Annotated in this window: 191 protein-coding genes, 2 pseudogenes and 1 riboswitch (2 of these 194 cut by a window edge); of the genes and pseudogenes, 26 read left to right on the top strand and 167 right to left on the bottom strand. The window is 56.3% G+C overall.

Features of this window, described 5'->3' with window-relative positions; translation table 11 throughout:
- The 5 genes from ACFSKT_RS06545 to ACFSKT_RS06565 form a co-directional block, all read left to right on the top strand.
- Nucleotides 1-1,299 carry the 3' portion of a sensor histidine kinase gene (locus ACFSKT_RS06545; protein ID WP_377716722.1) on the top strand. The gene continues 468 nt to the left of window position 1, outside the view, so 1,299 of the gene's 1,767 nt are visible here — the last part of the coding sequence; the start codon falls outside the window, past its left edge; its stop codon occupies nt 1,297-1,299.
- 102 nt (nt 1,300-1,401) lie between these two features.
- Nucleotides 1,402-3,105 (top strand): ABC transporter substrate-binding protein, encoded by a 1,704-nt coding sequence (locus ACFSKT_RS06550; protein WP_377716723.1) that lies wholly within the window; start codon nt 1,402-1,404, stop codon nt 3,103-3,105.
- A gap of 111 nt (nt 3,106-3,216) precedes the next feature.
- The gene (locus ACFSKT_RS06555; protein ID WP_377716725.1) at nt 3,217-4,176 is read left to right on the top strand and encodes an ABC transporter permease; all 960 of its coding nucleotides are present in this window, start codon (nt 3,217-3,219) and stop codon (nt 4,174-4,176) included.
- Nucleotides 4,177-4,194: 18 nt separating this feature from the next.
- The gene (locus ACFSKT_RS06560) at nt 4,195-5,103 is read left to right on the top strand and encodes a carbohydrate ABC transporter permease (protein ID WP_377716727.1); all 909 of its coding nucleotides are present in this window, start codon (nt 4,195-4,197) and stop codon (nt 5,101-5,103) included.
- A 47-nt stretch (nt 5,104-5,150) separates the two neighbouring features.
- Complete coding sequence (locus tag ACFSKT_RS06565; RefSeq protein ID WP_377716729.1) at nt 5,151-6,566, top strand: family 43 glycosylhydrolase; 1,416 nt, start codon at nt 5,151-5,153, stop codon at nt 6,564-6,566.
- A gap of 162 nt (nt 6,567-6,728) precedes the next feature.
- Here the strand turns inward: ACFSKT_RS06565 and ACFSKT_RS06570 are convergent, their stop codons facing one another.
- The 6 genes from ACFSKT_RS06570 to ACFSKT_RS06595 form a co-directional block, all read right to left on the bottom strand.
- Entirely contained in the window at nt 6,729-9,026 is a 2,298-nt protein-coding gene (locus ACFSKT_RS06570) for a glycoside hydrolase family 95 protein (RefSeq protein ID WP_377716731.1), read from the bottom strand.
- A gap of 29 nt (nt 9,027-9,055) precedes the next feature.
- Nucleotides 9,056-11,080, bottom strand: a complete 2,025-nt coding sequence (locus ACFSKT_RS06575; protein ID WP_377716732.1) for a YjhG/YagF family D-xylonate dehydratase — start codon at nt 11,078-11,080, stop codon at nt 9,056-9,058.
- A gap of 19 nt (nt 11,081-11,099) precedes the next feature.
- Complete coding sequence (gucD, locus tag ACFSKT_RS06580) at nt 11,100-12,575, bottom strand: alpha-ketoglutaric semialdehyde dehydrogenase GucD (protein WP_377716734.1); 1,476 nt, start codon at nt 12,573-12,575, stop codon at nt 11,100-11,102.
- 26 nt (nt 12,576-12,601) lie between these two features.
- A complete protein-coding gene (locus ACFSKT_RS06585) occupies nt 12,602-13,501 on the bottom strand; it encodes a fumarylacetoacetate hydrolase family protein (RefSeq protein ID WP_377716735.1) in 900 nt (299 codons plus the stop codon).
- Between the two features lie 97 nt (nt 13,502-13,598).
- Nucleotides 13,599-14,354 (bottom strand): IclR family transcriptional regulator, encoded by a 756-nt coding sequence (locus tag ACFSKT_RS06590; RefSeq protein WP_377716737.1) that lies wholly within the window; start codon nt 14,352-14,354, stop codon nt 13,599-13,601.
- Nucleotides 14,355-14,597: 243 nt separating this feature from the next.
- Nucleotides 14,598-15,569: an NAD(P)-dependent oxidoreductase gene (locus ACFSKT_RS06595; RefSeq protein ID WP_377716739.1), complete on the bottom strand. Its 972-nt coding sequence runs from the start codon at nt 15,567-15,569 to the stop codon at nt 14,598-14,600.
- 73 nt (nt 15,570-15,642) lie between these two features.
- Between ACFSKT_RS06595 and ACFSKT_RS06600 the strand changes: the two genes are divergently transcribed.
- Nucleotides 15,643-15,801, top strand: a complete 159-nt coding sequence (locus tag ACFSKT_RS06600) for a hypothetical protein (RefSeq protein ID WP_377716741.1) — start codon at nt 15,643-15,645, stop codon at nt 15,799-15,801.
- Here the strand turns inward: ACFSKT_RS06600 and ACFSKT_RS06605 are convergent.
- The 14 genes from ACFSKT_RS06605 to ACFSKT_RS06670 all read right to left on the bottom strand — a co-directional run bounded on the left by ACFSKT_RS06605 (nt 15,790) and on the right by ACFSKT_RS06670 (nt 38,361).
- A complete protein-coding gene (locus ACFSKT_RS06605) occupies nt 15,790-16,548 on the bottom strand; it encodes an SDR family oxidoreductase (protein WP_377716743.1) in 759 nt (252 codons plus the stop codon). The genes ACFSKT_RS06600 and ACFSKT_RS06605 overlap by 12 nt on opposite strands.
- 231 nt (nt 16,549-16,779) lie before the next feature.
- Nucleotides 16,780-17,790 carry an endo-1,4-beta-xylanase gene (locus ACFSKT_RS06610; RefSeq protein ID WP_377716745.1) on the bottom strand — a complete coding sequence of 337 codons (1,011 nt, stop codon included), beginning with the start codon at nt 17,788-17,790 and terminating at the stop codon, nt 16,780-16,782.
- Between the two features lie 53 nt (nt 17,791-17,843).
- Nucleotides 17,844-20,525, bottom strand: coding sequence for an endo-1,4-beta-xylanase (locus tag ACFSKT_RS06615; RefSeq protein ID WP_377716747.1), 2,682 nt, complete (start codon nt 20,523-20,525; stop codon nt 17,844-17,846).
- 175 nt (nt 20,526-20,700) lie between these two features.
- Nucleotides 20,701-21,582 (bottom strand): ABC transporter ATP-binding protein, encoded by an 882-nt coding sequence (locus ACFSKT_RS06620; RefSeq protein WP_377716749.1) that lies wholly within the window; start codon nt 21,580-21,582, stop codon nt 20,701-20,703.
- A 3-nt stretch (nt 21,583-21,585) separates the two neighbouring features.
- On the bottom strand, nt 21,586-24,453 hold the full coding sequence (locus ACFSKT_RS06625) for an ABC transporter permease (protein WP_377716751.1): 2,868 nt from the start codon (nt 24,451-24,453) through the stop codon (nt 21,586-21,588).
- Nucleotides 24,454-24,521: 68 nt separating this feature from the next.
- A complete protein-coding gene (locus ACFSKT_RS06630) occupies nt 24,522-25,577 on the bottom strand; it encodes an efflux RND transporter periplasmic adaptor subunit (RefSeq protein WP_377716753.1) in 1,056 nt (351 codons plus the stop codon).
- A complete protein-coding gene (locus ACFSKT_RS06635) occupies nt 25,540-26,274 on the bottom strand; it encodes an ABC transporter ATP-binding protein (protein ID WP_377716789.1) in 735 nt (244 codons plus the stop codon). Before ACFSKT_RS06635 ends, ACFSKT_RS06630 begins: the two co-directional genes overlap by 38 nt.
- A gap of 404 nt (nt 26,275-26,678) precedes the next feature.
- Entirely contained in the window at nt 26,679-28,211 is a 1,533-nt protein-coding gene (locus tag ACFSKT_RS06640) for a glycoside hydrolase family 43 protein (RefSeq protein WP_377716755.1), read from the bottom strand.
- Nucleotides 28,212-28,236: 25 nt separating this feature from the next.
- The gene (locus tag ACFSKT_RS06645; RefSeq protein ID WP_377716757.1) at nt 28,237-29,682 is read right to left on the bottom strand and encodes a glycoside hydrolase family 43 protein; all 1,446 of its coding nucleotides are present in this window, start codon (nt 29,680-29,682) and stop codon (nt 28,237-28,239) included.
- Between the two features lie 147 nt (nt 29,683-29,829).
- Complete coding sequence (locus ACFSKT_RS06650) at nt 29,830-31,461, bottom strand: response regulator transcription factor (protein ID WP_377716759.1); 1,632 nt, start codon at nt 31,459-31,461, stop codon at nt 29,830-29,832.
- Nucleotides 31,454-33,202: a sensor histidine kinase gene (locus ACFSKT_RS06655; RefSeq protein ID WP_377716761.1), complete on the bottom strand. Its 1,749-nt coding sequence runs from the start codon at nt 33,200-33,202 to the stop codon at nt 31,454-31,456. The genes ACFSKT_RS06650 and ACFSKT_RS06655 overlap by 8 nt, the downstream gene beginning before the upstream one ends.
- Before the next feature lie 46 nt (nt 33,203-33,248).
- A complete protein-coding gene (locus ACFSKT_RS06660; protein ID WP_377716791.1) occupies nt 33,249-34,871 on the bottom strand; it encodes an extracellular solute-binding protein in 1,623 nt (540 codons plus the stop codon).
- Between the two features lie 566 nt (nt 34,872-35,437).
- Nucleotides 35,438-36,436, bottom strand: a complete 999-nt coding sequence (locus tag ACFSKT_RS06665; RefSeq protein ID WP_377716793.1) for a glycoside hydrolase family 43 protein — start codon at nt 36,434-36,436, stop codon at nt 35,438-35,440.
- Between the two features lie 227 nt (nt 36,437-36,663).
- Complete coding sequence (locus ACFSKT_RS06670; RefSeq protein WP_377716795.1) at nt 36,664-38,361, bottom strand: RICIN domain-containing protein; 1,698 nt, start codon at nt 38,359-38,361, stop codon at nt 36,664-36,666.
- 304 nt (nt 38,362-38,665) lie between these two features.
- Here ACFSKT_RS06670 and ACFSKT_RS06675 point away from each other — a divergent pair, with 304 nt between their 5' ends.
- From ACFSKT_RS06675 to ACFSKT_RS06685, 3 genes are all read left to right on the top strand, one after another.
- A complete protein-coding gene (locus ACFSKT_RS06675; RefSeq protein ID WP_377716763.1) occupies nt 38,666-39,679 on the top strand; it encodes a LacI family DNA-binding transcriptional regulator in 1,014 nt (337 codons plus the stop codon).
- 178 nt (nt 39,680-39,857) lie between these two features.
- Nucleotides 39,858-41,015 (top strand): alpha/beta hydrolase-fold protein, encoded by a 1,158-nt coding sequence (locus ACFSKT_RS06680; RefSeq protein WP_377716765.1) that lies wholly within the window; start codon nt 39,858-39,860, stop codon nt 41,013-41,015.
- Nucleotides 41,016-41,030: 15 nt separating this feature from the next.
- The gene (locus ACFSKT_RS06685) at nt 41,031-41,945 is read left to right on the top strand and encodes an alpha/beta hydrolase (protein ID WP_377716767.1); all 915 of its coding nucleotides are present in this window, start codon (nt 41,031-41,033) and stop codon (nt 41,943-41,945) included.
- 39 nt (nt 41,946-41,984) lie between these two features.
- On the opposite strand, the gene ACFSKT_RS06690 is transcribed toward ACFSKT_RS06685, so the two are convergent.
- From ACFSKT_RS06690 to ACFSKT_RS06700, 3 genes are all read right to left on the bottom strand, one after another.
- Entirely contained in the window at nt 41,985-42,413 is a 429-nt protein-coding gene (locus ACFSKT_RS06690) for a hypothetical protein (protein ID WP_377716769.1), read from the bottom strand.
- Between the two features lie 204 nt (nt 42,414-42,617).
- Nucleotides 42,618-43,163 (bottom strand): VanZ family protein, encoded by a 546-nt coding sequence (locus ACFSKT_RS06695; protein ID WP_377716771.1) that lies wholly within the window; start codon nt 43,161-43,163, stop codon nt 42,618-42,620.
- Between the two features lie 368 nt (nt 43,164-43,531).
- Entirely contained in the window at nt 43,532-47,086 is a 3,555-nt protein-coding gene (locus ACFSKT_RS06700) for an S-layer homology domain-containing protein (protein ID WP_377716773.1), read from the bottom strand.
- A gap of 318 nt (nt 47,087-47,404) precedes the next feature.
- Here ACFSKT_RS06700 and ACFSKT_RS06705 point away from each other — a divergent pair, with 318 nt between their 5' ends.
- On the top strand, nt 47,405-50,494 hold the full coding sequence (locus tag ACFSKT_RS06705) for a X2-like carbohydrate binding domain-containing protein (RefSeq protein ID WP_377776310.1): 3,090 nt from the start codon (nt 47,405-47,407) through the stop codon (nt 50,492-50,494).
- A gap of 277 nt (nt 50,495-50,771) precedes the next feature.
- On the opposite strand, the gene ACFSKT_RS06710 is transcribed toward ACFSKT_RS06705, so the two are convergent.
- The 5 genes from ACFSKT_RS06710 to ACFSKT_RS06730 all read right to left on the bottom strand — a co-directional run bounded on the left by ACFSKT_RS06710 (nt 50,772) and on the right by ACFSKT_RS06730 (nt 55,887).
- Nucleotides 50,772-51,950, bottom strand: coding sequence for a trans-sulfuration enzyme family protein (locus ACFSKT_RS06710; protein ID WP_377721999.1), 1,179 nt, complete (start codon nt 51,948-51,950; stop codon nt 50,772-50,774).
- A 57-nt stretch (nt 51,951-52,007) separates the two neighbouring features.
- Nucleotides 52,008-52,835, bottom strand: a complete 828-nt coding sequence (locus ACFSKT_RS06715) for a carbohydrate ABC transporter permease (protein WP_377722000.1) — start codon at nt 52,833-52,835, stop codon at nt 52,008-52,010.
- Nucleotides 52,836-53,717 (bottom strand): carbohydrate ABC transporter permease, encoded by an 882-nt coding sequence (locus ACFSKT_RS06720; RefSeq protein ID WP_377722001.1) that lies wholly within the window; start codon nt 53,715-53,717, stop codon nt 52,836-52,838. It abuts the gene before it with no gap.
- 67 nt (nt 53,718-53,784) lie between these two features.
- Nucleotides 53,785-55,110: an ABC transporter substrate-binding protein gene (locus ACFSKT_RS06725; protein ID WP_377722002.1), complete on the bottom strand. Its 1,326-nt coding sequence runs from the start codon at nt 55,108-55,110 to the stop codon at nt 53,785-53,787.
- A 96-nt stretch (nt 55,111-55,206) separates the two neighbouring features.
- Nucleotides 55,207-55,887: a FadR/GntR family transcriptional regulator gene (locus ACFSKT_RS06730; RefSeq protein ID WP_377722003.1), complete on the bottom strand. Its 681-nt coding sequence runs from the start codon at nt 55,885-55,887 to the stop codon at nt 55,207-55,209.
- Between the two features lie 207 nt (nt 55,888-56,094).
- Here ACFSKT_RS06730 and ACFSKT_RS06735 point away from each other — a divergent pair, with 207 nt between their 5' ends.
- Nucleotides 56,095-58,989, top strand: a complete 2,895-nt coding sequence (locus ACFSKT_RS06735; RefSeq protein ID WP_377722004.1) for a family 78 glycoside hydrolase catalytic domain — start codon at nt 56,095-56,097, stop codon at nt 58,987-58,989.
- Between the two features lie 52 nt (nt 58,990-59,041).
- On the opposite strand, the gene ACFSKT_RS06740 is transcribed toward ACFSKT_RS06735, so the two are convergent.
- The 19 genes from ACFSKT_RS06740 to ACFSKT_RS06830 all read right to left on the bottom strand — a co-directional run bounded on the left by ACFSKT_RS06740 (nt 59,042) and on the right by ACFSKT_RS06830 (nt 85,959).
- The gene (locus ACFSKT_RS06740; protein WP_377776311.1) at nt 59,042-60,652 is read right to left on the bottom strand and encodes a hypothetical protein; all 1,611 of its coding nucleotides are present in this window, start codon (nt 60,650-60,652) and stop codon (nt 59,042-59,044) included.
- Nucleotides 60,636-61,343 carry an ABC transporter ATP-binding protein gene (locus ACFSKT_RS06745; protein WP_377722850.1) on the bottom strand — a complete coding sequence of 236 codons (708 nt, stop codon included), beginning with the start codon at nt 61,341-61,343 and terminating at the stop codon, nt 60,636-60,638. The genes ACFSKT_RS06740 and ACFSKT_RS06745 overlap by 17 nt, the downstream gene beginning before the upstream one ends.
- Nucleotides 61,344-61,477: 134 nt before the next feature.
- A complete protein-coding gene (locus ACFSKT_RS06750) occupies nt 61,478-62,341 on the bottom strand; it encodes an MBL fold metallo-hydrolase (protein ID WP_377722006.1) in 864 nt (287 codons plus the stop codon).
- Nucleotides 62,342-62,550: 209 nt separating this feature from the next.
- Nucleotides 62,551-63,063, bottom strand: a complete 513-nt coding sequence (locus tag ACFSKT_RS06755; RefSeq protein WP_377722007.1) for a GNAT family N-acetyltransferase — start codon at nt 63,061-63,063, stop codon at nt 62,551-62,553.
- A 16-nt stretch (nt 63,064-63,079) separates the two neighbouring features.
- Complete coding sequence (locus ACFSKT_RS06760; protein WP_377722008.1) at nt 63,080-63,613, bottom strand: DUF1572 family protein; 534 nt, start codon at nt 63,611-63,613, stop codon at nt 63,080-63,082.
- 160 nt (nt 63,614-63,773) lie between these two features.
- The gene (locus ACFSKT_RS06765) at nt 63,774-66,602 is read right to left on the bottom strand and encodes a polysaccharide lyase family 8 super-sandwich domain-containing protein (protein ID WP_377722009.1); all 2,829 of its coding nucleotides are present in this window, start codon (nt 66,600-66,602) and stop codon (nt 63,774-63,776) included.
- Nucleotides 66,603-66,769: 167 nt separating this feature from the next.
- On the bottom strand, nt 66,770-70,054 hold the full coding sequence (locus tag ACFSKT_RS06770; RefSeq protein ID WP_377722010.1) for a glycoside hydrolase family 9 protein: 3,285 nt from the start codon (nt 70,052-70,054) through the stop codon (nt 66,770-66,772).
- Nucleotides 70,055-70,165: 111 nt separating this feature from the next.
- Nucleotides 70,166-71,326, bottom strand: coding sequence for a glycoside hydrolase family 88 protein (locus tag ACFSKT_RS06775; RefSeq protein ID WP_377722011.1), 1,161 nt, complete (start codon nt 71,324-71,326; stop codon nt 70,166-70,168).
- A complete protein-coding gene (locus ACFSKT_RS06780; RefSeq protein ID WP_377722012.1) occupies nt 71,323-72,681 on the bottom strand; it encodes a polysaccharide deacetylase family protein in 1,359 nt (452 codons plus the stop codon). Before ACFSKT_RS06780 ends, ACFSKT_RS06775 begins: the two co-directional genes overlap by 4 nt.
- A 15-nt stretch (nt 72,682-72,696) precedes the next feature.
- On the bottom strand, nt 72,697-73,578 hold the full coding sequence (locus ACFSKT_RS06785) for a carbohydrate ABC transporter permease (RefSeq protein WP_377722013.1): 882 nt from the start codon (nt 73,576-73,578) through the stop codon (nt 72,697-72,699).
- Nucleotides 73,579-73,588: 10 nt separating this feature from the next.
- Complete coding sequence (locus ACFSKT_RS06790) at nt 73,589-74,518, bottom strand: ABC transporter permease (protein ID WP_377722014.1); 930 nt, start codon at nt 74,516-74,518, stop codon at nt 73,589-73,591.
- Nucleotides 74,519-74,593: 75 nt separating this feature from the next.
- A complete protein-coding gene (locus ACFSKT_RS06795) occupies nt 74,594-76,213 on the bottom strand; it encodes an extracellular solute-binding protein (protein ID WP_377722015.1) in 1,620 nt (539 codons plus the stop codon).
- Between the two features lie 161 nt (nt 76,214-76,374).
- A complete protein-coding gene (locus ACFSKT_RS06800; RefSeq protein ID WP_377722016.1) occupies nt 76,375-78,735 on the bottom strand; it encodes an AraC family transcriptional regulator in 2,361 nt (786 codons plus the stop codon).
- 127 nt (nt 78,736-78,862) lie between these two features.
- Nucleotides 78,863-80,206: an FAD-dependent oxidoreductase gene (locus tag ACFSKT_RS06805; RefSeq protein ID WP_377722017.1), complete on the bottom strand. Its 1,344-nt coding sequence runs from the start codon at nt 80,204-80,206 to the stop codon at nt 78,863-78,865.
- 23 nt (nt 80,207-80,229) lie between these two features.
- Nucleotides 80,230-81,063 carry a carbohydrate ABC transporter permease gene (locus tag ACFSKT_RS06810; RefSeq protein WP_377722018.1) on the bottom strand — a complete coding sequence of 278 codons (834 nt, stop codon included), beginning with the start codon at nt 81,061-81,063 and terminating at the stop codon, nt 80,230-80,232.
- Nucleotides 81,053-82,000, bottom strand: coding sequence for a carbohydrate ABC transporter permease (locus tag ACFSKT_RS06815; protein ID WP_377722019.1), 948 nt, complete (start codon nt 81,998-82,000; stop codon nt 81,053-81,055). Before ACFSKT_RS06815 ends, ACFSKT_RS06810 begins: the two co-directional genes overlap by 11 nt.
- Nucleotides 82,001-82,081: 81 nt before the next feature.
- Complete coding sequence (locus tag ACFSKT_RS06820) at nt 82,082-83,380, bottom strand: ABC transporter substrate-binding protein (RefSeq protein WP_377722020.1); 1,299 nt, start codon at nt 83,378-83,380, stop codon at nt 82,082-82,084.
- A 93-nt stretch (nt 83,381-83,473) separates the two neighbouring features.
- Nucleotides 83,474-84,214, bottom strand: coding sequence for a response regulator transcription factor (locus ACFSKT_RS06825; RefSeq protein ID WP_377722021.1), 741 nt, complete (start codon nt 84,212-84,214; stop codon nt 83,474-83,476).
- On the bottom strand, nt 84,211-85,959 hold the full coding sequence (locus ACFSKT_RS06830; protein ID WP_377722022.1) for a cache domain-containing sensor histidine kinase: 1,749 nt from the start codon (nt 85,957-85,959) through the stop codon (nt 84,211-84,213). Before ACFSKT_RS06830 ends, ACFSKT_RS06825 begins: the two co-directional genes overlap by 4 nt.
- Nucleotides 85,960-86,658: 699 nt before the next feature.
- Between ACFSKT_RS06830 and ACFSKT_RS06835 the strand changes: the two genes are divergently transcribed.
- Complete coding sequence (locus ACFSKT_RS06835; RefSeq protein WP_377722024.1) at nt 86,659-86,955, top strand: YolD-like family protein; 297 nt, start codon at nt 86,659-86,661, stop codon at nt 86,953-86,955.
- 84 nt (nt 86,956-87,039) lie between these two features.
- Here ACFSKT_RS06835 and ACFSKT_RS06840 read toward each other — a convergent pair whose 3' ends face one another.
- On the bottom strand, nt 87,040-87,516 hold the full coding sequence (locus ACFSKT_RS06840) for a YhjD family protein (protein ID WP_377722025.1): 477 nt from the start codon (nt 87,514-87,516) through the stop codon (nt 87,040-87,042).
- Nucleotides 87,513-88,769 (bottom strand): DNA polymerase IV, encoded by a 1,257-nt coding sequence (locus tag ACFSKT_RS06845; RefSeq protein WP_377722026.1) that lies wholly within the window; start codon nt 88,767-88,769, stop codon nt 87,513-87,515. Before ACFSKT_RS06845 ends, ACFSKT_RS06840 begins: the two co-directional genes overlap by 4 nt.
- Nucleotides 88,770-89,079: 310 nt before the next feature.
- Between ACFSKT_RS06845 and ACFSKT_RS06850 the strand changes: the two genes are divergently transcribed.
- Both ACFSKT_RS06850 and ACFSKT_RS06855 read left to right on the top strand, forming a co-directional pair.
- Entirely contained in the window at nt 89,080-89,529 is a 450-nt protein-coding gene (locus ACFSKT_RS06850; protein WP_377722027.1) for a MarR family winged helix-turn-helix transcriptional regulator, read from the top strand.
- An 87-nt stretch (nt 89,530-89,616) separates the two neighbouring features.
- On the top strand, nt 89,617-91,029 hold the full coding sequence (locus ACFSKT_RS06855) for an NAD(P)-binding domain-containing protein (protein ID WP_377722028.1): 1,413 nt from the start codon (nt 89,617-89,619) through the stop codon (nt 91,027-91,029).
- 98 nt (nt 91,030-91,127) lie between these two features.
- On the opposite strand, the gene ACFSKT_RS06860 is transcribed toward ACFSKT_RS06855, so the two are convergent.
- The 6 genes from ACFSKT_RS06860 to ACFSKT_RS06885 all read right to left on the bottom strand — a co-directional run bounded on the left by ACFSKT_RS06860 (nt 91,128) and on the right by ACFSKT_RS06885 (nt 96,768).
- A complete protein-coding gene (locus ACFSKT_RS06860; RefSeq protein WP_377722029.1) occupies nt 91,128-91,562 on the bottom strand; it encodes a protein-tyrosine phosphatase family protein in 435 nt (144 codons plus the stop codon).
- A gap of 50 nt (nt 91,563-91,612) precedes the next feature.
- A complete protein-coding gene (gene arsC / locus ACFSKT_RS06865) occupies nt 91,613-92,038 on the bottom strand; it encodes an arsenate reductase (thioredoxin) (protein ID WP_377722030.1) in 426 nt (141 codons plus the stop codon).
- Between the two features lie 29 nt (nt 92,039-92,067).
- Nucleotides 92,068-93,477, bottom strand: coding sequence for an arsenic transporter (locus ACFSKT_RS06870; protein ID WP_377722031.1), 1,410 nt, complete (start codon nt 93,475-93,477; stop codon nt 92,068-92,070).
- Nucleotides 93,478-93,490: 13 nt separating this feature from the next.
- Nucleotides 93,491-93,805 carry an ArsR/SmtB family transcription factor gene (locus tag ACFSKT_RS06875; RefSeq protein WP_377722032.1) on the bottom strand — a complete coding sequence of 105 codons (315 nt, stop codon included), beginning with the start codon at nt 93,803-93,805 and terminating at the stop codon, nt 93,491-93,493.
- 176 nt (nt 93,806-93,981) lie between these two features.
- Nucleotides 93,982-96,411: a heavy metal translocating P-type ATPase gene (locus ACFSKT_RS06880; protein WP_377722033.1), complete on the bottom strand. Its 2,430-nt coding sequence runs from the start codon at nt 96,409-96,411 to the stop codon at nt 93,982-93,984.
- An 18-nt stretch (nt 96,412-96,429) separates the two neighbouring features.
- Complete coding sequence (locus ACFSKT_RS06885; protein WP_377722034.1) at nt 96,430-96,768, bottom strand: ArsR/SmtB family transcription factor; 339 nt, start codon at nt 96,766-96,768, stop codon at nt 96,430-96,432.
- A 296-nt stretch (nt 96,769-97,064) separates the two neighbouring features.
- On the opposite strand from ACFSKT_RS06885, the gene ACFSKT_RS06890 reads away from it, so the two are divergent.
- Complete coding sequence (locus ACFSKT_RS06890; protein ID WP_377722035.1) at nt 97,065-98,723, top strand: sensor domain-containing diguanylate cyclase; 1,659 nt, start codon at nt 97,065-97,067, stop codon at nt 98,721-98,723.
- 226 nt (nt 98,724-98,949) lie between these two features.
- A complete protein-coding gene (locus ACFSKT_RS06895) occupies nt 98,950-99,327 on the top strand; it encodes a hypothetical protein (RefSeq protein ID WP_377722036.1) in 378 nt (125 codons plus the stop codon).
- Nucleotides 99,328-99,391: 64 nt separating this feature from the next.
- On the opposite strand, the gene ACFSKT_RS06900 is transcribed toward ACFSKT_RS06895, so the two are convergent.
- Both ACFSKT_RS06900 and ACFSKT_RS06905 read right to left on the bottom strand, forming a co-directional pair.
- A complete protein-coding gene (locus ACFSKT_RS06900; protein ID WP_377722037.1) occupies nt 99,392-100,165 on the bottom strand; it encodes an IclR family transcriptional regulator in 774 nt (257 codons plus the stop codon).
- A 419-nt stretch (nt 100,166-100,584) separates the two neighbouring features.
- Nucleotides 100,585-100,959 carry a hypothetical protein gene (locus tag ACFSKT_RS06905; protein ID WP_377722038.1) on the bottom strand — a complete coding sequence of 125 codons (375 nt, stop codon included), beginning with the start codon at nt 100,957-100,959 and terminating at the stop codon, nt 100,585-100,587.
- A gap of 287 nt (nt 100,960-101,246) precedes the next feature.
- On the opposite strand from ACFSKT_RS06905, the gene ACFSKT_RS06910 reads away from it, so the two are divergent.
- Both ACFSKT_RS06910 and ACFSKT_RS06915 read left to right on the top strand, forming a co-directional pair.
- A complete protein-coding gene (locus tag ACFSKT_RS06910; RefSeq protein ID WP_377722039.1) occupies nt 101,247-102,380 on the top strand; it encodes a MerR family transcriptional regulator in 1,134 nt (377 codons plus the stop codon).
- A gap of 111 nt (nt 102,381-102,491) precedes the next feature.
- Entirely contained in the window at nt 102,492-103,190 is a 699-nt protein-coding gene (locus tag ACFSKT_RS06915) for a class I SAM-dependent methyltransferase (RefSeq protein WP_377722040.1), read from the top strand.
- A gap of 96 nt (nt 103,191-103,286) precedes the next feature.
- Here the strand turns inward: ACFSKT_RS06915 and ACFSKT_RS06920 are convergent, their stop codons facing one another.
- Entirely contained in the window at nt 103,287-104,024 is a 738-nt protein-coding gene (locus ACFSKT_RS06920) for a GTP cyclohydrolase II (RefSeq protein ID WP_377722041.1), read from the bottom strand.
- A 552-nt stretch (nt 104,025-104,576) separates the two neighbouring features.
- Between ACFSKT_RS06920 and ACFSKT_RS06925 the strand changes: the two genes are divergently transcribed.
- Nucleotides 104,577-104,909, top strand: a complete 333-nt coding sequence (locus tag ACFSKT_RS06925; RefSeq protein WP_377722042.1) for a winged helix-turn-helix transcriptional regulator — start codon at nt 104,577-104,579, stop codon at nt 104,907-104,909.
- A gap of 207 nt (nt 104,910-105,116) precedes the next feature.
- On the opposite strand, the gene ACFSKT_RS06930 is transcribed toward ACFSKT_RS06925, so the two are convergent.
- The 4 genes from ACFSKT_RS06930 to ACFSKT_RS06945 all read right to left on the bottom strand — a co-directional run bounded on the left by ACFSKT_RS06930 (nt 105,117) and on the right by ACFSKT_RS06945 (nt 110,004).
- Complete coding sequence (locus tag ACFSKT_RS06930) at nt 105,117-105,782, bottom strand: HAD family hydrolase (protein ID WP_377722043.1); 666 nt, start codon at nt 105,780-105,782, stop codon at nt 105,117-105,119.
- Nucleotides 105,779-106,294: a GNAT family N-acetyltransferase gene (locus ACFSKT_RS06935; protein ID WP_377722044.1), complete on the bottom strand. Its 516-nt coding sequence runs from the start codon at nt 106,292-106,294 to the stop codon at nt 105,779-105,781. The genes ACFSKT_RS06930 and ACFSKT_RS06935 overlap by 4 nt, the downstream gene beginning before the upstream one ends.
- A 104-nt stretch (nt 106,295-106,398) precedes the next feature.
- A complete protein-coding gene (gene helD, locus ACFSKT_RS06940; RefSeq protein WP_377722045.1) occupies nt 106,399-108,783 on the bottom strand; it encodes an RNA polymerase recycling motor HelD in 2,385 nt (794 codons plus the stop codon).
- 486 nt (nt 108,784-109,269) lie between these two features.
- On the bottom strand, nt 109,270-110,004 hold the full coding sequence (locus ACFSKT_RS06945) for an SDR family NAD(P)-dependent oxidoreductase (protein WP_377722046.1): 735 nt from the start codon (nt 110,002-110,004) through the stop codon (nt 109,270-109,272).
- Nucleotides 110,005-110,179: 175 nt separating this feature from the next.
- Between ACFSKT_RS06945 and ACFSKT_RS06950 the strand changes: the two genes are divergently transcribed.
- A complete protein-coding gene (locus ACFSKT_RS06950; RefSeq protein ID WP_377722047.1) occupies nt 110,180-111,220 on the top strand; it encodes a hypothetical protein in 1,041 nt (346 codons plus the stop codon).
- 204 nt (nt 111,221-111,424) lie between these two features.
- Nucleotides 111,425-112,486 (top strand): LLM class flavin-dependent oxidoreductase, encoded by a 1,062-nt coding sequence (locus tag ACFSKT_RS06955; RefSeq protein ID WP_377722048.1) that lies wholly within the window; start codon nt 111,425-111,427, stop codon nt 112,484-112,486.
- 104 nt (nt 112,487-112,590) lie between these two features.
- Here the strand turns inward: ACFSKT_RS06955 and ACFSKT_RS06960 are convergent, their stop codons facing one another.
- Entirely contained in the window at nt 112,591-113,130 is a 540-nt protein-coding gene (locus tag ACFSKT_RS06960; RefSeq protein WP_377722049.1) for a hypothetical protein, read from the bottom strand.
- Between the two features lie 204 nt (nt 113,131-113,334).
- Here ACFSKT_RS06960 and ACFSKT_RS06965 point away from each other — a divergent pair, with 204 nt between their 5' ends.
- The gene (locus tag ACFSKT_RS06965; RefSeq protein ID WP_377722050.1) at nt 113,335-114,558 is read left to right on the top strand and encodes a low temperature requirement protein A; all 1,224 of its coding nucleotides are present in this window, start codon (nt 113,335-113,337) and stop codon (nt 114,556-114,558) included.
- Nucleotides 114,559-115,005: 447 nt separating this feature from the next.
- Here the strand turns inward: ACFSKT_RS06965 and ACFSKT_RS06970 are convergent, their stop codons facing one another.
- The 8 genes and pseudogenes from ACFSKT_RS06970 to ACFSKT_RS07005 all read right to left on the bottom strand — a co-directional run bounded on the left by ACFSKT_RS06970 (nt 115,006) and on the right by ACFSKT_RS07005 (nt 121,293).
- Nucleotides 115,006-116,022: an SDR family oxidoreductase gene (locus tag ACFSKT_RS06970; protein ID WP_377722051.1), complete on the bottom strand. Its 1,017-nt coding sequence runs from the start codon at nt 116,020-116,022 to the stop codon at nt 115,006-115,008.
- A 99-nt stretch (nt 116,023-116,121) separates the two neighbouring features.
- Complete coding sequence (locus ACFSKT_RS06975; RefSeq protein WP_377722052.1) at nt 116,122-116,532, bottom strand: VOC family protein; 411 nt, start codon at nt 116,530-116,532, stop codon at nt 116,122-116,124.
- A 65-nt stretch (nt 116,533-116,597) separates the two neighbouring features.
- A pseudogene (locus ACFSKT_RS06980) lies at nt 116,598-117,435 on the bottom strand (alpha/beta fold hydrolase).
- Between the two features lie 66 nt (nt 117,436-117,501).
- Entirely contained in the window at nt 117,502-118,428 is a 927-nt protein-coding gene (locus ACFSKT_RS06985) for an alpha/beta hydrolase (RefSeq protein ID WP_377722053.1), read from the bottom strand.
- A gap of 183 nt (nt 118,429-118,611) precedes the next feature.
- Nucleotides 118,612-118,971, bottom strand: coding sequence for a Lin0512 family protein (locus ACFSKT_RS06990; protein ID WP_377722054.1), 360 nt, complete (start codon nt 118,969-118,971; stop codon nt 118,612-118,614).
- A 26-nt stretch (nt 118,972-118,997) separates the two neighbouring features.
- Entirely contained in the window at nt 118,998-119,450 is a 453-nt protein-coding gene (locus ACFSKT_RS06995) for a GNAT family N-acetyltransferase (protein ID WP_377722851.1), read from the bottom strand.
- Nucleotides 119,451-119,733: 283 nt separating this feature from the next.
- Complete coding sequence (locus ACFSKT_RS07000; protein ID WP_377722055.1) at nt 119,734-120,873, bottom strand: zinc-dependent alcohol dehydrogenase; 1,140 nt, start codon at nt 120,871-120,873, stop codon at nt 119,734-119,736.
- 129 nt (nt 120,874-121,002) lie between these two features.
- Nucleotides 121,003-121,293, bottom strand: a complete 291-nt coding sequence (locus ACFSKT_RS07005) for a hypothetical protein (protein ID WP_377722056.1) — start codon at nt 121,291-121,293, stop codon at nt 121,003-121,005.
- A gap of 193 nt (nt 121,294-121,486) precedes the next feature.
- Between ACFSKT_RS07005 and ACFSKT_RS07010 the strand changes: the two genes are divergently transcribed.
- On the top strand, nt 121,487-123,001 hold the full coding sequence (locus tag ACFSKT_RS07010) for a phytoene desaturase family protein (protein ID WP_377722057.1): 1,515 nt from the start codon (nt 121,487-121,489) through the stop codon (nt 122,999-123,001).
- A gap of 72 nt (nt 123,002-123,073) precedes the next feature.
- Here ACFSKT_RS07010 and ACFSKT_RS07015 read toward each other — a convergent pair whose 3' ends face one another.
- From ACFSKT_RS07015 to hrpB, 4 genes are all read right to left on the bottom strand, one after another.
- The gene (locus ACFSKT_RS07015) at nt 123,074-123,919 is read right to left on the bottom strand and encodes an EcsC family protein (RefSeq protein ID WP_377722852.1); all 846 of its coding nucleotides are present in this window, start codon (nt 123,917-123,919) and stop codon (nt 123,074-123,076) included.
- A gap of 569 nt (nt 123,920-124,488) precedes the next feature.
- Nucleotides 124,489-126,564, bottom strand: a complete 2,076-nt coding sequence (locus tag ACFSKT_RS07020) for a HelD family protein (RefSeq protein WP_377722058.1) — start codon at nt 126,562-126,564, stop codon at nt 124,489-124,491.
- 196 nt (nt 126,565-126,760) lie between these two features.
- Nucleotides 126,761-127,036, bottom strand: a complete 276-nt coding sequence (locus tag ACFSKT_RS07025; protein WP_377722059.1) for a DUF1294 domain-containing protein — start codon at nt 127,034-127,036, stop codon at nt 126,761-126,763.
- A gap of 46 nt (nt 127,037-127,082) precedes the next feature.
- Nucleotides 127,083-129,563, bottom strand: coding sequence for an ATP-dependent helicase HrpB (hrpB, locus tag ACFSKT_RS07030; protein WP_377722060.1), 2,481 nt, complete (start codon nt 129,561-129,563; stop codon nt 127,083-127,085).
- A 262-nt stretch (nt 129,564-129,825) separates the two neighbouring features.
- On the opposite strand from hrpB, the gene gluQRS reads away from it, so the two are divergent.
- Complete coding sequence (gluQRS, locus tag ACFSKT_RS07035; RefSeq protein WP_377722061.1) at nt 129,826-130,800, top strand: tRNA glutamyl-Q(34) synthetase GluQRS; 975 nt, start codon at nt 129,826-129,828, stop codon at nt 130,798-130,800.
- Between the two features lie 25 nt (nt 130,801-130,825).
- Nucleotides 130,826-131,245, top strand: coding sequence for a GNAT family N-acetyltransferase (locus ACFSKT_RS07040; protein ID WP_377722853.1), 420 nt, complete (start codon nt 130,826-130,828; stop codon nt 131,243-131,245).
- A gap of 93 nt (nt 131,246-131,338) precedes the next feature.
- Here ACFSKT_RS07040 and ACFSKT_RS07045 read toward each other — a convergent pair whose 3' ends face one another.
- The 16 genes from ACFSKT_RS07045 to ACFSKT_RS07120 all read right to left on the bottom strand — a co-directional run bounded on the left by ACFSKT_RS07045 (nt 131,339) and on the right by ACFSKT_RS07120 (nt 147,702).
- A complete protein-coding gene (locus ACFSKT_RS07045; protein ID WP_377722062.1) occupies nt 131,339-132,055 on the bottom strand; it encodes an adenosylcobinamide amidohydrolase in 717 nt (238 codons plus the stop codon).
- Entirely contained in the window at nt 132,052-133,728 is a 1,677-nt protein-coding gene (locus tag ACFSKT_RS07050; RefSeq protein WP_377722063.1) for a cobyric acid synthase, read from the bottom strand. Before ACFSKT_RS07050 ends, ACFSKT_RS07045 begins: the two co-directional genes overlap by 4 nt.
- Nucleotides 133,725-134,864, bottom strand: coding sequence for a threonine-phosphate decarboxylase CobD (cobD, locus tag ACFSKT_RS07055; protein ID WP_377722064.1), 1,140 nt, complete (start codon nt 134,862-134,864; stop codon nt 133,725-133,727). Before cobD ends, ACFSKT_RS07050 begins: the two co-directional genes overlap by 4 nt.
- Before the next feature lie 26 nt (nt 134,865-134,890).
- A complete protein-coding gene (gene cobS, locus ACFSKT_RS07060; protein ID WP_377722065.1) occupies nt 134,891-135,697 on the bottom strand; it encodes an adenosylcobinamide-GDP ribazoletransferase in 807 nt (268 codons plus the stop codon).
- Nucleotides 135,676-136,665 (bottom strand): adenosylcobinamide-phosphate synthase CbiB, encoded by a 990-nt coding sequence (gene cbiB / locus ACFSKT_RS07065; protein ID WP_377722066.1) that lies wholly within the window; start codon nt 136,663-136,665, stop codon nt 135,676-135,678. The genes cobS and cbiB overlap by 22 nt, the downstream gene beginning before the upstream one ends.
- On the bottom strand, nt 136,662-137,330 hold the full coding sequence (gene cobU / locus ACFSKT_RS07070; RefSeq protein WP_377722067.1) for a bifunctional adenosylcobinamide kinase/adenosylcobinamide-phosphate guanylyltransferase: 669 nt from the start codon (nt 137,328-137,330) through the stop codon (nt 136,662-136,664). The genes cbiB and cobU overlap by 4 nt, the downstream gene beginning before the upstream one ends.
- Before the next feature lie 23 nt (nt 137,331-137,353).
- Entirely contained in the window at nt 137,354-138,415 is a 1,062-nt protein-coding gene (gene cobT, locus ACFSKT_RS07075; RefSeq protein WP_377722068.1) for a nicotinate-nucleotide--dimethylbenzimidazole phosphoribosyltransferase, read from the bottom strand.
- A gap of 33 nt (nt 138,416-138,448) precedes the next feature.
- The gene (locus tag ACFSKT_RS07080; protein ID WP_377722069.1) at nt 138,449-139,231 is read right to left on the bottom strand and encodes a heme ABC transporter ATP-binding protein; all 783 of its coding nucleotides are present in this window, start codon (nt 139,229-139,231) and stop codon (nt 138,449-138,451) included.
- Nucleotides 139,228-140,262 (bottom strand): FecCD family ABC transporter permease, encoded by a 1,035-nt coding sequence (locus ACFSKT_RS07085; RefSeq protein ID WP_377722070.1) that lies wholly within the window; start codon nt 140,260-140,262, stop codon nt 139,228-139,230. The genes ACFSKT_RS07080 and ACFSKT_RS07085 overlap by 4 nt, the downstream gene beginning before the upstream one ends.
- The gene (locus ACFSKT_RS07090; RefSeq protein ID WP_377722071.1) at nt 140,262-141,266 is read right to left on the bottom strand and encodes an ABC transporter substrate-binding protein; all 1,005 of its coding nucleotides are present in this window, start codon (nt 141,264-141,266) and stop codon (nt 140,262-140,264) included. Before ACFSKT_RS07090 ends, ACFSKT_RS07085 begins: the two co-directional genes overlap by 1 nt.
- A 185-nt stretch (nt 141,267-141,451) precedes the next feature.
- A riboswitch (cobalamin riboswitch) is annotated at nt 141,452-141,699 on the bottom strand.
- Between the two features lie 132 nt (nt 141,700-141,831).
- Complete coding sequence (locus tag ACFSKT_RS07095) at nt 141,832-143,373, bottom strand: PAS domain S-box protein (RefSeq protein ID WP_377722072.1); 1,542 nt, start codon at nt 143,371-143,373, stop codon at nt 141,832-141,834.
- 181 nt (nt 143,374-143,554) lie between these two features.
- Nucleotides 143,555-145,750: a heavy metal translocating P-type ATPase gene (locus ACFSKT_RS07100; protein ID WP_377722073.1), complete on the bottom strand. Its 2,196-nt coding sequence runs from the start codon at nt 145,748-145,750 to the stop codon at nt 143,555-143,557.
- Between the two features lie 237 nt (nt 145,751-145,987).
- A complete protein-coding gene (locus ACFSKT_RS07105) occupies nt 145,988-146,299 on the bottom strand; it encodes a rhodanese-like domain-containing protein (protein WP_377722074.1) in 312 nt (103 codons plus the stop codon).
- On the bottom strand, nt 146,296-146,682 hold the full coding sequence (locus tag ACFSKT_RS07110) for a DnaJ family domain-containing protein (protein WP_377722075.1): 387 nt from the start codon (nt 146,680-146,682) through the stop codon (nt 146,296-146,298). The genes ACFSKT_RS07105 and ACFSKT_RS07110 overlap by 4 nt, the downstream gene beginning before the upstream one ends.
- Nucleotides 146,683-146,972: 290 nt before the next feature.
- Entirely contained in the window at nt 146,973-147,284 is a 312-nt protein-coding gene (locus ACFSKT_RS07115) for a YbjQ family protein (protein WP_148928073.1), read from the bottom strand.
- A 25-nt stretch (nt 147,285-147,309) separates the two neighbouring features.
- Nucleotides 147,310-147,702 (bottom strand): DUF3889 domain-containing protein, encoded by a 393-nt coding sequence (locus ACFSKT_RS07120; protein ID WP_377722076.1) that lies wholly within the window; start codon nt 147,700-147,702, stop codon nt 147,310-147,312.
- Nucleotides 147,703-147,862: 160 nt separating this feature from the next.
- On the opposite strand from ACFSKT_RS07120, the gene ACFSKT_RS07125 reads away from it, so the two are divergent.
- The gene (locus tag ACFSKT_RS07125) at nt 147,863-149,089 is read left to right on the top strand and encodes an MFS transporter (protein ID WP_377722077.1); all 1,227 of its coding nucleotides are present in this window, start codon (nt 147,863-147,865) and stop codon (nt 149,087-149,089) included.
- A 424-nt stretch (nt 149,090-149,513) separates the two neighbouring features.
- Here the strand turns inward: ACFSKT_RS07125 and ACFSKT_RS07130 are convergent, their stop codons facing one another.
- From ACFSKT_RS07130 to fliM, 76 genes and pseudogenes are all read right to left on the bottom strand, one after another.
- A complete protein-coding gene (locus ACFSKT_RS07130; protein WP_377722078.1) occupies nt 149,514-150,014 on the bottom strand; it encodes a YlbF/YmcA family competence regulator in 501 nt (166 codons plus the stop codon).
- Between the two features lie 18 nt (nt 150,015-150,032).
- The gene (gene miaB, locus ACFSKT_RS07135) at nt 150,033-151,628 is read right to left on the bottom strand and encodes a tRNA (N6-isopentenyl adenosine(37)-C2)-methylthiotransferase MiaB (protein ID WP_377722079.1); all 1,596 of its coding nucleotides are present in this window, start codon (nt 151,626-151,628) and stop codon (nt 150,033-150,035) included.
- Nucleotides 151,629-151,926: 298 nt separating this feature from the next.
- Nucleotides 151,927-152,496: a phosphate propanoyltransferase gene (gene pduL / locus ACFSKT_RS07140; protein WP_377722080.1), complete on the bottom strand. Its 570-nt coding sequence runs from the start codon at nt 152,494-152,496 to the stop codon at nt 151,927-151,929.
- Between the two features lie 102 nt (nt 152,497-152,598).
- The gene (locus tag ACFSKT_RS07145) at nt 152,599-153,465 is read right to left on the bottom strand and encodes a 2-oxoacid:ferredoxin oxidoreductase subunit beta (protein WP_377722081.1); all 867 of its coding nucleotides are present in this window, start codon (nt 153,463-153,465) and stop codon (nt 152,599-152,601) included.
- Nucleotides 153,466-155,205, bottom strand: coding sequence for a 2-oxoacid:acceptor oxidoreductase subunit alpha (locus ACFSKT_RS07150; protein ID WP_377722082.1), 1,740 nt, complete (start codon nt 155,203-155,205; stop codon nt 153,466-153,468). It abuts the gene before it with no gap.
- Between the two features lie 184 nt (nt 155,206-155,389).
- Nucleotides 155,390-156,343, bottom strand: a complete 954-nt coding sequence (locus ACFSKT_RS07155; protein WP_377722083.1) for a dipeptidase — start codon at nt 156,341-156,343, stop codon at nt 155,390-155,392.
- A gap of 226 nt (nt 156,344-156,569) precedes the next feature.
- A complete protein-coding gene (locus ACFSKT_RS07160) occupies nt 156,570-156,830 on the bottom strand; it encodes a stage V sporulation protein S (RefSeq protein WP_006286829.1) in 261 nt (86 codons plus the stop codon).
- 156 nt (nt 156,831-156,986) lie between these two features.
- Nucleotides 156,987-157,781, bottom strand: coding sequence for a TIGR00282 family metallophosphoesterase (locus ACFSKT_RS07165; RefSeq protein ID WP_377722084.1), 795 nt, complete (start codon nt 157,779-157,781; stop codon nt 156,987-156,989).
- Between the two features lie 96 nt (nt 157,782-157,877).
- Complete coding sequence (rny, locus tag ACFSKT_RS07170) at nt 157,878-159,419, bottom strand: ribonuclease Y (RefSeq protein ID WP_377722085.1); 1,542 nt, start codon at nt 159,417-159,419, stop codon at nt 157,878-157,880.
- A 303-nt stretch (nt 159,420-159,722) separates the two neighbouring features.
- Nucleotides 159,723-160,424 (bottom strand): RecX family transcriptional regulator, encoded by a 702-nt coding sequence (locus ACFSKT_RS07175; protein ID WP_377722086.1) that lies wholly within the window; start codon nt 160,422-160,424, stop codon nt 159,723-159,725.
- Nucleotides 160,425-160,525: 101 nt separating this feature from the next.
- Entirely contained in the window at nt 160,526-161,584 is a 1,059-nt protein-coding gene (recA, locus tag ACFSKT_RS07180) for a recombinase RecA (protein WP_377722087.1), read from the bottom strand.
- Between the two features lie 242 nt (nt 161,585-161,826).
- Nucleotides 161,827-163,080 carry a competence/damage-inducible protein A gene (locus tag ACFSKT_RS07185; RefSeq protein WP_377722088.1) on the bottom strand — a complete coding sequence of 418 codons (1,254 nt, stop codon included), beginning with the start codon at nt 163,078-163,080 and terminating at the stop codon, nt 161,827-161,829.
- 76 nt (nt 163,081-163,156) lie between these two features.
- Nucleotides 163,157-163,735, bottom strand: coding sequence for a CDP-diacylglycerol--glycerol-3-phosphate 3-phosphatidyltransferase (gene pgsA, locus ACFSKT_RS07190; protein ID WP_377722089.1), 579 nt, complete (start codon nt 163,733-163,735; stop codon nt 163,157-163,159).
- Nucleotides 163,732-165,060 carry a 30S ribosomal protein S12 methylthiotransferase RimO gene (rimO, locus tag ACFSKT_RS07195; protein WP_377722090.1) on the bottom strand — a complete coding sequence of 443 codons (1,329 nt, stop codon included), beginning with the start codon at nt 165,058-165,060 and terminating at the stop codon, nt 163,732-163,734. Before rimO ends, pgsA begins: the two co-directional genes overlap by 4 nt.
- Before the next feature lie 139 nt (nt 165,061-165,199).
- Nucleotides 165,200-165,691, bottom strand: a complete 492-nt coding sequence (locus ACFSKT_RS07200; RefSeq protein WP_377722091.1) for a YajQ family cyclic di-GMP-binding protein — start codon at nt 165,689-165,691, stop codon at nt 165,200-165,202.
- Nucleotides 165,692-165,801: 110 nt separating this feature from the next.
- Entirely contained in the window at nt 165,802-166,776 is a 975-nt protein-coding gene (locus ACFSKT_RS07205) for a RodZ domain-containing protein (protein ID WP_377722092.1), read from the bottom strand.
- 18 nt (nt 166,777-166,794) lie between these two features.
- Nucleotides 166,795-167,559, bottom strand: coding sequence for a DUF3388 domain-containing protein (locus ACFSKT_RS07210; RefSeq protein ID WP_148928090.1), 765 nt, complete (start codon nt 167,557-167,559; stop codon nt 166,795-166,797).
- 158 nt (nt 167,560-167,717) lie between these two features.
- Entirely contained in the window at nt 167,718-167,963 is a 246-nt protein-coding gene (locus ACFSKT_RS07215) for a DUF3243 domain-containing protein (protein ID WP_377722093.1), read from the bottom strand.
- Between the two features lie 136 nt (nt 167,964-168,099).
- Nucleotides 168,100-168,831: an elongation factor P 5-aminopentanone reductase gene (gene ymfI, locus ACFSKT_RS07220; protein ID WP_377722854.1), complete on the bottom strand. Its 732-nt coding sequence runs from the start codon at nt 168,829-168,831 to the stop codon at nt 168,100-168,102.
- A 14-nt stretch (nt 168,832-168,845) separates the two neighbouring features.
- Nucleotides 168,846-170,132 (bottom strand): EF-P 5-aminopentanol modification-associated protein YfmH, encoded by a 1,287-nt coding sequence (gene yfmH, locus ACFSKT_RS07225; RefSeq protein WP_377722094.1) that lies wholly within the window; start codon nt 170,130-170,132, stop codon nt 168,846-168,848.
- Nucleotides 170,133-170,134: 2 nt separating this feature from the next.
- Complete coding sequence (yfmF, locus tag ACFSKT_RS07230; RefSeq protein WP_377722095.1) at nt 170,135-171,415, bottom strand: EF-P 5-aminopentanol modification-associated protein YfmF; 1,281 nt, start codon at nt 171,413-171,415, stop codon at nt 170,135-170,137.
- Nucleotides 171,416-171,554: 139 nt separating this feature from the next.
- On the bottom strand, nt 171,555-172,370 hold the full coding sequence (gene sleB / locus ACFSKT_RS07235) for a spore cortex-lytic enzyme (protein WP_377722096.1): 816 nt from the start codon (nt 172,368-172,370) through the stop codon (nt 171,555-171,557).
- Between the two features lie 99 nt (nt 172,371-172,469).
- Nucleotides 172,470-175,157, bottom strand: coding sequence for an FtsK/SpoIIIE family DNA translocase (locus tag ACFSKT_RS07240; RefSeq protein ID WP_377722097.1), 2,688 nt, complete (start codon nt 175,155-175,157; stop codon nt 172,470-172,472).
- Nucleotides 175,158-175,224: 67 nt separating this feature from the next.
- Nucleotides 175,225-175,449 (bottom strand): YlzJ-like family protein, encoded by a 225-nt coding sequence (locus tag ACFSKT_RS07245; protein ID WP_377722098.1) that lies wholly within the window; start codon nt 175,447-175,449, stop codon nt 175,225-175,227.
- The gene (locus tag ACFSKT_RS07250) at nt 175,446-176,198 is read right to left on the bottom strand and encodes a ClpP family protease (protein ID WP_377722099.1); all 753 of its coding nucleotides are present in this window, start codon (nt 176,196-176,198) and stop codon (nt 175,446-175,448) included. Before ACFSKT_RS07250 ends, ACFSKT_RS07245 begins: the two co-directional genes overlap by 4 nt.
- A 128-nt stretch (nt 176,199-176,326) precedes the next feature.
- Nucleotides 176,327-178,006: a ribonuclease J gene (locus ACFSKT_RS07255; protein ID WP_377722100.1), complete on the bottom strand. Its 1,680-nt coding sequence runs from the start codon at nt 178,004-178,006 to the stop codon at nt 176,327-176,329.
- Nucleotides 178,007-178,495: 489 nt separating this feature from the next.
- Entirely contained in the window at nt 178,496-179,359 is an 864-nt protein-coding gene (gene dapA, locus ACFSKT_RS07260; protein ID WP_377722101.1) for a 4-hydroxy-tetrahydrodipicolinate synthase, read from the bottom strand.
- Between the two features lie 103 nt (nt 179,360-179,462).
- On the bottom strand, nt 179,463-180,677 hold the full coding sequence (gene dapG / locus ACFSKT_RS07265; protein WP_377722102.1) for an aspartate kinase: 1,215 nt from the start codon (nt 180,675-180,677) through the stop codon (nt 179,463-179,465).
- A gap of 495 nt (nt 180,678-181,172) precedes the next feature.
- Nucleotides 181,173-181,766: a dipicolinate synthase subunit B gene (locus ACFSKT_RS07270; protein WP_377722103.1), complete on the bottom strand. Its 594-nt coding sequence runs from the start codon at nt 181,764-181,766 to the stop codon at nt 181,173-181,175.
- A complete protein-coding gene (gene dpsA, locus ACFSKT_RS07275; RefSeq protein WP_377722104.1) occupies nt 181,763-182,662 on the bottom strand; it encodes a dipicolinate synthase subunit DpsA in 900 nt (299 codons plus the stop codon). The genes ACFSKT_RS07270 and dpsA overlap by 4 nt, the downstream gene beginning before the upstream one ends.
- A 218-nt stretch (nt 182,663-182,880) precedes the next feature.
- Entirely contained in the window at nt 182,881-183,324 is a 444-nt protein-coding gene (gene dut, locus ACFSKT_RS07280; RefSeq protein WP_377722105.1) for a dUTP diphosphatase, read from the bottom strand.
- Complete coding sequence (locus ACFSKT_RS07285) at nt 183,317-184,570, bottom strand: M16 family metallopeptidase (RefSeq protein ID WP_377722106.1); 1,254 nt, start codon at nt 184,568-184,570, stop codon at nt 183,317-183,319. The genes dut and ACFSKT_RS07285 overlap by 8 nt, the downstream gene beginning before the upstream one ends.
- A 91-nt stretch (nt 184,571-184,661) precedes the next feature.
- Nucleotides 184,662-185,657, bottom strand: a complete 996-nt coding sequence (locus ACFSKT_RS07290; RefSeq protein ID WP_377722107.1) for a polysaccharide deacetylase family protein — start codon at nt 185,655-185,657, stop codon at nt 184,662-184,664.
- A 146-nt stretch (nt 185,658-185,803) separates the two neighbouring features.
- Nucleotides 185,804-187,912 carry a polyribonucleotide nucleotidyltransferase gene (gene pnp, locus ACFSKT_RS07295; protein WP_377722108.1) on the bottom strand — a complete coding sequence of 703 codons (2,109 nt, stop codon included), beginning with the start codon at nt 187,910-187,912 and terminating at the stop codon, nt 185,804-185,806.
- Between the two features lie 289 nt (nt 187,913-188,201).
- Nucleotides 188,202-188,471: a 30S ribosomal protein S15 gene (gene rpsO, locus ACFSKT_RS07300; RefSeq protein WP_090574209.1), complete on the bottom strand. Its 270-nt coding sequence runs from the start codon at nt 188,469-188,471 to the stop codon at nt 188,202-188,204.
- 168 nt (nt 188,472-188,639) lie between these two features.
- A complete protein-coding gene (locus ACFSKT_RS07305; protein WP_377722109.1) occupies nt 188,640-189,593 on the bottom strand; it encodes a bifunctional riboflavin kinase/FAD synthetase in 954 nt (317 codons plus the stop codon).
- Nucleotides 189,594-189,669: 76 nt separating this feature from the next.
- The gene (gene truB, locus ACFSKT_RS07310) at nt 189,670-190,590 is read right to left on the bottom strand and encodes a tRNA pseudouridine(55) synthase TruB (protein ID WP_377722110.1); all 921 of its coding nucleotides are present in this window, start codon (nt 190,588-190,590) and stop codon (nt 189,670-189,672) included.
- A complete protein-coding gene (locus tag ACFSKT_RS07315; RefSeq protein ID WP_377722111.1) occupies nt 190,587-191,591 on the bottom strand; it encodes a DHH family phosphoesterase in 1,005 nt (334 codons plus the stop codon). Before ACFSKT_RS07315 ends, truB begins: the two co-directional genes overlap by 4 nt.
- Complete coding sequence (gene rbfA / locus ACFSKT_RS07320) at nt 191,588-191,944, bottom strand: 30S ribosome-binding factor RbfA (RefSeq protein WP_148928110.1); 357 nt, start codon at nt 191,942-191,944, stop codon at nt 191,588-191,590. The genes ACFSKT_RS07315 and rbfA overlap by 4 nt, the downstream gene beginning before the upstream one ends.
- Before the next feature lie 7 nt (nt 191,945-191,951).
- Entirely contained in the window at nt 191,952-194,903 is a 2,952-nt protein-coding gene (infB, locus tag ACFSKT_RS07325; RefSeq protein WP_377722112.1) for a translation initiation factor IF-2, read from the bottom strand.
- Nucleotides 194,896-195,219, bottom strand: coding sequence for a L7Ae/L30e/S12e/Gadd45 family ribosomal protein (locus tag ACFSKT_RS07330; protein ID WP_377722113.1), 324 nt, complete (start codon nt 195,217-195,219; stop codon nt 194,896-194,898). Before ACFSKT_RS07330 ends, infB begins: the two co-directional genes overlap by 8 nt.
- Nucleotides 195,212-195,523 carry an RNase P modulator RnpM gene (gene rnpM, locus ACFSKT_RS07335; protein ID WP_377722114.1) on the bottom strand — a complete coding sequence of 104 codons (312 nt, stop codon included), beginning with the start codon at nt 195,521-195,523 and terminating at the stop codon, nt 195,212-195,214. Before rnpM ends, ACFSKT_RS07330 begins: the two co-directional genes overlap by 8 nt.
- Nucleotides 195,524-195,569: 46 nt before the next feature.
- Nucleotides 195,570-196,667: a transcription termination factor NusA gene (nusA, locus tag ACFSKT_RS07340; RefSeq protein ID WP_377722115.1), complete on the bottom strand. Its 1,098-nt coding sequence runs from the start codon at nt 196,665-196,667 to the stop codon at nt 195,570-195,572.
- A 51-nt stretch (nt 196,668-196,718) separates the two neighbouring features.
- Nucleotides 196,719-197,180 carry a ribosome maturation factor RimP gene (gene rimP / locus ACFSKT_RS07345; RefSeq protein WP_377722116.1) on the bottom strand — a complete coding sequence of 154 codons (462 nt, stop codon included), beginning with the start codon at nt 197,178-197,180 and terminating at the stop codon, nt 196,719-196,721.
- Nucleotides 197,181-197,540: 360 nt separating this feature from the next.
- The gene (locus tag ACFSKT_RS07350; protein WP_377722117.1) at nt 197,541-201,872 is read right to left on the bottom strand and encodes a PolC-type DNA polymerase III; all 4,332 of its coding nucleotides are present in this window, start codon (nt 201,870-201,872) and stop codon (nt 197,541-197,543) included.
- A 113-nt stretch (nt 201,873-201,985) separates the two neighbouring features.
- Nucleotides 201,986-203,434 (bottom strand): proline--tRNA ligase, encoded by a 1,449-nt coding sequence (gene proS / locus ACFSKT_RS07355; protein ID WP_377722118.1) that lies wholly within the window; start codon nt 203,432-203,434, stop codon nt 201,986-201,988.
- Nucleotides 203,435-203,441: 7 nt separating this feature from the next.
- On the bottom strand, nt 203,442-204,728 hold the full coding sequence (gene rseP, locus ACFSKT_RS07360; RefSeq protein WP_377722119.1) for an RIP metalloprotease RseP: 1,287 nt from the start codon (nt 204,726-204,728) through the stop codon (nt 203,442-203,444).
- A 78-nt stretch (nt 204,729-204,806) separates the two neighbouring features.
- The gene (locus ACFSKT_RS07365; protein WP_377722120.1) at nt 204,807-205,946 is read right to left on the bottom strand and encodes a 1-deoxy-D-xylulose-5-phosphate reductoisomerase; all 1,140 of its coding nucleotides are present in this window, start codon (nt 205,944-205,946) and stop codon (nt 204,807-204,809) included.
- A 21-nt stretch (nt 205,947-205,967) separates the two neighbouring features.
- Entirely contained in the window at nt 205,968-206,762 is a 795-nt protein-coding gene (locus ACFSKT_RS07370; RefSeq protein ID WP_377722121.1) for a phosphatidate cytidylyltransferase, read from the bottom strand.
- 32 nt (nt 206,763-206,794) lie between these two features.
- Nucleotides 206,795-207,562, bottom strand: a complete 768-nt coding sequence (locus tag ACFSKT_RS07375) for an isoprenyl transferase (RefSeq protein WP_377722122.1) — start codon at nt 207,560-207,562, stop codon at nt 206,795-206,797.
- A gap of 77 nt (nt 207,563-207,639) precedes the next feature.
- Entirely contained in the window at nt 207,640-208,194 is a 555-nt protein-coding gene (gene frr, locus ACFSKT_RS07380) for a ribosome recycling factor (RefSeq protein ID WP_377722123.1), read from the bottom strand.
- 3 nt (nt 208,195-208,197) lie between these two features.
- Entirely contained in the window at nt 208,198-208,923 is a 726-nt protein-coding gene (gene pyrH, locus ACFSKT_RS07385; protein WP_377722124.1) for a UMP kinase, read from the bottom strand.
- A gap of 101 nt (nt 208,924-209,024) precedes the next feature.
- Nucleotides 209,025-209,675 (bottom strand): translation elongation factor Ts, encoded by a 651-nt coding sequence (gene tsf / locus ACFSKT_RS07390; RefSeq protein WP_377500242.1) that lies wholly within the window; start codon nt 209,673-209,675, stop codon nt 209,025-209,027.
- Nucleotides 209,676-209,781: 106 nt separating this feature from the next.
- Nucleotides 209,782-210,480, bottom strand: a complete 699-nt coding sequence (gene rpsB / locus ACFSKT_RS07395; RefSeq protein WP_148928125.1) for a 30S ribosomal protein S2 — start codon at nt 210,478-210,480, stop codon at nt 209,782-209,784.
- Between the two features lie 181 nt (nt 210,481-210,661).
- Entirely contained in the window at nt 210,662-211,315 is a 654-nt protein-coding gene (locus tag ACFSKT_RS07400) for a hypothetical protein (protein ID WP_377722125.1), read from the bottom strand.
- Entirely contained in the window at nt 211,312-211,890 is a 579-nt protein-coding gene (locus ACFSKT_RS07405) for a hypothetical protein (protein ID WP_377722126.1), read from the bottom strand. The genes ACFSKT_RS07400 and ACFSKT_RS07405 overlap by 4 nt, the downstream gene beginning before the upstream one ends.
- A 30-nt stretch (nt 211,891-211,920) precedes the next feature.
- Nucleotides 211,921-212,259, bottom strand: a complete 339-nt coding sequence (locus ACFSKT_RS07410) for a hypothetical protein (RefSeq protein ID WP_377722127.1) — start codon at nt 212,257-212,259, stop codon at nt 211,921-211,923.
- A gap of 48 nt (nt 212,260-212,307) precedes the next feature.
- The gene (locus tag ACFSKT_RS07415; protein ID WP_377722128.1) at nt 212,308-213,711 is read right to left on the bottom strand and encodes a DUF342 domain-containing protein; all 1,404 of its coding nucleotides are present in this window, start codon (nt 213,709-213,711) and stop codon (nt 212,308-212,310) included.
- A gap of 21 nt (nt 213,712-213,732) precedes the next feature.
- Nucleotides 213,733-214,518 (bottom strand): FliA/WhiG family RNA polymerase sigma factor, encoded by a 786-nt coding sequence (locus ACFSKT_RS07420; protein ID WP_148928130.1) that lies wholly within the window; start codon nt 214,516-214,518, stop codon nt 213,733-213,735.
- Between the two features lie 4 nt (nt 214,519-214,522).
- A complete protein-coding gene (locus ACFSKT_RS07425; RefSeq protein WP_377722129.1) occupies nt 214,523-214,960 on the bottom strand; it encodes a hypothetical protein in 438 nt (145 codons plus the stop codon).
- Nucleotides 214,961-214,963: 3 nt separating this feature from the next.
- Entirely contained in the window at nt 214,964-215,458 is a 495-nt protein-coding gene (locus ACFSKT_RS07430) for a chemotaxis protein CheD (protein WP_377722130.1), read from the bottom strand.
- On the bottom strand, nt 215,455-216,078 hold the full coding sequence (locus ACFSKT_RS07435) for a chemotaxis protein CheC (RefSeq protein WP_377722131.1): 624 nt from the start codon (nt 216,076-216,078) through the stop codon (nt 215,455-215,457). The genes ACFSKT_RS07430 and ACFSKT_RS07435 overlap by 4 nt, the downstream gene beginning before the upstream one ends.
- A gap of 3 nt (nt 216,079-216,081) precedes the next feature.
- A pseudogene (locus ACFSKT_RS07440) lies at nt 216,082-216,511 on the bottom strand (chemotaxis protein CheW).
- A gap of 14 nt (nt 216,512-216,525) precedes the next feature.
- Nucleotides 216,526-218,619 (bottom strand): chemotaxis protein CheW, encoded by a 2,094-nt coding sequence (locus tag ACFSKT_RS07445; protein WP_377722132.1) that lies wholly within the window; start codon nt 218,617-218,619, stop codon nt 216,526-216,528.
- A gap of 45 nt (nt 218,620-218,664) precedes the next feature.
- A complete protein-coding gene (locus ACFSKT_RS07450) occupies nt 218,665-220,347 on the bottom strand; it encodes a chemotaxis protein CheB (protein WP_377722133.1) in 1,683 nt (560 codons plus the stop codon).
- A 21-nt stretch (nt 220,348-220,368) separates the two neighbouring features.
- Nucleotides 220,369-221,244, bottom strand: coding sequence for a MinD/ParA family protein (locus tag ACFSKT_RS07455; protein WP_377722134.1), 876 nt, complete (start codon nt 221,242-221,244; stop codon nt 220,369-220,371).
- On the bottom strand, nt 221,241-222,587 hold the full coding sequence (flhF, locus tag ACFSKT_RS07460) for a flagellar biosynthesis protein FlhF (protein WP_377722135.1): 1,347 nt from the start codon (nt 222,585-222,587) through the stop codon (nt 221,241-221,243). The genes ACFSKT_RS07455 and flhF overlap by 4 nt, the downstream gene beginning before the upstream one ends.
- Nucleotides 222,584-224,617, bottom strand: coding sequence for a flagellar biosynthesis protein FlhA (gene flhA, locus ACFSKT_RS07465; RefSeq protein WP_377722136.1), 2,034 nt, complete (start codon nt 224,615-224,617; stop codon nt 222,584-222,586). Before flhA ends, flhF begins: the two co-directional genes overlap by 4 nt.
- A gap of 32 nt (nt 224,618-224,649) precedes the next feature.
- The gene (gene flhB / locus ACFSKT_RS07470; RefSeq protein ID WP_377722137.1) at nt 224,650-225,741 is read right to left on the bottom strand and encodes a flagellar biosynthesis protein FlhB; all 1,092 of its coding nucleotides are present in this window, start codon (nt 225,739-225,741) and stop codon (nt 224,650-224,652) included.
- A 13-nt stretch (nt 225,742-225,754) separates the two neighbouring features.
- The gene (fliR, locus tag ACFSKT_RS07475) at nt 225,755-226,546 is read right to left on the bottom strand and encodes a flagellar biosynthetic protein FliR (protein ID WP_377722138.1); all 792 of its coding nucleotides are present in this window, start codon (nt 226,544-226,546) and stop codon (nt 225,755-225,757) included.
- 15 nt (nt 226,547-226,561) lie between these two features.
- On the bottom strand, nt 226,562-226,831 hold the full coding sequence (fliQ, locus tag ACFSKT_RS07480) for a flagellar biosynthesis protein FliQ (protein ID WP_377722139.1): 270 nt from the start codon (nt 226,829-226,831) through the stop codon (nt 226,562-226,564).
- Between the two features lie 26 nt (nt 226,832-226,857).
- The gene (fliP, locus tag ACFSKT_RS07485) at nt 226,858-227,613 is read right to left on the bottom strand and encodes a flagellar type III secretion system pore protein FliP (protein WP_377722855.1); all 756 of its coding nucleotides are present in this window, start codon (nt 227,611-227,613) and stop codon (nt 226,858-226,860) included.
- Complete coding sequence (locus tag ACFSKT_RS07490) at nt 227,610-228,164, bottom strand: flagellar biosynthetic protein FliO (protein ID WP_377722140.1); 555 nt, start codon at nt 228,162-228,164, stop codon at nt 227,610-227,612. Before ACFSKT_RS07490 ends, fliP begins: the two co-directional genes overlap by 4 nt.
- 92 nt (nt 228,165-228,256) lie before the next feature.
- Complete coding sequence (locus ACFSKT_RS07495) at nt 228,257-228,619, bottom strand: response regulator (RefSeq protein ID WP_148928144.1); 363 nt, start codon at nt 228,617-228,619, stop codon at nt 228,257-228,259.
- A gap of 29 nt (nt 228,620-228,648) precedes the next feature.
- Nucleotides 228,649-230,001, bottom strand: coding sequence for a flagellar motor switch phosphatase FliY (gene fliY, locus ACFSKT_RS07500; protein WP_377722141.1), 1,353 nt, complete (start codon nt 229,999-230,001; stop codon nt 228,649-228,651).
- Nucleotides 229,991-230,686: the 3' portion of a flagellar motor switch protein FliM gene (gene fliM / locus ACFSKT_RS07505; protein WP_377722142.1), read on the bottom strand. Its footprint extends 312 nt past the window's final position; only the last 696 of its 1,008 coding nucleotides appear in the window; its start codon lies beyond the right edge, outside the window — the gene reads right to left on this strand; the stop codon is at nt 229,991-229,993. Before fliM ends, fliY begins: the two co-directional genes overlap by 11 nt.

Below are 230,686 nucleotides of genomic sequence, written 5' to 3' on the forward strand. Positions count from 1 at the left end.
TATCCGCATCTGTATGTCACGCATGACAGCATCAGCGTCATTCAGAAGCTGTCGGACCGCCGATACAAAGCCTATGAAAATGTGGTCAAAATCGATTTGAATCCAAATTACGTCCAGCAAATTTTCGATCTATCGGGATTTGAAGGCGATATTTACTTGCTGGATCCTTCTCATGAGGCGCGTTACGGTCGTCTGGCAAGCGGTCAGCCGAGCGAGCTGATCACCGCGGATCGGCAGCTCCAGCTAGGCGACATACCAGAGCCGAATAAGGCTATCGTCATCAGCAAGTCCTACCAGTCTAGTCGTTATCTGAAGGGCTGGAAGATATACGGCGTCCTCGACGAAGCGAACATCCTATATGAGGTCAGGCAATCCGGCCGGTTTATTCTCTGGTTTGCAGGCATTAATTTCTTCGTGCCTACGATCGTCATCTTGATTTTCTCCCGCTCGATCCATACGCGCATCCAAGCGATTCTAAGACACATGAAATCCGTACGCGGCAATAACTTTGAACGCGTCCCCTACTATCAGGAACGTGATGAGGTCGGCCAACTCGCGGTGGAATTCAATCGGATGAGCGCGCGGATCGAGAACTTGATCAATGACGTGTATGTGTCCGAGATCCAGAAGAAGGAACTGGCACTGCGGCAGCGGCAAGCTCAATTACACGCGCTCCATAGTCAGATCAACCCTCATTTTTTGTTTAATGCGCTGGAGACCATCCGAATGCGAAGTCTCATGAACGGCGAATCGCAGACGGCCAAGACGATTCAGAACATGGCGACCATCTTTCGAAAATCGATTATATGGAAGCGCAGCTTCGTCACCATTCGCGAGGAACTGGAGTTGATCGAGTGCTTCCTGGAGATTCAAAAATATCGTTTCGACAGCAAGCTGGAGTATCATATCGAGGTGGATCAATCCGTGATGGACATTGAAATTCCGAAGATGGCGTTTTTGCCGTTCGTCGAAAATGCCAGCATTCACGGGATCGAGAACATACCCGGCATCGGCTATATTACGATACAGATCGCGCAAGAGCAGGAACAGATCATGTTCCTCCTCTCGGACAATGGCGGCGGCATCGCGCAGGAGAAAATCGACGAGCTTCACCGTTACATACACGAAGATGACACGATGGGCGATTCCATCGGCATGAAAAACGTCATGATGCGTCTAAAAATCTACTACGGCGAAGCGTTCAACTTCACCATTGCCAGCGCGCCGAATACAGGAACGCGCATCACGCTGCGTCTGCCTATTACGCGCAAAGAACAAGATCCTCCAATAAGTTCTTAACTATTCAAAGACCAACCTAAGGTTTGCTCTATAACAATGGATTTCTTTATCTTCTACAATGAAAGTGCTTACACAACTCAAGAAAAAGAAAGGGGATTTGAAGTGCGCACAAAAAAGTGGCTACCTGCCAGCCTGGCCGTGCTTACGACGGTATCGCTTCTCCTTGCCGGATGCACGTCGAATAATGGCGAGGGACCAAAGACGAACAACACGAACAACAGCTCCGCGACGGACGAGAAAGCCGGAGAGGTCAGTACAGATCCGGTCACCTTCAGTTATTTCGCATTCGGAACGAATAAAGACGTGCTTGCCAGCGAAACCACGATCGGCAAAATCCTTCAGGAGCAAACCGGCGTCGATTGGAAAATGGAGTTCGTTGCGGGCGACCCGACCACGAAGGCAGGCGTCATGATTGCCGGCGGCGCGTATCCGGATGTGATCTCGCCGGTAGGCGAACTGGCGATGCTCTTGGATGCCGAAGCCTTGATCCCGCTCAATGATTTGATCGAGAAGCACGGTCCGAACATCAAGCGCGTCTATGGCCCTTATATGGACAAGATCACGCATGAAGACGGCAACATCTACATCCTCCCTTTCACGGCCAACATCGGCGGTTATTTGACGGACCCGGATGCGGGCAGCAGCATCTGGATTCAACGCCGCGTGCTGAAGGAATTCGGTTATCCGAAAGTCAAAACGCTGGACCAATATTTTGACTTGATCGCGAAATATCAGGCGAAGTATCCGACCGTAGACGGCAAAGATACGATTGGCTACGCGACATTCGCCGGCGAACCGGGTCAATTCTATACGGTAACCAATGCCCCTATGCATCTAGCCGGTTATCCGAACGACGGCAATGTCATGGTCGATATGAAGACGCATGAAGCCAAGCTGTATCAGGGAACCGATTACGAGAAGCGATGGCTGCAGTCGTTGAACGAGCTGAATTTAAAAGGCCTGCTGGATCCGGAAAGCTTCACCGCGAACGGGGACCAATTCAAGGCCAAGCTGACTTCCGGCCGCGTACTCGGATTCAGCGGCTACACCTGGCAGATCGGTGATGCCATCAACAACCTCAAGTCAGCCGGCAATGACGATCTGCGTTATGTATCCCTGCCTATCGTATTTGACGAGAGCATTACGGATGCCTACATGGACCCGCCTTCCTTCGTCAACAACCGCGGTCTCGGCATTAGCGTCAGCGCCAAGGATCCGGTTCGCATCATTAAGTATTGGGATAACCTGCTGACGGACGAGAACCAGAAGCTTGTCCAATGGGGCGAAGAAGGCGTCACCTACTCCGTGAACGAAAAAGGTCGTTTCGTCATGAACGATGAGCAATTGGCGAATCGCAACGATAACGAATACAAACGGAAGTACGGCTGGGCTTACTTCGATTATGAATGGCCGCGTTACGGCGACAACTCCGTGTACGAGGACGGCAATGCGCATCGCCCTTTCTCCCAGCCTGAAGTAGCGAACATCAATTATACGGATGGCGACCGGGCGCTGCTTGATGCATACGGGATCAAGACCTTCTCCGACTTCTTCGCGAAACCGGTGGAAAGACCCTGGTATCCGGCTTGGAGTATCGAGAAGGAGCAAAATTCGCCCGAAGATATCTTCAATCAGAAAGCCTCGGATCTGCAGCAGAAGTATTATCCGAAGCTGGCGCTTGCCCCCGAAGGGCAGTTCGAATCCGTCTGGAATGACTATCTCAAGCAATTCGGCAAACTGGATGCAGCCGGCTTCGAGGCCTTCATGACCGCCAAGGTGAAGGATCGGGTCGCAGGAAAGTGGTAAGCGGCAGCTGCTGAATGTGAATAGTCAACCGGGAAAAGCGATGCCATTCGCTTTTCCCTTCTACATTATGCTAGTGGCAGAGAAGATTTTGCCGGAAGGGAGACGGATCGAGTGGAGAAACAACCCGCGCAGCTGACAGGATCGACTTCTGACGATTCGCGCCTTATCGCCTTTTTCAAAGCGTTGTCCAAGCAGAAAATGTTAATGCTGATGTCGCTGCCTTTTCTTGCTTGGGTCATCGTATTCAAATATGTTCCGCTCTGGGGCTGGACGATTGCGTTCCAAAAATACCGATTGGGTCGAGATATTTTCGACCAGGCCTGGGTGGGATGGGATAACTTTACCGCTTTGTTTCAGGAGCAGCAGTTTTACCTGGTGCTGCGCAATACGCTCGTGATGAGCTCGATTAATCTTGTCCTGGGATTCGTAACGGCTATTGGATTAGCGCTTCTCCTCAATGAGCTCCGCAGAATCGCCTTCAAGCGGACGGTGCAGACGATCAGTTATTTGCCGCACTTCATTTCGTGGGTCGTGGCCGCGAATATCGTCCAAACGGCGCTTGCGCCGGAGGGGATTATCAATGTCCTGCTCCTCCAGCTTAATATGATCGATAAGCCCGTATTGTGGCTCGGCGTCGGCGAATATTTCTGGGGCATTCTCGGCGTGACGGAAGTATGGAAGAATGTCGGTTTTAATACGATTATCTACTTGGCTGCCATTACGACCATTGATCCGACGCAGTACGAAGCCGCCCGGATCGACGGCGCGTCGCGGTTGCAGCAAATGTGGCATATTACGCTTCCGGGCATGAAGCCCGTCATTGTCATCCTGCTCATCATGAACCTTGGCCATATCCTGGAGTCCGGCTTCGAGCCGCAGTACTTGCTTGGCAATGGCATGAATGTCGAATATTCGGAAAATCTTGACATATTCGTGTTGAAGTACGGAATCCAAATGAACAATTACGGATTGGCGACGGCCGCCGGCATGTTCAAAACGGTAGTCAGCTTCATCTTCCTGATCGTGGCCAACAACCTCGCGAAACGGCTTGGCGAGAGCAGATTGTACTAGAGGAAAGGCGGTGAAACGATGTTAAAAGCGAATTCGGCTCGATCCGCTTCGATTGGCGACCGCCTATTCGACGCGTGCAATTATATCTTCATGCTCCTATTGGTCTTCGTCACCTTGTATCCTTTCATCAATATGTTCGCCTTGTCGTTCAACGACGCCAACGATTCCATTCGCGGCGACATCTATTTTTGGCCGCGTGAATGGACGCTCCGCAACTATGCGTTTGTGTTCAGCGAATCTAACGTGTTCTACGCGACCTTCATCTCCGCGGCACGGACGATCGTCGGGACGGCCGTTTCCGTATTTTGCACGGCGATGCTGGCCTATGCGATCAGCCGTCCCGAATATAAATTGAGGAAATTCATTGCCATTACCTTCATCTTTACGATGTATTTCAGCGGCGGCTTGATCCCGAATTATCTCCTCATTAAAGAGCTCGGCATGCTGAACAGCTTCTGGGTCTACATTATTCCGGGCATCATCGGCGTGTTCAATATGATCGTCATTCGATCGTTCATCGAAGGCTTGCCGGAAGGGATTATGGAATCGGCCAAAATGGACGGCGCCGGCGATCTCACCACCTTTTTGCGTATCGTGCTTCCGCTGACCCTGCCTGCTCTGGCGACCGTATCGCTGTTCGTGGCCGTCTATCAATGGAACTCCTGGTTTGACGTATTCCTGTATAATTCCTCCAGGCATGATCTGAGTACGCTGCAATACGAGCTTGTGAAAATCTTGTCCACGTCCGACACGGGCTCTTCGGCTGCCGATCAATATGCCGATGCGCAAGGAAGCGCGGAAATCGTAACGCCGACATCGGTTCGCGCGACGATGACGATCGTGGCAAGCTTGCCGATTATTATGGTCTATCCGTTTCTGCAGAAGTATTTTGTCAAAGGCATGATCGTCGGCGGCGTGAAGGGATAACCGAACCGAGCATGCAGATTCATATCGGAGGAGCGAAAATTGATCTTATGAAGAAACAAGGCGTAAATCCTTACCTGCCGTCGTGGGAGTATGTCCCCGACGGCGAGCCCCACGTGTTCCAGGACAGAGTCTACGTATACGGCTCGCATGACCGATATAACGGGCACGTCTTCTGTCTGAACGATTACGTCTGTTGGTCGGCGCCCGCGAACGATCTGGCCGACTGGCGTTATGAAGGCGTGATCTACGAGAAGACGGATGATCCGCTCAACCCCGACGGACGCATGTGTCTGTATGCCCCCGATGTCACCCAAGGCCCGGACGGACGATATTATCTGTTCTATGTCCTGGATAAGGTACCCGTCGTCTCCGTCGCCGTCTGCGATACGCCTGCGGGCAAATATGAATTCTACGGATACGTGCAGTACGCCGACGGGACCCGCCTGGGCGAACGGGCGGGCGACCAGCCGCAATTCGATCCGGGCGTCTTGACGGAGGGCGACCTCACCTACCTGTACACCGGGTTCTGCGCGATCGGGGACAAATCGCGCAAGGGCGCGATGGCCACCGTCATCGGGCCGGATATGCGGACGATCGTCGAAGAACCGGTGTTCATCGCGCCCAGCGAGCCGTACAGCCAAGGGTCCGGCTACGAGGGGCATGCATTCTTCGAAGCGCCATCTATCCGCAAGCGCGGCGATACGTATTATTTCGTCTATTCTTCCGTCGTGATGCACGAGCTGTGCTACGCGACCAGCAAGCATCCGACGAAGGGCTTCGAATACCGAGGCGTCATCGTCAGCAACAACGACATGCATATCGATTCGTACAAGCCGGCGAGCAAGCCGATGTACTATGGCGGCAACAATCACGGCGGCTTGGTGGAAGCAGACGGTCAATGGTACATCTTCTATCACCGTCATACGAACGGTACGAGCTTCAGCCGCCAAGGCTGCATCGAACCGGTCACGATCCTGGAGGACGGTACCATTCCGCAAGTGGAGATTACGACAAGCGGTCCGAACGGCGGCCCGCTCGTCGGCCGCGGCCAATACCCGGCCTATCTCGCCTGCCACCTGTTCACGGAGACGGAGGAGCGCTACACGGGCACGCACGGCGCATGGATGGACGGCCGATTCCCGAAGATCACCCAAGACGGCAAAGACGGGGATGAAGAGGTTGGTTATATCGCGAATATGCGGGATTCCGCAACGGCGGGGTTTAAATACTTCCAATGCGAGGGCGTGGAGCGCGTGAAGATTCAGGTTCGCGGATACGCCCAAGGCTACTTCGAAGTCAAGACGTCCTGGGACGGCCCTGCGCTCGGATCGATCCCGGTCGACTTCACGAACGTATGGACGACGTATGAAGCCGATATCGCGGTTCCGGACGGCGTTCAAGCGTTATACTTCACGTACAAAGGGAACGGCAACGCAAGTCTGGCGTCGTTCACGCTGGAATAATCGATTGGCCGAATACTAGAAGCGTTGAATGCAATGAAACGAATGGCAGCCTGACCTCGCGTCAGGCTGCCATTTTCACATCCATGATTATACCCACTTGAACAACGTCTCCAGAAAAGGCGAAAAAGGCGGATGAGCAACCATTCGCCTATTTCACTTCTATTAGGAAACTAACGGCATAACGACATAGACTGTTCCGACGGATGCTTCGAAAGTAATCGTATCCCCGTCCGCCACGGTCGCGACGGCCGCTCCGGCATCCGTCGCGATCGACAACCGCAGCCCTTCCGACCGTACCCGGCACGCCCCCTCTGCATTCGCGCGAATGATCCCGCTGACCAATGCACCGTCCGCCCATTCGATGTCGACCTCGTAGCCGCCACGCGCGCGCAGACCCGTAACGGAGCCGCTCGGCCATGCCGTGGGGAGCGCGGGCAGCAAATCAATGACGCCTTCATGGCTCTGTAGAAGCATCTCGACCATCCCGGCCGTGCCACCGAAGTTGCCGTCGATCTGGAAAGGCGGATGATTGTCGAACAGGTTCGGCAGCGTCGAATCGCGGAGCAGCGCCGCGAAATTACCGTACGCCTCCTCGCCGTCGCGCAGCCGCGCCCACATGTTGATCATCCAAGCCCGGCTCCAGCCGGTGTGCCCGCCGCCGTGCGCGAGCCGGCGCGTCAGCGTTGTCCGGGCGGCCTCCGCAAGCGCAGGCGTCTGCCGAGGCGTAATGCGCGATCCGGGATGGAGCGCGAACAAGTGCGAGATGTGCCGATGACCCGGCTCCGTCTCTTCGTAATCCTCCATCCATTCCTGCAGCTGCCCGTGTCGGCCGATCTTCGGCTGAGGCAGCCGCGAGCGCGCTTCGCCCAGCGATGCCCGGAACGAATCATCGGCGCCGAGCAGTTCGGCCGCCTCGATGCAAGCGCCGAACAGTTCGTCGAGAATTTGGCTGTCCATCGACGGACCGATGCACAGCGCGCCTTCCTCTCCGTTCCGCAGCCGGTACGTGTTCTCCGGCGAGACGGACGGGGTCGTGACGAGCTTCCCGTCCGCCGTCTCCGTCAGGTAATCCAGGAAGAAGACCGCGGCCTCTTTCATCGTCTCGTACGCCTTCCCGAGGAACGAGCGATCGAGCGTGTACCGGTAATGCTCCCATAAGTGAAGGCACAGCCAAGCCGCGCCCATCGGCCAGATCGTGGCGGGTATATAGATGTCCTGCGGCGCCGTGTCGCCCCACAAGTCCGTATTATGATGGGCGACGAACCCGCCGCAGCCGTACATCCGCCGTGCCGTCTCCCGGCCGTTCGGACGCATTCGCTCGATCAGATCGAACAGCGGCTCGTGGCATTCGGCCAAATTGCAGGCCTCGGCCGGCCAATAGTTCATCTGCGCGTTAATGTTGATCGTATACTTCGAATCCCATGGCGGCGTGAAATGCTCGTTCCAGATGCCTTGCAGATTGGCGGGCAATGAACCGGGACGGCTGCACGCGATGAGTAGATAGCGGCCATACTGGAAGTACAGCTCCGACAAGCCTCGGTCCTCGCCGCCTGCCTGCAGCGCGGCGAGCCGTTCGTCCGTCGGCCGCGCATCGGCAGTCGCGCCGCCCAGCGTCAACGTGACGCGGCCGAACAGGCGGCTATAATCCTCGATATGTCTCTCCCGCAGCTTGCCATAGCCGAGACTGCGAGCGGCCATGATCGTCTCGCGTGCGTATGCCTCCGGATCCGCGTGCCGGAATGTCGTGCCTGCCGAGACGAGAATGACGGCCTCGTCTGCTTGGTCGACGACCAGAAACTCTCCGTAATTCTCGACCTTCCCGCCAACGGCTTGTACGCTGACCACCGAACAGACGCCGATACCGTCCGCGCCGCCAATGCCGACCTTCATGACGAGCTGGCCGCCCGACTCGGTCCGCAGGCTGTCGAGGAACCGCTGCCTTCCGCGCGTGAACCGCAGCCGGAACGATACGGACCCGCTTGCGCTCGCGGCGATCCGAACGGCGATGACGCCGCACGGATAGCTCGCCAGGTGCTCCCGCTCGAACCGGACGCCGCGCCATTGATAGGTGACGGAAGCCGTCGCCTGCGTCAGGTCGAGTGTCCGGCAATATTCCGATACCTCCGCCTCATCGTGACCGAATTCGATCATCAGATCGCCAAGCGGTTCGTAATGGCGCTGACTCTCCGGCGTGCCGGACAAGGCCATGGCTGCCAACCTCTGCCCTTCGGCCAAGCGCCCCTCCACAAGCAGCCGCCGAACCTCGGGCAGATGCCTCAACGCGTCCGGGTTGTTGCGGTCCATCGGGCCGCCGGACCACACGGAGTCTTCGTTCAGCTGGATCCGCTCTTCGCTCGTTCGGCCGAATATCATGGCGCCCAACCGGCCGCTCCCGATAGGCAGCGCTTCGTTCCAGGTCCCCGCCGGACGGGTATACCATAGCTTCATGGCTTCATCCATTGCTGCTTACCTGCTTTCCACAAGAATATTCACGCCTCAAGTCCCTTTGTTTCAACCGGTATGGCCGCCGCTTTGTTGGCTTCTGCCGCAAGTGCGCGCATGCCGGCTTCGAGCGTCTGGATAATGCGGTTCGTATCGTAGACGCAGCCCTTCCACGTGCCGCCGCTGACGGCCTGAAGCATAGCCCACAGACGCGTATCGTCCGGCAGATCGGGGTCTTCCGCCAATCCGGGATGCGGCGTTCGCGCAGCTAGAATGGCCGAGCCGGCATCCGGCGTCTCCGGCGATTCCCCGCAGCCGACCATGTGAATGCTTCCCGCAAGCTTCCGGGTATCGATCCGAATGTCGACCCAATCGCCGTCGCGCAGAAGGCCGACAGGCCCCCCGGCGAGCGCTTCCGGTCCGATATGACCGATGCAGGCGCCGGTCGACACGCCGGAGAACCGCGCATCGGTCAGGAGCGACACTTGCTTGCCGTACGACAAATGCTTCAGCGCCGACGTCAGCTGGTACGTCTCCTCCATGCCCGTGCCCGAAGGCCCGCGGCCGATCAGCGCCAGGATGTCGCCGGCCGCGACGCCGCCGGTCTTGATCGCGTGGATCGCGGCGCGCTCGGCCGTGAACACCTTTACCCGGCCGACATGCCGGAAGACGCCGGCTTCGTCAAGCACCGACGGGTCGATCGCGGTCGACTTGATGACGGCCCCCTCCGGAGCGATATTGCCGGTCGGGAACGTAACGGTCGGCGCAAGACCGGCTGCCTTCGCCCGTTCAGGGCTGTAAATGACCGTATCCGGATCGATGCCTTCCCTATCTGCGAGATAAGCGCGCATGCGCTGGCGCCGCTCCGACGTCTCCCACCAGTCCAGCGTCTCGCCCAGCGTGACGCCGGATGCCGTCAAGACAGCTTCATCCAGAACGCCGAGCTTGCGGAGGTGCAGCATGACCTCCGGCACCCCTCCGGCGAGGAACACGCGCACGGTCGGATGCGGGATCGGGCCGTTCGGCAGCACGCTGACCAGTCGCGGCACGGCGCGGTTAACCGCCGCCCAATCGGCGACGTCCGGCACGGCGAGACCGGCCGCGGCCGCGATCGCGGGAATATGCAGCAGCAGGTTCGTGGAGCCGCCGAAGGCCGCATGCACGGCCATCGCGTTGCGAATGGAAGCATCGGTCAGCAGCTCGTTCATCGTCATGCCGCTCGCCGCGAGCGCCATCGCCGCGCGCGCGGACTGGCGCGCCATCTCGGTCCAGACCGGCTGTCCCGACGGCGCGAGCGCCGCATGCGGCACGGTCAGCCCCAATGCCTCGGCGACGACCTGCGCGGTCCCGGCCGTGCCGAGGAACTGGCAGCCGCCGCCTGGCGTCGCGCACGCTCTGCAGCCGAGGTCGGCCGCCTCTTCCAGCGACAGCTCGCCATTGGCATAGCGCGCGCCGATCGTCTGGATCTTGCCCGCATCTTCGCCTTGGGTCGGCGGCAGCGTCACGCCTCCCGGCACGATGACGCCGGGGAGGCGCTTCATGCCGGCCAGCGCCAGCATCATCGCCGGCAGTCCCTTATCGCAAGTCGCCACGCCGACGACCGCCGCGCGCGTCGGCAGCGAGCGGATCAGCCGCCGCATGACGATGGCCGCGTCGTTGCGGTAGGGGAGCGAATCGAACATCCCGGACGTTCCCTGCGAGCGGCCGTCGCACGGATCGCTGACGTAGCCCGCGAAGGGGATATGGCCCGCTTTCGTAATCTCCTCGGCCGCCGCCTTCATCAGCAGACCGATCTCCCAATGGCCGGTATGATAGCCTAATGCCGCCGGCGTGCCATCCTCATTACGTATGCCGCCTTGCGTGCCGAGGAGGAGCACTTCGCGACCCTTCAGTCGTTCCGGCCGCCATCCCATCCCGACGTTCTGGCTCCACCCGAACAGATCCCCGCTCGGCGCGTGAAGGAGCATCTCCGGCGTCAGCGGCAGCGAGCCGGTTGGCCCCGGCGCATGCGTCGCCACCTCGAAGTACGCTTCGTCGTCCTTCCCCATTACGTTCCTGATCCGATCATGCATCCCGCGTTTCTCCTCCCGGTTACGGCTTCATGAACACGGTCTTCACCGATGTATAGAATTCAATCGCGGCCTGTCCCTGCTCGCGCGAATGGGAGCTGGAGCCCTTCATGCCGCCGAACGGCGCCTGCAGCTCTACGCCGGCGGTCTCCGCATTGACGCGCACGAGTCCGGCGTCCGTCTCTTGAATGAAGGATAGCGCGCTGCCCAGGTCGCGCGTGTAGAGCGATGCGCTAAGCCCGTATTCCGTGTCGTTCGCCAGCGCGATCGCCTCCGCCATGTCGCGGGCCTCGATCAAGGCCAGTACCGGACCGAAGATCTCCTCGCGCGCGATCGTCATCGCAGGCGTCACCTTATCGAACACGGCAGGCGTGACGTAGTAACCTTCCGACAGCGCCGGCTCTTCCGGCTGCCGGCCGCCGGTCAGCAGTTCGGCGCCTTCTTCGATTCCCTTGTTTATGTACCGCATGACGGTCTCGTACTGCTTCGCGCTGGCGCAGGGCCCGAGCCATGTCTCCGCGTCCAGGCCGTCGCCGACCCGCAGCGCCTTCACCTTCGCGAGCAGCTTCTCTCGGAACGACGCATAGACGTCGCTGAGCACGATGACGCGGCTCGTCGCCGTGCATTTCTGTCCGGTCGAGCGCAGCCCGCCGCTGATGGTCGCATCGACCGCGAGATCGAGATCCGCATCCGATGCGACGATGATCGGATTTTTGCCGCCCATCTCCAGCTGATACTTCGCGCCGCGCGCCAGCGCGGCCTGCCCGACTTGCTTGCCTACGCGGTTCGAGCCCGTGAACGTGACGGCGTGAATGCCCGGATGCGCGGCAATGCCCTGACCGATCACGGCGCCGTCGCCCAGCACCATGTTCACGACGCCTGCCGGGAATCCGGCATCATGGAAGCACCGCATGATCAAGGCCGCGGTCGCCGCGGTCTCGACCGCCGGCTTCCATACGACCGTATTGCCGTAGACAAGCGCCGGCGCCATCTTCCAGACCGGAATGGCCACCGGGAAGTTCCACGGCGAGATGACCCCGACGACGCCGAGCGGCGCGCGCGTCGTGAACATCAGCGCCTCCGCGTCGGTCGACGGGATGACGTCGCCGATCGGCCGCATGCCTTCGCCTGCGTAATAGCGCAGGATCGCCGCGCCGCGGGCGGTCTCGCCCTTCGCTTCGCCGATCGTCTTGCCCATCTCGCGGGTCATCGTCTTTCCCACCGTCTCCATACGGCTCTCCAGCAGGTCCGCCGCTTTGAACAGCAATGCGCCGCGCTGCGCGCCGGTCAGCTTGCGCCAAGCTAAGCGCGCTGCATCGGCTGCCTGAACCGCTTCATCCAGATCGGTCAGATCCGATGCCGCGGCCATCCCGACGACCTCTCCCCGCTTCGCCGGATTCAGGCTTGGGATTCGTTCGCCCGCCGCCGGTGCCCGCCAATCGCCGCGGATATAGTTATCGATAATTGCGGTATCGTGGTTCTCATGGACTGCTGTCATTCCATTCGCCTCCTTAAGTTCGCGTCTCACGCCGGCTCCAGCTCCAGCTCATGCGCATAAACGGCCGTGTTCACCAACGTGCCGATGCCCGCTATCTCGATCTCGATCCGGTCGCCGGACGCAAGCGTAAAATGGTTGGGCGGCACCAGACAAGTCCCGGTCAGCAGCACCGTACCGTCATAGAGCGCATTGTCGCGCTTCAAGTACTCGACGAGCTCCTCCAGCCGGCGCTTCAATTGCCCCGTATTCGCTGATTCGTCCACCACCTTGACGCCATCCCGGTACACGCGGCACGCTATCGCGAGATTGTACGGATCCGTTACCGTCCCCGTCAGCCTGACGAAGGGGCCGATCGCGCAGGAATTCCGATAAATTTTGGCCTGCGGCAGATAGAGCGGATTCTCGCCCTCGATATCGCGGCAGCTCATATCGTTGCCTGTCGTGTACCCGATAATGGCGCCGGTACGATCCAGCACAAGGCCGAGCTCCGCCTCGGGCACCTGCCACGACGAGTCGCTCCGCAAGCAGACCCGCTCGCCTGGTCCGACCGTACGGGCCGCCGTCGATTTCATGAACAATTCCGGCCGATCGGCGTCATACACTTTGTCATAGAACGTGCTCGCGTCGAGCTTGCCTGCCGTCGCCTCGTAGTTGCGCGCCTCTCGGCTGCGCTGATAGGTCACGCCGGCCGCCCATACCTCGGGCGCATCCAGCGGCGTCAGCAGAGGCAACGATTCTGCCGCTTCCTGGATCGGGGGGAGGTCCAGCACGAGCGACTGTACGTAAGCCTCGGTCGTGGCCCCGGCCTTGCGCGCCTCGCTCACCAGCGTCATCAGATCCGGCGCGTTCAGCCGGTAAGCCGCTCCGTCTTCCATCAAGACGCCCAGTATGATACGTGAATCCTCTCGATAACGAAAAATACGCATAATCCATTCCCTCCCGCATTTTGTTTTACATTATAAAACTAAGTTTTGATAATTACTTATAAGAAGAAGCGGCTATAGCCGCCTCGTTCTCGCGCGATCAGGAGCGATAACCGATTCCCTGCGAAATTCGCGATGCCGTCTCGCGTAGACGCGCCGCTAACGCTTCGAGCGCTTCGTCATCAACCGTGGCCGCCATCGTCGAGATACTGATCGCCGCCGCGACGCGTCCCCCGTGGTCGAACACCGGCGCTGCCGCGCAGCGCACGCCCGGCTCGTTCTCTTCCCGGTCGTATGCGATGCCGGCGCTTCGAACAGTCCGCAGCTCCTCTCGAAAGTCCGCTTCGCTCGCGATCGTTCGCGGCGTATGCGTCGTATACGCATAACCCTGCAACAGACGGTCGAGCTCCAGCGCCGGCATGAACGCCGCGAGCACCTTGCCGACGGCGCTGCTGTGCAGCGGAACCCGACGCCCGATCCGGGAGTAACGAATCGCCGCCTTACTGCCTTCGACCTTGTCGATGTAGACGCCTTCCGCGCCGTCCCGAATAACGAGATGGACGGTCTGCCCCGTCTCGCCGGACAGCTCCTGAAGCGGCCGGTTCGCGATCTCCCGGATATCGAAGCTTGCGAGCAGCAATTGTCCCTTCTCCAAGAATCGCATGCCGAGCCGATACAGCCCATGCTGGTCCTGTTCGATATATCCGTGCATCTGCAGCGTCTTCAAGAGCGAATGGACGGTACTCTTATGCAGATCAACCCGCGCGCTAATCTCGGTGATCTTCAGCTCCCGGGTCTGTTCATCGAATAAGTCGATGATGCGGAGCGCTCTGTCGAGGGATTGAATGATCGGCATGGGGTAATGGACACCTACTTGAGTTTGATAATATAGAACAACGTTCTACTATTATTATTGTAGCACGATTGCCTGCTGATTGAACAGACAGAGGATATGTCTGGATACAACTGAACGCCCACGCCAAAGTTATCCTCTATCACATTCACGTCACAAAAAAGCCGTTAGAAACACATACCAGAGGAATGTCACCTGTTCCCAACGGCTAATTCAAACCGAAATTTTATTACGACGCCAACCGCGCTACACTCTCTCCACCTTGCTGGCGTCCGCCGGCTCGCCGCCATGCGCCCGGTGATTCGTCATGGCTTCGATGACCCGATCGAACCCATCATTTCCGTAGCCCATGGCCACCATGTGATCGGCAACGGCTTGGATTGGAAGCAGCCAATCGGCCGGCACGCCCAACTCCTGACTACTCTTGACGATGTTGTCCAGCCCGAGCTTGTTGACCGTCATATTGGATATGTCCGTGGCGTAATCGCCTTCATCAAGTTTGCGGGCCGCATCCTTACTGGTCAGCATAGGAACGATCAGCTGCTGCAGCCAATTGCTTGAATACGGCAAGAACACCTCCGCAGAAATATGGGCCGTTCGCAGCAGCGCATGGGCATGAAAATAGCTGTACCAGGCACCGTACATCATCGTAAGCATCGCCAGATCATGCAGCAGCGCCACGCCGGGGTCTTCGCTCAGATAGGTCGTATTTCCGCCCAACAGCCGCAGCACGGGCTGATACGCCTCGAAAAGCTCCTTACGGCCGCCATAGAGAAGAAGCGCTTCCGGACTGCCGATCATCGGGGGGATTGCCATAATCGCCCCATCCAAATAATCGATTCCCGCCTCTTCGGCCCATGCGCTCATGCGCCGCGCGTCATCCGGCGTACCGGTGGTCAAATTGACGATGACGCGGCCAACGAGGGTTGTTTTCAAAGGCATAAGCGTGCTCCATGCAACCTCATAAGTCGACAAGCAGACCACGATAATACGGCTTGCCGCGACGGCCTCGGCTGCCGTCTCAGCGCGGACCGCCCCGTTGCCGACGAGCCTCTTATCTTTACCCGCCGAACGATTCCAGACTGTCACAGGATGGCCGGCCGATAAAAAGGTCGCCGCCAGCGCTTGCCCCATATTCCCAAGCCCAATGACGGATACGGGAATCAGCCCTTCCCTATATTTATTAGCCGAAGCTTTTGCAAATGAGTTTCCGTTCATTTGTTTCCTCTCCCTTACGAAATGCAGATGAGATTCAAATTAACTAACGGCGGATGACATACGGAGCCTGTTCATGTGCGAAGTCGCATCGCCGGATGAATACGAATATTGCGAAGAAATGCTGGAAATCTACGAAGGAAAGCTTCGCAAGGTAAACCGCCAGATCGAATCCATGCTGCAGTTAAAGAAGCTGTTGGAGCGGCAAGTTGCGCTGACGGTATTATTCCACTGAAAGGCCTTGGCCCAGGCCCCCGTCTACCGATAGTTTGGCACCCGTCGTGAAGGTGGCCTCAAAGGCAAGGAACAGCACCGCCTTCGCCACCTCCTCCGGCGAGCCATGACGTTTCATCGGCGTGATCCGGTCGCCAAGCTCCTCGAAGGCGGCCCGTTCGGTTTCGGTGAAACCCGCCACGCCCATCGTCGGCGTTTGGATAAATCCAGGACTAACCACATTAACGCGAACGTCTCGCGGTAACAGCTCAGCGGCGAAACCTGACGCAAGCGAGCGCAAAGCCGCTTTTGAAGCGCCGTACACGCTCATTCCCGGGTTACCGCCCTCATCCGCCACGGATGAGGTGAATACGATCGATCCGCCTTTTCGAATCAAGGGAGACAGACGCTGTACCGTGAAGAAAGCCCCTTTCGTATTAATCGCGAACGTCTTGTCATACGAGTTTTCGGTCACAACTTCGAATGGTTCCAGCTTCGCGATTCCCGCATTGATGTGGAGGAAGTCAATCGTCCCGAATCGTTCCGTAACGTAATCGCCTAATGCTTGAATATCCTCCATACGCGATACATCGGACTGAATGACATGCGCCCGTTCGCCTAACTCCCGTCTGGCTTCTTCAACGTTCTTCGGGCTGCGTCCCGTCAATATGACTTGGGCTCCTCCCTCTAGCAAAGCTTTGGCCACTGCCATCCCCATGCCATGGGTACCACCCGTTATTACGGCTTTCTTGCCTTCATACTCCCTCATTCTATCTCTCCTCTTGGCTCCATATTTTGGAATGTATTGCCTTCCTGGAATCAGTATAGAGGTTCACGCTAGCGTGAAGGTCAACAGGTGATTTTCCATCTCTTCTTAGCAGCCGATACGAAGAAACACCTAAGGGCGGAACGCAAAAAAACAGCCCCCGGGATTTCCCGATCACTGGGGGCTGTTCTGGACTTATGGATATGGATTAGAGAGGAACCATGCGTATCCCGATTACAGTCTTACAACTTCCCGATAAGCGCCTTTCGGCTGCTGGTTCGTATCGAACAACAACGGCCAATTTTTACGACCTCGCACCGGAAAATAATCCAGCCACGTATAATCGTCCGCCGCGCCCCAGAAGGTCACGCCCGTCAGCACGTCCTTGTAGTCGCGGAACAGCCGGAAGAACTGCCCGTAGCGCTGCTCCTGCAGGCGGAGCATCTCGTCCGTCGGCGCGCTCAGATCAGTGCGGCGATCGTCGAAGGCAAACATCGACACGTCCATCTCCGTAATTTGCAGCTTCACGCCGAGGGAAGCATACCGTTCGATAGCCGCCCGGATCTCATCGAGCTCGGGATCGAACAAGTTCCAATGCGCTTGCAAGCCGATGCCGTGGATTGGCGCGCCCTGCTCCTGCAGCGACTTGACGAGCCGATAGATTTTCTCCCGCTTGCCGGGATTGCACTCGTTGTAATCGTTGTAGAACAGCTGCGCGTCGGGGTCGGCCTCATGGGCGAAGCGGAACGCTTGCGCGATGAAGTCCTCGCCGATGGTATCCAGCCATTTCGACGGCCGAAGCCATTCTTCCCCGCTATCGGTGACCGCTTCGTTGACGACGTCCCAGCAGTAGATCGTCCCCTTGTAACGGCCCACAACCGTGTCGATGTGCGCCTTCATCCGGGCAAGCACGGTCTCCCTGTCCGCCATTGCTCCATGGCTGTCTTCGAATACCCAATCCGGCGTCTGATTGTGCCACACCAGCGTATGGCCGCGCAGCTTCTTCCCGTTCTCCCGGGCAAAAGCCGCTATCTCGTCGGCAGCTTCGAAGGTATAGGTTCCCTCTGCCGGATGAAGACGCTCGAACTTCATTTCGTTCTCGGCCGTCAAGCTGTTGTAGTGTCGAAGCAGCAGATCGCGCTGGCTGACGATCGTGCGGCTGTTCACCGCCGCGCCGATCAGAAAATCATCCTTGAATGCTTCCGCTAGCGATTCGTTCACCCTTGCGTTAACCGTTTCTCCCATTGGGCTGCCACCTCTCCAAGATGAAGTACCTATTGATTTCGTGACCGATAAGATTAATCCTTCAGTTCCAGCACGCCGAAGCCAAACGTATTCTGATAGGAAAGCCCCGTCCGGTCATTCCAGATCGCGATGCTGTCGCGGTCCCCGTCGCCGTCCTCATCGTTGTTCACCTGGACGTCGAAGCCGATCATCGCGCCCTTCTGCGGCGGCGTTCCGTTCCATGCGATCGAAGCCTCCACGACGTACCCCGTCGTCGTCCGCTTCACGGCCGATTGCAAATTCCCGGCAAGCGCGGACGGGTTCACGCTCTGCTCGTTGTCGAAATTAATTCGGTATTGCCCGTCATCCGCTTGATAGGAGGCGCTCGCCGCATTATTCTGGTCTACGAAAATTTCGACCGAATCTTGCTCCCATACGTTCGCGCTCGCTTTCGACAGCAGCGCATCGGTGACTTCGGCCAGCACATAGAGCCGTCCTGCGTCCCACAACGTCCTTACCGTCGCCGTCGATCCGCTGCTGCCGCTCACCCAGCGATCCGTTTTGATTGCCTTGGCTTGCGTCCACGCGGCATCGATCGTGCCATCGACGATCGGCGTCCCTTTCGTCGCTTCCGTCCGCTGCGGTCCTTCAATCAGCTTCGCGACGCCGAACTTGGACGTATCCGTATCCTGCGAACCGGTCCGATCGTTCCAGGATGTCGTCGCGACATCGCGTCCCGTCCGGTCGGCAATCCGTACGTCAATGCCGAGCTCCTTCTCGATGGAGAGTCCCTCGACCGGGATGGCCGCTTCGATCCGGTAACCGCCGTCGATTTCGACCGCTTTGTAGACAGTCGTCTTGCCCGGGTTCGCCCCGCTGCGCCGGAACGTATATTTTTTGTCGTCCGCTTCATAGGCAGTCGTTTTGCCGTTATTGCCGTCGATGAATACCTCGACCGCGTCATGGCCGTTGTTCGTTGCGTCCGATACCTCGACCGTCACGTATAGCTTCTTTTGGTCCCAGAGGAGCTTGAAACGACCCTTGGCTTCCGCTTCCTGCTGGATGTTCAGAAGCGGCGTCCGATTCCAGATGGCCTCCAATTGGCCGTCGACCGCAATAGTCGCGCCGATTGCCGTCGCGCGCTGGGTTTCGACCGGCAGCTTGCTCGGATCGACGATCGCCCAGTACGCGTACTTGGCCTGCAGCCGTTCATCGAACAAGAGCGGCCAGTTGTTGCGCGTCACCGGGAATGTTCTCAGCCAGGTGTTCAGGTCATCCTTGCCCCAGAAGATAACGGCTGTTAGCTGATCCGCGTGTTTCTTGAACACCTCGAAGATTTCCTTGTAGCGTTTCGCCTGCTTCAGCTGAAGCTCTAGCGGGAACGTCTCATAGGCGTCCGAGTCGTTCGTATACACGCTCATGTCCAGCTCCGTCACCTGCTGCTCGATGCCCAGATCGCGGAAGGCTTGGAACTGATCGTCGATCTCCTGCACCGTCGGATACTCGATGCCGATGTGCGTCTGGTGTCCGACGCCGTCGACCGGTATGCCTTTCGCTTTTAGCCGTTTAATCAAGTCGTACAGATTTTGCCGTTTCTCCGGCATATTCGTGTTGTAATCGTTAATGAACAGCTTCGCATTCGGGTCCGCTTCATGCGCATAGAGGAACGCCTTCTCGATGAATTCCTCCCCGGCAATCTGATACCACAGGCTGTTGCGAAGTCCGCCGGGCTGCTTATCGCCAGGCTCGAGCACTTCGTTGACGACGTCCCAGGCGTAGATTTTGCCTTTGTACCGGCCGACCACGGTATCGATATGCTTCTTCATCCGCGCGAACAAGAGCTCCTTGCTGGCCAGCTTGCCCTCCGCGTCATAGAACACCCAGTTCGGGGTCTGACTGTGCCAGATCAGCGTATGACCGCGAGACGCCATACCGTTGGCCGAAGCAAAATCGACAATCTTGTCCGCGCGCGTGAAGTCGAATTGCCCTTCCTGCGGCTCCGTCGCGTCCCACTTGAGCTCGTTGCCGGCGGTCAAGGAGTTGAAATGCTTTTGAAGCAGCTGCGCGTCCGGCCCGTTCGAATCCTGAATTTCGTTCACGAGCAGCGCCGAGCCGAGCAGGAAATCATCGGCGAATACATCCTTCAGACTTGGAATGTCCTTCTCGATCTCGATCGGCACCGGATCCGGCGCCCGCTCGATTACCACGTCATCCACATAGAATGCTAGCGTCGGATTGCCGAACGATTCGATATAGACGGCCAACTGCTCGGCCGGATGCTGCAGCGTATATTCGCCGGATATCTTCACCCAAGCGCCGTCTGTTACGGTCTTCGCGGCCACGGATTCGTAGAAAGCGCTCCCGTCCGTCTGCCGCTGCATGAGCATCGAGACATCCGAAGCCGTCTGTCCCGCCGGCAAGCGCACCCAAGCGGATAAGGCGTACGTCGCCCCTACCTGCATCAGCGTCTGAAGGTCCAGCGTAGGACCGTGCCAGCCCTGCGTTCGCCCGGTGACCGAGAGCCCGTATGCTCCCGAATGAGCAGCCGCCGCTTCTGCGGTTAATACCTCCGATCCGCCTCGACCGCGCCAGCCCTGTACGGTGCCGTCTTCGAAGTCGGTTGCGATCCGCTCGTCCGGCGTCGCTTCGACGGCCTCCGCTTTCTGCTGCTTCGCCAAGATGCCTACCGATACGCTCGTCAGCATGAGAGCGGTTGCAAGCATAAGCGAAAGGCCTCGCTTCCATCCTTTCTTCATCACGAACTACACCTCGCCTTTCAACCTGTATTCCATAGACACGCCCTTGCAAGGGCGTTATCTATGACCGGTGCGGACAGGCAGCCTGCCTGCACCTTTCTAAAGTTTATCGCGTACAAAAATCGGCCACTACCCGCCGATCGGCGTGAATATACCCCATAAACCATAGATCTGCTTACCCCTCGGGCGGCAGCAGCACGATACGGCCATTCTCCATCTCCACGCGGACCTTGTTCGCATGCTTGAAGCCCTCCGCGTCGAGGTAGCCTGCCGGTATTTGCAGCCGTCCCGCTTGGTCGAGAACGGCGTACTCGACATGACTCTCCTGCCCTTCTGCGACATATTCGGCGTCCAGCTCCGCCAACTCGTCGGCATACGAGATCTTGCGCACCATCTCGGCCGACGTCTTGCCATCGCGTATTTGAACGACCCGGTCCACCTTGCGGGCCAGCTGCGGATCATGGGTGACGATTACGACCGTAATGCCGGTCGTCTGGTTCAGCGTCCGGAACAGATCGAGCACCTGGCCCGACGTCCGGGTATCCAGCGAGCCGGTCGGCTCATCGGCCAGCAGCAGCTTCGGTTCGTTCGCCAGCGCGATCGCGATCGCCACCCGCTGCTGCTCCCCTCCGGACAGCTCGCTGAGCCGATTCTTGAGCCGATGGCCAAGGCCGACGGCTTCCAGCAGCTCGATGGCCCGCGCACGGCGGCGTTTGCCCCGCAGCAGGATGGGCAGCTCCACGTTCTCCAGCGTGGTCAAATACGGAATCAGGTTGCGCGCATTGTTCTGCCAGACGAAGCCGACCGTCTCGCGCTTGTATTTCACCAGCTCCCGTTCGCTCATGCTCACGAGGTCTTTGCCGTCTACGAACAGCTTGCCGGCCGATGGTTTATCCAAGCCGCCCAGCATATTGAGCAGCGTTGACTTCCCGCTGCCGGAGTTGCCGATGATCGCCATCAGCTCGCCGTCCTCGACCTGCAGATCGAGCCCCTGCAGGGCGACCACCTCCAAATCGGCCGTCTTGTAAATCTTCACTAACCCTTCGCTTCGTATCATCGGCTACTCCTCTCCTAGCTTCAGTGCTTGGGCAATCCGCGTCCGCGACAGCCGATACCCGAGTATGAGCAGGCCGACCGTCAGCGTAAGTCCGACGATGGCGTACAGCTGCACGTAATCGCGAAGCCGATAGACGACGGCGAACGGGGGCACCTGCTCCGTCGTCGCGAACGACATCTCGAACAGCGGCACGAACAGCTCGCTGGTCGCATTGCCGATGAGCACGCCGATCAAGACAGCCGCCCCGGACGTGAGCAGCTGCTCGCTAATGAGCATGCCGATCATTTGCGGGAAGGGAATCCCCATCGCGCGAAGCACCCCGTATTGCAGCGTTCTGCCCGATAGGTTCAGCAGCCAGAACAGCAGGAATCCGAAGAAGCTGATCAGCATGGAGATGACGAAGCCTAGGGTCATGACGCCGTTGATCGCCAAGCGAAACGGGTCGTTCTTGGAGGTAACCAGCTCTGCTCGGGCATCGCGGAGACTGGTAACGCTCAGCTTGTTCGCCGCTAACTGGTCGTAGATCTGCTGGCTGGAACCGTCTTCCCGGAGCTTGAGCCATACCTCGTAAGGCTCGACGGCCAGACGATTCTGAATCGCGTTCAGATGACCGACAACCAAGTGGGGTTTCGCGGCGTTGTCCCCTTCGCCCTCGCCTACGGCAGGGAGCGGATTCCAGCTCGGCCAGTAATCGATAATGCCATATACCGTAAATTGCGCCTGATCCAGACCGTCCCAGGTGAGGCTGATCGGATCGCCTGGCGCCACCTTCGCATCCTCGGCAAGCGAGCGGGAGATCAGCACGGCCCTCGGGTTCGGCGCGATTACATTCAAATAGCTGTTGATCGGGTAATCCAACAGTCCGTTCTTCATCCAAGCCGTTCGGCCGAATTCCATCGTATCGATACCGAACAGCGTTACCGCACCGCTGCTCTTCTCGCTTCCAGCCGTGAAACGAGCTTCCTTCTTAAATACACGTGCGGCGGCTTCCACGCCCTTCAGCTCCTGATACGGCTGGAACGGCGGCTCCGTATACTGCGTCCTTCTCGTCTCCGTTATCCCGAGATCGGTCTGCGCTTGCTGCGCGCCTCCCGCATAGACCGGGGCAGGCGCATCGCTCTCCCAACGCGTCGTCAGCGCCATATCGGCGCCGACGTTGTATCGAATTTTGCTCTCCATGTTGTCATTGATCGTCCGGGCGGCATTGGCGCTGAAGAGACCCGTGGAGACGGTCATAATAAGAAAGACTTTGATGGTCAAATATTGCCCCGATGATCGGCTGATCTGGATCAGCGTACTATATAGCGCGGGCGGCCACATGCTGCGCCCCGCCCAGAACAGCAGCCGGATCAACCACGGATAAACCCGCAGGACGAGCATCCCGCCTCCCAGCGCGAACAGCGCCGGCATGAGAAACAGGAGCGGATCCACCTGAAGCGCATCCTGATCGAGCGCGAGCCGCTTCAAGTCCTCCTGTCTGTTATTAAAGTTGTACAGCAGATAGACCGCGATGCCGACAAGCACGACGTCAAGGCCCGTCTTGTGCCAGAACGACAGTTTCGTTAACCGCGCCATCTGCTGTTTATGCCCGACGATCGTGACGCGCGTCGCCATGAAGGCCGGGATGAGGATGAGCAGTATCGCTCCGGCTACCGCCAGCGACGCGACCTTATAGGCGGTGCTGGTCAGCGTCACTTCCAGGGCCGATCGCTGCACGAAGGTCAGGAAGCCGTTCGAGGCGCCGAGCAGCTGCGTGAACGTTACGCCAAGGAAAGGCCCAACCGCCAGCGCGCTGCCCCCTAGAAGCAGGCTTTCCACGGTGAACGAGGCCATGATCTGCAGCCGGCTCGCTCCGCGGCTGCGGAGCACGGAAATCTCGTTCTTCTGCCTGTCGATGACCAGATTCGCCGCCATATACAGATAAAAAGCCAACATCAGCATGACCGGGGAGTAGAGCGACAGCATCATGACGTCCAGCTTATCCTGCTTGCCGGCATAGGAGGCCACCGTCTCGCTGGCCGGTATATTGATCTCGTCCACGCCGAGGCGCCCGCGGAAATAGCGTTTGATTTCTTTGCTCGTCTGCATGAACGCTTCGACGTTATCCACCGTCAGCTGATTGTAGTTGAGCGCCAAGCGCCACTCCAGATCGGATACCCGCGCCTTGCCTTCAGTCGTAAATTCCTGCTCGAACTGCGCGAACGGAATCAGGAAGCCATCCTGAACCTCCGTCGTCAAGAACGGCAGGTAAGGATCGGCAGCCGGATCCGTCTCCATAATGCCGACGGGGATGACGCGGAACCGTTCGCCTTCAGGCGTCTCGGCGATCAGCTCTTCCGTCAGCTTCCGCTTGGCGGAGATCAGGAACTTCTGCGTGACCAGCGCTTCGAAAATGCCGTCCTCTCGGACTTCGGGCATTCGACCGTCAATCAGGCGGACTCGCTTCTCCGCGTCGGATAACGCCTTGAAGCCGCCGGCCGTCTTCTGCGACTGCTTCTCCTGCTCGGTCGCATCCGCGCCGTACACCTTCATTCGCTGCGTGAACCGCTGCCGATAGACCGACAGCGCCTCGAGCCCCATGCGCTGGGGAATCCGCTGCACGTACTGATCGGCCCGGGCGATCGCCGCTCTCGTCTTCTCATCCATCTTCGACGAAGATACGGACGTGCTGATCCTGACGAAGCCCGGATACGCGCCGCTTTGAAGCTGGATGCGTTCCAACTCCTTGATCAGCGTTCGCTGCAGAATAGCCTCCGAGTAGAGGGGCATGGAGCTGAACAAGGCTACGCATACGGTAAGACCGAACCATAAGTTCAGCTGCAGCCATTTATTCTTCGCCATCTTGCGGAGGATCATCGTCCATAAAGCCATGCGCACACCTCATTCTGGCACCCGGTCGAACGCCGGGCATCTGTATCGCTTGATTCGTGCTTGATGCGTTACTGATTCACGATCACTTTGTCGCCTTCTTGTAGTCCTTTGACGATCTCCACCTCGGTCGGCGTCGTCAGGCCGACTTCGACATCCACCTCTTTGCGAAGCTCGCCTTCCGAGACCTGCACATAGAAGCGGCCCATGTAGGATCGAAGCGCCGAACGCGGCAGCACGATGGCATTCTCCCGCTTCTGAAGCTCAATGGTCATCTCGGCGCTATGTCCAATCTGAATCCCGGCCGGCGGATGGTCCATCCCGATGATAATCGTCACCGCGTTCTTCTCGGCCTTGGACGGGTCGGCCCCTGCCGGGACGTCCGTAGGCGATTGCAGCACTTTACCGGTGTAATCCTTGCCCTTGTACTTCAGGCTGACCGGCATGCCCGCTTCTACCGGAAGCACATCCTTCGCATTGGCCGCCGTATAGGTAAGCCGCATACTGTTCGAATCCGCGACGGTGATGATCGGCTGATAGGCATTCACGCGCTCGCCCGTCTTCACCTGCTCGATGAAGATGACGGTCCCGGTAATCGGCGCATGAAGCCGTGCCTTCTCCAGCCGGCTTTCCATCGCGTCAAGCGACATTCGTTCCCGCTCCAGATCGATTTCCCTCAGCCGAATTTCCGTTGCGCTCGCGTCGCTGGTCCTTGCTTGGCCGTAGAGCAGCTGCGTTCGTTCCACATTTAGCTGCTGCAGCCCCAATTGCAAATCCAAGTCCCCCGTCTCCAGCTCGCCGAGCAGCTCGCCGGCCTTCACCTCTTGGCCAAGCGTGACGTTGATCGACTTCAGCTGTCCGCCGTCCTTGAACGAGAGCGCCTTCACATTCGACGATTCGAAGGTGGCATTGCCCTTCAAGAACGTCTGGATGCTGCCCCGTCCGACCTCTACAAGGTCCAATTCCTCCCGGGCCGGCTCCACGAGCGGCGGCTGAAGCACGACATCCTCGCGGGGGAGCAGCGAACACCCGGAGAGGGCGAGCATGGCAAGCAGCAGCATCGAAGCAGGCTTTAAGCGGGCCATCCGGTTATAGAAGCGGTGCGATATTCGTCGTCTGCGATACAATTTTCCCATCCTCCAATGCAATCACGTGATCGACAAGCTCCATCATGCCGGGGTCATGCGTCGTCATAATAATCGTCATCCCAGCCTGATTCACCAAGTCCCGAAAGACGCGCATCACCTGCAGCCCCATCTTGCTGTCCAGCTCCGCGGTCGGCTCATCCGCAATTAACAAACCCGGTTCGTGCGCGATCGCGCGGGCAATCGCCACGCGCTGCTGCTCGCCGCCGGACAGCTCCATCGGCCGATGCTTCATCCGCTCCTTCATGCCGACCCGCGCGAGCGCCCGCTCGGCCGCTTCGCGGTTGCCGCTCTTCGGCGCGCCCGCGATGCGCAGGCCGAATTCGACGTTCTCATAGGCGGACATGAGCGGAATGAGCCCGAACGACTGGAACACCAGGCCGATCTGCTGGCGGCGCAGGGCGCTCCGCTCGGCACTGGACAGCCCCGTAATGTCCCTTCCCCGGAGCAAAACCTGCCCCTCCGTCGGCTCGTCAAGCGCGCATAAAATATTAAGCAGCGTCGTCTTGCCGGAACCGGACCTTCCCTTCAGGGCGACCATCGCCCCGGCCGGAACCGTCAAATGAACGTCCGCGAGCGCCGTGACGGCGGCATTTCCTTTGCCGAACACCCGCTTGACGCCAATTGCCTGAAGAAGCGGTTCGCTTGCGGTTTCTCTTGTTTCCTCTGCTAATGCGATCACGGACATCCCCCCTTATTCATCGTTCTAGCTTTTGGTTGCGCTTTCATTATAAGAAAGCCTTTCGGCGCGCAACAACGTTCAATTCTTTACTTTGTAACCCGGCGATGACCTGTGGATCTAGATTATATAAGTTGAACTTGAGATCTGAACAAAGTATGGGCTCCGCAAGAGTGATGGCCTTACGATCGCTGTTGTTCACGGATATCTTTAACTGGAATATGACAAGGTGGATATCCGTGAACAAAGGCGAGCGCTACCGCTTCTTCAGGCTCATCTCTCTTGCTCCGCACTTTTGTTCATTTCCCGTGTTCAACTTATATAACTGTTTTTTATAAGACAAAAAGAGAAGCCTCTTTGCATCGGCTTCTCTATGTCTTGCTTGTCGCTAAATACGAATACGGCTATCCTTCTCTGCCATAACGGAAGTAATCGAAATCTGCATATCCTCCGCTATGGACCGACGCATAGTTAAACAGGCCGATCCGGTAGCCCATAAAGTGATCGAGCGTGTATTTCATCTCCAGCGGATCTCCGATCTGAATCCATGCCGCGCCATCCATGGAATAGTAGAATAGGGCAATGTCGGTGCTATGTCGGAAATTAAAGTCGATCTTCAAATAAATCCGCTTCCCCGCAAAGCGAACCTGCTCCGTCGTTTCCTCGCCGCCGTCGCCACGGTTGACGCACATCTCCACATAAGGGTCGCCGTTTGCCGCGATCCGGATCCCGACCGTACCGAACCGATTCTGCATCGCAACCAACCCGGCGTAGTCGCCTGGCTTCATTCGGGAGAAATCCATCAGCGTACACCCGCTGCATGCCGGTCCTTCCGTGCGCTGGGTTAACGTATTGCGGGCGAAGAGCACGCTGCTCGCTTGGCTCCCGGTCATCAGGCGCAGCCACCCCGGTCTTGCCGTCACGGACCAGAGCCGATTGTCGGGATTGTGATTCCACTGCCAATTCAACGCCAATTTGTTGTCGTCATACTCGAATTCATCGCTAATGACGATCGGCTTGGCGCCAGCGCTTGGCAGTGCCGCTTCGAACGCCTCCGGCACCGCGCCGTCCCGTCCGAAGACCGGCCAATCCTCGATCCACGACACGGGGACGACGCATGGAATTCGCCCGACCGCGCCATGATCCTGAAACAGCACCGCATACCAACTATCGTCCGGCCCATCCACGATTCCGCCTTGCGCGACGCCATTGTTGAAATAGCCCAGATCATCATCGAGCACCACTTTGCGTTCATAAGGACCCAGAAGCGCCCTGGAACGATAACAGATCTGTCTGCGCCGGCCATTCCCGGTCCTGGGCCACTCAATAAAGAATAGATAATAGTAGCCGTTCCGCTTATAAGCATGGCAGCCCTCGCAGCGAAGACCGATGCCGTCCCGTTCCGTCTCCAGCAGCTGCTGGTTAATGCCATCTTTCTTCAACTCGGTGGCGTCCGCCGTTAGCTCCACAATGCGGATATTGCCATTGCCATGGAACACGAACACACGGCCCTCATCGAATAACAGGCTCGGATCATGGTGGATACCGAAAATGACGGAGCGCTCCCATTGTCCATGCTCGATATCGGTTGTCCGGTATACATAGAACCGGTTCATATCGAGACTGGAGAAACACACATAGAACACACCCTCATGTTCGCGCAGACTCGCGGCCCACGCGCCTTTGCCATAGACGTATTGGCCATTGCGCAGGTTATAGGCATCGTTGTCCTCAAGCGTCTCGTAGACGTAATTGACAATCTCCCAGTCCATGAGGTTCTCCGACTTCATGATCGGGCAGCCGGGCATCGAATGCATGCTCGTGCTTACCATATAATAGGCTGTTCCTACCCGGATGACGCTGGGGTCCGGAACATCCGCCCATAAGACCGGATTCCGGATGACGGTTCTGCTAGCTTCGTTCGCCGTATTGTTCATCGTTCGTTCACTCCTTGACATCGCCTTACTCGCCAAACTGCCAATAGCCCAGCTTGAACAGCTTCGCGCCCGGCTCCCCTTTGAACACCAGGTACAAGTCTCGTACGCCTTGCGCGCCTGCCACTTGCGTCTTCGCTTCCGTCCACGCCGCTTCGCTCGCGGACGGTACGCGCAGCGTGCCGATCAGCTCGCCATCCGCTTGATCCAGACGAAGCTCGATCGCGCCACCCGCTTCGGCTAGGTAGGAAGCTTGGAACGAGGAGGCGCCCGCCTCGCCGAAATTCACGCGCGATAACGCGATCCAGTCGCCGTGGTCAATATCGGTCAAGGCCACCACGGAACCCGACGGGTCTTCGTTGCTCACAAGCGTTGCTGCCGTTACGCCGGCGCTCCAGGCCATCGTCGCCGCCGCTGTGCGGACGTACGGATCGAAATCCTTCACCTGCCCGACGCCGTCATAATCCGCTCGAATCTCCAGAATCGCGCCGTCTCGAAATACAACTTGGTTCAGGTGCGTCGAACGATAGCCGTTCGATACGCCGAGCGCCTTCGATAACGTCTGGGCATGATAGGCGATATACCAAGCATCGCGGAACGCGAAAATGGCATGGTGATTGTTGCCGCCGACGCCGAAGAAGTGCTCCGGATTCTTGAGGATCGAGCCGTGGTACGTCCAAGGACCCATCGGATTATCGCTCGTCATGTACGCGATTTCGCCAGCGGGCGGACTGCCTGCCGTACGCTCTCCTGTGAAGAAATTCGAGCAGTACGTGTAGTAGTAAGTCCCTCCGACTTTATTGATTCCCGCATCCTCGAACATATAAGGAGCCGGAATCGGAACGGCCTCGCCGACCACGCTAATCATATCGTCGCCCAGCCGCATGACGCGCGCCGTATCGGGCCACTCGTCCTTGCCTTTGGGCACCCCGCCACCGAAGTAGATATAGGCGCTGCCATCGTCATCCACCAGAACGGCAGGATCAAACAGCCACGTCACCTCTTCGACGCCCGGCGTTGATCTTAAGATTAACGCTTCGCCGAGCGGGTCGACCCATGGGCCGGTTGGGCTGTCGCTCGTCAGCACGCCGATGCCGCTCGCATTGTTGGCGAAGTACAGGAAGAAGCGGTCCTTGCCGTCGATCACCTTGTGGGCCGCCGCCGGCGCCCACGATTGCGTCGCCCATTGCGCCGCCCCTTCCGGTCCGGCTGCGACGATGTTGCCGTGATCCGTCCAGTTCATCAAGTCGTCGGAGGAAATAACGCCGATTTTGTTGATATTGCCGTAGGTATTGTCCTTCACGTTGCCGTCGGCATCATATTCCAGCACATCGTTCGTCATATACAGATAGACGCGTCCGTCGAAGACCAAAGCATAGGGGTCTGCACCGAATTTGTGGGCAACCAGCGGGTTGCCGGCGGGCGGGATTTTGCCCACCGCCGTCGTGAATGGGGTCGGATTGGCTTGAGTCATGGATAAACTCCTCCTTATAGATGCGCCATGTTCCCATCGTCTGAAAAGGAATCGCATCTAATTGTATGTATTAAAATACGAAAACTTGGTTTTATGTACAGGAAGCTGGGCTTCCTCGTGCTCGTTCATCAAAATAATCTGTGGAATCTAGACCGTCTGGTAGGAATCCCGATATTCCTGCGGTGTCATCCCGGTCGCCTTCTTGAAGAATCGCGTGAAGGAATGCGCGGCTTCATAGCCGACGAAGGCGGACACTTCGCGCACCTTCAGCTCGCTTGCCTTGAGCAGCTCCTTCGCTTGGCGAAGCCGGCATTGATCGATATACTCCGATAAGTTGACGCCCTTCTCCTGTTTAAAGAACCGGGATAGGTAGGACGGGTTGAAGTAATTGATTTCGGCCAGCCGAACCAGGGATAGATCCTCGCTCAAATGCGCTTCGATATATTGGCAGATCCGGTCGATCACCGAGGACGCTTTTTCGGCTTCGTCTTGATGCTTGAAGTCGAACAGGCGATCCGCGATGTGATGCAAATATTGAATGCCTTCCTTCAAGGACGGATGCTCATCCAGACGCATCAGCTTCCCGTAATCCCCGAATTGCTCTTGCAGCCCGGAGCGGTTGATCGCGGAGAGCAGCACGAGCGCAATCGAATAATAGGCTTCTACCGTTCGCTGTACATTCGAGCAGGGATGGAGCATGCAGCCTGTCATATCCGCCAGACTTTCGTAGAATCGCTCTCGCTTGCCGGCTTCCAGATGCGCCGCCAGCACCTCCGCCTTCTGGGCAATCCGGCCGGTTTCCTTCTGTTCGGAAGGTACCTCTTGTTCGATCCGATCGGTCGTAATGAGCGGCAGTCCGTCGGCCAGCTTCATCTGCTGCAGTTGGCGAAGGCGTTCGGCCTGCTTGGTGATCCCCTCCCATTCGCAGGCAGCGCTGCCGATGATGAAGGTAATCGTCAAATTCAGCGATTCTAAGCACGTCTCGGAGATCAGCTCGAGCGTTCCTTGCAAATAACGGATCAGGTGGCCGTAGAACTTCTCTTCCGCTTCCTCGGAAGGCTGCAGCAGCCACAATAACTCCCCGTGCTTATCGACGATTCCGATATGTCGGGTCTGCCCCGTAATATACGAATTCCAGGTCATTCTCGCCTGGTTGACCAGCTCGCTGCGCTCGGTATAGGTCGTCCCTTCCGGATAGGCCAGCTGTGCGCTGACCAGCACGACCGGAATGGCCGGATCCAAGGGCATATTCAGCTTGCGAAAATCGCTTACGAGCACATCGCGGTCTCGGCAAAGCACAGGGCTCTCCTGAAGCAGATGGCGGATATAGTCGCCTTGCGCCGCGAATTCAAGCGCGTACCGCTGCTCCAACGACTGCTCGACTAACGCGCTTATCTGGGTGCTGTGGTGAATCTCCCTGATCACCTCCTGCACGACCTCCGTCACTTTGCCGTAGCCTTCCGTCTTGAGCAAGTACCGGGCGTTCTGCATTTGGATCGCTTGATAGGCGTAATCGAACTCGCTGTAGCCGGTCAGGAAGACGATCTTGCACCTTGGCCAGTACGTTCGGATTTCCTCGGACAACTCCAGGCCGCTCATGCCCGGCATGCTAATGTCCGTCAGCACGATATCGATCCGGGTCCGCTGGAGCCACTGGAGCGCTTCTTTGCCGGAGTAGGCCTTGCAGACGTCCAGTTTGTCCGGCATTAATTGGTGGAACACCTCGAACAGTCCATCCGTAATGATATCTTCGTCATCCACGATGAGCAGCCTAAGCAATCCGCTCTCCCTCCTTTGTCTTGATCCGAATGATGACCTTGAGTCCCTTAAGCTCGCTTCGGGAGAGAAACAGCCCGCTCTCCTCGCCGTAGGTTAACGCGATGCGCCTGTGAATGTTCATCATGCCCGTCATCTCGAACGATTCCGACGTGCTGGACAGCCGCTTGCTCAACGTATCGAGCCGGTCGTCGTCGATAACGGCTCCGTTATTCTCCACGATAATGCGCGCTTCCGCTTCGTCCTGCTCGAAGGTGACGCGAAGCAGGCCTTCGCCATCCATTTTCTCGAGGCTATGCTCGTAGGCGTTCTCGATAATCGGCTGAATAATGAGACGCGGCACCCGGATGTTCGCCATGTCGGCCGGCAGCTCGTCGAATTGGACCTTGATCCGCCTGGAGAACCGCAGCGTTTGAATATCGGTATACATCCGGGAATGCTTGACTTCCTCGGACATCGAGACATGATCCTCGCTATTGCGCGTGATGAACCGGAAATATTCGCCAAGCATATTCGTGAACAGCTCGATTCGGTCCGTATCTCCCGTTCTGGCCAAGGAATTGAGAATGAAGAAGCTGTTGTATAGGAAGTGCGGATTGATTTGCGACTGCAGCTGCTTGAGCTCTGCCTTCTGCATCATCAGCTTCTGCTTGAAATCCTGATCGATCAGCGCCTGCAGTTTCTTCAGCATATGGTTGAAGCGATGATACAAATAGCCGAATTCATCTTCTTGTTCATGCTCGATCGGAATATCCAATGCACCTCCTTCCATTCGTCTAAAGCTTTGAACGAGAACCAGCAGCGGCTTATGTACGAATCGATACGTCGAATACGCATAGATGACGATCGCCACGAAGGACATAATGGCGAATAACCAAGCCCAAATCTCGAATTTGCCGAGCGGCCTGCCGACGGTTTCCTCCGGCAGGAAGGTGACGATGGATACGCCTAATTTCTCGGAGTAAGCCCGGTTAAAGTGATAGACGCCTTCCTCCAGATCCAGCAATGTCGTACTGGCCTTGCTATCCTCCACGGCCTTCGGATATTGCCGCATCAGCGTCTCTGCCTGCCGATCGCTTGCGAGCGTATAGCCGGCATGGTCGACGAGGAGGAACGATCCGCTTTCCGGATAGGTGTTGAGCTGCGCGAGCGATTGCTTCAGCTTCTCCGGGTCCAGCTCGATGTGCACGATGAAGAGCGGATCCTTATCGCGCTTGCCGCTGTCTTTCGCCGCGCTTAGATGCAGCGCGTTCTTCCAGACCAGCAGCCGGCTTGCCTTCCGGTCCAGCGCGCTCTTCAGATGCCGGAAGCTCTCCTTGTCAAAATCATTCACGTCGCGGGCAGCCGAGACCGTCTTCCGAATCGTCTGCAGATGAATGTACACGTCCTTGATATATGGGGAGCTATTCTTGATGGAGGCTAGCCGGTGCTTCAAGTAATTCATGCCCGACGTTTTTTCGATGCTGTCCATCATCTCCCATGTAATAGCGAGCTTGTTCAAGTCATTGTCCTGCAGCAGATCATACTGCTGGATCTCCAGCCACTCGATCTCGCGGTTGACGTCCTCCAAATAATAATTCAGCTGCATCAGCGTTGCCCGCGAGATCTCCTGGCTTGCATTCTTGTAGCTCCAGTTGTACAAGTACACGCCTAAGAGGATGATCGGCAGGATGACAATTAAGTAGGTTAGCACTAACCGGATGAAAATCGTATTGCGGAACGAATTAACGGGGAATCTGAGCAAGTAAACGCCTCCGTTGCTGCTTGATGCCTGTACGAGATTTAGTCATTCAAGGTTTGCGGCTTGCCATCGCCTGATTGACTTCCGCCGTCATTTGATCGCCCCCGAGCTTGCGCCATTCCGCCGCGAACCGGTCGAACTCGTCGATGGGCCGGCCAAGAATGATATTGCGATACGCTTCGATTTGAAGATTGCGAAGCACTGTTTCTTTCTCGATGACCGTTGCCGTCGGCGGGCCGGTGAAGCTTTCGTAAGACAACTGGTCGTGCTTGATGTATTGTTCCAACACCGCGAAGGCGCCGTCCGGACCATACGTCCGTTCCCAGCCCCAGCCGGACTCGCGGTCCGCGCCTCCGGCCTTATAGATTTCGATGTTTTTGTAGATCGCTTTGGCTTCATCCTTCAATAGGGAGGTATCTCCCGTCCGGCGCGCGACCTCCACTTGGCGGAAAGCCTCCACATTCTTCATGAGCGGATAGGGCGTAACGGGCGACAGCTTCCAGACCGGCTGCGGCGTGCTGTAATAGGTTTCGTATTCGGCCGTTTTGCCCCAATTCTTCTCCAGATGCAAATTCATGAGCTTCACGAGCGCTTCCGGGTGCTCGTAGCCTTTCTTGACCGCCAAATACTGATAGGTGCTGAACGGCAGCGGGACCTTCGGTTTCTCGCCGGAAACCGAGACGATGGGGAATGCTTGCCACTCGGCCGCGATCTCGCCGTTATTGCGGCTGGACTGCGCGACGAACGACCCCCACTGCACGCCGTAGAACATGCCGATCTTGCCGGATGCGATTAAGTTTCCTTCCTGCTCGCCGTCCTTAAAGCCGAAATCGCCGTCGATTTGACCGCCCCGGTACATCTCCTGCAGCGCCTTCAACGCCGATTTCACCTCGGGCTGAATCCCGCCGTAGACCAGTTGGCCGGATGCGTCCTTGATCCACATCGTAGGCGCCGCGCCGAAGCCGGCCATGAACCCGCCGAGCCCCATTACGGGATCCCACAAATATTGCGTCAATGCGATACCGTACGTATCGTCCACGCCGTTTTGATCCGGGTCGTTTTCTGTAAACGCTTTCGAAATCGCCAACACGTCATCGATCGTTTGAGGCGGCTGTAAGCCGAGCCGATTCAACCAATCCGTGCGAATCCAAAGAAACATCGCCCCTTCGATCGAAGAGCTCGTGTCCGGAATGGCCATCAGTTTGCCGTCGATCGTCGCCGAATCGAACGGTCCCGTTCCCTCCTCGCTCAGCACCTTCTTCGTCAGCGGCGTGGCGTGGGTATCGAACACGTCGGTCAGCTCTTGAATCATGCCCTGGTTGGTGAGCGTTCGCAGCTGCTCCGCATTCACCTTGACCACATCCGGGATATTCCCCGAGGCTATGGCGACGCCCAGCTTTTGTCGATACAGATCGCCCTGTTCGATCCAATCATATTTGATCTTGATGCCAAGCGCCTCTTCATAGAGCCGTGTCCATCTATTATCCGAGATCGTCTCGCCTGGCAGCGCCTTCATTAATTCGTCTTCTCCCTCTCTGACGAACGTTAGCTCGATCGGCGGATCGTACTTGCTAAGCCCCGCTTCCGGATACGCAATCTCTTGCTCTTCTTCCGCCGTGCCGTTATCGTCGCATGCAGCCAGCAGCTGCACGGACAAACAGGCCGCAAGCATGAGCTTGACCTTCTTCTTGACAGGATACCGCAACAGGTTAACCCCATTTCAGATGAATGATATCCGCAGGCTTTATGCTTTCATTATGGAAGCTGCGGTGTTGCCGCACAATACACATCTCTTTGTTTCGTTACCCGTTCTTTACTTAAAATACGATTCGTCTTCCGAATCTCCTTCTTCGCGGCGTACACTCCTTCCCCCTTTCCCTTCCGCTGCAATGCTGTCAGGTTAAGAGGGCTCTGCCCCTTTAATCCCACTTTTGTTGCTCCCTCCTCCCACCTCCTCCGCCGAGGAGGCTCCAAAGGGCTTTGCCCAAGCGTATGCTTCCGAAGTGCGTTTTCCTTAGAAAACGCTCAGGACTCCCTCTTCGTGCTGCCACTTTTGTTCGCGGTCGGCGATTGTGCTTGAGCGGGGCACGCTTTTGTCCTGACGGACAAAGCTTCAGTAGACAAGCTTTTGCGGACACGCTTTCTTTATGAGCAAGTCCAATACATCTTAATTTCCTATACAACAAAAGAAAGGCAACCATGTTCGGAAGCCTTCCTTTTTGTGCAATTCGATTATATTTACTTGACCGGTTCGACCGACGCGTAAGGGTCGATGGTTTGAATCGTGCCGTCCTCGTTGTAGCGGAGTTCCGTGAACTTCACGCACCGTTTATGGTTGACGCCCTCCGAGAGCGAGCAGTCGTGGTAGAAGAGATACCACTTGTTCTCGAACTCTACAATAGAGTGATGCGTTGTCCAGCCAATGACGGGCGTCAGGATGGTGCCTTTAAAGGTGAACGGCCCTAACGGATTGCGACTTACCGCATAGACGAGCTTATGCGTCGTCCCCGTCGAGTAGGATAAGTAATACCAGCCATTATATTTGTGCACCCATGGACCCTCGAAATAACGACGCTCCTCGTCGCCGGCCAAGATGGGCTGACCCTCCTCGTCCACAATCGCAATCTCGAGCGGTTCTTCCTGAAAACGACGCATATCCTCGCTTAATCGCGCGACGCGCGGACCGAGCGCGGGCGCGCCAACGTCCGGCCCAGCCGCATCCGGCACGAAGCTTCCGGTCTGCCATTTCTCCAACTGGCCGCCCCACAATCCGCCGAAATACATGTAAGCCTGCTCGTCGTCATCGACGAATACGGCCGGATCAATACTGAAGCTTCCTTCGATGTAATGAGGCTCCGGCGAGAAAGGCCCGCTCGGCGATGCGCTCGTCGCGACGCCAATCCGGAAGATGCCATCGTGGTCCCGCGCGGGGAAGAACAGGTAGTACGTATTGTTCTTGAAGGCCGCATCCGGCGCCCACAGCTGCTTCGAAGCCCACGGAATATCCCGTAGATGCAGCGCTTCTCCATGGTCGACGACAGGGGAATCGATATCATCCATGGATAGAATATGATAATCCTCCATCGCATACTGATCTCCATTGTCATTATCCGGTCCATCGTGATCCAGATCGTGCGACGGGTAGATGTAGATTTTGCCCTCGAAGACGTGCGCGGAAGGGTCAGCCGTGAAAATATGCGTCACGAGCGGCTCATTTGGTTTCGGTGCGTGATTCATCATCTATTGCCTCCTATAGGCTTGAGGTCTTATTGCGGTCCTCCGCCGAGTGCTTGCCATCATCTTCACGATCCAGTGTAGCGCCTGCTAACCGTTGACACAATCCCACAACCTTTAGATGATTACCCTATAAATTTTAGATCTTTTCGCTTCTTCGCCGGATGCGAACAACCCGCTCCGGCATGCGGGAGCGGGTTCTTCACACGACCTATACGGTTACGAGGCCGCTATTCAATCTTCACGAGCTGCCACTGCTGGTTCAGATCGCCGCGATACAGGTTCTGCTGGAGCTTCGCTCCGTCCGCCGTAGAGGATCCGGCGACCTCTACCGCCTTATTGCTGTTCACGTTAATCAGACTCCAATAGCCGTTGCTCAGCTTGATCAGTCTGAATTTCTGCGCGGCATTGTTCAGATCCGACCAGAGCTGAATCGCTTCCCCGTTGTTCTTCGTCCCGTTGCGCACATCCATCACCTTGTTGTCCGAGGAGCTGACGCTGCGCAGCCGGTAGACATTGTTGTAGGTGCCCAGATCATCCGCGACCCACCGCTGCGCGGTTGCGTTGTTGTCCGTCCACTGTTGCAGCTGCAAGCCGTTGGTGTTCTGGCCGCTCGGTACATCGATGGCTTTGCCCGACGCGCGGTTGATCAGCTTGTAGGTCGATCCGGACGTGATCCCGTTCCATACGCCGTTCCATGGGTTGAACTGCGCGCGTTCATAGTACCATTCGAAGATGAAGCGGGCCATGCCGTCCCGCGACGCGTCGCCGTCATACATGAGGCCGGCCGTCGGATCGGCGAACGAGCTTCTCGTGCCGGGATTGAGCAGGAATCCGTTCATATGGACGGCAATGCTGACATTGCCCGCGGCCGTGAAGATGGCTTTGGTGTTTTTGCCAAAGCCCGCATTCGTGCCGTCGAATAGTTTCCAGTACTCGGAATCCCCCGACTTCCATTTAAACCAAGTCGTCTCCGTAATGTTGATCGGGTAGGCGTCGGCACATGGTTTAATATTGGTGTCCCACTGCTGCTGCAGCACCGAATAATTGTCATTCGCGCCGTAACCCGGATACCAGTGGACCGAATAGCCGACATTGTTCAGCGGATCCGTGAGCGGATGGGTGGCGCACAGCTGATAATATTGATCCCAGCCAAGTCCCGCCGCCCAGATCACGTTATCCGCGCCTTTGCCGCGAATGGTGGCGATCATGGAGTTCTGGAAATCCCGCAGCGCGTTCCAATGAGCGACGAAATCGGATTCGATCGGATTACCGCCCCATCCGCCGTTCGCATACGACAACACGGGCTCGTTGACGAGCTCGAACATGACGTTGTCCGCGCTCTTGATGGCCGGCTGCGAAGCGAGATAGCCCCAGATCTGATTGAATTTCTCCAGATTGGCTGTCGTGGTCGCTTGATTATTCTGCAGGGTGAAATCAAGACCCAGCGTCACGTAAAGCCCTTTCGTCTTGGCATAGGCGATATACGGGATGATCACGTTCTGCGTGACGGCCTGCAAGCCCGCGAAATTATACGTACCCGCCGCGACATCGCCCATGTCTTCCCGGTCGATGAACAGGCGCACCTGATTCATATACCAGCCGTGGTTATTGCCGTACTTGGCCGACGTGCTCGTGAACGTATCCGTAATATCCTTCAAGTACGCCAAAATCGCGGCATGCCGATTTCCGCCATGCTGGTTCAAATAATAGCTGCTGTTCTGATACGTCCAATACGCCCCTGTCGGCTGGTGCCAGCCGCTCAACAGCACGGGCTGCCCGCTGCCGTTCACCAGCTGATTGCCGCTCACGCGCAGCTTGGACATCGGCATGCCCGTCCACGCTTCGGCAGGACCCGCGCTCAGCAGAGGCGCTGCCATCAACACCATGAGCACCAACAGCTTGATCGCCATGCCAAACCTCTTCATCAATCCACCATCTCCTTCGCGATTGTCTTAGCAAGCGCAGCCGCCTTTTTTGTTGAATGCGCTTACAGATGAGATTTTATAGCAGGGATGATGGAGCAACAACCTGTCGATCTATGTATCCATGACCGGACTAAGTGTAGTCGTTGGGTGAACAACGTTAAGCATGAATGCTCTGAAAGTCAAGCCGCACACCGCGAACGAGCGGGTTTCGTGTCTCTTCCGTGCGGCAAATGGTATACTAGCTAGTAGTGTTTTTGCGCTCAAAAGGGCTCGAACGAGTTTAGATAGATTGGTAGTGGTTCTCATGGCAGGTCAGAAGGAAATCGCGGAATTGGCCGGCGTGTCCGTCGGCACCGTATCGCTCGTATTGAACGGCCGGGCCAAAGAGCTTCGCATCTCGCCCGCCACGGAAGAGAAAATATTGCAAGCTGCACGGGAGCTGGATTACCGCCCGAATGTTTCGGCCCGACGATTGCGGAGATCCGGATCGGATAGCGTGCCGACGATAGCGGTTTTTTGGGCCTCTGATTTCCCGAGCGAATTATTGGGTCGTTTCTTCGTCGGCATTCAGAACAGCCTGCTGGGCAAGCATGAATTCGAGGTGATGGTGCAGCCCTATCGCCAATCCGAATTGCATGCCACTAATTTGCTGACCGCCGGCGAGTTGTTTAATGGCGTCATCTTGACGGGGATATCCGATTCCGATATTCAGTTTCTGGAGGAGAATCGCATTCGATCGCCGATCGTCGTCTTTAACCGCCGGCTATCGAACTACAGCTCGGTCTACGTCGATGATGTGGAAGCAGGCCGCAAGACGGCGGCGTTGTTCGCGGCCAAAGGTCATAAGCGCGTCGGCATGATCGCCCCCGACGTTCAGTCCGTCTCGATAACCGGCCGTAGAATGGGGTTTATGGACGGTGCCCGGGAGCTTGGTCTGGAACTTGCGGATGCGTTCAACCTCCAGGTGCAGATGTCCATGCTTGGCGGTCAAGAAGCCGCCTCCTCGCTCATGGAATCAAGCGAGCTGCCAACCGCCCTATTCTTTCCGAACGGGATTATGGCTGTCGGCGCGCTTCCGGTCTTGCATCGGGCCGGCGTCCGTATTCCCGAGGAGATGGAGATCATCACGTATGGAGACAGCGAGCATGAGCGCTTCACGCTTCCCGCGCTTACCTCGTTGATCCTGCCGGTCGAAGATATGGCGAGCGCTTGCGTCGATTTGCTGATGGGGATCCTGCAAGGCCAGCTTCAAGCGCCGCATGCCGAGCGGTTCGAGACGCCTTTCGTCTTCCGAGAAAGCTGTCCTCCTCTGCCGTAGGACCTCACAGACACCATGACGCGGCTTATCGCTATCCTTCGGTTCATCGCAGAGCGAGCGTGTTTTCCCATAAGAGCTGTTGTACGCCAATCCGTACAGCAGCTTTTTTGATTGACAAATTCAGGAACCATTCGTTATCTTAATCTTGCTAAAACGTTTTAGTAAAGGAGGAGCGTTCATGTCCACGCTGAAGAGCCACGACTTGCATCTGAACCAAGCCCTGCAAGCCCATGCTTTATTCTTTGATCCCATCCTCCGCAAGGTGGATTGGTCGCAGGTCGACTCGGAGCTGAGCAAGGTTCCGTATGTGGAGGAAAAGCCCGGGGTATTGGTAAAGGAGAATGGCGATGTCGTGTTCCATTACTTCGCGCCGGATGCGCAATCGGTCCAGGTCGCTCATCTGGGCGGGCCGCGTCACGATCTGTCGCCTTGCGGGAACGGCTATTGGACGGCAACGTTATCCGGCGTCCCTGCCGGGTTCCACTATCATCACTATTATGTCGACGGCGTGACAGCGACGAACGTCTTGGCTCCTTTTGGCTACGGCTGTTTCCAACCGATCAACTTCTATGAAGTCCCTGATGATGAAAGCGATTTCTATTTGCTTCAATCCGTGCCGCACGGCTCGATTCGTATGGAATTGTATGAATCGTCCGTCACCGGACGGACGCGCAATTGCTGGGTGTATACGCCGCCGGGTTATGACCGGCAGACCGATCGCGCCTACCCCGTTCTCTATTTGCAGCATGGCGGCGGGGAGAACGAGACCGGCTGGATCTGGCAGGGCAAAATCAATTACATCCTGGACAATCTGATCGCTTCGGGGCAGTGCGAGGAGATGCTCGTCGTCATGAACAGCGGCTATGCTTTTCAGGATGGCGAGCTCAGCAGCTTCCTCCCCGGCGATTTTGATGCCGTCCTGATGGAAGACTGCATCCCGTTCATCGAGAGCCGCTTCCGCGTCAAGACCGATCGCGAACACCGGGCCATGGCCGGCTTATCGATGGGGGCTTTCCAGACCCTTCGGACCACCTTCCGGCATCTCGACGACTTCGCTTGGATCGGCCTATTCAGCGGAATGCTGGACTACAAAGCCGTCAGTCTGTTCGATCATCGCGCATTGTTCGAACAACCGGATGTATTCAACAGCAAGGTGAAGCTGTTCTTCCTAGCCATGGGCGAGCAGGAAGACTGGCATCAGGCGATTGTCCGCGAACATCGGCGGCTGTCCGAGATCGGCATCAACAGCCATCTGTACACCTGTCCGGGCGGTCACGACTGGCATGTATGGCGCCATAGCGTACGCGCGTTCCTGCAGCTTGTCTTTCGATCGTAGTACGGGGCTCTGGACATGAAGAAGCGAATCTATATCATTGCCGCAGCATTCATCATCGTCGTTGCGGCTGGGGGGATCCTGATGAATTCATTATGGTCTGAAGAACAACAACCGACTGCCGCGCAGTCGACGGAAGCCGCGATTGAAGCGGCTTCCGCGGGGAACATCGCGCCTCCGCCTGCCGGGTTCGATCAAGAACAACCGGATCTTGCACGGGGAAAGATCGACGCCATTACCTACCCGTCCGCCACCGTCGGGACCACGCGTCAAGCTCTCGTCTATACGCCGCCCGGTTTCTCGAACGACAAGTCGTATAACGTCCTGTACTTGCTCCACGGCATTGGCGGCGATGAACGGGAGTGGTTTCATAACGGAAGTCCTCAGCTCATACTCGATAACCTGTACGCGGAGAAGAAACTCGCCGATGTCATCGTGGTCTTCCCGAACGGGCGGGCCATGGCGAACGACCGTGCCGAGGGCGATCTCTTCGCCGAGGACAAAATTGCCGCTTTCACGACATTCGAGGACGACTTGCTGCTCGATCTTATTCCATACATCGAAGCGAATTATCCCGTCCTGACGGAGCGCGACAACCGTGCCATTGCCGGACTATCCATGGGTGGCGGCCAATCGCTCAATATCGGTCTTCGCCATCTGGACCGGTTCGCCTGGATCGGCGCCTTCTCCCCTGCTCCCAATACGCTTGAGCCGAACCAGCTGCTCCCTGACGCGGAGGCCGCTTCGAAGAACATCCACCTGCTGTGGATTTCATGCGGCGACGCGGACAATCTCCTCTTCGTGAGCGAGCGGACAACGGCTTATCTGAAGGAGAAGCAGGTCCCCCATGTATGGCTGGAGGAAGCGGGCGGCCACGACTGGCCGGTTTGGAAGAGCGGACTGTATCAGTTTGCGCAGTGGATATTTAGATAGTGCCGGTTGATTCCAGCTCTACATCTTGGCCCGCTTCTCTTACGACAGGAGCCCGGTCACGATAATACCGAAGATAAGCAGGAAACCGCTCAAGACCAGCAGCATGAGCACGAAGTTAAGCAGCGTTTTCCAAAACCCCAACTGCTGCACCTCGCTTACGGCGACAAAAGCAAGGACAAGCAGCCAGATGCCAAGCACGAACGACAAAAGCGTGAATGCCTTAAAGACGATGGTCTCTTGGCTGAACAGCCATTGCGGCCATAGCAGGACAGACACCAGCAGCGGCGCATAGCCGCCTCGCGCCAGCGCCACGCGGATTTCCCAGGATGTGCCTTGTCCGCCTAGCCGATCCCCTGTATAGGCAATGATCCAGGCCACGAGATATAGACTAATAAGCCCAACTAACCCGCCACCAATCAGGAAGACGAGGAAGATAGAGAGCAGATGGAGCTGCGCGGACTCTGCCAAGGGACCATGCCTCCGGCTGCGGCAATCGGGATCAAATGGCGCTCCGGATGATCGGAATCCAGAATGGCGCGGACGACTGTCCGAGGTTGAATCCATGTCACCAAAATTAGATTCCATCCTGGATAAGCCGCTTGCAATCAAAAAAGACCGCCAGGCATATACCCTGTCGGTCTAAGTGCTTGCACTTGCAGGAGAGGAAGACTTTCACAGTCTCATTTTGATCATAAATAAGTAATAATAGATCGCTGGCAACACCACGATAGCAGATAGTACGGCAATCGCAGTATGTACCCTCTTCTCCTCTCGGAGTAGAAATAACAAAGCCTTATACCCCAGAATACCCATCCATCCGCCTAAACCGTTCAGTAGAAGATCGTCAATGTCCGCTGCTCCAATACCTAACCCCCACTGCGTGATTTCAACGACCAAACTAGCCAGGCAGATGAACAATAGATTATGTACGGCTCTTGTTTGGTTCTTAAATAAAGACAAATAGCCACCAAGCGGAACAAAAATAAGGATATTGCCTGCCACGTTAGCAGACGCGAATTTCTTTGCACGTTCAGAGCTGCCCATCAAATATTCGCTTATGCTGTTAAATGGGATCAGATTGATCGACCTCACGATCGTCCTTTGGCTATCAAAAAGCTCCAGAACGGAAACTCTCGATAAGAAAAAGATCTTGATTAACAACATCATGTAACCGATGAACACCCCATATAAAAATAGTCGCTCTAGTTTTTTGAGCATATCTCCTTTTGCTCCCCCTTCGACATCCTATACCCGCTTATGTAACGATACAGGCGTGCATTTGGTTGAGCGCGGTTATTTCCTACTTTCAACAGAATCACTCCATACATCGGCCATTTCATTGGTCGGCATACATGGCACTCCTCCGCTGCTAAATTGTGACTGAACCTCGCCTTCTTCTATCCATGCGATGCAACAGCGACCCAATGACCAGGCTTCACCTCTTCGAAACGGGACCGTTCAAGTCCATAAGGATCTGATTCGTAAAAAAGGCTGTCGAGAAAGTCTCGACAGCCAGAGGAATTTTGCGCATACCCAATCCCTTATCCCAATTCTACGATCCAATTCAGCGGTTCTATTTACCCGCCTTAGATTAATTCGGAACTTTGAAGCAGGCGATAGATAATCGCCGCCACTTCCGCTCTCGTGATATCGTCTTTCGGCGCTAGCTGCCCGTGGCTTTTGCCCGACACGATACCGGATTGCACGCTGTCGGCAATACTGCCGAGCGCCCACTGGGACGCGCTTACCGCGTCGCTATAAGGCTGGAGCGCATCGGCATCCGATTGAGCAGGGAGTTCGGCTTTTAACCCCGTAATCGCCATGGCTCTAGCGATCATGACCATCGCTTGTTCCCGAGTCACCTTGTCCGTTGGCCGGAACGTCCGGTCTTCAAAGCCGCTGATCAATTTGTAGGCATAAGCCGTATTTACTGCGCTGCTGTACCAGTCCGATTCGAATACATCCGAGAATACACCCGGACCTGGTTCAAGCTTCAGCCCCAAAGCGCGAACCAAGATGGCGGAGAACTCGGCGCGCGTGATATCTTGGCCAGGGCTAAAAATACCCGGTTGCGTCCCGTTGATGATAAACCGCGATCCCATATCATTAACTACGGATTTCGCCCAATGGTTCGTCACATCGCTGAATTCCACCGGGTGCGAAATGATGGCGTACGTGCTGTTCGTCAAGCTGTTAACCTCTGCATAGTACTTGCCATCGACCATAACAAGCTTGGTCGGTACATGACGCACCGTTCCGTTTGGTTCAATGACAACCCCGGTCGTCATTTGATTCGGATCCGCGCTTTCCGGAATCGCAATGCTGCGCTCCACGTATGCGTCGAATTTCGTCAATTCGACGCTGGCGTCCTTATAGATTGCTCTTAAATTGAAATCAACCGCTGGTGCGATCAAGGTTAAACCTTCATTCGCTGACGCAGTTTCAACGACTTTCATCGTTTTATCTGAAGATGCCGCAATTTCAACTTGGATCTTAATATCATTCAAGGATACCGAATTGCCGAGTTGACTGGATACGGAACTGATGTTAATTTGCTCGGCTGGCAGGGTATAAGTCGCCAACTCCGTTTGGACTTGCAAAATGGCCGCTTTGTTTTCCATGCTTTTCACCATTTGGCCATTGAGCTCGCTGATGGCGATATCGGACTTCGTGCTGACAGGAATCGTTAACACCGCGCGCTGTCCTTCCGACGCGAGGATGTTTTCCAGCTTTTGCTGATCAACCACCGTCGTAATTACGCTTTGGTTATTCCGCGTGCTCGCTGTAGCTACTCCTGCATTTTCCATTTTACCGTTGACAAGGACATTCACCGAGGAAGTCGCGCTGCTGTTAACACTTGTGCTGCTGCTAGTGCTGCTAGTGCTGCTGCTGCTGCCTCCCTTTCCCGAACTTGGGATCACTTTATTGGATGCCGCGGAAGGTGCGCTGCTTCCGATATTATTCACGGCTTGAACCGTAAACGTATAGCCGGTCCCGTTGTTCAAACCCGTAACGATAATTGGACTGGATGCTCCCGAAACTTCGATGTTTCCTGGCATGGCGGTCACCTTATAGCCGGTAATCGGGCTTCCGCCATCATCGGTCGGGGCTGAGAACGTAATCGTTGATAGTTTGTTACCGGACACCGCTTTAATATTCGTCGGCGCTGCCGGAACGGTAGCCGGCGTCCCTTCTGCGACGACTTGCTTAACGGTAAACGAAACATTCGTCATATTATCCGCCGAAATCGTCACGGTCGCTTCATACGTTCCTTTGGCCAAGCCGTCCTTTGCCTTCACCGTAAAGCTAGTTGACGGCGTGCCGCTATTTAACGTAGACGCTGGCTGCGTAACCTCAAAATCAGCTGCGTTGGTGCCGCTAAGCTGGGCTGCCAAGTTAAGCAAATCCCCCGTTCCGGTTTTCGTAACCGTAATGGTTTTCGTTTCCTGCTCTCCGGAAACGAAGCCTTCCGTAAGCGGGGCGGCCGTTTGATTGGCGATGGATGCGATCGTATAGGTACTCCCCGACCCCGATCCGGTTCCCGCGCCTTGAGAACTCCGATTCAAGGTAACGGTATACGTCTTCAAGGTTCCGTCTTCAGCCGTAACGACGGCCTTCAGCACCTGCATCCCGGACGGAAGCGGAATATTGTATTTTGTTGAAGTCACATCATTATTGCCTAAATAGATAGCGGGGGCCGTTGCCAAATACGGGTTATCATTCGTTGCATTGGCCGTTAAGGTCGGCGCATCATCAGGAATGGTTGCCGTATACTCGGTAGTGTCGGGTTTAAAGGCGGGCGTTAACGCAACCGCACCCGACGGCGTTGCTAACGAGAGCCGACTCAGATACGCGTTATGGCTTGGACCGGTCACTTGTTTGAACGAGTTGTACCCCCAACCAAAATAAGCGTTATCGCTTAAGATCGCCGCATTATGAAAAAAACCCGCGGATATCTGGGCCGCGTCGGCAAGATCGCTAGGGACTGGCATAAGCGGGCTGCCATTGCTTGACCCCCAAGTGACTACCGTGCCATCGGCTTTTAAGGCAACCGTGGAGTCCCACTTTGAATCTACGGCGATGACATCGCTTAATCCGTCCGGAACAGCTACGCTCTCCGGAAAGCGTCCGTGTCCCCATACGTCGACGGTACCGTCCAGCTTGACGCCTACCAAATGGGAATAACCGCCTGCGATCGCTTTATATTTAACACCTTGAGGCGGGTTGTACTCCCCGCCGTTCGGATTGTTGCCGAATACGACAATCGTTCCGTCCGCTTTCAAAGCCATACTGAAGTCACTCCCGGCATCAATAGCAACCACATCAGTCAATCCGCTCGGAACGGTAGACTGATTGTATACATTATGGCCCCACGCTACTACTGTCCCATCTTCTCTTAAGGCTAACGTGTGGTAATTTCCGGCAGAAATAGCTTTGACATGCGCTGTCGCGGCGTCCTTCAATTCCGCCGGGATATTAAGCACTCCGTACGTATCGCTACCCCAGGCTTCGAGGGTACCATCTGCCTTCAGCGCCACCGTGTGCGTTAATCCGGTCGTGACTGCCTTTACGCCTGTTAACCCGGATGGCGGCACTTGCGCCGACTGATACGTATACCCCCAGTAGCTGAGCGTTCCGTCTTCCTTTACGCCGATCGTAAACGGATAACTGCTGCCTCCTGCCTCAACATCGATAAATTTGCGCGTGGCTGGCATGACGATACCCCGAACTTCTCTAGGATAAGATAATTCGGATGACGACTCTTGACCGACTGCCACGATATAGGCGGTATAATTGACATCCTGGGACAGCCCCTTGATGATAAGCTGCGCCCTGTTGTTGGCTACAGGCACGTACCCGTGAAAGTCGAATCCGGTTCCGTCCACGATACTTTGACCGGTCGGTCCCGTTTGATCGTAAGTACCGGTCGGCACAACGACATAGTACACCCCGGACGCCGCGCCGCTGTACTCGTTTATTTGGACGGCAATATCCGCGGCATTGCTCTGTGTGTACATGCTGCTTGATAGGTCGGCCCGTGAAATGTATGGCGCCGCCGCATGCACGCTGCCGGGAAAGCTTACCTGCATCAACATTGCCATCCCCGTCATGATGCCTAGCAATCTCTTTGTCTTCATCATTCGTTTAACGTCCCTCTCTCCGATGTCGGTGCACTCTAAGCTGATAGTTAACTATTTTTTGCGATCCTTCTTTTATCCATCCTTCTTTCAAATGAAGCACACGGTAACTCTATCACACCTCTAGTCCAAAAAGCTTTTGGTAAAATCGAACTTTGTCAAAAGGCGTTTCTATGAATTATTCTTGTATTGTTTAAATGAATTATCGAGCTTTAGACTTTCTGCAAGCATGGTGGCATACCGCGAAGTTCTCTTGTTATACGAAGCAAAACAGGTCAGTCAACTAGAACCAAGAAGGAGTCAACTATGGGACTGCTCACGATGAAAAGATCAAGGAATCCGTTTTATGTATTGGTTATTTTCAGCCTCATATTAAATGCCTCTGTCTTTAGTTCCAACGCTTATGCCGCGTCCACCACGTTTAGCGGCGAACTTACGAACGGAGACAACATGTTCAACCGGTGCGATTTGTTCGGTCTGAATGAGGATACGACCACGGTATTCAACAAAGAGGACATGGTTGCTTGTACGCCGAGCTCGGGGGAGTACAACTACTTTACGCGCGATATTACGCCGACCGTCACGGGGGATTATACGCTCACGGTGTCATCAGCCGCATTTGACACGGGAACCATCGATTATGGTTATATGAATGACAATGGTGTAGACGGCCGTCCGGCGTTTGATGACACGACCATGTATTTGTACAGTGATTTCGATCCCGCCTATCCTTTAGACGGCTTGCTTTGGGCGAATGATGACCGGGCATTCCTTGAAGGTTACTCGAATGACAACGATTTTAAGTCCCAGCTCCCGAATATTCCGCTTACTGCGGATACGACTTACACCATCGTCATCACGAGCTTCAGCGCAGGGATCACCGGAACGATCAACAGCGATGTGACCGGCGTCGGTTCCGTCATCGTTAGCTCGAACGCCTATTCAACGGACGTAACGGCATCACCGTCGGCTAACCCTGCAGGTGGAGCCGTTGCTTCCGGCACTAGCGTCGTATTGTCATCCGCTACAGCGGGCGCATCCATCTACTACACGACGGATGGAAGCGTGCCGACGACAAGGAGTACCCAATACAGCGCTCCCATACTCGTTAACGATGCGGTGACCGTGAAGGCGATCGCCGTGAAATCAGGTTTAACCGACAGCGATGTGATGACGCGAAGCTACACGGTCAACGCTCCGCAGAACAGCTCGATCGCCCCGACAACGGGCGGGTTCGACAAGAACGCATCGAACCAGGCGGATGTCGCGGCCGTGATGACGCTGAACGGGAACAGCCTTGGCAGCATTGCCAATAACGGAGACGATCTGGAACTTGGCACGGATTATACGGTGTCGGGGAATACCGTGACGATCAAGAAGGAATACTTGGACCAGCTCTCGACGGGGACCGCGACGCTGACGCTGAACTTCAGCGCAGGTTCTCCGCAAACGCTGACGATTGCGGTAAGCGATACGACGCCTGCCCCTCCGCAGAACAGCTCGATCGCCCCGACAACGGGCGGGTTCGACAAGAACGCATCGAACCAAGCGGATGTCGCGACCGTGATGACGCTGAACGGGAACAGCCTTAGCGGCATTGCCAATAACGGAGACGATCTGGAACTTGGCACGGATTATACGGTGTCGGGGAATACCGTGACGATCAAGAAGGAATACTTGGACCAGCTCTCGACGGGGACCGCGACGCTGACGCTGAACTTCAGCGCAGGTTCTCCGCAAACGCTGACGATTGCGGTAAGCGATACGACGCCTGCCCCTCCGCAGAACAGCTCGATCGCCCCGACAACGGGCGGGTTCGACAAGAACGCATCGAACCAAGCGGATGTCGCGGCCGTGATGACGCTGAACGGGAACAGCCTTAGCGGCATTGCCAATAACGGAGACGATCTGGAACTTGGCACGGATTATACGGTGTCGGGGAATACCGTGACGATCAAGAAGGAATACTTGAACCAGCTCTCGACGGGGACCGCGACGCTGACGCTGAACTTCAGTGCGGGTTCTCCGCAAACGCTGACGATTACGATAAGCGATACGACGCCGGCTCCTTCGCAGAACAGCTCCAACTCATCGAATTCATCGTCATCTTCGCAGGGGAATGCGCAATTACCTGCAGAACGTCCGGCGGGAACAACGAACACAGAAGTTAATATTCTGGTCAATGGCAAGGTTGAACATGCAGGTACGGCAACGACAACCCAATCAAACAATCAGGTTGTCGTGACGGTAGCCGTCGACCGAAAGAAGCTGGAAGAAAAGCTGGCGGCGGAAGGCCAAGGAGCTGTCGTCACGATTCCCATCGAGACCAAGTCCGATATTATCCTCGGAGAGCTTAACGGTCAAATGGTTAAAAATATGGAGCAGAAGCAGGCGATTGTGGAGATTAAGACCCCAAATGCCACCTACACGCTGCCGGCTCAGCAAATTAATATCGATTCGATTTCGGAGCGCATCGGGAGCGCCGTAGCGCTTCAAGATATCAAAATCAAGATCGAAATCGCCGCGCCATTGAAGGATACGAAACAGCTCGTTAATAGCGCGGCAGCAAGGGAGAAATTCGCTCTTGTCGGGCCGCCGGTCAATTTCTCGGTAACAGCCTTCTATGGCGATGCTCAGCTTGAAGTGTCCAAGTTCAATGCTTACGTGGAGCGTACCATTGCACTCCCGGACGGAGCGGACGCTTCAAAGATCACCACGGCGGTTGTCGTGGAGCCAGATGGAACGGTCCGCCACGTGCCTACGAAAGTGGTTGTAATCGATGGTGCGTACCACGCCAAAGTGAATAGCCTAACGAATAGCACGTACTCGCTGGTATGGCATCCCCGCGAATTTGCCGATGCGAAAGGGAATTGGGCCAAAGACGCGGTCAATGATATGGGTTCACGGATGATCGTGAACGGCTTTGAGGATGGTTTGTTCCGGCCGAATCAGGTTATGACCCGGGCCGAATTTGCGGAGATGATGGTTCGCGGACTTGGTCTGAAGCTTGACGATGGAAAAGCGCCGTTCGACGATATCAGCGCATCCAACTGGTACAACGATGCGGTTAAGACGGCAGCCGGATACGCATTGATCAGCGGGTTTGAAGACGGGACGTTCCGACCGCAGGACAAGATTACGCGCGAGCAGGCGATGGCGATCCTTGCAAGGGCCATGAAGCTCAGCGGGCTTACAAATAAGCTGCAGACGGAGAATGCCGATAACTTGTTGAACCCGTTCATGGATGCGGGGGATGTCTCGGCTTGGGCGAAAAGCAGCATATCGGATGCGCTGCAATCCGGCATCGTGACCGGCAAGAACAACCGAATGCTTGATCCCCAAGCAAACATAACCCGTGCCGAAGTTGCGGTAATGATACGCAATCTGCTAAGCAAGTCCGGATTAATTTAATAGGATGGATGACGCCCTTACCGGGCGTGTATAAGAGTGAGACAAGGGCCCGTTACATCGTGGTAACGGGCCCCTCGGATTGTAGAGAAAACTCCCGTTTGGTCAAAACGGGGGTTTTCTCTTTTTTTAGCTGTCGTGTCCAGCGCAATCGAAGCATGGTAACGCGTCAAAGTCGCTTTCTTCGTGAGCCGACCGACGGGAATCATGGCTGTCAATACGAACAAACCGATCGCTGCGAAAGACAGAAATCGGATTGTTCCGTGCCGATTCGTTACGGCTAGCTCATTTGCCCAATCTCGCGAAATGCCTGCTCGATATCCCCGATTAGCGTCTGCGGATCCTCCAGGCCGATGTACAAACGGGCTACCGAAGGGTTGTTCCCCGTCAAATTACGGCTCGCCGGCGTTTGGCCAACCGTCACCAGACTCTCGAAGCCGCCCCAACTGACGCCAATCCGGAAGTAACGCAAAGCATCCGCCCATTTCTTCAATAACGCTGCGGGCACCTGCGTCTCGAAGGAGAAGAGGCTGCCGTATCCGTCCAATTGCTTGCGGGCCAGCATGTGCTGCGGATGGGAAGGCAGGCCAGGATGATTCACCCGGTTCACAAGCGGATGGTTCTCGAGGTATTCCGCGACGATTAACCCGTTCCGCTGATGTCTCTCCATCCGAAGCGGCAGCGTTCGCAGCCCCCTTATCATAAGGGAGGCGGTATGAGGAGTCATTACGCCTCCAAACAGCATATACCCTTTATTGGCAATGTCGTCGATCAGGTCCGCGCGTCCTGCTACGACGCCGCCCAAGCAATCGCTATGTCCGGAGAAATACTTCGTCATCGAGTGTAGGACGAGATCGATTCCCCACGTTAGCGGACGCTGGAAGCATGGCGTCGCCCAGCTGCCGTCAATCATCGTTAGCGCACCCGTCCGCTTCGCAAGCGCCGCAATCCCCTCCAAATCCTGCAGCTGGAACAGTCCCGATGTCGGGCTCTCCAGATAGATCAGACGCGTGTTCGGCTGCAAAGCGTCTTCGAAGTCGGATAACAGACATCCATCCACATAGGTGACTTCGACCCGGTACCGATCGGATAATTCGTCCAAAAATTGCTTTGTCGGGCCATAGGCTTGATCGACGCAGATGACATGATCGCCCGAACGCAATAGCGCGTGCAGCGTGCCGGCGATGGCAGCCATCCCCGATGCGAAGCAGCGCGCCCGCTCCGCCGATTCCAATGCAGCGATTTTGCTCTCCAAATATTGCACCGTCGGGTTGTTGCCCCGGGAATAGACGGTGGCAGCGAGCACGTCCTGCATGGCTTGATCGAATGATTCGTGGTCTTCGAACGCGAAGAGGCTATTTTGATAGATCGGGATGGTCACCGCGCCGTAGTGCTTCGTATCCACCTGATCATGCGCCACGATGGTGTGCAGCCCTTCATCCATTTGTTTTCTCTCCATATACATCCATTCCTTTGTTGGTGTCATTCCTTTGTTTGCATCCGTGCCAATCCACCGCTAGCCTTTCTCGGCGCCTTGTGTCAGCCCTTCTACGATATACCGCTGAGCGAACGCGAACAGAACGACGGTCGGAATGACCGATAATACGGTGCCGGCGGACATCGAGCCCCAATCCACGTCGAACTTCATGACGAATGCGTTCATCGCCACGGGCAGCGTCTTCAAGCTTTCGTCGTCAATAAACATGACCGCCATGAACAGCTCGTTCCAATTTTGTACGAATGCAAAGATGAAAGTCGATGCGATCCCCGGCAGCATCACCGGAATGATGACCCGGATGAGGGCCGTCAAACGGGAGCAGCCGTCGATCATCGCCGATTCCTCCAGACTGCTCGGGATACGCTGGAAGAACCCGCGCAGCATGATGGTGGAGAAAGGAATGAGCATGACCGTATAAGCAAGAACCAAGGACAGCCGGTTGTTGATTAGGTTCAAGTCCGACATCAGCAGGTAGAGCGGCGCCAGCGAAATAAAGCCGGGCAGCATTTGCGTCGAGAAAAAAGCCATCATAATTTGCTTATGCCCCCGGAACTGGAACCGGGCCATCACATAGCCGCTTAAGATCGCGATACAGATGACGATGAGCGCCGCGATCACGGAAATAAGCAAACTGTTGCCGATATAGACATGGAATTTCGATACTTTGAAAATGTTGGCGTAGTTCTCGAACGTCAGCCTCTCCGGCCAATATCGAATGGGCAGCGAGAAAATCTCTTTCCGAGGCTTCAGCGAAGTGATCACGATCCAATACAGCGGGAAAGCCATGATCAGGAAATAGATGGCGAGATAAAGCGTCTTCAGACTCATCAACAAACGCGGCTTCATCTAGAAATCACCTGCTTTTTCCGACTTGGTCGCCAGCAAATAAAACACGGTATACAGCATGAGTATGAGGATCATGATGACGCCAATCGCCGAGGCCATCCCGTAATCTCCGCCATAGATAATCTTCTCCAGCATGAGCGAGGAGAGAATATGGGTCGTTCCGGCAGGACCGCCATTCGTAAGGCCATAGATGATGGAGGGATCGTTGAAGATCCAGATGGCCCGGAGCAGCGTCGTGGCGATCACCGTCGGCAGAATATACGGAAACGTGACGTTAAAAAACTTGCGCAGCCCGCCGGCTCCATCCATGTCCGCCGCCTCGTACAGATCGGCAGGCACCGATTGCAGCGCGGCAAGCAGCATGATCGCGAAAAACGCGACACCGTACCAGACGTTCGCCACGATGACCGACGTCATAGCCCACTTCGGGTCAGAAAGAAAGCCGATGCGCGTCTCGATCAACCCCGTCCGCATGAGCAGGTCATTGATGACGCCAATCTGCGAGTTGAACATCCACTTCCAGATCAAGCCGATCAGAAAACCGGACAAGGCCCAGGAATAGAAGACGAAGCCTTGATAGATGCCTCTTCCTCTGAAGGGCTTTCGCAGCACAAGGGCAAGCGACAAGCCAATCAGAAATTGCAAACCAAGCGAAACAAACACCCAATACGCGCTGTTCTCGAGCGCCGCAAGGAACTTCGCGTCCCGAAACGCGGTTTCGAAGTTTTGCAGTCCGATAAACTGAACGTTCGTCAAATCAAACAGCACGTAATTTTGAAACGCCATCACGACCCCTTGCAGGAACGGATAGAACGTAAAGGCCAGCAACAACGCCAATGTCGGAAGCAGGCTGAGTAATATGTACTTTCGCTGCTTGCTCACACCATCTCACCTTCCCCGCTCGTAAAATGCGGTGGACGGATCGCATGCCGCCCACCGCTGATATCGGTTATTTGTTCAATTGTGCTTTCGCCTGCAGCCAATAATTGTCCCATTCCTTCAGCGTATCTTCTACGCTCGTCTGGCCCAGCAGCATCCGCTGTCCCGTTTCCATGGCGACTGTGCCCCATTGTCCGTTGGCCGGATATTGGAAAGGCGGCTTGAAGTTCACGAACGTATCCGGCTGATTCGTCATATCCAGCAGCGTCTTGTAGGGTCCGTCTTGGAAAAAAGCGTCCTCCGTGGCGGAAGAATGAATCGGCACCGTACCGTGGCTCTTCGACAGCTTCGTGTTCTCTTCCGGCGAAGACAGGAAGCTGATCAGCTTCCAGGCGGCTTCCTTGTTTTTGGAATAAGAGGGAATGCCCCAACCCGCTCCGCCGGCGGAGATGAGCGCTTTGCCCTGCGGTCCCTTCGGCATCGGCGCGGTGGCCCATGTGCCTTCCTCCATGCTGTCGGTCAACGACTGAATGACATCGGGATCTTGGAGGAGGAATGCGGTGACGCCGGACGTGAACGCTTGAACTTGTTCCTGGAAGCCCCAGTTAATGGAGTCTGGCGGAGAGCCTTCCTTATACAGCTTGACATACTGCGCTACCGCTTCCTTCGCTTCCGGAGACGAGTAGATGGTGCCGCCATCCTTCAGGAACATCGCGTCATCGATGTTAATCTTCTCCGAGCTGTAAGCCTGGATCATCGTATCTGGAACGGCGTTGGCGCCGGAGCCTCCGCGAAACGAGAACCCGAAGCGGTTTTTGGAAGGATCGGTCAGCTTCACGGAAGCCTCCACCAACTCCTGGTAGGTGGCCGGAACGGCGATGTCCGCTTCCTTGAGCCAGTCTGCGCGATAAAACAGCTGCCGCTGATACAGACCGTTGGCGATGAAGTACAGCTTGTCGCCGACGGTAGCGACGGATTGGGCGACGGAGGTGACGGTGCCAAAGTCATCCCAGCTTTTCGTGTATTCGTTGAGCGGTTCCACGTAGCCATTGTTTACGAATTCCGCCACGTTCAGATCGCGAACCTCAAGCACGTCGAGCTCTTGTTTCGCATTCAGCATCGTTCTGATTTTATTGTCCGCCTGATCGAACGGCGGCGAAATCAGCTCCACTTTGATGTTCGGATTCTGATCCATAAAGGCGTTAATGCTTTCTTGAATGATGGCCGTGCGATTAGGGCTCGTTAAGCTTTCGATCATGCGCAGCGTGACGACTTTACCCTCTCCCCCATTTTCATTCTCGGATGCGGGTGAGCTGCAGGCCGTCACGGTCAAACTGAGTGTCAAACCAATCATAGGTACGGATAACAGTGATTTCTTCCAAGACTTTGGTCGCATTGGAATCCCCCTAAAAATGAGTATCATACTGTATACCTGTCTGATAGGTTTAATATAAGTGAGCCGTTTACATGTTGTCAATGTTTAAATTTTCTGTCAATAGTCTCGTATCGTTGCTTCAATAATGTCCATCATTTTGTTAAATTCATTTAGCGCGTGCTGCCAATCGTGATTGGCAATTCCCTCGAACAACGTGTGATGGAAGGGGTACGTATTATCGAACAGCTCCTTCACCCCGAACGGGCCGGAAAAGAACTTCTTGATCAACTCCGATATCGAATCGTACACGCTGTGAAGCAGCGGATTGCCTGCGGCATCGTAAATATGCTGATGAAAGACGTAGTCGATTGCCGACGTATCTAGACCTTTTTGCTTTCGGTCGTCATATTCTGCCAGGCATGCTTTCATCTCCTCGATCTTGCCTGCCGTGATCCGCTTCGCGGCCAGCTCGACAGCCTTCCCCTCCAGCGCTCTTCGCACATCCAAAATATCGAGCAAAAACGATTTTTCGTTGTCTATTTTTACTTTTCCGCTGTATCGGTAAGAGCCGGCGTCGCTTACAAAAATGCCCTTGCCGTTAATGACCTTCACGATTTCCGTCGCTTCCAAATATCGCAGCGCTTCGCGCAAAGAGGACCGGCCTACCCCGAACATGCGTACGAGCTCGTCGACGGACGGAAGCTTGTCTCCTTCCGCCAGCCCTTTGTCGGCAATATAGCGGATAATTTCTTCCGACACGAGTTCGTGCATATGCTGTTTTTTAATTTTGCGCATCATCATTCAACCATCCTTTTTACCTATCAGATAGGTGAATGTTATTGAAATCTCCGTGAAATGTCAACTTGTGAGACGCGTCGAGAACAAGCATCCGAACAATACCCGTAAGATGTCCGGATCGACCCTATGTCTTGTCTGGATCCTCCCCTTTCATTTCGCAAGAATAGGATTATGATGGGGACAAAATGGATCGATAAGGGGATGACGATGATGGACATGTCAATTCAGCCCGATTGGGAAGCATCCTGGATTTGGGGTTCAGGCGCCGAAAGTCCGAGGAACGAGTGGCGCTGCTTCAGGCGCCGCTTCGTCGCGCCTTCCAACGCGGAGCAAGCCGTCGTCCGCCTTACGGCGGATTCCCGCTACGTACTGTTCGTGAATGGCGTGCGGGTGGGCCGAGGGCCGGTGCGATCTTGGCCGTTCGAGCTTGCGTACGACGAATACGAGATCGGGTATCTGTTGCTGCCGGACGCCGAGAATGTCATCGCCGTGCTGGTCCTTCATTACGGCGTCTCCACGTTTCAATATTTGCGGGGCAGAGGCGGACTTCTCCTCCAGCTCGACATGCCGGGCCTCTCCGGTCCGCTGCTCGCAACGGACGATTCCTGGCGAACCGCCGTCCACCGCGGACACGACCCCCGCACGTCGCGCATCTCCTGCCAGCTCGGGTTTACGGAATCGGTCGACGCGCGCGCATGGGATTCCGGGTGGATCGGGCCCGAGTATGACGACTCTAGCTGGGAGGCCGCAGCCGTCATCGGGGTCGTCGGCATGAAGCCGTGGACGCGACTTGTCGAGCGCGGCATCCCCCATTTAACGGAACAACCTGTCTATCCGGCGCGTGTGGAGCAGCTTGCGGCCGTACAGCCAATCCCTTGGAACGCGGTGATCGACCTTCGCAATCTGTTTGTCCCCGAGAGCGCCGATCACGCGAACAATGTCGAGTTCTGCGGGTATTTGGCCACCGTGGTGCGCTTGGAGGAAGCGGCTGCTTTCACGATCGGTATTGTGGACGACGGGCGAATCCCTTGCCGGGTAAGTATAGAAGGCCGGTGGCTCGAAGGCGGCGATTATGACGAGATCGAGAGCGGACGGTACGCCACCGTCGAGCTGCAAGCAGGCGAACATCTGCTGCTGCTCGACGTCACCGGGCGAAGCCATGGACACGGCTTCCATCTCGGCTTCGACTGCGCCGCCTCGTTCGACGTCTATTCGCCCGTGCCCGGCCTGGCCGGTTCGGTTCCGTTCTGCGCGGCGGGTCCGTTCGACCATGTCGAGATCATCGACCATCGGCCAGTCCGCTCGTTGGACCGCAGCCATCCCGACTATATGCGCATGCAGGGCGTGTCTTCCGTGGAGGAGCTTATGCATTTCGCGGCCTGGATTCGCGCGGTTGATCCGCAGCTGGTCCATCAAGACGGCGTATTCGCGCTGTCCGTCTGGAAGAAGGTCGCGACCCGGCACGCCGTTCCGTCCGCCATGCAGCACGCCGTAATAGCCGGCGCCGATCCGGCGGTCATTCCCGTCTATGCCGGAAGGGATACCGAGCTGGTCATCGATTTCGGACGCGAACTGTCCGGTTATATCGCCTTCGACCTCGATGCCGCGGACGGAACGATCGTCGACGGGTACGGGCTGGAATATATGAAGAACGGCTGGATGCAGCATACGTATCAGCTGGACAACACCTTCCGCTACGTCTGCCGCGAGGGCAGGCAGTCCTATGAATCCTACGTCCGCCGGGGACTCCGGTATTTGGTGCTGACGATACGTAGCGCGGCGCGGCCCGTAAAGCTGTACGAATTGAAGCTGCTGCAAAGCCAGTATCCGGTTGCCGATACGGGGCGATTCCGGAGCAGCGATCCGCTATTGGGCGACATCTGGAAAATCAGCCGGGATACGACGCGGCTCTGCATGGAGGATACGTTCGTCGATTGCCCCGCCTACGAGCAGGCGTACTGGGTCGGCGACGCGCGCAATGAAGCGCTCGTCAATTATTATGCCTTCGGCGCGCGCGAAATTGTGGAGCGGTGTCTGAAGCTGGTGCCGGGCTCATCCTTCCAGACCCCGCTGTACGCGGATCAAGTGCCCAGCGGCTGGAGCAGCGTCATCCCGAACTGGACCTTCTTCTGGATCGGCGCTTGTCTCGAATATTACCGTTATGACGGCAGTGCCGCCTTCGTCGCCGATATTTGGCCGCACGTGAAGCTTACGCTCGACAAGTACTTGTCGTTACGGAACGACAAAGGCTTGTTCGAGCATGAAGGCTGGAACCTGCTGGACTGGGCTCCCTTCGAACAGCCGGGTTTGGGAATCGTGACGCCGCAGAACATGTTCCTCGTCAAGGCGCTGCGGGATGCGGCCGAGCTCGGCGCGATCGCCGGATTTGGGGCGGAAGCGGATCGGTTCCTCCGGGAAGCGGGCCAACTGCGTCAGGCGATCGATGACCACCTGTGGGATTCGGCGCGGGCGGCTTACGTCGACTGCCTTCACGCCGACGGCCGGTTATCGGGCACGATCAGCATGCAGACGCAGATCGTCGCTTGCCTTTGCGGCATCGCGGACGGCGAACGGAAGCGGCTGGTCGAACGTTACATCGCGAGCCCGCCTCCCGCCTTCGTCCAGGTCGGCAGTCCGTTCATGTCCTTCTTCTATTACGAGGCGCTGGCCGCGATCGGGCGGTTCGATCTGATGCTTGCCGACATGCGGCGCAATTACGGGTTCATGATCGCCAATGGCGCGACCGCTTGCTGGGAGATGTACCCTTGGAGCGGCTTCAGCGATGATTCGCGCATTTTGACGCGCAGCCATTGCCATGCGTGGTCCGCCGGCCCCGTCTATTTCCTCGGCGCTCATATCCTTGGCGTCCAGGGACTGACGCCCGGCTGGACCAAGGTGCGCATTGCGCCGCAGCCATGCGGCTTGGACTGGGCGGAAGGGTCCGTGCCGCTGCCGCATGAAGGCCGGATCGACGTCGCATGGCGCGTGACGGGCGAAGGCAAGCTCAAGCTGCGCGTCGAAGCGCCCGCGCATGTGGAGCTGGAGACCGCGGCGCCGGACGGGTACGAAATGAAGGTCGAGCGGGTTACGATCGGCGAATGAAAGAAAGCCCCGCTGCTATGCAGCGGGGCTTTCTTCGCGGTCGCAGCCGACGTCATTTGACGCGGAACGTGCGGGGGCCGATTTTTCGGACGAGGATCAGGGCGACGACGAGATAGGCGGCGGCCGCGATAGCAGCCGTCAGCGTGAACGCTCCCGCAGGAGGACGCGTGACGATCGCGGCGCCGAGCATGCCCGAAACGGCTGCGCTGAGGATCAAATAGAACGGATTCTTCATGTTTAATTCCGTCGAGAACGGCTGGAAGATATAGTACATGAACAGATGATGCACCGAGAAGAATACCGTCAGCGAGAGGATGCTTCCCCACAGCAGGAGCATATCCGCCCAAGTGAAGGATGCGCCGTAAACCCCAAAAATCAAGGTGAGCGCAGCTCCTAGCGCCGCGGATATCCATAGATTGAGAGCCGTAAGCCGAACCAGTCGAATGCGAAAATGCAAGCTGGCCTCTCTTCGATAGAAGCTGTAGCGCAGCAGACTAAGATCGCAATGATAGAACATCGCCTTGCACAGCCGCTCGCCAAGGAGAAGAAGATTCATGGCCAAGGCGAGAAGCGGAATAATCGTGCCAAGCTCGGCCGCCGGGAGATGGAGCTGCTCTCCGAACAGCGCCAGCACGACGGCAGCGACCGCTCCGATGCCGCCGATCCATGCAGTCCGCATATAGACAGGCTTGCGGATCAAGCTGCGATGCCGCTCGAAGAAGATATGGTTGAGATCATGATAGCCTTCTCTGCGCCTTGGTTGATCTGACCGGTGTTCGACTGTCAGCGAGTAGTCGCCGTCTGCGGTCTGGACGCTGGTCTTCTGGGCTTCGCTCATCATGCGCCCGATATCGAGCAGCGGATCGTCTCTCTTGGCCGCGGCGTCTACGGCGCTGCGGTAATCCCGGTAACGGGCAAGCGCAGCCGCACTTAAGAGGCCGAGTATCACGATGGCAAGAACGACGGGAAGCTGAAGCAGCAGCGGTCCGACGACTGGCGCCTCGTTGAGGAATAGCGGTAAATAAGCGGCCAGATAGCCAAGAATGATGACGATCCAGACGAGTCCGTTACGGCGGATTAGCACGAGTCCGGTGCGGTCGAACAGCTTCAGATGCCCGTATTCGGCCAAAATTCTCCATAACGTCAGCGAAAGCGTCAGCAGAATCGATTCGAGGTAAGAGGCCCCTAGCCGCGGCCCGAAAGTCAGCATCGCAGGCAGCGCATAGATAAAGAATGTCGCGTAATGGTAGGCAAGCAGGCTGCGCATGTAATTCGCGGCCGGCATGCGCATGAGCTTCACCGCGATATATTTGTCGCGCTTGGGCTCCAGGACTTTGGCGCTGGATACGCCCGCCACGATGAAGCTGATCATCCAGAAGCTATGTAGAAACATCCCGTACTGTTCCGCTGTAGTAAGATGTCCGCCGAATGCAATCACCGGCCAATACAACAGCAGGCCCATATAGGCAAATCTCGTCGAGAAGCCCCAAAGGATACGGAGGATGAACATAGCGATAGCCGCCGCGCGCTTGACCCTTAGGCTGGCGTAAGCGGTGTCTCGAATTCGGCTCCCGACCACAGGCAGCTTTTGCGCGTAATAGATGAGCCGGTTCGCTCCGGATGACGTGCGAATGGCCCGGATCGTATTAATGGTTTGGAACATGATTATCATCCTTCAGCAGCTCGACAATGCTTTGTTCGAACGCGGGACTGCCCAGCAGCTCGGCCGGAACATCCGATAATTGGCCGTTGTTCAACACGACCAGCCGGTCGCACAGGTCGGAGGCCAGCTGCAGGATGTGGGTAGAGAAGATCAGGATATGATCCTGCTTCATCTCCCGCAGCAATTGCTTCATCTCCAGGGCCACGATGACATCGAACGACGTCAGCGGTTCATCGAGCAAAATAACGGGCGGCTTCGTAATGAAGAACAGCAGCATCTGCACTTTGTTCTTCATGCCGTGCGAATAGCTCTTGATTAACCGGTGCCTGTCATCCTTAGTCATACGCATGAGGTCGAAGTACTCGTCGATGCTCGGGCCGTCTGTCAGCTTATTCCGGTTAATGTCCATGAAGAAGCGGATAAACTCATAACCGGTTAAAAATTCAGGCAATATCGGAAGAGAGTGAACGTAGCCGACATCGTCCTCACGAAGTGAGCGCCGGGTTCCGTTCTCCTCCAGGAAAGCTCCGCCGTCATCCATCCTCATCTCGCCGCTCAAGCAATTGAATAACGTCGTTTTGCCTGCCCCGTTACGTCCCAGCAGACCGTAAATATTGCCTTTGTCAAAGGTGAATGCCGCACCGTCGAGCACCTTTTTGTCATCGAACTTCTTCGCCATGTGGTCGATCACCAACCGCAACGTTCATCCCTCCATTCTTTCGAATCCTGATGATTTACGAGACCGGGAGCCTGAAGTTGCGTTCATAACGAGTATGGACGCAGCTTGCTTCATCGAACTGGTGATACGGGTCGGATGGTCGTCCATTATTTTCGAGACTGACGCTGCTCTCCCAGCAAAAACTGATGGATGGCCGCTCGATCTCCATCGACCAGCTCCCTATCCATCCGCAGGGCCCATTCGCGTTCAATTCGCGGCTGATCGGAGCCATACGCCATGACGAGTTCGGCCAGCACGCCATATTCGTTGATCTCCGGCCAAAACTCTTCCGCCCTCACAGGTCGATGATGGGACTCGATGTACCATGCCGCTGGATATGTTCGGATGATCTCGACGATGCGCAGGAAATCCCGGGCTGCATAATAACGAGGTCCATCGTAGATCGCCGGTCCGAGCACATCTCCGAGAAACAGCACCTGTTCCTCGGGGATATACATGATGCAAGAGTCTTCGGCATGCACGCCGCCAACATGCTGGATATGACAGGATACGGCGCCGAGATGGAGCGTTAAGGCATCGGTAAACGTAACGTCGGGAAGCGCAATACGGATATCCCGCTCCATACCCTCGTATTCCTTTTTGATATAGTCCGCGCAGAACGCGATCTCTTGCCCTTCCTTGACGCGTTCATCCAACGCCTGGTCCGACCAGTCTAAGCCAACCAATTGTTGGAGCGCTTGGCGCGTCATTGCTGTTGCGACGAGCGGCGACGATGCATCATAAGCCGCCCCAAAGCTGTGATCCCAGTGCCAGTGCGTCAGCGCAGTCATGGATGGCCGATAGCCATGTTCCTTCCTCACCGCTTCGCGGAACGCCGTTGCATGACGAAGCGAATTGCCCGCATCCACAAAAAGAATCCGATCTTCGCCCAAAATTGCGCCCAGAATTGGACGGTCGACGGAACCGTCCGCGGACATATAGACGAACCGCTCGGTTAGTTCGTGAATCATTTCCATTTCCCCCTAAACCTCGAACAAACATTGGCACCATTTTCCCACATATGCTGAAAATCAACAATATCCACGCAAATAACTCCAACGCTGCACCCTGCCACAGGTTACCAGGGTCGCGGCAATGAACGAATGCTGAGGCAAGTCAAACGTACAACAAAAAAGCAATTCGACTTTGTCAAACCCAAAGTCAAATTGCTTATTCAAGGCTAGCGCCTATTAGCCAACCATTCGGTCTCCAGCATGCTCATTTCCCACAGATTCCAGAATTCCTGATCCACTTTCCGCGCTTCGCGAAGCAATCCTTCTTTTACAAACCCTGCCTTCTCGTAGCATGCAATTGCAGGAAGGTTAAAATCAAATACACCTAGGCTGACTCTGTGTAATTTGAACTGTTCGAACGCGATATGAAGAATCTTTTGGATCATCATGTGCCCGATGCCTTGACCTTGCCATTGTCGTTGCCCGACTAGCACTTTGCCGATTCTTCCCGATTGGTTGATGCGATCAATCGTCAAGTTGATATGACCGATAACCTCATCGTGTTCTTCATGTACCACTCTATAAATGAGCGAGTCACTGTGGAGATAGCGTTCTAATTGTGCTTCCGTTAAAGGATAGCTGAACGTTCTCCCGCCCCATTGCATCATAAATGCCGCGGAATCAATCCAGTCGATTAGCTGCTGAAAGTCGGTACGATCGAACGGTTCGAGTCGGATCACAACACGCTCACCTCCCTTAATGGTATTGACCCGTTACATGTTCATTCTGATCTCGCAGCAGCTTGGCAAGCACGACGATCTGACCCGCATGATACCCATAGTGCGCCGATACCTGGATAAGGAGACGATCGATAGATCTTGTATCAAAGGTCTCGCCGGCGTTGGCCTGGATGCGGTGCATGCGGTTCCAGTCCTCATGGTCATACCGAATGATAACCTCTCGAGACAAATCATCGTTAGATAACGCGGATAAAACGTGTTGCGATTCCGATCGGGTCGCACGAAGAAGATGAACCAACTCTTCTTTGGATAGTCCCCCGTCCGTCGTAAATTCGCGCGTACGCTCACGGATGAACGGCCGGCTGCCGATTGCACTCCCGAAATTCTGATATTCGTTCCCTGCCAAATGCAAACAGAGATTGCCGATGCTGTTCATGGAATCCTTCGTTCTTCTCCAAATGTCTTCCTCGTTCAACGGAGCCAAGCTCTTCTCGATTCGGTCAAGCTGTTTGTTCATATCCTCCATGACGTGCTTGATCAGTTCAATCACGAGATCCCCTCCCGACCTTCAGGTCATCTACAGATTTATCATACAGGTCAGCGGATAGAACAGATGCAAGTGTATAGAACAGATTATTGGCGCTAAAAAAAGGCCAGCCAGAAAGCTCTGGCTGACCGAACGGAAAGAGAGGCACTAAAGTTAGTTAAAGCTAGAATGGCGCCGTTTCGGCTCCTGATGCGTTCGCACTCGTCAGGCGCAAATAGTCAAGCATCATTTTGTAGCCCGATGAACTGGCATGCTTACCAACGGTCTTCAATCGGAACAAATAGCTTCCCGGCGCGGTGAAGTGATACGTCCCCATGTTCACGTCCTTATAGAGCTCCGAGGTGTTCCAGTACATATCCTGCGCGGTTCCGACATCCGTCCCGTTCACGGACAATTGATATACGCCGCCGTTCGTCGCCTTCATCACTCTGGCGTTCACAGCGTACAAGCCCGGCTGCGTAACGTCCAGACTGAACTCCGTATAATCGTCCGCCGCATTGTGGTTGAACCCCAGCTTCTTGCCCCCGCTGGCATTCGCGTCATTACTTACGGTAAGCGAATCTGTTAGGGCGTTGACCGGCAAGCCTTCCGCTTCATAGAGATCGGGCAGCGGAATCGGGGACGGGTTATTGGCCGGCGTACCTGCCAAATTGAACTTGATCTTGTAGGATTTCCCGATCGACTTGTTCACGTTTACTTTGAACTTCATGGTCGGATTGTACTGGATGACGGTGACTTCGCTATCCTTCGCAATCAGACCGGTTGCGCTTTTGTTAATCTCGATATAGATGGTCCCCACATTGCGCTGGGTTGGGTCCGATACCGATATTTCGAAATCAGCGGCCGTCTCCCTGGTCATGACCGATGCTTTCTTATCCGAGGTGACAAGGCCCACCGTGGTCGGCGCGTCGTTCCAGAAGTTAATCCCGGTCATATTCAGCTGGTTCTCCCGAACGGCCTGGGCAGACGCGGAATTCTCCAGAATGCTGATGTTCGGCGATGCGGCATAGCTGCCCACCGCGGCGCTGGTCTTGTCGGGAAGCAGGACATAGGCATACGTTCCATTCGTCGGATTGATGCCATGATCCATCCAGAGCGTCAAATAGTTACGGGTATGCAGCGTCGCGTTCTTCCAGGCCGCCGACGAATTGATCGCGCTCCAGTTCCCCGTACGGGCTTCACGCAAGCCCTTGATCGCAGCTCCGCCGGGGAAGTAATAGCCGATATCCGAGCCAGGCACGCTGCCCGACAGATGCACGTAGCTTGTGCCGGTCATCGTTTCCGACCATCCGAGAGCCGTAGATTTCGCGGTCCCGTTGACGGTGAGCGCCTGATTGCCGCTGCCGGCAAGCTTGCGATTCTCGACGACCGTCTCGGCTGCGACCCCGTCCGTGCTCGTAATTCCCGCTCCTAGCGCGACGATCTCATCGTCGAACATGAACCAGGATTTCTTGGCGGTCAGGCTCTTGCCTACGGTATGCAGCTCCATGCCGGTTACCCCGTATTGCCCGAGGATGTCCGTGCCGCCCGCCCAGCTTTGGTCACTGCGGCTGTTGCCCGCTTGCGTCGTGTTTGACAGCACCGTCGTCCCCGGCAGCCGGTAGCTGTCCACGGTGGCCCAGTAATTGTCGTTAAACTGGCTCAGATCGTTATTGTACAGATAGGTCATGCCGTCGCCGGTATGCCAGCCCTTGTTGTTCTCGGCATTGATCGACTCAAAATTGCCGATACGGCTGGAGAACATGCTGATTCCGAAGCCGTAGCCGGGCCTTAGCTGCAGCGCGCGGTCCATGCCGGCAAATTGTTTATATTTCACCAGTTCCGCGCGGGGAGGCAGGCTGGAATTCGCAAGAATCTCCTTGGCGGCTATGATCATTTCGACCGGAACGGCTCGAAGGAACGTAAGATCCGCATCCTGCTGCAGCCAATATTTGACCATACGCTTGAATGCGGTGCTATCGCCGGATGCGGCAATCTGCGACAAGCGGATGATCGAGGCCATGACGGGTACAGCCGCTTGATCATCCTGCAAGCCATGTCTGGAGATCTCCCTGCCGCGAACCATGTCCATCAGATTCCCTCTGTAGATCAAAGGCTCGTAGGAATCATAGATCCACTGGTATACCGCATTTCTGTTGGGATCCGTTATTTGCCAAGTAGAGCCGTTCAATATATACATGAGATCGGCAATACCGGCGAGCAGCTCGGAACCGTAGCCGCCATTGTAGGCATAGTAGTTATGCTGGACGAATGATCCGTCGTTGTAGAATCCATCGCCCTTGGTGACATACGGCAGCAGCGCGCTGACCCCATCCCGGCCCGCGGCGATTCTGGCCGAATCCTTATTCAGGATGCCGGAGATCGCGATCACCTGACTTTCCCAAAGCCGGTTAGCCCCCGTCATGGTCACGCTTGGCTGGGTATAGTAAATCGCCGCCATGTAGTTTGCAATCTGCGTGGGGGTTAAGTCCGCAAACATTAAGGTCACGATATCGTTCAACGCCATCGGTCCGCCGATTTGCCAGTGCCACCAATTCTGGTATTGGGTGCAGCCGCTGTAGAATTGATTCGCATTCATCCAATCCAGGCCGCTGATGATATCCGCCTTCAGCGCGGCATTGCCCTTCAGGCTTGAGCCGTATGTCGTGTAAGCTAGCGCCATATCATACAGGTGTCGGTAAGTCGTGGTAATGGAGGTCGAATCCGAGCCGAAGGGAGCATCGTTCCAAAGCCGATTTCGGGTTGGATCCTTCAGCATGGCGTTCCAGTACCCCTGCGCCGTCACCGTAATAGCATCGACGCGCGCGGCAATATCCGGGTCGGATAAAGGATAGGTTGTTCCGCCGTTCAGCATGACCTTGTACTTCTCCCGCAGCGTGTCGAACTCGTCCGCCGCCTGAGCCTTCGGTACCGGCAGGGCAAATAGGGAAACGCTTGCCAGGATGACTGCGAGCCATACGCTTGTGAATCGTTGTAACGATCTGTTTACCAATCCGTCAACCTCCTCCTATGATGCCAAACGACTTGTTAAGCGCTTTCATTTTGTATTGTAAAGTAATCCTGCCTCTTGCATAATGCCAATAAATATATAAATGGTACGAAATAATCAGATCGGAAGCCGATCGTTGTCTCCCTGGCGTACAAGGTGCAAGCTTGATGTTAAGGGGTCACGGAAACAAGCTGAATGTAATCAACGGGAAGCTTATACCCGAATGAACTTGCATGCTTGCCCGTCGCTTTAAATCGGAACAGCTGCGTTCCCGGACTGCTGATCGTCACATTCCCCAGCGCGTAGTCCGCGTATTTGCCCGATGTCTGGTAGGTGTCGAATGGAGCGCCTTGGTTGTTTCCGTTAATGAGCAGCTGATAGATCCCGTTATCGCTTAGTCGCACCGCTCGGACGGTTACTTGGTAGGTGCCGGCTTGAGGAACATTCACGGCATATTCGATATAAGCATTGGCCTGGCGGCCATTGAATAAGCGATACTTCCCTGCGCTGGCATCCGGATGGTCTTTGACCGCATGCGTATCGCTCGCCGTATGGACCGTCAAGGCTTCCGCCTCGAATTGACTCCGCATGACGGACGGCGCGGACTGTACGGCGGTGCTGATGACATTCGTCGTGGTATCCGTCGTTCTAAAATAATGCTTATGCGTCCCTACGGGCAAGGTCGTGGAATACGTGTAGACTTTGCCGTCCGTAAAATTGGCGTCGGCGGCATCCTGCTCCTTCATCGAGCGGATGACGCCATCAATGACAACCTGGACATCATACGGCGCGTTGTTATCCGCATCCGTGTAGGTCGCGTTGAAGGTGAATAATGTCGATTCATTGCCGCTGGCCGCGTTCACCCCTGTCGCGGAGAGCGTGGGCGCGCTGCCGCTTACCTTATTGACGGCCGTAATATCGTCAATCAGAATCTCCCCGTATTGTCCCGTCGTCGGATTGCTTAACCATACCTCAAGGAGGACCTTACTCTTATCCAGAGCCGGAAACAGATTCAGATCATATTGGTATGTCGTCCAATCGCCGGCAACGGCAACTTCCCCGCCGGTTAGATTGTAGGCTTTGGTGCCGTCATTTGCGGCGATGCGGATTTTGGTATTGGGATAGCCCGGATTTTTCATGGTGATGTTCAAATAGCGGTAGCCGCTCAAATTCGCATAGTATTTCCACGGCTGGAACTTGGCTTTGGATGTCGTCGAAGCCGGCGTTTGCGCAAATTGCCCGACTGTTCGTGCATCGACGGTTGTTCGCTTGTAGGCGGCCGCACCTCCGTTTTGGTTGTACCAATTCACCCAATCATACTTCTGACTGCCCCATACTCCATTCTGGTTAAAGTCGTCGTACGACAACGGGCGAGACGGATCCGGCAGCGCGGGCGCCACCGTGAAATGCGTATTGCTGTAGCTGGTGATCCCATTGCCGTCGGTCCCTTTGATCTGCACTCTTCGCTCCGAATACGGCGCAAGATCGGTTGTGCTTACGGATGCGGTATAAATGCCGTCCGATTGGCTCATCGCAATTTCGTTGTATCTCACATTGCTTAAATTGCTCTCAGGCTGCGCGAATACAGTCACGTCTCCCGTCACGAAATCCCCGATGATGGGCCAAGTGATCGGCAGCTTGGCGGGCTCGGCTCCGCCTGAGGAAGCATTCCCTCCGAGGGCAGCCAATCCCATGATGGTATAGAATAAGCCGGTCTGAATGCTGACGCTGTACTCGTTGTATCGCCATTGATGCGTGTCGTCCACCCAAAGGGGCTTATCCTCGTACCAAGGACTCGCGCTCAGCTTGTTATGCGGGTCCTTGATGTTCGGTCCGCTCACCATCGCCCCGGGCAGCACAATGCCTGTATTCGTCTGGCTGTAGGACTCTTCGTCCAGCCGCGTATGCAAGAAATCGGTGAAGTCCGATCCGACGCCGGATACCCAGCTTATATTCCACGGGTTATTGCCGACAATCCAGTACAACGCCTTGTTAACGGCGCGAAGCGCGACCGGATCCTTGAATAATTCATAGTAACGGAGCACATCGGCCATATAGGAGGCATGCGGTTCGTTCACGCCGAAGCTGCCGAACTGATTCAAGACGCCGTAAGGCGTTTCATCCATGAGCGTGATGAAATAATACGCTTGATGTTTGAGGATGCTTTGAATTTTCGTTTTGGTGGCGCTGTCCGCAGCCGGATAAAATTCAGCCAGCGTAATCGGATGCATATCCCAATAATTCGTGGACGAGGTGTAGGTTTCATTCAGGACGCTTATGCGCGCCTGAGCTTGATTCTTGTAAGCGACGTCGCCGGTCAACAGATACAGCTGCACTTCCGCCCATAACAGAGGATTGGCGATCCCGCCGTTGTTCAAGGTCCCATAGGAGCCATGGTTCCCGTTCTGATGGGCGAGGGTGTAATTGTAGAAGACGAGCGCCGCTGCCTCGAAATCGTCCGCAAGCCCCTGCAGCTGCGCGACTTTATCCGCCGCGACTTTGCCATTGGCGATGGCGGTGCGAATCGCGCGCGCCGTCGCCGCGAGCGAACCGGCCGATTTTCCGGAGCCCCCGACCGCTTCCACGGCTTCCAACGCGCGATCGTCGGAATTCCCCGGCATTTGATCCGTTACCTTGTGGGGCAGCACGAACCCTCCCTTCCTCAAAATATTATGGATGGCGCCATCAAGCTGGTCGGCGAATTTGACCAAGTATTGGCTGCCAAAGACAGCTTCGTCCACTAAATCGGGGATGCCGTTGTGATCTTGATCGAAGTTGACCGCGGCTGCCGAGGCATGACGCAAATAGGAGATGGCGATATTCCCCTGCACCCACTGGTTTCCGCCATACTTGCCGTAATCTCCCGCATCGAACCATCCGCCGGACAAGTCATAATGACGGGTGCGATCCGCGGAGAACGCATCGTCAAGAAAGGAATCCGGATGGAAGAGCTTGTTCGAAGGCGCGGCGCTGCTGTACCCGGGCGGATAAGCTGCGCGCGTATCCGTAGTTCGCTGCAGCCGGTAAAAAGCGGTCATTTCATCCTTATATTCGCTCCACATATTCACCTGGATCGGGAATCTGTACGACGAAACCCCATTGCTGCGAATCATGAAATCGGTTCCGGTCGCCGTGACGGACGAGAAATCGATGGCATACACTTGCTTGCCCCATACTTTGCCTTCATCTCTCATGGTTCCGGATGCGATAACCGTGGAGCCTTGCAGAATCTGGTAGCTGGTATCGCTCAGCTTATCCGTCGCCGTTACCGTGGCCGTCTTGAAATCGCCTGCGCTATAGCCCGCTTGGGACACATTCACGCTTTGAACCAGGCTTGCGTTCGCCTGCACTCGATCGACCATGTGCGTCATCGGTGCCGGAACAATCATCGACAGTACCAGACATGCCGATATCAGCCGCTTATTAAAGGTTGGAACACCCTGCATGATGACCATTGAAATCTCCTCCTTATTTTCAATGCGAAATGTCTACGCCCTTCCCTTCCTCCGGCACCTCCTTCCTCAGCATTTGTTTCCCCGATCACTTGCTCCCCCTCATCACCTCCTTCAAAACCACCAGTATCGCTTCCAGTCCCGCAGCATCCGCATTAACGCTTCCACATAAAAATAATCGCCCCATATCGTGCACTCGTCGATGCCCCAGCCCCGCGGCTTGTTGTAGACGCCATGCTGCAGGATGCCGTTCGAATCAGGCCGGTCCCTTGTCGTATATCGCGCTGCAAGCGTAAACAGCATATCCAAGGCCGCGCCCCTGTATCTGGCTTGATTCGGGTCTTCGTCCGGCAGCTGCCCGGCAAGCTCCAACAAGCCGCAGACCGCGATCGACGCGGCGGAGCTATCCTTCTCCTGAAGGTCGCCATCGGAGAAGATCAGATCCCAATAGACGATGCCATCCTCGGGCAGTCTCGACAACCAATAGTCGGCAAGCCGCTGCGCCGCGCAGAGAAAGGAATCGTTCCCCGTATGCGCATAGCTGAGCGCGAACCCGTAGATCCCCCACGCCTGCCCCCGCGCCCAACAGGAATCATCGGCATACCCCTGATGGGTGTTGCCGTATTTCGGACTACCGGACAGCGGATCCATATAATAGGTATGATAGGAGCTGTCGTCAGGGCGAACCAAGTACGCGGCCGATTGCTCCGCATGGCTGCCGGCCATCTGGGCATACCGGTTGTCTCCCGTCTCCTGCGAGGCCCAATAGAGCAGCGGCAGATTCATCAGACAGTCGATGATCATTCGGCCTCGCTGGGCGGGATCATTCAAATCTCCCCAAGCCTGGATGATGCCCGCCTTCGGAAAATACCGTTCCGCTAGGATGTCGGCCGCCTCCAGAGCCATCTTCCTCGCGCCTAGATTCCCGGTTAGCCGATAAGCGGCAACGGCGGACAAGCTGTACAGAAAGCCTAAGTCATGCGTATCAATGGCGATGCGCTCCTCCACCCGCTTCCGGTAGCTCTCAAGCTGACGCTCTGCCGCTTGCCGGTATTTGGTCTCTCCCGTCCATTCATAAGCAAGCCATACCATACCGGTCCAGAAGCTTGCCGTCCAATCTTCGTTCGGAATGGCCGGATAGACTAAATTCTCGCTGGACGGAGCGGGAAAGGTATGGACGAATGCCGAAAGATTCCGTTCAATTTGACGCATGGCGAATGCAATTGCCTCTTGGAGAAGCGCTCTCTCCTCTGGCTTCACCTGGACTGGGGTCATAGAGCAGGCTCCCTTCTTGTAAGCGATAAGGCGATGGTTGCCGGCTCCCCCGTCAATCCGAATCGCAGAAAAACCAATTCGTCACCGATGATCCTTGCGCTAACGCCCTCGGAGCAGGCTTCGACGGCAAATCCAGCCAGATCATCCCAATAGGCGAGGCCAAACGGCAGCGGCCCCCCGTGCCCCGTCTTGAACGTCATCCGAATGCGATCCTCCGTCCTCTCATAGCCGGATACCCACACCTGCGGGACGCTCTCCTCGAACTCGTCGTGCATATCGCCCTTCCCGACATAACTCCGCAGACGGTGGGGCGCGCACTGTCCATGGACGAACGCCATTTGGCATTCCCGGTCATAGTACAGAAACGTCCGCGGCCACGGACCCGCTCCGGTCCCGCCCAGCGTAACGGTGTATTCGTTCACTTCCGGTCTGGAGAGCGTATCCCTTGTCAGCATGTAAGCAGGCGCCGTCTGCGCATTCCGCTCATGGTACTCCTCCACCGCCTTTGGCAGTGTCGTCAACGTAATCGGATACTGCGTGATATGCGCGAAGAATAGGTCCAGCATGCCTTCGCAGGCCTCGACATGAGAGGCGGGGAACACCGCGAACCGTTCGGTATATTCCATCTCGTGCGCCTCCTGCTGCTGCAGGAAATACACCCGATCGTTGTGCTCCGTATTATCCAGATAGTCCTGGAACAGCCGCTTCCAATACTCGATGTCGTCTCTTCCGCACAGGCCGGCCCGCAGCACGTCGTTCGGATCGGTGGAATAGATGACCGGACAGCCCGAATGGTAGGTGGCGTGCAGATCTCGAGCCGTCCATTCGCAGGCGACAATATGGCCTTTGCCCGCGTGGGGAGCCTTATAGCGCCCGCGATCCACATACCAGGAGCCCCAGGGAATACCCCGATGAGAGATCCCGTCCCACCAGATCTGCTCCCAGCAGTATCCCCACATGCCCTTAAAATCCAGCTCCTCCAACACTTCGATGACCTCATTGTAAATTTTGCCCCGGGCGGCGATCTTCGTCCGTACCCAAGGAAAAGCTTCCGCTACGATTTTCCAGTCCCGATCCAGCGCCGCCCGGAATTTAGCCTTCGATGCGCCGCAATCTTCGAGGAAGAACGGCGTTTGGAGGATGACATCGTCGCCGTAAGCCTCATGCCATTCTCGAATCCGCTCCGCCAGCACCGGCACCGAACCGCCGTTGACGATCCAGGTAACCGGAACGCCGTGCTTGTGGGCAAGACGGGCTGTCCGCTCCACCCCTTCTATAGGCGTACCCTTGGCCCAATCGGTATCGTAATGGGAGGCGTAACTCACGAATGTATAGATCAATCGTTCCGGTTTCACTCCAAGCTCCCCCTTCTATCCCTTGAGCGCTCCGACCATAACCCCTTTGACGAAATACTTCTGCACGAAGGGATAAATAAACAAGATCGGCAGCGTAGCCACCACAATGGTGGAATATTGAATGGTCTGACTGACCTGTATGGCCTGGTCCATCTGAGCGTCGCCCAGCATCAAATCCGTCGAATTGCTAATCAGAATCTCCCGCAAAATCAGCTGCAGCGGGAATAGCTCCCTGTCCTTCAGGAACAAAGAGGCGTAGAACCAGCCGTTCCATTTTTCTACCGTATAATACAAGCTCATGACGGCCATGACCGGCAGGGACAACGGTACGACGATTTTCGTGAAGATGGTGAAATGATTCGCCCCGTCGATCTTGGCGGATTCCTCCAAGCTGTCCGGAACCGCCATGAAGGCCGTCCGCATGATGATCAGGTTGAACGTATTGACGGAAAACGGCAGCACCAGCGCCCAGAGCGAGTTCATGAGGCCGACGCCTTTGACGATCAGGTAAAACGGAATGAGGCCGCCATTGAAGAACATGGTGAACACGATGAAGAATATAAAATAGCGATTCCATAGCACCTGCTTCCGCGACAGCACGTACGCGGTAATCGAGGTTACGCTCATGTTAACAAGCAGGCTGGCGACCACGACCAGGATCGTGTTCCCGTAGCCGCGTAGAATATTCGGATTCGCCAACACCTTGGCATACGCATCCAGATGGAAGCCATAGGAACGGAGCAGAAGCCCGCTGTGGGCCATCAGGGAACTGCCGTCGCTGACGGACGCGAGCACCACATAGATGAGCGGATAGGCGGTAATCAAGATAAGGAGTCCCATGAATACATTGATGGCGTACCCCGTAATCCGGTCTCCGATAGATGAATAGTTGGTCATGAGCTCCTCCTTACCACAGACTGTTTTGACTGACCTTGCGGCTGATGTAGTTGGCCGTTACGAGCAGGATCAGATTGATGACGGAATTGAACAGACCGACGGATGCGCTGAAGCTCCAGTTAAACTCCAACAGACCGATCCGGTACACGTAAGAGGAGATCACATCCGCCGTCTCATAGATGGAGGAGTTGTATAACAGGATGATCTTCTCGAAGCCGACGTTCAGCAGGTTCCCCATCCGAAGAATCAGCATAATGGCCACGGTCGGCATAATGCCCGGGAGCGTCACGTTGAACATCTGTCTCCAGCGTCCTGCGCCGTCGATTCGGGCGGCCTCGTACTGTTCCTGATCGATCCCCGCCAGAGCGGCCACATAAATAATGGACTCCCAACCGAAACGCTGCCAAATTTCGGATACGATGTAGATCGGGCGGAAATACTCGGGGTTCTGAAGCATGGTCTTCCCGTCCCCGCCGAAGAACATCATCGCGTCGGTCACGATCCCTCCGCTGCCCGTAAAGTCCTTCACGATCCCGCAAATGACGATGAGCGAAATAAAATAAGGCATGTACGTGACCGACTGCACGAACCGCCGGAACAAATGGCTGCGCAGCTCGTTCATCAGAAGCGCCAGCAGAATCGGCGCGGGGAATTCGAATACAATCGTGTACAGACTGATGAGAATCGTATTCTTCAAAATACGCCAAAAATACAGCCCTTCAAAAAAATCCTTGAAGTTCGCTAACCCTACCCACTCGCTGCCCCAAATGCCAAGCGCAGGAGAATATTCCTTAAAGGCGATGACGGCTCCATACATAGGCCCATAATGGAAGATGCCGTAATAGATGAGGGCGGGAAGCATCATGACATACAGAAGCTTATTGCGGTGCCAATCCTTGAGGAATAGCTGCAGCTTCATGGAACGATTGACGGGTTCCATCCGGTATCTCTCCTTTCACGCCTGCCGACTGGAGTAAAGAAGCAGGGAGAGCCATCCCCCCTGCTTCTCCCCTTCTTAACGTTTGTTGTAGCGGTCGAGCGCTGCTTGCTGGATCTCGATGGCACGAGCAATGTTCAAGGATTCCAGCTTCTCGCGGAATTTGTCGTAGGAATCGATGGTTTCCGTGCCCAGCAGAATCTTGATGGTCGTCTCATCCACGAGCGTATTCACCTCGTTGATGATCTTGGCGAATTCGCTGCTTTCCTCCGGACTCGGGGAAATCGGCGGCAGCTGATACTTATCCACATCGGTCTTCATCCACGTCTTCACGGCTTCCTGCTGCTGCGGACGCGCCGCGAACTGCTCATAATACCGCTTGTCCTGAATCGTAGGTCCGCCGGTAGCGCGCGTATAAAGCGTCAGATTGGCAGCAAAATCGTTCTTGATCATATCCGTGTAAGTGGGATATCCATCCACCATGTTGTAGCTGACGCCTTCGGTACCGAAGTTATAAAAGAGCCGCCCCTCTTCGCTGTACCCATAATCCAAAGCCTGCACGACTAACTCCGGGTGCTTGGTCTTTGGCGAGATGGCGAAGTTCCCGCCTTGGGGAGCGGTGTAATCCTTTTGTCCGAATTTAGGCGTATCGCCTTTCTTCAGCACCGGGTAAGGAGCGCCGACTACGTTATATTTCGGATCCTTCTCCTGCATGGCGGTGAGCCATTTGCCGATGCCGCCGCCTGCCAACGCGTAGGTGGCGCCCGACTTGCCGGAGGTCATATTCGCGTCCCGAATTTTGGCGTCCACCGTTGCAATGTCCGGGTCCAGAAGCCCTTCTGCGTACCACTTGCTCATCGTGGCCAGGAAGTCCTTGAAGCCCGGCTCCATCGGGCCGAATTTGACCTTTCCGTCCTCCATGTAGAAGTCCCGCTTCACGCCGAAGGCTCCGTAGAAGGCGCCGGACTGGAGGTCATCGAACAGACGGGGCGTGCTGACGAAGGTCAAAGGAGCGGTTGCGCCTTTCTTCTCCTTGAACGCTTTCAGCACCGTATACCATTCGTCGATGGTCGTCGGAATCGAAAGCCCCAGATCATCCAGCCAGTCCTTGCGCACGATCGGACCGCCGTAGGTTTTCAGGAAATCATCCCCGCGGATGAAAGGAAACCCGTAATAGGTGCCGCTATCCGTCTTGATCTGCTTGTCGACATCCGGATGCTCCTTCAAGTATTGCTTCAGGTTCGGCGCGTGCTGATCGATCAGATCGTTCAGCTTCAGGATATTGCCGTCCTTGATGGCCTTCTCCGGACCGCCCGGATATCCGGCTAAGAAGTTCCACTCGATGATGTCCGTGTACTCTCCGGATGCGAACATGATGTTCAGCTGATCCTTCGCTTGATTAACGGCCGGCAGCATATATTTCTCTTTGACGCCGGTCCGTTTGTTCAATTCCTGGACGAAGGGGAATTCCTCCATCGTGGGCTTCACGGCCAGTTGGTTGGCGAACTGGGCCGAATCCAGCCAGCGGGTCACCGTCACATCCGTCTTTAACGGATACGTGATGCCGGCAGAGGATGCCGTCGACGTCTGCGAGGGGGCTTCCGGTGAAGACTCCTTATTGTCCGAACAGCCTGCCGCAACGCAGCCCGTCATCGCGACAGATAAGGCAAGAAGGGATATTTTTCTCGTCTTCTTCATACTTGTACGACCTCCTAATGGTAGTGGGGAGCCTGATCGCCCATCTGCACGAAGCGCTGGGTCACGTCTTCAGTATCGCTCCGCCGATACGGCCCTTCCATCGTCAAAACCTCCAATCCGACCCTCACAATGTCCTCGAAACCCGTTAAAACCTCCAATGGCTACTCCATTTTTCGATATTGACCCGGCGTGACGCCCACCCATTTCTTGAAGGAGCGGGAGAAGGTGTTTAGATCATTGAAGCCGCATTGCTCCATCACTTCCTGCAGCACCATCCGCTCCTCCCTCAAGAGAATCTTGGCCCGTTCGATGCGAGTCTGGCTGATCTTGTCCAGCAGTCCTTCCCCCGTATGGTCCTTGAACAGCTTGGACAGGTACGTGGGCTTCATGTCGAAGGCCTCGCCGATCATGGTAATGTTGAGATTCACATCCTGATAATGGTCTTCGATGTAGCGCACAATGGAGCGGATGAACCCGTCTTGTTCGGCGTTCTTCCACTTCCGCGTGATTTCCGATTGCCGGTCCGCCGTATAGGCGCAGACCCGCTCGAGCATGGCCAGCATCTCCTGGTTGATTTCCTTGATGGTCTTCAAATCCGACAGCCGATCAAAAGACCGGTGTACCACCGACTGAAAATCGACGTTCGTCTCGCCAAGCTCCTGGATCGTCTTCATCAGGGTGCCGGTCAGGTCGAACAGGAGACACCTGATCTGCTCTCCCGCCATCGCAGGCTGACTGAGGTTGCGATCGATGATCTCGTTCAACAGCTGCCTCGCCGCATCGATATTCCCGGACTTCACCACGGTCATGAGCTGCTGCTCCACCTGAAGGGGGTAATAGTAGCCGTATTGGGTCGGATTCCCTTGCTCCGTGCGCATCTCGGGATAAGACAGATGGCCTTCTCTGCCCATGACCCATTTGTATTCCATCACATCCAACGATTCCTTATACGCCTCCGGAATAGAAGTGAGCGTGGAGTGAACCCCGCTAACCGCGGTGGTAATGCCGATCTGGTACTGCTGCAGCAGGAAATCACGCGCTTCGCGAGCCGCATCGCCAATGTCACGCAGGGAACGTTCCTCGTCCCCCGCTCTTAGATTGATCAGGCAGGCCATCATGTCGCCAACCTCCGCCATATAGCCGCGTTGGGACCGGTTCAAGGTTTCCTCCACCACATTCGTTACGACAAAATCGAGCAGCTTGGCGGGATCCTCCACTTGAAGCGATCCGATCCGTTCATAGAAGGGCTGGCTTTCCTCCAGATAGAGGAGAAGAACGCAAAAATCATCGGTCTCAAAGTCCAGCTGAAACGCCTTCAGCGCTTCCTCGTCGGGAATGGAAGCTTGAATGCGGCCCTTCATAAGACGTGCGATGAAGTTCCCCCCGAGCTGGTGGGTCTGCTGCTTCACCCTTAAGCTGGCCTGCTCCTTCTCATCGAGCGTCTTCGCCAGCATCTGCTCCAAGTAGGAGAATTCATTGACTTCCTTGGCGGATAGCCCGCCAATCCGTCGGGAGAAGGTCTGAATGAGCTGGCTCAGGGGCAAGTAATTCCGGCGCAGGAACAACCACGTGAGCAAAGCGCCTCCGACCAGACTGATCACGATACTGAAGTACGTCAAGTTGCGAACGTACTGCGATTCCTTCCATACAATCTGATCCGGAACGATGGTCGCGTAGGTAAGCTCGGAGTTATGGGATTTCACATAATAGACCGTCGATGGCTTACCGCGGTACGCGACCGATTTTTCCCCATGCGAATCCGGGAACGGTCCCAGCGCGGAAAGGTCTTTCTCGTCCGGCACATTGGATACCATGACTTCATTGCGCTCGTTCATAATAAATACATCCCCGCTATTAAACAGCGGGATGCTCGAGATGGTCCTCAGCAGCTGGTCGTTGTTCAACATGACGGCGATCGAGCCTACAGGCTGGTCGTTGCTGCCCACCGGGAAGGAGCTGATATAGGTCGCGTAATACCGCATCTTCCCCTCGTCCGTCCTGCGGCTGGTGAGGATAAATTGCCGCTGGTTGATGCCGCTTACCCTGCGCTTCCATTCCTCCCTGGAGAGACTGCCTCCCGCATACAGGTCCTCGTAAGCCTCTTCAGAAGCTTTGTACAGCGTCGGCATGATGACCCGGTCGCCGGGCGCCCAATAAATATAGAACTCTTCAAAGGAGGTATAAGCCGAGCGAAGGCTGCCCAGGTCATGAATAATCTCGTACAAATCATAGCGATAATCGCCCCGGTTCAGCTTGTTGGAATAGAAGAGATTCTGCACCTTCACGTTGGCATAGATCTGGGAGACCAGCTGCCGGACCGAAGCGATCTCGCTATCGACCGATTCCTGCATTTGAAACAATAAGGAGTCGTTCCCCCGCTTAATCTGGTTTTTCAAGGTTCTTTCCGTCTGATCGTAGACGGCTACGTTCATGGCGATCGGGAGGATCAGCACAACGAGGTAAGACAGCAGCCAGGTAAGGATGACGCTCTTCTTGCGGAAACGGATCTTCGCGAAGTTCATTTGCAGCCCCCTAGTGAACCTGTACGCCGGAATTGGCGCAGGCTCCATCTCAAATCGACCTTTCCATAGGAAGAAAGCTGCTGCGTCCTTTGACGCAGCAGCTTCTTGATGTCTCCTATGGCAACCTTTAGTTTAATATTGCACCGTTGTCGCGCAGAATGCTTTGCAGTCGAGCTACGTCAAGATCGACAAGGCTGGCGCCGGTATCCAGCGCCAAGGCTGCGGCCGTGCCTGCCGCCTGTCCGGTGGACATGCAGCTTGGCGTCAGACGCGTCGTGCCCAAAGCTTCGTGCGAGGTCGAGATGCATCGGCCGGCGGCCAGCAGATTTCCTACCCCTCTGGCGACCAGACTCCGGTACGGAATATCGTAGGCGCCGTCCCCGCGCACCCACTCGCTCTTCACCCCTTGGCCGGTAGGGTCATGGACGTCGATGGGATACCCGCTTCGCGCAATGACATCCGCGAACCGTCTGCCTGAGACGACATCCTCCGTCTCCAGCACGTAGACGCCATCAATCCGGCGGCTTTCGCGAACTCCGATCTGAGCGCCGATCTGACTGATCGAGGCTTTCTCGAACCCGGGTAGATGGCGCTTCATGAATTGCGCCACTTGAAGCGCCTGACGGCGTCCTTGCGCTTCCGCAGCCGATAGCTGCTCGACATCCGTTCCGTCCAAGCCTTGAACGCGGGTCGTGTTAACCAGCACCTCGTCGTCTCCGGGTCCCGCAAAAAACAACACCTGGTCCCGATTGATCGGAAGCGCGGCATCCTTCCAGTGCTTATAGAAGCCGCAAACGCCCGTTAGCTCCAGGTCCGGAAGCTCACCGACCGGCGTTCGTTTGTAAAACTCCTCCGGGTGCTCGAGCATATAAGCCTTGACCTTGGCCAAGTCCACCCCCCGCATCCGGAATTTCAGCGTCATGGGCTGCGTCTTGCCGTCGCCCTCCCGGCCCTTCAGACATGGGACGCCGGCTAAGAACGCCACATCCGCATCGCCGGTCGTATCGACGAACGCCTTGCCTTCCAGCTGGATCGGGCCGGATTTGGTAGCCAGGGTCAGACTTTTGATTTGTCCGTCCTCTACATGCGCCTGCTCCACGAAGCTGTGGAACAGCACCTGGACGCCGGCCTCTTCGAGCATATCGACGGCAAGCACTTGAAATTCCTCCAGCTTGAAGGGAGTCAAGGTCCGCGTGAAGCCTACCGTGTCCCGCATATGTCCCGGAGAGGCGCCGCGTTCCTGCAGCCGGTCCACGATCTCCTGCGCCAATCCCGCAATAACCTGCTTCCCCTCCAGCGTATGAAAGGTCATCCACGGATACACCAGGGCCGCGGAAGTCATCCCGCCGACAAAACCATACCTTTCGACCAGCACGGTTTTCTTGCCCGATCGTCCGGCAGCCACCGCTGCGCACAAGCCTGCAGGGCCTCCCCCGGCTACGACAATATCCGCTTCCATTTTGATGGTCATGGCGTTTCTCCTTTTTACTTTTCTTATTTGAGCCCGGTCATGGCCACGCCTTCGATAAATCGTTTTTGCGCGAAGAAGAAGACCAGCATCAAAGGCAAGGTGGCCATCACCGAGGCGGCCATTAACAGATTCCACTGGGTCCCTGCGGCATCCGTGAACAGCTTCAAGCCGACCGGCAGCGTGAACAGCTGATCCGTGCTGATGAAGATTAAAGGATCGAAGTAATTGTCCCAGCTATGCAGGAACGTAAAAATCGCTAACGTAGACAAGGATGGTCCCGCCAGCGGAAACATGATCGACCAGAACGTTTTCCAAGGCGTACATCCGTCGATCTTGGCCGCTTCATCCAGGTCTCCGGGAATGGTGATGAAGAACTGCCGCAGCAGGAACACCCCGAACAAGGCTTCACGTCCGAGCATCGGCGGGAAGATCAATGGAAAATGACTGTCCGTCAAGCCCAGCTTCGTCATCCAGACGAACATCGGAACCGCGGTGACTTCGCTTGGAATCATCATGCCGCTCAATAACACCAGGAAGATGATGTTGCGAAACCGGAACGGGATCTTCGCGAAAGCGTAACCGGCCATCGCCGAAATCAGGCAGGTGCCCACCGTGACCAACGTCGCGATATAGAGACTGTTCCAGAAGTATAAGAGAAAGTGGGGCTGCTTACTGAATACATCCGTGAAGTTGCGCCAGACGAAAGGATCGGGCAGCCACTGCGGCGGAAACATAAAGATCTTGGTCGGGTCCTTAAGCGCGGTCGTAATCATCCATAGAAAAGGAAACAGGATCACCGCCGACACAAGGAGCAGAAGAATATAGGCCGGGATATGGCGGACAATGCTATTGTTCATGGTACACCCACCTTTTGCGCAAATTCCATTGAACCAGCGTGAGCACCAATACAAGGAAGAAGAGAATGAATGCGATGGAAGACGCATAGCCGAATTCGAAATTTTTGAACGCTTGCTTATAGATGTAATACACCAGGACGTGGGTGCTTGTTCCCGGTCCGCCATCCGTCATGACCTGGATTTGGGTGAATACCTTTAACGAGCCGATCAGCGTCAGGACCAGCGCCAGGAAGATGGAGGGGGAGATCATCGGCAGCGTAATCGACCAGAAGGTTCGGGATTTATTCGCGCCGTCGATTTTGGCCGCTTCATAATAGATGGCCGGCACATCCTGCAGGGCGGCCAGAAAGATGACCATGTTTAATCCGACGTTCTTTAACACGCTGATCACGATGACTACAGGCATGGCGAGCTCGAAGTTATACAGCCAAGCCGGACCCGTCACGCCGAATAGCTTGAGAATCTGGTTGATCAACCCGGCGTCCGTAGCGAAAATATACTTCCACACAATCGCCCATACCACAATGGAGGTAATGACCGGCGTGAAAATGGCGGTGCGAAACAAGCCGATTCCCGGAATTTTCTTATTGAGCAACACGGCCAGACCGAGCGCGAGCAATAGATTGAGCGGAATCAAACCTGCCGAGAAATACAGCGTGTTGCCGATCGAGGTCCAGAATAAGGGATCCTCGCTAAAGGCACGCGCATAATTGTCCAGCCCAATAAAGCGCGAGGCCCCCATGAGCGATTCATTGGTGAAGCTCATGACGAAAGCCCAGATAATAGGAACTAGCATAAACACGGTGTAACCGACCACGACCGGCGATATGAATAAATAGCCGAACCAGCTGTCTCTGGCGTTCAGCTTTCCTTTCTTCTTCCGAACGGTAGTGAATCGATTGTTTGGTAATGTGAGGTTTCGTTGTATGGAACTCATCTACCCTCGCTCCTCTCCTGACTTTATGAAGACGAAAGCCGCATCCAGCTCGGATAACGGTATGCGGCTCGTCTCCGTTCTTTATTTAAGCAAAGGTCCAACTTCCTTTTCCGCGATCCCCAGAATATCTTTCACCGAGGTGCTCTGCGTATATAAGTAATCCATAATCGTCTGCATCTTCGTATCGATCTGCTGCCAATTGCTATGAGTCGGCAAGGAGCTGGCCGTGGCGATCTGGTCGACTACGGAAAGCTTCACGCTTTCGGCAGACGGCCCCTGCTTCAAGAAATCGTCGGATTCGAGGAGCGATTTGCGGCTCGGCACGAAGTATTGGGACGTCACCTTCATATTCTCCGGATTGGCCATATATTTCAGCAGCTCCAGCGCTTCTGCATAATGGGGCGAATCCTTCAAAATGGTATACGAGGCATATCCGATCGTCGTACCGGGGCCGTTAGGACCGGCTGGAAGCGGCGCGATATCCCACTCGAAATCCACGACCGCCTTCGCTTTGCCCATGTAGCTGAACAATTCCTTCTGCATCGCAATCTTGCCCGTGTCAAACGTGGTTTGGTCACCTGGCTTCGGGTGCACGTTATCCTTGAAAATCATATCCGAATAGACCTGAAGCGCTTGCTCGCCTTCCTTGGCATTTAGCGTAAAGGCGTTACCTTCCGGATTGAACAGCTGAGCGCCGAAGGCATTGAAATGCGATTGCATGGCATCCGGCCAGTTTTGCCAGCCGCTGCGCACGAAATTAACGCCATAGATGCCTTTGTCCGGATTCGCCAGCGCCTTGGCCGCTTTCAGCATCTCTTCATACGTCCATTTTCCTTGTTTGTATAATTCCGTTGGGGTCGGCAGGTTGTTCGCTTGGAACATCGTTTTGTTGTAATAAATCATCATCGGAGGCGTTGAGAACGGAATGCCGTATACCTTGTTCTCTCTCGTCACGAGATTGAGCGTGGACGGCACCATATCCTCGATTTTGAATGCGGCGTCCTGCTTGAGCGGCTCCAGATCCGCCAGCTGACCATTGGATAGAAATTGCGGAATCATGCGCTCCGCCATCCAGGCGATGTCCGGCGCCGATTTGGAAGCGCTCATAATCGAGAGCTTCTGCTGATAGTCCGCGAATGGGATCGTGACGATTTCAACATTCACGTTCGGATGCGTCTCCTTGTACGTCGCGAACATGTCCTCGTACATTTTTTTGTGCGTATCGTTCCCCCAAAAGCTGAATTTCAGGTTCACGTTCTTCGCCGCTGCTTGTCCCTCCGGCTTAGAAGCGTCTGTCTCGACGTTGTCGTTGCCGCCGCAGGCCGTTACGGCCAGGGCTAAGGGAAGGACGGTTAACGCAGCTTGGAGCTTTTTCTTCATGTGTGTTATCCCCTTTACTTGTGTTAAGCGCTTACAAGTCTTATTATACGTCGTCCTTTTTGGGGCCATAATGGCGCGTGATTCAGAAAAGGTCTAATTTATATTGTTGTTTTCTCTGTACTCTGAAGGCGTACAGCCTAAATTTTGTTTGAATACATGCAGGAAATATTTCACATTCGGATACCCGGACAGCTTCGCGATATCCTGGATTTTTATCTGGGTATCCTTCAGCAGCTGCTTCGCCCTGTCCATTCGGATTTGCGTCACATAATCGGATAAGTTCTGCCCCGTCTCCGACTTGAACAGAACCGACAAGTAGCGATGGTTCAGATGAACCTGGTCCGCTAAGTATTGCAGCGAAATATCTTGGTCCAGGCGTTGTCCGATGATTTCCTTTACCTTGCGGATCACGTGGCGCTCTTCCATGCTCTTCTGCGGATCGAGGTCAGGACTCTCCTTCATGGCGCGTTTTCTCAGTCGTTCCACGACTTGCGCCAGCTCCGAGGTTTTGACGGGCTTGAGCAAATAATCGATCGCCTCGCAGCGGATCGCCGCCTGCGCGTATTCAAAATCGCCGTAGCCGCTGATGATCACGACCGGAAGCGCGGGATACTGCTCTTTCAGCCGTTGGATCAGCTGGATGCCCCCCATTTCCTTCATGCGGATATCGGTGATGACGGCGTCCACGGTATGGGATTTCAGCCAGTCCAAGGCTTCCTGACCGCTGCAGGCTTCACCCGCCACCCGGACGCCTCCGATGATGTCCTCCAGCACGCGGCGAAACCCGCTCCGAATCGATTCTTCATCCTCAACCAGCAGTATCGTAAGCTTCATGCCTCATTCTCCCATCGTAAAGGTATCCGGATATAAAAGGTTGCGCCCTGGCCGGCCGTCCGTTCATGAAAAAGACCGTAGGCGGGTCCATACAGCAATTTGATTCGTTCATTGACGTTCCGAAGGGCAAAGCCTTTCTTCCTCGCGCCAAAGGAACCGATACGGGCGTGCCGCTTCTCCGGACCATTCAGCAGCGCGTCCAGCTCATCCAGCTTCTCCGGGCTTATTCCCGCGCCGTCGTCTTCTACATAAATGAGCAGGTCCTCCTCCTCATAGCAGGCTCGGATTTGGATATGAATGGGGCCTTCCGTCATCCCGTGTTCAATGGCATTCTCCACCAGCGGCTGCAAAATGAGCTTCGGCATGAGGCAGGATTCGAGGCTAAGATCGGATAAAATTTGCACGCGAAGCTGATCGCCTAAGCGAAAGGCCTGGATTTGCAAATAAGCATCCGCAAATTGCAGCTCATCGGCCAGATGAACGAGCTTCTCATGCCAGTCGATCGTATACCGGAGCAATCTCCCCAGACTGACGACCGCCTCCGACAGCTCCATAATCCCCATTTGGAGCGCTTTCATGTTTATGGACTCGAGCGTATTATAAATAAAATGCGGGTTGATCTGATTTTGCAAGGCGGATAATTGGGCTTCCTTCTCTCGGAGCTCATTCTCGTACACCTGATGAACCAATCTATCCAGTTCGGACACCATGCTGTTGAAGCCTTCCGTCAGCAGCCCGATTTCGTCATTCGTCGTGACTTTGGCGCGTTCCTTGAATTCTCCCCGCTGGATCTTCCTCATCATGACCGCAAGATGGCGAACCGGCTTCGTCATGGTTGCGGCGAGCAGGTACGAGAGAAGAAAGGCGGCGAGCAGCGAAGCGATCGAGACCCATAAGCTGTACCGGATTAAGACATTTGCGTTTTTCTTCAAATTCTCCTCCGGCACCAGCGCTTTGACGACAAAGCCCGTGAGCTCGGAATGCTGCTCGGCCGTGAGAAATAACGGTCCATTCGGCGCTTCGGGCATCCGGGCTCCATTTCCCGTTAAGGAAGAAAAATAAGTCTCCCCCTGTTGATCCAGCACATGGATGACGGTATCCGGCACCATGTCGCTCATGCCAAAGAGGCTGGCAAATCCCTTTTGCGTCAGATCGATCTTGATGATCCCCAGATGCCGATGGGTCTGCGGGTCTCGGATGACTCTCGCCAGCGAAATCACCGTTCGTTCTCCCGACTTGTAATACTTGGCATGATGCGGGGGAATCGCCACAATGGCGCCATCCGCTTCCATCACCGCATTCATCCATGGCGTGTCCTCCGACCTCCAGAATTTATCGATGGAATCATCCGTGTTGGTGTACAGCACGCCGTCGAGCGAAAAGATAAGAATGTTCTGAATCTCGCTTCTTTCGGCCGCGAGCGAGGAAATCAGCAGACTCATCTTGTTGATCTCTTCGAGCGGAACGAAATCCCCGCTATCCGCGGAAGCGTGATTTCGGAGAATCGCCATAACGGAAGGATCGTAATAAGGCACGGCCGTTAACCGTTCCATCTCCCGGTAGTAACGGTCGATGCTGTTCTGAATCTGCATTGCGATCTGCACGGTATACGTATTCGCATCCTTCTCGACTTGATGGATGTACTGTTTATAGCTAAGGAAGCCGATCAGGGTTAATGGTATGGTGCTTAACAAACAGAACAGAATCATAAATTTCAATCGAAGTGGAATGAACAGTCGTCTCACGCTTCTCTTTGCCCCCCGGATGCTAGTCCCTCAGTACTAGTGAAAATTATAGCATCTCCGCCGATGATCGTTGATAGAAAAGGAACATACCCTATCTAATATAAAATCCCCTTCCGGTGGCGAAAGGGGATTGCATAGGCTAGAGCGATTTTGCATGTTACGATCTTTGCACACATAGGCTTTCTTCTTCCATTCTACTTGCATGGATACACCGATGTAATCCCACATTGTACAGAACAGGTATGCTTTTTACAGGTCTTATTCGCCTGCCAATAAGATTCTTCTTCCCCCCTACCTGTCCATGGTAATTAATTCGTACAAGGCGCGTACGTCGCAACGAAGGGAATCCGCGATCGATATGGCGATTTTGAGCGGCATCACTCTTTTGTTATCCATAAAGTCATAGATTCGTTCAGGTTTGAATAGCAGCTCCTTCGCCAACGATTCCGCCGTTTTTCCGGATTCCAGTAATCGTTCATGCAGTAAGCAGCGTCCAAGTTCAACTTTCAAGCAGGGATCCCTCCAGCGTACCATCCTATTTGTACCTAAAAGGGTTTCCATTGTTCGCGTAAATAAACATTGGAGAATGTGCACGAATGCTGCGTAACGGATGTGCTGCCTACATTTAGGGGCCTGTTTCAGAAATTTATGGTATACTAGGAACAAATGTTCTTTTATGCCTGAAAGGGGGCTGACGATATGGTAAAGCAACCTGTTTATGCGGAGCAAGAAACACGGAGCGCCTTTAGCAATACACGCCCTTTGATACGCCAAAGGACAGGTTTGACCAACGAGAACGTACACAAGATTGCGGAGTTAATCCGTCATTCCTACATGGATCGAGAACGTATTCGGATTACGGTTTTCGGCTCCTATGAGGATCGAACATACAGCGGGATCGTCGAGAAACTTGACCAGTTTCATAATCGCCTCCATGTAGGAGACCAATGGATTTTTTTCCACGACATTATCGATGTTTCCCGTATCGACGCCTGATGCAGGAAGGTCACGCCAATGACGCCGCTCAGATAATGGGCCTGCTATATAGACCCTTTCTGAGCGGTAGGCTTCTGTGCTTTTTTAGGACGGCTTAAACATCTCCGACACATACCTGGCAATCCGTACACTGATCTCCGCCCGCGCCACATCGCGCATCATGGCAAAGGTGTCCTCATATCCCCGGCACACAAATCGATAATGAATAGCGCTGTCTACGCGCTCTTCTTCAAACACTTTGATATTTCGGACCTTCATTTTCTTCCTAACTTCGCTAAGATCGGCGTGGATGCGCGTCATCAAAACCTGGGAAGCCTTGATATATAAGCTTTTCAACGAATAGGAAGTAAGCCCGATTTCCGTGCTGTTTTTTTCTACAATCGTAAGCATCATGGGGAGCAGAACAAAATCGCGAACCAATTCGAGTTCTTCCTTGCTCGGCAGTTCGGTCTTCGCCTGTTCATGCTGCCCGTGCCTCCGACTGAGATATTGTTCTCGATGTTCCGGGAGCATCATACGGCTGGATTCCCAGCGGCCGTTACCTTGAAGTTTCTTACTCACTTATAGTGCCCCCCGATTTTTGCACTACGTTCAAGCGCTTGCGCAGCCCCTAATAAAGAGGAAGCTCGCAAGATTGCGGTACCTCCATAACGGTACTTGATTTGATCGGTAGCTCGTTCTAATCGCCTTGCTTTCTCCCGATTACCGAAAAGGGTCAGCTGGTATTGCGTATCGCGGGTCAACTTCGATACCACCACGCCAAGCTTACGGACAGGCATCTCGTCCCAATGGGCATAAAATAACTTCCGCGCCGTTTCAAAAACTTCATTCGTGATGTTGGTCGGATCAGCAACCGTGACCTGTCGATAGAATCCCGTAGGTCTGTCGAAGTCGGCTCCTTGGCAGCCTACGGAAATAACGGAGCCCATATATCCCTTGGCTCGACAGCGCCGGCATACCTCTTCACTTAGCTCAAGCAGTATGACTTCAATGTCTTCTTTGCGGCTGTAGTCGCGCGGCAGCGTCATCTGATGGCCAATCGCCTGCTGGACATCATGCGTACCCGGTGTAACCGCGCTGGAATCGATCCCGTTCGCGGTTTGCCAATATAATTCAGCTTGAATGTCGCTGTTTTTGCCCATTACAATTCTCATTTTCCGCTTCAGCTCTGCGAGCGGCAGCCGGGCGATATCCCCGATGGCGGTAATCCCCATCCGGTTAAAATGAGCCGTCATCCGCGAACCAACACCAAACATTTTGTTCACGGGCTGCGGCCACAACAGACTCTCCACCTCACTTTTAGGCAGCGTGAAAATTCCCGTTTCACTTTTCTTTGCCCAGATATCTGTAGCCATCTTAGCCAAGATCTTCGTGGAGCTTATACCAATTCTGATCCAGACGCCTGTATACATCATCACCTTAATCTGAATCCTTCGAGCAATTTCTTCGGGTGATCCGAAATACGAAAGCGAACCCGTGACATCGAGAAACTGTTCATCAATCGAGAAGGGTTCGACTAAGTCCGTAAACGACTCAAAGATCTCCGTAATCATAAGGGATACGTCAATGTAGGTCTGCATGTGCGGACGAATGACCACCACATCCGGACATTTTCCCAAAGCTTCCCCCAATGTTTCTGCGGTTGTAATACCGAATTTTTTAGCGATTGGACATGCCGCAAGTACGATTCCTGATCTGCGTGCGGGATCGCCAGCCACAATGAGTGGCTTATCGCGATATTCTGGGTGCGCTGCTTTTTCGACTGACGCATAAAAGGATTGGCAATCCGCCAACATGATAACGGGCACCACCATAATGACACCCCCAATAACCGAAAGTATGTTCGTGTTTTTATTATATACCGAATGTATGTTCGTGATGCAAGGTCTAAATCCCCAGTGGGAGGTATTTTTTCAAATCCAATTTCTGACTACAACATAATTGGATCTTCCGCTGAAAGACCGACGCCGCGCGCGGGGAATACCGATTCAGGGATGCCCAACCCATAAGGGGAAAATTCTGCTCGGCAACATACTCCGACTGCTTTTCGATTGAAGCCCGATAATCAATAACATTTGCATTTTGCAAATATAAGTGGTATAACGGAATCAGGAGGTCATGACAATGGAAAATGTACGGAACTTGTTTCAGCTGCTGTCGAGAAACTTCGGATTATTGAATGAGCAATGCTGCGACAACTGCTGCGGCCAAGAGATTTCGCTTGTGCAGAGCCATATCTTGTACGAGATCAACCGCCAGCACCAACCTTCCATGCAAGAAATCGCCGGTGCTTTAGGGATGGATATTACGACCTTCAGCAGGCAGGTCAAAACCTTAGTCGATAAGGGATTGGTTAAGAAAACGCCCCATCCCGCCGATAATCGCATCAATATCTTGTCCTTAACACCTGAAGGGCTTGGGATCGAGAATGACATTAATCTGACCGTAAATACTCAGCTTCACAGCGTTCTCTCGACAATGACAGATTTCGAAAGAGATACCGTCATACGCTCCATCAAACTTTTTAACGATGCCATGCAGAAATCAACTTCATGTTGTTTACCTCCGAAATAATGGGGGTTTACTTTTAAGCTCATAATTGCAAATTGCAAATATTAAACGACCAAAACAATCCAACCTTCATTTTAGGAGGACGACGAAATGATGAACCCCTTACCAACCGCGATTATTGGCGGCGGTCCCGTAGCTTTAGCAGCCGCTGCCCAGCTTGTAAAAAGAAACATGCCTTTTGTGCTTTTTGAAAGAGGCGCACAGGTTGGAGCTTCGGTTCGCAGCTGGCAGCATGTAAGCATGTTTTCTCCCTGGGAATTCAATATCGATGCAGCCGCTAAGGAGCTTCTGCTTGCGACGGGGTGGAGCCCGCCTCCGCACGATCAGATGCCGACAGGAGATGAACTGATTAAGCTTTATTTGGAGCCGCTAGCCCAACTGACGCCGATCAAGCCCTATATTCAATTGGAAGCGACGGTTAAAGCGATCTATCGCAAAGGATTCGATAAAATGAAAACGGCGGGACGCGAACGTGCGCCTTTCCTGATTGAATACGAAAAACAAGGCCATACGCATCGTGTAGAGGCTGCCGCCGTTATTGATGCAACAGGAACATGGCTTACCCCAAACCCGCTAGGAGCCAGCGGCACTTCAGCTGAGGGCGAAAAGGAATACACGCAGCACATCACATATGGCATCCCGGACAGCTTGGGTGCAAGCAGAGATCGATATGCCGGTAAGAATATCGTGGTCGTTGGCAGCGGGCATTCCGCTATTCAATCGCTTACGCTCCTCCACGAATTAAAACTGCAAGTACCCGAAACCACGATCCACTGGGTGCTTCGAAAGCAATCCGTAAATGATGCCTTTGGGGGCGGCGAAAACGACGGGTTGCCAGCTCGCGGCGAGCTTGGGACACGTGCCAACCGATATGTGCAGAACGGCAACGTCCTGGTTCACACCCCCTTCCTCATCCACCAGATTACGAAAGATCAAGCAACCCATAAGCTATCCCTGCATGGAACAAAGTTAGACCAAGGCTACACCATAGCTAAAATCGATGAGGTCATTGTCGCCGCGGGATCTCGACCTGATTTCACCTTCCTTCGCGAACTGCGGTATGCGAGCGATGCCGTTGTTGAATCCGTACCACAACTTGCCGATTTAATCGATCCTAACCTCCACAGCTGCGGCACGGTCCGTCCACACGGCGAAGCCGAACTCCGCCAACCAGAGAAGAACTTTTACATCGTGGGTTCGAAGAGCTATGGCCGCGCACCGACATTCTTGCTCGCGACCGGTTATGAGCAGGCGCGCAGCGTTGTGGCTGCTTTGGCTGGGGATTTTGAAGCTGCTCGCGAGGTAAAACTGCATCTGCCAGAAACCGGGGTATGCTCGGTGCCGAAATCCTTGCTGGCTGTTACGGAGCATGATACGTGCTGCGGGCCAAAACCGAAGAAGCTTTCGATTAAGCCGATCGCCGTGTCGTCGTCCTCAAGCAGCTGCTGCGGGCCAGTGAAAGAAGTGGAGTCATCCGGTGGCCAAACTTATGGTGTTGAATAAACGAAAGCGTCCCGGCCAGCCGATTCCTTGCTGCTAAGGATCGCTAATAATTTCGATCCTCCACAAAAAAGGGGATCCACACCTGGATCCCCCAATCATTAACCCTTATACAATTTTTCCAGTGCCTCACGCTGTGCCGGTTTAATATTCACCTTCGGCCGAATCGACTTCGCCAATGATTCAGCCTCTTCAATAGTCTGGCTTTTTCCGAGCTCAATAAGCGTTCCAACCGCCACAGCGCCGGTCCTCCCGCTGCCGCCGCCGCAATGGAACCCTACCTTTTTACCGCTCTTATAGGCCTCTACAACGTGATGAATGGCTTCCTTCAACAACTGATCTTGGGGTCCCTCCGCATTGTCGCCAAGAGGAATTTGAACCCATTCGAGGTTCTCGTTTGGATACGCGCACTCGGTTGCTTCTCCTCGTAAATCGACAACAACTTCGATTGCCTCATTCTTGAACATGTCTTCGACATCGGCAGCTCCGCCGAAAAAGATTTTATCCTCCACGAGGTTTTGGTAATTCTTCCGCATGTGATCAAACTCCTTTGTTTCGTTTCTCAAACGGCTTTACGAGTCATGATTTACTTACCCGTCTCCACGAACTCACGGATACGGCTCTTGATCGAATCGCGCACTTCACGGAACTTCGCTGTGATCTCTTCCTCCGTGCCCGTTGCTTTTGCAGGATCCTCGAAGCCCCAATGCCATTTCACGACGTTTGTATTCGAGATAACCGGGCAATGCTCGTCAGCGTGACCGCAAAGCGTAATCACGTAGTCGGCCCGATTGAGAATCTCAGGGTCGATTACATCCGAGGTATGGCTTGTAATATCGATGCCCGCTTCCTTCATCGTCGCAACCGCACGCGGGTTCAAACCATGTGCTTCGAGACCCGCGCTCTTGACCTCGTATTGATCTCCGCCGAGCTCTTTCAAGAAGCCGTCGGCGATTTGACTGCGGCAAGAGTTTCCTGTGCACAAAAAATAAACGAGTGGTTTCTTCTCCATAAGTAAGTTCTCCTTTAATTTGAACGATTTTAATTCACGGCTTTGCTTTTACGGCGCTTACCGGATTGAAGCTTATTGAAGATAAACAAAGCAAGGCCGGCTATACCTACAATCGCTGCAATAATGATCCAGATGTTCATCGTAACGGAATCGATTACCAGCAGCCATACATACAAGCCAATGAGGGTGATAAGAAGCGTCGGAACGGTCAGCGTGATGCCAACCTTAAAGTAATAGCCCCAGCCGATTTTCACGCCCTTTTGCGAAAGAACATGGAGCCATAGCAGGGTTGCAAGCGACCCAATCGGCGTGATTTTGGGTCCCAGGTCAGAACCAATGACGTTGGCGTAAATTAACGACTCTCTAAGGATGCCTTCGGTCTGCGTTCCCTTGATCGCCAACGCATCGATCATCACGGTCGGCATGTTATTCATAATAGAGGACAGAATAGCGGCGATGAACCCAGCACCCACCGTGGAGATGAATAGACCTTGCTCGCTAACCCACTGGAATACTTTCCCCAGCTCGTCTGTTAAGCCCACGTTGCGCAGTCCGTATACAACAACGTACATGCCGATCGAGAACACCACAACTGCCCAAGGCGCGCCTTTTACCAGCGTCCAGGTGTGTATAGCATGGCTCTGTCTTGCAAAGATCAGGAACACAACTGCCGCTGCACCTGCGATAATGGAAACCGGTATATGGATGAATTCACTCCACATATACGCGACTAACAACACCCCAAGGACAACCCATGAGAGTCGGAATAATCGCATGTCTTTGATTGCCTCTTTCGGCTTCTTCAGCTGCTTCAAGTCATAGTTGGCCGGAATGTCATTGCGGAAGTAGAAGAAGAGCACCAGCAAACTCGCCACAATGGAGAAAAGAGTAGGAACGATCATCCGACTAGCATAGTCAACAAACGTAATTCCGAAGAAATCCGATGATACAATGTTCACCAGGTTACTCACGACGAAAGGCAGCGATGCCGTATCCGAGATAAAACCACTCGCCATGATAAAAGGTAAAATCATACGATCATCGAATTTCAGCGCTCTAACCATGGCGAGTACGATCGGAGTCAAAATAAGCGCGGCTCCATCATTGGCGAAGAATGCCGCTACAGCGGCACCAAGCAAGATGACGTACACATACATCAGCCGGCCGTTTCCGCCAGCAAATCGTGCCATGTGTAAGGCGGCCCACTCAAAAAATCCAATTTCATCGAGAATTAAGGAAATAAGGATGACGGCCACGAACGCAAGCGTTGCGTTCCAGACGATCTGCGTTACATCCCATACGTCGGTAAAACTAACGACACCACAAATCAAAGCCACGATGGCGCCACCAGCGGCGGACCAACCGATGTTCAGCCCACGGGGCTGCCAGATGACAAAAACGAGTGTCACCAAAAAAATGATAGAAGCGATTGCGAGCATGTTCTCTCCTTGACTAGTCACATTTTAGGTTTGTTCGCGCGGCAAGCCGTTCTTTCATCGAAGGCAGCTGATCGACTAAGCTTTGAAGATGAGGCTTATCTGCCACGTTTAAGGAATAATAAATCCATTGGCTCCGTCTCGTTTCGTTAACAAGACCCCCAAGTTTAAGCTTTCTGAGGTGTTGGCTTACATTGGGCTGGGTAGTCTCCAAAATATCGACGATATCGCAGACGCACATTTCCTGTTCTTTCAACAAAGCCATTATGGTTAACCTCGTCTTATCCGAAAGGAGCTTTAGGCTCTCGGATAACTCATCAATCGTATTCATGCTGTTCTCTCTCTCCTTCCTACAGACATAGAAAGTATCACTTTATTAACCGCATTATATACGCAAACAATTATATAAGTAAATGATAATATAATCGAAGCCGAATATGATCCTCTAAGCATGAAAAAGCTCCCCCATAGGGGGAGCGTAGCAAGACTGCGGCTGCGTCTTCACGGTTACGATGTAACCTTTAACAGCCGCATACTATTCAAAATGACGATGACCGCCGCTCCCGTATCGCTAATGACGGCGATCCATAACGTAAGCAAGTCGGGGAAAATCAAAATTAAGGCGGCCGCTTTCATGATCAGCGAAAACCAAATGTTTTGTTTGATGATTCGAATCGCCTTTCGGCTAAGCTTCACCGTATAGGGAAGCTTCTCTAAATGATCCGCCATCAGCACAATATCAGCTGTTTCCATAGCGGTATCCGTTCCGGCTCCGCCCATTGCGATCCCCAAATCGGCTGCGGCAAGCGCGGGAGCGTCATTAATTCCATCCCCAACCATGGCGACTACATGCCCTTCGTGCTGCAGCTGTTTGACTGCGGACACTTTATTTTCAGGAAGCAGCTCTGCAAAATACCGATTTACCCCTGTTTGGGAAGCGACCTTCTTGGCTGTACCTTCATTATCACCCGTCAGCATGACGACTTGCCGTACACCGACATGCTGCAGATCACGAAGCGCTTTAGCAGAAGTCTCACGTACGGTATCCGCCACGGCCACAATCCCAAGTATCTGATCCCGATTGCCTACGATGACGATGGTATTGCCCTCTTGTTGAAGGGATCGAATCCGGGATTCGATCTCACCCACTAGCATGTTCAACTCCGCAAACAGCTTGAGGTTGCCTGCAAAATACTCCTGTCCGCCTAGATATGCGCTAACGCCTCTGCCCACTAAATTTCGGAACTTCTCACCTTGACGAGGCGAGATCCCTTTGTCGTTGGCGTAATCAACAATGGCTTTGGCGATCGGATGTGTCGAATACGCCTCTAATGTGTGTGCGATGGATAACAATTCTTCTTCCGTCGACCCGGTCGCCATGACCTCCGCAACCTTCGGTCTTCCCTCGGTTAATGTGCCTGTTTTATCAAAAGCAATGGCCGAAACCCTTCCTGCAATTTCTAAAAATGCGCCGCCTTTAATCAGAACGCCATGCTTAGCGGCATTCCCAATGGCCGACACAATGGCCACAGGGGTCGAAATAACCAGGGCACAAGGACACGCCACAACTAGCAGTTCTAACCCCTTATAGAACCATGCCCCCCAAGCGCCAAAACCGAATACCGGAGGAAGGATCATAAAGGCAAGGGCAAGAGCGAAAACGATCGGGGTATAGATGCGGGCAAATTTATCGACAAAAGCTTCTGTCGGCGCTTTCTGTTCCTGCGCTTCTTCAACAAGATGAATGATCTTCGAAATCGTTGTATCCTCGACGAGTTGCGTCACCATGATTTCAAGAGATCCATGTTCGTTCATCGTCCCGGCATAAACAGGATCGCCCCTGTATTTATCAACCGGCACGGATTCCCCCGTAATCGGAGCTTGGTTTACGCTGGATTCTCCCTTCACCACCTTACCGTCGAGAGGAATCTTATCGCCTGGCTTAACGACAATGATTTCACCAACCGCGATATCTTCGACTGCTTTTCGAAGGAGCTGCTCGCCGTGTTTAACAAAAGCTTCAGGGGGCGCCAGATCAAGCAGGTTCCGGATCGAATGACGTGTTTTTTCAATGGAACGTGTTTGAAGGGTATTGCCCAAGGCGAACAGCCACACCACAGTGGCGCCCTCCAACCATTCGCCAATAGCCGCCGCACCCAGGACGGCCGCGGTCATGAGCACATTCATGTCCAAGGACCGGCTCTTTACAGCATAATAGGCGCTTCTTGCCGGTTTATAGCCGCCAATGACAATGGAGATTGCATACAGCAGCGTAATCAAAACCGGGGAAACATCGGTATACGATCCAAGAAAACCGCAGAGCAGCAGCACACCAGATAACACAACGGCGTGTGGACCTGACTTATCTTTCGTCCCTTCGCGGTTCCGCCGCTTATTCGATACCAAGGAGGCTTTATAGCCGGTCTTAGCAACTTCGCGCATAATCTCTTCGATCGGATTATCGTGCTCAATCGTCATTTTCCCGGAGGCAAAATGGACGCTTACGCTTTTTACAGCGGCATGCGTTTTAAGGTGTTTCTCCAGTGTTAAGGCACATGAGCTGCAGTCCATGCCTTCGATGGTATAGATCCGGGCGTTTCCCTTCTGCTGCACTTTTTCCAAGGTATATCCAAGTTTCTCAACGGTGTCGGACAGCGTATCCAGCGCAGCGGGTTCAGCGGCGGTAACCTTCATCTTTCCTGTACTATAATTCACTTGCACGTAGGAGATGCCCGCTGTTCTTCGTACTGCTTTTTCGATCGTGGCTGCGCATGCAGAGCAGTCCATCCCATAAACGATAAACTCACCCGAATGACCCTTACGATCCGAAACCGTTGGTTGATGAAGCGTAAGCTCCTTCTTGAACGTGGGCACCTGTGTTGAAGTACAACCTTGATCGGAGCAGCAAGAATCCTTTGGTTCATGATCGTGACTCATATAGGGTTCCTCCCCTGATCATTTGGAGCAGCATTCGAACTCGTCATTTCTTTCGCATGCAGCGACTTCCTCTTCAACCTGCAGGAACACGGTCTCCATGACATCCAGCAGCTCGGCGATTTGTTTGTTTCGTAAGCTGTAATAGATGTACTTTCCTTCCTGACGGCTGACAATAATGCCGCAGCCTTTTAAACAAGCCAGGTGCTGCGAAATATTGGACTGGTTACCATGAAGAGCATCGACAATCTCCGAGACGGTCTTCTCGGCGGATTTAATACTCTCGAGTATTTGTAATCTTGTTTTATCACTGAACCCGCGAACGAATTTGGCTTTTACTTCATAAGTTGGTTTTCCCATTCCCACTGACCTCCGTCAACACATTAGAATCCACTAATATGTATGATATTAACCACTTCTCAATAGGTGTGTCAATTGAAAGCCGTCACGCCGTCCGCTGCGACGCCGCGGGCCGACGGATCCGCCTGGATAGCGACCGCTGGATCAATTGGTCAATATTGACGAATAAAATAGACAGTGTGTCCAAAGTCACTCCACAAGCGCGAGCCAATCAGGTATAATAACCCCATATCAAATTCGACACTATTCGACTTCATTCTTCGAATCAGTCGCGCCGTTACGTGGAGGAGATCTTCGTGCCATTATCGCTTAATCTGCGAACCAGCTTCGCTATCATATCCGCAACTCTTATTATTTTGCTCTCCACCCTGCTCAGCTTTACGATGTCCAACCGGACCGGCATCGCCATTGAGGAGGAGATCGGCAGCTCGTTGTCCGAAATCTCGTACCAGATGGCCGAGAAGCTCGATCACTACATGTGGTCCCGCGCCGGCGAGATCGACGTGCTCGCGCAGCTCGATACGCTGCGTCAACCCAACGATCCCGCCGCGATCCGCCGGCTGCTCGACGGCTTGCAGAAGAGCATCCCTTCCTTTACGTGGGTTGCCTTCCTCGATTCAAAGGGGACCGTCGTCGCCTCGACCGCAGGCATTTTGACCGGCCAGAATATCGCGCAGCGCCCGGTATTCCAGAACGGCATCCAAGGCCGGTTCATCGGCGACGTGCACGAGGCCGTCCTGCTCGCGAAGCTGCTGCCCAACCCGAGCGGCGAGCCGCTGCAGTTCGTCGATATTAGCGTCCCCGTCAAGAACGGCGCGGGACAGACGGTCGGCGTGCTCGCCGCGCATCTGAGCTGGGAATGGTCCGAGGAAATCGAGCAGTCGATTCTTCAGCCGTTGAAGGATCGCAAATCCAGCTATGATATTTTTATCGTGAGCAAGAAGGACAACACCGTGCTGCTCGGCCCCGACGGCATGGTCGGCAAGCCGCTGTCGCTGTCCGGCTTGGCCGCCGCCCAAGCGGGGCGCAACCATTCGGGCACGGTGGATTGGCCGGATGAGCGCGCCTACTTGACCGGGTTCGCGTACGGAGACGGTTACCTGGACTACCCGGGGCTCGGCTGGACCGTCATCGTGCGCGAGCCGGCGGACATCGCGTTCGCTTCGGTCGTCGAGCTGCGCCATCGTTTCCTCTGGCTCGGCGGGATATCCGCGCTCGTCTTTGCCGTCGTGGGGTGGTTCGCCGCCGGCTTCGTCGCCAAGCCGCTGAAGCGCATCGCGGAGGCCGCCGACCGTCTCCGACATGGCGAAGACGTCCCGATTCCGCGGCATCGCGGCATCCGGGATATCGAGACCCTCTCGATCTCGCTGCAAAGCCTGGTCGACGACCTGACGCGCACCGAGCGCGCGCTGGACCGGATGGAGAGCCTCGCGCACCACGACAGGCTGACCGGCCTGCCGAACCGGATCGCGCTCGACTCCTACATGGAGGAAGCGATGATGCGCGCCGAGAAGAGCGGAGAGACGCTCACCTTCCTCTACTTGGATCTAGACGGCTTCAAGGGCGTCAACGATACGCACGGCCATCTGGCCGGCGACGCGCTGCTGCAGTCCGTCGCGGCCCGGCTCCGCGCCTGCACGCGAGGGGACGAGATCGCGGCCCGGCTCGGCGGGGATGAATTCCTCGCGATTCTGAACACGTCGGCCGATGGCGCGGAGGCGGAAGCCGCGGCCGTGGCCGCCCGTCTGATCGACACGCTCAATCAGGCGTTCGTCCTCGACGGACGCATCGTCCGCATCGGCTGCAGCATCGGCGCCGCCGTCTGGCCTCGGGACAGCCGCGATCCGATCGAGATCGTCCGTCTCGCCGATAAAGCGCTGTACGCCTCGAAGCGCGCCGGGAAGAACCGGCTCACGTTCCACGGTTTGCCTAACTCCAATCCGCATGCGGGTTAATTCATCCCGCTCCGCGATCGCGATCAAGAGCCGGCAGCGCCTTCAATCGCAGCACCCAGACGCTTTGGCCTTCATGCCGAAGCGTCTTTTTCGCTCCTCCGCCCGCAGTCACCGTCCTGGCCCGTAACCTTTATGCACGCGCTCGCGTCTAACTAGCACAGGACGCGCAAGGCCTGACGGCTGCTCCGCGCCTGCACTTATGATGCTGCCGAAAGGAAGAAAACGCATGATACGAAAAGCGCTCATTCTCAACTTATTCGTGCTTGCTCTGCTGCTCGCCGTGGCGCAATCGGCATGGTTGGCGCTCGGCTCGCCGGTACGGGACATGCTGTTCGAAAGCCCCTCGCTCACGTTCTTCGCCGCCTTGTTCCTGCACTATCCGCTCAACCTGGCCATCAGCGTCATCCTGGCGCTCGTCGAACGGTTCGTGCCGAGGCGCGTGCCGGCGTTCGTCGTGTTCAACGCGGCCGGACTTGCGGCCGTCGGGTATCTCATCTATGACTCGGGCGTTTGGGCGCTCGCTTACCTGTATACGTCCTTCCTCGGGCTCTCCCTGCCCGCCGCGATCGCCTCTGCACGCGGGTGGCGGCATTCTGTCCGGTAATCACAAAGAAGGCAGGCTCTTCGGAGCCTGCCTCTTCTAATATCCACGCTTTCCGATGCCAACCTTACATGTTCATCCGATACAAATCTCGGAATCCGAGCTCCTTCGAGATCTTCTCGGCATATTTCCTGACATATTGACTATGGCGTTCGATCAACTCGGCCGTGAACCGCATGGAAGGCCCCGCGCAATTCAAGGAACCGATCACCGTATTGTCGTACGAGAAGATCGGTGCCGCAATTCCCGTCGTTCCCTCGGTCGCTTCCCCGGTCGATACGGCGTAACCAAGCCGGCGGATGCGCTCCAGGTCCCGCTCGACCCCCTCTCGCGTAAGCGGCTTGAGCGCGGGCGTGTCGGACCAATCGACGCCTGCCAGTAGGGCTTCTCTCGACCGCTGCGGCAGATGCGCCAGAATCGCCCGGTTCGATGCGCCGATATAGAGCGGCAAGCATAGACCGACGGGCTCGGAAACGCGCACGGTATGCGGAGAATCGATGCTATCGATGAAGACCCCCTCGTGATTCTCGTACACGGCCAAATAGACCGTCTCCTCCGTCTGCCGGCGAAGCGCCTCCACGAACGGCCGCGCCGTCTGGCGCAGCATCAGCGTCTCCCAAATCCGATGCCCGGGCGCTTGCTGCGCGCGTCCCAGCTTGAACCGCTTCGTGCCGTCGTCCTGCAGAACGAAGCCCTCCTGACACAAGGAGCTTAGCATCCCCCGCGCGGCATGGAGCGGCATATCCAGCTCCCGGCTGATTTCGTCCGCGCTGACCTCCTTCTCCACGCCCTGCGGCAGCAGAAAATCCAGCAGACGAACCGCTTTTGAAATGACAGACATGTCTCCACCCCATCCAAGGTAATGTTATGTTTTTTGACATAATCATAACATTTCCTTCCCGAAGCGTCTATCGTTCCCCGAGAATTACCGCTTGCATGGGGCGCGCCCTGTACAGCTGGCCGCAGCTTCTCGATCGAAGCGCCTCCTCGCCCCGCATGCCCTACGAACGCGAGGATTTCCTCCGCAACGCCCGACTTTAGCGGCATGTAGGTCCTTGATGCTTAGCGGTAAGCCGCATGCTCGTCCAACAACGCCGGTTGCTCGCGGGCACGAGCAACGACCATGCGGAGCTTCGCTCGCTTCCGCGCCTCCCCATCAGCTAATCGAGGGGATCCCTCTTCCCGGCCATTCGCGCCGACTGCCCTTTCCTTCCCCTCTCGCACGCAAAAAGCCGGCGCAGCACGCGCCGGCCCCTGCCATTAAATCGATAGCGTCGTGTAAACCCCCAGTACGAGCGCTGCCATCGATACCGCGCTGCACCAATACGTATGGCGCGAGTTGGCCCCCGTGCCGCGCTGCCGCCAGGCGAGCGCCAGCTGGCGTATGGCATAATACATGCTGACCAAATTGATGACGAATAACGCCAGCATCAGCACGCCCATCGCGATATCGCCGCCGGACGATGCGCCGCCCATGCCGGCATGATGATTCATGTGCATCCCGGCAGCCGCGCCGAACAGCAGCGGAGCGGCCAGCCAATGCACGAGATGAAGCAGCACGACGCCGAGCAGCGACGCGAACGAAAGTCCCGTATAGTGGATTTCCTTTCCCATCCCGCGCAGTTTACGTAGCACCTGCATCCCTCCTTCGTTCAAGCGCGATCGTCCTGGGTCCCTTCTTCGGACCGCGGCCTCGCGCCGAACCCGTTCGTGACCTTCCATCATTATATGGCGCCAAACGAGGTTCATGCGCAGACAGGCCCGGGCGACGGCGGCCCGCGCTGTCCTGCGGCGATGCTAACCCGGGCTTCTCCGCCGGCTTCCCGGCAGCCGCGCCCTCTACCTTTACCTAAGGGAAGGGTTTATAATATCCCTACCGAACTAGCACCGCATTCTATCCCACTCAAAGGAAGACGACGCCCATGAACATTAACGAGCTGGCCAAACGCCTCCGCCTCACGCCTCGCGCGATCCGGCTGTATGAGGCCAAGGGGCTGCTGGCTCCCGCCCGCAATCCGGACAACGATTACCGCATCTACACCGAACGCGACGAGTGGAGGCTGCAGACGATCGCGGCGCTGCGTGAGATCGGCCTCGGTCTCGCGCATATCCAGAAGCTGCTGCACAGCCGCGACGACGGCGATATGGCCAGCATCCATCATGAGCTGGAGCTGCAGCGAATGGCCATGGTGTCCAAATGGGTCGAGGCCAAATATGCGATCGGCGTCATCGACGAGCTCATCCGCCGACTGGAGACGCGGCAGGATTTGCGGCTGACGGACTTGTCTCAGCTGTCGGAGCAGCTGCGGCAAATCCAGAGGAGCCGCGACAGCTGGAAGGACGCATGGGACTTCGACCGGATCGCCGGCGACTATGACGACGACGCGGCCGCCTACGCCGCCGGACCGCTCGTGCCGATGCTCGTCTACGAGCAGACGCTCGATCTGATCGTGCAGTGGATCGCGCCGCAGCCCGGCGAGGTCGGCCTCGACATTGGCGCCGGCACCGGCAACCTCGCCGCCCGGCTGCACGCCGGGCAAGCCGCGATGCACGCGGTGGACCAATCGGCGCGGATGCTCGCGCGATGCCGGGAGAAGCATCCGGATATTCAAGCCAAGCTCGGCAACGCGCTGGCGCTGCCATACGTGCAGGAGCAGTTCGACTTTATCGTCAGCGCCTTCGCCTTTCATCATCTGGACGAGACGCAGCAGACGCTGGCGCTGGAGGAGATGGACCGCGTCCTGAAGCCGGGCGGCCGGATCTGCTTGGCGGCGCTCATGGAGGAGCATCCGGAGCCAACGGCTCGCAGGCCCCCATCCGGACTGACAGGTCGAGAGCTCCCCGACGGGCCGTTGAAGGGGAACCGCGACCGGCTGCCGTATGCAGATGAAGAGGAAGCAAGGCAGCTCACCCCCTCCGATGGAGCTGGCTCCGCGCGCAAATATCCCGCCGACCGCACACGGCTGCTCGCTTGGTTTCGCAGCCGCCACTACATCACGGTCCAGCAGCGGCTCCACGATAACGTGCACGCGGTATATGCGGTGCGCAAATATTAATCGCTTGACCTTAACCTTGGGTTAGGGTTTACCTTGAGGTTGGCCGGTTGACCCGCGTTCGGGAACGCAAGCGTCAGCCGGCCACATAACGATCAAGGGAGCGATAACGAAATGCCCGATCATGACGAAATTTACGCCGCCGAGGCGGATCGGTACGAACAATTAGTAGCCCGCGAGGATCGCGATCATCAGCTGGAGCGGACGATTCAAAGTCTGCTGCCCGACCTTGCCGCACTGGATGCCGCCGACATCGGCGCAGGCACGGGCAGATTAGCTTGCATGCTCGCGCCGCAGGTTCGCTCGGTCGTTGCCATCGACCGGTCGCCGGCAATGCTGGAGGTCGCGAAGCGGCGTCTCGAAGAAGCCGGCTTGGCCAATTGGACGGTCCGCGTGGGCGAGCATCGCGACCTGCCGGCAGCAGACGCCGCCTTTGATTTGGTTACTGCGGGGTGGACGATCTGCTACGAGGCGAGCTCGAATCATCCGGATTGGAGGATCCGTCTGGAAGCTATCCTCCAAGAGGCGCGTCGCATCACCCGGCCGGGCGGCCTGATGATCGTTTTCGAGACGTTGGGGACCGGGTACGAGCAACCGCATCCGCCTGACTTTCTGACCGCCTATTACCGCGAGCTGGAGCAGACTTACGGCTTCGACCACCGATGGATTCGGACCGATCTACAGTTCGAGTCCGTCGAGGAAGCCGAACGGCTATGCCGGTTCTTCTTCGGAGACGAGCTGGCGGAGGCGGTTAGGGCCCAAGGATCCCCCATCGTGCCGGAATGCACGGGCGTCTGGTGGAAGCGGCTGTAAGCCGACCTCATCGCCTTGCGCCGCTTAGCGGCAACGCAAAGAAAGGCCGGCGGAACGCATCCTCGCGCGTTCCCCGGCCTTTCCCTCATACTGTCGCTATTGCAGCACATGCGCTTCGTCCAGATGGCCCGAGCGGCCGATCTTCGTGCGCAAGTAGTTCTCGTTGTACGACGAAATATCGCCCCACAGCGGCACCCGTCCATCCACCGCCAGCCCCGCTTTATGCAGCGCGTCCAGCTTCCGCGGATTGTTCGTGATCAGCGTAACCGGCTTCTCGCGCAACGCGCTCAGCACGTTGACCGCGTCCGTGTAGCTCCGCTCGTCGTCGCCGAAGCCCAGCTCCAAATTCGCCTCGACCGTATCGTAGCCCTGCTCCTGCAGCAGGTACGCCAGCGCCTTGCTGAACAGCCCGATGCCGCGGCCTTCATGGTCGGCCAGGTAGAACAGCGCGCCTGCGCCCTTGGCCTTGATCATCCGCATCGACTGGCGCAGCTGGAAGCCGCAGTCGCAGCGCTTGCTGCCGAAAATATCGCCCGTATGGCAGATGCTGTGCATCCGGATGTACGCTTCCGGCGCTTCCGCGAAATCGCCGTACACGAGCACGCTCGACTGCTGGTGCTCCGCGAGGCGGCTCGAAGACAGCAGCTCGATGATTTGGGCGGTGTCGCGGGGAACGAGGTCGGCCTTCAGCCAGCAGTACCATTGGAACTCGACCGTCTCGCCGTCGAGATTGACGGGAAGGCGGATCGGGCCGACGAGGTACAGCGCCTTGCCTTCGCTTTGAACCAAACGTATTTTATCTTCCACAAGAGAAGCGGCATGCGGTGCAATCATGGGATACACTCCTTTTTTCGTCTATCGGTCGTCTCGCGCGCGCGTCTTGCGCGGCCCCGCCAATCGCTTCCATGCGATGCGCGATTCCGCCTCGCGCCGCCCGGGTAGGGCCCGAGACACCTGCGCTGCGATTTTTTGAACATAGGGACGAAACGCGCCTCGCCGAAAAAGTCGGCTCTAGCTCTTTCGCCTTGACATATAGGGATGTATAAGTAACACATTTATACCTCAGCCTCTATGTCTCCGGAACGAAACGCGCCTCGCCAAAAAAGTCGGCTCTAACCGTTTCGCCTTGTCATATAGGGACGTATAAGTTTCACGTTTATACCTCAGCCTCTATGTCTCCGGAACGAAACGCGCCTCGCCGAAAAAGTCGGCTCTAGTCGTTTCGCCTTGTCATTCGCGAAAATAGCCTTATAATAATAGTTACTTAATGTAACCTAGTTTACAATCTTCACAAACAATCGTCAAGTTATAATCCCCTGTTTTTGTTATATTGTTTTGTAAAGTAATCTTACGCTATAATGAAAGCAATACCTCGAGGTGATATGAATGGAACCAACGCAAATGTGTCCCCGCTTCGAACGAGCCGTCGAAATGCTCAGCAAGCGCTGGACCTCGTTTATCGTGTTTCAACTATTGGGCGGGCCGCTCCGTTTCGTTCAAATCGAGCAATCGCTTCCCAATCTGAGCGGCAAAGTATTGTCCGAGCGGCTGAAGGAGCTGGAGGCGGAGGGCATCATCAACCGTCACGTCTATCCCGAGACGCCCGTGCGGATCGAGTATTCGCTGACGGCGAAAGGACTTGCTCTTGCCCCGATTTTGAAGGAAATCGGCAATTGGTCGTCGGAGTGGCTCCCTGTCCCGTGCACGCCGGAAGTGTAAGAGATGAACCGCTAGCCGTCCTTGGGGCGCCGCGGAGCTCGCGTATAGGTACGAAGAAGCGTCCAGGACCTCCCGTCATGGACGCTTCTTCGTGCTGCCCGCAGCCATGGTGCTGCATTCCCAATCTTCCGATTGGGAACGCAAACCAATCAGCTCTGGCTGAATGCTGCATTCCCAATCTTCCGATTGGGAACGCAAACCAATCAGCTACTCCGACTCGATATCGCGGATTAGCCGTTCAAGCGAAATGTCCGCCATGGATGCGAGCCGACGTCGAATCCCGCCGGGGAATTCCATTCCCGCCGTCGTCGGATTCGGCACGATGACGCAGTGCATGCCGGCCCGTACCGCGGCGAGCGAGCCGTTGGGCGAATCCTCGAAGGCGATCGCCTCTTCCGGCCGGATGCCGAATTCGGCGAGCACCAGCTGATACAGCTCCGGATCGGGCTTCGCCCGCTTCGCGTAATCGAACGTGCGGATGCATTCGAAATGCTCCCTCAGCCCAAGCCGCGCGAGCAGCGGCACGACCCAATCCTGCGTGGAGCTGGAGGCCAGCCCGATCCGCAGGCCAAGCCGCCCCGCCTCCTCCAAATAAGCGGCCAAGCCGTCGCGCGCCTGCTCCGAGCGGAAGCGCTCCTCGAACAGACCGCGCCGCATATCCTTCAGCGCGGCATGCTCCAGATTGAGATGAGCCGCGCGGCTTCGCATGTCCTCATAAGGATCGAAGCTGTCCCGCCCGCCGATCCGGCGCAAATAGAGCTCCTCGGGAAACGCCACGCCATGCAGGGCGTACAGCTGCCGGTACGATTCGATCTCGCACGTTTCGGTATCGAGAATAAGTCCGTCAAAGTCGAATACGACCGCCTTTATCACGCGCGCTCCCCCTTTGCCTCGGTATCGTCCGCCGCTTCCGCCAGCGCCATCCGAAGCCGGACCATGTCGCGGCACGGAATGCCATTCTCCACGATCGGCTCCTCGTAGTTGCGGACGAAGAAATCATGATCGATGCTCATCATGCGAAACCCGCATTTCTGATACATATAGAGCTGCTGAAATCCCGAATTGCCAGTGCCGATCTCCATGAAAGCCGCGCCGCGCCTACGCGCTTCCTCTACGGCCGCCGCCAGCAGCGCCTTCCCGAAGCCGCGCCCCTGGTAGCGTTCGGCCACCGCAATGTTCATGATCTCCAGCGTGCCCGCATGCTTCTCGAGCAGGACAAACACCCCGATCGTCTCGCCGTCAAGCTCGGCGACATGGCAGCTGCCCTTGCTTAAATAACCGTCCACGAGCGGCTTCGACGGGTCCGCGAGCAGCAGCAGCTCATAGGGCGGTTCCTCGTCGAAGCCGAGAGGCCGCATGTGCAAGACTTCCGATAGACGTTCCATACCCATCCCCCAGTCCAATTGGACTCTCAATGTAACACGAGTAGGAAAAAGCTGGCAAGAACCAAAAGGCCGATCGGCACTACGCCGTTCGACCGATAGGCCCGTTATACCTTCGCTTCCGTGTTGGCGGCCGCCGGCACCGGCTCGCACAGCGCTCTTGCCCGTTCCGTAATGAATGGGCTCCAGGCGCCGGCCGCGAATAAGTGCAGCTCATGCATCGCCCGCGTGCAGACGGTATAGAACAGCCGCCGCTCGCTCTCCAGCGCGTAGGTCGCGTCCGAGGCATCTTCCACCAGCACGGCGTCGAATTCCACGCCCTTGGACAAATAAGAAGGAATCACGACCGTTCCTTCCTCGAATTCGTTCGTCTCCTGCCGGATCAGCGACAGTCCAGCTGTGCGGTCGACAAGCGCTTCGAACACGCGCTCGCTCCGGGCGGCCGTCTTGCAGATGACCGCGATCGTCCGGTGCCCGGCGGAGCGCAGCGCTTCGATCCGGGCGATGATCGCCGCCTCCGCCGACTCTTCGTCCGGCACCTCCGTTAACGTCGGCTTCAAGCCGTCGCGGTTGAACGGTTCGATCGCTTCTCCCCCGGGGATGAGCGCGCTCGTAAATTCCACGATCGGGCGCGTGGAACGGTAGCTGCGCGTCAGGACGATGCGTTCCGTCTCCTCCTCGGCGTACAGCGACTCCAGCGCGCCGAAGCCGCCCGCGCCGCCTGTCGAATGCGCGGTGATCGACTGGTTGAGGTCGCCGAGCGCGGTCACCTTGGCCCGCGGGAACAGCCGTCTGAGGAAGGCGAATTGGAATGCCGTATAATCCTGCGCCTCGTCGATCAGCACATGGCGGACGCCGGTATTCGTCTGGAAGCCGCGGATCCGCTCGACGACGTACAGGAACGGCGTGGCATCCTCATACGCCATTTCGCCTTGGTCGAGGCGAGCGGCCGTCTGGGCGGCAATGGCGTCCCAATTGCCGGGCAAGGCTTCGCTTTCCTCTAGCAAGGAAGACGCGGTAGAACCTGCGAACAGCTGGCGGAACACCCCTTTAAGATCAACGAAGCCGAGCTTCTTGATCCGGGCGCGCAGCGGCTTGAACCGTTCGCGCACGACATATTCCGCCAGCACGGCTTTCTCCATGTCGAAGTCGTCGAAGGAGTCGGCGGAGAACCGCTTTTTGCGGCGAAGACTCTGGTACGCCTTCAAGTACGTCTCTTTGTCGAGCAGCTCGATTTCTTCGTCCACCCATGGCTCCTCAAGCGCCGCAGCCTCTCGTTCTTTCAGCCGGACGAGCAGCCGCTCCGCCACCAGCTTCAGCCGGTTCGGCAGCGAGATCGAGCGGTCCAGCGAGTAGAACGACTCTTCGATATCGGACCCCTTCACGATCGTCTCGTCCCGGAAGACGAGCGGTTTGAACCGCATGCCGCCCGCGCGCAGTGAATCGAGATACCGATCGATCAGCCGGACGAAGGAAGCCGACGCTTTGTAACGAATCGCCTCCATCCGTGCCGCATAACCGGGCTTGTGGGCGGAGGCAAGCGAATATTCCAGCTGATCGTAAGGCCCTTCCAGACGAAAAGCCCGACCGAGCCGGAAGCGCAGGTAATCCTGGAACGTCGTCTGCTGCATGTTTTCTTCGCCCAGCTCCGGCAGCACGGTCGCCACGTAGCTGTTGAACATCGGGTTCGGCGAGAACAGCACGATCTGATCCGCCGTGAGCTGGCCGCGGTAGCGGTACAGCAAATACGCAACCCGCTGCAGCGCCGCGGATGTCTTGCCGCTGCCGGCCGCTCCCTGCACGACGAGCAGCCGGCTCCGCTCGTTGCGGATAATCCGGTTCTGCTCGCGCTGGATCGTCGCCACGATGCTTTTCATCTGCGCGTCGGACTGCTTGCCCAGCACCTCCTGAAGCAGCTCGTCGCCGATCGTGACGCCCGTATCGAACAAGCTGACGATCTCCCCGCCGCGGATGACATATTGACGCTTCAGCTTCAGCTCCCCTCGGATCGTGCCCATCGGCGTCTCGTACTCCGCAGGACCCGGCGGGTAATCGTAATACAAGCTCGAGACCGGCGCGCGCCAATCATAAATCAGATAATCCTCGTCCTTCGCATCCCGCAGCGAGGCGATGCCGAGATAAATGCGATCTTCGCCCTCTCCGCCTTCCTCCGCGAAATCGATCCGCCCGAAATACGGGGACGACTTCAGCCTGCGCAGCGTCTTCAACTGCTTGTCGGCCTCGTGGTGTGTCCGCTCACGCTCCGACAGCAGCTCCGCCTGCTGTTTCATGCTGGCGTACGTCTCGGCCGCCTCGGCCGCATCCTCGAAGTTGACCGTAACGTCTTCCCAGAAGTTCTTCCGGATATCGATCATCTCGCCTTTAACGTCCAGCGTCTGATCCTCCAGCTTATCGATCCTCCGGTCGATTTCGCGGACGATTCCGGTTACCCGCTCCTGCTCGCGGCTCCATTGCTCATCCGGCTTTGCCATACGGCCACCATTCCTTTCTTCCCCCTGAAAATAAAGCAGCCGCCACGCGCTCCGCTCCCGCAACCTGTTCCCGGGACCGGCCGCACGCCCAAGCCTCTCCTTCCGGCTGTTCGCGCATCCGCCGGACGCCTGCCTCTTCCATCGCTATGTTGATGACGTTATCGCAGATTATTCATGCCCCGAAACAGCGGACAGTTGAAATTTCGATATTGACACCTTTAAAGGTTGCATGATATAATCATTCTGGATATTTACACTTTATTTCTATTATCATAAATGAAATCCAGGTTTGATTGTAGCAAATCGCCGCAACCTGGTCAATATGAGCTTAAACTTTTAAGAGGAGCCGTCTTCACAGACAGGCTCCTTTATTGCGTTAAATCGGGTGCATAAGGCTCTCCTCTAGCCAGAGAAGCACGATCTTGGGATTAAGCGACAGCCGAACTAGAGCTATGCCTCCGTGACCCGCCCGCTTGGCGTACGCGGCTAAACCCGCAGCACCGGCTGTTCGTCCGCCTCGCGCTCGTCCAGCAGCCGCACGATTCGCGCGGCGACGTCGCGCGGCGCAAGCACCTGCCCCGCGTCATGCGCTTGCCGCAGCAGCGCGCCCATCGGGAACGACTCGTCCTGACGCGAACGGGCGAAAACCTGCATATCCGTCTCGGCCATGCCCGGATCGATCGCGATGACGCGGGCCGGCCGAGGTGACAGGCGCTGCTCTTCGCGCACACAGCGTACAAACATATTCAAGAACGCTTTAGAAGCGCAGTATAGGCTCATCGAAGCGGCCGGTATGCCGGCAAAACCGGATGTCATGATGGCGACAGTGCGCGGCACCGGCCACTCGGCCGTCTTGTGCAGGAACAAGGAGGTTAACACCGTCGGCGCGGCCGTGCTGACGTGCAGATGAGACGCGATATCGTTCGCGGCGCAGGCTTCGATCGGCGCCAAGGGCGCGAGCGCCGCGGCGTTGTTGATCAGCGTAATGCTGTCGAGCCCATCGGGCGTCAGCGTCTCGAACAGACGGTGCATGGCCATCTCGACCTCGGCCAGGCTGCTCAAATCCACGTTAAGCGCCATGAACCGCTCGTGGGCGATCGTCTCCTCCGACACGCCGCGCGACAAGCCGACTACGCAGTCCCCACGGCTGAGCAGCGCCAGTGCCAGCGCCTCGCCGATCCCTCTCGAAGCGCCGGTGATCAGCACAACGGATTGTTTCATCGTAACCCCTCCTTATTGTCGTCTATACGTATTCGCCGACGGGCAACCATATCCTTCCACTTGAGCGCGCGACCTCCTCGCGGGTTCTGGATACCCCTTTGCCGCGAGCCGGTTGGCGAACGAAACAGCACCCGTTTAAGATAGAGGATATAACGTATGCGGGGAGGAGTCGCGAATGAAAATCGGTCAGGCACGCGCGGCGGCCGAAGAATGGGTGCACCTGCACGCGAGCAAGACGGCGGGATTCGCCGGCGCCTACTACAGCGGTTCCACCGTAGGCAGACCGGACGACGAAGAACTGCCATCCGCCTCCGATGTCGACATCGTCATCGTGATCGAGGCCGAGCAACCGCCGATGAAACCGGGCAAATTCCGCTACCGGGAAACACTCCTAGAAGCGACCTACCTCGCGGCCAGCCAGCTTGCTTCCGCCGATCAGGTGCTGGCCTCCTATCATCTGGCCGGCAGCTTCAGGACGGACGCCATAATTGCGGATCCGACCGGCAGGCTGGGGGTGCTGCAAACCGAGGTGGCCCGGCGGTTCCACGATTACGGGACGGTCCGGATGCGCTGTCAAGAGGCGCACGACCGCGTCCATAACGGCCTGCGCGCGATTGATGCGGATGCCCCGCTGCACGATTTGGCGACCTCCTGGCTGTTCCCGACAGGTATCATGGCCCATATCCCGCTTGTCGCGGCGCTGCGAAATCCGACCGTGCGGCTGCGTTACGCCGCCGCGCGGGAGGCGCTCGCCGACTACGGCTGCGAAGCAATGTACGACAAGCTGCTGACGCAGCTGGGCTGCGCCGGTTGGAGTCCGGACCAAACCATGCGGCACCTCCGGCAGCTGGAACAAACCTTCGATGCGGCGGCCGAAGCCGCGAAGACGCCCTTCTTCTTCAGCTCCGACATCGCCGAAGCCGCCAAGCCGATCGTGATCGACGGCAGCATCGCCCTCATCCGCGCGGGCATGCACCGGGAAGCGGTCTTCTGGATCGCCGCCACGTTCGCCCGCTGCCATAAAATAATGGCCGCGGATGCCGAGCGCGAGCTGCAGGAGACGCATCTGCCGGCTTTTCGGAGCTTGCTGGCCGACCTTGGCCTGCACGACAAAAGCGACTTCTTGACTCGGGCGGAGCAGTCGCTGCGCACCCTGCCCGAGCTATGGGAGGCTGTGGAGACGATGCTCCTGACGAATCCGGAAATACGCCGGTAAAGATTGCCCCATACACGGCCCGACGCGTCTCGATTCATCGCCCGAACACGTCCACGCGTCCAGCGCAAGCAGTATACCCTTTCCCGCCGATTGCGGCGGAAGTTTGCCTCGCCCCTCCCAATACTTCCGAATAATAACCTACTATACTTGTGAAAGTCGGAGGAAACGGGTACACTAGAAGTAACATTCTAGGAGGCGAATCATATGACCGACCACGCACGCACGATGGAAATTGGAATCAGCACCTTTTTGGAGACGACGCCGGACCCGGCCACGGGCGAAATCATGAGCCACGCGGAGCGCCTGCGCAACGCGGTCGAGGAGATCGTATTGGCCGATCAGGTCGGTCTCGACGTATACGGGATCGGCGAGCATCACCGCCCGGATTACGCCGGCAGCGCCCCGGCGACCGTCTTGGCGGCCGCAGCCGGGATGACGAAGCATATTCGGCTGACGAGCGCCGTCACCGTCCTCTCCTCGGACGACCCGGTCCGCGTGTATCAGCAATTCGCGACAATCGACGGCATCTCGAACGGACGCGCGGAAATCATGGCCGGCCGCGGCTCGTTCATCGAGTCCTTCCCGCTGTTCGGCTATGATCTGAACGATTACGACGAGCTGTTCGAAGAGAAGCTGGAGCTGCTGTTGGCGATCCGCGATTCTGAGAAGGTCAATTGGCGCGGCGGCCATCGGCCGGCCATCCATAACTTAGGCGTCTATCCACGCGCCGTACAAAACCCGCTCCCGGTGTGGATTGCCAGCGGCGGCAACCCGGAATCGGCGATTCGCGCGGGCATGCTGGGCTTGCCGATCGCCTTCGCGATCATCGGCGGCATGCCGGAGAAATTCGCGCCGCTCGTCGAGCTCTACAAGCAAGCGGCGGTCCGCGCCGGCCATGATCCGCGCAAGCTGCAGATCGCGACGCACTCGCACGGCTTCGTCGCGGACACTACGGAGGCGGCTGCGGAATCGTTCTACCTCCCGACGCAGGCCCAGATGAACGTCATCGGCCGCGAGCGCGGCTGGGGGCAGCCGTATGACCGCGCAACCTACGACGCCGCGCGCAGCTTGCGGGGAGCGCTCTACGTCGGCGATCCGGAATACGTGGCGGAGAAAATTTTGCTCCTGCGGCAAAATCTCGGCGTCACCCGCTTCTTCCTGCACGTCAACGTCGGCACGATGCCCCACCGCGAGGTGCTGCGGGCAATCGAGCTGCTCGGCACGCGCGTCGCGCCCATCGTGCGCAAGGAGCTGGCGAAAGCTTAAGCATTCGCTATTACATAAAGCGAAAGCAGCGGACGGCATAACGCCGTCCGCTGCTTTTTATTTATTGATCGCTAGTTGTGCTAGCGCCGTTGCCCTCGTTGCGATCATCGACGATCGTACGGCGTTTTGGGATAGATCGTCGTCCCGTCCGGCGCTAACCCGTAAATTTCGATCGGCGTATTGACCGGCGTCTCATGGTAGGCGAACCATAGGCGACCGCCCTCCGGCGCCGAGACGATCTTGGCCATCTGGTCGATGGCGCTGTCCTGCATGCGAATCCGGACTGTCGCAATACGCGGATCATACAGCGATCCATAGGTGTAGTTCACCGGTATTTCCCGGTTGTTGCCGGCAAACCAGCTCAATCCCTTGTCTGTCTCCGCTTCCCATTCCACGCTGCCTTCACCGATCACCCATTGCCAATCATCCCGAGATAGGCGAACGAAACCGGCGTTCAGGCGCCCTGCCTCATCCCGGTAGAAAATATGGAGTCCATCGCGCAGCGGCTCCATGTGCAAGATACGTTCAACAGGCATCTTGGCAGCCTCCATCGCCGACTTGACTTCGTCCGCGATCATGCGGGGCTCCGATGCCGAACAAGCGGATAGCAGCAGAACGAAGAATAACGCAACCGCAAGTCTCATGGTATCCCCTCCTTTTTTCCATGCTAACCCAGTTTAACCGAATTACCGCAGCCTGAAAATCTTTCCACACCTCCATGCAGCAGTCATAGATGAGAAAGTCCGACCTAGTCCCTGTACTTCGCCCGGGCTTCGCATGCTATAATCTTGTCTAGCGTTCGCGTTGGCAAATGGAACCAAGACGCATCTACGACAAGGAGGGAAGGAATGAAAAAATCCGTTTCGGACGCGATGCTATTCCGTACCCGGGGTCATGCGGACTCCGGGAAAGTGTCCTTTATCGAACTATTCTTCGATCTGATCTTCGTCTTCGCCGTCACGCAGCTGTCGCACTCCTTCCTGGAGCACTTCACGCTCGAGGGCGCCGTTCGGCTGGTGCTGCTGACGATGGCCGTCTGGTGGGTATGGATCTTCACCGCGTGGGTCATCAACTGGTTGAATCCCGAGACGATCCCGGTGCGGCTGCTGCTCATCGGCCTCATGCTGCTCGGCCTCGTCATGTCCACCTCGATTCCCGAGGCCTTCGAGTCGACCGGCCTGTATTTCGCCCTCTCGTACGCGCTCTTCCAGATCGGGCGTTCCGCCTTCACCGTATGGATGCTGCGCAAAGGCTCGCAGCAGCTGCGGATCAACTTCATCCGCATCCTTAGCTGGCTGACCCTCTCCGGCATCTTCTGGATTGCGGGCGGAATCGCGCACGACGAGTGGCGGCTTGCGCTGTGGGCGGCCGCGCTGGCGATCGAATACGCCGCGCCGTCCCTCGGCTTCTGGACGCCGAAGCTGGGCAGGACGCCGACCGCCGTGTGGGACGTGGAAGGCTCCCACATGGCCGAGCGATGCGGCTTGTTCATCATCATCGCGCTCGGCGAATCGGTGCTGGTGACGGGCGCGACGTTCGCCAAGCTCGAATGGACCCCGGTCACGCTCGCCGCGTTCGCAATCGCGTTCGTCGGCACGGTGGCGATGTGGTGGATCTATTTCGATACGACAGCCAAAACCGGCCATCACTTCATCGCCCACTCCGAAGATCCGGGACGGGTCGCGCGCTCGGCGTACACGTATACGCATCTGCTGCTCGTCGCCGGCGTCATCATCTCGGCCGTCGCCGACGAGCTAATGCTCGCCCACCCGACCGGCCACATGGAGCTGAAGACGGCCGCCGTCGTGCTCGGGGGACCATGGCTGTTCCTGCTCGGCAATCTGCTGTTCATGCGCATCGTCGTCGGCGCCACGCCGCTCCCTTATTTGACCGGATTAATCGCGCTGGCGCTGCTCTTCCCGCTGGCCGGCGTGCTCAACGCGCTTACGCTGGCGCTCTTGAGCGTGATCGTGCTGATCGCCGTATCGGCGTGGGGACACGCATACTCGGAGCGGCTGTGCCGGGCGCAGCCCGCCGCATCAGCCGCGCATACCAACACGACGTCCGGCTAAACGAACGCAGAGACCACCCACAAGGATCTGCTAGCCCCCCGCCGGGGCCAGTATCCCTTCGGGTGGTCTTTGTTGTGGTCTTCATTCGCGCGTTGGCGCTATCTTCATTCGCTGCCGATCAAGGCGCGAAATCCGCATGCAGAAAACGGTAAATCATAAAGGCGATCCAGCCCAGCATCACCGCCAAGACCAGCAAAATCATCCACCATCCGTGCTTGAGCAGAAAGTTCAACGTAAGTCCCTCCCGTCCCCCGGCACCGGCGCTAACGAATCCAACGGAAGACAGCCGGGCGGTGCTGTTCTGATAGTTCACATTATCGGGGGCGGGCCGAACGCCGGGAAGTACCATTTTTGCCTGGTACCCTTAAAGCCGCTGCGTTGACGCCAAGGCCGAGCCGCGCACGAAAAAACCATCCCTCGCAGGATGGTTTCGTGGTTCGCCTTCCATTACCCCTTGATCGCGGCGATCGCGCCGTCCAGCACGTCGATCACGTTGTCGCACCAGCTGTCGAACTCGGGGTCTTCCGTCTGGTACTCCGGATGGGCGAGAATATATTGGATCGTCTCCTTGACGCCCTGGTCGAACCGTTTGGTCGCCGTGAAGCCCGGCACGAGCCGCTTCAGCTTGCTGTTGTCGAACACGACGGAATTCGCCTTGTCGCCGATCAGACCGCCCGTGTAATCTTCGTTGCTGCAGGCAGCCAGGAAAGCCGAAGGCACGTGGACGGCTCTCAGCTTGACGCCCAGCGCGTCCGCGATCGCCTCGTAAATCTGGTTCCATGTGAGCGATTCGTCCGACGTGATCTGCACGGCTTCGCCGATCGCGTGCAGGTTGCCCATCAAGCCGATGAACCCTTTGGCAAAATCGCTATTATGCGTCATCGTCCATAGGGAAGTGCCGTCGCCGTGGATAATGACGGGCTTGTTCTCCAGCATGCGCTTGGCCACCTGCCACGACCCCCGGCTCCCGTGCACGCCGAGCGGAATCGACCGTTCGTCATACGTATGACTTGGTCGGATAATCGTGATCGGGAAGCGGTGCTCGCGGTACTGGCGGATCAAATATTCCTCGCAGGCGATTTTGTTGCGGGAGTATTCCCAGTACGGATTAGCCAGCGGCGTACTCTCCGTAATCCGGTAGTCCGACAGCGGCTTCTGGTAAGCGGAAGCGGAGCTGATGAACATAAACTGCTTCGTCTTGCCATGAAACAACCGGAAATCCCGCTCCAGCTGTGCTGGATGGAAGGCAATAAAATCCGCGACGACGTCGAACGAATGCTGTTCGATCAGCTCCGCCACGCGGGCTTCGTCGTTAATATCGGCCTGCAGCAGCCGAACGTTCTCCGGCAGCCGATCGCCGCGGTTGCCCCGGTTGAGCAGATACAGCTCGCACCCTTGCTCCGCCAGCTGCCGCGTAATAGCTGAACTAATAATGCCCGTTCCTCCGATGAATAGCGCTTTCATAATCCACCTCCGCAAAGATTAAGGGCCTGTCACCGTATCTATTCTCCGGCGCACCGGAATAGTCCTTTGCGAGGTGCGTTTTTGGTTAGTTTTGTCTACTTAACCCCGGCATACCATCAGCAGATTCCCGTCCGGATCCTTCACGACAAACCAGTGGTCATGCTCGATGCCGGTTACAAGGTCAGCGCCGATGTCCCGCATGTAATGCAGCGAGCCTTCCAAATCGTCTGTCAGCAGCATGAAGGCCGGCGTTGTGATCGGCGGCGGGCCGTCCGGTTCGCTTCCGCCCCAGCGGGGCATCGTGTCGAGGACGATGCCCGTCCCCTCCATCGGCAGCGGGCACAGATGGCCGGCATGCACCGGATAATCATCTTCGTTCAAGCCGAGCACCCGGCAGTACCACGAGCGGGCGCGCTCGATGTCCCGGACGGGGATGAAAATGCCTCCAACTTTATTCTTGACCGGGCTGGCGCTCGCCAAGCCCCCATGTTCGGATCGCAAATCTGTCATTGTTCTTCCTCCCTGGATCATCATTAATATGCTCGATATAGGCCTGGCAAGAATCCCCGATACCTTTACGCCTGCCGGGTATGCAGGACGATCGCGCCGAGAATCGCATCCCAGTCGTGCGGATGGATTTCGTGGCCTGTGCCGGGGAGCCGCACCAGCGTCGCTCCGTCTATCACGTCGGCAAGCCTTTCGCCGTGCGGCAGCGGAATGATCGGATCCTCCGTGCCGTGGATGACCAGCGTGGGCGCCGTGATCTCCGACGTGCGGGCTAAATACGATTCGCCGCCGGACAGCAGCCCATGATTGTTGATGCGCGCCATATTCTCGCTTCGCTTCACTTCTTCCTCAGCCAGCGCGCGTACGCGCGTCTGGTCGAAGGGATGGGCCGATCCGGCAAGAATGCGCCATTTGCCGACGCTGATTGCTACGACCGCCTCGCCATCCGTCCAGTCGATGTCGCCAGCTTGGGTGAAATTCGCCATGACCTTCTCCTCCATCGGCGGCAGGTCCGGCGCGAAGTTGGACGTAGCCAGCAGCGTAATGCCGAGCACGCGTCCTGGATGGCGCAGCGCAACGGTCTGAGTCAGCATGCCGCCCATCGAAATACCAACGATGTGCGCCCGCGCGATGCCGTACGCATCCAGAATATGCACGGCGTCATCCGCCATATCTTCGAACGTATAGGCAGGGTTACCCGGCTCATAACCGGTGGAGCGCCCGTATCCCGGTTATCGTAGCGAATGACGAAGCGGCCCGCCTCCGCCAGCTTGGCGCAGAACGCTTCCTCCCACCAGACGAGCGACGCCTGCGCGCCCATGATCAGCAGTACGGCGCGACTCCGGGATTGCCGAAGCTCTCCGTATACAGCTCGACATCTTCATGACGCACAATCCGCTCTTTCATCATCAAACTCCCCCATTTCGAATACGTTGACCTCCGCAAAACCCGTGCGCACCGCTCCCAGCCCCCTTACTTCTTCCCGGCGTAGAACAACAAGTAGCGTTCCAGCTGACGACTCCAATAGCCGGCATCGTGCCCGCCCGGCGCAGGAGACCAAACGGCGTCGATGCCTTGCGCCCGCAATGCCTCGTACAGCGCCCGATCCTGCTCCGCGAGCGGATCGCTCTCCCCTGCGTCCAGATAGACTCGTATCCCCGCCAGCTTATCCGGGGAGATCAGCCTGAACGGGTCCCGCTTGGCGCGCAGCGCTTCGGACGCATACAGCCAATCGCGCTGGTCCGTGAATAGGTCCGAGGCTGAATAGGTCCATAGCGCGGCGCTGTGGGCGCCGACTTTGCCGAACAGACCGGGGTAGCTGAAGCCGAGATACAGCGCGGCATAACCGCCCATCGACGCGCCGCCGATATACCGGCCGCTCTTGTCGTCTTGCGTGCTGTAGCGGTCGTCCACGTACGGCACGACCTCTTGCATCAAGTAATCCTCGTACCGGCCGATGCTGACCGTACCGGGGTCGCGACCGTCGGCCGCGCTGGAATTGACGCCGAAGCTGTTCCCGTAGTCAGGCGAGACGATCAGGAGGGGCTGCAGGCTCCCTTCGCGTATAAGCCGATCCGCTACATCATCCAGGGACAAATAATCGAACCACGACGCGTGCGTGCCGCCGTACCCATATAGCGCGTACAGCACCGGATAGCGTACGTCCGGGTCGTATCCCGGCGGTAAATAGACGGATACCGTCATGTCCTGGTCGAGCGCCCGGCTCGGAATGCGTACCTGCTCGATTCTCGAGCTGGGCGATTCGGCCGGAGACGCCGAGGCCGGAACCCGCGTGACGGGAACGGAAGCGCCCGGCGCAGTCGGCGAAGACCCGGCACATCCTGCAGCGGCACTTAAGGCAAGCAGACCGAGCAGCGTCGAAATATACAGCGCTTTCATATTGCAGCCCTCCATTGAACGCGGATAGGTGCTCAAGCGATGGCGTTACACGCTTGGATATATCGTACCATAATTGGTAAAGGCAGTAACTGTGAAAATGATCCTAACCGCACAACTCTCCTCCGCAATCTAAAGAAGAAAAAACGGCATTCTTCGCAGAATGCCGTTTCGTTAGGCTTGCGCCTAGTACCCCACTTCAACCGAAGCGACGACGACGTAAATGAGGTCGTTCTTATCGTCCTTGTCGGGCAGCACGACGCCGCTCGTCGTCAACATGCCGCCGTCCATGACCTCGATCGTCACCGTGCCGTACGGAAGAACGGCCTTCACCGCTTCATGATCCAGCAGCTCGCGGTCGCACGGCACGGCCAGCTTCACGTTCACCCTCATATTATCCAGACTGCCGCCCGGCAGCACCGCTCGGAGCCCCGGCATCGAATTGTGATGAATGGCATTCTGAACGGCCCGTACCGCCGCCTTCGTGATGTTCTGTCCGTGCAAATCCGTACCCATCCCAAGCTCGATAAACATGACTTTGTCCATGTTTCGTTCGCCTCCAGCCATCATAATTAGCCGTTCGTTCGCAGAAAATAGTGGCAGTAGAGCTCGTCCCGCTCGTAACCGTTCCGCTCGTACAGACGCTGCGCCGCCGCGTTGTCCACGGCCGTCGACAGCTGCAGCCCCTTTGCTTTCACGGATACCGCGTACGACTTGGCCGCATCCAGCAGCCGCTGCCCCACGCCGAGCTTGCGATGCGCTTCCGTGACGAACAGATCGTTCAGCACGAGCACCCGCTCCATCGAGACGGAGGAGAAGATCGGATACAGCTGCGTGAACCCCGCCGCTTCCCCGCTTGCTTCGTCCCTTGCGATCCATACAACGGATTGGCGGTAGACCAACCGATCGAACAGAAAACCTCGCGCCCCTTCCAGGTCCGGCTGTTGTCCATAGAAAACACGGTACGCGTTGAATAGCGCTGCAACCTCGTCCAAGTCCGCCAACTCCGCCTGTTTTACAGTAATCCCCATCTCGCATCCCCTTGCCTTCCATCATCATCTGACCCGTAGCCTTTTAAACCCAAACAACCTTGCGTCGCCTCTGCGGACCTACGCACCCAAGCCATAAGCATAGCATAATCTTCCATGTCGGGACACGGTGAAATCCAATGACCATTTGGCGTATGCCGGCAATCTGACGGAAGCTCGGGCGTCTTGCCACTAAGCCCGCTAAACGCAGAACAAGCTCCCGAATCCGAAAATGCCGGACGGGAGCTTGCCGTTATTCGCGTGCCCCGGAGCCGTCAGGCTACGGTTTCAGCACGACTTTGATGCAGTCGTCTTCATGGTCGTTGAAAATCTGGTACATCGTGCTCGCATGGTCGATCGGCGCGATATGCGTCACGATCTCGCGTGGATCGAACTCGCCGTTCACAATCTTGTCGAACAGGAGCGGCATGTAGTGGATCACCGGCGCTTGTCCCATTTTCAGCGAGATGTTGCGCTCGAACAGCTGCCCCAGCGGGAACATGTTGTAGTTCGAACCGTACACGCCCGTCAGCTGGATCGTGCCGAACTTGCGCACCGCCTCGATGGCGATATGCACCGCGCTGAGCGTGCCGCCCTGCAGCTTCAGCTTCTGGCCAAGCTTCTCGAGCGCGGATTTCTTGCCGTCCATGCCGACCGCGTCGATCACGATGTCAGCCCCGCCCTTCGTCTGCTCCCGCAGGAAGCCGCCGATATCGTCGATATCCTCGAAGTTGAACGTCTCGACCTGATTCATCTGCTTCGCTTTGTTCAGGCGATACGGCAGGCTGTCGACCGCGATGACCCGTCCGGCTCCTTTCATCCACGCGAACTTCTGCGCCATCAAGCCGACCGGCCCGCAGCCGAGTACGACGACGGTATCGCCCTTCTTGACACCGGCATTCTCGACCGTCCAATAAGCGGTCGGCAGCACGTCGGACATGAAGAGCAGCGACTCGTCCGGCAGCTCGCACGATTCCGGAATGACGAACGGCATGAAGTTGCCGTACGGGACGTGCAAATACTGGGCTTGTCCGCCCGGATAATCGCCATATCGCTCCGTAAAGCCGAAATAGCCGCCGGTATCGAGCTCCGGATTCCGGTTCGAGTTATCGCACTGGCTCTCCATGTCGTGACGGCAGTAATGACAGGTCCCGCAGGCGACATTGAACGGAATGACGACGCGGTCGCCTTTCTTCACCCGCGTGACGTCCGGTCCGACCTCCTCGACGATGCCCATCGGCTCGTGGCCGATGACGTAGTCTTTCCGCGCCGGTACAGCGCCCTGGTAGATATGAAGATCCGATCCGCATATCGCGGTCGACGTAATGCGAACGATGATGTCATCCCGTTTGTGAATGGACGGCGCTTCAACCTCTTTGACTTGAATATCCTTCGCTCCCTGGAACGTGACGGCTTTCATTCGATCATCTCCTTCAAATCGGCGTTATGTTGTTAGTAACCAGATTCGGAGAAGATGAAAGCGCGGGCGCGCTGGAATTGCGTCTCCTGCGGCGGAGCATCACCGCGTTAGCAGAGCAGGGGCATATGCTTACGATGTCGGCCCATACCCGGAGTCCTGCGCTTCGGCAGTCCGCTCTTCGGATAGCAGCCGGGGGCTGGCAGACAGCAGCGGCCTAGCGGCTTCAAGCGCCGAGACCGGGAGCTTACCGGCGTTCACCGCGGCTAGGATCGGAGCCATGCGTTCATAATCGGACTTGCTCATCTTAGGCCGAGACTCAAGCGCTGCGCCGGTTTCCGCATCGGTCTCGGCTTGCGCGCAGATCACCGCCGCCGCGATCAGCACGGCTGCCGCCGACGCGACGAGCATCGTTTTGTTCACGATTTCGCCTCCTTGGACGTTTTTCCAATAATTAGACGAGACGGGTTCGAAGAAGGTTTGAAAAATAACGGGCTTCCCCCGCCTCTCCAAGTATTTCCTCTTCCAGATGGGTAAAGACTGAAAGCTATAGGACGGGTTGCCTGTAAGGGGATGCCCGCAAGACGAGTAACGCACATGGAGGAGGAACTTACGCATGTCCGATATTCCCAAAAAGGTCGTCGTCATCGGCGGCGGCATCGGCGGGTTGGCCGCGGCCATCCGGCTGCGGGCGGACGGCCGCGAGGTTGTCGTGTTGGAGAAAAACGAGCGGGCCGGCGGCAAGCTGAACATCCGCTCCGGCCAAGGCTTTACGTTCGATACCGGGCCTTCCTCGCTGACGATGCCCTGGGTGCTGGAGCGGCTGTTCGCTTCGGCCGGGCGCCAATTGACCGACTACGTCACGCTCACGCGAGTGGAACCGCAGCGGCGCGCCCTTTTCGAGGATGGCACGGAGCTGGATCTGAGCGGCGACCTGGCCCGGCTGCTGGATGCGATCGGCGCCGTCTCGCCGCAAGACCGGAAGCGGCTGCTGCCTTATTTGGAGCATGCGCGAAGGCTGTACGATCTGAGCCTGAAGAGCTTCTATAAGCACAGCTTGAGCGGACCGCCCGATCTGCGGCAGCTTCACTCGCTGAAGGAGCGCCTGGCCATGGAAGCGCGGAAGACGGTTGCCCGGACGACGGCGCACTATTTTCAAGATTCCCGCATTCGCCAGCTGTTCCATACGTTCACGGCGCAGAGCGGCTCTTCGCCGCTGGCCGCGCCCGCCATGCTCTCGCAGCTCGCGTTCATGCAGCTCGGCCTTGGGCTTTACTACGTCGAAGGCGGCATGTACAACATTGCCCGCGCCATGCTGACGCTGCTGGACGAGCTGGGCGTCGAGGTGCGGACGAACGCCGAGGTCGAATCGATCGTCGTCGATCGCGGCGCCGCGGTCGGTGTCCGGGTTCGCGGAGGCGAGTTCATGCTGGCCGACGCCGTTGTATGCAACCGGGAAGCGATTCCGGCGCATTCCACGCTGCTGTCGGAGCACCCGAGACGGGAGCAGGCCGTGCGCAAGCTGGCCCGGTTCGAGCCGTCGGCATCCGCGCATATTTTGCTGCTGGGCGTCGGCCGTCCCTACCCGAATTTGCGCCATCACAACTACTTCATGTCCGAAGATCCGGAACGCGAATACCGCCGCGTTTTCCACGAAAAGCTGCCCGCGGAGGATCCAACGGTATATGTCGGCATCTCCAGCAAGACCGACAAGACCCAAGCGCCGGAGGGCAAAGAAAATTGGGTCGTCATCACGCATGTCCCGCCGATCGGCGAAGGGGAAAGCTGGTCGTACCGGCGGGACTACTACCGCGATCTGGTGCTGGACAAGCTCGAACGCATGGGCGCATCGGGACTGCGGGCCGCGATCGAATTCGAGTACGATTTCATACCGGATGATCTGCAGGCGCTCTACGGGGCGACCGGCGGCTCGCTCTACGGGGTCGCAGCCGACAAGAAGAAGAACGGCGGCTTCAAAATACCGACCCGAAGCGCCATCGTCGACAAGCTCTACTTCGTCGGCGGCTCGACCCATCCCGGCGGCGGCATCCCGATGACCGCGCTCGGCGGTCAGCTGGCGGCGGACTTGATCCGCAACGATTTTGCAGCGCAGACGGTGATCTCCATGTAAGCCAAGAACCCCGGGCGTCTTCCACCGACGCCCGAGGTTCTTTGTTCTTCCATCCGCGCATCGCGCACACGCTCAGCCAAGCTGATCCAGCCGCTCCATCACTCTACGCTTGCGGTACAGCATCGTGGCCGCCTCGGCTACGTCCTGCAGCGTCCCGCGGTTGATGAACGCGCCGAAAATCATGCCCGCTACCGGGATCAGCTGAAACAGCTTCTTCCAGCCGTAATTATCCCGGTACACCATGATCACCTCGCGCCACCCCTGCAGCTGCGACGCCATCTGGTCATGCGATTTCTTCCGTCCGTAGACCGACAGTTCGTCCAGGATGGCCTTCTTGCCGACGATGTCGGAGGAAGCGAACTGCAGGCATTTGACGGCGAAGATCCGCTCCTCCTTCAGCTTCGGATCGTATCCGTAGCAGATCGCGATCTCCTGTATGATCTTCAGCGAGAGGCCGAGCAGTGCCGGGACGTCGACCGCCAGCGTGAATACGCCGCCGAAGCCGGTCGTCGCGCCCTGCATCGTGGCCAGCGTCTTGCGGCTGCTGGCGAGACTTGCCGCGACGGCATCCATGCCCTGCAGCGGCATCGCGGACGCGTCGGCGATGGATGCGGCTTGCATTTTGCGCAAAATCTCACGCTCGGAGATGAGGTAGCGTCCGCCCGTCTGCACGTAACTGCCCACCTCGTCCAGCGCTTGGCCGATCTTCTGCTGCAGAATCTTCGGCGTCAGCTTGTCGAGGATCATGAACGGAATCCGGCCCAGCTTCTCGAAGAACCAGATGTCCTTCTGCTCTTTCTCCCACTTCTCGATGCCCAGCAGCGCTGCCCGAAGCTGCTCCTTCGTCTCCGGCGGAGACGGGGCCGGCACCGTTCGGGCCGGGGCTTGCTCCGGCTGCTCAGCCGATGGAATCGGCATGCCGGACGTCGGTACTTGCGCAGGCGGCGCGCCGGTTAGCCGGTCTGCTTCATTCCACCCCTTGTCGCTCGCCGCTTCGGTAACGAAGCGCTCTTCGTCCTGCGTATTTGCAGGATGCGGCGTTGCATGCGGATCGCCTTCCGGTGCCGCATCTCTGCCTCCGCTCTCGTTTGATGGCCCTTCTAGTATGGGTATCGACGCCTCGTTAGCCGTCTGCGGGACTGCGTTTGTTCGAAGTTCTTCCTTGTTCGCGGATCCGGCGACCGCTTCTTGGTTCATTTCTCGCTCCGACATATCGGCACGCTCCTTTTCGCTTTCCTAAATCGTTAGTACACTCGTACGCGCCGGATGAATAATAGGATGCACGCCGACGCCTCTTCGCCCCCAAAACCCGACTTCCGACGGGGAAGGAGCTTCAGTCGAATCCGTCAGATAGCTGCCGCGATGCCTTGCGGATGATGTAAGGGCGCGTGGTTCGCTTTTCCATAGCGTGGACATGATCCCGTTCGGCTATCCGACCACAAAAAAGCCGGAGATCCAATGGACCTCCGGCGTGTACCTTCATCGGCTTACGGGGCAATCAGGCCCGTCGCCGGACCGCTGTGGAACAGCGTCAGCTTATGCAGCGCGCGGGTACAGCCGACGTAGAGCAGCTTCGCGTCGTCCGGGCCGTAGCTGGCCGCGTCGGCGTCGGCGATAATGACCGCGTCGAACTCGAGCCCTTTGGCCAAATAAACCGGCACGACGGTCAGCCCGCCCAAGTACGCCTCCTGCTTGCTGCGTACGACGGAGGCCGTAAGGCCTGCCTGCGTCAAGCGCTCGCCGATCGCTTCGCATGCGGCAGCCGTGCGACCGAGCACGGCGATTGTTTTGTACGCGCCGTCGCCCTGCCATTGCTGCACCGTATCCGCCAGCTTCGCGAGCCGTTCCTCTTCGCGGACCTCGATCAGATCGACGGGCTCGCCGCTGCGGAACACCGGCACGGCCGGCTTCACTTCGTCGCCCATGCCGCGCAGGACGTGGTTGGCGAACTCGATGATCTCCATCGTCGAGCGGTAGCTGCGATCCAGCTCGAAGTAGCCGCGTTCGTCCGCCTCGAACAGGTCGGACAGCTCCCGCCAGCTGTGAATGCCGGCATACCCGTGAATGCCCTGCTGCAGATCGCCCAGCACGGTCATCGACGGCTGACGCTGGCACAGACGCAGCGATTCCAGCTGGAACGGCGAGTAGTCCTGCGCTTCGTCGATGACGATGTGGTCGTAACTCGAACGTTCCGTGCCGAACAGACGCAAGTGAATGTAGACGAGCGGAGCTAGATCCTCGGCGGCGGCCAGCCCCTTCTTCACCCGCTTCTTCGTCTCCGCCCGCACGGACGCCGGCAGCAGGCCGCCCACCGTCTCGTCGTCCATCAGCGAAGCGTAGAAGGATTCCGCCGAATACGACGGAATTTTCTTGGCGTACGCGTTCAGCTTGGACTGCGCTTTCGCCTTGACCTTCTTATCGGTGAACCGGCGCGCCTTCCACTCGGACTCGAACCACCGCTTGAGCCGGCTGACGAGCCGCTCGCGGCGGCGCATGAGCGGTTCGCCGGACTCGTCGGTCGCAAGCCATTCGCGCATTTTGGCCGCGCTTAGCACGAGCCGGTCGATCGGCTCGAACGGCTCTTCCGGCAGCAGCCGCGCTTCGATGTCCGCCAGCCTGGCGTCGATCGCTTCCTTGAAGCGGATGCTGCCCTTCAGCCGGCCCGACGAACGCTCCATTTGCTTGCGGGTGCGGGGATGCTCGAACCAATAGGCGAGCGCGTCGGCGCTATCGTCCATCCGCACCGCGTTTTGCAGCGTTTCCAACGCCCATTCGGTATAGGTTGTCTGCAAAATATCGCCCACGCCGAGCTCTGGCAGCACGCCGGAAATATAGTCGAGGAACATCCGGTTCGGCGCGAAAATGACCATCCGCTCGGCACGGATACGGCCGGCATATTGATACAGCAGGAAGGCGAGCCGATGCAGCGCGACGGTCGTTTTCCCTGACCCGGCCACCCCTTGAATGAAGACGGCCTTGTTCTTCTCGGTCCGGATGATGCGGTCCTGCTCGTGCTGAATCGTCGAGACGATGTCGCGCAGCTTGTTGTCCTTGCTCTCGCCGAGCCGATAGAGCAGGAATTCGTCGGTCACCGCCTCGTCCTCCTGGCCGCGCACGTAGCTGTCGACCAGCCGCTCCAGCGCGCTCTCGCGCACCATCAGGTTGCGCTTCAGATGAACGACGCCTTCAATCGTGCCGTCCGGCGACTCGTACGCCACCGGCGCTTCGCCGCCGCTGAAGGCATAGAACAAGCTGGCCACCGGGGCGCGCCAATCGACGACGAGCAGCTCGTTCGTCTTCTCGTGCGCGACGCCCGCCTTGCCGATATAAAGCGGCTTCGCAGCTCCTTGTACGCCTTCCTGAAAATCCAGCCGGCCGAAGTACGGCTCCCGCTTGGACACCTCCAGCCGCTCTCTGCGCTGCTCGTTCTGCAGGTCGATCATCTGCTCGGTGAAATCGCTACCCGTGTACCGCGGACCGATGGCGCCCAGCTGATGGCCGATATGCCCGAGCACATCCTCCAGCCGCTTCGATTCATGTTGAAAGGCACTTTGAGCATTCATGTCAGTTACCCCCCATAATCAGTCTTCTGCCTCCAGAAACTGATGGTTTATTGAAACCAGAAGCCGCATGGAGTTCATGCGGCCTGTGATTTGTCGTATGCATGCAAGCGCGTGGCGCGCCTGGCGAAAGGTAAATATAGCATAATGGCGAATCGGGAGTCAATTGGGGCCAAAAATGGAATTTTACGAACTTCCGTCAACCAAAAAGCAACCACCGGAACAGCGCCACCAGCACCACGACATGCGCGATCACCAGCACCGGCAACCCGATATAAAACTTCGCGTGCTTTGTCTTGTGGCGGTACGCCCGCATGCCGAGGTACGCCCCGACCGAGCCGCCGACCGCGGCGTACGTCATCAGCCGACGTTCGGATACCCGGCGTTTCCCCTGCCGAGCCAGCGCTTTGTCGTTGCCCATCAGCATAAAGGCGGCGATGTTAATCAACACCAAATAAATTACGATCGCGATCATCGAACGCGGTCTCTCCTCTCCATGGCCGGTCTCTGCCGCGCCTGCCTTACGTCCGCGGCTTGGTTCGGTTCGTCGGCATCGCTTCCAGCGGATTATCCGGCCAGTAATGCTTCGGATAGCGGCCCTTCAGATCCTTCTTCACCTCGAAATACGCGTCCCGCCAAAAGCTCGCCAAATCGCGCGTGACTTGCACCGGCCGCTGCGCCGGGGACAGCAAGTGCAGCGTAATCGGCAGCTTGCCGCCCGCGATGCGCGGCGTCTCGGCCAAGCCGAACAGCTCCTGCAGCCGGACGGGGAGCGACGGCGCCTCCGGGTCGCTGTAGTCGACCGGAATACGCGAGCCGCTCGGCACGGTCAGATGCGTCGGCACCTCGCGGTCGAGCTGCTGCCGCTCGGACCAGCTTAGCAACCCTTCGACGATCGACGTCATGTTGAGCCGTCCGAGATCGTTCTTGCCGCGCATGCCGGCCGCATAAGGAGCAAGCCATTCCGCAAGCGTGGCGGTCAAGCCTTCATCCGATACATCCGGCCACTCCGGATTGTGCCGGCGCATCAGTTCGACGCGCGCCTGCAGCTGGCGCGCCGGCTTCGTCCATGGCAGCAGATCGAGTCCCTGCTGGCGCAAGCCTTCGAACAGCTCCTGCATTACAAGCGCAGAATCCGGGTTCTGCGCCGGGCCTTCCTGCAGCGTGAGCGCGCCCAGCCGTACGCGGCGTCTCGCCCGAACCGCCTGTGCCGACTTGTCCCACGCCACTTCCGTCTCTTCCCGGATGAGGGGCGCGCAATATTCGTCCAGCTGCTCGGTCGTAATCGGCGCGGCGAGCCGGATTTCGCCGTCCGTCCCCGCATCCGTCATCTCCGCCGCCACCAAATAGGGCGCGGCCGACAGCGGCTGCAGCTCCGAGATGGCGCCGCCGCGGCCGCCGCTCAGCAGGAACCGGCCGTCGCCGCGCCGCTTGCCGATCCGATCCGGATACGCGAGCGCGAGCAGCACGCCGCACAGGTCGATGTCCCGGTCCGATCCGGCGTCGCGGATGCCGAGCTCTCGCCGCCAGACGGCCGCCTCTGCCTGCAGCCGCCGGAGCGCCGCCTCGTCCGCTTCCGCGGCAACGCGCTTGCCTCGCATCGCCTCAAGCCGCAGCCGAACGTCGATGTTCCGGCTTCGCAGCGGGTCTCGGTCGCTTAGCAGTGCGGCCAGCTCGCACGCGGCCGCGCCCAGCCCGAGCGGCTCGGCTCTCAAGATCATATGGGCGAGGCGCGGATGCATGCCGAGCTCCGCCATGGCCCGGCCGTGAGCCGTCGGCTTGTCCGGCTGCGCAGGATGAAGCGCGCCAAGCTCGACAAGCAGCGTCACCGCTTGTCCGTAGGCTGCGGCAGGCGGTGCGTCAAGCCAATGCAGCTCGGCTGGATCGGCTACGCCCCAGGCGGCCAGCTCTAGCGCAAGCGGCGCCATGTCGGCCTCCCGAATCTCGGGCGTGCTCTGCGGCTTTAGTATGCGGTGCTGCTCCTCCGTCCACAGCCGATAGCAGACGCCATTGCCCTCCCGGCCGGCGCGGCCGCGGCGCTGGTCCGCCGAGGCGACGGAGACCGGGACGGTCGTAAGCCGGCTCATGCCCGTGCGCGCGGAGAAACGCGGCACTCGGCTCAATCCGCAGTCGACGACGATTCGCACGCCCTTCACCGTGACGCTCGATTCGGCGATCGACGTGGAGAGCACGATTTTGCGCTCGCCGGGCTCGGCCGCGGCGACCGCGCGGTCCTGCGCTTCGGCCGGCAAACTGCCATACAGCGGCATAATCCGCACATGTGGGGGGAGACCGGCTGCCGACAGCAGCGTATGCACCCGGCGGATTTCCCCCGCGCCGGGGAGGAAGACGAGCACGTCGCCTTCGTCAAGCCGGATTGCTTCCGCGACCGTTCGCGCGCACGCTTCTTCAATCCGCTCCAACGCACGGATGCCGACATACCGGGTGTCTACCGGATAGGCCCGGCCTTCGCTGACGATCACCGGCGCTCCGCCGAGCAGCGCCGCCACCGGCTCCGCTTCGATCGTCGCCGACATGACGAGCAGCCGCAGGTCGTCTCGCAGCAGTCCTTGCGATTGCAAGCTAAGCGCCAGACCGAGATCTCCTTGAAGATGCCGTTCGTGGAACTCGTCGAAAATAACGGCGCCAACGCCTTCCAGCGCCTGATCCTCCTGCAGCATCCGGGTCAGCACGCCTTCGGTGACGACCTCGATCCGCGTCTTCGGACCGACCTTCGTGTCCATTCGAACCCGGTAGCCGACCGTCTCGCCCGGCTTCTCGCCGAGCGAAGCGGCCATGAATCGGGCAGCCGATCGCGCAGCGATCCGGCGCGGTTCGAGCATCAAGATGCGCTGGCCGCCCAGCCAAGGCGCATCCAGCAGCGCGAGCGGCACGCGGGTCGTCTTGCCCGCGCCCGGCGCGGCGACCAGCACCGCGTTACGGCCTTTATGTAGAACGTCCGCCAATTCGGGCAGGACGCTATCGATCGGTAATTCTTTCATCGCGTACGGCTCCTTGCAACGATAAATTCAAGCACGCCTCACCGGTTCAAGGCGGCACTATCTATTATAGGTGCCCGCTCGCCCAAAAGATAGAGAAGCGGTCGTCGCCCCCAGGCGCCGTTCGTTGCGGCCCCAAGGCCCTCATGCTATCATAAGGCTTGATCAAATAGACGCGTTAGGCGCAGCGTGCGCCTCGCCGCTCGTTAGAATCGGACAGCGCTTGGATCGTGAGCGCCGAACATGGAGCGGCTGGATCGGAGGAATGATCATGACTCTTATGCGAGGTAGATTCGCCCCCACGCCTTCGGGCCTGATGCATATCGGCAACGCGCGTACGGCGCTTCTCGCCTGGCTGCACGTCCGCCAAGCAGGCGGCCAATTCGTGCTGCGGATGGAGGATATCGACACGCCGCGCTGCAAGCCCGAGCTGGCCGAGCAGGCGCTGGCCGATCTGCGCTGGATCGGATTGGACTGGGACGAGGGGCCGGATGTAGGCGGACCATACGCCCCCTATGTTCAGAGCGAGCGGCTCCGCGATTATGAGGAAGCCCTGCGGCGGTTGGAACGGGACGGACGTCTCTATGAGTGCTACTGCAGCCGAGCAGAGCTGCTGGCCATCGCCAGCGCCCCGCACGGTCTCGGCAGCGAAGGTCCCGCTTATCCCGGCACGTGCCGGAACCTGACCGCCGAAGAACGGGCAAGGCGAGCCGAGACGAAGACGCCTTCGCGGCGGTTTCTCGTGCCGGACGAGCCCTTCCGCTTCGAGGATTTGGCCGCGGGCGAGCAGCGTTTCCCGGCTGGCTGCGGCGGCGACTTCGTCGTGAAACGGGCCGACGGCATCATTAGCTATCAGCTGGCCGTCGTCGCGGACGATGCGGCCATGGGCATCACCGACGTGCTGCGCGGCTACGACTTGCTGGACTCGACGCCCCGCCAGCTGATGCTGTACGAAGCATTGGGTTGGCCCGCTCCCCGCTTCGCCCACGTGCCGCTCTTGAACGGCACCGACGGCAAGCGGCTCGCCAAGCGGCACGGCGCGATCTCGCTGGCCAGCCTGCGTCAGGCCGGCGTAGCTCCCGAACGGATCGTCGGCTGGCTCGCGGCCATGAGCGGCCTGCTCGACCGGCCGGAACCCGTAAGCGCGAAGGAGCTCGTTCCAACGTTCAGCCTAAGCCGAATCCCGAAGGAGCCGGTCGTCGTGACGGACGAACAACTGTCGGCTTTAACGCAAATTTAGACAAATAAGGAGATCCCTCATGACCATATCCCCCTACTCCTTAATCGAACGCCTCCCCACGCCGAGCGAACACCTCTTCTTATGGGAAGCGGTTGGCTGGGGCAGCGTAGATCCGGAGACGGCGGCAAGCTCGATCGCCCGCTCCCTCTACGGCGTCGTCGTTCTCCATGAAGACCAGGTTGTCGGCATGGGACGCATCGTCGGCGACGGCGTCATGTATTTCTATATTCAGGACGTCGCGGTGCTGCCGGACCATCAGAAGCACGGATTGGGCAAAATGATCGTCGAACGGCTGATGGTGCACATCCGGCAATGCCGCCTCAAGAACGGCGCGCCATTCGTCGGGCTGTTCGCCTCCCAGGGGAAAGAGCCGTTCTACGAGCAGTTCGGGTTCAAGAACCATGCCCCCGGCATGACTGGCATGTTCACCGTCATCGATGCTTGATCTAGTTTTTGAAGCCTGACGAAAAACCTCCGGTATCCGCACGAACGGATCTCCCGGAGGTTTTTTGGTCATTGTTCGATCGAGTTGGCCGATCTACTTCTCGCCGCTCGTACGTACGGCCTCATGCACCGTGTCGTACACCATGCGGCCGAGCAGGTTGCCGATCGAGGTCGCTGCCCCGCAATAGGCATGGCTGGCCTTGAACCGTCCGGACTGACTGACGGCGATGACGACCGAATCCGTCGTCGTCCCGGTCGCCTGACGGCCGTCCAGCGGATCGAGCACGTCCAAATCCTGCAAAGCGGCGGCTTTCGCCTCCGTGGCCGTTATGAGCGCGCCGATCATAGCCGCCTCGCTCATATGTCCGTCGACGAAAATGAACGTATTGATCGTACCGGCGGCATACGCCGGGAATACCGGCCGCTCCACCCCAGCCCGCGCCGCGTTGCCGATCCCGGCCGTGCTGATGCACAGCGCATTGAAGCGGTCGCCCGCAGCCTCGACGACGGACGCATGCGTCAGCTTGGCCGCCGTCAGCAGCCCGACCGTGGAATCCGCCTTGTAGTCGCGGCCGCGAATCATCGCCCCCAAGTCCAAGACCGGATCGCGTTCGTTGTAGCTAAGCGGCACTTTGCGGTTCACGAAATGATCCGCCCGCCCGCGCCCGCCGCCATAGACCGCGCTGCTCACCGTTTCCAACAGGCGATCCGATCGGACGAGGATATGGTCGCCGTCGACGAAACGAATGTCGAGCTCCGGCCATAGCGCCGCGCGATGATGCACGCCTTCCCCGCGAAACGGCTGACTCATCGGGAATCTTCTCCCAAGCCCATGATCTGCTTGAGCAAATCCATCCTGACATGTGCGCGAACATGCGCGGCGAGACGATGGAACGCTTCCTCGCGGCGCTGGCGCGTAGGCACGATCTCGGCGACCGGCATCATTCCTCGCGATGTCCGCACTCGATTCAACCACGCCCGGCGGAACGCGTCGTTATGGAGCACGCCGTGCAGGAAGGTGCCCCACACCCGGCCATCTGCCGACGAGCAGCCTTCTGCGAAGGGCGCCGAATCCGCGGCTTCCTTCAGCCGGAACGGACGAACCGACTGGCCATTCTCCATCACACCTTCGCATGGAACGCCTATCGTGCGTTTTTCGTCAATCGTGTCGGCTTTCGGCAGCTCCAGCCGTGTATGCGAGAGCGCAGTTGAGACGTCGGTCGCCATGCTGTCCAGCCAGTTCACGGAGCCCATATGAATCTCGTAGCCTTCTACGGGGAACGCTTCCGTAAGCCCTGGCAAGCTCGCTGTGCCTTCGACCCGCACGGTCCGCTTCTCCGCCGCGAACGTCACCTCGAACGGGAACCAGCCCAAGCCGTCCGTCTCGTCCCGGTCCGACTCCGCATGCAGCGGATCGAGCAAGCGAAGCCCGAGCATTTCGTAGCCGCCGCAAATGCCGACAACCTCCCCGCCTGCCGCGCGATGCCGTTCGAGGAGCGCCGCAAGTCCGCTCTCTCGCAAATACGCCAGGTCGTCGACCGCGTTCTTACTGCCGGGAATGACGACGACATGCGGCTCTCCCCATTCGCGGACATCGCGCACGAACCGGACGCGCACATCAGGCTCCTGCAGCAGCGGGTCGATATCGGTAAAATTCGAAATATGGGGAAGCCGGATAACGGCGATATCGAGCAGATCCCCATCCGCGCGCTCCCGCTTCTCGGATGCTTTGGCGGCTGCCAGTTTCCCGTCGAGCGACAACGAGTCCTCGTCTTCGATGCCGAGGTCCAGAAGGAACGGCACAACGCCGAGCACCGGTTTGCCCGTACGCGCCTCCAGCCAGTCCAGTCCCGGCTGAAGCAGCGAGACGTCGCCGCGGAACTTGTTCACGATGAACCCGCACACCCGCTCCCGCTCATGCGGCTCCAGCAGCTCCATCGTGCCGACGATCGCCGCGAACATGCCGCCGCGGTCGATATCCGCGACGAGCACGACGGGGGCATCCGCCCAGCCGGCAGCGCGCATATTGACGATATCCCGGTCCTTCAGGTTAATCTCGGCCGGACTGCCCGCGCCTTCCATCACGACCACGTCATATTCGCAGCGAAGCCGATCAAGGGCGCCGCGCACGATCGGTTCGGCTTCCCGCAGCACCTGCTCGCGATAGGTCCTTGCCGCATAATCGCCCATCGGCTTGCCGTGGACGACCACCTGAGACACCATGTCTTTCTTCGGCTTCAGCAAAATCGGGTTCATGTCCGTCGTCGCCAGGATACCGCACGCATCCGCCTGAACGCCCTGCGCGCGGCCGATCTCCTTGCCATCCCACGTCACGTAGGAATTCAGCGACATGTTCTGCGATTTGAACGGCGCCACCGTATACCCGTCCTCGGTCAAAATCCGGCAGATCGCCGCGTTAATGACGCTCTTGCCCGCGTCGGACGCGGTCCCTTGAATCATGACCGTACGCGCCAGCTTCTTCATCGGCTCTCGCCCTCCAGTCTGCTATTCCCGCCGTGCAGCGCTGCCTGCAATGCTTCAAGCAGCCGTATGTGCTCCTCCCGGAACCGAACCGCAATCCGGCAGTACGTCTCGTCCAAGCCTTCGAAATGCGACGCATCCCGGATCAGCACGCCGCGCTCCCCCAGCTTGCGCTGAAGCTCGCCGGCTGACAGACCGAAGCTCGGCGGAATGCGAAACAGCACGTAATTCACGTGTCCTTCCGCGACGACCAGTCCGAGCTCCTCCAATTGAGCCGACAGCCATGCGCGCTCCTCCCGCAGCCAATCAAGCGTCCGCCGTGCGTATTCCTCTTCGGCCAGCACCGCTTCGCCGATCAGCTGGGCCAGCGAATTGACGCTCCAGGGCACCTGCCGCTCCCGCAGCGAAGCGATCGTCGCTGCGCAAGCCACCATATACCCGAGCCGAATGCCGGGAATGGCATAGAACTTCGTCATCGAGCGGATGACGATCAGACGTCCGCCTTCCGTGCGCGCCGCCTCGCGAAGGAAGCTGTATCGCGACTCGCTGCCGACGAAATCCATGAATGCCTCGTCCAGCACGACGCGCTCGCCGCGATCGAGCAGCAGCCGAATCGTCTCCGGCTCGATCAGCTGACCCGTCGGATTGTTCGGGTGCCCGAGGAACCATAGCGCATCCCCGGCCGATCTGCCCGCCGCGCGAAGTTCGCGAACCGTCTGCTCGACATCCTCGCCGCCCAGCGCGAATTGTGAATCCGGGGTAAGCCGAATGGTCCGAATCGGCGTGCCGTTCTTGCGCGCGGCATCCCCGTATTCCGCGAAGCAGGGCTGGGCGAGCACGACCTCGGCCGGCTGCAGCACGCGTACGGCGAGATCGATCAGCTCGGCCGCCCCGTTGCCGACGAGCAGCTCGTCCTCGCTTATGCCATGATGGCCGGCCAATTTCCGACGCAGTCCGCGCACGGCGGGGTCTGGATAACGGCCGATCGCTTCCGCATAGGCGCGCAGCAGCTCGCCGACGACCGCGGGCGGTCCGAACGGATTCATGTTCGCGCTAAAGTCGGCGAATTGCTCCGCCGGTAGGCCGTACAGCTCCTGGGCCGTCAGCAGATCCCCGCCATGGCCGAATTTCTCCAACATGAGCCGTCAGCTCCTCTCTTGATTGTCTATACCAATATCGCGCATGCCGCCAACAACAGCGTGGTTTCCAGCAGCTCGTTCATCGCCCCGTATGTATCGCCGGTCAGCCCGCCGAGCTTCCGGCTTAGCCACCAGCCGCTCAGTCCCCCCGCGACAAGCGTCAAGCCCGCGCCAACGACGACATAACCGCCCGCTTCGGCCAGGCTGCACCCGAATGCCGTGTAGACGCCGAACAAGAGGATGACATGCGCGAGCCCTGCCGCCGCAATATGCCGGATCGCCACGCCTGCGAACATGCCGCCAAGCCCCTCTTTGCCGCGCGCGTTCGGCCATAACGTCATCGAGACGGCCATCCACAGCCGGCTCCACATGCATGCTGCTGCGAGATGCGGGGCAGCGGACGCCAACGCATCATCTTCTAGGAGCTCGGCCAGCAGGCTGAACTTGAGCAGCAGCACGATCACCGCCGCGATGACGCCCATCGCGCCAACGCGGCTGTCTTTCATAATCTCCAGCATGCGCTCCCGGCTTCGGTGGCTAAGCACGCCGTCGGCGGTATCCATCAGACCGTCGAGATGAAGCGCGCCGCTCAGCGCGATCCATGTGAGCAGCACGATCACCGCCGCAGGCATGGACGGCAGCCGGCCTTGCAGCAGCCAACCGGCGCCTGCCGTTAGCAGCCCGACCGCCAATCCTACGAGCGGATATGCGGCGACGCTCCGGGCAAGCACGCTCGGCGTGAACGGAATTTGCACCGGCACCGGAATTCGCGTAAGCAGCTGGAAGGCGGCGCCGATCGCCTGCAGCCCCTTTATGAACGAACGATCAGCCATGCGCCGATTACCCCCATGAAAATCAAAATACTCGTCACGTACAGCAGCCGTACCGCGCTAAGGATATCCTTCGCCGCCAGCGGCCGCAGCGGCCAGCCCATCCGCGCCCGCTCGCTCACGCGGCCGAAATAGACGTTGCGGCCACCCAGCTCGATGCCGATCGCCCCGGCCGCCGCCGATTCGGGAATCCCGCTGTTCGGACTCGGGTGAAGCTTCGCGAACGTAAGCACCGCGCCGAAGGCGCGCGCAGGCGACAGACCGGGCAGCAGCGCGGCCGCCAAGGTCATCGCCAGGGCGGAGAGGCGTGCCGGAATATAGTTCAGCGCGTCGTCCAGCCTGGCCGACGCCCAGCCGAAATGCACGTATTTGTCGTTCTTGTAGCCGACCATCGAATCCAGCGTGTTCGCCGCGCGGTACAACATGGCCAGCGGCGCGCCGCCGAGCAGCGCGAACGCGACCGGAGAGAGGAACGCGTCGACCGTGTTCTCCGCTACCGTCTCGATGGCCGACCTGGCCGTGTCGCGCTCGTCCATGGCGGATGTATCCCGGCTGACGATATAGCCCGCATAACAGCGCGCTTGCTCAAGGTCGCCCGCGGCAAGCGGCCTATAGACGAGCATCGCCGCATCCTTGAGCCCCTTGACCGCGATCGTCGTGGAGACGAACCATGCCGACACCGCATAGCCGACGAACGGATGCACCCAGTCCGCCGCCCAGACGAGCAGGACTATCGCGGCATATGCCGCCAGGACGGTAATAAGCGCCAGCGCGACGCCCCGAAGCTTAAGCTTTCGGGGCGTCAACGCGGCGCTCTCGCTCTCCGGACGCAGCCAGCTCTCCAGCTTGCCGATCCATCTGCCGATCAGGATGACCGGATGCGTCGGCCACCTTGGATCCCCGACCACCCAATCGATCGCGATCGCGGCAGCCGTTATTAACAGCGTTTCTTGCAGCGAATAGAACATCACGCATCCTCCAGCCGGAACGCCAGCTTCTTCAAGTCGAGCGGGAACCCGGCCACGACCAAGTACGCTTCGTCGCAGACGCCGGCCAGCTTGCGGTTCATTCTCCCCGCCGCGTCGCGGAAGCGCCTGCCGAGCGCATAAGCCGGCACGATGCCGCTGCCGACTTCGTTCGTCACGAGCAGCAGCGGCCCCTGGTATGCGGCAACCGCTGCCGCCAGTTCATCGACAAGCCTGTCCAACGGGTCCGCGGCCGGCTCTTGACACTTGCTGCAATCATTCGCGGTCACGGTAAGCTCGGTTCGTATCGCTGTGTGCTCCATTGTGCCCGCCGCTTCCTCCGTGCTGTCCGCCGGCTCCAGCCGCAGCAGCTGATTGCTGAGCCACAACGTCAGGCAATCGACGACGACAGCCGGCCGCCGCGCCGCGCGCAAGAATTGTTCCTCCAACGCAAGCAGCGTCTCCGCCAACCCGAACGGTTCTTCAATCGTCTGCCAAGGATATCCGGATGCCGCGCGGGTGCCCTGGTGCAAGCCGATCCGCTGCCGCATCTCCTCGTCCCAGATTTGGGAAGTGGCGACGTAGATCGCGTCCGCCGCAAGCCGCATCGCGTAACGTTCCGCGAAATCGCTCTTCCCGCTGCGCGCCCCGCCGGTTATGAAAATGGCCAATTCCGTCTCCCCCTCAGCTTCCGCTAGCCTTTCGACACGCCCGCGCTCTCGAAAGTCGCCATCTCCCGCACGAGCCGCTGCGCCGCATCGACAATGTGAAAGCCGAGCACCGCGCCGGTCCCCTCGCCAAGACGCATGTCCAAATGAATCATCGGCGAAAGCCCGATCGCCTTCAGCAATTGGCCGTGACCCTGCTCCTGCGACAGATGGGAGCCGATCATGTACGGCACGGACGCCGGCGCGATTCGCGAGGCGACAAGCGCAGCCGCCGAGGAGATGAACCCATCGACGACGACCGGCAGACGGTGAGCCGCGGCGCCGAGGATGACGCCGGTCAACGCGGCGATCTCCAGGCCGCCTACCTTCGCGAGCGCATCCAGCGGATCGTCCGCGTTCGGCGCGTTGACGGCCAGCGCGCGCTCGACGACGTCGACTTTGTGCCGGCGCCGGGTGGCGTCGATGCCGGTGCCCAGACCGACGGCTTGTTCGGCCGTCATCGCCGTCATCGCCGCGCATAACGCCGCGCTCGGCGTCGTGTTGCCGATGCCCATCTCGCCCGTGGCGAGCATCCCGTATCCTTGCGCCGCCAGCTCGACGGCCGTCTCGATGCCGACCGCGATCGCCTCGAGCGCCTCTTCGCGAGACATCGCCGGGCCTTGCGCGATATTATCCGTGCCCGGGCGTACCTTGCGCTGGACGAGCGACGGATGCTCGATGGCAGTTGCGACCCCGACATCGACGCAGACGACGTCTGCTCCGGCCTGCCTTGCAAGCACGTTGACCGCCGCGCCGCCCGCCAGAAAATTAAGCACCATCTGCGGCGTTACCTCGGAAGGAAACGCGCTAACCCCCTCCGCGCAAACGCCATGGTCGCCGGCCATGACCACGACGGCACGCTTCGAGAGATCCGCTCCGATCTCGCCCGTAATGCCGGCCGTTTGTTTGGCGATGTCCTCCAATTTGCCCAAGCTGCCCGGCGGCTTCGTCAGCGAATCCAGACGCGCCTGTGCCGCATCGACGGCTTCGGCGTCCAGCGGACGGATCGCCGCCACCGTTCTATCCAACAATTGTTTCGTTTCGCTCATCGTCTACCAACCTCTCCTCTTCCTGATTGAAACCTACTCCCTAGCCTTGGAATGCAGCAGCAGCTGCGGAACGCCGCTAACCGGGTGCCGCACGACGACCGAACGCGCGCCGTACACCCGCTCGACGAGCTCCGCGTTCACGACCGCTTCCGGTGGACCGGATGCTTCGATCCGTCCATTGCTGACCACGTACAGCTCATCGCAATATTGAGCGGCCAGATTCAAATCGTGCAGCACCGCCACGACGGTGATGCCCTGCTCGCGCTGCCACTGCTTGACCAGATCGAGCAGCTGCAGCTGATAGCCGATATCCAAGTAGGTCGTCGGCTCATCGAGCAGCAGCAGCCGCGGCTCCTGGACCATGACTTTGGCCAGCGCCACCCGCTGCCGTTCGCCGCCGCTCAACCGGTCGATCTGCCGATCCGCCAAGTCGCTTAGCCCGGTGAGCGCCAAGATGCGCGCAAGGAGAGGCGCCGGGTCGCTTCGCTCCTCGCCCATCCAGTTCTGATACGGGAAGCGCCCCATCGCGACCACTTCCCTAACCGTGAAGCCGACCGGCGCAAGTCCGCCCTGCTGCAGCACCGCCACGTGTCGAGCCAGCTCCTTGCGCGTCCATTCGCCGATAGGCTTGCCGTCCAACGCTAGCTCGCCCGCATCCGCCCGCGCCGTGCCCGCGATTAGGCTGAGCAGCGTCGACTTGCCGGCCCCGTTCGGCCCGATAATTCCGTACACGCCGCCCGCTTGGAAGCGAAAAGAAACGTCGTTAAGGACGCGCTTGCCGTCCATGCTCAAGCCTAAGCTTTTCCCTTCAATCATAGCGCGCCTCCTTGCTGCATTTTGCGGCGATAGAGCAAATACGCGAAGAAGGGCGCGCCGATGAACGCCGTCACGACGCCAAGCGGGATTTCCTTCGGACTCGCCACGGTGCGCGCGAGCGTGTCCGCCCACAGCAGATAGATCCCCCCGCCGAGCGCCGAGAGCGGCACGATCAGCCGGTAATCCGGGCCGACGATGAGCCGAATCAGATGCGGGATGACGAGTCCGACGAAGCCGACGACACCCGCCACGGAGACGGCAACCGCCGTCAGCAGCGTCGAGACGATCAGAATAGCCAGCTTCGTCCGTTCGACCTCGATGCCCAGATGCGAAGCATGCCGTTCGCCGAAGACAAACAAATTGAGCGCCATCGCGTAACGAATTAAAACGACCGCGCCCACGGCAAGGAACGGCAGCACGAGCTGCGCATGCTCCCAGCCGCGCGCGCTGATGCTGCCCATTAGCCAAGCGTTGATTTCGTTGACGACGCCTTGCGACAGCGACGACATCAAGGACACGACCGCGCCGAGGAACGCCTGTACGATGACGCCGGACAGAATGAGCGTTTGGATATTCATCGCCCCCCGCGCGCGGGCCAGCGCCACGACGACACCCAGCGTGGCGATACCCGTTACGAACGCGACGCCCGGTATCAGCCACATGCCGACCGTCGCATGATAACCGAATAAAAGAATGAATGCCGCGCCCACGGAACAGCCCGTCGCGACGCCCAAGGTGAACGGATCGGCGAGGGGGTTGCGCAGCACGCCTTGAAAGCCCGCGCCGGCCAGCGACAGACAAGCCCCGACGAGCATGGCCAGCACGATGCGCGGCAGGCGCACCTGGGTGACGATCGCGATCGCGCTAGGGTCCGCGCCGCCGTCCCCGGCAGCGCCCGTCACAAAACGCAGCAGGATTTGCCATACCTCGGATAGCGGCAGTCTCGCCGATCCGATCGACAAACTAACCACGATAGATGCGGCAAGGAGGAGCATCGCTGCTCCTCCATACACGTACAATTTGCGCCGCATTACTTCACGAGATCCGGATGCAGCTTCTTCGCGACTTCGAGCAGGCCTTCCGCCAAGCGAGGGCCTACGCGAACAAGCGGATCCTGTTCGACTTCATACAGCTTTTTATTTTGAATGGCCGCGATGGCCTCCCAACCCGGACGCTTCTCGATCGCGTCCAGAATCGGGTTTTTCTCGCCTTCCTTGACGCTCAAGGACGCGTAGACGATGACGTCCGGATTTTGCTCGATGACCTTCTCCGGATCGATCTCGTACCAGCTCGACTGATCCGCGATGTTCGCGCCGCCCGCGAGCGTGATGATCTCGTCCAGAAATTCGCCTTTGCCCACCGTCCAGCCCGGGGAGAACTCGAGGTATACCTTCGGCTTAGGCGCGTCCTGCACGGCATCGATCACCTGCTGGCGCACGTCTTTCATATGATTGACCACTTCCAGCGCTTTGTCGGTCTTATTCATGATCGCGCCGATCTGGCCGATCTTGTTCATGACCTCGTCGTACGTCTTCGGATCGGTCGCCAGCACCGTCAGATTCAGGCCCCGCAGCTTCTCGATTGCCGGCGCGTTCATCGACGAGGACGCCAGCACGAGATCCGGCTTGAGCGCGACGATCGCTTCGATATTCGCCTCCATGCCGCCGACTTTCGCTTTCGCCGCCGCTTCTTCCGGATAATTCGAATTGTCGTCCACGCCGACAACCGCATCGCCCGCACCGATCGCGAACATGATCTCGGTTTCGCTCGGCACGAGCGTCACGACTTTCTCCGGCGCCTTCTCGAACGTAATTTGCGTGCCCGTCGCGTCGGTCACCGTCAGCGGGTATATCGGCGCCGCGGCCGTCTCGCCCCCCGCGTTGCCCGCGCCCGATGCGGCGTTATTCTCCACGGCCGCGTTGTCGTTCGCCGCCGAGCCGTTATTCTCCGCCTTGCCTCCACATGCCGCCAGCACCGCCAGCAGCATGGCCGCCACCAGCAGCATCGTCAATCTGAAGCCGATCGTTCTTTTCATGCTGTCCCCACTCCTTGTTCTTGCCGATATTGCAATTGCAATAAAAAAAGCACTCCCGTGACCGTGCCGGAAGTGCTTGCTGCAGACATTCGCGCGTTCATGAGACGCCTTCCAGCCTTATCAGCCGGCGCGTGCCGTAATCGTTCGTCCATTCCAAGCTCCAACACTTCCCCAAGTCCACGTGGGCAGCGTGCTACGAACAGGCAGGTCTCCTGACTCGAAAGCTTGCGCGCTGCCGTCTTCCCGGACCGCATAATCGGCCAGTGACATCGAGGGGCATCGCGTTGTCCCGGGACCGGCATTCGCCGTCCGTCGGACGCTTTCTTACAGTGGCGGGTCCGTGCCGGCATTGCACCGGTCTTCCCTTTTAACCTCCACGCGGCGCGCAATTGCTTGCGTTCCTCGCTTCGGCACCTGTTCCAAGTCTATGCAATTGTTCGACTGTAACTATATCACTCCGGGAAAAGGCTTGTCTACCCTTTTCGCCGTGGGCAGACGAGCAGAAGCGCGGAATGCAAAGAACCCCGGGGCATGTTGTCCCCGGGGCACGCGCGTGGGCTATGCGTCAAGCTTGCGCCGACCCAGCCGTAACCTTCGCCTTCTCGGCGGCCCGGCTGCCCGCGAGCGGCAGCACGACGGTCACCGTCGTGCCGAGTCCGCTCTCGCTGGCAAACGACATTTCGCCGTGATGCGCTTGGACGATTCGGTTGCAAATCATGAGCCCGAGCCCGGTTCCGCTGCTTTTGGTCGTATAGAACGGGCCGCCGAGCTTGTCGATCAGCTCGATCGGAATGCCGATGCCCTGATCTTTGATCAAGACCGTCACCTCGCCCTCCCGCAGCGCGCGCAGCTCGATCTCGATGCATCCGCCTCCTGGCATGGCCTCGATCGCGTTCTTCAGCAGGTTGATAAACACTTGCTTGATCTGATTCTCGTCGCAGTAGATCGACGTGTCCGCCGTGTCGTTCAACTTGATGCACAGCTCGACGTTTTTCATGATCGCTTGCGTCTCGAGCAGCGTCATGACCGCTTGCAGAATTCGGATCAGGTCATAATGGCCGAATAATTGATTGGCTTGCGGTTTGGCGAGCGCCATGAATTCCTGCACGATCTCGTTGATCCGGTCCAGCTCGGCCAGCATGATATCGAAGTAATCGTGGTGCTTGTCGAACTTCTTCTTCAGCAGTTGGGAGAACCCTTTGAGCGACGCAAGGGGATTGCGGATTTCGTGCGCGATGCCGGCCGCCATCTGCCCGGCGACCGACAGCTTCTCGGAATTGACGAGCGCTTCTTCCGCCCGCTTGCGCTCCCGGATATCCCGGTACACCGTCTGGACGACGATCCTTCGCCCAAGGAAATTGTGGATGCGTGTACTGGATGCTTCGACGTCGATCGTCTCTCCGTCCAACCCGATCAGCTTGCTCTCGACGAACTCGAGCGGATCGTCGGACTGCATGACCTTGGAGACGCGCTCTGCGGCGGCTAGCCGCTCGTCGGGATGAATAAGCGAGCCGATGCATTGATAGAGCAGCTGCTCCTGCGTCTCCGCCCCCAGCAGCTTCATCGCCGCGTTGTTTATATAGATGATGGTATCGCCGTCCTGCACGATGATCGGCTCCGGCAAATATTTGATCAGCCGCTGATACCGCACGTCGTTCTCGGTCGACAAATCGTCCGCCTGTTTCATGCTTGTCGTGTCCATGAGCGTCCCCATCAACGTCGGCTTGCCGCGATAGGTGATCATGTCCGCCTGCGTTTCGAAGTAAAACACGCTTCCGTCCTTGCGTAGACCCCGGATCCAACGCATCGCATTCCGTTCGCCGCTGAGCCGTCTGCGGGTTTCCTCGCGGAAGATTTCCATATCCTCCGGGTGCACGAGCTCCGGGGCTGTCATGCGCAGCATTTCTTGCTGAGTATAGCCAAACATCTCCGCGAGCCGGCCGTTCACGTATAGCAGCCGATCTTCGCTCGCCAAGAATACGCCCGTCAAGTAGTTGTCAACCAATCCGTTAATATTGCTCGTCAACATCGCATGAGGATTGATTATCCCTCGTTTTTTTAATTGGGCGGCTTGCTGTCCGTTAAAAAAAGTGACACGACTTCTCATCGTCCATCCTCCGCTGTTTTGGGCAACCTTGTGTATTACCATTCGCTGCCCTTGCTCCGAAAACCTTCGGCCCTTTTGGCTTATTTTGCTTCCCTCGGCAATCGAAAGGCCCATTCGTTCATGTCGATATAGTGCGATTGAAGTCAAAAGCAGGCGTTCCTTGGCAGGAGCGGCACGCCAATCAATCCGCGATCTTCCGCAGCTGGCGATTCAGCCTGAGGGCGTTGCCGACGACGGAGACGGAGCTGAACGCCATCGCGGTGCCCGCCATCCACGGCTCGAGCCCGCCGAAAGCCGCGAACGGAATGACGCAGGCATTGTACACGAAGGCAAAGCCCAGGTTCTGCCGAATATTGCGCAGGGTCAGTCTGCTGATCAAGACCGCGTCGGCGATGCCGGTGAGCCTCGCGCGGATGAGCGCCATATGGCCGGCCGCCAGCGCCGCGTCCGTGCCGTTGCCCATGGCGATGCCCACGTCCGCCGCCGCGAGCGCCGGCGCATCGTTCCAGCCATCTCCCGCCATCGCAGCGCGACGGTTCTCCCGCCGCAGCCGTTCGATCAGCATTTGCTTGTCGGCCGGCATGAGCGACGCGTAGACCCGCTCGATACCCGCTTCGCGCGCAGCCGCCCAAGCGGGCGCAGGATGGTCGCCGGTCGCGAGAATCGTCTCGATGCCCGCTCTGCGCAGCCGATCCACCGCCTCCCGCGACGTGCGCTTGATCGGGTCCTCGAATGCCATGGCTCCGGCCGCTTTGCCGCCCACGTAAACATAAAGCACGCTGCGGCCCGCCTGCTCCGAGCGGCGGGCGAACGCTTCGATCGCGGAAGTCGACGCTAGCCCGCGCTCTTCGATGAATCGGGCGCTGCCCACCTCTACCAGCCGGCCATCCACCACGGCCTCTGCGCCCTTCCCGGCGATCTCGCGGAACTGGCCTTCTTCCGGGAGTTCGATGCCGGCGGCATGCGCTTGCTCCAGCAGCGCTTGAGCGAACGGATGCTTCGCGCGCTGCTCCGCCGCCGCGGCATCCCGCAGCAGCGCGCGCTTCGTTATGCCCGGGGCTAGCAGCATATCCACCAGCAGCGGCTTGCCTTCCGTCAGCGTGCCGGTCTTATCCAAGACGATCGTATCCAGCGTGGCCAACCGTTCCAGCACGCCCGCTTCTTTCATGACGATGCCTCTTCGGGCCAATCGCCCCGACGCGATGACCAGCGAGATCGGCGCGGCCAATCCGAGCGCGCACGGACAAGCCGCAAGCAGCACCGCAAGCGCGTGGAGCGAAGCGCGGCCAAGGTTGCCCGGTTCCAGGAAGAGGAGCCAGATCAGCAGCGTCGCGGCCGCAAGCAGCAGCATCGCGGGCACGAAGATGGCGGCGAGCGCATCGACCCGCCGGCCAATGGAGGATTTGGACGATTGCGCTTGTCTCGTCAGCGCGGCGATCCGGCTGAGCATCGTCCCGTCGCCGACCGCTTGCGTACGGACGACGATCTCGCCGCCGGCGAGGATCGTGCCGGCAAAAACGGCATCCCCTTCGCCTTTTGCCGCGGGCATGCTCTCTCCGGTCAGGAACGATTCGTCGACCGAGGCTTGACCGCGCACGACGATGCCGTCGGCCGCCAGCGGCTCTCCGGGCTCAGGCAGCAGCGTCTCGGAGACGCGCAGCTCGTGTACGGGGATCTTCACTTTGACGCCGCCGCGCAGCACCCACGTCTCGGTTAGCTGCAGCCGCCCCAGATGCGTCGCGGCCTGCAGCGCCCGATCGGAAATCGCCGCTTCCAGCCACTTGCCCAGCAGCACCGCGGTGATGACGACGGCCGACGTCTCGAAATAAAGCGGCAGCCCCGCGAGCATCGCATAATAGCTGTAGCCGAACGCAGCCGTCGTCCCGACCGCAACGAGCACGTCCATGTTGGCCGTCCGCTCTCGAAGCGCATAATAGGCGTTGAAAAAGAACGGCATGCCGATGCCGAACTGCACGATCGCGGCCAGGACGAACTGCAGCAGCGGCTCTTGCACGAAGGCGGGGATGGGCACGGCCGATAGCCATTCATAATGATGGAGCATGGCGATCAATAGCGGCAGCGAAAGGACGACGGAGAGCAAGAGCCGCAGCAGAAGCTTATCCCGCTCCGCCCCGTCGTCGTCCGTGCCGTAAGGCGCCGCCCGGAAACCAAGCTCGCTGACGCGCTCGATAATCCGCTGCGGTTCGATTACGCCGCTCGCGTAGCGAATGCTTCCGGATTTGCCCGCATAGTGAACAGACACGGCGTCCACGCCGACGAGCTTCCCGAGACCCTTCTCGATTCTGGCGGCGCAGGCCGTGCAGCTCATTCCGTGAATGGCAATGTCGAGCACAGCGTGCCGGTGTTGCTCCTTCATCTATCCTGCCTCCTTCCGGCCGGATCGCCTTGCGAAGGTGTCCCCTCGAAATACGGCGGCGCGAATTCCCGAATGTGAAACTCGTCCGAACGGCATCCTAGTTATTAACTATATGGCGATGCGCGTTCGGACATGACCGAATGCGAGAAGACAAGCGTTGCTGTTCGGGCGCGCATGACAAAAAGGACGCATGCACGGGAGACCCGTACTCGCGTCCTTCACTTTATAAGGATTCGCTTATTCGCCGGTTACGATATCGCCGCTCCAGGCGAGCATGCCGCCTTGAACGTTGACAACGTTATAGCCTTGCGGCGCCAAATAGCTGCATACCTTGCCGCTGCGTCCGCCGCTGCGGCAAATGATGTAGATCGGCTGATCGTTCTTCTCGATCTCGTCCAGCCGTTCCGTAAACTCGGAAAGCGGGATAAGCTTCGCTTCGGCGATATGGCCATCCTGCCACTCGTCCACCTCGCGCACGTCGATCAAATTCAGCTTCTCGCCCGCTTCCAGACGTTCGCGCAGCTCCGCCGTCGTAATTTCCTGATTCACTGCCGGTCATCTCCTTCTAATTTGCCCTTGATCAGATGCTCGTATTGCGCGAAAGCGGCATTGTCGTACAACCCTTTCGCTTCCGCCATCATGCGGTACCGCAGCCGTTTCTCGTTCAGCCGGCTTCGCAGCGGTTCGCGGTCTTCTTCGCTTTTGCACAGCGCAAGCAGCTCCTGAAGCGACACGATTTCCTTGGCGAGCTGCATCTCGGGCGGCAGGTAGCCGGAATTGCGCATAATTTTGTAGCTCATCCGCAAATCCTCAGGGACATGCGACAAATCCTCCATCATTAGCGGTTTGCCTTTGCCTTCGAAATGATCGAATTCCCCATTCTCCATGGCTTCCCTGATCCGCTCCTCCGCGATGAGCCGGAATATGTCCACTCGGAACGCCTCCTTCAATTCGCCTGTCTTTCGCGCGCCCGATTGCCGCTAACGTCTACTCTTCATAAGCATTGTAAACCCGGCCCTCTCGCGTGTCCAGTCGTAAAAGCAAAGGCAAAACGCCGCGGCACAAGGCATAACGACCAGCGCCGTCTGTAAGCGGCGATGCGCGTTGCGTTTTGGAGCATTCTAAGCTCATTTCTATACGCGAAGCTTATAAACGCTTTGAAGTAGAAAAAACACCCGCCTGAAAAGCGAGTGTTCGTTCGGGGCTTGTTTCGCCTATGTCACTACAACCGGACGGCCGTGCCGCTAACCGCGACCATCAGCATGCCGTCCCGGATGACTTCGTAATCGATGTCGATGCCGACGACCGCATTCGCGCCGAGCCGCGACGCATGGCTGCCCATTTCATTGAACGCAAGGTCTCTGGCTTCTTTCAGCTTCGTCTCGTACGCCCCGGAGCGTCCGCCTACGATATCGGTAATCGAAGCGAATAAGTCCCGCACGATATTCGCCCCCATGATCGCTTCCCCGGTGACGACGCCCAGGTAATCTTGCACCGGACGTCCTTCAATTGTTGCCGTTGTCGAAAATAACATATCCAAACCTCCCAACTGTGATAAATTACCATACGCGGACGAATGGCTGTCGTTTCAAAACGATTCGGTATTTCGGCTGCTTCATGCTACCGGCGGACTTTCCTTCTTCCGTGAATTGCAGGCGGACCACTTGCTCGCTTTGACCCTCGAACCAAATTTGGACGGTCACCGCGAATTGACGACCCTCTTTGCTCAGAATCAACTTGAATGTCTCCGATACGAGGCCGTCCGACTCGACCTGCCGCCCCACATGCTTATAATCGATGACGTCGGCGCGATAGCGCTTGATCGTCTCTTTGACCGCCATTCTTCCCCACTTGGCATAGGCCGGTTCCGCACCGGCAGTGTTCGGATGTACGAGTCCAAAGACGAGCCATGTCCCTGCTAATGCCAAAATCACCCAACGATACGCGTTCATACGCATCCCTCCTTAGGTAAGAAGTCGCTGGTAGTTTGCCCCAAACCGCCTCGATCATACTGCGCCACAGCGTCTTCTCTAAAAAAAGGATTGTCACTTCTGCCCGCATCCGCTACATTTAGGGGGATTATCGCCCTTACGAAAAGGAGATGACCGATTCGTGCAAGACTCCCATTCTCGACCGGACGACCATCCCGCGATTGCAGCCAGCCGCATGGATCATCTCGTCTTTATCGTCGTTACGCTGCTGTATTGGTCTACCCTCTACGTCTATGTCCCTATTCTTTCTCCGTTCCTGAGCGAGCGCGGCTATTCGGGAACGATGATCGGCATCGTGCTCGGCAGTTATGGGTTCACGCAGCTATTAATCCGGTTTCCGTTGGGCCTCTATTCCGACAAGCTTCACAAGCGCAAGCCGTTCCTGCTGCTCGGCATGATCTCCGGCGCGCTTAGCTGCCTGCTGTTCATGATGCCGGGCTCGTGGGTTTGGCCGCTGGCCGGACGAATCATCTCGGGCGTATGCGCCTCGGTCTGGGCGGCCTTTACGGTTCTCTATGCGGCCTATTTTCGTTCCTCGGAATCCACGAAGGCCATGAGCAACATTAGCTTCATGACCGCAGCCGGCCAACTCATCGGGATGATTCTCAGCGGCCAGCTCGCCGGCGCTCGCGGGTGGAATGCGGCATTCGCCGCCGGAATCGGCTTCGGCGTCATCGGCCTGCTGATAGCCCTTCTCGTCAAGGAGCCCAAGGAAGGCGTGGAACGGGCCCCGATCTCGCTGCGCATGCTGCGCAGCGTCGTGCGGACGCGCTTACTGATTCAAGTGTCCGTACTCTCGATTCTCGCCCACGGCGTGCTGTTCATTACGATGTTTGGCTTTACGCCGCTGCACGCGACGGCGCTCGGGGCGACCAAGAGCGAGCTCACCTGGATCGTCGTCGCTTTCATGGTGCCGCACGCGTTCACGACATTCGTAACGGGCCGCTATCTGGCGCCGAAGTTCGGCATCTGGAACGTCATTGCCGCCGGATTTGCGCTGAGCGCCGTCTTTACGCTCGCGATTCCGCTTTCCGGCTCGCTCGGGATGTTGGCCGTCACCCAAGCGTTCAACGGCATCGCGCAAGGACTTCATTTTCCGTTGTTTCTGGCGCTCGCCATCACGCCTTTCGAAACCGCGAAACGGGCAACGGCGATGGGCTTCTACCAAGCCGTCTACAGCGCCGGCATGTTCGCCGGCCCATTCGTCGCAGGCTTCATGAACGAAGGCTACGGACTCGCGAGCGGTTTCTGGTTGGGCGGCGGGATCGCGCTCGTCTCCCTGCTGCTCACCTTACGGTGGCGTGCCGCAGCCTCGTCCGTCGCGGTTCAACGCACGCTCTCCAGCTAAGAATTTTCACGTTCCCCCAATAATGCCAAAAGAGCGGCTCCTCCCTTTCGTCTTCCGACGCTTCGGGAAAGCCGCTCTTCGCGTGTCTCCTGCTTTACTTCGATTTCTTCTTCGCGGCCGAACGTCCTTGATGCTCCGGTCCGTTCGACGCCGGCTCTTTCTTCTGAGAACCGTTGTCGCTCATCGTGCTTCCCTCCCCGCGGCTGCTTCCGGCTGTTTCATAAGCCTTCGTTAGGATCGGACATGCTCCAGTCCTTTATGCGCGGGCGGTTACGGCACTTATTTCCGCAGAAAAAAACGGTCCCTGCGTCACTCGTCGTCACGCTGGAACCGCCCTATTCTGCTTTTGCATGCTCATCCTAGCCGGATTGCACGCTGCTTATCCTTTATGTTGCCTTACGTCAAATCCCAGTCGAGTCACGAACTAGTCGCAGTTCTCCGGCGCTTCTTGCTCGACGTCTTCCATGTTGATCTTCGTTGCCACCGTGTCGCGAATGATCGAGACGACCGTCTGGAGGAGATAGTTGATGTCCGATTGGCTCTGCTGGAATTCTCCGATGATCGGGATGCCGTCCAGCTCATCCTGCAGCTCGTCGATCTCCTTCTCGATCTTGGCGACCATCTCGGCGTTCTTGAATGTGTTCTGGAACGCGACGAGCTCCTTCTGTTTCTTTTTGATCTGGGCGATCAGCCCTTGGATACGCTCGTTGCCGTTGATCTGCTGCTCGGCGCGGCGGAATTGCTGGACTTCCTCCGCGGTGTAGAGCATCTCGGCCAGCTCCTTCGTCTTCGCCATAATATCCGCACGCACGATCAAATCTTCGTTGCGGAAGCTTGGCATGTCGCTGCTCGCATGTTCGTGTCCTTGAATATGGTCATGTCCGCAGCCTGGCAGGGATGCTGCAGTCGCTTGTTCGTTTGCCATTATCGTCACTCTCCTCAGTTATGAAACCGCGTCTTCCCTTACCGGTCCGCTCACGGGCTTTGCTTTAATGTACCACGTCTGCGCGTCGGTCACCTCGACCTGGACGAATTCGCCGATCCACTCTTTCGGACCTTCGAAGTGGACGAGTTTGTTCGTCCGCGTCCGTCCGGCCAACACGTTCGCATTGTTCTTGCTCTCGCCCTCGACGAGCACTTCCACGATCTGCCCCTTCAGCTGCTCGTGGCTCTCCCGGCTCAATTCCGACAGCAGGTCGTTCAAACGATACAGCCGCTCCTTCTTCACCTGCTCCGGCACGTTATCCTCCATGCCCGCGGCCGGCGTGCCTTCGCGAGGCGAATAGATAAACGTATACGCCATATCGAAGCCGACCTCGCGCACGAGCGACAGCGTATCCTCGAACTGCTCGTCCGTCTCGCCCGGGAAGCCGACGATAATGTCGGAGGTCAGCACGACGTCCGGAATCGCCAGCTTGATTTTGCGCACCAGCTCCAAGTACGTCTCGCGGGAGTACTTGCGGCTCATCCGCTTCAATATTTCCGTGCTTCCGGACTGCACCGGCAGGTGAATGTGCTCGACCAGGTTGCCTCGCTTGGCCAGCACTTCGATCAAGTGATCATCGAAATCGCGCGGGTGGCTCGTCGTGAAACGGATGCGCGGAATATTGATTTTGCGGATCTCGTCCATCAAATCGCCGAAGCGGTAATGTATGTCCTCGAAGTCCTTGCCGTACGCGTTGACGTTCTGACCGAGCAGCGTAATTTCTTTGAACCCTTGTCGCGCCAAGTCGCGCACTTCGGCGATCACGTCCTCCGGACGACGGCTGCGTTCCTTGCCCCGTGTGTACGGCACGATGCAATAGGTGCAGAACTTGTCGCAGCCATACATGATATTCACCCATGCCCGCATGCCTTCGCGCTTCTTCGGCATGTTCTCGATAATGTCGCCTTCCTTCGACCACACCTCGACGACGAGCTCCTTGCTGAACAAGGCCGTCTGGATCAAGTGAGGGAGACGGTGAATGTTATGCGTGCCGAAAATAATATCCACGAACGCGTGCTTCTGCAGAATGCGGGCCACGACCGATTCTTCCTGCGACATACAGCCGCACACGCCGAGAATCAAATCCGGTTTCTCCCGCTTGAGGTGCTTCAAATGGCCGAGCTCCCCGAACACTTTGTCTTCCGCATTCTCGCGGATCGCGCATGTATTGAGCAGGATGACGTCCGCCTGTTTGCGGTCCTCGGTGGCCGTATAGCCCATTTGCTCGAACAGGCCCTTCATGACCTCCGTGTCATGCTCGTTCATCTGACAGCCGTATGTATAGATTAAATAATATTTATTCGCCCCGATCGATCGCATGTCTTCGGGAATCGTGTAGTCGTAATGGACTTGGATCTCTTCTTTGCCGCGTTTCTTCTCCTCTTTATGGCTTGGCGCGGAATTGATCGTAATCTCCCTGCCGCTAATGCGGTAGGTCGTATGCCCGTCCTCTTCCTTCACCACTTTGGCGCCCGAAAAATCGAAGTATTTCGCGTAGTCCTTCTCGCCCTTGACGACTTTCATGTCCGGCGACCCGTTATTCTCCTTCTTCATCTGAGCTTCACTTCCTTTGGCGCGCGGCACAGGCTGCCGCAAGTCTTCTTTCACCCGAGTAGAAAAAATGCAAGCGCAATCCAATACGATATTATAGCATTATCGCTTTTACATATCCAACCGAAAATATAGAACGCCATGAAAAAATGCTCGGTACATTCAAAAGCGGAAAAGCGTGTATGCAATAAAACTTTATTCGGACGACTTGCTTGTGCAGTCCCCCTCGATTGAACGCAAAAACTCCCGCCTGCCAAGGGGCAGCAGCGGGAGTTGCTCGATCATCTTTTATTCAAACCGATTACCCGATAATCTCGGCCATGTCGCCCGTCTTGGCGCCGGCCGCGTTCGCTTCATCGGTGTCGATATGCAGATCCAAGGCATAATCCGGCGATACGCGCGCGATGACGTTCTCCAGTAGGAGACCGCGCTCTCCTTGCAGACGAACCGTCAAGCGCTGCTTGTCCACAATGCCGAAGCGCTCCGCATCGTCCGTGTGAAAGTGAATGTGCCGTGCTGCCACGATGACGCCTTCGTTAATCGTCACTTCGCCTGCCGGTCCTTTGATCGTAATGCCCGGCGTGCCTTCAATTTTGCCGGACTCGCGTACGGGCGGGTTGACGCCCAACGCGAACGCGTCGGTCCGCGATACCTCCAGCTGCGTCGCTTTACGCGCCGGTCCGAGAATACGCACTTTCGCGAACGTCCCCTTCGGGCCGATGACGGCAACCTGCTCGTTCGCTGCATATTGACCCGGTTGGGACAACGGCTTCATCTCCGTTAATTGTGCGCCTTCGCCGAAGAGCACCTCCACGTGCTCCTGCGTGAGGTGAATATGTCTGGCGGATACGCCTACCGGTACGAGTTTCATTCCATTCCTCATCCTTTCCCATCCATCTTCGTACTATAACTGTGACCAAATACACATCAAAAGGCATACGGCTCCAATCGGCCCGTATGCCCCTGGCGAGTCTTATTTAAACTCTGCAAGCAGTTTCTCAAACTGATCCTGCGAAAGCTGGATGTCTTGATTAGCCAAGCCTTGCTCCTGGAAGCCAGCGACGAGATTCTCATATGATTGACGTTCCGTATTATGATAAATCAATCCTGTAAGCATGCCGTTCGTTTCCATAATCTTGTTCATCGCGGCCATCCGATTCGTTGGATCGTAATCCGGGAACTGATCCAGGTTAACGATGTTCTCTTTGAACCAGTCGTACGTATTTACTTTGTTGAATGTCACGCAAGGGCTGAATACGTTGATAAGCGAGAATCCTTTATGGTTCAAGCCTGCCTCGATCAGTGCCGTCAGCTGCTTCAGATCGCTCGAGAACGACTGCGCCACGAATGTCGCACCTGCCGACATCGCAATCTCGAGCGGCGATAGCGTCGACTCGATCGAGCCTTCCGGCGTCGACTTCGTCTTGAAGCCTTCCGCACTGCGCGGGGACGTCTGACCCTTGGTTAATCCATAGATTTGATTATCCATGACGATATACGTTATGTCAAGATTACGACGAATGGCATGAACGGTGTGTCCCATGCCGATCGCGAAGCCGTCGCCGTCACCGCCCGATGCGATGACGGTCAGCTCGCGGTTCGCGAGTTTGACGCCTTGTGCGATCGGAAGCGCGCGTCCGTGGATGCCGTGCAAGCCGTACGCGTTAATGTAACCGGAAATCCGGCCCGAACAGCCGATGCCCGAAATAACCGCGAGCTGTTCCGGCTCCAGACCAACATTCGCCGCCGCCCGTTGAATCGCCGCTTGCACGGAGAAGTCGCCGCACCCCGGACACCAGTTCGGCTTGACGTTGTTGCGAAACTCTTTAAAAGTAGCCATCTAGTTCAACTCCTTGCAAGCTTTGTACACTTCGGAAGGCAGGAATGGGTTGCCGTCGTACTTCAGCACGCTTTCGATTTTGTCTGCGCCGCCTGCGTACAGTTTCACCTGCGCCGCCAGCTGAGCCGTCGCGTTATTCTCAAGCACGACGACCTTCTTCGCTTTATCCAGTTCCGCCTTGACGATGTCGGCCGGGAACGGATGAATTTGTCGGATCGTAATGTGGTTGGTTGTGATGCCTTCTCCGGCCAGTCGGCTGCGCGCCTCGTCGATCGTGCCGCCGGTCGAGCCCATGCCGATGATGAGCAGGTCCGCCTGCGTGTTCGGCGAATCGGCACGTACCGCGTCACGTATGACCATGCCGTCCAGCTTCGTCAGACGTTTATCCATCATGCGCTGACGGTTACCGGCGTTCTCCGATGGACGACCCGTCTCGTCATGCTCGACGCCGGTCACATGATGAAGACCGTGCTTGTCACCCGGAATGACGCGAGGCGATACACCGTCGGCCGTCAGCTCGTAACGCTTGAACAGCTGATGCTGTTCGAGCTCGGGCAGTTCGCTTTCGCGGACCAGCTTGCCGCGGTTAATTGCGATTTTGTCCAAGCTCAATTCCTCGCAGGACTGTTTGCCTAAGGAAAGCTGAAGGTCGGTCATGACGATAACCGGCACTTGGTACTGCTCGGAAAGGTTGAACGCTTCGATCATGTCGTAGAAGCAATCTTCGATCGACGCAGGCGCGATGACGATCTTCGGGATCTCGCCGTGCGTGCCGTACACCATCGCGTTCAAATCGGACTGCTCTTGTTTCGTCGGCAGACCCGTGGACGGACCCCCGCGCTGCGTGTTCACGATGACAAGCGGCTGCTCGGTCATACCAGCCAAGCCGATCGCCTCCATCATGAGCGACAAACCGGGGCCGGCCGATGCGGTCATCGTGCGCACGCCCGCATAGTTCGCGCCGATCGCCATCGTAACCGCCGCGATCTCGTCCTCCGTCTGGACGACGGTACCGCCGAACTTCGGCAGCTTTTTAATCAAATATTCCATAATTTCGGAAGCCGGCGTGATCGGATAGGCGGACATAAGACGGCACCCCGCCGCAATCGATCCGAGACCGATCGCTTCGTTGCCGATCATGAACAGCTTCTGTTTGCCATCCGCCTCATTCAGCTTAAAGGCGTCCAGCGGACCGCCCGCTTGCTCGAGGACGAACTCCGCGCCGTGCTTAACCGCCTCGACGTTCTTCTCGACGATCGCCGGACCTTTACGTCCGAACTCTTCCTCCACCGCTTGGTTGAATACTTCGAGCGGCAGGCCGAGCAGCGCCCAGGACGCGCCCGATGCCACCATGTTCTTCATGAGCGAGGTGCCCAGCTCCTCGGCGATCTTCGTAATCGGTACCGCGAACAGCTGCGCGTTCACCGTCTCGGGAAGAACGGGGTTAAACTTCGCATCCGCCACGACGACGCCGCCAGGACGAAGCTCATGGGCGTTGAGATCGATACTCTCTTGGTCGAACGCGACCAGGATGTCCAAGTCATCGGAAATCGCCCGAATCGGATGTGTACTGATCCGGATCTTGTTATTCGTATGCCCGCCTTTGATGCGGGATGAGAAATGGCGGTAGCCGTACAGATAGTAACCCAACCGGTTCAGCGCGGTCGAGAAAATGCGGTCCGTGCTTTCAACGCCCTCCCCTTGTTGTCCCCCGATCTTCCAAGACAGTTGACTGATCAAATGAAACATCTCCTCTTATTTGAACATACATGCGATGAATGTTGGCCATCGTAGTTTGGTGCATTTGTAAACAAAACAATATCTAAATTCTATGACTGCTCTTGTTAAAATGCAAGGGATTATGTAATTTTATATATAACTGTTTTCAATCGAATTCATATCGGAACGTGATAAACGACTCGGATTAATTCGCCGCCGGGAGATGCTTTCGCAAGAAGGTGAACGCATTGTCTCTGAGGAATCCGGAGACCGTTTCCTCTTTATACAATTTATGAAGCGCTTCCCTGAATCGATACAGCTCGCCTGGATGTGCCAGACCGTTCACATGCGAATCAATGCCGTCAAAATCCGATCCCAGCATGATATGCGATTCTCCACCCAATTCACACATGTGCTCGATATGCTTCACGCAATCGCTCACCGACGCATTGCCGTCTCGCACAATAAATTGCGGCACGTATGTAAACCCGATTCTTCCATCCATCGCGATGAGCGCACGGATTTGATCGTCGTTCAAATTCCGCGGATGGTCGCACAACGCTTTGACGTTGGAATGCGAAGCAATCAATGGTTGGGTTGTCGCGTCGGCCATATCCCAAAACGACTTCTCGCTCAAATGCGACACATCCAGTAGGATGCCCAACCGGTTGCATTCCTGCACGAACTCCAGTCCTTTCCTCGTCAGACCGCCAGCCCGTGGCTCCGTCGCGCCATCCGCCCCCCAATTCGCGTTGTTCCAAGTCAATCCGCAAGCGCGAACGCCGAGCCGGTACAAGATCCGAAGCATAGCCATATCGCCCTGCAGCCCATCGGCGCCTTCGAGCGAGAGCAGCGCGCCGATGCGGCCGGATTGCTCGGCATTCTCCAAATCCTCCTTCGTCTGAATGTGCATCATATCGGGGCACGCCAGCACCTTCTCATAGAATAGATCGATGCTCTTTAGAATCGGCGCCATGTTTGTGGATTTGGTGCTTGATATGAAAATCGCGAACGTCTGGAGGCCTGCACCGGCCTCGCGAAGCCGAGACAGCGTCACATCCAGCCTTCCCGAAGGTTCATGCTCGAACGATAACGTTTCATCCTCCAGCAGCTTCCATAATACGTCGCAATGAAAATCCACGCTTCTTACTTGCTTCATCATCCTTCGCTCCTTCACCCTTCATCTGCCGGCCGCGCTTCAGCCTTGGCGGCGTGGTGCGGATTGGTTGGCGTTCACAATCGTACGAACGGGAATTCCGCATTCAACCATTAAGAAATACAAGGCGATCGATAAGCATGTAACGTACACGCTCGCATTTCAAAGCAAAAAACCTGTCTACGGGGTAAACAGGTTCCATCGGAACACCCTTATATAGGCAGCACCGCTATCTTGGCTCAACGATGAGCTTAATGGCGGTGCGGTCTTCTCCATCTATGACGATGTCGGTAAAAGCCGGGATGCAAATGAGATCGACGCCGCTGGGCGCCACGAATCCGCGAGCGATGGCAACTGCCTTAATGGCTTGATTCAACGCACCAGCCCCGATTGCCTGCAATTCAGCCGCGCCGCGTTCACGAAGAACGCCCGCCAGCGCTCCTGCTACGGAATTTGGATTGGACTTTGCTGAAACTTTTAAGACTTCCATGAAAAAGTACCTCCTCGGGAAAGATGGATGAATACCACTATTTAGATAGTATTCGAGAGATGCAATAAAATTCCTTCTTTCTGGCGGGGAGTTTGCAAAGTCTTCCGAATTGCGAGAATTTTCATATATTCAATGTCGAGTCGATAGCCCCCGTGCTTACATCATCATCAGATCGGTCTCGGTCAGGCGAATTTTCTGGATTCGCTTCGCCTTCCCCGTCGACTCGTCCATATCGACGAGCACGGCGTGAAAATGCCAATCGCCCTCGTCCACCACGAATCGAACCGGCAGCTGCGTCTTGAACTTGTGCAGCACCGCCGTTCGCTCCATACCGAGCACGCCGTTCATCGGACCGCACATTCCCACATCGGTCAGATACGCCGTGCCTTCCGGCAAGATCCGGTCATCATTCGTCTGCACATGGGTATGCGTGCCGACGACCAACGACGCACGGCTGTCCAAATGCCAGCCCATGGCGATTTTCTCGGACGTCGCTTCCGCGTGGAAATCGACAAGAATGCACTTCGTTCTCTGCTGCAATTGTTCAATCAACTCATCCGCCTTGGTAAACGGGCAATCGATCGCGGGTAGGAAGGTTCGGCCCTGCAAGTTAATGATGGCAAGCTCTTTACCGTTTGCTTTGATTACAGCTGCACCCTCACCCGGCGCGCCTGACGGAAAATTCGCCGGGCGTACCAGTTTCGGCTGCTCGTCGATCCATTCGAAAATATCTTTGTTGTCCCATGTGTGATTGCCCATCGTAATGCCGTGCACGCCCGCATCCAGCAGCTCCTTCACGATGGCCGCCGTGATGCCGCGACCTGCCGCCGCGTTCTCCCCATTGGCGATAATGATGTGCGGATTATATTTAGACTTCAGGGCAGGCAGCACTTTCTTCACGGCCGCTCGACCCACGCTTCCCACGATGTCCCCGATGAATAACACGTTCATGTTTCGTACCTCGTTTCATGTGCTCGTTCTTTTGTCCCCAGAAAATCCGAAAAGTGGCTGCATCGCAGCCACTTTCAGCAATTCATGCGTATTCGATTACTTCGCGTATTCGACCGCGCGCGTCTCCCGAATAACCGTGACCTTGATGTGACCCGGATAATCGAGCTCGCTTTCGATCTTCTTCGTAATATCCCGTGCCAGGCGGAAGGCATCGGTATCGTCGATTTTGTCCGGCTGCACCATGACGCGAACTTCGCGTCCGGCCTGGATCGCGTACGATTTCTCTACGCCATCGAACGATTCCGTAATGTCTTCCAGTTTCTCCAGCCGCTTGATATACGTCTCCAGCGTTTCTCTTCTTGCTCCCGGACGGGCGGCCGACAAGGCATCCGCCGCGCCTACGAGCATCGCGATGACCGAAGTCGCTTCGCAATCGCCGTGGTGGGACGCGATACTGTTGATGACGACCGGATGTTCTTTGTACTTCTTCGCAAGCTCGACGCCGATCTCGACGTGAGAGCCTTCCACTTCATGGTCAAGCGCTTTGCCGATATCGTGCAGGAGACCTGCTCGCTTCGCAAGCGTGATGTCTTCGCCAAGCTCGGCTGCCATCAGACCCGTCAAATACGCGACCTCCATGGAATGCTTCAGCACGTTCTGGCCGTAGCTTGTCCGATAACGCAGACGGCCGAGGATTTTGATCAAATCCGGATGCAGACCGTGCACGCCGACTTCAAATGTGGCTTGCTCGCCGTACTCGCGAATACGCTCGTCCACTTCGCGACGGGATTTCTCGACCATCTCTTCGATGCGAGCCGGGTGGATCCGGCCGTCCGCGACGAGTTTCTCCAGCGATGTGCGGGCAATCTCCCGACGAATCGGATCAAAGCCGGACAAGATGACCGCTTCCGGTGTATCGTCGATGATGAGATCGATACCGGTCAACGTTTCCAATGCGCGGATATTGCGGCCTTCGCGGCCGATAATACGGCCTTTCATTTCTTCGTTCGGCAGCGCTACGACCGATACAGTCGTCTCTGCGACGTGGTCGGCCGCGCACCGTTGAATAGCCAGCGAGATAATATCGCGCGCTTTTTTGTCCGCTTCTTCTTTCGCCTGCGATTCGATCTCCTTGATCATCTGAGCCGTCTCGTGCCGTACTTCCTGCTCGACGCTCTGGAGAATGATCGTTTTGGCTTCTTCCATCGTCAGGTTCGAGATGCGCTCCAGCTCGCTTACTTGCTGCTTGTAGAGCGAATCGATTGTCTCTTGTGTCTCTTCGATCCGTTTCTCTTTGTTGGCGACTAGTTCTTCTTTGCGTTCCAGTGCTTCTATTTTCTTATCCAGCGACTCTTCTTTCTGTACGAGCCGTCGCTCTTGACGCTGTACCTCGTTACGACGTTCGCGAATGTCTCTTTCGGCCTCGGTACGGAGCTTGTGGACTTCGTCTTTCGCTTCGAGGACCGTTTCTTTTTTCAGCGCTTCCGCATCTTTGCGCGCATTGTCAACGATTTGACCGGCGGCATGCTCAGCGCTTGAAATCTTGGCCTCGGCGAGTAACTTCCGAATATAATAGCCTAGTCCAAAGAAAATCAAGCCAACAAGGAGAATGATCAGAAGCCAGAGCCAGGTTGCCATATCTTTCTCACCTCCTCATTGCACCACCAAGGCAAACGCCCGGGTAAGTTATTTGGTTTTCATTGAAATACAAGAATTTATAAGGTTCACGCTTATAAAATAACTTGCATTTCTCCGGAACGAAACTTGCATCGCCACCAAAGACGGCGAAGCCCTTTCGCCTTGTGTTACGGTACTAGCCGGGTTTCATCCCGCTTCAACAATCATGTTTGGTGACGAAAATGATCGCTTACGAATCAACTTTTGGAAGGAAAATTGATTCATGATAAAGGAATACATCATTCATTTTATCTGTTGATAAAATCAATTGTCAAGCATGTCAGGTTCATCCTCGGCTTCGGATTGCCTGATCGCCTCCCGTACCGCCTCTTTCACGACGCTGCCCGGAAATCCTCTTCGCAGCAGATAGCCCATTAGCTTATGCCGCCGCTCCCGTGGCTCTCCTTTAATATAGGGCCACTTCTTGATCGCAGCACGCAAGGCAACGGCCGTCTCTTCTTCCGCATCGAGCTCGTCGGTTGCTTCTTTGGCCGTCTCCTTCGCGATCCCCCGCATACGCAGCTCCTGCCGAAGCAGCAATCTGCCTTTCGCTTGACCGCGCAGCCGGGATGCGGCGAATCGGCTGGCGTAATCGGCATCATCCACCAACCGCTCTTGCTTCAATCTAGCAATCGCCTGCTCCGCTGCCTGCTCGTCGATACCTTTGCGCGCCAAGTACTGGGCCATCTCCTTATGCGTTCTGGGCCTAAGTCCCAAATATTGAATGCCCAACGCATATGCCCGGTGCTTCGTATCCTCCTCCGCGATCTCTTTCAGTTCGTCCGGATGGATCTCCCGCCCCTTGAACAAGCGAAACTTGATCATGATATCTTCATGCACGGCGATAAATGGTTCATCCTGAATGTCGTTCACAAACAAGTTGTATCGATACTTCTCTTTGCGGATTTGCTCGACAGACGTAATCCGGACCGTCTGGGCGCCCTCCGCTTGCCCCTGCTCGTTCAACGCAAGCTTGCCTCCTTATATATGCCAAAAGCAGAACAAGGCGCCTAGAGGGCCCTGTTCTGCTCCATATCCGGTCTTATTATAAAGCTGACGCTTCCGACTTACAGTTCGAGCTCCAGCTCGTCCTCGTCTTCGTCATCCGCGCTGAAGCCGCCGGCGTTGAGCGCTGCCGCTGCCTCCAAATTGCTCGCTTCCCGGATTTGCTTCTCGATAACGCTCGAGATGTCCTTATGATCCTTCAAAAATTGCTTCGCGTTCTCGCGGCCTTGGCCCAGACGCTCGCCATTAAAGGAGAACCAGGCTCCGCTCTTCTGAACGATATCCATCTCGACGCCAATGTCAATGATGCTGCCTTCTTTGGAGATGCCTTCGCCATACATGATGTCGACTTCCGCTTGCTTGAATGGAGGCGCGACTTTGTTCTTGACGACTTTCACGCGCGTACGGTTACCAACCATATCGTTGCCCTGCTTGATTGTCTCTACGCGGCGAACGTCAAGACGTACGCTGGAATAGAACTTCAGCGCGCGACCGCCTGGCGTTGTCTCGGGGTTGCCGAACATGACGCCGACTTTCTCGCGAAGCTGATTGATGAAGATCGCGATCGTCTTCGATTTGCTGATCGCGCCGGACAGCTTGCGGAGTGCCTGGGACATCAGACGGGCTTGAAGACCAACGTGCGAATCGCCCATCTCGCCTTCGATCTCGGCCTTCGGCACGAGTGCGGCAACGGAGTCGATAACGATGATGTCGACGGCGCCACTGCGCACGAGCGCTTCCGCGATCTCGAGTGCTTGCTCGCCCGTATCCGGCTGGGAAAGCAGCAACTCGTCGATATTAACGCCAAGCTTGCTCGCATAAAGCGGGTCAAGCGCATGCTCCGCATCGATAAAGGCGGCTTGTCCGCCGGAACGCTGCACTTCGGCAATCGCGTGAAGCGCGACCGTCGTTTTACCGGAGGATTCCGGTCCGTAGATTTCAATAATGCGGCCTCTCGGGAATCCCCCGATTCCAAGGGCGATATCTAATGCCAGGGAACCGCTGGATACTGTCTCAACAGTCATGTTCGCGGATTCGCCAAGCTTCATAATAGAACCTTTACCAAACTGTTTCTCGATTTGACGCAAAGCCATCTCGAGCGCTGCGCGACGATCTGACAACGCATTCACACCCTTTTCGATTGATAGTTTCATGATACCTTGTTTTGTTCTTGATTACAATACTTTTTGCGAACATATATTCTTATTTTTTCTTCCAGCCAGCGGAAGCAAAAAAAAACCGCGGCAAAGTAATCTTCGCCACGGTTCTTCCGTCAGTTACTGTCGATTATAGAGGAAACTCGTTAATCGGACAAGCTGATTCCGTTAGTTTTCACAAGTTTGCCATAGTTCCCCTTGTAACTCTACTCGGTCTCCTTCAGCAGCTGCCATAATCGGTACAACGCCGACTTCACGGCGCGGGTACGAATGATGCTCCGGCTCCCGCTCAAATGCGCCGTGTGTACGATCGTTGGTTTCCCCCGTCTCGATAGACCGAAATAAACCAGCCCGACCGGCTTGCCTTCCGACTCCGAAGGTCCCGCCACGCCGGTCAGCGAGATGCCGTAATCGCTGTCCGTCAGCTCCCTTACCCGCTCGGCCATGAGCGACGCCGTCGACTCGCTGATCGCGCCCGGCGCGCCTTCCCCTTCGAGCTGCGACATCGGTATGCCGAGCAGTCGATGCTTCATCTCGTTCGTGTAGGTGACGACGCCTCCGACGAACTCCCCGCTGCTGCCCGGAATATTCGTAACCAGTTCCGCGAACAAGCCTCCGGTTAAGCTCTCGGCGCTCGCCAGCTTGAATCGCGACAAGCGCAGCAAGCGCACAATCGCCTCCTCGAGCGGAATATCCTCCCGCGCAAACAGGTATTGGCCGACACGCTCCGCGATCGCCTCCTCCAATACGTCGAGCCTCCCGGACGCTTCTAGCTCCGTGTGGGCTTTCGTCGAGATGCGAATCGCGACCTCGCCCTCCTTAGCGTAAGGCGCGATGGTCGGATCCGTCTGGGCGTCGATCAGGTCCATCAAGGCAGCTTCCAAACTCGATTCACCGATGCCGGCAAACTTCAGCGTGCGCGAGAACAACCGCCGCTCCTCGCCAATGACCGACCTCAGCCATGCTTTGCCGGGGCCGTCGAACATCGGCTTCATTTCGCGCGGCGGGCCCGGCAGCAGCAAATAATGCGTGCCGTCCGCGGTCAACGCATTGCCCACGGCCAGCCCGGCGTCGTTGGCAAGCGGCGTGCTGCCGACGATCGAGTTGGCCTGACGCCGGTTGCTCTCGACCATATGCACGCCGCGCGTCGAGAAGAACTGTTCGATTTTGTCCATAGTGGGGCCGTGAAGCTCGATTCCCGCATTCAAATACTTCGCCAGTGCATCCTTCGTCAAATCATCCTGCGTCGGACCCAGCCCGCCCGTGAAGACGATGAGATCGGCGCGGCCGCGCGCCAGCTCGATGGCTTGGCGGATGCGCCCTTCATTGTCGCCGACAACCGTTTGGAAATAAACGTCAATCCCGAGCTCCGCGAGTCCCTGAGACAAATAAGTCGCGTTCGTGTTTACCGTCTGGCCAAGCAGCAATTCTGTCCCGACCGCTATGATTTCTGCGCGCATATCTACATCGCTCCATTCCAAATATGATGAAAGCACCACCCCTTCGCATGGAAGTGATGATGCTTGTACGCAGGGCCTATTCCGTTAGCGGAATAAGATTTTTGTTTTTGACGAAATAATCGATGCCCGAGTATACCGTGATAAGTGCGGCAGCCCAACTGGAGATTTGGTCAAACGGGATATCGATGAACGTAAACGGGAAATTGTTCAGCAAGAGCGCGATAATCATCGTAATTTGAACCGCGGTCTTCCATTTACCCCAAGTGGATGCAGCCAGTACCGCTCCTTCGAGCAGGGCAATCTGGCGCAGGCCCGTTACGGCGAATTCGCGGCTAATGATGACGATCGCGATCCAGGCGTCGACTTTGTCCATCTCTACAAGCGAAATCAATACGGCCGCCACAAGAAGCTTATCCGCAAGCGGATCGAGCAGCTTGCCTAGATTCGTGACGATTTTGTTCTTCCGCGCGATATAGCCGTCCAAGCCATCCGTCGCGGCCGCCACGATGAAAATCAACGTCGCGAGAATCTGATTCCATGTAATCGAGAAATCCTCGAAGCGGAGCTCGCTCAAATTCATGTTGATCAGCAGCAAAAACATGATGATCGGCACGAGGAAGATGCGAGCGAGCGTAATTTTGTTAGCTAAGTTCACGATAAGCCCTCCCCGGACATATCGAATTCGTATGCGTGCGTAACCCGCACTTTCTGCATTTGTCCGATCGGCACGGTGCAGTTCGAAATGAACACTTCGCCGTCGATCTCCGGAGCATCATACTCCGAACGTCCTATGTATACGTCACTGCGGCCATCGTACCGTTCCACGAGCACGTTGATCTCGCGTCCGATATATTTGCCGCCGTTGCTTTTGGCTGCTTCGCGTTGAATCTCCATCAAGGTGTTGGCCCGCCATTCCTTCACATCGTCCGGCACATGATCCGGCAACCGAACCGCTGGCGTGTCCTCTTCCGCGGAATAGGTAAATACGCCAAGCCGGTCGAATTTCAGCTCGCGAATAAATTCGCACAGCCGGTTGAAATCTTCGTCCGTCTCGCCCGGGAAGCCCACGATCATCGACGTACGCAGCGCCACGTCAGGAATACGCGCACGTATCTTCGCGACTAACTCGCGAACGTCCCGCTGGCGTCCCGGCCTGCGCATGCGCTTCAGGATGCTGTCCTCGCTATGCTGGAGCGGCATATCGATGTAGTTGCACACCTTCGGATTGGTCGCGATCGTCTCGATCAGCTCGTCCGTGAAAAATCCCGGATACGCATAGTGCAGACGCACCCACTCCAGGCCTTCGATCTCGCTGACGCGATTAAGCAGCTCTGGCAGCTTAAATCCATCGTAAATATCGGTGCCGTAATTGGTTGAATCCTGTGCAATCAGGCTAATTTCCTTCACGCCCTGCGCCACCAGCCCCTCCGCTTCGGCCACGATTGATTCGATCGAACGGCTGCGGAACTTGCCGCGCATGATCGGAATCGAACAGAACGTACAAGCATTGTCGCAGCCCTCCGCAATCTTGACGTACGCGGTATAACGCGGCGTCGACATGATGCGTGGGAGCTTCAGATCGTAGTCGAACGCCGGGTGGCCGACCATGGCCGGTTTCTTCCCGCGAAGCGCTTCGTCCACGATTTTATTAATATGGTGAAAATCGCCGGTGCCGACGATCCCATCGATTTCGGGCATTTCGTCCATCAGCTGTTTCTTGTAGCGCTGCGTCAAGCAGCCGGATACGATGAGCGCTTTCAAACGTCCGGTCTCTTTGCGTTCAGCCATGTCAAGAATCGTGTTGACCGACTCTTCTTTGGCCGCATCGATGAACCCGCACGTATTGACGATGATTACCGTCGCGTCATCGGCCTGATCGACCAGCTGATATCCGCGTTCATGGATGAGTCCGGACATGATTTCCGAATCCACGAGGTTCTTCTCGCAGCCAAGCGTCACTACTTTAACTCGTTCTGTCATGGAACCGATCCCTTCAGTCAAGCTATCTTAACAAGTATAATACAAGCAAAATACGAATGTCAAAATAGCAGAAAGCCCCGATTTCCTGCATCCGGAGACTTGGAAAGGGACTTTTGGCCTGTTTATGTAGGGTTCGGTTTTACTTGAAATTCGTAAATTGGAGCTCCACTTGCAAATCCGCCCCGCGCAGCAAATTCATGACCGCCTGCAGGTCATCCTTAGACTTCCCGGTTACGCGAATTTGATCGCCTTGGATTTGGCTCTTCACCTTTAGCTTGGAATCGCGGATGAGCACGTTGATCTTCTTCGAGACATCCTGCTCGATTCCGCTTTTCAGACGGATTTTCTGTCTGACGGTCCCGAGAGTGGCCGCTTCGATTTTGCCGTAGTCCAAGTTCTTGATCGGCACGCCGCGCTTGATCATCTTCGACTTCAATATATCAAGCACCGCTCCAAGCTTATATTCGTCGTCGGACGTGACGACAAGCTCTTCCTTCTCCAACTTGATGCTGCTCTTGCTTCCTTTAAAATCAAATCGGGTTTCGATCTCCCGCTCCGCCTGTGTGATGGCGTTGTTCATCTCCTGCATGTCCACTTTGGATACGATATCAAATGAATTTTCCGAACTCACGATGCTTCCAACTCCTTTAACGACGGTTTCGTCCCGTATTATACCCTATTCCCCTATACAAAGAAAAGGCACCTTCCGCTTCTCGCGCGGCCTAGTGCCTTCTTCTCCTCTTACTCGGTTGCCGTATCGTCCGTCTGGCCGCCGCTTGCATTCGTGCCTGTCGCTTGGCCGTTCGTCGAGCCCGCTCCGCCTGAAGCCGTCTCGGCGAAATTAAGCTGGAACCGATGCGACTTGCTCACTTTGTCCCCGTCGTCGAGCACATGACCGTCGATTTTGACCTCGACGATATTGGCTTTCGCCACGCTGATGTACGTCGGACCGGTAAATTCGCTTGTGATGCTTTCTCCGTCCTGCAGCGTCGTATTCTCGACATATTTGCCGTTCCGGTCTTTGTTCCGGATCCCGATCCAGCAGGCGCCGCCGGTCGCTTTAATCTCGATCGTATGCGTGCCCTCCGCAGCAATCTCGTAATAATCCATGCTGCCGGAGCTCTTCACGAGCGTAGGCGCGGCTTGCGGCGGCGGCGTGGACGGCACGACCGGATCCGGCGTCACTGTCTCCGGCTTCGTCGCGTTCTGCCCGTTCGTCGTGCCCGACGACGTATTATTCGTGCCCGTTCCAGCGTCCGCTGGTTTCCCCGTATCGATCTTGTCCGTGAGCTTCGTCTGATCGTCGGCGGTATTCACGTCGTCTGTCGGATTATTAATGTAGAATACGTAGACGATCACGACAATCAAAATAAGAAACGACCACATGAGCGCTCGAAACCCCCAGCGGCTCCAACGGTCGGTCGTGTGCACTTGCGAGCGGCGTGGACGCTGCACGGGTTCGACGACCGGTTCCTGCGGCGGCGTTGGCATCTCGTGTTGATAGAGGCGGAGTACTTCCTCCGCGTCCAATCCTACCGTTTCCGCGTAGTTTTTCACGAAAGCGCGCACGTAGAACGAGCCCGGCAAAATGGAATAATCGCCATCCTCGATCGCTTCCAGATAACGCTTGCGAATTTTCGTTAAGTCCTGAATATCGTCGAGCGAATAGCCGCGCTGTTCCCGCGCCTTTCGGAGCAGGGCTCCCAAATCCGACATGACCACACCTCCCTTTTCTTAGAAGTCGTTGTAATGCGCCGTAAAGGAATCGTAGTTAATTTCCTCGTCCGGCGTGTTGCGCAGCTCGATAATGTAGTCAAAAGTGCTGTAATCATAAGCGGATTCCTTCACGAAAATATCGGGATGCTCGATTACTTTCGTGGATGGCATCGCCATAATCTCTTGCAGCAGAGCGTAATGCTTCTCATTGGAACGTACCGTACTGACGATGCCGTCAATAATGAAAATGTTGTTCGGCGTCATCTCTTCCTCCGACAGCTGGCTGCGAACCGTTTGGCGAAGCAAAGTCGAGGAGACAAACGTCCAACGCTTGTTGGAGCAGACCGATCCCGCAATGATCGACTCGGTCTTCCCGACGCGCGGCATGCCGCGCAGACCGATCACTTGATTGCCTTCCCGCTTGAATACCTCGCCTAAGAAGTCGACAAGCAAACCAAGCTCGTCGCGCGTGAACCGGAATGTCTTCCGGTCATCGGAATCCCGTTCTATGTAACGGCCGTGACGAACGGCCAAAATATCAACCAGACGCGGCGAACGCAGCTTCGTAACGGTGATATTCTCCACCTTCTGCAGCATGCGGCCTAAAATTTCGATTTTCTCTTCATCGTTCGTCTGCAGCAGCATGCCGCGCGTGCGGTTCTCTACGCCGTTGATCGTCAAGATGTTGACTTCCAGCATGCCGAGCAAGGATGCGATATCGCCAAGCAGGCCTGGACGGTTCTTATGTATCTTATATTCCATATACCACTGTTTATACTCCATGAGACACCTCGTCCAAGGGAAATGGTCCCTTGCTTCCTTCAATATGTAGCGGTTCGAAAGATTATTCTACAATATTCGCTAATCTCCTGCAACGGCGATTAGAAATATTGCAGAAAAGCCTCCCTAAACCGGAGGCTTTCCGCAAATGGCGCAGGCTGCTAATTAACCAGCTTCACCATCAGCCTTGCAATCGTTTTTCTTTCTTCTTCGTTGCCTACATCCCAAATTTCTTTCAGGATGCGCTGCTCGTCGTTCTTCGGATCGACGCGCTCGTCAAGGAAAGAACCGATTTCGAAAGCGAGGTTCGAGATCGTGTCTTCGTTCAGGCCCATCTTCTTGGCTTGCTCGACGCGTTCGGACAAGAACTGTTTCCAAGTGTCGAAATTCGTCAGTACAGTTGTCATTGTCTGAGGCCCTCCTTAGCGTTTGACCGTTTAACCGGCAACAGTCGTATTGTACACGTCTAAGGGTTCTCTTATACGACGACAATGCTCGTCCAAAAGTTTCATGCCGGGCAAAAGCAGCATAGGACAATGATGGTTACGTTAACCATCCCCCGTTCGGACTAATGATTTGCCCCGTAATATAAGATGATTCCGGAAGCGAAAGGAAATACACGAGCGAAGCGATTTCTTCCGGCTGCGCGAACCGGCCAAGCGGAATTTCCGATTCGAGCGCTTCTTTCTCCCCCGCGTTCAGGTTGTCCAACATCACCGTATCGACGGCACCGGGTGCAACGGCATTCACCGTTACGCCCGAAGGTGCCAGCTCCTTGGCGAGTGCCTTCGTGAACGCATTCATGCCGCCTTTGGTGGTGGAGTACAGCACCTCGCAGGATGCGCCGGACATCCCCCATATGGAAGAAACGTTAATAATGCGTCCATACCGCTGTGCGATCATCGAAGGCATGAACATTTGCGTGCTCAAGAACATGCCCTTCAAATTGACCGACATGACATCATCCCATTCGTGTTCCGTTACGTCGGCAAGCATTCCGTAGTGGGCAATCCCCGCGTTGTTGACGAGAATGTCCGGTACCATGCCTGCCGCCTCCAGCTTCTCTCGCATTCGCAGCAATTGTTCCTTCGAACGCAGATCGGCGGCCACGGTCATGACGTTCGTGGCTCCCATCCGCATGCAGCTGCGGGCGGTCTCATTGGCGGCTTCATGCGACTGCATATAATGAATGACGACGTTCATGGACTCGGCCGCGAAGCGCCGCGCGATGGCGGCGCCGATTCCGCGGCTTCCCCCGGTCACAAGAACCGTCATTTCCTTCAATGGTTTCAAGCCGGGTCCTTCGAGACGATCGAAACGGCCATCAGGTCCCAGTTAAAATGTTCCCGGAGCCGAGCGTTGGCTTCATCCAGCGTAATCGCTTCGTACACCGGCACCAGCTCGAACAGATCCGCGCCGCGGAACCGATAGCGGGTAAATTCGCCGGCGATGGCTTCCGGGGAATTCAGAAGCCGAAGATAACTGCCGATTTTTTTGCGCTTGGTCCGTTCGAAAGCGGCTTCGCTCAAACCATTCGCTTGCGCTTCCTCGATCGCCGAACGCAATCGGGCCAATAAAGCCTCGGGATCTTTGGTTTCCCCGCCGATCACGGAGAACGCGTAATCCTCGGCGCTGTTAAATTCATGGCCGAATGAATCCGAGATCAGATTGTCGTCATACAACGCGTGGTAGATCGGCGAGCTTGATCCGAGCAGCGTGTCGAGCATCAGCTTGGTCGCGATCTCGGCTCGCAGCAGCGCCTCGGATGCGAGCGGCGCCCGATTCTCCTTGAACCCGAATAAGACTTTCGGGAGCGATACCGGCAGCTGCGCGGTTTTGCGCGGTGTGCGCACCGCTTCAGGCTCGGCGTCGATGAAGCGTTTGATATCCCCCTGCTCCTTGAACTGCTTGGCAGCTTGATTGCGGCGGACAAGCTCCATTACCTTCTCCGGATCTACGCCGCCCACGATGAACAGGAACATATTCGACGGATGATAGAACGTCTCGTAACAGCTGTACAAGGTCTCCTTCGTTATTTTCCCGATCGACTCGGCCGTGCCTGCAATATCGATATGAATCGGATGCTTCTGGTAGAGGGCATCGATCAGGCCGAAGTAGACACGCCAGTCGGCATTGTCCCGGTACATGTTGATTTCCTGCTCGATGATCCCTTTTTCCTTCTCCACGTTCTCGTCGGTAAAATACGGGCTTTGGACGAAGTTAATGAGCGTCTCGAGATTGGCTTCGATCTGCTCGGTGGCCGAGAAGAGATATACGGTCCGATCGAAGGTCGTATAGGCATTGGCCGACGCTCCCTGGGAAGCGAACGTGGCGAATATATCGCCCGTCGGCTCTTCGAACATTTTGTGCTCCAGAAAATGCGCGATGCCGTCCGGCACCGCAATCTCTTGTCCGCCGCCGACCGCGAAACGATTATCGATCGAGCCGTAACGGGTCGAGAACGTCGCATAAGTTTTGCTGAAACCATCCTTCGGCAGCACGACCACTTCAAGGCCGTTGGGCAGCACTTCGCGGTAGATCGTCTCCTGAACGCCAGGATAAGCGAGTTTCTCCATGCTTACGCCTCCTTTCCGTCACGCAGGAAATATATGGTGTCCAGCTCGGTCTTGCGCGCCACGGCGGCGATTTGTTCGTTCGTAACCGCCTGAACCTGCCGCAGCAGCTCTTCTGCGCTTCGGTCGCGTCCGCTCAGTACCGAATTGAAATCAAATGCGATCATTTCGCCAGCCGAATCCTGCAGCTCGCGTAGATGGTTCGCTATCATCGCTTTCGTTTGGCTCGTCTCAAGCTCGCTGTAGCTGCCTGCGCGCATGCTCTCGAGCTGTTCTTGGATGATCGCGGTCGCCTTCTCGAAATTACCGATCTCGATACCGGATTGTATCGTGCAAATGCCTTTATGCCCATCCAAGCGGGACGCCGCGTAATAAGCGAGACTTGCCTTCTCCCGCACGTTAAGGAACAGCTTGGAGTGCGGGTAACCGCCCAAGATTCCGTTAAAAAGCAAGGCGGCTGGATAATCATCGTCCGCATAGGTCGTATGCGTGCGCAATCCCATATTCAGCTTGCCCTGACTTACTTCCATTCGTTCGATAACCGTATTGACTTCGGTCACATGGCGGGGATCGGACGATTTCGAATAGCCTGCCGGTTCGCCCTGCGGGATACGGAAGGCGCTTGCGACAAGCTGTTCGACCTCGGCAAGCGTGGTATCGCCGACGACGTAAAGATCGAATGCCGCGGTCGACAGCCAGCGCCGGTATTGTTCGGTTAAAGAGACGGGCGTAATAGCCGCGATATCAGCGCGTTGCCCCAAGGCATGAAGCCGATACGGTTCGCCTGCGCACATTTCTTCCGTGCAGCGTTCGGCCGCATAGCGGATTTTATCGTTCACGATCGCTTCCAGCCGTTTGTTCAGCGTTTCTTTCTCCGCTTCCACGTATTTATCGCGGAACAAACCGTTCTCGAGCGCCGGCGCCGTCACGATCTCGCCGAGCAGTTTGAGCGACTCCGCCAGCAGCGGCTGATCGGCGGATACGAATTTATCATTGATGACATCCATGCGGAATTGCACGATCTGCGCGTCCCCGCGCTTATACACGTCAAAGCCGAATCCGGCACCGTATAAATCGTCAAGCCGTTCGCGGAATGCGATCGTCTCCGGCGTCTTCTCCGTTCCCCGGCGAAGCACGAAAGGAATGAGCGCCGTCTCGGTGACGGTCTCTTCCGCTAGCGGCAAGCCTGCAAATAGTGATATGGAGAATGTCTTGAATCGTTCCGTAGGCAGCACATGCAAACGAATCCGATTGAGTTGTCCTCGTTCAAACCGGGCTTTGGTCACGATTGCCGCATCCCCTTCCGTTCGAATTATAGCCTGCGCATCATAGTCAATCTATTCCAGGCCCATGGAATCTATTCCATTCTACCTGAATGGAAATGGAAGAAGCAACCCGCTTGGCGGGCTGCTTCAGCTTAAGCGGCTACATGCAGAAAATATGTTTGCCGATCGTTTTCACTTGTGGTCGGGACCAAATCCATTTGCTGGTTGCGGTGTCCGGATTGAAGTAATATATGCAGCCGCCCGACGGGTCCCAGCCGTTGATCGCGTCCTGCACGGCTCTGCGCGCGCGCTCGTTCGGCGTCAGCCAAATTTGTCCATCCGCCACGGCGGTAAAGGCACCCGGCTGAAATATAACCCCCGAAATCGTATTCGGGAAGCTGGGCGACTTCAGCCTGTTGAGGATAACGGCTGCGACCGCGACTTGCCCTTCGTACAGTTCGCCGCGCGCTTCGCCGTAAACGGCATTCGCCATAAGCTTAAGGTCGTTCTCCGACAATCCGAGACGGTTCGATTTGCTGAGCGTCGTCGCCGTTCCCGTCGACTCCGCCTTCGGACGCGATGCAGCGGCGCCCGTGCCGGTCGTTCCCGTCTTACCCGTTCCGGCTTTCGTCGGCAGCTCCGCGGCCGTAGGCTTGTAATTCTTAGTCGCCTCCCATAGCTTCAGCTTCGTCTTCGATTCGACGATCCCGTCGGATTTCAGGCCGAATTTCCACTGAAACCAGGTGACGGCGTTTTTGGTTTTCGCCCCGAAGTTGCCATCGACTTTGCCGTCGAAGAAACCCAAAAACTTCAGCCGGCCCTGCAGTTCATAGACGTCCTTGCCCGAAGAGCCGAGTTTCAAGGTGGCATTGCTAAACGTTTCGGCGGTCTTCCCGCCCCCCGCATGCCTGAGCGTGAACGCACCGAACAACAGAAGGACGATGACCAAGGTCACCGTAATTAAACGATTTCTCATCCTTAGGATCTGCCTTTCCCTTGCTAGTGGATTCTTAAGGAGCAAGCAAGCTACCTGTAGTATGAGAAATCATTCTTCCTTCTATGCATGGATTTGGCTCTAGGAGCTGATCTTTCCGGCATCGTATTGATCCAAGCTCATGAGCACCTCACGCGGCTTGCTTCCCTCATAAGGACCGATGACGGCTTTCGCCTCCATCTGGTCGATAAGGCGCGCTGCGCGATTATACCCGACCCGCATCCGGCGCTGCAGCAGCGACACGGAAGCCTGCTTGGCCTCGAGTACGATGCGGACAGCTTGATCGAATAGCTCGTCAAGCTGTTCGTCCTGCTCGGAATCGGATTCATCCAGCTCCGGCACAAGATCCTCCTTGTACTCCGCTTCCGCTTGACCGCGCGAGAAATTCACGACTGCCTCCACTTCCGCATCGGAGAGAAAGGCGCCTTGCACCCGGATCGGCTTCGACATGCCGACCGGCAGGAACAGCATGTCGCCGCGACCCAGCAGTTTCTCCGCGCCGACCATATCCAGAATCGTCCGGGAATCGACCTGTGAGGATACCCCGAACGCGATTCGGGACGGGATATTCGCCTTGATGACGCCGGTAATGACGTCGACGGATGGACGCTGGGTCGCGATAATCAAGTGAATACCGGCCGCGCGCGCCATCTGCGCAAGCCGCGTGATCGCATCCTCCACATCCCCCGCCGCAACCATCATCAAGTCCGCGAGCTCGTCCACGATAACGACGATGAACGGCAAAATCGCGGCCGGATTGTCAGCCATAAGCGTGTTGTACCCTTCGATATTACGCGTACCCGATTTGGAGAATAACTCGTAGCGTTTCTCCATCTCGACGACGATTTTCTTGAGTGCGAGCGAGGCCCGTCTTGGATCGGTGACCACCGGCGCGAGCAAATGCGGAATCCCGTTGTACATATTCAACTCGACCATCTTCGGGTCGATCATGAGAAACTTTACTTCGTCCGGCCGCGCCTTGTACAGAATGCTCGTGATAATGCCGTTGATGCAAACCGATTTGCCCGAACCCGTGGCACCCGCCACGAGCAAATGCGGCATCTTCGCGAGATTGCCCACAATCGGCTGGCCCGAAATATCTCGGCCGAATGCGATGGACAGCCGAGCATTCACCCCTTGGAATGATGGCGTCTCCATGACCTCCCGCATCGTAACGACGGACACTTCCATGTTCGGAACCTCGATCCCGATGGCGGACTTGCCCGGAATCGGGGCTTCCATCCGGATGTCCTTCGCCGCCAACGCGAGCGCGATATCGTCGGTGAGACCGACGATTCGGCTAACTTTTACCCCTGTCGCAGGCTGCACTTCATAGCGGGTAACCGCTGGACCGCGCACGACGTCGAGCACCTTCGCCTTGACGCCGAAGCTCTCCAAGGTCGCCTCCAGCTTCCGCCTCGCGTCGTTTGCTTCCAGACCTTCACCGCCGCGTCCGCCGCCAGTCGGCTTCGATAATAGGGAGAACGGCGGCAACTGATAGGGCTTCTTAACAGGTAGCGGCTTGATCAGCTCCGGCTGAATATTCGAGTCATCGCCTGCAAGCGCAGGACTATCAAGCAGCGTTGAGCGGGATGGCACCTGCGTTCCCTCATGCAGATCGTTCTCCTCGGCATCTTCCCGATAGTCGTCCAGCTCATCCGTAGGACCGCCTGGCTCGGTTCCGCCTAGCGGCCAAACGGAATCCTCGACTGAATCCAGAGTCGCTCCCGGTTGGCCGGCGTCCAATTGTTCCGCTTGCCACGGCAGCTTGTCAGATTCCCGCATCCTTTGTTCATCCTCATCTTGCTGTGTGTAGGATTGCCAGCTTCCAACCTCGTCGTCATCTTCGTCATCCTGCCATTGCGATGCAAGCGGCGCCGCTTTCTTGCGCCCCGGAGAAGCAGCCCGCTCTTCTTCGATCATCCATTCATTGTCCGGATCCGCGCTATCGCCCGTTGAAGCAGGCTGTTCCGTAAACCAAGAGAAGAACGGCAGCTTCCTTCTCGGTCGCCGCGCAGGTTCGACCGGCAATTCTTCGTCATCATCGTCCAAATCATCGTCATCCAATAAGGCTGCGGCCGAAGAGCCGTTGCTTTTGGACGATTGCTTTGCGACGCGTCCGCCAACGGGGAACAGCTTTGCTCGAAGCAAAGAAAACAGGTGTCCGCCGCGTTTGCGTATAACGCCGGCGAGCTCAACGTAAGATTTGCCCGTCATTAACATGATCGAAATGGCAAACATGACGACCATGACAAACCGCGAGCCAAAATAACCAAATAGCATGTAGAGCAGCGTATATTGAATCGCGCCTGCATATCCACCGCTGATGGCTTGTCCGGCTACCGCCCCCTCGTCCGGCGACATCGCCGGGTCCGGTTCCAGCAGCGCAGTCCTTACGTCGCTCCCGAGCTCCTTCAGAATAAACCCGGAGGATAATCCGCCGACAGGCTCGGTCTTCAGATCCATCATCGCCATGGAGCTATATAGCGTCATGCCGAGCACGAATAGCAGCAATCCGCTCTTCCGGCTCGTCCAACCTGCGGGCCATGCGCGCTTTACCATGACGACCAAGCCCACGTAAATGCCGACAAGTGCCAACACAAAATAAAACTTGCCCAGCAGCAGACCGAACAGTTTCGACAAAGAGCGTCCTACTGCGGCTTCGCCGGACAAGGCAATGACCGAAAGCGTAATGAGAAGAATGCCATACACTTCATATTTAAGGCTCGTCCCGATCGAGCTTTTCTTTCGTTTTTTCCGTTTCGCCACATCCGTCACCTCTGGTTGCATTATACCATAGGTGGACAAATGTTCCTATGCCGACCGAACACCGAAATTACGCTTGAGGAGCCGGATAGGCGATCATCGTCCCCGGCGTATACTGCGGGTTCAGATAAGCATTCAGCGGGCATTCCAGCAAACGGATAATTTTCCCTATTCCGGGCGACACGGGCTCGACCTGCATCTTGATGTCGCCGATGACGATATCCACAAAAGGTCCCGGCTGCTCATTCATGCCGCTCAGCACAAGCTCAAGCGGCATGCTCGTATAGAGCGTCATTGCGTAAGACCTCCCGGCGCTTTGCTTCTTTTATGCTCGTCGATGAACCGATTCAAGTCGCGAAGCGCATCTCCAATCCCGCCGACCGCATCGATCAGCCCGTGTTTGACGGCATCCGCGCCAATGACGGTCGTCCCGATATCTCGCGTCAGCTCCCCTGTCTTAAACATCAGCTCCTTGAACTTCTGTTCCGTAATATTCGAATGGGACGTCACGAAGCGCGTTACTCTCTCCTGCATCTTATCTAAGTATTCGAACGTTTGCGGTACGCCGATAACTAGACCGTTCAGCCTGATCGGATGAATCGTCATCGTCGCCGTCTCGGCGATAAACGATTTATTCGCGGATACGGCGATTGGCACGCCGATCGAGTGACCGCCCCCGAGGACGAGCGTCACGGTCGGCTTCGTGAGCGACGAGATCATCTCCGCGATTGCCAATCCCGCTTCCACGTCACCCCCAACCGTGTTGAGCACAATCATGATCCCTTCGATCTTCGGATTCTGTTCGGCTGCGACCAATTGCGGAATGAGATGCTCGTATTTCGTCGTTTTGTTCTGCGGCGGCAGCACCAAATGCCCTTCCACCTGACCGATAATGGTCATACAGAAAATATTCGATTCGGATGCCGGGGTCATCGTTTGCCCTAATTGCTGAATCGTGTCGACGATCGGATTTCCCAGCTTTTTCTCGCCTCCTTGCGGTTCGGATTGCTCCGCTTTCTCGTTCGTTGCTGCATATTCCCACATTTTGCTTCCTCCTGTTTTATGAACTGTGCATAGTATGGGGTGAGGTACTGGAATTATACAGAGGAGGGAGAAAATAAAAAGGCTCCTCTCCTTCACGCATTCCGCGATTAGGAAAGGAACCTCAATCTTTATACTTCCATAATAATCGGTAAAATCATCGGGCGACGGCGCGTCTGCTCGTAGAGGAAGCGACCGAGCGCATCCTTCACGTTCGTCTTGAGCGAAGCCCACTCGTTGACGTTGTCGTTCATCAGCTTATGCAGCGTCGAGGTCACGATCCGGTTCGCTTCTTCCAGCAAGCCTTCCGATTCGCGCACGTAGACGAATCCGCGGGAGATGATGTCCGGACCGGACAAAATCGCGCCGTCCTGCTTGCTGAGCGTCACGACTACGACAAGAATGCCGTCTTGCGACAACAGCTTGCGGTCGCGAAGAACGATATTGCCGACGTCGCCAACGCCAAGACCGTCGATCAATACATTACCCGCTGGCACTTTATTGCCTTTACGCGCGTTGCCGCCCTGGAACTCGACGGTATCGCCGTTGTCGACAAGGAAAATGTTCTCCTTCTCGATGCCTACCGATTCGCCAAGCAGCGCATGCGAACGAAGCATGCGGAATTCGCCGTGAATCGGAATGAAAAACTTCGGACGGATCAAGTTAATCATGAGCTTCAGCTCTTCTTGGCTGCCGTGACCGGATACGTGTACGCCCGAAATGGAGCCCGGGCCATAAATCACGTTCGCGCCCAAACGCATCAGCTCGTCCACCGTACGACCGACGTAGCGCTCGTTGCCCGGAATCGGCGTTGCCGCGATAATAACCGTATCGCCTGGCAAGATGTCGATTTTACGGTGCGTATTGCGAGCCATGCGGGTCAAAGCCGACATTGGCTCGCCTTGGCTGCCAGTCGACAATACGACGACGCGGTCGGCCGCCATTTTGTTCACTTCTTCCGGTTCGATAATCATGCCCTCCGGAATATCCAGATAGCCTAATTCGGAAGCGATCGTGACGACGTTCACCATGCTGCGGCCAACAACGGCGATTTTGCGGCGGGTTGCCATTGCCGCGTTGATAACCTGTTGAATCCGGTGCACGTTGGACGCGAACGTCGCGACGACGACGCGCTGCGGGGATTTGCGGAAAATATCCTCGAGCTCCGGGCCGATCATGCTCTCCGAAGGCGTGAAGCCCGGGCGTTCCGCGTTCGTGCTGTCCGATAACAGCGCCAGAACGCCGCGTTTGCCGATATCGGCGATCCGCTGCAGGTCCGCATATTGATTATTGACCGGCGTATGGTCGAATTTGAAGTCACCTGTATGTACGACTGTACCTTCCGGCGTGTCCAAGCAAACGCCGACGGAGTCCGGAATACTATGGTTGGTCTTGAAGAAGGACGCAGTAATCGAGCCCAGCTGCAGCTCGGAGTCCGCGTTAATCAGAATGCGTTTCGTCTCGCCGAGCAAGCCCGCTTCTTTCAATTTGCCTTCGATCAGACCGAGGGTCAGCTTCGTGCCGTATACCGGCACATTCAAGTGCTTCAGCACGTATGGCAGACCGCCGATATGGTCTTCATGGCCGTGCGTGATGAGAATGCCGCGCACTTTATCCCGGTTCTCCGTCAAATACGTAATATCCGGAATGACAATATCGATGCCGAGCATGTCCTCTTCTGGGAACTTCAAGCCCGCGTCAACGACGACGATATCGTTCGCGTATTGAACGACATACATATTCTTACCGATTTCACCTACGCCGCCCAATGCGAAAATGAGCAGTTTATCCTGGTTGTTTTTCTTCGACAAGTGGATCAGTACCTCCTATGAAAATTGCATAAATGTAATCCCCTACGTTTCGTCCAATGCGAAAAACGGGGTCGTATCTCATTCGGGTCATGATGGACGCCGCTCAAACCTTAATCGAAATTGCTAAAATTTGCCGCACATCGTCACTTGAGAACATTATACATGATTGAAATTAAGAAACACAAGTAAACGTATTCTTCAAGGTGAAACAGAGCTGCGCTGTCTTGAATCGCGTTGCGCGTTTCATTCCGCTAGAAATACAACATAATTTATGAACCTCAAACTTATAAATTCGTGTATTTCAAGGTTGAAACGGATTGGATTGCGTTGACATTCTGGAGATTGGGAAAGCGGCATTCAGCGAGAATGAAATACAAGTCATTTATAAGCCTATAAATCTAATAAACTCTTCTATAGCTCGCAACAAACGACAAGACCGATGCAGGTGCACCGGTCCCGTCGCGGTCTCTCTCCAATTGTGGATGTCGGCTAAGGCAGGAGCTTGCGAAGGGCGTCGATTTCCGCCTCGTTCGCCGCTACAAGCGGCAAACGAACGCTGCCAACCGGCTGGCCGACCAAACCAAGCGCCGCCTTCACCAGCACCGGATTCGGCAGTTCGAACAATCCTTTGAAGACTGGGAAACATTCGGTATGCAGCGCAGCCGCTTCTTGAACCCGGCCGTCCAGATAAGCTTCGATCATCGTTTTCATGCGGTCACCGATAATATGGCTGGCCACGCTGATGATACCTTGGCCGCCGATCGCAAGCACAGGCAGCGTGACGCTGTCGTCGCCGCTGTATACGAGAAATCCTTCCGGCGCTCCCGCGATGATTTGCGAAACCTGCTCCAGTGACGCGCACTCCTTGGTCGCGACGATATTCTCGATTTGCGCCAAACGAAGCGTCGTCTCGGCCGTCATGCTCGCTACCGTGCGGGACGGTACATTATACAACACGACAGGCAATTTCGTGGACGCGGCAATCGCTTTGAAATGCTGATAGATGCCCTCCTGGGTCGGGCGATTGTAGTAAGGTACGACGAGCAGCACGCCGTCAACGCCGGCCTGCTCCGCGATGCGCGTCAAATGGATCGAATGCGCCGTATCGTTGCTGCCCGTACCCGCAATGACGCGGGCGCGGCCGGCAGCGCGTTCGACGACAAACCGGAAAAGCGCTTCCTTTTCGACGTCCGTCAGCGTCGGGGATTCGCCCGTCGTGCCGGATACGACCAAACTGTCGCTTTTTTGCGCGTCGATCAAATAATCAACCAGTCTTCCCGTCGCTTCCCAATCGATTGCGCCGACCTCGTCGAACGGGGTTACCATTGCCGTAATTAATCTTCCGAAATGCATGCGGTCTCCTCCTAGATCCTACAGCCGACTTCTACCTGCGTGCGGCCCTGGCATGAACCTTGCAAAAAATCCGAACGCCGCGCAGCGGCGTTCGGTCTAGCTTCTATTCGTGAAGAGCGAATTTAGCATGCAGCGCGCGAAGCGCCCCAGCCATATCCGTCTCTCTTACGAGCACCCAAATCGTCGTATTGGAATCCGCCGATTGCAAAATCGGGATTCCTTGCTCCGTCAATGCTTCCACGATCCGCGCCATGATCCCCGGCACGCCGTTCATGCCCCCGCCGATAACGGACACTTTGGCGCATCCCCTAACGGCGACTGGCGCAAAACCGATCGTCTGCAGTATGGTAACCGCCCGCTCGGCATCTTCGTCGAACACGGTATACACCGCGCCGCTTGGCGTAACGTTGATAAAATCAACGCTGATCTGATGCTTCGCCATCGCTTGGAAGACGTGCAGCTGCACATCAGCAGGCCCTTCCTGTGCATGAACGGTTATTTGCGTCACGCCGCTTACGTGCGCGACGCCTGTCACATGACGGTCTTTAACCAGAGCCGCTTGCCGCGCATCGGTAATATCGGTTACGAGCGTGCCTTCGTCTTCCGAAAACGTGGAGCGAACGCGAAGCGGTACCCGAGCTTGCTGGGCGATCTCGACCGCGCGCGGGTGGATGACTTTGGCGCCCAGCCGAGCCATGTTGCAAATCTCCGCGTAGCCTACAACGGTAAGCGGCCGAGCATCTTCGACGATTCGCGGATCGGCTGTGAGAATGCCGTTGACGTCAGTATAAATATCCACGCGCTCCGCATGAAGCGCTGCGCCAAGCGCCGTTGCCGACGTATCGCTGCCGCCGCGGCCAAGCGTGGTGAGATCCCCGTCTTCTGTCACACCCTGGAACCCGGTGACGACGACGACCTTGCCCTCATTAAGATGACGTTCAATCTTCTCCGTCCGAATTTCCAGAATGCGAGCCCGGCCGAATTGATTGTCCGTGATCATGCCTGCGCCGCCGCCCGTTAAGGCGACGGCCGGGATGGAACGGCTTTGCAGCAAGCTGCACAAAGTGGCCGCGGAAATGATTTCTCCGCAGCCAAGCAGCAAGTCCCTCTCCCGCGATGGCAGCGAATCACCATTGTCGCGTATGAAACTGAGCAGCGTATCGGTTGCATAGGGTTCGCCTTTACGCCCCATTGCCGACACGACTACGACCAGCCCATACTGCTGACTGCGTTCGCGCTCGATATGCTTAATCACAAGCTCGCGCGCTTCCGGCGTAGACAACGACGTTCCGCCGAATTTCTGAACTAAGATGGGCATGTTCAAACCTCCGTATCGACCGAAAGACGAATGTCAGACCGTCGCGAAAGGCAACCCGCTGTATTTAGCAAGTTCTCATTAGCTTGCGATATCTCGGCGATTCCCATGGCGTTCCATGCCCCGCCTATTATCAAATCCACCGAACGATTCACATGTTAAAACCGCGGCCGCAAACCATGCGGCTACGGCGTAAACGACCGGCAAATCCAGCCGGTTCCCTTCTGCTTCGGCGACAAGCGGGCAGTAAGCCCTGCTCGCCGCTGGTCAACGTGAACTCCGTCAGGAGTAGCGGACAGCAGTGTCTTCACGTCTTCTAGGTCGTCATAATTAAATTGTGCTGCGTAGACAGATTCCGATTGTCCATGAATAATAATTATACGTGCGGATCTTTATAACAGCCGAAAAGGCAAAACGTGATGTCGCAATGTGCGATAACGTCGTCCTTTATGAAATTATAAAGATAAACAAAATTCGGAATTCTTCAGTTATTAGAAATTAAATATGATACCGCTCCAATAGCAATGGCTGCAGTTGTTTGCCTTGAAGCGCGGCTTCGCACGTTTCCGGAACGAGGTCCATGCTGGCCACGAGCGAATTCGGCTTCTGGATCCAATTGTCCTGCCCGAACGGAACGAAATATACATTCTTCGTCACGAGCAGCTTTGCGATATTCGCCGCGTTAAGTCCCAAACCGTCGTTCGTCGAGATTGCGATGACCAGCGGACGCTGGTTACGCATTTGCGACTTTGCCGCCATAAGTACCGGACTATCCGTCATTGCATTCGCCAATTTGCTCGTCGTATTGCCCGTGCAGGGCGCGATAACGAGCACATCGAGCAGTTTGGAAGGTCCAAGCGGCTCGGCTTGCACGATCGACGTAATCAACTCATTGCCCGTGATCGATCTTAGTTGTTCCTGCCAGCTGGCGGACGTGCCGAATCTCGTATCCGTCGTCAAGAACGAGTGCGAGACGATCGGGACGACGTTCGCGCCTTCATCCACAAACCGCTGAATAACCGGCATGACCTCTTCAAAGGTACAATGAGATCCCGTCAGCGCGTAGCCTACCGTTTTTCCTTGCCATTTCATTGCGCATTCCCCCGCTTACTGGTCTCTTCCATAATTAGCCGACTGAGCACTTCCGCAATGATACGTCCAGCGGTTTTGGGAGCGACTATACCAGGAAGACCGGGGGCGAGCAACGCTTTAATACCCCGCTTCTCGGCAAAACGGAAATCGGTTCCGCCCGGCTTGGAAGCAAGGTCAATAATGACCGCTCGCGATGGCAAATTTGCAATAATTTGCGCTGTGACTATCATAGTCGGAATTGTATTAAAAAGCAAGTCAATATTCCCCACCTGGTGGATGAGATCCTTGAGGTAAAACGGCTCAAAACCCATCTCGTACGCCCTTGCGAAATGCTCTTCTTTCCGGATGCCTACCTTCACTTTCGCGCCTAAACCTTGCAGCGTTCTTGCCAGTGTCAGTCCCGTTCGGCCGATGCCTAGCACCATGGACGAAGAACCGTGGATCGTAATGTCCGTGTTCTGAATCGCCATCATGATGGCGCCTTCCGCCGTCGGAATCGAATTATAGATCGCAACATCGTCACGGTCGAACAGCTCCACCAGCGCTATCTCGTGTTGGACACACAGATCGCGCAAATAAGGCTTTGCCATCCCGGCATATACCGTGCAATGCTTCGGCAGCTTTGATACCTCTTCGTTTGTCAAGATCAGCTCCTGATCGCTGAATACGGTCATGATTCTTCCGTCGTCATCCGTGCCAACGGCCGGCAAGATCAGGGCATCTGCCGATTGGAACAGTTCTTGGCTATACTCGGCTTGGATTGCTCCGTCAAGCGGAGTACGCAATTGGTCAAAGCCGGCGACCGATACGGAAGCATCCAACTCCGTCAACTTGCGGATCACCTCAAGCTGGCGGGCATCGCCTCCGAGCAGCACGACTTGAACCCCTGTCAGCATTCAGGAATCACTCCTTTCCCCGTGGCTTGCGGCAGCCTTCGCTAGCTTGCCGAATCGCCATTAGCGCACTTGGCTATAGACCATCTTATGCAGCAGCCTAAAATGGGTGCGCGCCACCCGTAAGGTTCGATTGGCGGCAATTGTCGTTGGCGAAATTCGGCATAAAACAAAAAAAACCGAAGCTGCCGCTTCGGTTTTCTATCGTCGATATGTGACTGTTATACGCCCGTATGGCCAAAACCGCCCGCCCCGCGCACCGTATCCGGAAGTTCATCCGCTTCTTGGATCGTGACCGCAGGCACGACCTGGAATACAATTTGGGCAATCCGCTCGCCGCGTTCGATCGTGAACGGCTCTTGACCCAAATTAACGAGCAGCACCTTCACTTCCCCGCGATAATCCGCATCAATGGTACCTGGCGTGTTCAGGCATGTGATGCCATGCTTGAAGGCCAGGCCGCTCCTTGGTCGGATTTGCGCTTCCAGTTCTCCAGGCATCGCCATCGAGAAGCCGGTCGGAATCAGCTTGCGTTCGCCCGGAGCAAGCGAAACCGGTTCGCTCACAGCCGCCCTCAGATCAAAGCCTGCGGCAAGCTCGGACATTTTGCTCGGCAGTTCGATCTCTTCGTTGCCCGGGAGTCGTTTGAACAACACGTTATACAAGGCAATCCCTCCCAATCGAAGCTGCCGCTTTATCGTTGCTGCCGACCATGGCGACCGCGAACGGTACGGACAGCATCCGCTTGGTAACGTCGCGGATATCGTCCATGCTTACCGCGTCGATGCGGGCCAGCAATTCATCCAGCGTATAATGCCGCCCGATCATCAGTTCGTTCTTGCCCAGACGGTTCATCCGGCTGCTCGTGCTCTCTAGACTGAGGATCAAGCTGCCTTTTAGCTGCTCCTTGCCGCGATGCAGTTCCGCATCGGACAATCCCTTCGCCGACAGTTCCTGCATCATCTCGATCGTCAGATCGAGCACATCCTTCGTCTGCTTCGGCGCGGTTCCCGCATAGACGGTGAACAACCCGCTGTCCGCATACGAGGTGTGATAAGAGTAAACAGAGTACGCCAGCCCGCGTTTCTCGCGGATTTCCTGGAATAGACGCGAGCTCATGCCGCCGCCTACGGCGTTATTCAGCAGAATCATCGCATACAGCTGCGGATCAGCGATCGAAAGACCCGGGAACGTCATGCAAATGTGATTTTGTTCCGTTTTCTTCTTGTGGAAGAGATAGGTGCCTTCGAATGCCGGCGCAGTAATCGGGCTATCGGTCCCGCGGTTGGCGAATGCGCCGAAATGACGTTCGAGCAATTCGATCAGCGCCTCTTTCTCCACATTTCCCGCCACCGCGATGACCGTATTGTCAATCCGGTAATTACTCTTCATATAATTACGCAGCGTATCGCTCGTCATCGCCGTTAACCGCTCTTCCAGTCCGAGGATGGAATACGCCAACGGGTGATCGCCGTACGAAGCGCGCGAAGCCTCGTCGTGCACCTTGTCGTCCGGGGTATCTTCATACATCGCGATTTCTTCGAGTATGACGTTCTTCTCCTTCGCCAGTTCGTTGTCGTCGAACTGGGAATTGAAAAACATATCGGACAGCGCATCCACCGCGAGCGGCAAATGCTGGTCGAGCACTTTCGCGAAATAGCACGTATATTCCTTGGCCGTGAACGCGTTCACATTGCCGCCGATGCCGTCGAACAAGTCGGCAATGTCTTTGGCGGAGCGTTTCTCCGTTCCTTTGAACAGCATATGTTCGATAAAATGCGAAATCCCGTTGTTCGCCGGCGTCTCATTGCGCGACCCCGTCTTGACCCAGATCCCGAACGAAACCGACCGGCAAGTCGGGATATACTCCACGACGACCCGCAGTCCGTTGCTAAGCGTGTATGTATTCAAGGCTATTCCTCCTCGAGCATTCTCTATCTGAAGAGAACCCCCATCATCATGAGCATGATCCTTAAAAATCAATGATATCACTATAACAAAATTAAGGCGCGGTCACAACTTGCGGCACACGGGCGGACGAGAGCGTGTCGGATACGGTGCCGAGCGCGTATCCCTTCGCTTTGATCGCCTTAATCATCCCCGGCAGCGCTCCGCTCGCCGAATCGGTCGGATGCATCAGAATCAAGGATCCTGGTTCGATTCGGTTGCCGATCTTGGCGACGATCGAGCTAGGTGAAGGATGCTGCCAATCGACGGTGTCGAGCGTCCAAAGCACGGTTTTCAGCCCTTGACTGTACGCCACATCAACAGTTAACTGGTTATAATCGCCCGAAGGCGGCGCAAACCAGCGGTTCTGCACGCCGAGCGTCGACTTCAGCAGCGCTTCGGTTCGCGTAATTTGAGATAGCTGCGCTTGTCTGGACAATTTGCTCATACTCGGATGCGAATAGGCGTGATTGGAAATTTCATGGCCTTCCGACTGGATTTTTTTCGCCAGCTCCGGATTGTTTTTCAGCCATGACCCGTCGAGAAAAAAGGTTGCCTTGACGTTCTCCTTCCGAAGCGTCTTCAGCATCGGCTCCACGTATTCGTTGCCCCATGCGACGTTGATCATGAACGACGCCATCTTCTTGTTCGGATTGCCCCGGTAAATCGGAACCGCGCCTAGATCGTCAAGCCCGACGGCCGGCGGCGTTTCCTTATATACGTAATCGATCGGCGTATGCAGCGGCGCATGCTTCATCCGTTCCACCGTTTGCTCGACGTCGATCTCCAATCCGTTATAACCGGGGATCGCTTTCCAAATCCGATCCACCTTCGCATTGACCGGCTTCATGCGCGTCTTCGCCGCCTCTTCTTCAATTGTCTTGCGCAGCGTCCGATGCTCGGGCGTCAAGGTCAAGTTCGCGAACGCCTCCCGCGCGCCGACACCCTGCTTCACGCCGTTTATATATGCCGTCCAATCCCCGCTCCATTGAACCGCGATCAACAGTGTCCCCATCATGATCGCCATCGCAACCGTCTTCCCCAGTTTCATGACGTTCGTCCCACCTTTCTCCTTCATCCTATTACAGCTTGGACCGAAATATGAACGAGCAGGCGGGAGTTATTTGCGCAACAAAAAAAGAGACAGACATGACTCTGGCTCTTTCTTCTACGATATGGAGGACGAGCGGCGTGGTCCTACGACTGCGCCGGCTCTTGTTGTTGGGCGACCAGCAATACTTTGCGGGACAAGTTCACACGGCCTTGATTGTCGATCTCGGTTACCTTAACGGTAATTTGATCGCCGATCTTCACCGCGTCTTCTACTTTCGCTACGCGTTCGGTTGACAGCTGGGAGATGTGAACCAAGCCGTCTTTACCCGGCAAAATCTCCACGAACGCGCCGAACTTCTCGATCCGTTTGACCGTGCCCAAGTAAATTTCGCCGACGATGACTTCGCGGACGATGCCCTCGATGATCTGCTTCGCGCGCTCGTTCGCCGCTTGGTTGGAAGAAGCGATGAACACTTTGCCATCCTGCTCGATATCGATTTTGACACCCGTCTCTTCGATGATCTTGTTGATGACTTTGCCGCCAGCGCCGATGACATCGCGGATCTTGTCCGGATTGATGTTCATGATGACGATCTTCGGCGCGTACTGGGACAGCTCCGTACGAGGCTTCTGCATGACTTCGTTCATTTTGCCCAAAATGTGCATGCGACCTACGCGCGCTTGCTCGAGCGCTTGCGTCAAAATCGCGCGGTCGATGCCGTCGATTTTGATGTCCATCTGGATCGCCGTCACGCCTTCAGGCGTACCCGCGACTTTGAAGTCCATATCGCCGAGATGGTCTTCCATGCCTTGAATGTCGGTCAGAATGGAGAAATGCTCGCCATTCTTGATCAGACCCATCGCCACGCCGGCAACCGGTGCCTTGATCGGTACGCCTGCATCCATCATAGCCAGCGTGCTCGCGCAAATACTTGCTTGGCTCGTGGAACCGTTCGACTCCAGCACTTCGGATACCAGGCGAATCGTGTACGGGAATTCGGATTCCGGCGGAATGACTTTGGAGAGCGCGCGCTCGCCCAATGCACCATGTCCAATCTCGCGACGACCCGGAGGACGGAGCGGTCTGGCTTCGCCGACGCTGAACGGCGGGAAGTTGTAATGATGCATGAAGCGCTTCGTTTCTTCCAGGTCGATGCCGTCGAGAATTTGCACATCGCCTAACGCGCCAAGCGTACAGATGCTAAGCGCTTGCGTCTGCCCCCGCGTGAACAGACCCGAACCGTGCGTGCGCGGCAGCAGCGCGACGTCGCATTCGATTGGACGGATCTCGTCCAGCGCGCGGCCGTCGGGACGCACTTTGTCGTGCGTGATCAGTCGACGCACTTCTTCTTTGACGATATCGTACAGGACTTCTTTCACATCGCCGATGAGCTCAGGCATCTCCGCGTATTCAACTTCGAAATGCGCGATCGTCTCGACATTTACCGCGTCGATGGCATCTTGGCGTGCATGTTTCTCGTGAATCCGGACGGCTTGTACAAGACGTTCCGCCGCAAATGCGCGTACTTGCTCGTTCACGTTCGCATCCACTTCATGGAGTTTGACTTCCATTTTCGGCTTACCGGCAGCCGCTACGAGCTCTTCGATTTTCGCGACGATTTTGCGGATTTCCTCATGGCCGAACATGATTGCTTCCAGCATCACGCTCTCCGGCACTTCGTTCGCTTCCGCTTCCACCATCATAATGGCGTCTTTCGTGCCCGCGACGACGACATAGATGTCGGTCTTCGCTTCCTGCTCGACCGTTGGGTTAATAATAAACTCGCCATCGATCCGTCCGACGATAACGCCGCCGATCGGTCCGTTGAACGGCACGTCTGAGATGGACAGCGCTGCCGAGGTTCCGATCATCGCCGCAATCTCCGGCGGGCAGTCTTGGTCGACGCTCATGACGATATCCGCGATTTGCACTTCGTTCCGGAACCCTTCCGGGAACAACGGACGAATCGGACGGTCGGTCAAGCGGCTCGCCAAAATCGCTTTCTCGCTCGGACGTCCTTCGCGTTTAATGAATCCGCCTGGAATTTTGCCTACCGCGTACAGTCTTTCCTCGTAGTTCACCGTAAGCGGGAAAAAGTCCAGTTTCTTCGGTTCGTTCGAAGCCGTTACCGTACAGAGGATAACCGTCTCGCCGTAACGAACCGTCACCGCCGCGTTCGCTTGTTTCGCCAATCGTCCTGTCTCGAGAATAAGCGGACGACCGCCTAGTGACATTTCTACACGCTGTATCATGAAATCCCTCCTTGCTGCACCCGGAGGACTCCCCCCGATGGCTGCAGTTCTATCAGTTTGCAAGTTGATATAAGAAAAGCTCCCGCAATAATTGGAGCTTATCAATTAGGATCGATCCGTCCGTCCATCGTGAAGCGGAACCGCAATAACCCCATTATGTAGCTTTTCATCCAAGGCGGCTAACCATACTTCGTCGTTTCCTCGGACAGGTCCTTTACGTTACAAAAAGCAACCCGGCGAGGCTATCCTTACGGATAGCCCAACAACCAGGTTGCTTTTTCCCCGCATGTTATCGGCGAAGACCGAGTTTTTCGATCAGTGCGCTGTAACGTTTAACATCTTTGTTTTTCAGGTAAGCCAGCAGTTTACGGCGCTGACCAACCATCTTAAGCAGACCGCGGCGCGAGTGGTGATCTTTCTTGTGCGTCCGAAGATGATCTGTCAAGTTCACAATGTTTTGCGTCAGGATAGCGATTTGAACTTCCGGGGAACCGGTATCGTTCGCATGAGTTTTGTGCTCGTCGATCAGTTGGTGCTTGCGTTCTTGCGTAAGTGCCATCCTTGTTCACCTCCTTGTATCATAATCGCCAATTGCCTCGCCGATCGTCCCGGTGAAAGCACGATGGCCAAGCAAAGGTTCAGTGCGCAGCAGATTGGAAAAATCCGCTTCAACTACGCAACGTTAAAGAGTATACCACAATCCATACCGAAAAGTAAATGGAGTCCGCTATGAATTTGATGAAAGAATAGAGCGGGCCTCTTCCGCGTCGGCGTTGATTTGCGCGATGAGCGCATCGATCGATCCGAACTTCCGCTCCGCGCGCAAGAAAGCAATCAGACGTAACGTAACGGTCTTGCCATACAGGCTTTCATTAAAGTCGAATAAATGCGCTTCAAATACAGGCTCGGGCAAATGTTCGTGGAAGGTTGGCTTCACGCCGATATTTAATACCGCGTCGTAAAGCTGGCCGTCAACTTCCGCGCGAATCGCGTACACGCCGATCTTGGGTACGACATAGGGTGCGCTCGGCTGTACGTTCGCCGTCGGATAACCGATCGTCCGTCCTCGTCCTTCCCCTTGCACGACCGTGCCGCGAACCGCGTAAGGCGCTCCGATCAACTCGGCCGCTACCTGAGGTTTCCCATCCGCCAACATCGCCCGAATCCGGGTGCTGCTTACTTTCTCGCCATCCAGCAAATAAGGCTCAATGACGCTCACTTCGATCGCTTCCGGTTCACACAGCTCGCGCATGACCGAAGCATTGCCCGCGCCTTTGGCTCCGAACGCGAAATCAAAGCCGACAACGACGCGGCGTACTTGGAGCGGACGTAAGATGTCGTGGACAAACATGCTTGGCGATACCGCCGCGAACGCCAGATCGAATTGAACGACGTACACGAGATCGACGCCAAGCCGTTCGAAACATTCCAGCTTGTCGGCGAGCGGTGTAAGCGCCGTTACATACTGTCCGGCGTTATTTCCCAACACTTCCTTCGGATGCGGATGGAACGTCATGACGGCTGCTTTCGCGCCGCTCTCCCGCGCCGCTTCGACTGCCGTACGGATGACATTCTGATGTCCGCGATGAACGCCGTCGAAATGACCGATTGCGATCGTTGTCGGTTCTGCGCCTTCCAACTCGCCGGCCGATAGTGGATAATGCAACGAAATGATTTTCAAGAGCTACACCTGCTTTATGTTCTTCGTCTCAACTGGGCTGTTCCGCGTTACGATGCATACGCGCACGGCCATGCGTTTATACGGGCGTAAATACTTTAACGGGCTTCAGCGTCTCGTTCTCCGCATCGGGTTCGTACACGCCCAGGAACATCCCGTCATGGCCATAAAGGCGAATGAGCGGTGATTCCCGCAGCACGGCATCCTCGATCCGAACATACTTGAACGCGATCCGCTTGCCTTGAAGCGCATTACGCGCCGTGATCTCGCCGACGTCGCCGCGGGGCATATATTCAAGCGGCGCGTCCGCGGGAATCAGCTTGTCGGCAATATTCCCGCTGGCCTGAAGTTCGCGGAGCTGCTCCAACGTCACGCAATCCGCTTGTGTCAAGCCGCCAGACATTGTGCGTACAAGCTCCTTCATCGTTGCCGGCACACCCAGAAGCCGGCCGATGTCAACGCACAACGTCCGGATATATGTACCTTTGGAGCAAACGACCGAGAAGCGAATCTCCGGGTAGTCCTGCTCCAAATCCGCGCTGATCAGCGCAATCTCATGAACCGTGACACGCCGGGACTTTCGTTCGATGACCTTGCCCTCTCGAGCGAGCTCATACAGCCGTTTGCCGTCCACGCGTACGGCCGAGAACATCGGCGGCACTTGTTCGATCTCCCCGACGAATGAAGCTAACGCCTCGCGCAGCTGTCCCTCCGTTAATCGGATGCCGGGCCGATCCTCAAGCACCGTGCCGGTCATATCCTCCGTATCGGTCGCGATGCCGAGCTTAAGTACCGCCTCGTAAGCTTTCGGACGCTCCTGGACGTATTCGACGACTCGGGTCGCGCGGCCGATACAGATCGGCAGCACGCCGGTTACTTGCGGATCAAGCGTGCCGGTATGGCCGATCCGCTTGATGCGGAGTATCCCTCTTGCCTTGGCCACCACGTCGTGGGAGGTCCAGCCAGCAGGTTTCCAAATAGCCAAAATCCCGTCCGTCATCCCTGTAACGCCTCGCTTACCGCTTGTATGACCTGGTTAACCGCTTCCTGCATCGGCAAATCCAATCGGCAGCCGGCAGCTCGCACATGACCTCCGCCACCAAACGACTGGGCGATCGCCGATACGTTGGCTGCCCCGGACGAACGAAGGCTTACCTTTACGCAGCCGTCTGCGGCTTCCTTAAAGAGCATGCCGACATCGACGCCTTCTACGTTCCTCGCATAGTTCACGAGACCTTCGAGGTCTTCGCTCGTCGCTCCCGTCGCTTCGAGATCCGCATGGCCAACCGTAATCCATGCAATGCGGTTATCGGTCGAAAAGGTTAGGTTCGCTAGACCGCGCTGCAGCAAGAGCAGCTGCGCTTTCGTCATTTTTTCCAGCAAATGCTCGGCCAGCAGATGACCCGATACGCCCAGCGTCAAAATGGCGGAAGCAATCTGCATGACGCGCGGCGACGTGCTGGAATAACGGAAACCTCCCGTATCGGTCAACAGACCGGTATAGACGGCCGTGCCCGCCTCAACGTCTAACGGAATTCCCGCGAATTCGATTAAATCATACAAAATTTCGACCGTTGCGGCAGCATCCGATCGTATTAAATTGACGGTTCCGAAATGGTCATTCGTCGGATGATGGTCGATATTAAGCAAGCCGCAACCCGGCGCGAATCGTTCGGAGACGAGACCGATCCGCTTATAATCCGCGCAATCTACCGCGATTACGCGATCAAAGCGCACTTCAGCGGCCACCTCATTCATGCTTTGGATATGCGAGGAGCCCTTCAAATAGCCGAGTCTCAACGGAACCGAGCTCTCGTTCATCATGACGAAGGTCTTGCCCAGCTTGGCAAGCAGCCAAGCGGTCACTAACGTCGAACTGATGGCATCCCCGTCAGGCTGGACGTGCGAAACGATGAGAAAGTGTTCGCCTTCCCGCATATACGCAAGCGCTTGGCCCAATTGGTCCGCGTATGCAGGAAATGACGGCATGCCCGCCGTCATTGTCCATTACCTCCATCATTCAATTGGCCGAGAATCGACGTGATCCGACTGCCGTACTCGATGCTGCTGTCAAACTTAAAGATCAGCTCCGGCGTATGGCGGAAACGGATCCGCTTGCCGAGCTCGGAGCGGATGAACCCGGTGCTTCTGGATAGCGCCTTAAGCGTCTCTTCCTTCTGCTCGTCATTGCCAAGCACGCTAAGGAATACTCTCGCCTGAGACAGGTCTCCCGTCACCTCGACCCCCGTCACGGTAATAAAACCGATCCGGGGATCTTTCAGTTCCGTCTGGATGATGGTGCTGATTTCTTTCTTGATTTGTTCTCCGACACGCCCTACGCGAATTTTCGCCATAGGTTAATCACCTCTCAACCTTTTCCATGACGTAGGCTTCGATCGTGTCTCCCTCTTTCAAGTCGTTGTAGCGGTCAAGCGTAATGCCGCACTCGTAACCTTGCGCCACGTCTTTCGCGTCGTCTTTGTAGCGTTTGAGCGACTCGATCTCGCCTTCGAAGACAACGATGCCGCCGCGAATAAGACGCGCTTTCGCCGAACGTGTGATTTTGCCGGAAGTGACCATACAGCCCGCGATCGTGCCGACCTTGCTGACTTTGAAAATATTCCGCACTTCCGCTTGGCCGATGACGACTTCTTTGAATACCGGATCCAGCATCCCTTTCATCGCGTGCTCGATTTCGTCGATCACGTTGTAGATGATGTTGTGCAAGCGGATGTCGACCTTCTCCTGCTCTGCCGTCGCCAACGCTTGCGGTTCAGGACGAACGTTGAAGCCGATGACGATCGCATTGGATGCGGAAGCGAGGTTGATATCGGATTCCGTAATCGCGCCTACACCGCTATGAATGACTTTGACACGAACGCCTTCAATATCAATCTTGCCCAGGGAACCTTTAAGGGCCTCCGTCGAGCCCTGTACGTCGGATTTGATAATGACGAACAGGTCTTTAATTTCGCCATCTTTGATATGTTTATACAGATCGTCGAGCGTAACGCGGGAATTCGCGCCCAGCTCGGTCTGACGATGCTTGATCGCGCGGCGTTCTGCGATGGCGCGCGCCTTGCGCTCGTCTTCAAAGGCGAGGAATGGATCGCCCGCGAGCGGAACTTCCGTCAGGCCCGTAATCTCGACCGGCGTACTTGGTCCGGCTTCCTTCAGACGGCGGCCCTTATCATTGACCATCGCGCGAACGCGGCCGAAGCAGTTGCCGGCAACGAACGCATCTCCGATCTTGAGCGTGCCGTGCTGGACAAGCACGCGCGCTACCGGACCTTTGCCTTTGTCGAGCTCGGCTTCGATGACGGTACCGCGCGCCCGTTTGTTCGGGTTCGCTTTGTAGTCATTGACTTCAGCTACGAGCAGGATCATCTCAAGCAGCTCTTCGAGACCGATGCGCTGTTTCGCGGAAACGTTGACGAAAATCGTATCGCCGCCCCACTCTTCCGGCACGAGTTCGTATTCGGTGAGCGCTTGCTTGATTTTGTCCGGATCGGCTTCCGGTTTATCGATCTTGTTCACCGCGACGATAATCGGCACGCCTGCCGCTTTCGCATGGTTGATCGCTTCGACGGTCTGCGGCATGACGCCGTCATCCGCTGCCACGACGATGATCGTAATATCCGTTACTTGAGCGCCGCGGGCGCGCATGAGCGTGAACGCTTCGTGACCCGGCGTATCCAGGAACGTGATTTTTTTATGGTTGATTTCAGTTTGGTACGCGCCGATATGCTGCGTGATGCCGCCGGCTTCGCCCGTCGTTACGCTTGTTTTGCGGATGGCGTCGAGCAATGTCGTTTTGCCGTGGTCAACGTGACCCATGATCGTAACGACCGGCGGACGCGATTCCAGCGTATCCTCTTCGTCCTTCTCTTCGAAGGTTTCGAATGCGTCTTCCTCGACCGGGATCTTCACTTCGACTTCAACGCCGTATTCCGTTGCGATCAGTTGCACGGTGTCGATATCGACCTCTTGGTTGATTGTCGCCATGACACCCAGGAAGATCAGCTTCTTAATGACTTCGGAAGCGTCTTTGTGAAGCAGCTTCGCCAGATCGCCGACCGTCATCTCGCCGCGAACGATAATCTTCTTCGGCGTGTTGTCGATCTTCTCTTTGCGCTCCATCTGATGGCCGCCCTTGCCCCGGCCTTTGCCGCCACGATTGCCGCCTCGGAAGTTGCCCGTGCGGTTATCGTCAAATCCGCGGTTGTTGCCGCCGTAGGTATTGCCGCCCGGCTTCGATGGTTTTCTTGCACCGCCGGCACCGCGATTGCCACCTTGGCCGCCTGGGGAACGTCCCCCGAAATCGGAGCCGCCCGTAGATGGCGCAGGACGGTCAAACGAACGTGCTGGGCCTCCTGCGCCGCTCTGACCTTGCGGACGGCTGCCCTGATATCCGCCGCCGCCCTGACCTTGCGGACGACTGCCCTGGTAACCGCTGCCTTGACCGCCTTGGCCTTGTGGACGGCTGCCCTGAGCACCCTGACCTTGCGGACGGCTGCCTTGGTAACCGCCGCCTTGACCGCCTTGGCCTTGTGGACGACTGCCTTGAGCACCCTGACCTTGCGGACGGCTGCCTTGGTAACCGCCGCCTTGACCGCCTTGGCCTTGCGGACGACTGCCTTGGTAACCGCCGCCTTGTCCCGGACCACGGCTTCCGCTTTGTCCGCCTTGACCGCCTTGACCCTGTGGACGGCTGCCTTGATAACCGCCGCCTTGTCCCGGACCGCGGCTTCCACCTTGACCGCCTTGACCGCCTTGACCGCCTTGACCTTGCCCGCGGTTACCTTGGTAACCGCCTTGACCTTGCTGACCTGGGCCGCGGCTTCCGCCTTGGCCTCCCTGACCTTGTGGACGACTGCTTTGCGGACGGCTTTGTCCGCCTTGGTTTGGTGTGTTTGAGTTAGTTTTAATGGACGTATTCCCCTGTCGTTCGTAATTCGATTCGGCTTGCGCCGGTTTCGTTTCCTGTACTTGCGCGGTCTGCTCTTGCGCCCGTTGCTGTACCGGACGGTTCTGCTGACTTTTAGATTCCTGTTGTGACGGACGGGTCGCGGAAGCTACGCTCGCGCCTTCCTGCGCCCTTTTGACGGCCGCGTTCTGTTTAATATTTCGGAAGAAGCCTTCGACTTTACTCACCATTTCGTTTTCCATAACGCTCATATGATTATTCACGGGAAGATCAAGACGCTTCAAAATCGTGATAATTTCCTTGCTGCTCATATTAAGCGATTTGGCATACTCGTAGACGCGCAATTTATCTTTGTCTTTATCCTTGCTGTCTGGCTGTTTAGTCAATACTCTCCACCTCCGAAGATTGGATTAAACTTCGTTCGATGCCGGCAGCAAAACCTCCGTCCGTCACGGCGACTAGAACCCGCTCTGCCTTGCCAATCGCGTGCCCGATCGACTCTCGATCGAGCGCCTCGATATGCTTCGCATTATAGGTCGAGCATTTGTCGCGATATTTCTTCTTCGTGTTGTCCGATGCGTCTGCCGCCACGATAACGAGCTTCGCCTTGCCTTGACGAATGGTCTTCAAGACTGTCTCGTCGCCCGTCACGATCTTGCCTGCCCGCATGGCCATGCCTAAAAGAGAAAGCGTCTTATTCATCGTCATCCGCCCGATCTTTGGCCGCGATAAATTCATCCTCGACCGCGATAAAATCCTGCTCGAGCTGATCGTATATCTCTGTGCTGACCGGTTGTTTTAGCGCACGGTCCAGCGCTTTCGATTTCTTGGCCAGCTTGAAGCATGACACTTTACCGCACAAGTAAGCGCCTCTCCCGGCTTTCTTGCCCGTTAAATCAATCAGTACCGTTTCATCGGGCGTACGGACGACCCGAATCAGTTCTTTCTTCGCCAGCATTTGCTGGCAAGCCACGCATTTTCGCTGCGGGATTTTTCTTGGCTTCACCGCTACTCCCCCTCATCGAAAACTTTGGCCCGATCGGGCCCTTCGCTTAATCGATCGAGACGGAGTCCTGGTGCATCGTGCTCATCGGCGATTTCGGCCGGCCATACTCTTGCTCGGCCTGCGTCTCGCTCTTGATATCGATCTTCCAGCCGGTCAGCTTCGCGGCAAGGCGGGCATTCTGGCCTTTGATGCCGATCGCAAGCGAGAGTTGATAATCCGGCACGATGACGCGCGCCATTTTCTCCTGCTCATATACGATTACCTCGAGCACCTTGGACGGGCTGAGCGCGTTCGCCACATACTCTTCCACATTCTCCGACCAGCGGACGATATCGATCTTCTCGCCCTTCAGCTCCGTGACAATCGTTTGTACCCGCATCCCTTTTTGTCCGACGCAGGATCCGACTGGATCGACTTCCGCATTACGGGAATGCACGGCGATTTTGGAGCGGAAGCCCGCTTCGCGTGCGACCGAACGAATCTCGACGACGCCGTCGTAAATCTCCGGCACTTCGAGCTCGAACAACCGTTTCAACAGTCCCGGATGTGTGCGGGAGAGGAAAATTTGCGGCCCTTTGGTCGTATTCTCCACTTTCGTGATGAACGACTTGACGCGGTCGCCGTGCTTGAACTTGTCGGTCGGCATTAGTTCGGTCAGCGGCAGAACCGCCTCCACCTTGCCCAGGTCGACGAACAAGTTGCGCACGTCTTGACGCTGGACGATGCCGTTGACGATGTCCTCTTCCTTGTCGATATACGCGTTATAAATGAGACCCCGCTCCGCTTCGCGAATCCGCTGGGTCACGACCTGCTTCGCGGTTTGCGCCGCAATCCGTCCGAAATCACGCGGCGTGACTTCAATCTCTGCGATGTCATCGAGCGTATAATGCGGGTTGATCGCGCGCGCGGCTTCGACCGAAATTTCCAGCCTCGGATCGAACACCTCATCGACGACCGTTTTACGCGCATATACTTTAATAACGCCAGAGTGGCGGTTGATATCCACCCTTACGTTCTGGGCGGTGTTGAAATTGCGTTTGTAGCTGGAAATCAATGCCGCTTCAATCGCTTCGATTAATATGTCTTTCGCAATGCCTTTCTCTCTTTCGATTTCCGACAAGGCTTCAATAAACTCCATGCTCATTGGAAATGAGTTCCCCCTTTCAATTCGTTCCGTTCACCCATCCCGCGCTGATTAAAATACGATGGCTAGCCGGGCGCTCGCAACTTTGGCATACGGAAGGGCATGTTTCTTTTTGCCGACTTCCACGATCAGCTCGTCGCCTTCGAACGCAAGCAGCTTGCCTTCGAATTCCTTGCTGCCGTCGATTGGCTCGTAAGTCGTGACAAACACGTGTTTGCCGACCGCTTTACGCACGTCTTCCGGCTTCTTGAGCGGGCGCTCGGCCCCCGGTGAAGATACTTCGAGGAAGTACGCATCCGGGATTGGGTCGTTCTGATCCAGCTTCTCGCTCAAATACTCGCTGATACGGCCGCATTCATCGATATCGATGTTGCCTTCCTTGTCCACGAATACGCGCAAGAAGAAATTGCTGCCTTCTTTGACGTATTCGATGTCGACAAGCTCAAAGCCATGCTCGTCTAGAAAAGGACGAACCATCTCTTCGACGACGGATTTGATTTTGGATGTGCTCAAACGTGTGCCTCCCTCGTACAGCTGCGTTGTTCGTATGTACGTTACTAGCGTGCATGACCGTCATGCTCCCATCGGACAAACGTCGTGCCCGCCGACAGGCTTATATACAATCGCATCCCCTTCGCTTGCGGCATGCGCCTTGTCCATGCATAGCGGCAACGGCTGGATTTCTTGAACCGATGCGGATGTTCGCCCTTGCCCCGCGACAACTTATTCAGGCTTGTAGTTCGAAAAAAGTCGCGGACAAAACGTAAAGAGTGGGTTTCCCCACTCTTCTGCGAAAAAGAACGTATCATCAGCATTACCATAACGAGTATAGCATAACCATGTTGTGGTGACAACCGTGCGCGGCCAGGCAGCCTAGAACAGCGACAGCTGGTTCGACTCCGGCAAGCCGCGGAAACAGCCCATCCCCGTCAGCACTTCCACGATGGTTTTCGTGGCTTTCGATTTCTGCTGGAAATCCTCGATGGACAAGAACTCGCCATGCTCGCGCGAGGCCGCGATATTGCGCGCCGCGTTCTCGCCGATGCCGGCGATTGCGCCGAACGGCGGAATGAGCGAATTGCCGTCGACGATGAAGCGGGTCGCGTCCGAGCGGTACAGATCCACCGGCTTGAAGCTGAAGCCCCTAGCGGTCATCTCAAGCGACATTTCGAGCTGAGACACGCTGTTTTTCTCCTTCGGCGTGGCATTGAAGCCCTTCGCCTCGATCTCTGTCAATCGGCGCAAAATCGCATCGTATCCTTGGCAAAGCAATTCCAAATCGAAATCGTCCGCGCGAACGGAGAAGTAAGTCGCATAAAATTCAATCGGATAATAAAGTTTGAAGTAGGCCGTGCGCACGGCCGAGATCACGTATGCGGCGGCGTGCGCTTTGGGGAACATGTATTCAATCTTCAAACAGGAATCGATATACCACTGCGGCACTTTGCACCGCTTCATTTCCTCGATCCACTCCGGCGTCAACCCTTTGCCCTTCCGCACACTCTCCGTAATTTTGAAGGCCAGCGAAGCGTCCATGCCCGCTTTATAGATCAGGAACAACATGATGTCGTCGCGGCAGCCGATTACGGTCTTAATGGTGCACGTTTTGTTCTTGATCAGTTCTTGCGCATTGCCCAGCCATACGCCCGTCCCGTGAGACAGACCCGAAATCTGAAGCAAGTCGGCAAAGGACGACGGCTTGGTTTCCTCAAGCATCTGTCGCACGAACTTGGTGCCCATCTCCGGTACGCCGTAAGTCGCGACCGGGGTGCGAATTTGACTCGGTTGAACGCCAAGCGCATCCGTCGAGCTAAATAGGCTCATTACCTTGGGATCGTTCATCGGAATCGTCGTCGGATCGACGCCCGTCAAGTCCTGCAGCATCCGCATCATCGTCGGATCGTCGTGTCCGAGAATATCGAGCTTCAGCAGGTTCGAGTCGAAGGCGTGATAGTCGAAGTGGGTCGTTTTCCACTCCGCGTTGACGTCATCCGCCGGGAACTGGACGGGCGTTATATCGTCCACCTCGATATAATCCGGGACGACGACGATGCCGCCGGGATGCTGACCCGTGCTCCGCTTGACCCCTGTACAGCCCGCTGCCAGCCGGTTCAGCTCCGCACCGCGCCACTTCTTGCCGGTATGCTCCTCGTATTTCTTGGCAAAACCATAAGCCGTCTTCTCCGCGACCGTGCCGATCGTTCCTGCGCGGAACACGTTCTTCGGCCCGAACAGCACTTTCGTATAGTTATGCGCCGTCGGCTGGTATTCACCGGAGAAATTCAAGTCGATATCGGGAACCTTGTCGCCCTTAAAGCCGAGGAAGGTCTCAAACGGAATGTCCTGTCCTTCTCCTTTAAGCGGTCTTCCGCAGTTCGGGCAAATTTTGTCCGGCAGGTCGAAGCCCGATGGGTAGCTGCCATCCAGGAACCATTCGCTGTACTTGCATTCTCCGTTCAAACACTGGTAGTGCGCAGGAAGCGGATTAACCTCGGAAATCCCGAGGAACGTCGCGACGACCGAAGATCCGACAGATCCCCGGGATCCGACGAGATAGCCGTCTTGATTGGATTTCTTCACGAGCCGCTCGGAAATCAAATAGTTCGCGGAGAATCCGTACTTGATGATCGGCACGAGCTCTTTCTCCAAGCGCGCGACGACGACTTCCGGAATCGGCTCGCCGTACAATCGTTTGGCCGTCTCATAGCAAGTATTGCGGATCTCTTCTTCCGCTCCGTCGATGATCGGACTGAACAGACCATTATCGGTAGGACCACCGGTCGACGGGAACATGTCATAGGTCTCGAACCGGTCCGCCAGCTCGTTGGTGTTCTTAATGACAACTTCATGCGCGCGGGATTCGCCCAAGAACGCAAATTCGCCGAGCATCTCCTTCGTCGTACGGAAATGCGCATCCGGCTTGTTCTGGTCCTTAAGCGGGCTGAAGCCCGTGATACCATGGATCGTAATATCGCGGAACATTTTCTCGCGCGGCCGCAAATAATGGACGTTGCCCGTCGCGATGACCGGCTTGTTCAGCTTGTCGCCGATCTCGCACACGCGGCGAAGCGCCTGTTCGATCTCCGAGCGGCTGCCGACGAGGCCCTTGTCGACCAAGTGCATATAAAAGCCGACCGGTTGGATCTCCAGCACGTCGTAAAATTCCGCGACGTCCTCAGCTTCTTCCATCGTTTTGTTTAACACCGTCTCGAAAAACTCGCCCTTCTCGCAGCCCGAGATAATAAGCAATCCTTCTCGCATCTCGGTCAGCTTGCTCTTGGGGATACAAGGAACGCGCTTGAAATATTCCGTATGCGACATGGAGATGAGCTTGAATAAATTCTTCTTGCCGACCGCGTTAAGCGCATAGATACCGCAGTGAAAAGGCCGGGAGTTCGAAATATCGAGACCCACGTAATCGTTGAGCATATGAAGATTCGTAATATTACGTGCGACGGCATCGCCGATCAAGCCGAACATGACCCCGCCTAGTGCAATCGAGTCGTCGATGGCGCGGTGATGGTTCTCCAGGCTAATCTTGTATTTGTCCGCCAGCGTATTCAGCCGGTGGTTCTTCATTGTCGGATGGAGGAAACGGGCCAGCTCGAGCGTGTCGAGTACGGGATTGGTTACCTCCGGCATTCCGAACGACTTGCACGCCGCTTGAATGAAGCCCATATCGAACCTCGCATTATGCGCGACGAGCACCGAATCCCCGACGAATTCGATGAATTCTCGCAGTTTTGGTTCGAGCTCGGGGGCGCCTTGCACCATTTCATTCGTAATATTGGTCAGCTGCTGGATGTGGTACGGGATGTCCTCATGGGGATCGATGAACGTCGAGAAACGATCGATCTCCTTGCCCTCTCGCATCTTGACGCCGGCGAGCTCGATGATTTTGTTGTTGATGACCGACAGACCGGTCGTCTCGATATCGAATACGACGTACGTCGCCGTCTGCATCACTTCATCCCGCGAATTCAGCACCATCGGCACCGCATCATTCACGACATTCGCTTCGAGGCCGAATAGCACCTTGATTCCGTTCTTCTTACCCGCCTTCGCCGCTTCCGGGAAGCATTGAATGTTGCTATGGTCCGAAATCGCGATCGCCTTATGCCCCCACTTCGCCGCCTGCTTAATATAGACGTCTACCGGCGTGACGGCATCCATCGTGCTCATTGTCGTATGCAAATGAAACTCGACGCGCTTTTCCGCGGCGTCATCGATCGGCTCGGAAGGTGCTTTGACCTCGTGCAGATCGGAAGGCATCATGACGAGCTCCGGCTCCATCATAAACCGGTCGTATTCGACGCGGCCGCGCGCCTTCACCCATTTGCCGTTGGCCAGATTGCTGAGAACCTTGACGTCTTCCTTCGTCTTGGCGAACATCTTCATCGCGATTGAATCCGAGAAGTCGGTCAAGTTGAATGTGAACAGCGTGCTGCCGTTGCGCAATTCTTTCACTTCGAGGCCGAAGATCGTCCCTTGGACCGTAATCTTCTTCTCTTCCTCGAGAATGTTCATGATCGGCACCGGTGGTTCTTTGATGTCATACCCCACGACGAGCGGCACTTCGCCTTCGTCAAGCGGCGGTGCTTCCTCGACCGGCACGCTGTTCATCATGGCCTCGATGACTTCGCGTTCTTCCTGCTGCCGCTTCTGGATAAACTGCTCGATATGCTCATTGTTGACTTTGCCTACGGTCAGCTTCATTTTCGGCGTCCGTTCGAACTGCCGTTCGAAAAATTGAACCGCCATTTCGTCGATCCGCTTCTTGCGCGCAAGCTCCAAGCTAATCTCGTCCATCAAATGAAGCGTCACGAGCCCGCCTTCCACTTCGATCTGCGCCTTACTCAGCCAGCCGTTGACGGATGCGTTGTTCTTCTGCACCCACTCCACGAACGCAGGCCAATATTCGCGCACGATCGTATCCGTATGCAGATCCTCGTCGTAGGCGAACACGATATGAATTTCCGCAATATGCGCGAATTTCGCTTGTACGCTGCGGCAAAACAAACTAAATGCCGGCAAAGGCACCAAAGACGCTTTGCGAATGCAAAACGTCCACTCCCGGTTGCTGCGGCTTACGATGACTTTATCAATATACCCGTCGCCAAAATGTTCGGCCGATAATTGCGGCGACAGCTCCGCCTGCTTCATAAGCAGTTCGAATCGCTGCCGCTTGTCCCCGGTATGGCTCACCCTACTTCCTCCCCAAATAAATAATCCCCTACAAGCGGTCGTGATGACGAACAGCGCTTCTGCAACTTGTAGGGGAGTGTCGATCAATATGAAAAGGTTACGATACGGCTAGATTAATACGCGCGCGCGAAAACGACGGTATGCTGGGCTTCTTCGCCGCAGCACAGACACTTCGTCTTCTTCTCGGCCGGCTCGAATGGGATGTTGCGGCTCGTCGCGCCTGTCTCTTCCTTCACTTGCTTCTCGCAAGCGTCGGAACCGCACCAGCCCGCGAGCGAGAATCCGCGCTTCTCTTCCAGCAACGACTTCATCTCGTCGAGCGTCTCGACCGAATAGAAGTGCTCGGAACGGAACTGTAAGGCTCGATTATACATGTCCGCGTGGATTTCGTCCAGCATGCGCTGCACTTCTTCCAGCAATTGATCCTGCTTGATGATGCGCTTCTCGCCGGAAATCCGCGACACGAGGACGGCTTGTCCATTTTCCATATCGCGAGGGCCGAGTTCGAGACGGATCGGCACGCCGCGCATTTCGTACTCGTTGAATTTCCAGCCTGGACTTACATCGCTGCGATCGTCTACTTTGACGCGGACGCCCGCTTTCTTCAACTGCGCGAACAGCTCGTCTACGCGGCCGACGACTTGCTCCCGCGTCTTCGGCGGGCCGATTGGAATCATGACGACCTGCGTCGGAGCTATCTTCGGCGGCAGCGCAAGGCCGCGGTCATCGCCATGCACCATGATCAGCGCTCCGATTAGACGTGTCGATACGCCCCACGAAGTTGTATGGCAGTATTGAAGCGTATTGTTGCGGTCCAAATATTTGATATCGAACGCAACCGCGAATTTATCGCCCAGATAATGCGACGTGCCGGCTTGAACCGCGCGCCCGTCTTTCATCATCGCTTCGATCGAATACGTATCCACCGCGCCGGCAAAACGCTCCGATGGCGTTTTTTGCCCAACGATGACCGGAATTGCGAGTACCTCTTCCGCGAATTCCTTGTACGTATTCAGCATTTGCATGGTTTCTTGGCGCGCTTCCTCTTCCGTCTCGTGCGCCGTGTGGCCTTCTTGCCACAGGAATTCACTCGTGCGAAGGAACGGCAGCGTACGCTTCTCCCAACGGACTACGTTCGCCCATTGGTTGATCAGCACCGGCAGATCGCGGTACGACTGAATCCACTTGGAGTACATGTGTCCGATGATCGTCTCCGACGTCGGACGAATCGCCAGACGCTCCTCCAGCTTCTCGCCGCCCGCCTCGGTTACCCATGGCAGCTCGGGGTTAAAGCCTTCGACGTGCTCCTTCTCCTTCTGGAAGAAGCTCTCCGGAATGAAGAGCGGGAAATAGGCATTACGGTGGCCCGTTTCTTTAAAACGGCGGTCAAGGTCGCTTTGGATATTCTCCCAAAGGGCGAAGCCCTCCGGACGGAACACGATACAGCCCCGAACCGGAGAGTAATCCATCAACTCCGCTTTCTTAATTACGTCTATATACCATCTGGAGAAATCCTCGCCCTGAGGCGTAATCTCCGTCACAAACTGCTTCTCTTTCGACATAAACGCTCTACTGCTCCCCTCTTACCAATCGCAATATATCATTATACGTTACGGCCACCATCAGCAGCATGAGCAGCGCGAAGCCAATAAAGTGGACCATGCTCTCCCGGTTCGGGTCAATCGGCCTGCCGCGGACGCCTTCAAGCCCGAGGAACAGCAACCGGCTTCCATCCAATGCGGGAATAGGCAGCAAATTGAATATGCCCAAGTAGAGACTAAGCACGGCGGTCCACTTGGTCAACTGCTCGATGCCTTGTTGCGCAATCTGTCCCGTCACTTGCGCGGTACGGACAGGACCGCCCAGATCGTCCATCTTGAATTGGCCCAGGATGAGCTTCTTGAAGCCATCGAAGATCATAATGGTCCAATTCTTCATATCTTGACCGGCTAGCGAGAACGATTCGATAAATCCGGCGGGCCGGGTTTCAAAGAACGACGCCGCACGTATGCCGACCTTGCCCTCTCCGGTATCGGGATCGGGTTCTGGCGTCATTTTGATATCCAGTTTCTTCTCGTCCCGCGTTACGGTGAACGTAATCGGCTTGCTCGGCGATTTGCTGATCAGCGCGATCATCTTGTCTTGATCCGTGCCGATCGTCTCGCCATTGATCGCGACAATGATGTCGCCTGTGGCAAGGCCCGACTTGTCGGCCGGCTTGCCTGCGATGATCTCGCCGATAAACAGATGCTTCGGCGTTTCCAACGGCACGCCGGCCATTTGGAAGAACGCGAAGAACAGCACGAACGCCAAAATAAAGTTCATGACCGGACCGGCCACGATCGCCAAGGCACGCGCGCCTACCGACTTGCTGCCGAATTGCCGGTCGCGAGGAGCAATCTGGGTCTCTCTGCCCTTGGCGATAAGAACCGCCTGTGGATGAACGTTATACACTTCGCTAACGCCATCGGCGTTCAACGTTACTTTCAACCGGTCTTCCAAGTCGATCGTCTCGACTTCGCCCCGTATGACGTTCGTTCGCTCGTCAAGGCGATCCAAATAAAAACGGGTCACATTGTTGGCCGCGATTCGAACGGCAACGGTCTGACCGGGCTGAATTTCCACCAATTCCGGATCTTCGCCGGCCATACGGACGAATCCGCCGGCTGGCACGAGTCTAAGCGTATAGCGGGTTTCGCCGCGTTTGATCGAAAACAGCTTCGGTCCGAAACCAATGGCGAATTCTCTAACCAAAATGCCCGCGCGCTTCGCAAAATAATAGTGCCCCCACTCATGGATGGTCACAATGACGAAGAATACCAGCACGGTCATAAAGACGACCTGTATCATGTGCATCGTTTCGAGCCTCCTGTTCGCAACGGCCTGTACTTAGATTATCATTATTCTCCCGTCCGATACAAGAGAACCGGTCCTTCAGACCGCCCCCGCTTCTCTCCTTGCCCATGCGTCCATGGCCGTGATGGCTTCCACGTCCGGAAGGTCCGTCACTTGATGTTTCTCCAGTACGGTCTCGATCACGCGCTCGATATCCAAGAAGGCAATTTCTCCCTTCAAGAACCGGTCCACGGCAACTTCGTTCGCCGCGTTGAACACCGTCGGCGCCGATTGTCCCATGCGTCCGCTCTCGAAGGCCATGCGCAGGCACGGGTAACGATGAAAGTCCATCTCGCGAAAATGCAGTTTGCCGATCTTGGCCAAATCGAGCGCTTCGGTAGGCGTCGCGCGACGATCGGGATATGTAAGGGCGTATTGAATCGGAACGCGCATATCCGGCATGCCGAGCTGAGCGACGACGCTATTGTCGACGAACTCCACATACGAATGGATGATGCTCTCCGGATGAATCAGAACCCCGATTTGGTCATAGGACACGCCGAACAGCCAATGGGCTTCGATAACTTCGAGTCCTTTGTTCGCCATCGTCGCCGAGTCGATCGTGATCTTAGCCCCCATCGACCAGTTCGGGTGATTGAGCGCTTGTTCCACCGTTACGCCGACCAGTTGATCCCTCGTTTTGTCCCGGAAGGAGCCGCCGGATGCCGTCAGCGTAATTCGCTTCATATCCGCGCGATTCTCTCCGTTCAAACATTGAAAAATCGCGGAATGCTCGCTATCGATCGGCAGGATCGATACGCCTTTCCTTGCGGCTTGAGACATGACCAAGTGCCCTGCCGTTACGAGCGTTTCTTTGTTGGCAAGTCCGATTTGCTTCCCCGATTCAATGGCGGCTAACGTCGCATTCAAGCCCCGGCTGCCCATAATAGCCGTTACAACCGTGTCAGCATCGCTAGCCGCGGCCACTTCCACGAGCCCCTCCTCGCCATAGACGACTCGCGTCCCCTTCGGCAGGTGCAGAGAAGCTTCGTCCGCCAACGCTTTCGTAGCTAGACAGACGGTCTTCGGCCGGAATTTATGGGCTTGTTCGACCAGCAGACTGACGTTCGCTCCCGCGGCCAAACCTTCGATCTCATAAAGCTCCGGGTCGTTCGACACGACGTCCAACGTTTGCGTGCCGATTGAACCTGTCGAGCCGAGAATCGTTATTTTTTTCATCGATGCACACCTATCCTTCTCTTAAAACGGCAGCAGACCGGTCATCAGCAGCAGCGGGAACACGATGATCCAGCTGTCGCACCGGTCCAACACGCCGCCATGGCCCGGAAGCAGCGCGCCGGAGTCTTTAATGCCGCGCACCCGTTTGTAGGCGGATTGAATCAGATCACCGAGCTGACCGGCAACCGCGGCCAGAATACCGATCCAGAACGCGTCGGCGAAGCCGATCGTATCCGGATAAATCACCGCGAACAACAGCGCGACCGCTAATGAAAGCAAGACGCCACCCAGCGAACCTTCGATTGTTTTATTCGGACTGATCGCCGGCCATAGCTTATGCTTGCCGAACGCTTTCCCGAAAAAGTACGCCCCGATATCGGAAGACCAGATTGCGCAGAACGCGACGATCGTCGCCAAAAGACCGTGTTCATTCGCATTGCGCACTTCATTCATGGCCTGAAACCCGATACCAACGTACATGGCCCCCAATAGGAGCAGCGCGGCTTCGTCAAGCTTGACTTGATTCTTGGTAAACACGGTAATGCTCAATAAACCAAACATCAAGAGCCACGATATGAATTGACCGGAAGGCTCGCCGATCGACCATTCCTGCCAAGGCAGCATGTAGGCGAGTACGCCGGAAAATCCGAGCAAGGAAGCCGGATTTGTCCATGACAACCGATTCATCCGCACAAATTCGCCATAGCCAATAATAGCCAGCAATAGCAGCAAGCCATAGAAGAACCAGCCGCCCATTATCGTCAGCGCGATAAAAAAACTGCCGGCGATAACGCCGGTAATAATTCGTTGTTTCAACTCGATGTCACGCTCCAGTAAGCCGCCGCGGATTACAATCCGCCATAACGGCGCGCCCTACGCTGATATTCACGTATAGCCTCGTTAAAATGAGCTTCCGAAAATTCCGGCCAGAAAACATTCGTGAACCACAGTTCGCTGTACGCCAACTGCCAGAGCATAAAGTTGCTGATTCGGAGCTCGCCGCTCGTCCGAATGAGCAGGTCCGGATCCGGTATATCGCTCGACAGCAAGTATTGCTCGAAATGCGATTCGTTCAATTCATCCGGCGACAGCTTCCCCTCGCGCACGTCCTGCCCAATCCGGCGTACCGCTTCCATCATTTCTTTGCGGCTGCCGTAATTCAACGCAAAATTGAGCACGAGCCCCGTATTGCCCGCAGTCTGCACGATCGCTTCTTCCACGGCCGCGAGCGTATGCGGCGGCAAGTCTTCTTTATGCCCCATCATGCGCACTTGCACGTTCTTCTCGATCAGTTCCCCCAATTCGATAGACAAAAATTCCTGCGGTAATTTCATCAGGAATTCCACTTCGGCTTTCGGTCTCTTCCAGTTCTCCGTCGAGAAGGCGTATAAGGTTAAATATTTGACGCCAAGCCGATCCGCTTCCATCGTAATCCGCTTGACGGTCTTCATCCCGGAGTGATGACCCGCAATTCTTGGCAGACCACGATTTTTCGCCCATCGGCCATTGCCGTCCATAATAATGGCGATGTGCTGCGGAATGTTATCGGCATCGAGCGCTTCGGTCGACATGTCATCAGGAGATTTGGCAAATTTCGACTTTAATATCTGGAACATTGCTACCTCCCCCCCCACCTCTTTGTATTCTTTGGATGCAACAAACCCCACCTATCGGAGGGGCCGGTGAGTTTGGATTATACTTCCATGATTTCTTTCTCTTTAGCAGCCAATACCTTATCGACTTCCGCCGTGAATTTATCCGTCGATTTTTGGATGTCGTCTTGATGACGGCGCGATTCGTCTTCCGAAATCTCGCCTTTCTCCAGCTTCTTAATATCGTCGTTCGCATCGCGGCGAATGTTGCGGATTGCGACTTTCGCCTCTTCCCCGAACTTCTTCGTCAGCTTCACGAGCTCAGCGCGGCGCTCCTCGGTCAGCGCCGGTATCGTAAGGCGGATGCTCGCGCCGTCGTTCGATGGCGTCAAGCCCAAGTCCGACTTCATGATCGCTTTCTCGATCGCCGACACGGACGATTTATCCCATGGCTGGATCATCAATGTACGGGTGTCCGGCGTATTGATGTTCGCCAATTGATTGACCGGCGTCATCGACCCGTAATATTCAACTTGCACGCGGTCAAGCAGCGCAGGCGTCGCGCGTCCTGCCCGAAGGGTTGCCAAATCGCGTTTCAGCGCGCCGATCGCTTTTTCCATACGTTCTTCCGCGTTTTTCTTGATTGTTTGTGGCACGACTTACACACTTCCTTTCACGATTGTACCGATTTTCTCTCCGAGGACGACGCGTTTGATGTTGCCCTGCTCCGTAATCGAGAACACGACGAGCGGGATGTTGTTATCCATGCAAAGCGATGTGGACGTGGAGTCCATGACGCCCAGATTGCGGTTCAGCACATCCAGGTAAGTCAACGTCTCGAACTTCTCAGCCGTTGCGTCTTTGAACGGATCTGCCGAGTAGACGCCGTCTACTTTGTTCTTCGCCATCAGAATGACATCCGCTTCGATCTCTGCGGCGCGAAGCGCTGCCGTCGTATCCGTCGAGAAATAAGGATTACCCGTTCCGGCTGCGAAGATCACGACACGGCCTTTCTCCAAATGGCGAATCGCCCGGCGACGAATATAAGGCTCTGCGATCTGCTGCATGGCAATCGAAGTCTGCACGCGCGTCGGCACGTCAATCGATTCCAGCGCATCCTGAAGCGCCAGCGAGTTCATTACGGTCGCAAGCATTCCCATGTAGTCGGCAGTCGCACGATCGATGCCTTTGGCCGTTCCTGCGATTCCACGCCAAATGTTCCCGCCACCGACGACAATCGCAACTTCGACATTCAAGGCCACGACTTCCTTCACTTGCTCGGCAATCGACGAAATAACGGATGCTTCAATACCATAACCGATATCGCCGCTTAGCGATTCGCCGCTTACCTTGAGCACAATACGTTTATACACGGGATTTTGCAACTTTTTTACCTCCAATTCGAACCATCGGGTCCGGTGCTAGATTTATATTGCTAAAAAATAAAGGCGGGGCGAACGCCCCGCCCCGCCTAGTGCGTTCGGATTTACAGTTTTGCTTGGGACATTACTTCGGCAACGAAGTTGTCTTCTTTTTTCTCCAGACCTTCGCCCAGCTCGTAACGAACGAAACGACGGATCGAGATGTTTTCGCCGATCGTGCTGATTTTTTCTTTCAGCAGCGTCGAAATTGTTTTGTCCGGATCTTTGATGAAGTTTTGCTCAAGGAGACAGAACTCCTCGTAGTATTTCGAAAGGCGGCCTTCTACCATTTTCTCGACGATTTTCTCTGGCTTGCCTTCGTTGAGGGCTTGTGCCGTCAGAATCTCGCGCTCTTTGTCCAGTTCTTCTTGGGAAACTTCTTCGCGGCCAACGAATTTAGGGTTAGCTGCCGCGATTTGCATCGCGATGTCGCGCGCGAATTCGCGGAATTGATCGGTTTTGGCAACGAAGTCGGTTTCGCAGTTGATTTCAACCAGAACGCCGATCCGTCCGCCAGCATGTATGTAGGATTCAACGACGCCTTCAGTCGCTACGCGACCTGCTTTGTTAGCTGCTGCCGCAAGACCTTTCTCGCGCAGAATTTCAGCCGCTCTCGTCAGATCACCGTTCGCCTCTTCCAGCGCTTTCTTGCAATCGAGCATACCTGCGCCCGTTTTTTCACGCAATTCTTTAACTGCACTCGCATTAACTGCCATAGCAATAGACCTCCTGAAGGGTTCGTAAGTTTACGTTCAAAAAAAGGGCGGTGAGAGGCTTAACAGCTTCTGACCACCCTTTCTTGCTGTCCTATGAATAAACGACTTAAGCCGTCGTTTGCTCGCCTTGGTTTGCTTCAACGATAGCGTCAGCCATCTTCGCCGTGAGAAGCTTAACGGCACGGATTGCATCGTCGTTGCCTGGGATAACATAGTCGATCTCGTCCGGATCGCAGTTCGTGTCGACGATACCTACGATAGGGATCCCGAGTTTGCGAGCTTCCGCAACCGCGATGCGCTCTTTACGCGGGTCGATGATGAACAGCGCGCTTGGCAGACCTTTCATGCCTTTGATACCGCCGAGGAATTTCTCGAGACGATCTTTCTCTTTGCGGAGAATGATAACCTCTTTCTTAGGCAGTACGTTGAACGTGCCGTCCTCTTCCCACTTCTCGAGGGTTTTCAGACGATCGATACGTTTTTGGATCGTTTGGAAGTTAGTCAGCGTGCCGCCGAGCCAACGTTGGTTAATGTAGAAGTTGCCGCAACGCTCTGCTTCTTCTTTAACCGAATCTTGTGCTTGTTTTTTCGTGCCGACGAAAAGGATCGTGCCGCCTTCTTCCGCTACCGAGCGAACGAAGTTGTAAGCCTCTTCGACTTTCTTAACTGTTTTTTGCAGGTCGATAATGTAAATGCCGTTACGTTCTGTGAAGATATAGCGATCCATCTTTGGGTTCCAACGACGAGTCTGGTGACCGAAGTGTACCCCAGCTTCGAGAAGCTGTTTCATGGAGATAACTGCCATCTTCAACACCTCCTGGGTTTGGTTTTTGTGTTATCCTCCGTCTGATCTCATCTTCCGTCAAAACTCCGGCCGAGCCGAAGCACCCTTGACGAAATTAATCGACGTGCGTTTTTAACACCGAGAATTACTATAACATATCTGGGTAGCCCATGCAACCTAGACATGCGTAACTTGACGAATCTTAACTATTGGTAGCCGTTTTCGCCGCAGCATTCGCCTTGCGGGCCGCGATTTCGGCCTCCGCTTGCTTTACTGGGATGGGCGTACTTGTCAGTATATTGCGCACTTGCTTAAGCGTCAGATTGCCCGTGAAGCCAAAATAGCCTGCTCGCACCGTTTTACCTTTCATTAGCGTTAGCAGCGCTTTCTTGTCTGTGATAACTTTGCTTTCGAACAGCAAATTGGCCGCATCTTGGACGCCTTTGCCCGGCAAAATCCGGATAATGGTTCGTCCATTCGCCCCTTCATAGATAGGCGATGCCGATTGCTTCTGGCCTGCGGTCCCCGCGTTGTCGGTGGTGCCTGTTCCAGCAGCCGGCTGTTGCCCTGCGGTATTCTGTCCCGCTGCAGGCGTCGTCTTATCAGGCGTCTGTGGAGTGCCCGCTTTCTTTTGAGCGTCGGCGGCGGCTTTCTCCTGCTCCACGATTTCGGCTTTGACTTTAGCACGCTCGTCTTCAAGCATGAGATCGACTTCTTCTTGCGTATATGTATCTCCTGCCGCGAGGGGATCGGCGCTGCCACTATGCTGGCCTTGGCCGATCAAAAACAATTGGAGCAGAACGGCGCCTATGACAACCCCCGACCCTAGACCGGTCAGAAACGAACGTTTACTCATGCGTTCGTCACCTCTTCCTGCTTGGCCAGCTGCAAAATAAGCTGCACTTCTCCTTTATTCATGCCGAGTTTCTTGGATATCGTTTCGACGGATTTCCCGCTTTGGTACAGGTCGAACAACTCGGGATATCGTCCCCGGATTGACGTATCTTCTTCGGGTTCGGCCGGTTCGGGTTCTACAATCGGCTCCGCTGCTGGAGGAGGCGTTTGGTGCAGCGCCGCATGTTCAGCGTATGTAAGCTTATCCGTTATGTATGGATACGGAACAGGAGCAGCCGATAAGGTTTGCTTGCTCAATTGATGCTCCAGCTCCGCGCAGCGCATCTCCAGCTGCTTGATCCGTTCGTCGTAGGATTTCGCATTCGCCTGCGCTTCTTTACGCGACTTCGCGATCAGCTCCACCATTTGTCGGTTTTCTTCTTCCATATTCTCCATAAACTGCTCGAGCGCCGCCTCCATGCCGTGCACGGACGCTTCTCCTTGCGAATCTGGTTCCCGCGTCTTGCGGGGCATCATCATGCCGATGACAATGATCACCCCGCCGAGGAGAACAATATAAAGCCAAGGTTGGTTCATTTCATCACCTGCATTTTCTAAAAGATGCGACTAGAAGCTTATGTCGATATGCTTTCCTTTGTAGGGATGTTTACTCCCTTTAGGTGCGACTTCCGCATTTTTTTCTTCTTCGTCGCTCGCCAAGGTCGCTTTACGTCTGCCTTTGCGTTTAGAATCGGTGTCTTCCTTCAAACGATGATCGTTAATATGCGCATGACCGCCGCTTTCCACGGCTGTATTCTTACCGCGCAGGTGTTCCGTATGTTTGACCATATCGGTTTCCAGCTTGGTTTGTTCGGCATGCGCTTTATGAATCGCATGCTGCTGCGTAATGCTTTGATCCGTTACTTTCGGTACGGAAACTTGAAAATCAATGGACCGGTAAGGCATAAGCTTCCCCCCTGGTCATTTGGCGAATACTGATTTATAAGTGCGGAATCATAGAGGTAGCATCGCGACGTCGCCTTCGGAGTAACGAAAACTTACGCGCTGCGCTGGATCTTTGATAAATCGGGTGTAGCGCCCGATGACGATCTTGGAACCACCGTAAATGGTATGAATGACATCGACCTTAGCGAGCATCGTGTCTTCCAGCGATCGTTCGATCTCGAGAATCCTATCCTTCGTATGGGCAATATCGTCCACGGCTTGCCGTTTGGTAGCGGTTAGCTTAATCCGAAGCGCGAGTTTGTCCGGCGCAAGATGTCCTGCCGCAGCCATCTGGTCAAGCAGCGTCAATGCTTTATCGGTTTTATCCAAGTTAGCGGTCGTCTCTTTCAGATGGGCGCGAAGCTCCGTCAATTCTTCGCGAAGTTCCGGCCTGACCCCGACTTCGATTGATGTCGGCGTGAACATCGTGTTACCGTACGTTCTGGCAATGACCGAATCGCCGGCTTGAATGGTTCCACCCACGATCAATCCTTTCGCCCCGCCGCAAACAACGCTCCTACCCGCCCGAACTTGCGAATGCATGATGCTCTGCGTCACGAGCACGTCTTCACCCGCTGTTACGATCGCATCCTGAATGAACGCGCTTTTCACGTTCTTACCCGCTTTGACATGGCCTTTATTATGCATCAGAATGCCGCCGGTGATCTCGATCGATCCATCGGATTCCAGCTCCGCCCCTTCGACGCCGCCGACGACCCGAATATCTCCGGCCGCGCGGACCCTAAAGCCTGTCAGTACGTTCCCGCGGATGACGACTGTGCCGACAAAGTCAATGTTGCCGACTTTATAATCCACATCCCCATTCACTTCATAAACCGGAAAGACATTGATTTTATTCTTGTCCGTCATCGTGATTAGTCCATCGATAGCGGAATACAGCGCGGTTTGATCCTGGCTGAGCACGACGTTTTTACCGATCTTGAAGAACGCTTCCTTCCCGTTCCGGCAGATCGCTTCTTCACCTGTAACCAGCTTGCCGTTCACGCCGGGCGTCGCCGGGATTTTCTCGGCGATCAACTGACCGCGCTTGACGTTCTTCAGCTGCGTAATTTCTTTGAAATCCACGCTGCCATCTTCCATCTCCGCGGGTCGTTGCTGGTTGTCCATCATGTCATAAGAATACTGGATATATCCATCAGTACCCGCAATCGCTGGCTCGCCCTGCGCGATAACGACCTGCTTGTTCATGAACGATTTCGGACTCGCCGACAAGTTGTCGATCAGCTGTTGATCAATGCCGTGCTTGACCCCTTTCCCATTCAAAAAAGCTGCCCAATCTGCGGAAGTAAATGCAATGGTGTCTTCTGTCGCCAGCAGTTGAAGCGTAGCCGTCAGCTTATCATGCGAGATCGAAATCACGGCCAATGATTCCATTGTTTCCGGAGCTGACATGACACACTCTCCCTTTGCGTTTTAGTGCTGCATAAGTTGGTCTTTCTGTTTGTCGAGTGCTCCGCGCAAGCGCAGGATCGCCTTTGAATGCAATTGCGAGATGCGGGACGGTGACAAATTCATGACTTCCGCAATTTCGCTCAGCGAAAGCTCCTCATAGTAAAACAACGATACGACCGTGCGTTCTTTCTCCGTCAGCTTCTCGATGCCGCGGACGAGCGAATCCTTTAAATAAAACTCATGCACTTTGTGCTCCGGATTTTTTGCTTTCTCGTCAACGAGGAGCGACAATCTCGTCTCCGATTCCTCTTCGCGAATCGGATCCTCCAACGAGCAAACGGTCGTCACGGCGATTTCCTGAAGCATGTTCTGGAATTCTTTCTCGCTGACGTTCAAATAGTTGCTGATTTCGCTGTCCGATACGGTACGCATGTACGTCTGCTCCAGCTTTTGATACGCTTCTTCGATCCGCTTCGCCTTTTCTCTCACCGATCTTGGCACCCAGTCGCCTTGCCGCAGGCCGTCGATGATGGCGCCGCGAATCCGCCAAGACGCATAGGTCTCGAATTGCAGTCCGCGACGGTAGTCGAATTTCTCGATTGCATCGATTAGCCCCATAACGCCATTGCTTGCCAAGTCGTCTTTAGATACGTTTTTGGGCAGTCCGATCGCCATCCGGTTGGTTACGTAGTCAACTAAAGACAAGTAATCCTCGATCAGCCGCTTTTTCGCTTCTATGTCCCCGTCTTCTTTCCATTTCTGCCAAATTTCAATATTGGACAGATGAGGCGTTTTCGGCTCAATCATCGTCTCACTCTCCTGTCAAGTGACGTATAGCTTTGGCTAGTTCTTCTGGGTCCCGGTTTTGGGTCGACACTAATTTCTCTGGCTGCAACGGTTTGAATACCGGTTGTTCCTCCGAGTTAACCGAAGGCTGCTTTCCGTTCATCTGCTCGCGGAGCAAGTCGGAAAGCTCGTCGCTTTCATCAGGTGTTGCGTAATCGACACGGCGACCTTTGCTCTCATCTTCAAGATTATCGGTCAGAATCGTCTCGCTGCTGGTCGCTGGCTGGCTTAGGATAAGGGCAAGTGCCGCACGGAATAGAAAACCGAGCACGAAAAATGCCACAAACGCATACACGCAGCGCACTGCCGATATGAGAAGTCCGTTACTGCCCATCGAGGCCAGCATGGTGAGCAACCCGCCGAGCATGCCGAGGGCGGCATTCCAGCGCCATGTCCCAATCATGAATTAAATCTCCTTTGCGCCAAACTGAACGCTGCGAATAACAAGTATTCCGGTTGCGCTGCTAAATTCAATCGTTCTTCCGAAATTCCCGCCCGTATCTTCGGCAATCAAAGGGATGGAAAGCTTGCTCAAAGCCGCTTTGCACGATTCGACGTTACGCGGTCCAATGCGCATCGTATCGCTTTGGGAAGAGAAAGCGAACATTTGCGCCCCGCCGGCCATCTTGGCCTTCAATCTTCCGGTCATCGCGCCAGCCTGCTTCATCCGCTCGATTAGTTCGGGAATGGCGGTATCTGCATATTTCGCGATATTCAAGGTGGACTCCCTGGCGATGTCAGAGGATGGCAGCATCACATGCGCCATGCCGGCAACCTTGCTTTTCTCATCGAAGAGCGTAAGCCCGACGCATGAACCGAGCCCAGTTGTCTTCAGTACTTGTCCGCCGAGCGCAATGTTTAAATCCGCCATGCCTACTTTCACCATGATGTCTTGGTTCATTCGGTCGGCACTCCCAGGGCGCTGAATATTTTATCGAATGATTCCGGGTCAGGAATGAGGAAGAAAAAGCCTTCGACCGCTTCATGACCTTCTAAAAATTTGGTATCGATGAGCAGGGCAGAATCCCCCATCTCGCCATACAGCATCAATCCGTAGCTCAATACGGCCCCTGCCATATCGATGGCAACGGACGGAACGGTAGGCCCCATGGAAAGCTGCGTGAAATCAGCCAAAGACGAGAGGTAGGATCCCGCCAAAATGTTGCCGATCTCGGACAATGCGGAAAATTCCATCTCGGTATAGCCGATCTCTTCCCGGTGATCGATGGCAAGCAAGTTGCGGAGCATCTTGCGGGCGGAATCTTCCTGGATCAGGAAGAACATGTGACCCGGCGCGTCGCCTTCGACGCGCAGATAGACGGCAATGACGACCTGTTCGGCACCGCCGACTTTATCCGCAACCTCCTCGAACGGGACAAGACTGACTGTCGGAACGTTCATATCCACCGGCTTGTCCAGTAGAAGCGACAAGGCCGTTGCTGCATGTCCTGCTCCAATGTTGCCGACTTCCTTGAGAACGTCCAGTTTGAATGCTTCCAGCTTCGATAGTGGGTTGGTCACGGTTTACCCCTCAATTTCTAGGATCTGATCGATCTCTTTCTGTTTGAGCACTTCTGCCAGATTGAGCATGATCAGCAGGCGATTCTCGCCAATCTTGGCCACGCCGCGAAGGTATTTCGCCCGAATGCCACCGACAATTTCTGGAGGAGTCTCAATGTTGTCGCTGTCGATGTCGATAACATCATTAGCGGAATCCACGATAAAGCCGATTTCCACGTCACCGACGCCAACGATAATAATCCGGGAGTTCTCCGTCGAGGTCGATTACCGGCAGCACGACACCGCGCAGATTGATAACCCCTTTGATGAAGGAAGGCACCTTCGGAACGCGTGTGATCGGCATCATGCGTTCGATGGTTCTAACTTTCTCAACCTCAATGCCATACTCTTCCTCGCCGAGACCAAACACGATTACTTTTAATTCTTCGCCCATACGTAATCCCTCCCTTATTTAATTAGCGCATTCGGATCGATGATCAAAGCGACTTGTCCGTCGCCAAGAATGGTCGCGCCTGAAATGGCATCGATATTCGTTAAATAGTTGCCGAGCGACTTCAAGACGATATCGCTTTGACCGATAAATTCGTCTACCAGTATGGCGACCAATTTCTCGCCTTTGCGAATCACGACGATCTCTGTCTCGTCTTCGCCGTTCTCGGTCCATGATGTGCATTCGAGGATCTTGCTCAGCGAAATGACCGGAATGACCGAGCCGCGGAATTCCATCATGAACGATTTGTGCACGGAGCGAATTTGCTCCTTGCGAATGATGCCCGTCTCCACGATCGACGAAAGCGGGATCGCGTATTTCTCAGCACCAAGCTTCACAAGCATAGCTGAAATAATCGAAAGTGTCAGTGGCAATTGAATGGAGAAAATAGAACCTTTCCCCTCTTGCGAAGTGACGCTGACGTTACCGCCGAGCGACGAGATTTTGGACTTGACGACGTCCAAGCCGACGCCGCGTCCGGATAGATCCGAAATTTTCTCAGCGGTGCTAAATCCCGGCGCGAAAATCAGCATGTTGATTTCGTTGTCGGTCAGGCGTTTCGCCTCTTCCGGCGTTACGACGCCGTTCTTGATGGCGATCTGCTTGACGCGCTCGCGGTTAATGCCATTGCCGTCGTCCTCGATCTCGATAAATACGTTATTGCCGCTATGGAACGCGCGAAGATGGACGGTTCCGGTCTCCGGCTTGCCTGCCGCAACGCGCGAGGCGATCGATTCGATGCCGTGATCGCAGGAATTGCGAAGCAAATGCACGAGGGGATCGCCAATCTCGTCGATAACCGTTCGATCGAGCTCCGTCTCGGCGCCCGTAATGACGAGATCGATTTTTTTGTCCAGCGACTTTGCGATATCCCGTACCATCCGCGGGAAGCGGTTGAAGACGGATTCCACGGGAACCATGCGCAGTTTGAGCACGATATTCTGCAGGTCGCCGCTTACGCGGGCCATATGCTCGACCGTCTCGGTCAAATCGGCACGATGGATTTCCGTCGCCAGCTGTTCCAACCGGACACGGTCGATCAGCAGCTCGCTGAACAAGTTCATCAAGGCATCGAGACGCTCGATATCCACGCGGATCGTGCGATTGACCGGCGCCGCCGCTGCCGGACGCGGCTTATCTTCCTTAGGTGCTTCTGTCTTAACGGCAGGCGCAGCACCAGCTGAAGGGGTTTCCGAAACTGCCTGCGTTTCTTGTGCTGGAACCGCGGCAGGCGTGTCGGCAGCGCGACGGCCGAGTTGGCTTAGGGATTCGCGATTGAGCTGGGTCACATCGGCGGTCTCGATTTCCGATACCGACAAAATGCCTTTGCGGATATCATCCGTGTTGGACGAAGATATCATAAACACCGTAAACGAACGCTCGAATTTCTCCTGCTCGATGTCCTGCACGCTTGGATGCGATTTAATAATTTCGCCTGCCCGCTCCAGGAAGTCGAATACCATGTAAGCCCGAGCTGCTTTCAGAATACAGCCTTCGCTTACGTTAACAACCACGTGGTAAACCGAAAGACCCGAGTCGATCGACTGCATTAATACCGACGTTTGGTATTCATCAAGCAGCACGGCCGCGTCGTTCGCAGCTTCGGTTGCTTCGGCGTTTGCCGATGGCGCAGTTTGGGCATTCGCAGATTCCGGGGAATCGGTTTTGTAATCGCCCTTCACGATCGACTTCAGTGCCGTTACGATTGTGGTAACGTCCAGTTTGCCGGTACCGCCGCCGATGACGTCCTGTACCATGTTTTCAAGCGCATCCAATCCTTTGAACAGTGTATCGAAAATGAAGCTGTCCATTTTGATCTTATTGTTGCGCACAAGATCCAGCACATTCTCCATTTCATGGGTAAGCGCGGCCAAATCTTCGAAGCCCATTGTTGCCGACATACCCTTCAACGTATGGGCGGATCGAAAAATAATCTGGACAATACTCAAATCTTCCGGGTCGCTCTCCAGACGAAGCAAATTCTCGTTAAGCGACTGCAAATGATCGTTGGACTCATCAATAAACATCGATAAGTATGCGTTCATATCCATTGCCTGGCACCTCCTGTTTGGTATGAATCTAAACCTGTCCGATTGCTATTTCATAACCGCATCCACGATCGCGCCGGCAATCCGTCCGAGCGGAACGACCGTCTTGGCCGCGCCGTTCTCAACGGCGGATCTCGGCATTCCGTATACGACGCATGTTTCTTCGGACTCCGCAATGGCGGTTTTGCCACCGCTTTCCATCAGCGTTTTCATCCCTTTGGCGCCATCGCTGCCCATGCCCGTCATGATGACAGAATGTCGTTGAAGCTCGGTGAAAGGCGCGCAGGATTCGAACATGACGTCAACCGAAGGCCGATGACCACCTCGCGGCGGTTGCTCCGTCAATCGGATGTAATAGCCTTGGCCGTCCTTGGCTAGCTCCATATGCAGCCCGCCTGGGGCGATGTATACCACGCCCGCATATACGCGCTCGTTGTTTACCGCTTCCGTCACCTGCAAGGCGCTGAACGAATCCAGCCGTTGGGCGAGGGAATGCGTAAACTTCGGCGGCATGTGCTGCACGACCAGCACGGGTGCGGGTAAATTCTCCGGCAGCGCGGTAATGACTTCGTGCAGCGCCCTAGGCCCGCCGGTAGAAGTGCCGATCGCGACCAAATGTCGGAAATTGGTTTGTTTGGCCGTTTGTTTCTTTACTCTTGGCGCAATCGGTTCATCCATCAAATCAGCCGCTATCGGTATTGGCTTGCTCGTGCTTGCCGCAGCAGGCTTCACCTCCGGCTTGACTTCGGGCTTCGCCGATGGTTTCGCCGTCGGAACCTGCGATGAAACAGCGGGTCGAGGCGCCGGTTTCGGTTCTGGCTTGATGGCCGCCGCCGGAGCGCTTGCGGCAGGTTTCGGCGGCTCCAATGCCTTCTTAGGCTCCGGTTTCGGCGGCGTAACAGCCGTTTCCGGCGCCGGCTGTGAAGGAACCGGTTTGTGCTCAAGCGGCGGCACCGCGGCACGGCGAGGTTTCTCGGGTTCGAACGTTCTCGACTGTGAAAGCGGCGCAAGTTCACGGACAGCCGGGATCTCAGGCGGCCTTTGCGTCTTAGGCGGAAGCACCGTGTCCTTCCGTTGTGCATGCACGGGCTGCTCCTCTTCAACGGGTAACGCTGGCGTCGATTTCTTCGCGGTAAGCTCCGCCGTCACTGGTTTGTCCTTGATAATCTCCGCCTCGTCTGATTGCATTTGCGCGGCCATCGCGGCCTGCCACTCCTGCCATTCGGCAGTCTGCCGCTTCCTTGCCGGCTCCGCTGTTTGCGCTTCGTCCCCAGTTGAATCCGGCCGTGCTTCGTCTTCCGCATCGGTTGCGGCAATGGAGGCGGCGACGTTCGATTCCACCGCAATGCGCAGCTTCTCCAGCATTTGGTCCCCTACGGTTTTAATATCCGGCGATGTTGGCCCGGCGGGTTTGCGAATAAAGTCGAAAGCGCCGTATTGCAGCGCCTGGATCGTCATTCTCGTCCCGTCATCGCTCGTGCTCGACATCATAACCGTCGGCGTCGGTCTTTTGCGCATCACCTGAACCAAGGCTTCCAAACCGTTCATCTCGGGCATTTCCAAGTCCATCATAATGACGTCCGGCTTCATCAGAACGGTCGCATCGACCGCTTGGCGTCCGTTGGAAGCCGTAGCTACAATCTCGAACTGCTTATCAGCGTTAATCATATCGCTAATAATTTTCCGCATAAACGCGGAGTCATCCGCGACAAGAACACGATATAGAGCCATGGGCTTCCACTCCTCAAAGGATTACTTTGATCGTCTGAACATTTTGTGAATAAATCCTTTGATCCCGTTCGCCGACGAGGCGGGATCCGCTGGAAGGTCGCAAAATTGCTTCGCTATCGCCATTACGTCGCGAGTCGCTTCGGATGTCGGATAAGCTAGCGCGAACGGAACTTGTTTTTTAACGGATTTGGAGACGTTCGGATCGTCCTGGACGATTCCTAAAAACGGCAGCGCCGTATCCAGAAAGCGCTGGGCGACCAATCCGATTTTGTCAGCCGTCGCTTTGCCCTCCTTCAAGTCAGCCGCACGGTTGACGACAAGCTTAAAGTTGACGTCATGCTCCATCCCCTTGACCATTTTGATAAGCGCGTAAGCATCGGTTATCGATGTCGGTTCCGGCGTTGTGACGACTACCGTTTCTTGGGCGGCCACGATAAATTTAACGGTTTCTTTGGATAGCCCGGCACCGGTATCGAACAGGATAAAATCGTATTCCCCATGAAGTTTCTCGATCTGTTCTTCAAAATAATCCAGTTCTTCGTTGGTTAAGTCGAGTAGATCTTGAAAGCCGGACCCGCCCGCAATGAAATGCACGCCGCTTGGCCCCTCTTGAATGATCTCCCAAATCGTTTTTTGCTGCTTAAGCAAATGGTACAAATTATACGTCGCGGACACGCCCATTAAAACATCGATGTTGGCCATGCCAATATCGGCGTCAAAGACAAGCACTTTTTTGCCAAGCTGCTGAAGGGCGATTGCAAAATTCAGACTGAAGTTGGATTTGCCGACGCCGCCTTTCCCGCTGGTAATCGTTACGACCCGCGTCTTCCGGCTGGACTCCTGCTGCTGCTCGTAGGATTTCACCATATGGCGTAGTGCTTCCGCTTGATCATTCATTGCTGATACGCCCCCAATAACTGCTCGACGTAAACATCTGTCTTGAACGTGGTGATATCGTCGGGAACGGTTTGGCCATAGGCAATATAGGCGGGATGCAGATCATACTGAACGGCCAAGTTCAAAATCGCGCCATAGGCATCTGTTTCGTCTTGCTTCGTATAAAGCACTTTTTCAATGCCGTACTTGGAGAAATGGCTCGCTACGACGGACATATCCTTGAATTTGCTCGTCAAGCTAAGCACCAGGTACGTCTCGGATTGATGATTCGTCTGCAGGAGGCTGTTTACTTCGGAAACATACAATTCATTGCGGAAGTTCCTTCCTGCCGTATCCATAAAGATGAGTTCCCGATCTTCCAGTTCCTTAAATGCCCGGGAGACCTCGGATGGCGAAAACACCACTTCGAGCGGCACGTTCAAAATGTTGGCGTACGTTCGAAGCTGATCGACCGCCGCGATCCGGTACGTGTCGGACGTGATGAATCCGACTTTGCGGCCGCTCTTCAAGGTCTGTTCCGCCGCGAGCTTCGCGATGGACGTTGTTTTGCCAACGCCGGTCGGCCCGACGAAATGAATGACTCGCGTATCCCGCTGAATACCTTTTGCGGCCTTGCCGCTCATCCATCTCGTTAAGACCGATCGGGCTTGTGCCCAGATGTCCGCCTGCGTCAGATCGGCCTCCGGCACGCCGGAGACCATCTCCGCTACTTCGGTAATCAGCTTCTCGATGAGATCGGCGTTGACTTCCTGATCGATCATCCGGGCGTGGAGCGCTTGAATCGGCTCCGGCAGCCGTTTCATCTGCTGCTGCTTGGACATCCGCACGATCCATTGCTTCATATCCCGGATTTCCTCCAGCAGGGCAGCATCGTCTAACTTCACGTTCCCTTGCTCGATGGCCGCCTCCGTGCGCAGCGCAGCCGGCGGTGGCGCTACAGGTTGCGCTGCAGCCCTTGACTCGGCAGGCCGCATCCCGCCGTACGCGGCGGCAGCCACCTTGCTTGAGGTAACAGGAGGATTTAATACAGCAGTCGCAGAGCTGCTTTCTTGTTGTCTCCCCCTTGCGAGCCCAAGCGATTCCAGCAAGGCCGATTGGGCTTCTGTGGTAGACAATTGCGGCTGCGGTTTTGCCGCTGCCGACGTTTGCGTCTTCGGCGCCGGCTTGGCCGCACCGGTCTCGACGGCGGCGATGACCTCCATCTTCTTTTTGGCGAACATGCCGAGGAATCCGCCGATCCGGATCTCCTTCGTATTCAAGATGACCGCGTCCGCGCCGAGTTCGCTGCGAATCATCGGAAGCGCTTCGGGAAGCGCGTTAACGATGTAACGTTTTACCTTCACAGGTTGACCACCCCAATGCTTTGAACTTCTACGCTAGGTTCCAGCTCGCTATAGGACAGCACCGGAATATCCTGCATCGTCCGCTCGACGATTTGGCGCAAGTACATGCGGATCGTCGGCGAAGCGAGCACGATCGGCTGGTTGCCGGACTGGATCTGCCGGTTGACCTGCTCCGTCAGTTTCTGATAGATCGTCTGAGTCGAAATCGGATCCAGCGCCAAGTAGCTGCCTTGATCCGATTGCTGTACGGATTCGGCGATTTTCTTCTCCAACGACGGGCCGACCGTAATGACGCGCAGCTTGTCGCTGTTCTGGGAGAACTGCTGCGTAATTTGACGCGACAGCGATTGTCTTACGTATTCGGTCAAAATATCCGGGTCTTTCGAGTATTGGCCTTGATCGGCCAACGTCTCGAAAATCGTGACCATATCCCGGATGGAAACCTTCTCGCGAAGCAGCTTGGATAACACCTTCTGCACGTCGCCGATGGATAGAATGGAAGGGATCAGTTCGTCGACCAGCGCCGGGTAACTCTCCCTGACATTGTCTACGAGCGCTTTTGTTTCCTGGCGTCCGATCAACTCGTGCGCATGACGCTTGACGATTTCCGTTAAGTGCGTCGCGACGACAGACGGCGGGTCTACGACTGTATAGCCGGATAGTTCCGCGCGTTCTTTCGTCGGTTCGTCAATCCAAATCGCAGGCAGCCCGAATGCCGGCTCGGTCGTCTCGATGCCGATAACCGAATCGTCATCGTAACCTGGCGACATTGCCAAATAATGATTAAGCAGCAACTCTCCGCGCGCGACCGTATTGCCTTTGATTTTGATGACGTATTCGTTAGGTTTCAACTGAATATTGTCTCTTATTCGGATGACCGGCACAACCAGTCCCAGCTCCAACGCGCATTGACGTCGAATCATGATAATCCGATCCAGTAAGTCGCCGCCTTGCTGCGTATCCGCGAGCGGAATGAGTCCATAGCCGAATTCGAATTCGATTGGATCGACCTGCAGCAAACTGATGACACTCTCTGGACTGCGCACTTCCTCGATCTGCTGTTCTTCCTGCATGAGCTCTTCCTGCTGCTCCTGCTGCTTGATCGAGTTCTGCATACGATACGCCGCAAAGGCGATCAATCCCGCGAACGGAATCGTCGAGACTGGGCCGATCGGCGTGAATAGGCCGAGCAAGGCAACGGTGCCGGCTACGATATAGAGCAGCTTCGGATAACGGAACAGCTGCACTTGAAGGTCGTAGGCCAAGTTGCCTTCGGAAGCCGCGCGCGTCACGATCAGACCGGCAGCCGTGGAGATCAGGAGCGCGGGTACCTGGCTGACGAGACCGTCGCCGATCGTCAAGACGGAGAACGTCTCCAGAGCGGTCTGAAAATCCATGTTGTGGACGACCATGCCGATGATAAAGCCGCCAATCAAATTTATAATGAGGATAATAATCGAAGCGATCGCATCGCCTTTGACGAATTTGCTGGCACCGTCCATGGAACCATGGAAGTCGGCTTCCCGCTCGATCTTGGAACGACGCTCGCGCGCCTGCGTTTCGTTGATCAAGCCTGCGTTCAAGTCGGCATCGATACTCATTTGTTTACCGGGCATTGCGTCGAGCGTAAACCTCGCCGCCACCTCCGCTACGCGTTCAGAGCCCTTCGTGATGACGATGAACTGCACGACGACGAGAATGAGGAAGACGACGAACCCGATGGCGATTTGTCCCCCAGCAACCCAGCTGCCGAACGTGGCGACAACATGGCCAGCTTCGCCGTGGGCGAGAATATTGCGCGTCGTTGACAAGTTCAGCGCTAGCCGAAACAGCGTCGTAATAAGCAGCATCGCCGGAAAGATCGAGAAGTCCAATGCTTCCTTCGAGTTCATGGCGATGAGCAGGATCATGAGCGCCGTGGAAATGTTGACGACGAGCAAAACGTCAAGCAGCCAAATCGGAAGAGGAATAATCATCATAAGCACGATGCCGATAATGCCGATTAGAATGATGAGATCCTTTGTTTTCATAATGTTCCCCCTTCCTCGCGTTCTGAGCCTTCTTACTTGGCTCTGCCTTTGAGCCTATATACGTAAGCCAATACTTCGGCCACAGCTTGGAACAAGTCTGCGGGAACGTTCTCCCCGATTTCAGCCCTTGCATACAAGGCTCTGGCCAGCGGCTTGTTTTCCATTGTGACGACACCGTTGTTTTTGGCGATTTCCCGGATGCGCAGCGCGACGTAATCGGCACCCTTTGCAACGATGGTCGGCGCTTCCATCTTCGTTCCGTCGTACCGGAGCGCGACGGCATAGTGAGTCGGGTTCGTGATGACGACGTCCGCCTTCGGGACGTCGGACATCATTCGCTGCATCGCCATTCGGCGCTGCCGTTCGCGAATCTTCCCTTTGATTAATGGATCGCCTTCTGATTTCTTGTATTCGTCTTTGATGTCTTGCATGGACATCCGAAGACTTTTCTCGTGTTCGAATTTCTGGTACATGTAATCGATGAGGGCCAGCACGACAAGAATGGCGCCGATCGTGATCCCCAGATTCATGACCAGATGAGCCGTAAAACTAAGCATGTTCTCGACGGGCACATGAGATAACTTCAAGATATCGCCGATCGAACCCCATAGCGTTCTGTAAACCATGAATCCGATAATGGTCAGTTTCAGGATGTTCTTGAGAAACTCCACTGCCGAACGCATGGAGAAAATGTTTTTGAATCCTTGTAATGGACTCAGTTTGCTGAATTTCAGCTTCAAATTCTCCCCCGTGAAGAGAAATCCGATCTGAACAAATGTGCCGACCATCGCGAATATGACGGCTATGGCAAGAATTGGCGCGAGCAAAATCGCGCCTTGTATGGTAATGTCCGTAAAGAGGGTCATAATGTTCTCTGTCGTAAGGTTCATGGACAGTTTCTGCTGAAAGAGCAAGGCGAACATGCGAAACAATCGGTCTTTATAGAAGTCACCGAGTATTAATAGGCACAGCAGGGAAAAAAGCAGGATCAGGGCCCCCGGAAGCTCTTGGCTTTTGGCAACCTGGCCTTTTTTGCGTGCCTCCTGCCTTTTCTTAGGTGTCGCTTTCTCCGTCTTCTCTCCGCTAAACAGTTGGAGATCTAATCTTAAGCGGTACGTGTGCAAGCGAAAGTCCCCCCTACTGTTCCGCCCGAGCCTGAACGATTCCGAACAGCTTCTCCAATGCATCGAACATCAACGTGAAAATATTTTCGAACACATCGATCAACCCCGGCATCAGCGTTGCCAACAGAAGGAAGCCGATCAATATTTTTATCGGCACGCCAAGCACGAACACGTTGTACTGCGGCGCGGTTTTCGCCAGGAGCCCCAAGCCGGCATCGACGAGAAACATCGCTACCACGAGCGGCGCTGACATCTGCAGTGCAAGCATGAATGTGTCTGCGAACGTACGTAGAAGGAATTCCGAAATACTTCCTTCGTAGATTCGCGCAAACAATTCATTTGAGATGGGAATCCACTCGTAGCTCTTGAGCAGCGCGCTTAACATATAATGGTGCCCGTTCATAGAGAGGAACACGAGGGTACCCACCATAAATTTAAAGTTGCCCATCAGCGGGGACGATGCTCCGGTCATCGGATCGATGACATTCGCCATGCCGAAGCCCATTTGCAGGTCGATGAACGCGCCTGCGGTCTGGATTATGGTAAAGAACAAGTATGCCGTGTAGCCAAGCAGCAAGCCCGCGAGCACTTCTCGTATGACAGCGAGCACGTATGTAGCGTCCGGCACGATCGTCTGCTTTAAACCGTAACTAAGGAACACGAGCAGCGCGACCAAAAAACTTAGGCCGATCTTCATCATCGTCGGCACCGTTCGAGTCGAAAAGACAGGCGCGACGACGAAAAAGGCTGTTATTCGACAAAAAATAAGCAAAAAAATAGGGAAACCTTCCAGAAACAGTTCCATCAAGAATTCCTCGGCTTATCCGATATATTTATAGAGATTGTTCAGCAGGTTGTAGGTGAAATCAACAAGTGTGTTCAATATCCACGGACCGAAAATCAAGATGGACAGCAGTACGGCTATAATCTTGGGTACATAAGCAAGCGTCTGCTCCTGAATCTGGGTAGTTGCCTGGAAAATACTGACGACCAAACCGACGGCTAGACCGATGATCAACATCGGCGCGCTTGCTTTCATGGTCGTATACACCGCTTGCCCTGCTAATCGGATTACAAATTCTGCGTTCATGCCTCCAAATCCCTTCCTGGTGAAACTCACGTGTTAAAACTTAGCAGCAGCGACTTGACGATCAGATACCAGCCGTCGACAAGCACGAAGAGCAAAATTTTAAACGGCAGCGAGATCATGACCGGCGGCAGCATCATCATCCCCATCGCCATGAGCGTACTGGCCACCACCATATCGATGATCAGGAAGGGGATGAATACCATGAACCCCATCTGAAAAGCGGTATGCATTTCGCTCAGCGCAAAAGCGGGAACGAGGACGGTCAAAGGCACGTCTTCGTATGTTTTGGGTTTCTGCGTCTTCGTGTAATTCAGAAAGAGCAGCAGGTCTTTTTCGCGCGTCTGGTTGAACATAAATTTTTTCATGGGTACCGCGGCATTGGTTAGTGCCTGCGTCTGCGTAATTTGGCCCTTCAAATAAGGCTGAAGCGCAACTTCGTTCACCTGTCCCAACGTAGGCGACATGATGAAGAACGTTAAAAACATAGCAAGCCCGATCAATACCTGATTTGGCGGCATTTGCTGCGTACCGAGCGATGTCCGGATGAACCCTAGAACAATGACGATTCGTGTAAAGCTCGTCATCAAGACGAGGATAGCCGGCGCAACGCTGAGGATCGTGATCATCAGCAAAACCGACAGCGCGCTGGTTCCAGGTTGCTCGCCTTCTCCACCGATATTGACGCTTACATTCGGCAGCGGATCCGCGGCAAAAGACTGGGTATGAAAAAATAGCGCAGCAAGCTGCAGCACGAAAAGAGTAAGTATAATTTTTTTGTTCATTCGTCCGACAACCGATCGTTTTGATTTTGGTCCCTCAGCATCGACTCCATCTCCTGCCTCCGATCCGATTGCTTCTGCAGTTTGGACTGCAGCAGCGATTGGAACGAATCCGGTTCCTGCCAAAGTTCCTTCCCCGGTTCTTCCGTTTTATCCCGGCGGCGCAGACGATCGAACCAATCCTTGACGGACGCTGGATTCCAGCCTTGAAATTGCTGCTGCTCCAGCGCTTCCATGATCGCCCTCGCTTCCTCCGGATCGTCGATTTTGTCCAGCAGCGCGACATTCTCTCCCACGCCGACAACATACAGGCGCCCGGATAAATCGATGATCTGCAGCGATTTGTTGGCCCCTAGCGGCACACCACCTAGAGAACGCAACGCCCTGTTCGTGATGAGCGTCCGGTTACGCATCGCGAGCCAACGAATTACGATGACGATTAATGCCGTAACCATCAATAGGACGAAAACGACCCAGATAAGGTACCCCGTCATACTCGATCCCGGTATGGTAACGGTGTCCTCAGCCGGGTCGACCGGCGTTCCGGCTGTCATCCCTGTATCAGCTGCCGCTGCTGCAGCTCGTAGCAGCAGCGCGCCGAAGGATGCACAGCCCGCAGAAAGCAGGATAGACCGTTTCATACGAGTTAACCAAGCGTCTTCTTGATGGCTTCGATGACACGGTCAGCTTGGAAAGGCTTCACGATAAAATCCTTAGCCCCCGCTTGGATCGCATCGATAACCATAGCCTGCTGACCCATCGCGGAGCACATGATGACCTTCGCGTTGCCGTCCAGCTTCTTGATCTCCTTCAATGCAACGATACCGTCCATCTCCGGCATCGTGATGTCCATCGTAATGAGGTCGGGTTTCAGTTCCTTAAACTTCTCGATCGCTTGCGCGCCGTCCTGTGCTTCCCCGACTACCTCATAGCCGTTCTTCGTGAGAATATCGCGGATCATCATTCTCATAAAAGCTGCGTCATCTACAATCAAAATACGGTTAGCCATCGTTTTTTCCTCCTAGAGTCACACGTTAGTTATTGTAGTTTCTGAATTCGATCCCATTGGCTGACAATATCGGTCACCCGCACGCCGAAATTCTCGTCGATTACGACAACCTCGCCCTTCGCGATAAGCTTATTGTTGACCAAAATGTCGACCGGCTCACCGGCAAGCTTGTCCAGTTCGATAATGGAACCTTGCGATAACTCGAGAATATCCTTAATTTGCTTCTGAGTTCTACCTAATTCTACAGTGACTTTCAGTGGGATGTCGAGCAATAAATTCAGGTTCGAATCATCCGCTTGCCCAAATCCCGCCCCTTGGAAGTTGCCGAATTGAACCGGTTGAACGTTCACGTTGCGGTTACCCATTCCGCCGTAAGTTTGCGGCGGCATACCGTAACCCGGCGCGCCATATCCTGGCATGCCGTAGCCTGGCATAGCAGCTGCAGGCGGCATCATCGGCATGCCTGGCTGGGCAGGCATGCCTTGCGGAGGCATCATCGGCATGCCATGCGGCGGATAGCCCATCGGCTGCTGATACGGATCATAAGCAGGCGCTCCCGCTGCTGCAGGTACAGTTGGCTGCGGTGCCGGCGCTTGGGTGGCTGCCGGTGCGGCTGCCGGTTGAGGCGCCGCGACATGCGCTGCTGGAGCTGCTGCCGGCGCTGGCGCCGCTTGCGGCTCGCTCGTTCCGCCCATCAACGTCGAAACCATCTCTTGGGCGAACTGAATCGGCAAGAGCTGCATGATTTGAGAGTCGATTAAATCGCCGATCGTCAGACGGAATGAGATCTTAATGAACAAATCTTCCGGCGGGAGACGATCCACGCCTTCGCCTTCCGATACATTAAGGATGTCGATACCGGGTGGGGAAATATTCACGAACCGGTTAAAGATCGTCGACATCGACGTTGCGGAAGAGCCCATCATCTGGTTCATCGCTTCCTGAACCGCGCTGATATGGATTTCGTTCAGCTCTTGATTCGGATCGGGTTCGCCCACGCCGCCCAGCATCAAATCGGCAATGATCTGCGCGTCCCGCGTTTTGATGACGAGCGAGTTGATCCCTTCGAAACCATCGACATATTCAACCGATACGGCGACATGCGGCTTCGGGAACTCGGCGTCGAGATCCTTCCTATTAATAATGGATACTTTAGGCGTCGTGATATCGACCTTCCGGCCAAGCAGCGTGGACAAAGCCGTCGCCGCGCTGCCGAATGTGATATTGCCGATTTCGCCAAGCGCATCTTGCTCGATGGAGCTCAAATATTCACTCAGCTCTTCAATCGGACCGCTGTCCGATTTCGACGTATCGGGTTCATCGGAAGACTGACGCAGTAAGGCATCGATTTCCTCTTGCGATAAGTAGTCTTTACTCGTCATAACTTTCCTCCACTCCTTCGCTCTCGCTGAGTACTTGATCAATTTGAACCGCCAACCGTTCTCTGATCGAGCCTGCACTACCGATATATTTAAGCTTGTCGCCGACCTTAATGTCCAATCCCGCGGTTATTGGCTTGTTGAGTGCGATGACGTCGCCGACGCTGAGTCCTAGGAACTCTTGAATGTTGATCGATGACTGGCCGAGTTCGGCCACAATCGACAACTTCGCTTTGCTCACGCGACTCTTCAGCACCTCGACCTCTTCGGGGGCTCTCGTTTTCTTCTGCGATACGAACCAATGGTGAACGGACAGTCTAGACATGATCGGCTCAATGACGACATGGGGAATACATAAGTTGATCATGCCCGTCGTGTCCCCGATCTTCGTGCTAAGCGAGATCAGGGCAATCGTTTCGTTCGGCGAAACGATCTGCATAAACTGCGGATTGGTCTCCAACGCTTCCATGCGCGGCGATATGTCGATGACCGTCTTCCATGCTTCCTGAAGACTCTCGAGCGTACGGCCGAAAATGCGCTCCATGATCGTGGTTTCGATCTCTGTCAGCGAATGGATCTTGGAAGGCGCGGTACCTTGTCCGCCAAGCAGCCGGTCCACCATCGCGAAGGCGACGTTTGGATGAACTTCGAGCACCATGCGGCCTTCCAGCGGTTCCGCTTCAAAAAT

The organism is Paenibacillus xanthanilyticus (genome assembly GCF_042682185.1).
In the GTDB taxonomy this organism is placed as follows: Bacteria; Bacillota; Bacilli; order Paenibacillales; family Paenibacillaceae; genus Paenibacillus_Z; species Paenibacillus_Z xanthanilyticus.

Coding starts and splice junctions, on each gene's coding strand:
- ACFSKT_RS06560 (WP_377716727.1), top strand. CDS start 4,195: ATGTTAAAAGCGAATTCGGCTCGATCCGCTTCGATTGGCGACCGCCTA.
- ACFSKT_RS06565 (WP_377716729.1), top strand. CDS start 5,151: ATGAAGAAACAAGGCGTAAATCCTTACCTGCCGTCGTGGGAGTATGTC.
- ACFSKT_RS06570 (WP_377716731.1), bottom strand. CDS start 9,026: ATGGATGAAGCCATGAAGCTATGGTATACCCGTCCGGCGGGGACCTGG.
- ACFSKT_RS06575 (WP_377716732.1), bottom strand. CDS start 11,080: ATGCATGATCGGATCAGGAACGTAATGGGGAAGGACGACGAAGCGTAC.
- gucD (WP_377716734.1), bottom strand. CDS start 12,575: ATGACAGCAGTCCATGAGAACCACGATACCGCAATTATCGATAACTAT.
- ACFSKT_RS06585 (WP_377716735.1), bottom strand. CDS start 13,501: ATGCGTATTTTTCGTTATCGAGAGGATTCACGTATCATACTGGGCGTC.
- ACFSKT_RS06590 (WP_377716737.1), bottom strand. CDS start 14,354: ATGCCGATCATTCAATCCCTCGACAGAGCGCTCCGCATCATCGACTTA.
- ACFSKT_RS06595 (WP_377716739.1), bottom strand. CDS start 15,569: ATGAACGGAAACTCATTTGCAAAAGCTTCGGCTAATAAATATAGGGAA.
- ACFSKT_RS06600 (WP_377716741.1), top strand. CDS start 15,643: ATGTGCGAAGTCGCATCGCCGGATGAATACGAATATTGCGAAGAAATG.
- ACFSKT_RS06605 (WP_377716743.1), bottom strand. CDS start 16,548: ATGAGGGAGTATGAAGGCAAGAAAGCCGTAATAACGGGTGGTACCCAT.
- ACFSKT_RS06610 (WP_377716745.1), bottom strand. CDS start 17,790: ATGGGAGAAACGGTTAACGCAAGGGTGAACGAATCGCTAGCGGAAGCA.
- ACFSKT_RS06615 (WP_377716747.1), bottom strand. CDS start 20,525: ATGAAGAAAGGATGGAAGCGAGGCCTTTCGCTTATGCTTGCAACCGCT.
- ACFSKT_RS06620 (WP_377716749.1), bottom strand. CDS start 21,582: ATGATACGAAGCGAAGGGTTAGTGAAGATTTACAAGACGGCCGATTTG.
- ACFSKT_RS06625 (WP_377716751.1), bottom strand. CDS start 24,453: ATGGCTTTATGGACGATGATCCTCCGCAAGATGGCGAAGAATAAATGG.
- ACFSKT_RS06640 (WP_377716755.1), bottom strand. CDS start 28,211: ATGAACAATACGGCGAACGAAGCTAGCAGAACCGTCATCCGGAATCCG.
- ACFSKT_RS06645 (WP_377716757.1), bottom strand. CDS start 29,682: ATGACTCAAGCCAATCCGACCCCATTCACGACGGCGGTGGGCAAAATC.
- ACFSKT_RS06660 (WP_377716791.1), bottom strand. CDS start 34,871: ATGCTTGCGGCCTGTTTGTCCGTGCAGCTGCTGGCTGCATGCGACGAT.
- ACFSKT_RS06665 (WP_377716793.1), bottom strand. CDS start 36,436: ATGAATCACGCACCGAAACCAAATGAGCCGCTCGTGACGCATATTTTC.
- ACFSKT_RS06670 (WP_377716795.1), bottom strand. CDS start 38,361: ATGAAGAGGTTTGGCATGGCGATCAAGCTGTTGGTGCTCATGGTGTTG.
- ACFSKT_RS06675 (WP_377716763.1), top strand. CDS start 38,666: ATGGCAGGTCAGAAGGAAATCGCGGAATTGGCCGGCGTGTCCGTCGGC.
- ACFSKT_RS06680 (WP_377716765.1), top strand. CDS start 39,858: ATGTCCACGCTGAAGAGCCACGACTTGCATCTGAACCAAGCCCTGCAA.
- ACFSKT_RS06685 (WP_377716767.1), top strand. CDS start 41,031: ATGAAGAAGCGAATCTATATCATTGCCGCAGCATTCATCATCGTCGTT.
- ACFSKT_RS06695 (WP_377716771.1), bottom strand. CDS start 43,163: ATGCTCAAAAAACTAGAGCGACTATTTTTATATGGGGTGTTCATCGGT.
- ACFSKT_RS06700 (WP_377716773.1), bottom strand. CDS start 47,086: ATGATGAAGACAAAGAGATTGCTAGGCATCATGACGGGGATGGCAATG.
- ACFSKT_RS06705 (WP_377776310.1), top strand. CDS start 47,405: ATGAAAAGATCAAGGAATCCGTTTTATGTATTGGTTATTTTCAGCCTC.
- ACFSKT_RS06710 (WP_377721999.1), bottom strand. CDS start 51,950: ATGGAGAGAAAACAAATGGATGAAGGGCTGCACACCATCGTGGCGCAT.
- ACFSKT_RS06715 (WP_377722000.1), bottom strand. CDS start 52,835: ATGAAGCCGCGTTTGTTGATGAGTCTGAAGACGCTTTATCTCGCCATC.
- ACFSKT_RS06725 (WP_377722002.1), bottom strand. CDS start 55,110: ATGCGACCAAAGTCTTGGAAGAAATCACTGTTATCCGTACCTATGATT.
- ACFSKT_RS06730 (WP_377722003.1), bottom strand. CDS start 55,887: ATGATGCGCAAAATTAAAAAACAGCATATGCACGAACTCGTGTCGGAA.
- ACFSKT_RS06735 (WP_377722004.1), top strand. CDS start 56,095: ATGATGGACATGTCAATTCAGCCCGATTGGGAAGCATCCTGGATTTGG.
- ACFSKT_RS06740 (WP_377776311.1), bottom strand. CDS start 60,652: ATGTTCCAAACCATTAATACGATCCGGGCCATTCGCACGTCATCCGGA.
- ACFSKT_RS06750 (WP_377722006.1), bottom strand. CDS start 62,341: ATGATTCACGAACTAACCGAGCGGTTCGTCTATATGTCCGCGGACGGT.
- ACFSKT_RS06770 (WP_377722010.1), bottom strand. CDS start 70,054: ATGGTCATCATGCAGGGTGTTCCAACCTTTAATAAGCGGCTGATATCG.
- ACFSKT_RS06775 (WP_377722011.1), bottom strand. CDS start 71,326: ATGACCCCAGTCCAGGTGAAGCCAGAGGAGAGAGCGCTTCTCCAAGAG.
- ACFSKT_RS06785 (WP_377722013.1), bottom strand. CDS start 73,578: ATGACCAACTATTCATCTATCGGAGACCGGATTACGGGGTACGCCATC.
- ACFSKT_RS06790 (WP_377722014.1), bottom strand. CDS start 74,518: ATGGAACCCGTCAATCGTTCCATGAAGCTGCAGCTATTCCTCAAGGAT.
- ACFSKT_RS06795 (WP_377722015.1), bottom strand. CDS start 76,213: ATGAAGAAGACGAGAAAAATATCCCTTCTTGCCTTATCTGTCGCGATG.
- ACFSKT_RS06800 (WP_377722016.1), bottom strand. CDS start 78,735: ATGAACTTCGCGAAGATCCGTTTCCGCAAGAAGAGCGTCATCCTTACC.
- ACFSKT_RS06805 (WP_377722017.1), bottom strand. CDS start 80,206: ATGACCATCAAAATGGAAGCGGATATTGTCGTAGCCGGGGGAGGCCCT.
- ACFSKT_RS06810 (WP_377722018.1), bottom strand. CDS start 81,063: ATGAACAATAGCATTGTCCGCCATATCCCGGCCTATATTCTTCTGCTC.
- ACFSKT_RS06815 (WP_377722019.1), bottom strand. CDS start 82,000: ATGAGTTCCATACAACGAAACCTCACATTACCAAACAATCGATTCACT.
- ACFSKT_RS06820 (WP_377722020.1), bottom strand. CDS start 83,380: ATGAAGAAAAAGCTCCAAGCTGCGTTAACCGTCCTTCCCTTAGCCCTG.
- ACFSKT_RS06825 (WP_377722021.1), bottom strand. CDS start 84,214: ATGAAGCTTACGATACTGCTGGTTGAGGATGAAGAATCGATTCGGAGC.
- ACFSKT_RS06835 (WP_377722024.1), top strand. CDS start 86,659: ATGGTAAAGCAACCTGTTTATGCGGAGCAAGAAACACGGAGCGCCTTT.
- ACFSKT_RS06845 (WP_377722026.1), bottom strand. CDS start 88,769: ATGGTGGTGCCCGTTATCATGTTGGCGGATTGCCAATCCTTTTATGCG.
- ACFSKT_RS06850 (WP_377722027.1), top strand. CDS start 89,080: ATGGAAAATGTACGGAACTTGTTTCAGCTGCTGTCGAGAAACTTCGGA.
- ACFSKT_RS06855 (WP_377722028.1), top strand. CDS start 89,617: ATGATGAACCCCTTACCAACCGCGATTATTGGCGGCGGTCCCGTAGCT.
- ACFSKT_RS06860 (WP_377722029.1), bottom strand. CDS start 91,562: ATGCGGAAGAATTACCAAAACCTCGTGGAGGATAAAATCTTTTTCGGC.
- arsC (WP_377722030.1), bottom strand. CDS start 92,038: ATGGAGAAGAAACCACTCGTTTATTTTTTGTGCACAGGAAACTCTTGC.
- ACFSKT_RS06870 (WP_377722031.1), bottom strand. CDS start 93,477: ATGCTCGCAATCGCTTCTATCATTTTTTTGGTGACACTCGTTTTTGTC.
- ACFSKT_RS06875 (WP_377722032.1), bottom strand. CDS start 93,805: ATGAATACGATTGATGAGTTATCCGAGAGCCTAAAGCTCCTTTCGGAT.
- ACFSKT_RS06880 (WP_377722033.1), bottom strand. CDS start 96,411: ATGAGTCACGATCATGAACCAAAGGATTCTTGCTGCTCCGATCAAGGT.
- ACFSKT_RS06885 (WP_377722034.1), bottom strand. CDS start 96,768: ATGGGAAAACCAACTTATGAAGTAAAAGCCAAATTCGTTCGCGGGTTC.
- ACFSKT_RS06895 (WP_377722036.1), top strand. CDS start 98,950: ATGATACGAAAAGCGCTCATTCTCAACTTATTCGTGCTTGCTCTGCTG.
- ACFSKT_RS06900 (WP_377722037.1), bottom strand. CDS start 100,165: ATGTCTGTCATTTCAAAAGCGGTTCGTCTGCTGGATTTTCTGCTGCCG.
- ACFSKT_RS06910 (WP_377722039.1), top strand. CDS start 101,247: ATGAACATTAACGAGCTGGCCAAACGCCTCCGCCTCACGCCTCGCGCG.
- ACFSKT_RS06915 (WP_377722040.1), top strand. CDS start 102,492: ATGCCCGATCATGACGAAATTTACGCCGCCGAGGCGGATCGGTACGAA.
- ACFSKT_RS06920 (WP_377722041.1), bottom strand. CDS start 104,024: ATGATTGCACCGCATGCCGCTTCTCTTGTGGAAGATAAAATACGTTTG.
- ACFSKT_RS06925 (WP_377722042.1), top strand. CDS start 104,577: ATGGAACCAACGCAAATGTGTCCCCGCTTCGAACGAGCCGTCGAAATG.
- ACFSKT_RS06935 (WP_377722044.1), bottom strand. CDS start 106,294: ATGGAACGTCTATCGGAAGTCTTGCACATGCGGCCTCTCGGCTTCGAC.
- helD (WP_377722045.1), bottom strand. CDS start 108,783: ATGGCAAAGCCGGATGAGCAATGGAGCCGCGAGCAGGAGCGGGTAACC.
- ACFSKT_RS06945 (WP_377722046.1), bottom strand. CDS start 110,004: ATGAAACAATCCGTTGTGCTGATCACCGGCGCTTCGAGAGGGATCGGC.
- ACFSKT_RS06950 (WP_377722047.1), top strand. CDS start 110,180: ATGAAAATCGGTCAGGCACGCGCGGCGGCCGAAGAATGGGTGCACCTG.
- ACFSKT_RS06955 (WP_377722048.1), top strand. CDS start 111,425: ATGACCGACCACGCACGCACGATGGAAATTGGAATCAGCACCTTTTTG.
- ACFSKT_RS06960 (WP_377722049.1), bottom strand. CDS start 113,130: ATGAGACTTGCGGTTGCGTTATTCTTCGTTCTGCTGCTATCCGCTTGT.
- ACFSKT_RS06965 (WP_377722050.1), top strand. CDS start 113,335: ATGAAAAAATCCGTTTCGGACGCGATGCTATTCCGTACCCGGGGTCAT.
- ACFSKT_RS06970 (WP_377722051.1), bottom strand. CDS start 116,022: ATGAAAGCGCTATTCATCGGAGGAACGGGCATTATTAGTTCAGCTATT.
- ACFSKT_RS06975 (WP_377722052.1), bottom strand. CDS start 116,532: ATGACAGATTTGCGATCCGAACATGGGGGCTTGGCGAGCGCCAGCCCG.
- ACFSKT_RS06985 (WP_377722053.1), bottom strand. CDS start 118,428: ATGAAAGCGCTGTATATTTCGACGCTGCTCGGTCTGCTTGCCTTAAGT.
- ACFSKT_RS06990 (WP_377722054.1), bottom strand. CDS start 118,971: ATGGACAAAGTCATGTTTATCGAGCTTGGGATGGGTACGGATTTGCAC.
- ACFSKT_RS07000 (WP_377722055.1), bottom strand. CDS start 120,873: ATGAAAGCCGTCACGTTCCAGGGAGCGAAGGATATTCAAGTCAAAGAG.
- ACFSKT_RS07010 (WP_377722057.1), top strand. CDS start 121,487: ATGTCCGATATTCCCAAAAAGGTCGTCGTCATCGGCGGCGGCATCGGC.
- ACFSKT_RS07015 (WP_377722852.1), bottom strand. CDS start 123,919: ATGCCGATTCCATCGGCTGAGCAGCCGGAGCAAGCCCCGGCCCGAACG.
- ACFSKT_RS07020 (WP_377722058.1), bottom strand. CDS start 126,564: ATGAATGCTCAAAGTGCCTTTCAACATGAATCGAAGCGGCTGGAGGAT.
- ACFSKT_RS07025 (WP_377722059.1), bottom strand. CDS start 127,036: ATGATCGCGATCGTAATTTATTTGGTGTTGATTAACATCGCCGCCTTT.
- hrpB (WP_377722060.1), bottom strand. CDS start 129,563: ATGAAAGAATTACCGATCGATAGCGTCCTGCCCGAATTGGCGGACGTT.
- gluQRS (WP_377722061.1), top strand. CDS start 129,826: ATGATCATGACTCTTATGCGAGGTAGATTCGCCCCCACGCCTTCGGGC.
- ACFSKT_RS07045 (WP_377722062.1), bottom strand. CDS start 132,055: ATGAGTCAGCCGTTTCGCGGGGAAGGCGTGCATCATCGCGCGGCGCTA.
- ACFSKT_RS07050 (WP_377722063.1), bottom strand. CDS start 133,728: ATGAAGAAGCTGGCGCGTACGGTCATGATTCAAGGGACCGCGTCCGAC.
- cobD (WP_377722064.1), bottom strand. CDS start 134,864: ATGTTGGAGAAATTCGGCCATGGCGGGGATCTGCTGACGGCCCAGGAG.
- cobS (WP_377722065.1), bottom strand. CDS start 135,697: ATGGCTGATCGTTCGTTCATAAAGGGGCTGCAGGCGATCGGCGCCGCC.
- cobT (WP_377722068.1), bottom strand. CDS start 138,415: ATGAGCGAAACGAAACAATTGTTGGATAGAACGGTGGCGGCGATCCGT.
- ACFSKT_RS07080 (WP_377722069.1), bottom strand. CDS start 139,231: ATGATTGAAGGGAAAAGCTTAGGCTTGAGCATGGACGGCAAGCGCGTC.
- ACFSKT_RS07085 (WP_377722070.1), bottom strand. CDS start 140,262: ATGCGGCGCAAATTGTACGTGTATGGAGGAGCAGCGATGCTCCTCCTT.
- ACFSKT_RS07090 (WP_377722071.1), bottom strand. CDS start 141,266: ATGAAAAGAACGATCGGCTTCAGATTGACGATGCTGCTGGTGGCGGCC.
- ACFSKT_RS07095 (WP_377722072.1), bottom strand. CDS start 143,373: ATGAGAAGTCGTGTCACTTTTTTTAACGGACAGCAAGCCGCCCAATTA.
- ACFSKT_RS07100 (WP_377722073.1), bottom strand. CDS start 145,750: ATGAAGGAGCAACACCGGCACGCTGTGCTCGACATTGCCATTCACGGA.
- ACFSKT_RS07115 (WP_148928073.1), bottom strand. CDS start 147,284: ATGTTATTTTCGACAACGGCAACAATTGAAGGACGTCCGGTGCAAGAT.
- ACFSKT_RS07120 (WP_377722076.1), bottom strand. CDS start 147,702: ATGAACGCGTATCGTTGGGTGATTTTGGCATTAGCAGGGACATGGCTC.
- ACFSKT_RS07130 (WP_377722078.1), bottom strand. CDS start 150,014: ATGGCAAACGAACAAGCGACTGCAGCATCCCTGCCAGGCTGCGGACAT.
- miaB (WP_377722079.1), bottom strand. CDS start 151,628: ATGAAGAAGGAGAATAACGGGTCGCCGGACATGAAAGTCGTCAAGGGC.
- pduL (WP_377722080.1), bottom strand. CDS start 152,496: ATGAAACTCGTACCGGTAGGCGTATCCGCCAGACATATTCACCTCACG.
- ACFSKT_RS07145 (WP_377722081.1), bottom strand. CDS start 153,465: ATGGCTACTTTTAAAGAGTTTCGCAACAACGTCAAGCCGAACTGGTGT.
- ACFSKT_RS07155 (WP_377722083.1), bottom strand. CDS start 156,343: ATGAAGCAAGTAAGAAGCGTGGATTTTCATTGCGACGTATTATGGAAG.
- ACFSKT_RS07160 (WP_006286829.1), bottom strand. CDS start 156,830: ATGGAAGTCTTAAAAGTTTCAGCAAAGTCCAATCCAAATTCCGTAGCA.
- ACFSKT_RS07165 (WP_377722084.1), bottom strand. CDS start 157,781: ATGAACGTGTTATTCATCGGGGACATCGTGGGAAGCGTGGGTCGAGCG.
- rny (WP_377722085.1), bottom strand. CDS start 159,419: ATGGCAACCTGGCTCTGGCTTCTGATCATTCTCCTTGTTGGCTTGATT.
- ACFSKT_RS07185 (WP_377722088.1), bottom strand. CDS start 163,080: ATGCGCGCAGAAATCATAGCGGTCGGGACAGAATTGCTGCTTGGCCAG.
- rimO (WP_377722090.1), bottom strand. CDS start 165,060: ATGACAGAACGAGTTAAAGTAGTGACGCTTGGCTGCGAGAAGAACCTC.
- ACFSKT_RS07205 (WP_377722092.1), bottom strand. CDS start 166,776: ATGTCGGATTTGGGAGCCCTGCTCCGAAAGGCGCGGGAACAGCGCGGC.
- ACFSKT_RS07210 (WP_148928090.1), bottom strand. CDS start 167,559: ATGGAGTATAAACAGTGGTATATGGAATATAAGATACATAAGAACCGT.
- ACFSKT_RS07215 (WP_377722093.1), bottom strand. CDS start 167,963: ATGACAACTGTACTGACGAATTTCGACACTTGGAAACAGTTCTTGTCC.
- ymfI (WP_377722854.1), bottom strand. CDS start 168,831: ATGACGGTTCTTGTGACCGGGGGAAGCCGCGGAATCGGCGCCGCCATC.
- yfmH (WP_377722094.1), bottom strand. CDS start 170,132: ATGGAGAAACTCGCTTATCCTGGCGTTCAGGAGACGATCTACCGCGAA.
- sleB (WP_377722096.1), bottom strand. CDS start 172,370: ATGAGAAATCGTTTAATTACGGTGACCTTGGTCATCGTCCTTCTGTTG.
- ACFSKT_RS07245 (WP_377722098.1), bottom strand. CDS start 175,449: ATGACGCTCTATACGAGCATGCCGCTTGAGCTTGTGCTGAGCGGCATG.
- ACFSKT_RS07250 (WP_377722099.1), bottom strand. CDS start 176,198: ATGTGGGAATATGCAGCAACGAACGAGAAAGCGGAGCAATCCGAACCG.
- dapA (WP_377722101.1), bottom strand. CDS start 179,359: ATGCATTTCGGAAGATTAATTACGGCAATGGTAACCCCGTTCGACGAG.
- dapG (WP_377722102.1), bottom strand. CDS start 180,677: ATGCCCATCTTAGTTCAGAAATTCGGCGGAACGTCGTTGTCTACGCCG.
- ACFSKT_RS07270 (WP_377722103.1), bottom strand. CDS start 181,766: ATGAAATGGCAAGGAAAAACGGTAGGCTACGCGCTGACGGGATCTCAT.
- dpsA (WP_377722104.1), bottom strand. CDS start 182,662: ATGCTGACAGGGGTTCAAGTCGTGCTGCTCGGAGGCGATGCCCGCCAG.
- ACFSKT_RS07290 (WP_377722107.1), bottom strand. CDS start 185,657: ATGAAACTGGGGAAGACGGTTGCGATGGCGATCATGATGGGGACACTG.
- pnp (WP_377722108.1), bottom strand. CDS start 187,912: ATGATACAGCGTGTAGAAATGTCACTAGGCGGTCGTCCGCTTATTCTC.
- rpsO (WP_090574209.1), bottom strand. CDS start 188,471: ATGGCACTTACGCAAGAACGCAAGCACCAACTGATCGACGAGCACAAA.
- truB (WP_377722110.1), bottom strand. CDS start 190,590: ATGACGGACGGGATTTTGGCTATTTGGAAACCTGCTGGCTGGACCTCC.
- ACFSKT_RS07315 (WP_377722111.1), bottom strand. CDS start 191,591: ATGACGGCGGGCATGCCGTCATTTCCTGCATACGCGGACCAATTGGGC.
- rbfA (WP_148928110.1), bottom strand. CDS start 191,944: ATGGCGAAAATTCGCGTAGGGCGTGTCGGAGAACAAATCAAGAAAGAA.
- ACFSKT_RS07330 (WP_377722113.1), bottom strand. CDS start 195,219: ATGAATAAGACGCTTTCTCTTTTAGGCATGGCCATGCGGGCAGGCAAG.
- nusA (WP_377722115.1), bottom strand. CDS start 196,667: ATGAGCATGGAGTTTATTGAAGCCTTGTCGGAAATCGAAAGAGAGAAA.
- proS (WP_377722118.1), bottom strand. CDS start 203,434: ATGTCGAAAGAGAAGCAGTTTGTGACGGAGATTACGCCTCAGGGCGAG.
- rseP (WP_377722119.1), bottom strand. CDS start 204,728: ATGCACATGATACAGGTCGTCTTTATGACCGTGCTGGTATTCTTCGTC.
- ACFSKT_RS07365 (WP_377722120.1), bottom strand. CDS start 205,946: ATGAAAAAAATAACGATTCTCGGCTCGACAGGTTCAATCGGCACGCAA.
- ACFSKT_RS07375 (WP_377722122.1), bottom strand. CDS start 207,562: ATGTTCCAGATATTAAAGTCGAAATTTGCCAAATCTCCTGATGACATG.
- tsf (WP_377500242.1), bottom strand. CDS start 209,675: ATGGCAGTTAATGCGAGTGCAGTTAAAGAATTGCGTGAAAAAACGGGC.
- rpsB (WP_148928125.1), bottom strand. CDS start 210,480: ATGGCAGTTATCTCCATGAAACAGCTTCTCGAAGCTGGGGTACACTTC.
- ACFSKT_RS07400 (WP_377722125.1), bottom strand. CDS start 211,315: ATGAGTAAACGTTCGTTTCTGACCGGTCTAGGGTCGGGGGTTGTCATA.
- ACFSKT_RS07405 (WP_377722126.1), bottom strand. CDS start 211,890: ATGAACCAACCTTGGCTTTATATTGTTCTCCTCGGCGGGGTGATCATT.
- ACFSKT_RS07410 (WP_377722127.1), bottom strand. CDS start 212,259: ATGCCTTACCGGTCCATTGATTTTCAAGTTTCCGTACCGAAAGTAACG.
- ACFSKT_RS07415 (WP_377722128.1), bottom strand. CDS start 213,711: ATGTCAGCTCCGGAAACAATGGAATCATTGGCCGTGATTTCGATCTCG.
- ACFSKT_RS07420 (WP_148928130.1), bottom strand. CDS start 214,518: ATGATTGAGCCGAAAACGCCTCATCTGTCCAATATTGAAATTTGGCAG.
- ACFSKT_RS07425 (WP_377722129.1), bottom strand. CDS start 214,960: ATGATTGGGACATGGCGCTGGAATGCCGCCCTCGGCATGCTCGGCGGG.
- ACFSKT_RS07430 (WP_377722130.1), bottom strand. CDS start 215,458: ATGAACCAAGACATCATGGTGAAAGTAGGCATGGCGGATTTAAACATT.
- ACFSKT_RS07445 (WP_377722132.1), bottom strand. CDS start 218,619: ATGGATATGAACGCATACTTATCGATGTTTATTGATGAGTCCAACGAT.
- ACFSKT_RS07450 (WP_377722133.1), bottom strand. CDS start 220,347: ATGGCTCTATATCGTGTTCTTGTCGCGGATGACTCCGCGTTTATGCGG.
- ACFSKT_RS07455 (WP_377722134.1), bottom strand. CDS start 221,244: ATGAATGATCAAGCGGAAGCACTACGCCATATGGTGAAATCCTACGAG.
- flhA (WP_377722136.1), bottom strand. CDS start 224,617: ATGAAAACAAAGGATCTCATCATTCTAATCGGCATTATCGGCATCGTG.
- fliR (WP_377722138.1), bottom strand. CDS start 226,546: ATGGAACTGTTTCTGGAAGGTTTCCCTATTTTTTTGCTTATTTTTTGT.
- fliQ (WP_377722139.1), bottom strand. CDS start 226,831: ATGAACGCAGAATTTGTAATCCGATTAGCAGGGCAAGCGGTGTATACG.
- fliP (WP_377722855.1), bottom strand. CDS start 227,613: ATGAACAAAAAAATTATACTTACTCTTTTCGTGCTGCAGCTTGCTGCG.
- ACFSKT_RS07490 (WP_377722140.1), bottom strand. CDS start 228,164: ATGACAGCCGGAACGCCGGTCGACCCGGCTGAGGACACCGTTACCATA.
- ACFSKT_RS07495 (WP_148928144.1), bottom strand. CDS start 228,619: ATGGCTAACCGTATTTTGATTGTAGATGACGCAGCTTTTATGAGAATG.
- fliY (WP_377722141.1), bottom strand. CDS start 230,001: ATGACGAGTAAAGACTACTTATCGCAAGAGGAAATCGATGCCTTACTG.